This is a genomic window from Hufsiella arboris (genome assembly GCF_009834875.1).
Classification (GTDB): domain Bacteria; phylum Bacteroidota; class Bacteroidia; order Sphingobacteriales; family Sphingobacteriaceae; genus Hufsiella_A; species Hufsiella_A arboris.
Genome location: NZ_WVHT01000005.1, coordinates 1 through 230,686, shown reverse-complemented (window position 1 = coordinate 230,686; position 230,686 = coordinate 1). Strand labels below are relative to the sequence as shown.

Sequence of the window (230,686 nt, the reverse complement as noted above, 5' to 3'; positions counted from 1 at the left end):
AACTTATTAACATCATACGGATTGTAATCTGACCGCCATAAGTAAATATAGTTTTAACCCAAAAATGATTTTACGTATTATTGCATAAAATACTAATTCTATAGAGCATGCAAAGTTTCAGAACGGAGCTGGAAAACCCGGTTGTTGAAAAGGATATCATTGAGCTTGAGAAAAAGATCCGTTTATTTCACGAGGGAAAGATAAGTGACGAAAAGTTCAGAAGCCTGAGACTTGCCCGCGGTGTTTACGGACAACGACAACAGGGCGTACAAATGGTGCGGATTAAGCTCCCTTATGGCAAAGTTACTGTCAAGCAGCTTAACCGGATCTCTGATGTATCAGATGAGTACGCTACCGGAAATTTACATATTACAACTCGTCAGGATATTCAAATCCACTTCGTAAACCTCGACAGAACGCCTCAGCTCTGGTCAGAACTCGAGCAGGATGATGTTACACTTCGCGAAGCCTGTGGAAATACCGTTCGAAATGTTACGGCATCTGCCATGGCCGGAATAGATCCGGCCGAAGCCTTTGATGTGAGTCCTTACGCGCAAGGTTTTTTCGAATACTTTTTACGTAATCCTGTTTGCCAGGATATGGGACGTAAGTTTAAGATCGCGTTTACTTCATCCGAAAGCGATACTGCATATACTTTCATGCATGATCTTGGATTTATTCCTAAAGTAAAATTCGAAAATGGCGAAGAAATTCGTGGCTTTAAGGTTGTTATCGGTGGTGGGCTGGGTTCACAGCCACATATCGCTTTGCCCGTTACCGATTTTATGCACGAAGATCAGATTATTCCCTTCGCAGAGTCCGTGTTACGGATTTTTGACCGTTACGGTGAACGAACAAAGCGAAATAAGGCGCGATTAAAATATTTGATCCAGGATATTGGTGTAGAGGAATTTTTGCGTCTTGCAGACGAGGAAAGACTGGCGCTGAAAAATAAAACATATAAAATCCAACGCGAGACTGAAGAGGTTGTATTGCCGGAAGAAAAGAGTTTAGTCGCAGAAATTAAAAACCCTGGAAAATTTGAACAATGGCGAAGAACAAACGTAACCGCTCAAAAACAGGACGGCTTTTTTGCAATTGGAATTAAAATAACAAACGGAGATATAAAAACTCCGATTGCCCGCAGGCTGGCTTTGCTGGTAAACGAGGTAGCAGCCGACGATATTCGCCTGACAAATACACAAGGCATTCTACTTAAATATGTCCGTGAAGAAAATCTTGCTTATACTTTTCAGAAACTTGACGAACTCGGACTGGCCGATCCCGGATTTGAAAGTGTTGTCGATATAACTTCCTGCCCGGGCACTGATACCTGTAACCTGGGGATTTCAAACAGTACCGGAATCACTCGCGAACTTGAAAAAATAATAATAAATGAATATCCGGACCTGATCTATAACAAGGATATCACGATTAAAATTAGCGGTTGTATCAACGCCTGCGGACAACACGCCATGGCTGCTATTGGTTTCCACGGATCGAGCATGAAAATAGGTAAACTTGTTGCACCAGCACTTCAGGTACTTCTTGGCGGCGGCCCAACTGGTAACGGAACAGGCGTGGCATCAGACAAGGTTATTAAAATCCCAAGCAAACGCGGACCACAAGCGCTACGTGTGCTTTTTGAAGACTTTGCCAATCAGGCACAGGAAGACGAAACGTTTAATCAATACTATAACAGGCAGGGCAAAATTTACTTTTACGACTTGCTGAATCCGCTGGCCAAACAAGAAAATATTACCGATGATGATTTTATTGATTGGGGACAAACAGAACCCTATAAGCCAGAGATCGGAATCGGCGAGTGTGCCGGCGTAATGATTGACCTTGTTGCGACATTGTTTCTGGAAGCAGATGATAAAATTGCCGAATCGCGCGAGTCGTTTCAAAAAGGCGATTATGCAGACTCGATTTATCACGCTTATACAGGCTTCATCCAGGCAGCAAAAGCGATTTTAGTTTCCGAAGGTCAAAAAACAAATTCACAGGCAGGCATTGTAAAAGACTTTGAAGAAATATTTGTTGCCGAAGATAAAATATCTCTGCCGTTGAGTTTCACTGAATTGGTTTATCAAATCAATCAGCAGGAACCTTCCCGCGAGTTTGCCGAATATTACCTGGAACAATCCACCTTATTCAAAGAAAAGCTGGTGGAATTCCGCCAGGCACAGCTGGCTGTTTAAAATGTAAATTGCGTGATGCAAGCGAATAACATCGAGGACGGTAACACGCTTTTTCCGGTTTTTTTGAAACTGGAAAATCTTAATCTTTTACTGGTAGGCGGTGGAAATGTGGCGCTCGAAAAGCTGGAAGCGATCTTTAAAAACAGTCCTAATGCCCGTGTGAAACTGGTAGCTATTGATATCTTCAATCTGACAAGAGCTTTTTTAAGCGATCATAAAATTCCTTACGAAGAACGGCCGTTTTACGAAAATGATTTAGAGGGCGTTAATCTGGCAATAATCGCAGTTAACGACCACGACGCCAGCCGGCAGATTAAAGAAGCCTGTGCCGGAAGGAATGTACTGGCGAATGTTGCAGACACGCCAGCGCAATGTGATTTTTACCTGGGGTCGGTTGTGAAAAAAGGAAACCTGAAAGTCGCGATCTCCACAAACGGAAAATCGCCAACCGTAGCCAAGCGTTTAAAAGAAACTTTAAATGCCGCGTTACCGGATGAAATGGATTCATTGCTCTCAAACATCTCAGCTATTCGTGATAACCTTAAAGGAGATTTTGCGGAAAAAGTAAGGCAGCTTGATAAACTAACTAAAAATCTGTCGCCGGATCAAAGCGCCGGAAGGTGATATCTTTTCCCGCCATTTCTTTACATTTCTAAATAGCTAAATTTGAAGTTTATTTTCTAATTTTAACCAAATTTGCAAATCAGTTGTTAACGAAAAAAGCAAAATACGCATTCAAAGCGCTCATTGCATTAGCCAGAAATGAAGAGAAACACCCGATGTTGATTTCTGACATTGCGGAAAAAGAACAACTTCCTAAAAAATTCCTGGAAGCCATTCTGCTCGAACTTAAAAGAAGTGGCTATCTGGGCAGCAAAAAAGGTGCAGGCGGCGGTTATTATTTGTTAAAACAGGCTTCCGAAATCAAAATGTCGTCTATTATCCGTGTAATAGATGGCCCAATCGCACTCTTACCTTGTGTCAGCTTAAACTTTTATGAACGTTGTGAGGAATGTACTGAAACATACTGCGGCATTCGCGATGTAATGAAGGACGTGCGCGACGCAACCCTTAAAATCCTTGGTGAGACCTCAATCGCTGACATGGTTGCCAGGGAAAACACACTGGCTCCACGTTTACAGAACCAGGATGTGCCAACCGTGTCAACAAACAATCAGCCGCTGGAAAGTAACGGCAAGTCGGACATTGTTGATTTGTAATCATTAAGCTATGTTTTTCAACCGTAAAAATCTCGAAGATCATGATCTCCGGCATTTTTATAAAAAACTGCTTTTTCCAAGGCTTGTTGAAGAGCGTATGCTTACCTTGCTCCGACAAGGCAAAATAGGTAAATGGTTTTCAGGTATTGGCCAGGAAGCTATTGCTGTAGGCAGTACACTCGCCCTGGAAGACGACGAATATATTTTACCGATGCACCGTAATCTCGGTGTTTTTACAACCAGGGGAATTCCGTTGTCACGACTAGCTGGACAGTGGGTTGGAAAGGACTCGGGATTTACCAAAGGCCGTGACCGGTCATTCCATTTTGGCTCACAGGAACATAAGATCATTGGAATGATTTCCCATCTCGGGCCTCAGCTTGCAGTAGCTGATGGAATTGCTTTGGCTCATAAATTAAAAAAGGAAAATAAAGTTACGCTCGTGTACACCGGCGAAGGTGCAACCAGCGAAGGCGATTTTCATGAAGCACTAAACTTAGCTTCCGTTTGGGAACTCCCTGTAATTTTCCTGGTCGAAAATAACGGCTACGGCCTTTCCACACCTGTAAGCGAACAGTATCGATGTGCCAATTTAGTCGATCGTGCCGTTGGCTACGGCATGGAAGGCATTTTGATCGATGGAAATAACATTCTCGAAGTTTATAATGCCATCGATACAATTGCGCAAAGTATTCGCCAAAAGCCACGCCCCGTACTTGTTGAATGCAAAACATTCCGGATGCGGGGCCACGAGGAAGCCTCAGGCGTAAAATACGTTCCTCCTCATTTGTTTGATCAGTGGTCGGCCCTGGATCCCTTATTAAATTTTGAAAAGTTCCTGCTAAAAGCGCAGATCTTTTCAGATATCGAAATTCAACAAATCAAAACTGAGCAGAAAGCGATCGTCGAACAGGAGATTAGTTCAGCGTTCATAGAAACGGAAATCCAGGCAGATATACAACGCGAGCTGAATGACGTTTATGCCAGTTCTGTTTATACAAGTAAAAACAACGGGCCCAGTAAAGAAAATTCCAAGCGATATATTGATACAATCAGTGATGCGCTAAACCTGGCCATGGAACGCAACGACAATCTCATATTGATGGGACAAGATATTGCTGAGTATGGCGGCGCGTTTAAAATTACTGATGGCTTTGTCGCTAAATTTGGTAAGGAACGTATACGAAACACGCCTATCTGCGAATCGGCAATCGTAGGCGCAGCACTTGGATTATCGATAAACGGTTATAAATCCGTTGTTGAAATGCAGTTTGCCGACTTTGTCAGCTGCGGTTTTAATCAGATTATCAACAACCTGGCAAAAACACATTATCGCTGGGGTGAAAAAGCAGATACCGTAATCCGTATGCCCACCGGCGCCGGCACTGGTGCTGGCCCTTTCCATTCTCAAAGCAACGAAGCCTGGTTTACTAAAACGCCTGGCTTAAAAGTTGTTTATCCTGCGTTTCCGGATGATGCCAAAGGATTGCTGCTCGCTGCTATAGACGATCCAAATCCCGTTTTATATTTTGAGCATAAGTATTTGTACCGGTCGTTAACCGGGAATTGTCCGGAAGATTACTTCCATACCGAAATAGGCAAAGCCCGTTTGGTGCATGAAGGTGATCAATGCAGCATTATAACGTATGGCCTGGGCGTTCACTGGGCAATAGAATTCCAGGAGCAACATCCAGAATATTCAATTGACATTCTGGATTTGAGAAGCTTGCAGCCCTGGGACAAACAGGCGGTGGAAACTACCGTAGAAAAAACTGGTCGGATAGTAATTTTACACGAAGACACATTAACCTGTGGTTTCGGAGCGGAACTAAGCGCCTATATTGCAGAACATTGTTTTGAATATCTTGACGCTCCGGTTATGCGTTGTGCCAGCCTCGACACGCCGATACCGATGAATAAATTATTGGAAGACCAATTCCTCGCCAAAGCGCGCCTCGGTTCAACAATCACAAAACTTTTAGCCTACTAAGCATGTTATGCCCAACTATGAAGGCATTCCTTTTTGTGTCTTGCATTTTGCTGGCATCATGCAATAACTTTAAATCTAATCATCCGCAGGCTGAAGTAGGCTCATCAACACCTGTAACGGAAACCGATATTCGTCATTATGCCGACTCAATTAATGCATCTGTTTCAAACATGGATAAAAAGGTAAGCCTTGTTTACACGCTGGGCGATTACTCCTTTTATACAGTTCAATTCAGTTATAATGGAATCCCTGTTCTTTACTGTGAATACGGCACCAGTGGCGAATACGGTTCTAATCAACATAAATACTATCTGAAGGATGGCCATTTATTGCTTTATACGGAACAGAAAGCTAAAATCGGGACCATTCAATCCACTAATGAATATTTTCGGAATGACGTAAAGTTTTATACGGAAAGTAAATCGGCGGATGACTCTGCATCGCTTGCACAAACAGCCTTTACCAAAACATCAGTTACAAACAAAAACTATTCGGAAGATTTACAAAAACTGAGCGACGCGATTGGGCAAAAGGGAAAGTTTCAATTGGTTTTCGACGGGATAACTGACGATCCGAAGGCGCGCTATCTCGTTCTGTCGAAGTCGGAAATAAACTCATACAGAGCACCGCTCCTGGTAAAAACCGGCGATCCGTTTATTGATTCCTTAACCCGTTACCAGGACAGTTTGAAAGGTAAAAAGTTAAATCTGAAATGGAGGATTGAAGACAGCGAGGCTATCTATGTATCTGGTGAGACTATGCACTAACCGGATATACTTCTGCAAGAGGATTAAAAAGATACATCAGACCGGTTTTTACTTCCAGGCACTGATAACGTTTCCTTACAAGTCCCAATTTTTTAAAAACCCTGCCATTTTTCGTGCTGAACAATGTGTTTGCTGCCAGCTTTTCTACAGTTATTGCATTGGATACCTTTTGATCATATTTCTTTAAAACGCGAAATAGATTTAAATCGCTGCAACTGGACGCGGCTGGATTCTCTAGATATTGAATAATTGCACGTTCAACGTCAAACGGAAATATCTTCAGGTCAAAGAAACGCCGCATCATTAGTTTGAAATTAGCTTTCCACTCGGTTCCGTGTGGTTTCACCTGGTTCTTATGTTCATTCCATGTTTGCAGGTGTGCGAATTCGTGAACCGTTGTAATAAGAAATGCATAAGGATTCAAATCATAATTTACCGAAATGCGATGGCCTTTGCCGGCGAAAGGATGGCGATAATCGCCAAATTTGCTGTTTCTGTTACGTGAAACTTTAAACTCGCACTTGAAATAGTCGATCCACTTGGCCACCAACGGGGCAGCAGCAGCAGGCATGTATTTGGATAGGATTGAGATCTTATCCATGCTCAGAATTTTTAAGATCAGAAATCAACAGCGCGATGGATTCAAAATAGTGATGAATGAGTTTGTCCCTCATTTTCGACATCGCAATCCATTCGACCTTTGAATGTTTCAAGCGAAAATCTGAATCTATTTTTTTTGCAGTTTCGCCAATCACTTCAAGGCTTCGAATTACTGCTCTTTGCCAAATGGAATCGTTTAATAGATCGTCGAAAGATTTATCAGCTGATGATTTAAGTATAAAGCCTGTTTCAGTTTGAATATGAATTAAAAATTCAATAATTGATTTGGACATACTTTAGATCATGCTTTATCTGTTCATAAAAAGATGGTGTAGTTGATTCTCTGGTTACTAACTCAACATTTTTCCCAAATTCATTTTCGAGGGTATCAATTAAAGCTGAAAATTCATCAAAAGATTTTTTACCAGGTAAATATTCAACGAGCAAATCGATATCACTTTGAGCCGTTTGCAATCCTTTTGAGTATGATCCAAACAGTCCAATTCTATTAACATGATAACTTTTTAAAACGTCTTTATTTGCGCTTAGATAATTGATTATCTCTTCAGAAGTCATAATATAAAGATACTATGCAGAGGTTATTTAAGCAATTGATAGACGATCAAACTTGCCACGTAAGCCAGGACTCCCATATAAACAAATTGAATGATAGGCCATTTCCAGCTTTTTGTCTCGCGATATACGACCGCAAGAGTGCTCATACATTGCATCGCAAAAGCATAGAACACCATTAAGGAAAAAGCGGACGCCACGGTAAATACCAGCGCCCCCGTTTCGGGATTGCGGGCATTCTTCATCTTCTCCCGAACTGATTCAACGTGTGAATCATCAGCATCAACACTGTAAATTGTTGCCATCGTTCCAACAAAAACCTCACGGGCGGCAAAAGATGTGATCAGGGCGATCCCTATTTTCCAATCGTATCCTAATGGTTTTATTGCAGGTTCAATGGCTTTTCCCAATACGCCGGCATAAGAGTTCTCAAGCTTATCCGACGATTTCATCCGATCCAGTTCTGCGCCGCTGTACTGAGCTTTGACTTCAGGAGAGTTGTATTTTGCTTCTACCGCATCCATCTTCGCAGCGGGACCATACGACGCCAGCACCCAAAGAATAATAGATATTGCGATAATTACTTTTCCGGCCTGGAAAACAAAGGCTTTAACTTTTTCGACCACCGTTAACCCGATATTGCTCCACCTTGGCAAGCGATAAACCGGCAGTTCCATAATAAAGTAACCGCGTTCGCGTGATTTGATTATCAGCTTCATCACCCATGCCACAACTATAGCACTTACTATGCTTAAAATATACATAGCCATAAGTACCAGCCCGGCCATATTAATAACGCCAAATACCTTCTTATCCGGCACGATGAGTGAGATCAGAAGCGTGTAAATTGGCAAACGTGCAGAACAGCTAACCAACGGCGTAACCATGATGGTTATTAGCCGGTCCTTCCAGTTTTCAATATTCCGCGTACTCATGATAGATGGTACCGCGCAGGCCAGGCCGCCGATTAGAGGAACAACCGATTTGCCGCTTAAGCCGACTTTACGCATGATCTTATCCATCATAAATGTAACGCGGGACATATAACCGGTATCTTCAAGTATTGCTATAAAAGCGAAAAGAATCGCGATCTGTGGAATAAATACTAAAACGCCGCTTAAGCCGGCCAGTATTCCGTCGACAACCAGATCTGTAAAAACCCCCGGAGGCATTAATGAGTGTGCTGTACTTCCCAACCAGATGAAAAGCTCCTCAATCAAGCTCATCGGGTACTCCGACCAGGCGAATATTGATTGAAAGATCAAAAAAAGTATTCCGAAGAAAATTATGAAGCCCCATACCTTATGAGTGAGCACTTTGTCAATCCGATTGCTCAACGTTTCTTCAAAGGCCCCGTCACGATGCTTAACAGTATCGAATAGCACATCATTGATAAAGTTAAAGCGTGCAATAGTTTCGGCGGCCTGAGCTTTTTGAGAATGGAATGAAAACTCCTGTTCAAGCTCTTCTATACGGTCGCTTTGTTGCGACGTTAAAAAATGCAGGTTTTCATGCTGATGGGCCATTTGCAATGCCGTATATGGCTTGTCTACAAGCAGCTCATTTTTAATTTTACTAATCAAGCCCGGCGCAAGGCTTTCCACTTCAATGGTGTCCAGCTGCAAAGGAATTGAAGATGTGAAAGCTATTGCTTCCTTTAGCTTGTCAATGTTTTCATGCTGACGGGCAGCGATTGGAATTATCTGAATACCTAGTTTCGCAGATAAAGCGTCGATATCGATTTCAGTCCCGGCCTTGCGGGCCAGATCCATCATATTCAAAGCAATAACGACAGGAACTTTTAAATCGGCTACCTGTGTGTATAATAAGAGGTTCCGCTTTAGATTTGATGCATCAGCAAGAATTACAACGATATCGGGATGGGCTGTATTATTCCGGTCCGCAAGCACTTCAAAAACAATAGACTCATCTTTGCTTTTCGGATAAAGGCTATACGTTCCCGGTAAATCAATTATTTGAGCGGTACGTCCGTCCGGCAGCTTGCAGGCACCAACTTTTTTGTCAACAGTAACTCCCGGAAAATTTCCAACCCGCTGATTGAGGCCCGTAAGTGCATTAAATAATGTAGATTTTCCTGTGTTGGGATTTCCAACAAGAGCAACTTTCAGTTCACCTGCCACTTATATCGTTAACTATGCAAAATTATTGTTGAAGCTTCCTGCTTACGTAAGCTTAGCTGATAGCCGGAAACCGTTATAGCGATTGGATCGCCTAAGGGTGCAAAACGTTCAACAATGATTTTTTCGCCCGGCAAACAACCCATCTCCATTAACTTAACGGACATCTCTAAATCGGTAAACTCTTTGATAATTCCGGACTGGCCTGGTATAAGTTGTGAAAGCTTCATATCTCGACTTCTGATCGGCTTCAAAAGTAAGCCTTATTTAAATTAAATCCAAATAGAGCAATACCCCAAGTGTCGGTTTTACGTAACAAAACCACTATGAAAAATCGCAAGAAATATGGATCATCCTGCTTAGGGATTTACATGTGACCTGTCAGTTTACGATCACTAAAATGTGGACAGTTGCATTTCTTTTGAAAGATTCCGCAGGAACATAAGGACATAAGCGCCATCGAAAATATGAAGGCCTTAATTGAAAATCTTTTTTTCATGAAGTCTGATTCTGTGAAGCATAATATAACTAAAAATACCCATTCCAACACCAACCATGTCACAGAAAAAGTCCCACCAGTCGCCGTCCCGGTAAGTAAAGACTTTCCACTGAAGCAGCTCGATACCGCCACCAAGCGCCGCTGTTATACCTATTATTTTCAGGATAGTTATAATACGATATTCATAATTCCTCTGCTGACGGATCTTTCCGTAAAACAGCAGCACCGTTAACACAAAAAAGAACCCGGTATGAGTTAGTTTATCGAATCCGACAAAAGGAGGTGTATGCTCCCCCTGAAGCGGAATGTCGCACATTACTAAAATAAAAATAGCCCAAAAAAGGGCTAGATATTGATTTCTTACTGAGTTTGTCATTTTTAGGCTCCTACCTGAGATTTATAAGCATCTGCAGATAACAGTGTTTCTAACTGCGCCGGATCCTTAATTCCGATCTTTACCATCCATCCATCTCCATAAGGATCAGTATTTACCAGTTCCGGACTTGCATCAAGTTTTTCATTCACCTCAAGCACGGTGCCTGTAATGGGCATGAAAAGATCAGAAACTGTTTTTACCGCTTCAACGGTTCCAAATACATCACCTTCAGCTACTTCGCTGCCTACCGAATTGATATCGATGTATACAATATCACCTAACTCACCTTGTGCAAATTCTGTAATTCCAACAATGGCTTCGTTGCCTTCAATCCTGATCCACTCGTGATCTTTTGTGTATTTTAATTCCGATGGGAAATTCATGATTTAAATTTTGAGTCAAAAATAGCGGATTTTGCTTAATTGACAAGGAACTTTAAATTAAGGTACTATCAAAATATTAAGGATTGGTTGACCATATCCCGGCTTCCTTAACAAAAACTCGCCGGTTAAGTTTCAGCTGAGCTATAACGAGTTCGGCGAAATCTTCCGGCTGCATTACTTTTTCAGGGTTGCCGTCTGTTAAATTAGCTTCAATAGCCAAATCCGTTGCAACCGTACTAGGAGTTAGCGCAGTTACACGAATATTGTGTTTACGCACCTCTTGCATAAGTGATTCGCTTAAACCCAGCAAACCAAATTTCGAAGCGCTATAAGCACTTGTAACTGCAGCGCCGCGCTGGCCCGCAGTGGATGAAATGTTTACAATGTCGCCGGTTTTTCGTTCTATCATTGAAGGAAGCACCGCCCGGGTTGTATAATAAACACCTAAAAGGTTCACTCGGATGATACGTTCCCATTCAACAGGATCTAATTCCAGAAATTTCCCGAAGGTCGCAGTTCCGGCATTGTTTATAAGGATATCAATCGGACCAAGCACTTCGATTGAACTTTTTATCGCTTTGTTAACAGAGCCGATATCAGAAACGTCCGCTGTAACGATAACCGCCTTTACTCCTTCATTTTCAACTTCGTCAGCTACGGCTTGCAGATCTTTTACGCTGCGCGCAAGTAAAATCACATTCGCCCCTTCTTTTGCCAGCGCGATTGCAATTGCCCGGCCAATACCTTTTCCGGCGCCTGTTACCAAGGCATTTTTATCCTTCAATGATTCCATGTACGATGTTTTTGTAAAGGTAACGATAAGCTCCATTGCAACCCGCCGGAGACCCGATGTTTACCTTTTACTGACTTAGCGTGCTATTGCAGGACGAAACGCATACTCACTCCGAAATTGCTAAATGACGTATTAAATGTTTGTGAGGTATAAGGCCGTGTTATCGTTCCATCATAATACAACCTGATGTTGAATCGTTGGTTGATCACATAATCGATAGACGGACGGTAAGAGATATTTTTAGCTCCTGAAGATACCTCCGCATCATCAACATCAGCCCGATATATGAGCGTTTTCAAATCGTTCAATGAAAAATCCAGCTTGAAGTTCAGATCGTTCTTAAGCTTTGTACCGCCAAACAATCCAAAAGGGAATCGAAAATTGTTGGTGCGGTATCCCATTCCGAACACAATATTGGTTTCATTTTGCTGGGCAAGCTGGCTGTTTGAAAGGCTTAAGCTCATCGCCCTCGATTTACGGTATTCAAAATTGGCAGTCAGATTGTTTTTCATTCTGACATCAACCCCAAACAATGGAACAAATTGTTCAAACAAGGTAACCTGCGCAAACTGGTAATAAGGAAGAAAATTATTGTTTACATCCCTGGAACTTACGGCTCCATTAGTCTCCTCGTAACGAATCAGGGTATTAAAACTGCTAACGCTATAAGTTGAACGATAACCATGTGTAATATCGATAGAAGCAAATAAGCGGTTGAAGAAATCGTTACGCGTAAGGCCGTTATAAGTTAACCGCCAGTTCGGAATCGGAACTTTCGGGAACCTGTTCATATTAATAGTATTTGCATCTTTCCCGGTGTACGCCGCCATAAATGCTTCAGTAACTACGTCCTGTGAGTTTGCACCGTAACCATCCGCATAACCATTGTTAACTCCGTTTGAGTTTGGATTTGTTTCACCCAATCTTCGGGAAATTAACGCCCGGTTATTCTCAAACTGCTTAAACAGATTTGAGCTGCCATCTGGATTTATTTTGCTAAATGCTGTGCGCAACGAGAAATAAGAGATACTGAAATCACCGGTTGTAACCGGGCTTAAATTCTGAAATTCGTTGGTTACGTTATCAAACCTGAAATTAGTGGAATAATTAAATGTCCTGGTACGTAAAGCCGTCAGTTCAATTCGCAAATCCCGTATAGGTTCAAGCGTTCCCCGGAAATTAATATCCTCTTTGTAGGTAGTAATATAAAACTGATTTTGCAGCGTATCGGTAGTGATCCAGCCATTTGAAACGGCGCGGTTTCTCAGGTCGGCCTGGCTGCCAAACAAAAATCCCCAACCCGGAGCATTTGCATCAAAGTCATAGCCAAGAATGTTGGTTTGAGGTAAATAACCCGGTAAAAATGTGCCTTGTGTTTTGGTATAGGCGCCACTAATATTTTTTAAGCTGGTTAGCAATCCAACCATAACTCCTGCAAAACCGGGCTTTTGGTTCGGATCATTCAGCTTCCGTACAAAGTTAAATTTATTATATAACGCGTTAAGATTAAGGTTTGGGTTGAGCTGAATTGTCCGTGCGTTTTGAATGGTATTACCGTAGTCAATATTTGGATCTTTCAACGTAAGCAAAGGCTCTGAATTCCAGTTAAAGTTGGCTCCATAACGAGCTACAAGCGTCATCCAATCAAGGCCGGGAATCTTATTTAACGGAACATTATAATTAAAATTTATCGTATGGTTGTAATTTGTCGTACGGCCGAGCTTCTTAAGGTTCTGCCATATCGTATCGCGTACCAGTCCGTTTACCCGGCCAGCCGGTTCATCAATAACTGAATAGTTGGTTGCGTTGAAATCAAGCTGAAGCGATTTGGTCAGATTCCAGCTGATGCCATACAACCTGCTCATAACGAAGTTTTTATTATAAGTAGTTGTGATGGGTATGGTATTGTTGGGATCATTATTGTCCCGTAAGGTATTTTCAGAATAAAGCCTGTTGACATCGATTCTGAAATTCAGCACAGACGGTAATAAACTGAAATTAAAATCGCGGAACAACGCCAGTGTATTTGATTTAATTTTATTGGCGAACGGCGTATACACTTTAGGCGTCGTCGTAAAATTATAGGCTAAAGCTGCCATATACGTTTTCTGCAGGCCGAGCTCATTGATATAATCGTGATGCCGGTACTGGTTAAAGGCGTAAGTCGCGCTCCAGTTCTCGATGTCCCAGATATGATTTTTTGCGTTTGGATCGGTCTTTATTTTCCGCACGTTGGTGAAGTTGAAACTTCGCCTCGACGTGAAATCCTGCGTAATAAATCTCACCGAATCGGCTTGCGATCCGGACAAAGAACGCAGTGACTGTTTCAATTCAATGTCGGGCGTTCTGGGATCATACTGCGGAGTGCCGATCTGCGATGAAAGATTGATGAACACCGGAATTTTAATCCCTGCACGGTTAGGGAAAAATTTACCAAGCTCCAGCCCGGACGATACGTCGAAGAAATGATCATCGCTACGATAACGTTCGCTAACCCGTTTATCGATCGATCCAAAACCAATTGTATTTAAACTACCCGATACCGTAACATCGGCAAAATCTGCCAGGCGCGCGTTAAGTCTCGCAGTAGCCGCCCATCCGCCCCGTTCATCAAAGTCGGTAAGACGAAGCTCATTAAACCATAAAATTGCAGATTTATCAAGTCCGTCATCGCTTCCTGATCCGCCCTTCAGCGGGTTCATAACTCCAAGCATATAGACACGCGCCTTGCTCAAATCGGGCTGCCCTTTGATGATGATCGTGTTGGCACCATCAGTATATTTATAAGGCTCATTAATCGGCCAGGGGACACCGTTAAGTGTTGCGTTGTTACGTGCCGTTTTAGCAGCCTGAAATTTAGAAAGCTCGACATCCAGTTTATTCGCATCCGGCCAGATGGCATTCGGATCACTGGTTCCGGGAAGCGTAACTTTCATCGGGATATCATACTCGTAGTAATTATCCTGGTTGTCCGCTCCTATGCGAATAAAGGCGGAAACATCGTTATCTCTCAATTGACCGCCTTCCGCGTGGATGAACATCTGGATGCGTTTATATGACCTGAAGTCATTGTATGTTGTGCGGAATGTCGCCCGGCCGTAACCATCCCGTAGAGCATTAACATTTAATGATAATGATTGCTCATTCTGCCGCGTGTCACCGCGATAGTTACTATAGTCACGTTCGCGCTCTATACCAGGAGGAACAACGTATGGAATTGGTGAACGGCGGCCATTCTCTTCGATATTAACTGTACCTACGTCCAGCGTTGAATTATCAAGTCCGGGACTGTTGCCCAGCGCCGGATCCGCTATCACCTTTGCCGGCGAACGTTCTGAATTATAAGTACGCCAGTCGCCCCTAACCAGTTGCAGGCGGCCCATTCTTAAAATTGCCGTATCGGCAAAATTGGTCATGAACATCCGGATAAAACGGATTGATTTAAAATCCTGTATGTTACCCACCTTTTGATCATACTGATTGATCGGAACCCGAATTTGGTACCAGGTTACACGTTGTGTGGTTCCGTTAGCAAGTTTAACGTCCGAGATTACTTTGTCGGTAATAAAGCCATTCATATCACCCACATTCATATTCGGCTTTAACGTCATTTTATATTGAAAATACTCGTCTGTTAATGAGCTGTTGTTGTCCCGGTTGATATCCTCTCCATCAGGAAGCGCTGTAGCCGCGGTATTTTCTATTCCAGTTGCCTGTAATGACTGTTCAGTTGTTTTACTATTTCCTTCTGTACCGTTATACCGTTCATAACGCTTTAAGATACCGGCGTTGATGTCGTCCAAAGCACCGCCCCGGTAATATTGATAATCATCGGAAGATGGGTCACCGCCCAGCTCGTCCGCAGCCTGTGGGCTCAATTGTCCACGAACCTGTGAAAGGAAGGTGGCGTATATTTGCTGCTCTTCAGAATCTCCCAGGCCATCCAGACCAATATCCTGGAACTGGCGGGCCGATGGGTTATTATCGAAAGCCTGGATAACTGGCTGAAGTTTTGGCACGCGGCCCCAATTAGTCAAATCAGTGCCGTCTGTTGATCCATCCGGAGACAAACCATTTTCCAGCGACTTTCTTCCGTCCTTTAAAATATCTTCAGATGTGCTTCCAAGATTAAAATAAAGATCTCCACCTGCTGAATTCGGTTTATAAATGAAAGGATCCATCATCCACATTTCAACGAACTCGATATTCAATGATTCAAAATCCGTTGATTCGAGCTTTTTGAATATCCCGCCCCAGCGGTTTCTTGGGTTATTCAAAGTTCCGTCCTGGTTGACCCCGGTTGTTGTGAAGTTGTAAGGACCACGAACCATTGGATAAAAAGCCAGGTCGAGCGTTGGCAGCGTTAGCGGCTGGCCGGTTGCCGATTGTTTAAACGGAAATACTTCCTGCTCCAAAATTTCTCTTACGTAATGATTGGATTGTTCATTACGGTTATTTTTAATATTATCCGGATTTAAAGAACTGCTCCGGTTGTAAAACAATGGATCAATAGTATAAAATGCCAGTCGGGCACGATTGTACCCGTATGCCAGATCATTGCTTAACTGCGATTCTGGAAACATTTGCGGAGTTCCGGAAATTTGCCAGTTTATCGGGCTTTTAATATCGATGATTGACCGACTCGCTTCAAAATCATCCAGGTAGCTGATACCGCCTGTAGTCCCTGCAAAATTAAGTGCTCTTGGATGTCCAGGAATAAGATTGGCGAATTCTCCGTTAAATGTTACGCTCGATGGTTCTTTCGTGTCCAGAAACGGCAACTTGTCGATCATCCTGGTAAGCCACCTTGAAGGCGAACTGTAATTAACGTCCATGCCCCAGATTGTATTGGAGATTGGCTCCTCGCCGATATTAATTTTTTGAGTAAGCGGCTTTTCGGTAAGATTCATGATCGTACCTCCGAGATTCAATTTATTGCTCAGATGGTAATCGAGGCGTGTTCCAAATAAAGAGCGTTGTTGCAGTCCAAAAAGCTCGCTGTTTTCCAGTTTGATACGTATCTGCTGTCCGGAGTTTAAAAGTGCCTGGTTTAATATCCGGACACGGCCAATGTTGTAATCAACCGTAAAATCTGCACCTTCCTGTAAAGGCAGCGTTCCCGCGAAAACCTGCACGGAACCTGGAGGTACGTTGATCGCATTTAATTGAAATTCAGAACTCACTTCAGACTGGTAAGTTCCCTTTATAATGTATCTGTTTTTATTTTGGAAGAGTTGCTGTGCTATGATCTTAGTCGAATCGTATAAGGCCTGATAGGTGTATTTGTCAATCAGCGCTTGCTCTGCCGGATTAAATTTTGCCGCCAGGTCTGACCCGAAAGGTTCGAGCAATGGAAAGGTGATCCGCCCGTTTTGCGCATCGATGGTTATTCCGTCGAGAAAGTCAAAATATCCGTCAGGCTGCCTGTCCTGTTGCTGATTCAGGTTGTCAAGATTTGCAAGCTGAAGCCATAACTTTCCGGTAGTATTGGCGCCCTCAGTTATTGCTGGCCTTTCTACTCCTGTATTCTCATCAAGGCGCGTGATGCTTAAATTAAAATTGTTACGGCTAACCTGGTAAGCTCCCAAGGAATAGATATTCTTCATCATCAGATCCCAGGTTGGCAGATTGGTTTTCAGCGTTTCATTTTTCAGAAGCTTAACAAACATCACCTTTGGGTTAGATGGATCAACGGTAATATCAGTAGAAAATTCACCTACCTGGAATTCCTGGCCATTAACCGTGTAACGGTAAGCGACGGCCAAAACTTCATCGGCGTTTAAAGCGGCATTGAGCGAGATGTATCCCAGTTTTGGATTCAGCACAAATTCCCTTTCAGTCAGCTTTCTCGCATAAGTCAATTTTGCATAATTGTCTGTCGCGCCATATGGCTGAAAGTAAGCGTTGATAGAATTTGAGTTGGTAAAACGGGCGTCGGCTGGCAAATTTTGCAACAGGTTATTTGATTGTTGCGGAAATCCCGGACCCTGGAATCCGGCAGGATATCCGGTAAAACCCGGACCACCCTGTACGAGTGTCGTGTTATAAGGCCGGTTTTCACCCAGGTCGAGAAAAGCAAGGATATCCCTCGAATCGACGGTACTGCTGCTTCGGTTGGTAATCCAAACTTCGATTTTTGTAATGTTTATATTCGAAGTTATTACCGGAATATTCGCCAGTGCTTTATTGTAATTATTTCTAAAATATTGTGATAGAAAATAGTGCTTGTTGGTCTCATAATTGTCCGCAAGCAGGCGGAATTCATTTTGCTGGGAACCGTTTGTTATTACGATCTCCTTGCTTTGAGATTTCTGCTGAGAGAAAATACTCGTCACATTCATCCGGCCGAACTTCAACTGGGTTTTTAGTCCGAACAGTGACTGGCTGCCTGTAATCAGTGTTGAGCTCAAAGGAAGGCTTACATTTCCCGCCTCAATTTTTTGTATTATTTCATCGGGTTTACCGGTGTAATCGAGTTTAATCTGATTTTCAAAATCAAACTGTGCTTCTGTATTGTAGTTCGTACTGAGCCGCAGTTTCTCGCCGATCTGCCCGACCACGTTCATCTGAATCCGCTGGTCGAAATCGAAATTAGCCTGCGTTCGCTGCCGTTCGTTAAACAACGGATTCTCATTTTTATTAATCCGTCCGGATAAGGTCAGCTCCGCCGAGCCCTGTGGCCTGATATCAATGGTTGAACCGCCGAATATCTTTTCAAATGCCTTGTTATTGATTATTATCGGCGGAATGAAACCCGGTTCACGTGCCTCTGCCACCGGCAAATCGGATAACTGGCGCCAATAATCGCGCTTCATCAGCTCGCTTTCGTATTTCTGGTACTCGCCGATTGTCAGGTATTGAGGTGGACGATAAAGATGATCGCCAATTTTTTCCCGGATTATATATTGCTTGGTTATCGGATCGAATTCAACCGTACGTTGAATATTTGATGGATTTGGAAGAAAGAAACCAGGTTTGGGATTTAGGTCAAGCTGCTGAGTATCTTTAAACGGGTATCTGAGTTTTAGGCTATCCTCGGCAGACAAAGGAGTATTTTGCGCAAGAGCACTTTTTGCCCACAACAACATCAAAAACCCAAAAACTTTAAAAAAGCTTGAAGTTAACCCGTTTTTCAAAACCCCTTGTAAAAATATCTAGGTAATTATAAGATTTTAAGAGCAAATTTTATCAACTGCTCAACAGATAAATTTTCTTCGCTTCCCTTCATTACCTGATCCAAGCCTTTATCTGCTGCGTTCTTAGCAAAGCCCAGCATCACTAATGCAGAAAGAGCTTCTTCGCGGGCTGTATCATGCTGAGGCATCATGGTCAGTGTATCAGGACCTTCTTTTTTCAGTTTATCTTGTAATTCCAGGATAATTCGCTGAGCCGACTTCGGCCCAATCCCCTTGATCCGTTGAATAAGCGGCACATCGCCTTTAACAATGGCCATTTGTATTTCCTTGGGTGTTATAGAAGAAAGCATCATTCTTGCCGTGTTGGGCCCAATGCCCGAAACATTAATCAGGTGCAGAAACAAGCGGCGCTCACCCTCGTCGGAAAATCCGTAAAGGGTAAGCGCATCTTCTTTTACATGTTGCCACACAAATAATTTGCATAGCTCCTGATCGCCAATGGCTGAGTAAGTATTTAATGATATATTAACATGATAACCAACACCGTTTACGTCAATTACTACGTAAGTCGGACACTTAAAAATCAGCTTGCCGTTCAGGTATTCGTACATTAGTTCTTTTTAAATAATCCACGTTTCCGGATATTTTTTTCAGCTTCTTTTGACTGCACGTCTACAACGGCGATAGTTACCATATTTACAATTTCACGAACCGAACTGCCAAGTTGCAAAACATGAACCGGCTTATTCAAACCTAGTAAAATTGGTCCAACAGCTTCCGCTTCGCCCAACTCCTGTAGTAATTTATAAGCAATATTACCCGATTCCAGATTTGGGAACACAAGCGTATTAGCAGGTTGCCCAACCAAGGTACTGAACGGGAAATTATCCTTTAAAAGCGCCGGATTAATAGCAAAGTTGCCCTGCATTTCCCCGTCAACTATAATGTCCGGATATTTCTCATGTAATATCTTAACCGCCGCACGCACTTTCAACGGAACTTCACCTTCTGTTGAGCCGAAATTTGAATAACTAAGCATGGCTATCCGCGGTGTGATATTGAATTGCTTAACGGTATCATGTATTAAAGCAGTGATATCTACCAGCTCTTCAACAGTCGGGTTTTCATTGATGGTTGTATCGCCAAAAAAGATAGGGCCTTTTCTTGTCAGCATCATATACATACCGGCAACACGGTTAACGCTCGGTGCTGTTCCGATAATTTGCAACGCCGGCCTTACAGTGGCCGCATAATCCTTGGTCAAACCTGAAATAAGCGTATCGGCTTCGCCAAACTCAACCATACAGGCGCCAAAATAATTCCTGTCGCGCATTAATTTTTGCGCCTGGAATAAACTGATGCCGCGGCGCTGACGCTTTTTATAAAGGAATTCCGAATACTTTTTCTGACGCACCGTTTCCTCAAAAGGATCTATAATTTCAACGCCGTCGAGATCGAGTGCGTTTTCATGGATGATCTGTTTGATAGTTGCTTTATTACCCAATAGAATTGGAATCGCAATGCCATCATCTTTGACTATTTGTGCAGCTTTCAATATTTTATAATTGTCAGCTTCGGCAAACACTACTTTTTTAGGCGCCGATTTGGCTTTATTCGTGATAGCGCGTAATAATGCATCCTCAGTTCCAAGGCGTTTGTGCAACTCGTCTTTGTAAGCATCCCAATCTGTAATAATCTTTTTAGCAACGCCCGAATCGATTGCTGCTTTTGCAACGGCCGGTGAAACGGTTGTAATTAAACGTAAATCTATTGGCTTCGGAATGATGTAATCTTTTCCGAATTTCAGATTTGTGCTATTATAGGCAAGGTTAACAGCTTCCGGAACCGGCTTTTTAGCAAGTTCGGCGATCGCTTTAACGGCCGCGATTTTCATCTCTTCGTTAATTGTGGTGGCTCTTACGTCAAGCGCCCCGCGAAATATATACGGGAAGCCAAGTACATTATTTACCTGGTTCGGATAATCCGAACGCCCGGTTGCCATGATGATATCTTTACGGTTTTGTATTGCAAGCTCGTAAGCGATCTCAGGATCCGGATTGGCCATCGCGAAAACGATCGGATTTTTAGCCATAGTTTTCAGTGCATCAGCACTTAGTACGTTAGCCGATGAAAGTCCGATAAACACATCCGCATCCTTTATAGCTTCATCCAATGTGTTCAGATTGCGTTTTGTAGCAAACTCAGATTTCAGAGAATCCAGATTTTCACGGTCGGAACGAATTACGCCGGAACGATCGATCATTACGATATTTTCCTTTGTGGCTCCAAGGCTTACATATAGCCGTGAACAGGAAATTGCAGCAGCACCGGCTCCGCTTACCACGATCTTTACTTTGTCAAGCTTCTTTTTCTGTAATTCGCATGCATTGATTAAAGCCGCCGCCGAAATGATTGCGGTACCATGCTGATCATCATGCATGACTGGAATATTCATTTCTTCCTTCAAGCGCCGCTCAATTTCGAAACATTCCGGTGCTTTAATATCTTCCAAGTTAACGCCGCCAAAAGTCGGCTGCAACGCCTTTACAATATTTACGAACTCATCGACATTTTTTGTATCAAGTTCAAGATCAAAAACGTCAATATCTGCGAAAATCTTAAATAAGAGGCCTTTTCCTTCCATAACCGGCTTGCCCGCTTCCGGCCCGATATCGCCTAATCCTAACACTGCCGAACCATTACTGATTACGGCTACGAGGTTGCCTTTGGCTGTATATTTATAAACGTCTTCCACGTTGTCGGCGATACGAAGGCAGGGCTCTGCTACGCCTGGCGAATAAGCCAATGAAAGGTCTCTTTGTGAATTTGTTGGTTTAGTTGGTAGTACCTGAATCTTTCCCGGACGGCCCTGTGAATGATAATCCAGCGCGTCCTGCTTACGGTTTGTTTTACTCATTAAAAATATTTGTTGGTGAGTGCCGGCAAAATTACGATTCTTTTCGGCATGCCCTTATGTAAATCGCATTCAATTAGCTATGTCCGGAAAATTTAAAACAATACGCTTTAGAACAAGCAGTTATCCTTTATTTATTTTTAAGATCATACCGGGCTGCAGCGCTGTACTTTTTAAATTATTCTGACTCTTGATTTCAGAGACGGAACTTCCTTCAAACTTATCGGCTATTGTTGAAAGTGTATCGCCAGGCTTTACTTTGTAGGAAATATAAGTTTTGAGAGACTTCACCTGTATTTCAGGCGCCGATGATGAAAGACGCAACTTTTGTCCGGGAACAATTCGGGTAGTTCTCAAGTTGTTCCAAACCTTGATATCCTGAACTTCGATTTTAAATGCATTGGCTATGCTTTCGAGGCTTTCGTTTGGCTTAACCTTATAAATTTCAGGCGCCAGCCCCGGCGATGCAGCCAACAGAATCGTTGGTTCTTCAGCAGGCTCAGCTTCTGTATTCAGAAAGGTCAGTAATTCCTGCGCCGAGGTCGGGCTTAAATGAGGCACAACAACCTGCCGCGGAGTAGTTTCCGACCCGTTGACAATTCCTTTCTTATAACTGGCGTTCAAAACACTTAGTGCCTTTGCATCAACGTTCATCGATTTAGCTATACCAGCCAAAGAAATCGTTCTATTTACCGGAACAATATCTGTGTTAACGGGAAAATCAAGCGCCGCTGGTAAAATGTCATGCTTCGCGTAATAGTTCATTAAATAAACCGTTGCAATAAAAGCCGGCACATAGTTCCTGGTTTGCTGAGGCAGATAATCTTTGATAGCCCAGAAATTTGCCTGGCCGCCTGCTCTGGCTACGGCTCTTGAAACAGCCCCCATTCCGCAATTATAAGATGCTACAGCTAACAACCAGTCTCCAAGCTGGTTAAAGGCATCTTTAAAATAGGTTGCTGCGGCCCGGCTTGAGGTAAATGGATCTTTACGTTCATCAACATAATTATCGATGGTAAGTCCGTAACCTTTCGCAGTTGTAAACATAAACTGCCACAAACCCGTAGCGCCCGATCGCGAAACGGCATTAGGATCGAGGGCCGATTCAATAATAGAAATATATTTGAGTTCTTCAGGAATGTTCTGTTCTTTAAGCGCCTTTTCGTAGATAGGAAAGTAATACTTAGACAATCCAATCATCCTGGCAAAATCCCCCCTGCGTTTTGAAAGATAGATATCAATATAATTCTGAACGTATTCATTATACTCAAGCGGCACGATTTTTCTTAACGAATCCAGTCGTTGCTTGTATTCAACGTTTTGATAAACTGATGGCGGTTGATTATCTGCAGGAATGATAAATAATGAATCAGCAAAGTGTAAACGAGGTTTAACCGAAACCTTATTAGTATCGGTTAAATAATTAGTTGAAGCTTTTGATGTACTATAAAAAAGTATACAAATGGTTAGTACCAGTAATTTTCTTATCATACTGAAAGCGTAAACTACACAGTCGGCCTGTGTGTTGATTCCATTATATATTTAGAAAACGCTAGCAGATCCCCCTCTCCAAACCGTTTTCCAAGGAATTGAATACCTAACGGCAAATTATTCGAATTATTGCCTAACGGCAGCGAAACAGCTGGAATACCCGCCAACGAAGCCTGCACCGTAAAAATATCAGCAAGATACATTACTACAGGATCACTCATCTTTTCGCCGATACCAAATGCCGGAGTCGGAGTTGTTGGCATGAGTATGAAATCGTATTTGCTAAGAATTTCGTCGGTCTTTGCACGAATCAACTGACGAACCTTTTGTGCTTTCCCATAAAATGAATCATAATATCCTGCGCTTAACACAAAGGTACCAATCATGATTCTTCGCTTTACTTCAGCTCCGAATCCTTCTGTACGGGATTTTTTGTAAGTCGATTCGAGATCCGTTGCGTTTGGACTGCGATATCCGTAGTGCACACCGTCGTATCTTGCCAGATTTGAGGATGCCTCTGCCGTTGTGAGAATATAATATGTTGGCACAACGTATTCAAGGTATGGAAAAGAAACCGCTTCAACGGTATGCCCGTCGCCCTTTAACCTTGCAATGGTATTTTCTGTCAGTTGTTTAATCTCAGGATCCAAACCCTCCGCTTCAAGAACCTCGCTAAGGATAGCGATCTTCTTTTTACCGGAACTTTTAAGATTGCCCGAATAGCTTGGAACCGGCTTAAGAGAAACGGTGCTGTCGTATTCATCCGGGCCAGCAATAATTTCCAGGATCAATGCAGCATCTTCCACAGAGTTTGCCAGCGGACCAACCTGGTCGAAGGAGGATGCATAAGCTACAATGCCATGTCTAGACACTCGCCCGTAGGTCGGTTTTACACCAACAACTCCACAAAACGCGGCCGGCTGGCGGACGGAACCTCCTGTGTCCGTACCCAGGGCGGCAAGGCAAAGGCCTGCTTGTACTGCTACAGCTGATCCTCCCGAAGAACCACCGGCAACTTTTGTGTTATCAACATAGTTCTTTACCGGGCCATAAAATGAATTTTCGTTGGACCCGCCCATTGCAAACTCATCGCAATTCAATCTCCCGATGATAATGGCATCTTCAGCGAGCAGGCGCTCCACAACCGTTGACGAAAATATTGACTTATAGTTTTCTAATATCTTTGAACCGACTGATACTCCGTGCGATTTATAACAAATTATGTCTTTAATGCCGATTACCATTCCGGCAAGCCTTCCGGCAGATCCTGCTGCTATTTTTTCCGTTATCCTGGCAGCTTCCTGCCTTGCCTCTTCACCAAAGACTTCTACAAAGGCATTCAGATGTTTCTCTTCTTCAATTCGTTGCAGGTAATGTTCAACAAGACTCGTTAGCTCCAGCTCGCCAGCATCAATATCTTGCCTGATTTCCGAAAGTGTCGTATATCGTTTCACCTAATCAATTTTAACGGGTTGTAAAAGTAAGAAAATGATCGAACTATGAAACTTCTGACGACTCTTTGTACGGCTTATTACTGTTGCTGCTGTTGTTGTTGAATCAATTCCATATGCCGCATATAGCTGTTTCGGGAAAATGATGATGCTGGCTTGGCCTCTATCACTTCTTCTAATGGAGCGTTGTTGGTGGTACCATCTTCATAGCCTACGGAAACGGCAACCTTTAATACATGGTCAATCGGGCCTTTATAAACACCTTTAACCGGCGAACAATCGGAAAAACTCCGGCCTACAGCCAGTCGGACGTGGGTTTCATTTGCAATACAATTGTTTGTAGGATCCAGTCCAAGCCACCCATAATTTGGAATAAAGACTTCGGCCCAGGCATGAGTTGCACCTTCACCACGCATCCCGTTTCGATTGGGACAAACGTATCCACTTACATACCGCGCCGGAATATTCATTAAACGCAGCATAACTAATAATATATGTGCGAAATCCTGGCAAACGCCGGCTTTAAGCTGCCATACTTCATCCAAAGTGCTTTCGACGCTGGTTACGCCTTGAATGTAACTGAAATTTTCGTAAACATACTTGCAGCAATCCAGTGCGCATTGGTAGGGAGTAACATTACTATGCCGCTCGTTTTGGACTATTTCCTGCAGCTCTGTCAATCCATCAAAATACTCCTGTTTCAGATAATCAATATAAGGAACCTGGTACTGCAATCTGGCGAGTTCCTGCCATTGCATCTCGGCAAACATATCATCAACCGGTAAAGGTTTAGAGCTGGTCGTTATGCTTAACACCGAGTTAATTATAAGCTCACTATGCGGTTTGCTGTAGGTGAAATTTCCTACTTCATTACCATAATAGTCTTTATGAACATCTACCAACGGATCGCCGCTTATAGTTATTTCGTGATTAAGAACTTCCTGATATTTGTCTTTTAACGGATAAAGAATTATCTGATTCGCACTATCACGAACCAACCCCTGATAATGATAGGTTGTAATGTGTTGTATGTTGAATCTTGGCATAATTTGAGTTCTAGGTATATGCAAAATAATGCTTGTTTAAGGCGTTTCCTATTTTAAAAAGCTCCTGTCGTGTGTCCGTCAAAAATGCATGCAAACCCTCTTCGCGTATGGTTTGCACCGAACTGTACTGAATACGGCTTTGCAGTTTACCAATGGTAAAAAGCAGTTCGAGGTAACTTTCCATGTTGCTATCGCTGCGTAAACGCTCAAAATATCGTTTAAGCTGATTAATCGCATAAAGCACCGATCTGGGAAAGTCGACATTTAACACCACCTGCTCCAAAACGTTTTCTGCCTCAAAGCCCTGCCGATAGCATTTAAGATATAATTCGTATCCACCGATTGAAAGCAACAGGTTTTTCCAGTAACTGGTATCACTTAATAAATCAGGGTTGCTGCTGGCCGTGCCAAACTTAATATCGAGAATATCAACCGACTGGATGCTTCGTTCGAGATACTTGCCGATGCTCATAAAACTGCGGCCCTCTCCTCTTGCCATGCTTATCTCTGCTGTGCCATAAAAAAGCATCACTTGTTTAATTAACAAATCAAGCGCCGACACCGGATCGTCCTTTTGCAGCGATTTTTTTACAGCTGAGTCTCTAACAATCAGATAATATTCGTTAAGCGATTGCCACAAATCTTTTGTAATGTGATCCTGAACACTCCTGGCATTTTCACGTGCACGGGTAATGATGTTTAGCACAGAGTAATGATTCTCCTTGTCAGTGATCATGTATTGCAAAACTTCCCGGCTGTTCTTTATATCCGGAGCATTTTCATTACTGGGTGCAAAAATATTTATCACTGGTTCCCAGCTGAATTCTGATATTGAATCCTGCGAAGTGGCATAATTTATTTTCAGCATTCTCAAAATCCCGTCACTTCTTTCTACGTACCTGCTCAGCCAGTATAAACTATCGGCAACTCTGCTTAACATACTTTGTATTTCGTTTAATAAATAATTGATCAGGCAAGCACCCAGGTATCCTTGCTCCCACCTCCCTGCGAGCTATTTACAACAAGAGATCCTTCGCGTAGAGCAACACGGGTCAATCCGCCGGGAACAATTTCAATACCGCCAGGTCCGCATAAAGCGTATGGGCGTAAGTCGACCCTTCGCGGGCTTAATTTCCCCTGGAGGTAACAAGGTGCAGCAGAAAGATTAATGGTGGGCTGGGCTATAAACTGGCGGGTATCTTTCAGGATTTCTTTTTTATAATTATCGATTTCCTCCTCGGAGGACGCAAATCCCATCAGCATCCCATAGCCGCCGCTTTCATTAGTTTTTTTGATCACCATTGTATTAATATTCTCAAAAACATATTCCTTTTCTTCCGGATTGCGAAGTTGGTAAGTAGGAACATTTTTTAAAATCGGCTCTTCGTTCAGGTAGTATCTTATCATTTCAGGAACGTAAGCATACACTGCTTTATCATCGGCAACGCCGTTTCCGATGGCGTTAATGATTGAAACATTTCCTTTACGATAGGCGCTCATGATGCCCGCCACGCCAAGCATGCTGGATGGGTTAAAGACCAGCGGATCCAGGTATTCGTCATCTACGCGGCGATAAATCACATCAACTTGTTTTAAACCGCGGGTTGTCCTCATATAAACATGATGATTCTGCACAACCAGGTCACGTCCCTCTACCAATTCTACCCCCATAAGGCGGGCCAGCGTAGTATGCTCAAAATAAGCAGAGTTATACATTCCCGGCGAAAGAAGCACAACCGTTGGGTTTGATACAGCTCTTGGTGAAAGCGATAACAAATTTTTGTGCAAGATATTTGGATAGTCCATCACTCCACGGACCTTACATTGCGGCAAAAGATCAGGAAAGAGGCGTTTGGTAATCTCACGATTTTCGAGCATATAACTCACACCTGACGGCGTCCGGAGATTATCCTCAAGCACATAAAAGGTTCCGTCGCTGTCGCGGATTAAGTCGATACCGGCAATGTGTACGTAAATATCATGCGGAACCTGAACCATACTCATCTCCCTGATAAAATGAGGGCATGAATAGATCATATCTATGGGAACGATTCCGTCTTTAATGATAAACTGGTTGCCGTAGACGTCTTTTAGGAATAAGTTGAGCGCCTTTAAACGTTGCTTAATGCCGCCTTCAATAAAAGTCCATTCGCTGCTTGTAATAATTCGTGGGATAATATCAAACGGGAAAATCTTTTCAATTCCTTCGCCGCTGTTATAAACGGTAAAAGTTATACCCTGGCTCATGAATAATTTTTTGGCCAGTTCTTCTTTTTTATTCAAATCTTCAACCGATTCGCTAGACAAATAGTTATAAACACGTTTATACTGCTCTCGTATTTCGCTATTCTGGTCGTACATTTCATCCCAAACCTTATTATCCGCTAAGTAAGAACCGAAATAAGAAACAGTTTCCATTAATTTTCAACTTGATTAAGCAATTTAAAAAAATATATCAAAGAAAGGCGGCATTTTGTTTCAAAGATTTAACAAAATGCATATTCAAATATTCATAAAACAAAAAAACCCCGCATTTTGTGCGAGGTTTTTAAATTTCGACATTCAGCCGTTAGCTGTTTTTTCTTTCTTCTTCACTGTATCCTGAAGGGGTATCTTTTGCATCTTTAAATTCCTTTACCCCACGGCCCAAACCGCGCATAAGTTCAGGAATTTTTCTGCCTCCGAATAAAAGCAGAACAACAACAAGAATGATAATAATTTCGGGTGTTCCTAGCATGGCAATATTTTTTTAATTAGACGATATATGATCATTAATTGGAGTATCAGTTTTCTTCTGATCTGAATCTACATCCAAATCATCACTTACGGAATTTATATTCCGATGGATTTCCCGCTTTACTCCTTCAGAAGCATCTTTAAACTCACGAATTCCTTTTCCCAAACCACGGGCAAGCTCTGGAAGCTTCTGCCCACCGAACAATAGCAACACCACCAGAAGGATGATCATCAGTTCCGGAGTTCCTATGTTCAGGAATAATAAACTGGACGTATACATTGTTTTACAATTAATTACAGGTGACAAATATAGACATTTTTATATTGAGAGTTTCCTTGTTTTTTTTGCAACGAATCTATTACAACTATCTACGTGCGTTAAAGTCAGACGGTTTCCCCGGTGAAAAGTTTATTGTTACTATTCGTTTTAATTCGCCAGCCAGCTTGATGGATTCATCGGGTCAGCACCCTTCCGAACTTCGAAATGCAGCAGAGTCGTTCCATCGCTTGAATCGGTTATAACCGACCCTATCGCTTGTTTAACACTAACTTTTTGCCCGTTTGATACATTTACCGATTTCAGATTAGAGTAAACCGTAAAATATTCACCATGTCTGATTAGAACAGCATATGATCCTCCTACATCCATAACACGGGTCACATCTCCAGAGAAAACTGCTCTTACACTGGCTCCTTCAGCTGTTTTTATATCAATTCCATCATTATTGATCATCACATTTACACCCTGGCGATGCGGGCCAAAACCTTCAACGATTACACCGTTCGATACAGGCCAGGGCAATCTGCCGCGGTTACTTAAAAAATCTGAAGATAATTTTAGAGCTTCCGGCGTAGCGGCCAGAACACTTGACGTATTTGATACCGTTTTAGGTGCCGGGGCCGGAGCCGAAGGGTTTTCAGCCTTCGCTCGCGCCGCAGCCTCTCTTGCCTCTTGTTCAGCTTTTCGTTTTGCGGCTAATATCTCCCGGTTAATCGCCGCCCGGATAGCGCTGTTTAATCGCGCTGCCTGTTGCTGCTTTTTGGATATTTCTCGTTTGAGCTGTTTTTCTTCCTTGGCAAGTTTACCGAGTTCTTTGGCTTTATTATTCTTTTCGCCGCCTAATGTCGTTTTCTCTTTTTCTTCCTCGCTAAGCAGGTTGCTCTTCTGCCGCTTATTCTGGTCGAGCTCAACTATTTTTATATTCAGGTCCTTTTGTGTTCCGAGGATATACTGCGCCTGCTTTCTGCGGTAATCGCCAAATTGCTGCAAATATTTCAAACGCTTATATGCCTGGTTAAAATCCTGGGCAGCGAATATGAACATTAACTTGCTGTAGGCACTTTGATTTCGAAACGCGAAAAGTACCATTCCCGCATATTCCTTTTTCAGCTTTTCAAGCTGGCTTTGCAGCGAATGTACGGTGCTCGTATTATCAGATATCTGGTTATTCAACAGCCTTATCTCGGAATTTATAGTTCCGATCTTTTGCTCGCGCAACCTGATTTGGGCTTCCAGTACATTTATTTGTTTTAAGGACAGGCGCTTGCTGCTGCTGGTCTGCTTTAAACTACTGTTAAGCATCTCGATTTCACGGGTCAGCGCTTCTTTCTGCCGTTTCAGTTCGGAACTGCTCTGAGCGAATAACTTGCCACCTGAAAGAAAAATGAAAACGAAAATGAACAGCCTAACAAACCTCATGCGGCAAATCTAATAAAATGATACATGCTTAAAAGAAGTATCAAAGCTGTCAGATTAATTTTCCTGATATTTTTTTGATACAAAAAAAGGAAAGTCGATCTCCTGATCTACATCCACTTTAGTGTAATTGAGTTCAACATTAAACCTTTTACCTCCTGCTGCAGAGTTTATTTTCAATCGGTGAGGAATAACAATTCGATTTTCGGGTTCAATGGCGCTGTAATTTGCTGCAAGGTTCTGTCCGGCGGGATCATCCCGCAAGGATGTCTTTGTAACATTCAGGCTTGGATTAAAAATCACTTCGTAAGCAAGCTGTTTCAATACACCGTTCAGTTTAACTCCGGCACTGTCCTGGCTCAGGTCAGAATTCTCATTTAACAACTCCGGGATGCAGTTTCCAACAAGAAGCGCCTGCACCGATTTAAAAGTTATCTGCCGGTTTGCAAACTGATGAACGTAACTAAAGGGCTGATGTGTATATATACCCTGTAAGCGGTTAAGAATTTTTAAACTATCAGGAGTTATCAACGCCCGAGCAACCTCGATCCCTGCGATGGCTGTTATCGATACCCAGATCATCTGATCTTTCTTGATCCGGATATTCATACTGACATCGTAGCTTTTGTTATCGATGCCGAGATCGGCTTTTGACCGGATGTTTAGCGTGCTGAAATTGGCTTGCGAACGTTCAATGCTGCTAAGCGTTGCCGCTTTAGAGGAGTTAGTTGTTGATTTCGCAGGTGCATTGTCGACCAGTGCCTTTTTTGTTTTGCATGCAAAAAAGACAATTACGAGCATCACAAGAAATAAGTTATTCAATAAATGTTTTCGTATCAATTTTCTGTTGTAGTTTTTGAGAGCTTCCGCCATATTCTTTCGCTTTTATCCACTGTTTCAACGCCTGATCTTTTTCACCGAGCTGATAAAGTATATCGCCATAATGCTCAACCTGGGTCGAGCTTTTAGACTGATCATCACTTAGCGCCTTTTCCATCCATTTGCGGGCATCGGTAAATTTCTTTTGCTTAAATAGTATCCAGGCGTATGTATCCTCAAAGGAGGCATTATTTTGATCGATCTGGTTTGTTTTGAGCGACATTTGCGCCGCTTTATCAAGATTCTCATTCCTTAACGATAAATAATAGGCGTAATTGTTCAGCGTGTAGGTATTATCCGGATCAATCTGAAGTGCCTTCTCATAGGCAGCGTCCGATTCCTGAAACTGTTTCAATGCGTTATATGAATCGCCCAGGCTGGCCCATGTTTGGGCCTGCACTTGTTTGTCCTCCGAACCGATTGAAGAAGCATTTTTTAAATAGGTAACCGCCCTGGCATGGTTTCCTTTCTGAGCATAGCCAATCCCTGTGTATAGATATAATGGCGCCTGGTTCGGAAAATAAGTTAATGCTTCTTCGCCATCCTTTATCGCAGCAGCTCCGTCGCCCAAACCTAAATCAATTCTGAGCAATTGCTCCCAGATCATGTAGGTCTGATTGTTTAACTTTAGTGATTTCCGGTAAGCTTCGGCCGCTTCCTTCAATTTATTTTCCTGGAAAAGCACATCACCGTAAACTGAAAATCCCTTTGGATCGCCGGGATTTGATTCCGTAATCAGGTAGGACAGCTCTTCTGCCTGAGCACGCGCTGCCGGATTCTTAAAGTCAGGAAAAAAAGAAAGTACGATCCGAACCTTATTGTCGATATCTAGATTCTGATTGGAAAACGCACTTTTTAGCTCAATGAAAGCATCTTCATTTTTCTTTTCTGCCCGATAAACATCAGCAAGCGAAAGCCTGACATAGACATTAGAAGGATCGATTTTTTTTGCCTCTTCTAAAATCTGCCTGGCTTTTGACAGATTGCCATTTGTGGAATATATTTGACTCAGCTCGATGTAATTTTTGACTTCAGAAGGATTGTTTTTTATAAGATTTTCAAGCTCTACTGCAGCCTTTTCAGAATTTCCCTGCTTTTGGTAGATACGTTGCCTGGCAGAAGTTAGATCATCGCTTACCCCAAATTTTTTCTCTACAAGAGTATAAACCTGCTCTGCCTTTTCCGTCTCATTTTGCAGTAGAAGAGCGTTTGCTTTATCAAAATAATAGTCTTCCTTCTCGGGAGAAATTGCTATCAGCTCATCAAATACAGGGACCAGATCCCGCATATTCGAAGTTCTTTTATAGATGTCGGCTAACAACAGCCAATACCATTCATTTTCCGGCTCAACAGTTACCGCTTTTCTCGCAAGTTCTTCCGCTTCTTTGTCATTCTTTTTGGCATGATTGATTGATGCCAGTTCATACAAAGCAGCGTCATTAGCTGGGTCGAGCTGTATAACTCTGCTGAAATAATCGGATGAAAGCTGATAGTTCTGAATTGTTTTTTCGCGTAAACCAGAGTAGTAAAGCTCTTTAACCAGCAAACTATCCTCAGTGCTTAAAACTTTTCCCGCTACGATTACAGCTTTATGCTGTTGCGCCACAGATGCACTTGCTGCAGACAGAATAAGTAAAATTGAGGATAATTTTTTCATCGGTTTTTTAAACGCCCGTATGGCCGTATCCGCCGGCCCCACGAACAGTTTCATTGATCACTTCTACTTCATTCCAAACAACACATTCGTGTTTTGCTACAATCATCTGGGCTACCCGTTCGCCGTGCTTTACAACAAAATCAGCATCAGAAAGATTTACCAGTAAAATTTTAAGTTCACCTCGGTAGTCAGCGTCAATGGTTCCGGGTGAATTTAATATTGTAACACCATGCTTAAATGCCAATCCGCTTCTTGGGCGGATCTGTGCTTCATAGCCATCCGGAAGTTCAATAAACAATCCCGTTGGAATTAAAGCGCGTTGCAGTGGTTTCAATGTCACTGCACCTTCCGGCAAATTAGCCCGCAGATCCATGCCAGCTGAGGCTTCCGTTTCATAAGCCGGCAATTTATTCTCTGATCTGTTTATAACACGAACGTTCATATAAAAATTAAATTATTTCTTTAATAAAATGGCTTTCAATTCCTTTCGCTCGATGTATAACGCACCAGCGGAACTTAGGACAAGAAGCAGATTTCCCAAAACAAGACTGCGGTTAAATGTCACAAAACATAGGTAAACCACTACTATCGAGGCGACAATATAGGCAAGATTCTTTTGCAGGTTATACGGAATCGGATAATTTTTTTGTCCCAGAATGTACGACAGAACCATCATACTTGCATAAGCCGACAAAGACACCCAAGCGGCCGCCATATAACTAAATTTAGGTATAAAGAGCAGGTTGAAGACAATCGTAACAATGGCGCCAACTCCGGAAATATAAAGCCCATACTTGGTTTGATCCGACAATTTATACCAGATTGACAGATTCATATAAATTCCAAGGCTCACGTAACCGAAAAGCAAAACCGGCACCACCTTCAATCCTTCCCAGTAAGACGGGCCAACGAAATGTTTCAGAATATTGATATTTGCTGTTATCGCAATAAAGATCAGGCAAACGGTGATCACGAAATAATTCATGATCCTGGCATAGGTTTCTCCCGAGTTTTTGTTTTTAGCGTGACTGAAGAAAAATGGTTCTGCACCTAAGCGAAACGCCTGAATGAATATATTTAGGAAGACTGCAATCTTAGCACAAGCACCGTAAATACCCGTGTCGTGGCTACTTATCCCCGCAGGTAGTAAGTTATCCAAAAGTAACTTATCCAGGTTTTCATTTATTATGAAAGAGAGATTAGCAATAAGAACCGGCCAGCTGTAATGAAACATTTGGTAAAATAACGAACGATCGAATTTGACCTGCAATCCGGCTATTTCAGGGATCAGAAAAGCCAGTGTTATAACACTTGCGGCAAGATTGGAGATAAAAACATAACCAACCCAGCCCGGGCGGTACCAGCTTTCAAACAATGCCGCACCAGCGTAATGATTATTAATGATATACGGAACTACATAAATAAAAAACAGGTTTAAGCCAATGCAGCTTAATATATTCACAATTTTTATAAGGCCGTATTTAATTGGCCTTCCGTCCGCCCGTAATTTCGCAAACGGAATTACGCAAATTGCGTCAGCAACCAGCAAGTAAATGAACAACTTAACGTACGTGGCGTAATCTGATGCCAGGGTTTGGTTGTCTTTTTTTAACCACAATGCGATGTCGTCAACAAACAGCCAGGCAAATGCGAGGAAAATCAGAGCCAGTCCGGCCACTATCAGGAAAGCATTATTATAAACTTTCTTTTTGTCAACGTCCTGCTTATTGAGAAACCGGAAAAAAGTGGTTTCCATGCCGAATGCCAGTATCGGGTTTATTATAGATGCATAACTGTAGAGCACAGTAAAAACGCCATAAACTGCGGGCTTGTAAACATTGGTGTAAACCGGAGTAAGGAAGAAATAAAGGATACGGGAAAATATGGTAGTGATCCCGTAAATCGCCGTTTGCCCGGCAAATTTTTTTATAGCAGACAATTTCCTGATTTATTTAAGAAACAAAAAAGAACATACTTCCGTGTTTACCAAAGCATGTTCTTTTTAACCACTTCAAAATTACGATAGTTTTTTAGTTCGCCCGCTGTTACTTCAACATTTTCAACCTCTGCTTTTTGCGGACCTTCTTTACACCAGTCTAAAAACGATTCAATCGAAAAATCATCGCCTTCTGCTTCGATATAAACCGAGCCGTCTTTTTCATTTCTCACAAACCCTTTTACGCTGAGCTGGTCTGCAACAGCTTTTGTTGACGCCCTGAAAAAAACACCTTGTACCTTCCCGGTGATTCTTATATTGCAATGCTTCATGGCGCAAAATTACTTGTTTAGTAATAACGCCACGCGCTTTTTCTTAAATCAGCCTTTTAATGGTCGAATGTTCTGTAAGATTTAATCCGTTGACATGCGAAATCAAATTCAACCCTGGCTGCTTTCCTTTTTCAATACTACCAAAACGATGATCAACTTTTAAAAAACGGGCTCCATTTAACGTTACCCATTTTATTGAATCGCTGAAATTTATCGTCGGGAAATGCTGGTGAAGAACTTTCAATTCGGATAAAATGTTTAGTTCGTCATTCGATGCCAGGCTGTCGGTACCAATCTGAACCGTTTCGCCAATGCCATTCATCAGGAATAAATCAAGTTTTGGCAGACGGCCTTCAATAAACAAATTGGCTTTTGGACAAAAACACCAGTTAATATTCCTGCTCATTCGTTGTATAAAATAAATGTCCTTGAGACTGGTGTAGGTGTTATGAACGAGCATAACATTTTTGTTGTCAGGAAAATATCTTAACAATGTTTGCAGGGAGTTTCGGGCTTGTGATTTAAAAAAGTTTAATTCAAGCCCCATATCTTTGTAAAAATCAAGGAAAGCGCCTGTCTTGTATCTGTAGAACTGGTTCTCTTCATCCGTTTCCTGGTTGTGGATACAAAAAGGATTTCCGTTGCTACTGCAAAAATGAGTTATGTAGCGCAGGAGTTCCTTACTCACCGAATAAGGAGCGTGAGGCACAATGGACGAACGAAGCGGCTTCAGTTCATCGACCATTTCAACAGCATGTTGAAAAACCTCTTTGGCTTTAGCCGGATCAAAACCAATACTTTCCACGTACGTGTGGTAATGAATTTTACTTTTCTCTTTAACTGATTTTGAGATGGTACGATTAGAAACGTCACCAACGACAACAATGCCATTATTGTACATTTCTTCATCGGCTCGTTGCATGTGTTCAAGCACCAAACCGTCGTCATCCTTTCCACGGGAAGAAATTACTTCTTTCAAAAATGGAACTAAGCCTTGTTTTTCCGCAAATCGTCCCCTGAGATGCGATAGTTCCAGGTGGCAGTGAGAATTTACCAACCCCGGAACGATGATTCCATGTTCCTTTACAATTAAACCGGGTTTAACATGATCTGCCTTTTCAAGTACATCGATGACTATCCCGTCATCGTTTACTGCGACAACCCCATTTTTAATAGGGGGGCCGGAAACAGGCATAATGTAATCGGCTGAGTAATATTTAGCCATAATAAAGTGAGTGAGCGTTAATAACATTGCAAGTTAAAATATTTTCACATTAAACATAAAAATGACGCTATGATTTCAGCATACTGTGAAGGATTTCGGTAAATTTGTGGCGTGGATTTACAGGTTAAGCGGCTAGATATTAGAAATTTGAGTTTTGATGAGATTCAAAAACGCCTAATTGAGATTGGTGAGCAAGGTTTTCGGGCGAAGCAGATTTGGGAGTGGTTGTGGAAAAAATCAGCCCGAAGTTTTGATGAGATGAACAATCTTTCAAAAAATCTCCGTGAAAAACTGGCCGAACAGTTCATCATCAACGCTGTTGACATAAGTAATTCACAATTCAGCAACGACAAAACGATTAAGAATTCGTTCCGCCTTTACGATAATAACCTGATCGAAGGCGTACTGATTCCAACGCCTGAACGTATGACGGCATGCGTTAGCTCACAGGTTGGCTGCAGCCTGACATGTAAATTTTGCGCTACCGGTTACATGGACAGGAAGAGAAACCTGGACGCTGCAGAAATATATGACCAGGTGGTTTTAATTGATCAGCAAGCCCGCCAGAACTATGGAATTCCCTTAAGCAACATCGTTTACATGGGCATGGGCGAACCGTTACTTAACTATGCCAACGTGCTTAAGTCAATCGAACGAATCACTGCAGAAGACGGGTTAAATATGTCGTACAAACGGATTACCGTTTCTACCGCAGGTATTGCTAAGATGATTAAGAAACTTGGCGACGATAAGGTCAAATTCAATCTGGCTCTTTCCCTGCATGCTGCTAACGACAAAAAACGAAACGAAATTATGCCGATTAATGAGCAAAACTCATTAAAATCTTTAGCCGAAGCGCTGAAATATTACTTTGCCAAAACTAAAAATCCGGTTACGTATGAGTATATCATTTTCGACGGATTTAATGATGAACTGGCTGATGCTGCCGAGCTGGCAAAATTCTGCAAGCACCTGCCTTGTAAAGTTAATATTATCGAGTATAACCCGATTTCGTTTGCAGCATTCACCAATGCAGAAGAAGACAAGGTTGAAAAATTTGCCGACTACCTGCGCCGTCATGGAGTAACTACAAATATCAGGCGCAGCCGCGGAAAGGACATCGATGCGGCCTGCGGCCAGCTGGCCACTAATGAAAAATCTGCCGAAGCTGCTATCTCCTAAGTATTTGTAATTATAGCTGATATCGTGTAAATTCATTCAATGAATTTGCTTTATAGTTACTTGCAGGATTTTTTGTCGTTAATTTATCCTGACTTATGTGCTGCCTGTTACAAAAACTTGTTCAAGAACGAGCAAACGATCTGCACAGATTGCTTTTATCATCTTCCTTATACAAACTTTCACAAAGACGAATCAAATAGGTTAGCTCAACAGCTTTGGGGCCGGTTTCCGTTTGAAAAAGCGATGGCGCTGCTATACTTCCACAAAGGCTCGAAAGTCCAGAATTTAATGCATCAGCTTAAATACAGCAATCAACCACAAGTTGGGCTTAAACTTGGAGAGATTTATGGCACATTGTTAAAGAATGACGACAGCTACGATGTACCTGACATAATTATCCCAGTCCCTTTACATCCTGCGAAACTTAAGAAAAGGGGTTATAATCAAAGTGATTATTTTGCCGAAGGATTATCGGGAAAACTAGGTGTTTTCTGGGATGCAACAGGGTTACACCGGACCAGGTCAACGGAATCCCAAACAAAAAAGTCACGTTTTATGCGCTATGAGAACATGAAGGAAACTTTTCACGTACCGGATAAGGCAAAGTTTGAAAATAAACATGTCCTGTTAGTGGATGATGTTATTACGACCGGGGCGACTTTAGAAGGTTGTGCCGCCGCTTTTTTCGAAATAAAAGGCGTTAAAATCAGCATTGCCGGAATTGCCTACGCTAATTAAAAAAAAAATAAAAAAAAAACGTAACTATTAAAAAGCGTTTTCAGTATAAGTATCTGAGAGCGTTAATTTAGATAGAAAAAGCCGGAAGCATCCCAAGCAACCGGCTTTTTCTTTTAGGTACTTAGATGCAGGTACTTGTCTATTTTCTCAAATAAAGCATCTACGGAGAAAGGTTTTAGAAGATAGTCATCCATGCCAGATTTCTTAATATCTTCTATTTGTTCGTTCATTATTGATGCAGTAAGTGCAACTATCGGAAGCTCTGAGAAATATTGCCCCGGCAGGGTTCTGATCTGCCTGGCAGCTTCAATGCCGTTGAGTACTGGCATTTGAATATCCATTAACACAATATCATAGCTTTGCCTACCGATTTTTTCAAGGGCCTCTCTCCCATTCTCAGCGAAGTCGGTTTGCAAACCCCATTTGGAGAGCATTTTCTTCGCAAGTAAGCGGTTAATTTCGTTGTCGTCTACTACCAGTACGATACCTTGCATTTGCCGTTTATCTTCTTCTTTAGGATGCTTTAGCTCGGGTTTTAATGTCTTATTTCTTTTGAACTTAATTTCAAAAGAAAACTCAGAACCCTTTCCAACTTCGCTATTCACAAAAATCTCAGATCCATAGAGTTCAATAAGTTTTTTTGTAATCGGCAGCCCAAGCCCTGTACCACCGTATTTCGTTGCAATGTCGGTCTCCGCCTGCGCATAAGCCTCGAAAATATGTTCCAGCTTTTCAGCCTGAATACCTATGCCTGTGTCTCGGATTTTGAATAATATGCCAATGTCGTTTTCAGCAATTTCAGTCACTTTGACGGAAAGGGAAATTTCGCCTTCATTGGTGAACTTTACTGAATTCCCGATAAGGTTAATGATTATCTGGTAAATGCGGGTTTGATCAGCAATAATAAATTCGGGCAATTCCGGATCGATATCCGCTTTCAATACAACATTCTTATTTTTCAGGCTGTATTGAAAAGTATCTATGATATGACCCGTTAGCATCTTTAAATTTACTTCCGACTCATGAAACTCAATTTTTCCATTTTCGATTTTAGAAAAATCCAGGATGTCATTTAAGAGAAGTAAAAGATTTTCGGCCGAAAACTTCAGTATGTTTAAATTTTCGAGCTGTGATTCTTTTGGTTTATCGTCGAGGAGAATATTCGTCAGACCGACAACCGCACTTATAGGTGTGCGTATCTCGTGGCTCATTACAGACAGATACATTTCCTTCGATTTACTGAGCGCAATGGCTTCCTCACGTGTTTTAATGAGTTCCATTTCCACGGCTTTTCTTTCAGTAATATCTGTGATGATGCTGATATGACGTTCCAGTTTCCCTGTATCGTCAAAAATCGGATCGTTGGACAGATTCACCCAAAGAGGTTCACCAGTTTTGCGGTATATTTCCAGTTCTATTGTGTAGGATTTATGGTTCTTTAGAGCCTTTGTCGCCGACTCGAATACCTCTTTGTTAGTTTTCTCCCCGACTAACAGATCGCCTACCTGTTTGCCCTGTACATCTTCCAATGAATAACCGGTGATTAACTCCACTGCTTTATTCATCCACATTAGTTCGCCGTCGGCGCTTCTGATCACAACGCCGGTGGATGTTTTACTCGCCGCCATTGACAGGGTTTGATACCGGATTTCCGATCTCTTTCTTTCGGTTATATCGGTGATAATCTCTACTTCCTTATCAATTTCACCATCAGGGCCGAGAATAATAGAATTCATAACAGACAGCCAGATCGGGGCTCCGTCTTTCCGATATGCCAGTATATCAACCTCGAACGACTTTTTATTACGGGTATATTCGCGGGCTTTTTCGATTATTCCAATATCGGTTTCCTCACCTCTTAAAATGTCACCTAGTTTTTTTCCCCTGATTTCCTCTATGTTATACCCGGTGATTTTCTCGAATGCTGCATTGACCCATACGACTTCGTTGTATTTACTGATGATCACGCCATTATCGATCTTACTGGCCACGGCCGAAAGCATTTCCGCTTGCGCGGCTATTTCCTTGTGTTCAGTAACATCACGTCCGTTTACAAACCACTTCCTGCTCTGAACTGAAACCGTCCAGCTGATCCACTTAATCTCTCCCTGCTTGGTTCTGATACGAGTTTCGATTTCGAAATTTTTGACATTATTACGTAAACCTTCTTCAACTAAAGGAACGATTCGCTCGCAGTCATCAGATAAACAAAAATCCCAGATACTTTTACCAATCGCCTCGGATTCCGTGTATCCAAGTATATCGATAGCGGTTTGGTTAATCAGCGTGATTCTGGTTCTGTCATCCAACACACAGTGCAGCTCGCCCGACGTATTAAACATCGTGCTGAATTCCACATAGCGGTTCAATGATTCCTCTAACAGTCGATTTTTGCGTGAAACCTCCAGGCGGGTGATAACTTCATCGGCTAAGGTTTGCAGCGCGTCCTTTTGCTGGGCCGTCAGGTTACGTGGAATGGTGTCAATTACGCATAACGATCCTAATTTATAACCAGAAGGTGAAATTAGGGGCGCACCGGCGTAGAACCGGATATTGGGATCGCCGGTAACAAGCGGATTATTTGCAAAACGATCATCTTCAAAGGCATCGGCGACTTCAAAAACTTCATCTCCAAGGATCGTGTACCTGCAAAAAGCAATTTCCCTGGAGGTTTCGGTTTTTTCCGTTCCGTACTTCGATTTGAACCATTGACGGTAACTGTCAATCAGCGTAATTAAAGCAACCGGCGTACTGCAGATGTATGACGCCAGGCGCGTGATGGCGTCAAACTCCTTTTCGGTGCCGGTATCCATGACCTGGTAATCTTCCAGGACTTGTAATCGCTTTTTTTCGCTGATTTCGTTTTGCATTAGTCACACGCTCACAGCTAATTTGTAAATTTTATTTGTAAAGTGGATGACTCTCCATCATTTCATGAACCTTTTTACGGATTTTTTTAATATGAGGTTCGCTTTGTGGGTCTGTGATAACATCATCAATCAGGTCAACGATCTTTTCCATATGCTTTTCCTTAAGGCCTCTGGTAGTAATCGCCGCGGTACCGAAACGTATTCCGGAAGTTACAAAAGGTGATTTATCATCGTAAGGAACCATGTTTTTATTGGCAGTGATTCCAGCTGCCTCTAAAGCGTTTTCCGCTGCCTTACCAGTTATATTTTTGTTGCGGAGATCGATCAGCATCAGGTGATTGTCCGTTCCTCCCGAAATAATCTGGTAGCCTTTAGCCACGAAAGCCTGAGCCATCGCGTCGGCATTTTTCTTAACCTGGATGATGTACTTCATATATGATTCGCTCAAAGCCTCGCCAAAAGCAACGGCTTTCGCCGCAATGATATGCTCGAGCGGCCCGCCTTGCGTTCCAGGGAACACACCCATGTCTAACAAGGACGACATCATCTTCAACTCGCCTTTCGGTGTTTTTAAACCAAATGGGTTTTCAAAATCCTTCCCCATCATGATCATTCCACCCCTCGGGCCGCGCAATGTTTTATGAGTAGTGGTTGTTACCACATGGCAATGAGGAAGCGGATCGGTAAGAAGTCCGCGAGCTATAAGACCTGCGGGGTGTGAAATATCAGCCACAACCAAAGCGCCTACCTGATCAGCAACCCGGCGGATAAAAGCATAATCCCAATCCCTGGAATAAGCCGATGCTCCGCAAATAATCACTTTAGGCTTTTCCCGTAACGCAACTTCTTCCAGCTTTGCATAGTCAACAAGGCCGGTTTCTCTGTCAACGCCGTAAAAGAATGGCTGATACAATCTTCCTGAAAAATTAACCGGCGATCCGTGAGTAAGGTGCCCGCCATGTGAAAGATCAAAACCCAGAATTTTGTCGCCAGCCTGTAGTAAGGCTAAAAAAACTGCGGCATTTGCCTGTGCGCCTGAATGTGGCTGTACGTTAACCCATTCTGCATTGAATAGTTGCTTCGCGCGTTCGATCGCTATAGTTTCAATCTCGTCGACAACTTCGCAACCGCCATAGTAACGTTTGCCGGGCAGGCCTTCCGCGTATTTGTTCGTTAAAACAGATCCCGCGGCTTCCATTACCTGCTTACTTACAAAATTCTCAGACGCAATCAGTTCAATACCGGTTTCCTGTCTTTCTAATTCTTCTTCGATAAGATTGAAGATCAGTTTATCTTTTTTCATTTGCTGTTTATTTGTTTTCAACGAATCTGTCATTTGATCCCGGCTAATGATTTAGCTGAGTGAACGAGCGAGATCCTTTTTATTCTTGTTTAATTATGATGTTCTTAGCTGTATCCAAAAATTATTATATCCAAGGCCGGTTTGTATATGAATTAGCTGTTGCTGAAGCATTTCTAATACAGCTAAAAAATTGTACACAAAATGGACCTTGTTTTCCGACTTTTTAGATAAAAACGCGAAATCCAGTTTTTGATTGATGCTGAGCAATTCGGCGATCTGTTTCTTTTGCTGCTCAATACTGTATGGGTACTGAACAACGGTGTGTTTAACTTGCGCACTCGTACTTTTATATTTAGCAAAAACCCGCTCATAAACTACCATTAGTTTATAAAGGTCGAAAGAAGCAAGTTCTTCACCAGGATCAGCTGTTAAGGCGATTTGAGCGAGATCCTCCTGTATATTCCCGCGCCGGGACTTTTGAAATCGGCTTTCTTCAAACACGCGCAGTTCTTCAGCCACCTGCTTAAATTTTTTGTATTCAATAAGCTTTTGAATGAGATCTTTTTGCGGATCAAGCTCGTTACCTTCTGCGTCAGTTTCGGGCCTTGGCAATAATAACCTGGCTTTTATTCGCATAAGCGTAGCAGCGACATAAATAAATTCGCTTGCCAGCTCAATGTTCATGGCATTTAACTGGTGTATATATGCGAGGAAATCATCAGTAATGCGGGCAATATGAATTTCGTGAATATCCAGCTCATCGCGCTCGATGAAAAAGAGAAGAAGATCGAAGGGCCCTTCAAATTGTGGTAATTTTATTTCGAAATTATCCGGCTGATTCACAGACCGCAAAAATATGAATTTAAAGCTTTTTCAGCTGATAAAAACTAAAAATCCTGATACAGGTTCCGGAATGAACTTCTCAGGCCGAAACTAATGAAGTTTGCTTTTGAATTTTCCATCGCATTCTTTTCCGTCCGTGTAGTAAAGCTTAGCTCAAACCGCAAATTGTACTTCGGATTGATAAGAAATGATGTTCGTATATCGCCATAGTAAAAGTTCGTTGTCAAACCCTGGCCAATAAAATTACCTTTTTTGTTGACTGCAGTTCCATATGGCTTGAAAATGTCTTTTCCATAGTTAAGGCTGTCTGTATCAAGTCCGTATTTAGCATAATTAAATTGTGCTGAAACATCAAATCTTTTGTATGAATAGCTAAGTATGCCCACTGTCTCCCTGAAGTTTGCACCATAAGGATGCGCCAGAGGCTCGTTGTAATGCGCATAATTCAGCACTCTGTTCCGTTCAGAATAAGTATATGGCTTTGCCGTGTTAAATTCAGCTAAGTAATTCAGGTTTGTAACGTTGAAAAGATCCGCACCCCGCAATCCTAACTGAAGCCCCCATTTATTTTTAAAATCGCCGTCTTTTTTAAAGAAATCAGACGCTACGAACTCATCTAAAAAGAACTGGCCGTAAAGTGCAGTTTTATTCAACACCTTATATTTTGCGGTAAAACCAATTGCCGCGTTATCAGGCGATCCGCTCATATCTTCAAGCGGCCTTAAAAAAATAATCGGGTTGGCATAACTCCAGTCAAAGCCGCGTTTATTTCCCAGGCTATCCGTTTGCGCCCAAACAACGGCATCAAAAAAGCCTAGAGAAAGTCGTTTAGAAACATTCCAGTCCAGGTAATGGAATACGCCACCTTTTCGCCTGTTACCGGCGTCATAAGAAACCTGTGGTGCGCCTGGATCCTGCATTGCTGCCCACATTGCCGTATATTGTACGTTACCAAGCTTTGCCGTTAACTTTAGAAATGGATAATTTGAAGCAAAATCCGAAAGTATCATCGAGCGGTAACCGTCGCCGATAAAGTTTTTATCCTGCCCGACTGTTATGTTGAGGTATTTTATCGGCGTATACGATATAAGTGCCGTAACATACGACCAATCCAGATTTTCTTCATAAGGCTTGCGGTATCTTGATTGCCCGGGAACTACTTCAATGGACGAAGCGTAATCTCGGTAGTAATCGGGCGCACTTGCCTGGTTCTCATATCCACTGGTGTAGAATGAAAACTTTTTACCGATTGATCCGCCGGCCTGGAATCCCCTCGTGTTAAGCCATGTTGTTTTTTTACCGGTAAAATCTTTACCGATCATAAAATCAGGCAGAAAATCAGCATACACTGTATAATCCGCGTTGTTAACCTGGAGAAGGTGCTCATTAAAAAGTTTACGTGAAACCCATGTTTTCCTGGATGTATCGACACCGTTGTTAAGCAATGAGTCAACCGGCCGAGCAAGCACACTATCATCAATGAAGAAAGGACGCATCGATGTATGCAAACGTGTACCGGAGTTATATAAAGTATTATCCAGCTTTTGATAAAACTTAAACGAATTGGGATAATATTGATTGGGTGTTTGAGCGTTAACTGTAACAAAGATCAGCAGACAGAGACAAAGCAGCGTATATGTTTTAATCATTAAATAAGCGGTCGATTTAAGCGGCGTAATTATACTATAATTTATCCAAAGCGTTAATTATAAGTTCATTTTCCTAAAACTGCAATCGTTTAAATTGTACAAAAAAATTCTGTAGCTACTATAAAACTATTTGAGTTAATTTGTACTTTCAATTGATATTTTAATACACATGGAAGTTAAGGCGGGAGAACTGTTAGAAACAATCAATTATCCTTCTGATTTAAAGAAACTTAGCGAAGACGAACTTGAAAAAGTTTGTCAGGAATTACGCCAGTACATTATCGATGTTGTTTCAGTAAACGGTGGGCATTTCGGCGCAAGTTTGGGTGTTGTGGAATTAACGGTTGCCTTACATTATGTTCTGAATACTCCATACGATCAGTTAGTATGGGACGTAGGTCACCAGGCTTATGGCCATAAAATACTTACCGGTCGCCGTGATGTTTTTCATACAAACCGTATTTATAAAGGTATCAGTGGTTTTCCAAAACGCACTGAGAGCGAATACGATACTTTCGGCGTCGGCCACTCTTCCACATCTATTTCGGCAGCTCTTGGAATGGCTGTTGCCTCGCAATACAAAGGTGAAACCGACCGTCAACATGTGGCCGTGATCGGCGACGGTGCAATGACTGCAGGAATGGCCTTCGAAGCGTTAAACCATGCCGGAATTGAAAATTCTAATTTACTGGTTATCCTCAATGATAACTGCATGTCAATCGATCCGAATGTTGGCGCTTTAAAGGAATATCTTACCGATATTACAACCTCTAAGTCGTACAACCGTTTCCGGGATGACATTGCTCATGTATTAAATAAAATATCTGAATTAGGACCAAATGCCCACCAGGTAGTTAAGAAACTTGAGAAAAGCATCAAAGGAACATTGCTTAACAAGAGCAATATGTTTGAGGCTTTAAAGTTCAGATATTTCGGTCCGATTGACGGTCATGATGTTAAGCACCTCGCCAAAATTTTAAAAGATTTAAGAGATATCCCCGGGCCAAAACTTCTCCATTGCGTTACAGTAAAAGGCAAAGGGTTCGCGTTAGCTGAAAAAGAACAAACAAAATGGCACGCTCCAGGCCTGTTCGATAAAATTACAGGCGAAATAAAAAAATCTGTTTCAGACAAACCACAACCACCGAAATACCAGGACGTCTTTGGTCATACGATTGTTGAACTAGCTGAGAAAAATGATAAGATCATGGGGATTACTCCTGCGATGCCAAGCGGATGTTCCTTAAACATCATGATGAAAACCATGCCGAAACGTGCCTTTGACGTGGGCATTGCCGAGCAACATGCGGTAACGTTTTCTGCAGGACTTGCAACGCAGGGCCTCGTGCCTTTCTGCAATATTTATTCAAGTTTTATGCAGCGGGCATACGACCAGGTGATACATGATGTGGCTATACAAAAGCTGAACGTTGTTTTTTGCCTTGATCGTGCGGGTGTCGCGGGCGCGGATGGCCCAACTCACCATGGAGCTTATGATATTGCATATATGCGCTGCATCCCAAATATGATTGTGTCTTCCCCTATGAATGAAGAGGAACTTCGCAACTTAATGTTTACTGCTCAGCAGGAAAATATGGGACCATTCAGCATCCGTTATCCGCGTGGAAATGGGGTTATGCCCGATTGGAAACGCCCTATGAAGGCTATCCAGGTTGGAAAAGGTCGTAAAGTATGCGACGGTGAAGATGTTGCGATTCTGAGCTTCGGATCAATCGGAAATGAAGCAGTTAAAGCATGTGTGGATTTGAATTCTGAAGGTATACATCCTGCGCATTACGACCTCCGTTTCGCCAAGCCACTTGATGCTGAATTATTGCATGAAGTATTCACCAATTTCTCGAAAGTTGTTACCGTGGAGGATGGCTGCCTGGAAGGCGGCATAGGAAGCGCGGTTCTTGAATTTATGGCAGATAATAATTATGCTGCACAGGTAGTTCGTTTAGGTATTCCTGATAAAATTATTGAACATGGGGAGCAGCCGGAGTTGTGGGCAGAATGTGGTTATGATGCTGCCGCGATAGTTGAGTCGGTGAAAAAACTTGCGTTAACAAGAACTACTAACATAATTGCCTGCTAGTTGGCCTGTGCTTAACTACCCTTAATTAAATAATCGAATTCGTCGCTTACATGCTTACACTATTCAAGTGCTTCAGCAGCAAATGCTAGTTAATATTAAAGTACTTTCCCTATTGAATGAAGCAACTTCCAAATCTTAATCCATTACGATTATTCCTTGCCGTTGTCGTTGTTTTATTTCATGTGCCATTATTGTCGAAAAGCTTAAATATTCCTTTTTACAACGATCTTGTGATTTTCCAACGCGGCACCGAGGCTGTAAAGTTTTTCTTTACCCTTAGCGGGTTTCTAATCATCAAATTGCTGTACAACGAGAAAACCGAAACGAATACCGTCAACTTAAAGGAATTTTATAGCCGGCGCGCCTTAAGAATATTTCCGGCTTATTATTTGGTTATTTTAACCGGCATCATTGTTTACCATTTTCTCTTGCCCACTGTCGGTATAAATTTCAACATTAAATACAATCTTTTCCAGCTGGCGGCTTATTATGTTGTTTTTCTGCCTAACATCTTCAATATCATCTATGATCCGGGAGCAATATTTTTGGTGCTGTGGTCAATAGGTATCGAAGAACAATTTTACCTGATAATTCCACTATTGATCAAAACGATTAGATCAAAATATTTGATTTTGGTGCTGTGTTCGATCTTGGTTGTTTACTTAATTATATACGTCAACTCCGACTTATTGATGCGTTTTGACTTAATGTACTTTTATCTTCTATTTGGAGGAGTAGTGTCTATTTTATATAAGAAATTAAGTTTCCTGAAAATATCCTTTATAAAATATACCCTTATTTTAATTTTCCTTCTTTTATTCTTTACAAACCTGCAGGATCACCTCAACCGGTTTGCCCTGGAAGCCTGCACAATGATAATATCAGGATTGTTTATCACGATGATTGCCTATTATCCTCCTATTGTTATAAAAAATCAGTTGATAAATTATTTGGGTCAAATTTCATATGGAATTTACATGTACCATTACATTGTTCTGTATGGTGTTTTGTTTGCTTATCTTAAAATACTCAAACAATTAAATCTTACTCCATCTGTCTCTATTTTTTATACTACTGTTACTACGCTATTTTTAACAATTATTTGTGCGCATTTATCATATAAATACTTTGAATCATTCTTTTTGAAAAAGAAAAGAAGGAATTGGCAAAACATTAAATAACGAATAAAACGGCGATGCTTGCAATATTTCCAGTCATATACATATCGGCATTTCTGGTAGCGTTAAAGTTTTTAATAGAGAAAAAACGCCAGGGCTTTCTAATCTTTCTGATTTTCGGTTTATGTATTTATAATACCGTACTGTCAATCACATTCAGTTTGGGATTCACCAGCCTGATCGGATTGTTTAAATCTCTGAAAGAACTTATTGTTCTTCTTTTATTAGGAATACAAATTTATTGGAATAAAAAGACGTTCAGGTTTCAGACGGTTGACTATGTAGTTGGATTTTATTTGATATATACCGTGATTTACGCTCTGCTGCCGATAGGAGTTCAACCGCTTTCTGACCGTATTGCATCCTTGAAAAATATAGCATTCTTTCCATTACTGTATCTCTGCGGCAGGTTATTTGATTTTCGCTCTTTTCAGCTTCATAAATATTATAACTACATACTGTATGTAACTATCGCGGCAAGCGTATTAGTTCTTTACGAATTTGTTACCTACCAGCATTTCCAAACCATGACTGGATATGCTGACTATCAATATTATTTTTACGATGCCGAAGCAACCGGAAGGTATGGGCTTACATTTACTTTTGAAACAGACGAAGGCTTGAAACGATTTGCCAGCTTCTTTGCAAGCCCGCTTGAACTTGCTGGCTCAACGCTATTGTCTTTAGCGATAATAGCTTCAATAAGCACTACTGATGAAAATAAGATCAAGCTGACTAACTTTGGCATTGTAACTCTGGCAGCTACACAGATATGCATCTTCCTGGCAATATCCCGTTCGTCATTTATCAGCTATTTTTTGATGATATATGTATATGCGCTGGTAACCAAAAAAAGGGTTATTACCAATCTAATTTACTCCTTGGCCGTTTGCGGTGTGCTATATTTCTTATTCTTGTTAAGAAACAAAGAAATTCAGGACTTTATAATCAGTACCATAAATTTCTCTAACCCATCAAGCGTTGGCCATATAATTGGATGGATAGAAGGCATCAATTCTATAATCAGCCATCCTTTTGGCATCGGTATGGGAACTTCCGGAATACTTGCTGGCAATACCGGTGAAAATACCGGCGGCGAAAATGAGTTTATAATAATCGGAGTTCAGGCTGGAATTATTGCAGGCCTGGCGTATCTGGCAACATATTTTATAATTATTAAAACCGCCTGGCAAAAATTTCCTTCGTTAAAAGGAAAAGAAAGAAAACTTTGCTTGATGGTTTTACTCATCAAGATAGGGTTATTGATACCCTTGTTCACTTCCGAATTGGAAATATCTTCTTACATCTCCTACCTGACCTGGTTTTTTTCCGGGCTATTTATCAGTGTAATTGCCAGTAAGAGCTCTTCAGAAAAAAGGGTTGAAAAAATCAAATTTACACAAACTGTTTGATCACTTGAATTACCATTTCAGGTTTCACATCGGTCATGCATTTAGAAATTGATCCGGTTTTGTGCTCGCAGCTTAAATGTAATAACTGATTGCACAAACACGTATTAGTTTCGATGACAAAAGCTTTGGGCGAATATGGCCTGAACTCAACAGACCTGGTTGATCCAAAAATTGCGACTACCGGTATATCAAAACAGGATGCAATATGGGTTATTCCCGTATCAACCCCAACAATCATATTGGAAACGCTTACCAATGCCGCTGCCTCTCTAACGCTTGTTTTACCAGCCAGTGAAAATACATTTTTTTCAAATCCTGAAATAAGTTCTAAGGAATGCTGTGCATGATCGGCAGTACCGGTAATTAAAACCTGGTAATCGTTTTTGATCAGAAAACTTATAATCTTTCTGAAATAATCATCAGGCCATGATTTAATATCCTTCGATGAATAGGGAGCAACGAGTGCCATTTTATTAGCGGGCATAATCCCATTGTTTATTAATAACAGCCTGATATCAGCTTGATCATTTTCATTAATAAAAAGACTAGGGAACAACTCAGTTTTTGGCTTAACGAAAGGGCCGATGATATCCAAACATTTCTTCACCTCATGTTTTTCAACATCATAATCCGCACGAAATGTAAGGAGGTTTTTGTTGCCGGTCCTGGAATTGCTTAAGCGAACATCGATGCCGGTTAAAAGGCCAAATAAAACCACAAAACGCAGGTCGCCTCTGAAATCGATAAACAGGTCAATTTTTTCCTTTCTTATTAGTGAGATAAGTTTAAGCAGCTCCTTTATTTTCGCTGTCGACCACTTTACTTTTGCCTGCCTGTCCCATGGCCAGTTAAAAGCAAATGTCTTTTCGAAACGGTTATCACCTTGAAACAATTGTTGGTTTGCTAAACTGCAGAGGAGATACATTTTTGAATCGGGGAATCGTTGTTTCAGCAACGTGAAGGCAGGGGTCGTCATGACAATATCTCCGATATGATCCAGCCTGACCACCAAAATCTTTTCAGGATTAATAACGGTGGGATCAACCCGTTTGCTTATTATTTTAGACGGCAGCCATAATAGATCGATCAGCAGGTTAACGAGCGATAAAGCAAATGCCTTCTTTTTGTTGTGTACTGTAGTATTAGACATTAACGTACCAGCTCCTTTATTTTTTCTATCATTAAATCGCTTGTTCTTTTCCACGAGAAATCATTAAGCCGCTCCGTTCCGCGTATTACCAGCTCATCACGTAATTTTTGATTGAAGATAAGCGATTCAAGCTTTTCGGCTATGTCCTTCACATCATTTGGGTCGCAAGTGAGGGCCGCGTGGTCCGCAACCTCGGTTAATGCTTCAATATTTGAGATCAGTACCGGAACGCTACATGAAAATGCTTCGAGTATTGGCAAGCCAAAACCTTCATAAAGCGATGGAAAAGCAATCAAAATAGCATTGGAATACACCAGAGGAAGATCGTTGTCCGCTATAAAACCACAAAAAATAATATCATCTTTAAGCCCAAGGTTATCAATTAACTGCACGATATCATTGCTCCGGTCCGAATACTTGCTTTTTGAGGGATTACCACTTATCGCGAGTTTTAGATCAGCCAGCGCTTCGGAGTTCTTGTTTTTTATTAGAGCAAATGCTTCAAGTAAACGGTCAACATTTTTTCGGCTTTCAAATGTACCAATGAACATTAAATATTCTTTTTCTTTTAATCCTGCGGGCAGTTGTTGCTGTTCGTTTAAGGTATTTTGATTGAATAGTTCATCAACCGAATTATAGGCAACAACTATCTTTTCCTGGTTGATGCCCATAAGTTTTGACAATTCATTTTTCGAAAAATTTGAAACTGTAAACACGACATCAGCGAAACGTATCGGAAGTTCAATAAACGGCATGTAATAAAAATAAAACCATGCCTTGCTTACATACTGCCGTTGTGCTCTCGTATGTGCGTCATGCGCGATAACCACTCGCTTGCAGAATGTAAACAATGGCGTATTAAATTCAGGAGAAAAGAGCACGTCAGTCTTTTTTAACACACAAAGCCAGGGCAGCTGAATATGCACCCAAAAAAATCTTTTCAAATGACCCAATATCTTATCCGGGACAGTTTTACCACTTTTTAACGAGTAGCCGGGAGAAAGTACAGATAGTTGGATGTCCTCGTTTTTTTTAAACTCTTTCAGTAAACTTACGGTCACCCTTTTTGTTCCAGCGTTTTCCAATAAAAGATGATGGGTGTCAAATGCTATTTTAATTTTCTCTTTCGTCACAAGTTAAACGTGGTAATATTCTAAATTTTGCCAAGCACTTTACCATAAATTTTAAATGGTTTGCTTAAAGACTGGCCCATATTCCCTTTCAAATATTGTATAAAAATTTGAAGTGGTATGATTGCTTTAATCAGCCATAACTTAACGAACCCGTTCCATTTTGCGTGGTAATTCAATTTACTTTTCAGGAGTTGCTCAAATTTCCAGTAATTAAACGACGCCTCCGGCCTAACGCCAGAACCTTCCAGGTGAATAATTTTGGCATCTGGCAGAACAAATGAATCCATTCCCTTACATGCAAGTTTTTTAAACAAATCTGTTTCCTCGTAATACATGAAATAAGTTTCGTCAAAACCGCCAACGGACAGAAAAACATCTTTTTTTATAAAAATATCCGCACCTACAATATACGGCACCCGCATCGGAGTACTTAAAGATACAGGTTTTGCTATGACCACTTTATCTGCATAATATTTCCTGAATAAAAATTTTACACCTAAGCCAACTTGTCCAATTTCCTGCAAAAGTCCCGGAAAATTGCCGTACGAATCATTTGGTGTCAGATCAGCTTTCAGCAAACTTCCTCCACAAGCTGCAACACTGACTTCTGAATTTTCCAAAAAGTTTCGAAACAGCCATAACACATCATTTAAAACTATTGTATCCGGATTTAAAAAGAATAAATACCTGCCTTTTGCGTTTTGTGATCCTGTATTATTCGCCCTGCCAAAACCATAATTTGATTCGTTTTGTATTAAACGTATTGTTTTATCATTGTGCTTTGATAACCAAACCATTAAATTGGCTTTATCAGGAACGCCAGAACTATTGTCAACGATTATAACCTCATAGTTATTGGTCTTACATTTTTCAAAAAGTGATTCCGCAGATTGTATGAGTAAATCCGACGAATTGTAGTTTACATAGATAATTGATATGATTGGAATCAAGCTTGGCGAATTTTAACTATCAACAAAGAAAAGTAATAGTTACTTCAGGTTTTTAATTTTTTAAATATTTTTGTCGCAACGATGCATCAAGCGCCTGTCTTATTTACCAGTAATCTATCTTCATGAAAATTGCTATTATCGGTTCCCGTGGATATCCGTACGTTTACAGCGGCTACGAAACTTTCGTCAAAGAGGTAGCGGAGCGCTTTGTATCCCAGGGTATCGAAGTCCATGTTTATTGCCACAAAAACTTATTCGACAGCTTTCCGAAAATAGTAAATGGTGTACATCTCCATTACGTACCTACCATTGAAAAAAAGTCGCTCAGCCAATTAGTGCATTCGTTTCTCTCTTTTACACATGCGCTTTTTAAATCGTACGATGTATGGCTGGTTGTAAACGCTGCTAATGGTCCCCTGGGTATAATTCCAAAGCTTATGGGAATTAAAACAATGATCAACGTAGACGGCCTGGAATGGCTTCGCCCGAAATGGAAGGGTCTTGGAGCAAAATATTTTCATTTTGCCGCCAAAATGTCAACCCGCTTGTACGATCTGATAATTACTGATGCCGACGAGATGCGGAAAGTTTACTTGGATGAGTTTGGCAAAGATTCCAAAGTAATCGCTTATGGTGCACCAACCGTAAAAGACTCTGACGAAACGTTATTGTCGAAATGGGGATTGATGAACCAGGAATATTACCTGATCGTCGGGAGACTGATTCCGGATAATAATGCAGACTTAATCGTTAAAGGTTTTCTGAAACACCCTTCCTCGAAAAAACTGGTGATAGTCGGCGATGTACCTTATGCGGATGAGTATGCAGACGGACTGAAAAAGCTTAAATCCGAAAATTTGATTTTCCCGGGTTATATTACGGATAACACCGAACTGATTACCTTATTTAAACATTGTTTCGTGTATATACATGGCCATAAATATGGAGGTACCAATCCAACGATGCTTTACGCGATGGCTTGTAATTGCGCAATTATGGCTCTTAATACGCCTTTTAACCGGGAAATGCTGGATAACAAATTCGGTACGTTTTTCGATGAAAACCAACAGGCGGTAACGGATGCTATGACGCTATTAGAAAAGGATAACGATCTCGTATCACATTTGCGATCGCATGTATCCGAAGGTTTAACGGAGAAATACAATTGGGATTCAGTTGCTCAATCCTATATTAACGAAATGAACAAACTTCTCAGCAACAATAAGACCGCCGTGCTTCCGGAAGAAAAATGAACCGTCCTTTTTACATATACAGTGTTCTTCGCTATCTTATTGATGCTCCCGTTCTTGTTATAACGTTTTTTCTGGCACAATCTATTTTCCCGTTATGGGAGGAAAACGCGGGACACTCTTACATCTTTATATTCGTTTTCTTTTCGATTATTTCCTGGTTCACTTCTGCGCAATTCACAAGAATTTATTCAGATTTACGTTCAAAGAAGTTCTCAGAAGAAATAATCTATGTCGCTTCGACCGTCTTTTTGCACACCATACTTCTCACCTCATTCCTATTTTTTTTCAGGTACAAATTTTTGTTAAGCAATGTCTTTCTGGCGTTCTATATTTCTCTCCTTTTTTTCCTGGTCTCAGTTTTCAAATATCTGGTCAGAAAATTTTCTCACTTTATAATCTATCGGGGTAAACTACTCAAAAACATTCTTTTAGTCGGTTCTACTCCTGCTGCATACGATTTTTATGAAACTATAAACCGTTTCAATTATTACGGTTACCGGTGCATTGGCTTTATTGACGACAAACAAACACAGCTCAACGGGTGTTCCTATCTCGGAAAAACGGACGATTTGGAAAACATTCTACGAGAAAATACTATTGATGAGGTTGTTATTGCCTTACCTAATTCCGAGCATCAGCAGATCACCCAGGCTGTTGAAGTCTGTGATTATCATGCTAAAAGCATCCGGATTATACCCGACCTCCAGTTTTATACAACAAGCAATATCCAGGTAAATAATATCGGGCTGCTGCCGGTTATCAGCATTCGTTCTTTACCACAGGACAAGTTGGGCAATCAGCTGGTAAAGCGCTTTTTTGATATACTATTTTCCCTGATGTTTTTTGCGGTCTTCGGTTGGTGGCTATTACCCCTTATATCATTAGCGATTAAACTGACCAGTAATGGTCCGGTTTTCTTTAAACAGGAGCGCTGGGGCTTGAACAATGAAAAGATTATTTGCTACAAATTCCGCACGATGATGACAGGGAGCCCGGAGAAGGATCATAACGGCAATTATCTTCAGGCCACTAAAGATGATCCGAGAGTGACCCCGTTTGGCAGAATACTACGTCAGACAAACATGGACGAGCTTCCGCAATTCTGGAATGTATTGGCTGGAAATATGTCGGTAGTTGGTCCTCGGCCCCACCCCACGCCCTTAAACCTCGAGTCGATCCGCAATGTCGATAAGTATCTTCAACGCCACCTGGTCAAGCCTGGAATCACTGGAATGGCCCAGGTAAATGGCTGCAGAGGAGAAACTAAAACTCCCGCCGAAATGCAGAAAAGAGTAGATTACGATCTTTACTATATTCATCGCTGGACCTTTTGGCTTGACTGTCAAATCATTCTGCAAACTGTCATTAATTTCTTTCGTGGTGACCAAAATGCCTATTAAGCTTCGTACGTCTTCAATTTTTATTATAGTTATTTTTCTATTGCTTACGCTTTCGGTTAGCAGAGTTCACGCGCAGGCCGTATGGGAAAACACCGACAATGAAATCTACAATTTTTTATCACGCCAGGCGCAAAAAGGAACGATTGTTTTAGATGATCAGATACAACCGATCACCCGTAAGGAAATTAGCCGTCATCTGGATTCGCTTGAAGCAAAAAGAAACGACTTAACTCCTAAGGAACAAAAAGAACTTACCTTTTACAGAAAGGAATACAGCGAGTTTAATGTGAATCTTAAAGATTCATTGACATTTCTTAGAAAAGACGAGGCCCAAAGATGGCGCGTGTTCGGCGTAAAAAAGGATGGCTTCATTTTACGTGCCGAGCCGGTTTTAGGAATTGGTACAATCCAGGGTAGCGGGCAAAATATTTTTCGAACATCCAACGGCTTGTCTTTTTGGGGACAAGCGGGAAAACATTTTGGCTTCCAGTTTTACTTCCGTGATATCACTGAACATGGTACCGGAATCGATAGTCTGCGACAGTTCACACCTGAACCGGGTATTGTCCGGGCCGGCGATCTCGAGGATCCTAAAAGCATTAATTATTCGGACCTGAGAGGCTACGTTTCCTATAGCTGGAAAAATGGTTCCATCGCGATTGGAAAAGACCAGTTATTATGGGGTTACGGGCAAACCGGCCGTGTGGTTCTTTCCGACAAGGCCCCGGCTTATCCGTTCATCCGCCTGGATTACCGGCCTCTAAAGTGGCTTGGGTTCGAATACCACCACGCATGGCTTCAATCCGGAGTACTCGATTCAGCACAATTTTACTCAAAAGGCAACGGCGTGTACGGAAACGAGCGGGAATTCTTCGTGCCAAAATTTATGGCGAGCCATACATTGAGTTTCTATCCATGGAAAGGCCTAAGCCTGTTTATGGGTGAATCCATCGTTTACAGTGATCAGTTAGAAATCGGCTATTTAATTCCCATTATGTTTTTTAAAGCGTATGATCAATATGTCAGCCGGTACAACATCAACGCAGGATCAAACGGCCAATTCTTCTTTGGAATAAACTCCCGCAACAATATTCCTAAGACCCAGCTTTACGGCTCCCTGTTTATCGATGAAATAAGATTGTCGACAGTGACAGATCAAAACAAAAGCCGCAATCAGCTCGGATTTACGATCGGTGGTAAAATAACTGATGTGCTGCTTTCCTATCTTACATTAGGGGTGGAATATACCCGCATTAATCCTTTTGTATACGATAACATCATACCGGCGCAAACCTACACCAGCGAAACATATTCCCTGGGCGACTGGATGGGAAATAACGCCGACAGGTTTACGCTGTCAGCAAATTATACCCCTGTTGCCAAACTAAAAACATCTTTTTATTTCCAGAAGATCCGTAAGGGCGGACCCGGCACTCTTGATCAGCAGTACTTTGCCGAGCCGCAACCCGACTTCTTATTTGACCATCAGAAAGATATTAATCGCTTTAATGCTGTCGTAAGTTATGAATTGATCAATAAGCTTTATATACGGGCTGCAATAACTATTGACAAGCAAAAAGACTACGTTAACTCTGTAACCACTACTCCGAAACAAGCTCAGCTTGGAATAAGCTATGGCTGGTAATCGTCAAATTTCCCCTGTGCAATTATTACTTATTTAGCATAAATTAGCCTTTGAATGGTTTACAAACTGAATAAATTATATTTGCACGCTACAATTGTTAAAAGCAACCGCATGCACCTGAAATCTATCTGTTATAGTTTAATTTTCTTTTTCTTCATCACGACAAACTGCTATTCTCAAACGCTCAGTTCACAGAATATACAACAGGTTAAAGTAAGCCAGTTATCCGATCAGCAGGTTTTGCAAATTTGGAAACAATTCGAAGCATCCGGCATGTCAGAGGCACAGGCGACCCAGATCCTTCAGCAAAAAGGACTTCCCGCTACGGAGATCGACGCTTTCAAACAGCGGCTTTTAAAACTTCAGACATCAGCTAAAGTGCCGGCCAAATCTTCCATTTCGAAAACAGATTCAAACACTTTTAAGAGAGACACCATCAAAACTGCTTCACAACAATTTAACAGGAAGAAGTCTTTGGTGTATGGCTACGATTTTTTCAACAATCCAAACTTGAAGTTTGAACCGAACGTGCGGATAGCAACTCCCGCCGGTTATGTGCTCGGCCCTGATGACGAAGTAACTGTTATGCTTACCGGCCTGAACGAAACGACCGTTACAAAAAAGATTTCTCCAGACGGAAATTTGCAGATTCCCTATGCCGGGATCGTTTATTTGAATGGTTACACTATAGACAAGGCCACTTCGATCATCCGTTCTAAAATGGCAAAGGTCTATCCTGGATTAAACTCAGGAGCAACCAAACTTACTGTTAACCTTGGAAACATACGCAGCATACGGGTTATTATTGTTGGGGAAGCAGTACAGCCAGGCACCTATACGGTCTCATCCGTCTCAACTTTATTTAATGTTTTATATCTTTCGGGTGGCCCTAATCAGCGGGGTTCACTTCGGAATATCGAAATAATCCGAGGGAACCGGGTCATTAAAACTGTAGATCTTTACTCATTCCTCCAAAAGGGAATTCTTGAAGGCAACGTTCATTTAAGTGACCAGGATGTGATTCGTATTCCGGTTTATAAAAAGCGTGTCGCAATAGACGGCGAAATAAAAAGGCCGGGCTTATATGAACTGAAAGACACCGAAACGCTGGAAGACCTGATCAACTATGCCGGCGGTTTCAGCGACCTGGCTTACCAGGCTACTGCGAAGGTTTACCAGGTAAACGATAAAGAAAGGAGCGTACGTGATGTGCCTTCCGGTTTGTACGACCGATATGTTCCTAAAAATGCTGATTCCGTATATTTCGAGCCCGTATTAAACCGCTATTCGAACCGCGTAACACTCGAAGGCGCTGTTTATCGCCCGGGAACTTACGAATTGTCGCCGGACTTGACGGTAGGGCAGCTTATCAAGAAAGCCGACGGCGTACGGGAAGATGCATTTCTGACCAATGGCTATGTAAAGCGTACAAAACCCAATCTTGATAAAGAACTGGTACCATTCAACATTAAAGATGTTTTGGCGGGAAATAACGATGTAACGCTTATGCGAGAGGATTCCGTGGTCATCGTTTCAAATGCGGATCTACGGGATGAAATGAGCGTAACCATTGACGGCTTCGTCAGATCACCCGGAACATTTGTTTTCCGGCGGGGAATGCGCCTCGCAGATATAATTTTAATGGCGGGTGGTTTTACCAACGATGCTGCAAGTCATCACGTCGAAATCTCCAGGTTAGTTAAAAATAAAGGAGATGTCTTCTCCAACCAGCTTATAACTTCCATATCACTGGATGTTGATTCAAGTTTGCATACCACAGGTAACGAATCCTTTGGTCTTGAGCCTTTGGATTATATCTATGTGCCGCGCTCTGTGAATTATCATGCCATCGGAAACGTGGCGGTTAAAGGCGAAGTATTATTTCCTGGCGACTATACACTCCAGCGCCGTAATGAAACGCCTATAGACGTGATTAAACGCGCCGGTGGCGTAACGCCGACCGGATCACTGGAAAACGCTGTAATGTATCGCAACGGTATTTTGGTAAACCTCGATCTTACCAACAAAAACAGCCGGGCAACGGGTATGCTTTTACTGCCTGGTGACAGCGTTGTCATTCCACGTCAAACAGATTTCGTGGAAGTTAGCGGGGCAGTTAACAACCCTCAGATGCTACGTTTCAGGTATAAAACATTTAGCTATTACATCAATGCGGCGGGCGGTGTTAAAGAAAACGCACGTTTGAAACATGCGTATGTACAATACCCCAATGGCACCAGTAAACCGGTAAGCACATTCCTCTTTTTTATTCATAACTATCCGAAGGTTCTTCCCGGAAGTAAGATTATGGTACCCGAAAAGTCTCCCGACCTGCGGTTTAAACTTGGCTTCGGTGAGGTCTCAGGTATCGCAACTGCCTTAACAGCGTTGATCGGATTAATCGCAGTAATTTCTAAATAAATGGCTGAAAACGAATCGAAAACACCCCCATATATTTATTCCGAAGAAGACAACTTTTCCTGGAAAGAGACGATAAAGAGGCGGAGAGAGGATTCTCTTTATTTATGGAAAAACCGTAGCAAAATTTTAATCGCGCTAATCATCGGCGCACTATCAGGCGCTTTAACTTCCTGGCTGTGGCCGGTAACCTATACAGCCCGGCTTACCTTTGTGGTCGAAGATCCTAAGGGTATGAGCGGCGGCTCTATGGTCTCCGCTCTGGCTGGCTCATTAGGATTTGACATGGGAAGTATTGGCAATACCTCGGGTTTACTTGCAGGGGACAATGTCCTGGAACTTGTTAAAAGCGAAAAGCTGATCAAAGGATCTCTTCTGACACCTTATAAAGAAAAAAAAACCGATTATACTTTGGCTGATCGTTACTCAGAAGTATATAAGCTAAAAAAGAAATGGCAGGAAAAATATTTGGCTGGCAAGTCACTATCCTTTCCCGCTGATCAGTCTGGCTATTCTCGTCTTCAGGACAGTTTGCTTCAGGTTATGGTCAAACAGGTGAAAGAAAAAGAACTTTCCATCAGCAAGCCTGATAAAAAACTCACTTTTTTTGAGCTTAATATTACGACTCGTGACGAGCGTGTATCTCAGCTACTTTGCGAAAGGTTGTTGAAATCGTCAGCTGATTTTTATATCAGCAATAAAACAGCTAAGCTTAAAAAGAATGTGGACGGACTTCAGAAAAGGGCCGACAGCCTCGCCCGGCTTCTGAACAGGAAAACATATTCAGCCTCCGCAGCTTCCGGAGCACTGCTAGATCTTAACCCAGCGTATACAACCGCCAATGTAAGTTCCGAATTACAGGAGCGGGATAAAGTGACTCTTTCAACTATCTACTCGGAAGTAATTAAGAACCTGGAAGTAAGCAAAACAATGCTTGTGCAGGAAACTCCGGCTTTTCAAATGGTCGATGAACCGGAATTGCCGCTCAAAAAAAATCGGTTCGGCTATGGTAAAGGTATCGCGCTGGGCGTCTTCCTTTTTGCTGTCTTTTATTGTTCAATAGCCTTGTTAAAAAGATCAATGGATCAAAATTGATTATTTCCCTATCGCAATATGCAAAGCGATTTTTTGCCACATATATCCCTTGTTGTCGAGGCTTAAAAAACTCTTTAACATGTTCTTCTTTTGTTGCGGTATTTCTGCCTGGTACTGTTCATAAAAGGCCTTGACTAAGCGCATCTGATCTTTAAGTAAATTTTCACCTCTAATTGCCGCAGTCAATTCTTTCATAAGCCGAACCGCTCTTCGATCTTTCTTTTTCCCGGCCTGAAAAGTAATATTTTTATCATGCTGGCGATATCGCACCAAAGGCACATCAATCTTGTATACATTGCCAAATGTAAAAGCGCAAAGCCCAAGCCATGCGTCGTGCAATACACCTTTGGCGGGAATATCAGCGACGAACCTTCTCATTTCCGGATTCATAAGCATCGTGCAGCCTGCTATCGGATTTTTAAACAGGACGGTATCAAACGTATGCTGGTATTTATCCAAAAGCATGGTCTCCCAAAAGGATCGGTATCTGAAGTCCCCACTTTCTGTTATTACTTCCAGATCTGAGTAGCAGGTTGCCGGCACATTATCTGTTAATAATCCGGTTCTTATTCCGTGCTCCAGTTTCTCCGGTAACCAGATATCGTCCTGGTCGGCAAAGGCTATATACGTGTTTTCCTTTGTCAGAGAAACGCCTTTTTTAAAATTAGCCACTACGCCAAGGGTGCGTTCGTTCTTATATATTTTTATGAAACTATATTTTAATGCAAATTCTTCTAAAATGGCAACGGTGCCATCGGTTGAACCATCATCACAAATAATGATTTCTGCAGGCGGAAAAGTTTGACTTATAATTGATTGTAATTGCTCAGCCAAAAATCTTTCTCCGTTATAAGTGGCCATTACCACCGATATTTCTCCATGACCGTTCATGACGAAGACCTAACAAGTCCTGCCTTTGATAATAAAGACCGGTAAGTCTTAACTAAAAGCTCATCTTTAAACACAATCAATTGCAAAGAGAAATACGAAACAACGCATAATAATATTGATATAAGCAATATGATAATTTCATTGCCCGTAAAATGTTTTATAAGAATAATAATGGGAATAAAAATCAATGAGCTGCAAAACGCCTTAAACAATAAACTCGTCTTAAAACTGAAGTTAAAATGTTTTTTCAGATAGAGGTAGTAAAGTACGTTTACAACCACTTCGGAACTTATGTTAGCTATCGCGCCACCCACCTCTTTAAGTGTCGGAACGAGTATTACATTAAGCAAAAGACAGCATAATACTCCGCCTAGCGAAGCAAAAAACATTTGACGGCCCAAACCGAATGGCACCAGCATTTGAAAAGATAGCAGATGGCCCAGGCCTACGAGAAACGGCACGATTGCAAGTATTTGCATAGGTAAAATCGCATCCCGGAACGCTGCCCCGGAAAATACCTCTATAAACTCCGGGGCCAGCAGGAAAAGTCCGGTCGCGACGGGCACAGCAATTAAAGCCAGGAAATCGAATGACTCCGCAAGTTTGTCATTGACTTTAAGGCGGTCATTTTTACTGAATGCAGCTGATATCTGCGGGATTAAAATAGTTCCAAAAGAAACGATCAGCGGGATAGATATCTTGGTTAATTTAACGGCGGCAGTATATAAGCCTACAGATCGTTCATTCGCTAGAAATCCAAGTAACACAGTATCAAGAATGGTATATATGCTTGCTGCCAGGCCTGTACCCAAAATATATAGCAATGGTTTAAGATGCTGTTTTAAATTCAGGCCGGATAACGTGAACTTAACATGCCGCCCCGCCAGCAACAGGCTTATTAAATTATTGCCGACCATGGAAAAAACGAGGATATACAGGTAATTATAATAATCCGAGGATTGTCTCACAAATAAAAACAGCAAGACAAGCGATATCATTTTGATAAAAACAGACCTGATTGAAATAAGCCTGAATTCTTCTATCCCGGAATAGAACCAGTCAATAGTTGTGAAGCCAAGATATAATACGATACCTCCTGCAAGATAGATCTGCAGATCTGCTCTAAAAAAAGGAACGAAATATATGAGTAATAAGTAGGCTACTGAGAGAACAAGGCAAGCTATGAAGTATAAACTAAGCAGCTCGGAAAATACAACGGACAATCTTCCTTTGTCATCGCGGCTCGTTGCCGTTTTGGCAATTCCGTAAAGTGGTATCCCGAGAGCTGCAAGCATTCCGAAATACATAGCAAAAGATATTACAAACTGCACTTTCCCGATGCCCTCCGGCCCGAGTATATGTGAGGCATATGGAAAGGATAGTATAGGAAAAAGTATATTAGAAACAGAAAGGAGTAAATTATAGATATAATTTTTTCTCATTAAAACCTGTATGATACACCTAATTGTGCAGCAAAGTTATGAGAATCCCAACCTGATTTAAAAAAACTATACTCTTCCGGCCGGTCGTATAAAAACCATTCGTAATTGAGTGAATGAACCGCCGTTAACTTAGCGTTCAATAATAGATTCTTAAAATTCCATTCGCCATAAACGGAGTAGTTCAGATCGACCCAATGCCGGCGTGGGTCATTTGTTTTGGAGTAAGGGGAATAAGTGGAATAAGCGTAATAATAAAAATCGTTATTATGCAGGTACCGTTCAAATTGTACACCTAAATGTTTTAAGCCGCTAAACCAGCTTACGTCAACTGATTGAAGATTTCCGCCAGGCCCGATGCCCGCACCCAAAACCTGTCCCTGGTTTGTATAGCCCTGCCTGATCTGGCTATGAACATACCAGGCTCCCCCATCCCGGATAGTCCGGTTAGCCGACTGGTCCATCTGGGTAAGTTCAACGCTGGTAAGTATATACTCATCCTTGTGTTTATTTAAAGGAATAGCTTTTCTGAAACCTAAAAGATAGGCACGCGTATGATCAGGCTCAAGTATGAAGTCCCTGAAATCTTCTGCATGGTCGTTCCTGCCGTATTCAGCGTAAATCTCGGCCTTGGCATCTGTCCACAGCCATCTGAAAAATAACGAGGTCAGCTGGTCGCGCTCTTTATTATACTCGTCGGTATCGATCTTTTGAAACGCTTGGAAAAGGGGAAAATAATCACCGAAACCATGTACGTCACTATGATACATTTGGAAAGCCCTGGTCATTCCCAAAGTCAATCCCGGAACCCATTTAGGCTGGTAGGTAAAAACATATCCGGTAAAATAACGCCATTCATCACGCTTAGGCTGGTAAAGTACCGAACCGTTAAACACCCTGTTGATTTCTGGCGGGAACATTCCTGAGTTCTCCAGTTTACCTGCTACGATTTGCCCCTCAAACGAACCAATATATGACCTGATCGGCTTACTGGTGTTTAATGTTATATGTTTAAATCCGGCCGCGTTATTACTCATTAAGAGAGAATTTCGTACACCCGGACCCCACCATAGGTTTTCGTTAGATATGCCTAAAGAAACAGGATCAAATGTTAACCGAACACTGCTCTGTCCCCAGTTCGCTTTACTATAGGATGAGGTTCCGAAGCGCTCCGGGTTATCAATAACATTTAATGTTGTACTATAATATGCGGCCCAAATCTCATCATAATGCTCATTGGGAAATCCCTCAAAATATTGATTCTGCGCCCAAACAAACTCTGGCCGCAACTGAACACTTAAAGGTCCGTATTTCGCGAAAAATCCGCCGCTCACAACCGTCTGGTAACCGGCTGCAGGAATCATCGAACCATCATTCCACCCGTACGGATAATTTGAATTATATTGCTGTTGCCAGTTCAGCGGAAGCAATTTGATAACTCCACGGCCACTATCGAATGACGCAGATCCATTGAATTTTAAAAAAGTATTATCTTTCAGGATACTGTCCTGGTAAACATCGTTTAGCCCTTTGATATCAGACTGGAACAACGGCCGCACACTGAAAGATAAGGATGAATCAACTTCATTCAGAAGCTGCTGTCTTCTTAAATAATCTTCAAGCAAAGGAGTGCCTACCGGCAACGATTGAGCGAACAGCCGGCAGCTGGCAAAAAAAAACAATAAACAAATCGGGTAACGGAGATTCCTCATGAAGTTCGTTAATTTTTATATACGACAGTTTTGACTCTTAAATTGTCGACAGACCAGCTCGCATCGCATTTTTTATCCGACGCGTCCGCATGCTCTAACTGACCGTAGCAACCTAGTGTAAAGGAGTTTTGTGTATGATAGATCGACTTTTCAATTCTGTAAACAGCTGTCCCGCCACTTACGCCCTGTAATGAGCAAACTCCGTCAAGGGTTTTATCGATTGCATTTGTATAGGGAAGATTGCCTGCAAAAGGTAAATAGGTTTTAGGAAAGGACTGACGTACGCCCGCCGTATCAGTTTGATTGGTATTGGCAAATGTAGTATAAATATAATTTGCATTATCCATGTCCATGATCCATATATCAGGGCCAAAAGGCGCGGGCGCGTTTCCGTTCCATGAATCATGAATGTACAGGTCGAAACTTACGCGGATCATATCATGCTTGGGAAGATCTGAAAGCACCAGGTTAAACCCGCTTTCCTCGTAACGCCCCAATACCTTGGAGCCATTATAGGTATCTATTCGTCCATTAACTATTGCGTTAAGACTGCCCTTATCGAAATCATTTTCATATACAGTCTCTTGAGTAGCCAGGTCTTTCGTACAGGAAGGTATCGTTAATACAAAAACGAGGAAAAATATTAATCTTATAAAATAATGCATGTTTTAAATCAGGAAACTATCGCTATCGTGTTATGATCCAATTCTTCATAAACTGAATTCTTACTGATAAATTCAGGAACCAGTTCCTTCATTTTAATAACCACTTCACGGTCATTATATTCACAGCTTAGCTTGATAAGTGCTTCAATTTTCGCGTTGACACTTTCGAAATGATATTCTCTCGTCCGGGCTACCATAATCTTTTCATGATGGGTAGGCATGGTATTTTCCAGGTCGTTCAATAATTCCTCATAAAGTTTTTCACCGGGACGAAGGCCACTGAATTCAATTTTGATATCCTGGTTTGGAATTAATCCCGATAGGCGTACCATTTTTTTAGCAAGTTCAAAGATCTTGACAGATTTACCCATGTCAAATACAAATATTTCACCACCGTTGCCCATTGATCCTGCTTCCAGCACCAGGCGGCAAGCCTCTGGAATGGTCATAAAGTATCGTGTAATTTCGGGATGTGTTACTGTAATCGGTCCCCCGCTTTGAATCTGTTGCTTAAAACGGGGAATAACAGAGCCGTTTGAACCAAGAACATTCCCAAAACGTGTCGTAATAAATTTGGTTACCTGCTGGTCTTTCTGTCCGTTTAAGTGGCTTAAACCATTGGTATATCGAACATTCGCATACTTGAAAGAATTGTAAAGTGACTGCACATAAATCTCCGCGATACGCTTGGAAGCACCCATAACATTAGTCGGATTGACCGCTTTATCTGTCGAGATCATTACAAATTTCCTGACGCCGTATTTAACCGCCAGGTCTGCCATAATTTGCGTACCCATCACGTTCGTGCGAATCGCTTCTGCCGGATTATTCTCCATCATCGGGACATGCTTGTATGCAGCAGCATGATATACATAGTGAGGTGCGAAGGTCTTAAACAGTAATTCCATCCGGAACTTATCACGCACATCACCGATAAACGTATGGAAAACGTTTGTAAGATTATTATCCTGTAACTCAAGCTGAAGTTCGTGAAGCGGCGACTCAGACTGGTCGTTCAAAATGATCATCTGCGGTGCGAAACGCGTAAGCTGCCGAACGATTTCGCTTCCGATAGACCCGGCCGCGCCGGTAACAAGCACCCGCTTACCTTTAATCTGTTCGCCGATTACATCGTTGTGAATTTCTATCGGTTCACGTTCGAGAAGATCCTCGATCTTAATATCCTGGATCTGGTTTGTATGAATGTGTCCGTTAACCCAGGCTGGTACAGGCGGCAAGGTGGAAATCTTAATATCATTTTCCAGACAAAAATCTACGATCCGGTTCTTTTTTTCCGGTCCTATGTTGGCGGCTATCAGCAAGTCATGAACGGCATTTTGACCAACAAGGTTTCGCAAATTGGATGAATGAAAAATTTTCACCCCATCGATTACCTTTCCACTCTTCCGCTCATCATCATCGATAAAAGCCAGAACGTTCATATTTACACGGTCTTCATGATCCAAAGTACGCTTCAATGCAATACCTGTTTCTCCGGCGCCATATATAATCACTTTCCGTTTATCCAGGCGGAGGTTTTTAATGTACATGAAGAAATATTTAACCAACACCCGGTAAGTGATGAGGAACAGAAAACTGCATAACCCGGTAATAATCACGACGACGTTGGAAATAATGATCTGCCGGTTAAAAGCTAAAAGGAAAAGATTGCAGATAATAAAGAACGAATTACTGATCGCAATGCTATATAAAATTCGAAATGAGTCCTGGGCACTAGTATACCTAACGATCCCGGCATAGGTTTTTAAACCAAAAAAAACGGCACTGTTAATTAAAGTAAATATCAGGAGGTTCTGGCTTAACTCATTCAGATTGATCTGCGAGGCCTCGAGGTTATAGCGGATAAAATAAGCAAAAATCAGGGAAAAGGCACAAATGCTAAGGTCTATGCAGAAGATGATCCAACGAGGGACAATGTTGATTCGGGTAAACATTTTCCTATAAGTTCATAATAGATATAGAGCAAATATAAAAGTTTTCTATCTTTTTTAAGAGAATCTTACGATAATGCCCAAACTCACCGTTAATCTATTTTACCTTGATAACTTCTTTCTGTAAGATTTGTTTTCCCTCAAGAGTGATTCTGATGAGAATGAATGCGATACCGCTTAGGACAGTAACTGAAACTGTAAGCCAAATATTATTTGAATTCGAGAGAGACAGGCTTATTACCATGCAGTTAACGAGTAGTTGCATTACGCTGTAAAGTGCCGCAACGAGCAGATGAGGCCAGCGTTTACTGTTCGCAAGAAATTGATAAAAATGTGAACGATGAGCTTCTGTAATTTTTTCATTACGAGACAATCTGAATAAAACGGTTGTAACCGCGTCGAGCCCATATACTAAAAGTAAAAGAATATACAGGAAATTGCCCGTTTTAGTAATAAGCTGCAGCGTAAAAAAAATGATTATAAATGCAACGCTTACGCTTCCCACGTCTCCGGCAAAACATTTGGCTTTTCTTCTGAAATTGAAAAAGTTAAATACCAATACTGACAGAATAACTAATACTATTAACTGATAATCTGTAAATTCTGCAACGTAATGATTAATATACAATAAGCTTAATAACGCAATTAAACTGTAACCGCCGGTGATGCCATTAATGCCGTCCATAAAATTATAGGCGTTGATAGTCGCTATCACCAGGACAAGAATGGGCAGATACCAGTACCAGGCAAGCGACAACGGCAGCTGCATAAGCATCAACGAAACAGATGCAAATTGAATGAAAGTACGTATCCCTGGTTTTAATTCCTTAAAATCATCAATAAAACTTACCAGGCTAACCAGAAACAACCCTAACGCAAAATACGGGTAACTAAACCCCGAAATTCCGAACCACAAAATTATTGCTAAAGGAAATATGATCCCTCCTCCCCGGATTGTCAGTTTAGTATGTGAACTTCTGTGATTGGGTTTATCAATGATATTATAACGGTCCGCTATTCGAAAATAAGCTAACTCAAGTATAAAAAACAAAATAAGGTAGATGCCGTAGATCATGCGGCAAAGATAATATCTTAGCGGAAAGAGCGGATTGTTTTTAAAATGCCTTTACGGGCAGTTACCGGCAGCTCCATTCCTAAGACTGATTTAATTTTTGAATTGTCTACCACATAATTCTCAGTGAGCTTTTGCAGTTTTTCAGAGTTTAAGGGCATGCCCATTAGATCTCCAAGCTTTGCCAGCCCTAGGATGATCCGCTTATTAATGTTCAACAATCTTGGTTTTAATTCCGCACCTTCTGCAATTATTGAGATTAATTCGTTTGTTGACAGGGATTCGTCATCTGCCACATTATATATTCCCGATGGAATGTCATCGCGCTCCAAGATCTCTTTTATAATAAAACAGAGGTTATCAATACTCAAAAATGATCGCTTATTGTCAAATGCTGTTAAGGGATAGGGAATACCTTTTGAAATAAATTTAAAAAGCAGGTTCAAATTGCCTTTGTTTCCCGGCCCATGAATCATACAGGGACGCAGAATATAATAAGATTTGCCCTCTGGTAAAGGCTGCGATTGAATATATTCCTCAGCTATAAATTTTGATTTGCCGTAATGGGTTTCAGGACTTGGAATAAAATCTTCTGTAAGAATACCATCGACTTTATCAGCGGCTGCTTTTACAGAACTTATAAAAATGAATTTAGTCGCTTCTGATTGGAGAAAGGTGTCATATAGTTTTTTGGTTAAATCGTAGTTTACCTTATAATATTCATCAGGCTCAGATGTATTTTTCAGGTCATGGGCTTTGCCGGCGAGATGAATGATAGCTGCTGAACGTGAAAAAAACTCAGCTGGTAGTCCGTATAATTCCTTTCTGGAAGGAAGAACGGTTTCAATGAAAGCATCTCTAAGATAGGCAATTAAATTTTGACCGACAAACCCCGAAGAGCCAGATATAATTACCTTATTTTTCAACAACATCTTGAATCACCTTTTTCCACTTTTTGCCCAAGTTATCTATATTGTAATTTTCTCTAATCATATAAAAGGCATTCTTCCTTCTTTGCTTCAGAAGATCATTGTCATTTAAAAGATTTTTTACACAGTTGTAAAAATCACTTGATATTTCTTTATAAGGTCTTTCTTCTATAATGCTCTGCAGATAGTTAAGGTTTAACTCTTCTTTGCTATTGAATGGAGAATTATTAACTACCCAGCCAGCCTCTAAACCTTTAACTAATGCCGCCAGATCGGACCATTCAGGGCAAATAGCCAATATAGCCATGCCGCCGGCCATCATACCATAAGTCTTGCTTGGAAGACATACACTAGCACCACCCGGACTTAAGGAAACTAAGCCTATATGAAAATTACGAATATCTTCTCTCCATTGACTGCTCGGTACAGCAGATATGACTTTTATCGGATACTCCCTTAAGCTATCTGCCAGCATATCTGCCTGAGCGCCACTTACATAAAAGTTAAATTCGACAAAATCAGAAATGTCAGATTGGTATATATATTTAACAGACTCTATAATAGATACTGCATCATGAAGATACCCTAGTTGTCCACCATAATGAATAATCAGTTTCTTAGTATCGAGTTCGGGTACAAAGTCAGATGTATACAAGGTTAGGTCTGTTGAAATATCGATTATTTTTGAAGTTTTTGCAGTTAACCATCGCTTTTCAGCATGCTCTTTTAAAAACTTCCCAAGGTATATAGTTGCATCACATTGAGCTTGGTTAAGCTTAGTAATTTTACCAATAACTTTAGAAGCAATAGAATCTACTTTTATTGCACCTGCTATTTCAATTGCATCAGGATAAAGATCATATAACATGTGAATGACTTTATCCCCTTTCAGGCCTACAATCTTTTTTACCAAATAAGGTGCATAAAATGTATTGCTGGAAACTACAAAAACACTATTACGTTTTCCTATTAATCCTTTATAAATAAGGTAAAACGGATACAAAAAGTACATTTGGATCCTTAACCAAATTTTTTTGAAACTTGACGATTTAGCGAGCTTTCGATAAGTCACCTCAGATATAAGATATAGAGGCTCCACCTCATATCCCCCCCTTTCAATTGTTTTGCATAAGAAGAAGAAGTAATCTATACCTACGCTGCTCGCGACATAAACTTTTACTTTCTTTTCACCCATGACTGATGGATTTCTTCGAACGTATCGTTAAGCGATTTTGTAATATTCCAGTTTGGATAATGTGATTTCATTTTTCTTAAATCACTGTAATAGCAAATATGATCTCCAATTCGATTTCCCTCATTGTATTTATATTTCATAGGCTTACCACTAATAGCAGAAATAATATCAAATGCTTCTAAAATTGAGCAGGTATTTTCTTTGCCTCCTCCTAAATTATAAACTTCCGCAATTCTGGGAGCGCTAATAAACTCCTCAATAAATCTTGCTACATCAAAGGAGTGGATGTTATCCCGAACTTGCTTGCCTTTATAGCCGAATACTGTGTACTCTTTTTCTTCAAGATTACATTTGACGAGATAGCTTAAAAAGCCGTGTAATTCTACACCCGAATGATTCGGACCTGTTAAACAGCCGCCACGTAAACAAACAGTTGGCATATTGAAATATCTACCATACTCCTGCACAGATATGTCTGCAGACACTTTTGATGCTCCAAAAAGCGAATGTTTGGTTTGATCTATACGAAACGTTTCCGGGATACCATTTTCATAACTTACATCAGCATAATCATACCGGGTTTCTAGCTCCACCATTTCAATTTCATTAGGAGCGTCGCCATACACTTTATTTGTTGACATATGTACAAATGGAACATCAGTCCGGTATTGACGAGTAGCTTCCAGTAAATTAAAAGTTCCGACCGCATTTGTATCAAAATCATCGAATGGAATTGATGCAGCACGGTCATGACTTGGTTGCGCGGCTGTGTGAACAATAGCATCTGGCTGTACTGTTTTTATAAGCTCTATAACATGTTTGCGATCACGAATATCTATTTCGTGATGGATGAAATTTTTGAGTTCTGATTGCAGCCTACCCTGATTCCATCTGGTATCGCCGCTTTCACCAAAAAATATAGCTCTTTGATTATTATCTATTCCATGAACTTCCCACCCTAGTTTAGCAAAGTGGATACATACCTCTGATCCTATAAGTCCGGATGATCCGGTTATTAATAATTTATTCATTAATCTTTATGTAACTTTCTATAAATAAGATTTGGGATATATCTTATGATATTAACCCGATATTTAATTTTAGTTCTCAAATTATTTGAACTAACGACTTCGGTTGCGTTTGAAGCATTATTACTATGCTTTCTGTATTTGGTATAAGGATGGTCAATGAATTTAACTTTAAAGAATAAATCGGCGACAAAACCCAACCAGATGTCGTGCATTGGAATATACTGAGGAAATGGCAGTGCGTAATTTAACACACGAGCTCTAAAAGCCATACAACATCCGAAATAAGTGTTTTTTACGAGATTTTTAACTACCCCGGGCCCAGAAGAAACTTTTAAAAAATATGATTCTAATATATCTTCGCCCTCTTCATTTATTATGCTATGGTCTGTTACGACCATATCGTACTGACACAACAGTTTGGTCATGTGTTCTACTTTCCCCTCCACCCAAATGTCATCCTGATCAGCCAAAAAAATAAATTCACCATTGGCTTTTTTAAGAGCATTTTCAAAATTGAAAATAGGATTTTTGAAATTTTGGTTAGAAATTATCTTAATTCTATTATCATTTAGCGAATGAATTACTTTTAAGGTGTCGTCTGTAGATGAGTCGTCAGAAATAATTACTTCATCATCTGTACTTAACTGTTTTAAAATACTTTCAAGTTGTTGTTTAATAAATTTCCCACCATTATAAGAAGCCATACAAACAGATATCATACGCCTTATAATTTGTGATTTGTTAATGAAAAGAAAAATGTTTTTAGATAATAAAAATTTTTGGATTTGTAAGTAAGCTTAATAGCTCGCAAAAAGGTAGTTGCTATATATGCGAATCGTTTTCGTGGTTCGCTTCGAGAAGCCTGCCATGCTCCTTTTAAATAAAAATTGAATCTGATTCTAAATTGAACCTCATTAGTGCTGTCATTACTCGAAAGATTGTGTTCCAATTCAAAGGGCATAAGGTAAAATTGCTTAATGTGTTTTCGTATTCGGTTAATAAAAACAAAATCACTAAAATACAAGGGAACGCTTTCGTCATATCCTCCGGCGTTTCTGACTAAACTAGTTTTGATTAATAGTCCGCTATTTAAAAAAGTTTTTCTATGGAGGTTATTCAGCCCGTTAGGTACATCCTTTAGCAAAAAGCCTTTAGAAAATTTGTAACCGCTTGGTGAAATCATCATTTTATTATGCAACAAGCGTGGAACGCAAAGAGAAACATCATCAGGGACATCGATATTAAACAATTTGCTAAAAAAATTCACTGGTATTTTCGTATCCTGATCTAACAGCAACATCCAGTCGCGTTTACAATACTCAGCATATTTTAAGGCCTCATTGTAAGCCTTACTTACGCCAGGATTAGTAGAATTGTGAATATAATGGATATAACTCGGAATGTCTTCATCCGGCATAAGTGAATTATCATATACGAAAAACTTTAAATCTAAACGCATAGCTTCATCCCTAATGCTCTCGTAGGTTATCGAATTTTTCAGTGTTTGTTCATAAAGAACAATAACTATTAATATTGTCTCACGCTGGATCATAAGAATGAGATTTAGAAGAAATTCGATTTGCTTGGTAGTTCGTCTCGCTTTTTAAAAAATTAAACATCAAAATAACAGTTATCATGCCTGTCGAGCTCATCAACAAGGGGTTTGTTCCAACAATAAACAAGTACGCATAATAGGCGATCAAAATGTAACCTTTATTGTAGTAGAGATCTTTATTCTTGTAATAAATTATAATAGGATAACATAAAATAAAAAGAAATACGCTTGCAACCGGAATGCCGAACCAACGAACAAGTTCTAAATACGATAACTCCGATTGAACTATATAGTCTTTACTGCCTGACGAGTAAAATTTGCTACCTAATCCCTGACCAAACAACAAATATCGGGGATTTTCTTTAAAAAGATCTAGATAGGAATTATAATGACCGGATTTGACATCCGAAGACTCATCGCTATTTTCAAAAGACAATGTCTTTAAAAATTGGAATGTTGCTATTGATAGGAGAATATAGAATATAATTATCCAAAGTTTGTTTTTTCTTAAATTTAGGTAAACGGAAAAATAATAAATTACAATTAATACACCCATTAACATATTAGCCCTCGTTCCGGACACAATCAGAGTGAAAAAAAATAATATCGCCATAAAAAGAGACCTCACTCGTTTATAACCTAAAGTGAAACCATTTGAATAATAGGCTAGTGGAAATACCAGCAATGGCGATGTTCTGTAATACAACATAATGACATCATATCCGTAGAAATTCCTGTTAGAAAACTTTGCGGCATCCTTTAATAAAAGGAAGTCAATCAGCGAAAATGCGGCAACCGGGTTTATTGTAATCAAAAAATAAATCGGTATAATTATTAGGGGTATAATTATACTCAACTTAACTAGGTACGGGCTGATCCGAATATTCGAATCATATAAAATAAAAATTAGAATACAGATACTTACTGATTTCAACATTCCTATTGCAAAAGAGATATCATTGAGGTTCGATTGAATAATAGCACTGGAAATCCCAATAATGGGAATAACTATGAGCGTAAAGACCAAAAAAGCAATATCTTTATTAAATTTAAAGTTCTTCGTTGTTTTAAGGATTAACCAGTTAATTATTATCAAAAGAAATATCGGCATCTTCAGATGAAAGATGAGATCTCCCGGATCTACCAATAATATGAATATCAGTACACCAAAAAGAAACTTCAAACTTGAGTTCAGCATTTAATGTTTTTTTGCTCCGATATTTAATTAAAAATTATCGAAAAGCTAATTTCATTTTCGAGATAAACACAAACATTTTTTTTTGTAAAGTATTCTGCGGCGTTAATTTCAAAAATGATTTCAGATCCAAATTGTCTTTATAACTAATCTCACTTTCGTAAAACTCACTGAAAAGTTTTGCTTGTTCTAAATTAGCCTGCAAATATCGTTTATCTACAAAGAAATGAGTAAAATTAATTTTGATTCTTTGTAAAAAGGATTTACTAGATTTAGACGTTACACTTTTTTCATGCTCCCGATAAAAAATTGTTTGTTCTCTAATTATCTTATGCGTGCCAAAGCTATAGCCAATCAAGGCCAACCAATGATCATGCATAATAACTTTATCAGGCATAACTTTTAACTCATCAGACATTCTTCCATTAATCATAGTGGCGCAGCCCGTGACAACATTTATGATTAGAACGTCCTTAAAAGAACTTTTTTCCGGCTTCAGCCTTAGTCGCTTCCAAAAGGACTGTTCAGTTATATTACCAAAATCATTAATTACTTTTAGGTCTGAGAACACGAGAGAAGGTCTGGTTGATGGTAATTTAATAAGTTCCTCATAACATCGTAATAATTTATTCGGCATCCATATATCATCCTGATCGCAAAATGCGATGAATTCACCTCTGCAATTATTTAACAATTTTTTAAAGGTCTTAACCGGACCTAAATTCACATCATTTTGAATCACCTTAACTGATATATCATCCAAAGCAATTTGCTGGATAATTTCCAGAGATTTATCAGTTGATGCATCATCGATTATTATCAGTTCGCAAGGCTTCAAAATTTGGCGATTTAAAGAGTCTAACAGTTCCACCAGAAATGGCTCACCATTATAAACGGCTAAGGCAACCGAAATATTAGGTTTTATATTTTCCATATCTTGATAGAGTGAAATCCCTAAATCCTTTAAAAATGTATTTTAAGTAATCCCCTTTATGTTCATAGAATCTGATAATCTGATAATACAGGATTACTAAGTTTCTAAGTCTTGAAACAGCCACTTTCGTATCTTTAATAAAATATGTAAAAATTATATATAACCCATTGCGAGTCATGTAATAAAGTCTAATGGGAGGGTGCCGAATTAATGTTTTGTTTTTTGATTTAATGGTGTCATATACTAAAAAGTCATTTCCAAGTTTGTGATTCAAAAAATTATCTCTGGTTTGACGGACTTCAAAGCCTCGCATTCGAAGCAAAACGCAAAATTCATTATCAACTTCGTCAATAAAAAGCTTTTCATTATATCCTCCTACTTTCTTCCAGGCAAGAAGATTAACTACATTGCCAGAGGTAATTATACATGGAGATGAATATGTAGTTTCCTTGGTGATATCAGAACGAAAATAGGATGCGCTGACTATTCCTATTTTAGCATTAGCTAAAATTGAGTCCTCTGCAATTTTAAAAAAATCTTCACTTGATATACGAGAATCCTGATCCATGGTTAGTAACCACTTATAGCCTTTTTGGCTCGCAATGGTACATCCGACATTAAGAGCTTTTGCAATCCCTCTGTTTTCTTTGAAGGGAATGTATGAGACTTTGTTACCGTTGGATATTAATAACTCTTTAATCGCCTTATTATCCGTCAGCGAATTATCAATAATGTAAAGATGATCAAGGCAGTTTAAATATGAAACAATATTATTTATAACATCCTTTTCAGGATTATATAAAACAATCACACCAGCAAAACTTAAATTGGTTGGCATTAGAACAGGCAGTTATATTTTGTTATTTCACCAAACATACTTTTAAATTGCACTCTTATGTATATTATATTTGCCTAATTATTTTCGCAGGATTTCCTCCTATAATCAAATCGGCTTTAAAGCTCTTGGTAACTACCGAATTTGCACCTATGATACAATTGTCTCCAATAAAAACACCTGGAAGAATAATACATCCTTCACCAATCCAAACATTATTTCCAATTAAAATCTTGCCTTTAGATTTCAATGTCCGAGACATTGGCCTTCGATCTAAATCGGAAAAATCCAAATTACCGTGGAAGTGATCTATTATCAAGACTTTGCTGGCAATCAATGTCCCGTCGCCGATTTTGATTTCATTTATGCAACCAATATGGCAGTCTGCATTTATGGTTACGTCGTTTCCAATTTGTATGACAGGTGTGAAATCGTTATCAAGGAATTGCTCGATAGCGTCTATTCTTAAACGCGGACCCGAAACAAAATTGTCTCCGATTGAAACATGTTTCAGCCCGGACGAAGTTATCGGATAACATATTCGAATATTTCTTCCATGTGAACCAATCTGCGTTGAATACCAACCTGAATAGATTCTTATCAATATCTCTTGGCGATACCAATTAATTTCGAATGTAAAGATCCTCGAGCAAACAATCCCTAAAACATATGAGACTCTAAAAATTGTATTCCGAATAATTTCTTTAATAAAGCTAATAGTCATCGAATCAGAAATAAGTTAGAAACTTTCTGGAAAATCTTTAAATAAACTTTAGAAAAAAAATATGGAAGCTTTATTAACGGAAGTATTAAAATCCAGTAATAAATATAATTCACATAAATTTTACGTAAATCCTGAATTGGCATTGTAGACGAAAATTTAGATTGATTCCGTTTCATTGAAATAATATGATGAGGAAAAAAATCAGCTAATAGCTTGTCGTTTATTATCTTTTTTACCACTCGATGATCACCGGCTTTATGGTATGATAGTCGATCTAAAATGTTGTTAAAATTTTCACCGAATACTTTAAACAAATCGTAACCGCCGGTATTGTCTGGCTGCGATCCTACCAACACAGTTTCAACATACATATTAGTTTTTGAATTTAATATTGCCTTGAAAATTAATGATGTTTGAATGAGGCATGTATTTAGATATGTATGCAGCTCATTGAGATCTACAAACTTTTTGTTTACGATGTTTGAAGAAATGAAGGACGAATAAATATTAATTTTCTCCACAAACCCTATCGAATTATCAAAAACCATTTTGTTAACTCTATCTATTACAACACCCTCTTTAAATGCACTGCTTTGTATAAATACGACACCATATTCGTTTTCGGATCCTAAAATTTCTAAGATCCTGCTAATGGCCCCTTCATATAATACATCATCATCGCCTAATGTCAATACATATTTCCCGTTAGCTTCTGCATAACATTGTGCTATATTATAATCAGGCCCTTTATTTTCATTATTTCTCAAATATCTGATCGTCAGTCCACGTTTAACGTACTTTTCTATTATTTCATAAGTATTATCTGTAGAACAGTTATCTGAAATAATTAATTCGATAGGATATTCTTTAAAACCTATTTCTCTTTCTATGTATTCCAAAGACCGATTTAAAAATAAGGAGCGATTATACGTCGGAATACTGATGGTTAACAGAGGATCTTTTAAGACTGATGCCATTCTTGCTTTTTCTTATTAAAAATATATACGCACCAAGTTAAACTTACAAATATCATAATAGAAGTATAACCAATCGTTAAACCATTTACACCAAATACTTTCCCAAAAACCAGAGTAGAGATAGTAGTTAAAATACCTGTAACTACAGATTGAATAACTAATGGTTCTTGCTTATGGCATCTTAAATAAACTGCAAGGCCAAAGATTAACTGACTTACAAAAGTTGATATTGACATAAGGGCCAAGGGTAATAACGGAAGAAAACGATTTGCAACCGGGAAATTATATCCTTTGGTAATGAGTACAAAAAGAATGAATATTGCCAAACAAATAGCACACATTACACAAGCTTGTTTAAGAATAAGATTAAATTTTTCATCAAGCTGAGTATAATCTTTTTTTGCTACTAAGCTCGAAAATAGTGGAATCTTCGTAGTTATCCAAGATATAGATACCGACAAAACACCATTTAACGCGGCCAAAGTCATGCCCATTTGCCCCGCAGCAATTGCACCAGCGGTTGCAAATAAAACAGGATTAAATAGCTGAAAAATAAAATAACCGCTAATCCAGCTTATCGCAATTTTCCATTGATAGGGAAAAATTTCTTTTATGTAATCAACTTTCCATTGATCACCAGATTTCCATATTAATTTCAAAATCTTTATACGTTTTGACAAAAGGATCTGAAGTAAATTAACAAGTATTGAAAACAGTGAAGCAAGCGCTGCAGAATATAATTTAAAATCTAAAATATAAAATATAAAAACTAACGACAGAAACGCACATTTTTGAACAAGACGAAGCTTTGCAATGTCTTTTACAAAACCTAACCCTTCAAAAAATGCAAGAATGGGGTCAATAAACAGATTTAACGAAGTTGTAAGGCAGAGTGAAATCCATGGAAGTTGCCAGTTGATACTAGCGCTTTCCTTGCCATAAAATGAAAAAAATTTTAGGCCAGTTACTATTAAAACAAAAAAAAGAATTATGGAAATAATGCCGAACCATTTTACACAAAAATGCAGCAACGACGACAACCTGGAAAGGTTATACTTATCTCCAGATATAACATAATCATCGTCCCAATTTAAATAGGCACATTCGTGTGCGACATACTGTGTTATAATTCCGCATAAGCCTAATTCAAAGAAAATTTGAACAGCGATAATACTTGCAAATGTGTAATAATATCCTTGTTCAACCCCAGTTAAGAATTTCGTTATAAAGATAATTGATATCACCCCGCCTAACGCCTGAATCACTCTCGTGGCTATTGTAAAAGCTATTGCTCCATCGATGCCTATTCGTGCCGACAGCCGTTTTATTCTAAAATACATGCTTTGTTATTGTGCCTGTAAACCAAGGGTTCTCAGCGGCAGAAATTTATTTGTCACGGTTTAAATTAATTTTTAATTCAAATAGTTTGAAATAACATCACTAATATAGTCGTAATGACTTTCATTGAGGCCCGGCCATACTCCTAGCCAAAATGATTGATTCATTATAACGTCAGTATTTATTAAGTTTCCGATAACTTTATGCTGGATATTCGCATATGCAGGCTGCCGGAGTAAATTTCCTCCAAACAATAATCTCGTTCCAATTTTGTTCTCTTCTAGATGTTGAACCAGCATATGCCGGTCTGCCGCATCTCCTTCCCTTAGCGTAAGCAAAAATCCAAACCATGATGGATGACTATTAGGTGTAGGTTCCGGAAGTATAAAAATATTCTCGAATTGTTTCATGCGTTCATATAAAGCAGCATAGTTTTGTCTTCTCCTATGAACAAAATGATCAATCTTTTTTATTTGTGATACACCAAATGCAGCCTGCATATCAGTCACTTTTAGGTTAAAACCAATGTGCGAATAGGTGTACTTATGATCGTAGCCAAATGGTAATGTGCCCAGTTGTTGAGAAAACCGGCAACCACAAGTGTTATCTTTACCAGGCTCGCAGTAACAATCGCGTCCCCAATCTCTGAAACTTTCCGCTATCTTAGCCAATTCGGGGTTATTAACTAATACTGCGCCGCCCTCTCCCATAGTTATATGATGGGCTGGGTAAAACGAAAATGTGGCTATGTCTCCAAATGTGCCTGTCTTTTTGCCCCGGTAAGTTGCTCCAAGTGAGTCGCAATCATCTTCAACAACCCATAGATTATATTTTTTTGCAACGCGCATCACTTCGTCCAAATCAAACGGGTTTCCCAGCGAATGCGCGATCATAATCGCCTTCGTCTTCGGACTTACAGCTTCTTCGATCATGTCAGACTTAACATTATGCGTTGCTATGTCTACGTCTACAAAAACCGGTACAGCTCCAAATTGTATGATTGGATTAACAGTAGTAGGGAATCCGGCAGCCACGGTAATCACTTCATCGCCGGGCTTAATAGCCCGTTCTCCCAGCTTTGGAGATGTTAAAGCATAAAAAGCAACCAGGTTTGCGGACGAACCTGAATTAACTAACAATGCCCTATTTGTACCAAAATACTGTGTAAAGTCATGCTCAAACTGATTCGCAAATCTTCCTGCAGTAAGCCAGCCATCTAATGCGGCATCAACGCCATACAATATATCTTCTTCATCAAGTACTTTCCCGGTTACAGGAATGTAATTTTTACCAGGTACAATGACCTGCGAGGTTTTAATTTTTGCAATATTTCTTAATTGTTCCTTAAGAGCGCTGTCGTTAATATTGTTAAGCATAATGATTAAATAATTAGGTACCTTCCATTTCTAATGGTTTCGACATCGGCTCCATTTCAGTGATCGGACGGCCAAAAGCGATCTTCGGATAGGTGTTTGTATAAGGGTCTATCATGACCTGAAGTAGAGCGGCTTGATTAGGATCATTCCAAAGCCAGGTAAGAGAGCTTTCAATTTCGTCTTCTGAGGATATCGATTTAGCGGTTATGCCGTACGCTTCTGAAACTTTCTCGAAGTCTGGCGCCGTGTAGCCCCAATAAGTCGACTGGTACCTGGATTCAAAATAACTATCCTGGAATTGCCTTATCATTCCAAGATTTTGATTGTTCATTACAATAATCTTCAATGGAAGTTTATTTCTCGATATTGTTTGAAGCTCCTGAATATTAATCTGCATGCAACCGTCGCCGGCAATCACGACCACAGATTCTATCCCAAGCGCAAAGCATGCACCTATGCCGGCAGGAAGTGCGTATCCCATAGCTCCCATTCCTCCTGACGTTAAAAATAACTGATGCTTCTGTATTTCTATCGACTGGGCTGCCCACATTTGATGCGAACCAACATCAGCTACGAAGCATGAAGCCTCTTTTGATCGCTGTGACAACTGATGAATAAATTTATTAGGATTTATCCCTTTCGGCTTTAATTCAGATGTATCAGGCCATTGATTTCTTAACCTGTTAATGTATGATAACCAATCCTTGCATTTTTGAAAAGTAATATTAAGGCCGCTAGTGAAGCTGTTAAACCCATTTAAAAATTGCTTTGCATCACAAACAACGGGAAAGCACCCCTTTATTCTATTATTAATTTCAGCGGGTTCACAGTCTATATGGAAAATTGGCCGATTTTCAAAAAACCTAGTATCTGCACCTGTTTGCCGAATATCTAATCTGCTGCCGATGACAATTAATAAATCACATTCACCTAGCGCGATATTTGCCCAACGATTTCCATAGCTTCCGATAAACCCAACCCTTAAAGGATCATTGTATGCGACCACGTCCAATCCCAACAGCGTGGTAACCACAGGGATTTGCGTCACCGATAAGAAATCCTCAAACTGATTAACGGCAAACGACGACCGGATACCCCGGCCGGCGAGTATTAGCGGCCTCTTAGAATTTCGAATTGCACTGCATATGTTTTGGAAGTTTTCGCTATCAATTCCAACATTTTCGACATTGGCATGGTTAATGAATTTTGAACCAATAGATGCCCGTTGAATATCCATTGGGATATCAATTAAAACGGGACCAGGCCGACCTTCTGTAGCGATGTAAAATGCCTTACCTAATATCTCCGGTATATCTTCTTCGTTTTCTACTTTAAAACAGGCCTTCGTAATAGGTTTCGCCATTGAAATAATATCGGTTTCCTGAAAACCAAGCTGGCGGATTGGTCTTTCACCTTTTTGTTCATGTCTGTTAACCTGTCCGGTAAAAAATATGGCGGGAGTAGAATCGAAATAACAACTGCCGATTCCTGTCAACAAATTTGTCGCTCCCGGGCCGCTTGTCGCGAGAGCAATTCCAGGAATGCCGGTTACACGTCCGTATGCGTCCGCGGCAAAAGCAGCGGCTTGCTCGTGATGCATTGTAATAACCTTAATTTCAGTTTTCTGACTTAACGAATCGAGTAAATGAGTAATCATGCCGCCGGAAAGTTCGAATACATATTGTATACCCTTTTCCTTTAAAAACATTGCTATGTAATCGGATACCTTCATTTGATTTCTTATATTACTTAATTGTCAGATATAACTTTGGTAAGTTCGTTTAAAACCCTCGAAAACACCAATTTGTGGTATCCAGCCTAACGCTATCATTTTTGAAATGTCGGGTGTATTTCTCGCAAGGGAACTTTGTATATAGCCTTTGATATTTACTGCCTTTCTAATAACGCTTAGAGGATTTTTTCTAATCTGCGCTAAGATGTCAGCTAATTCACTTATACTGTGTTCGGCAAACGGATTACCAACATTATAAGCCTCGCCAACGTTGCCAGACAATAAAACTGTTAGAAATCCTATAGTCGCATCAGAGAGGTAACAAAAAGCGCGTTTTGCAGAGCCATCACTTGTTACTTCAATGTTCTCGTTATTTATTACATTTCTTAGGAAATCAGCATATACTCGTCCATCGTCAAGCTGCATACCTGGCCCATAAGTATGAAATGGTCTTGCAACTTTTACCGGCACACCAAATTGATGGTAATAACTCACGCAGATGTTCTCCCCCATCCGTTTACTTTCACCATAGCATGCTCTCAATTGCATTGGATCCAGCAAGCCATAATAACTTTCTTTTACAGGATTACAGTTTTCTGCAACCTGCCCATATACTTCTGCCGAGCTAAAATACAAAAAGGACACTACTTTCTTTTCTTTGGCCAGTTGAAGCATGTTAATGGTTCCAAGTACGTTTGGACTTAATGTGCCAACTGGATCTATGCCATAATATTTTGGACTTGCCTGACTAGCTGCATGTACTATGTAATCTATCTTTGCGCTTATAGTTACTGGTGTGCAAACATCTTGTACTAAAATTTCTAAATGACGATTTGATAAATGTTCTTTAAATTTTTGTTCTGCTTTCTCTTTGTTTCTTACTAAAGCTATAACTTTAATATTAATTCCTGGACTGACCTTATTCACATATAATAGGGTTTCTACCATATATGCGGGCAAAAAACCGCTTGCACCAGTAATTAAAACAGTTTTATTAGTAAACAGTTTCCAATCAATATTAGCGTTGTATATAGATGATAAATCTTCCTCTATAATTCTATTGTTCATGAGGGAATGGTTAGAAATTCACTTATTTGTTGCTCCGTAAATCTGCTTATTGTTTCTTTAGCGCTGTTATATTGCTTATACCAATCTATCGTCAATTCGACAGCCTTTAATGCATTCGATTTTGGCTTCCATAGTAAATCAGTTATTGCTTTACTAATATCAAGTTTCAATAAACCAGCTTCATGCAATTGATCCTCCTGTCGTTCAATTTTATAATCGCCGCTGCCCCATCGTTCTATAGCTAAACTCACCATATCCACTACAGGCAATGCATCTGTAGTTTCTGGCCCGAAATTATAGGCTTGCCCATACTTTAAATAACTGGTCCTAAGGTGTTTGCCTAAAATCAAATATCCAACAATAGGCTCTAATACATGTTGCCAGGGGCGCACAGCATCTGGGTTCCTTATAATTATTTCAACATCATTTGCAAGCGCCCTGGCTATATCTGGCATTAAACGATCTTTAGACCAATCTCCACCGCCTATTACGTTACCAGCTCGGGCAACCGCAATACCTTTTTTATGAGAATTGTATCGAGTTTTATTAAAGAAAGAGTTACGATATGAATCAATTATTAACTCAGCGCACGCTTTACTTGCACTATAGGGATCATAACCACCAAGCCGATCGTTTTCACGATACGGATACTCCCATTCATAATTATGATACACTTTATCAGTAGTAATTAATACAGCGGAACAAGGCTTGTTTAAAAGCCGCACTGCATCCAACAACTTGGCCGTACCAATAGCGTTCACTTCAAAAGTTTCGGAAGGTACTTCGTAAGAAAGCCGGACAAGCGGCTGCGCTGCCAAGTGAAAAATAAAATCCGGTTGAAAACTTAATACTTCTTTTTTTAGCCTATCGCCGTCACGGATATCTCCTGTAATCGATTCACAAAGCCGATCGCCACCCAATAAATAGAAAAGGTCATAATCATTCTCAGGGGCTAACGCATAGCCTTTCACCTCGGCGCCAAGCATTGACAATATTTTCAAAAGCCACGAGCCTTTAAAGCCGGTGTGCCCGGTTAGTAAAATCTTTTTCCCTTGGTAAACCTTTCTTAACTCCTCGAACATAGTTACCAAATTTTCCATTTCGCTGATCCAGAACTCCAGAGTTGTTCCAATTCAATTCTATCCCTTAAAGCGTCCATAGGTTTCCAAAAGCCATTATGGCGAAAGGCCGCCAACTGACCATCGTTTGCCATTTCAATCAATGGTCTTTTCTCCCATTGAACTTCATCCATATCATCTTTCAGATATTTGAAAATTCCTGGCTCCAAAACAAAAAAGCCTCCATTAATCCACATTCCGTCACCTTGTGGTTTTTCAACAAAATGGTCTACGTTTCCTGCCTCATCCATTTCTATGTTACCAAACCGGCCTGGCGTTTGTATAGAAGTCAAGGTAGCCAATTTACCATGGGAATTGTGAAATTCCACGAGTTCTTGAATATTGACATCGGATACGCCATCCCCGTAGGTTAACATGAACGTTTCCTCATTTAAATATTTTTGAATCCTTTTTATCCTGCCGGCTGTATTAGTAGTTAAGCCAGTGTCAACAAGTGTCACCTTAAAAGATTCGCTATTTGAAAAGTGGACGTCTACTTTATTCTTCTCAAGCTCTATAGTGACGTCTGAATTATAAAGGTAATAGTTTAAAAAATACTCTTTTATTGTCTGAGCTTTATAACCAAGGCACAAAACGAAATCGTTATATCCGTAGGCTTCATATATCTTCATAATATGCCACAAAATCGGCTTTCCACCAATTTCAACCATTGGTTTTGGCCTTGCCTCCGTTTCTTCCATTAATCGGGTACCCAAACCTCCCGCGAGTATTACCACTTTCATAATTTAAATTAAAACTTTTACATTGTTCGATTGCGGAAAACTGCAACATAGCAGACATTCATCATTAGTTAAATCTACAGGCCTTTTTTGCAGGCCAATCATACTAACTTCTCCAGCTAAAACTTTCGCCTTGCAAATCGAACAATTACCAATTTGGCAAGAATAGGGTAGTTCAATCATCGAATCGAGTGCAGACTCTAAAATACTTTTTCCTTTCACCACTTCAACAGAACGCTCAGCGCCATTAAAGTTAACCAGTACATTTTGGGTCGAAATATTTTTGAAATCTTCCGGGTTACGAATTAACTCAAAATCCTCAGAAAAAATCCGTGATTCATCAATACGGAAACCTTGTAAACTCGCTTTAACCGATTCCTTTAAACCAGATGGGCCGCAAATAAAATGAACTGAATTTTCCATATTACCCTCGCTTCTAAGCACATCCATAATTTTTTCGGGATCAATTCTACCCTGTATTAAAAAAGGATTGCTACTGGCCACCGAAAGTCGGGTATGAAAATGCCATATTGAAAAGCGGCTTTCATACTGGGACTGTAACTCTTCTAAGGACTTTTTAAAAATGATAGTGTCATTCGATCGATTGCCATACACCAAGGTGACATGTTTGAACAGATTTCCCTTCAAAGCCGCTTTAATCAATGAATACAATGGAGTAATTCCGCTGCCTGCACCCCACAGTATAAACCGCTTATCATTGGGATCTCTGATTTTTTCGAATGTAAAATCACCTAACGGAGACATAACTTCTATGAGCTGTCCTTCTTCAAAAGTGTCAATAATATGGTTTGAGACAATTCCTTGAGGACACCTTTTAATAGTTATGTCTAGCGTGTTATCAACACCGGGAGCGGACGAAAAAGAATAGGGCCTTAGATATCTCCGACCGTTGATTCTAACTATTACTGTTAAGTATTGACCAGCAACGTATTGTATCTTTTTTAACGCAGGTTGTTTAAAACAGATAGTAACCGCATCTGGTGTTTCTACTTTTTTCGCCTGAATTTTTAAAGTAAAGCTCTTCATGATTAGTCCATAATTCCGGCTAGAATTTTCCGGAAAAGCAGATAAAAGGTGACAAGCAGACTTAATAAGAAACCTCCGATAACCAGTCCTTTTAGTTTTCCGATTTTTTCTTCCTTTAACGGCAGTATTGGTTCATCAACAACTTGAATCAATGGCGCGTCCTTTCGCAATGAAACCTTTGAAATTTCCAAATTTTGAACCAGTTGTGTAAGAATTGCTTTGTTAGCCTCGGCATCAACCTGCCTTCGTTGAGAAGGCACCTGCAAAATACGCAATGCCAGATTAGCATTTGGATTGGCATCCATGGAAGAAGCCACGCCGCTAATCGCGCCGTTCAAAGCTCTGCGTACAGAATCCGTCTGATGCTGAAGTATCGCTAAGTTTTCTAGTGACTTCTTCGTCTTTGTCTGCACATAAAAATCATTTACATCTTTTACAATCGCATCGTTAAAATTTTTTGCGAAAAGCTCATCCTTAGCCTTTACTTCGACCTTTATGATACTTAATTTCTTATCCGGCTTACTAACATCCAGGTAGTTTTTGTTGATGTCTGCGACAATGTTTCCAAGGATGGAATCTTGCAGGCGACTAAAATTTTCCGGCGGTGTATTATCAAAACGAAGGCTTTTCAGTTCAGGTTTCTCAACCCAGCCCTCACGAATTTTATTGATCTGAATATACCTGTCCACGAGCAGCTGGCTCTTACCATTAAAATCAGCAGCTGTCAGCAATGCTTTTTGAACCATCGATCGCGATTTATACAGTTCAAGAATATTATCACCCTGGAAAATTCCGCTATTACCTGCACCGCCCATATCGATTCCGACCATCGAAGCCAGGCCTGCATATTGTCCGAGTCCACCGCCAGCATTCCCTTCTTCCAGGACGAAAGTACAATCCGCAGTATAAACAGGTTTTTTAAAATAAGCGTATGTAAAGCCCAGAATTCCCCCGATAATTCCCGCAATTAGTATGGCCTTCCATTTAGACAGCAGGTACCGATACCACTCCCTGATTTTAAGGATCAGTTCCTTTAATGATATTTCGTCGTCAGCCGACACATTTTGATTGGTGCTCAACTCGGTCATCGTTATTTTAATAAACTTACAATGATTGCTGCTAAGGATGCTAAGCCAGTTGTAATCCCCACTAATTCTGCGGCACTTACACGCTTGGCCGGATCCTTTTTGGGCACAAAAATTTCGGCGCCGGGGCTTACGCTTGGGTAATTATTAAAAAAGAAAAACTTTTTAGCTGTCTTAACAGAACCGTTGGCATAAATCACGTATGATCGTTTCTTTAATGCCCGTTGAGAAAATCCGCCGCCGTTATTGATGTACGTTTTAAAGCCTTTGCTTTTATCGTATATTACTGTTACCGGAGATAAAACTTCTCCGCTAATCTTTACGGTTTGGAGCTGCTTAGGTACATAAAGTACATCCCCCTCTTCCAAAAAGATATCGTCTTTCTTGCCCGGGTCTTTTAGTATTCTTGTAAGGTCGATTCCAACGTATTCATTTTTGGTTGACTCCTCATCGATTAACAACCCGGATGAATTATTTATCGTTGTTTGTGATTGAAGTTGCTGCATCCGTTTTAAGCGTATAACCTGTTGCTGTAAAACTTCAATACTGTCCTTAAACTTGGTGATATCGTTGGTTAGCAAAGTGTCTTTCGGCGGGCCTGGCCTCCTTAGTGAAGCACCTTCGGGATACGCCAATGCGGTAAATCCTCCGGCACGTTTTAATATATCGGAAACCCGTTCGTCTTTACGGGTGATTGTATACATTCCCGGGTAAAGCACTTCGCCTTCAACTTTAACTTGCTTTTGGATTTCAAAACCGGTAGAACTCCTGATCGATACGATATCAAAAGGTTGTAAGACAAAACCAGGCTGACTTAAAGAAAGATTAGGATTGATATTAACCTGGAATACTTCTGAAGAAACCGCGGAAGTCGAGGTGACATCACTGCTTTTTGTGCGACGCGAAATTTCAACCCGGTTTGGCGAGGCGCCTTCTTTAAATCCGCCAGCTTTCAAAACCAATTCTTCAACGGTCATATTATCCGAATAATTGAAGGTTCCGGGACTGCGGACTTCCCCATCAATTGATACGCGGTATTCATCACGAAGATCAAAGATCGAATTAATACTGATTACATCCTCCCGCATCAATGAAATGTCAGCAGTACTGCCTGAAATTATTTTTCTGACATCGAAAGAAATCAATTGAGTGCTGTTATCGGGATTCAACCGCGTAATATAACCTCGCTCTAAAAAAGCGTCTTCCTTCACTCCATCAGCTTTTTTGATTAATTGGCTTAAGGTTAAACCACTCGTCAGCTCAAATTGCCCGGGACGGAAAACAGCACCGTTAATCGTTACACGGTTTTCAAAACGCTCCAATATCTGTTCTACAAAATATTTGTCGCCATTTTGAGGTTTGTAAGTTGAGAATTGATCGGCAAAAACATCGGTAATCTTTCTCTCTTTCGAAGTATTCTGAAGGACTTTCACCCTTGCCGAGTATGCTCTTTCCGTAAAACCGCCGGCGAAATTAAGCGCGTCTGCTAGCGTCTCATTCGGCAATGTTTCGAAAATATAGGGACGCTTAACTTCTCCGGAGAATTCAACGCGTGTCTGATAAGTCGGAACCCTGATGACGTCATTGTCCTGCAGCCGTATATTATTGGTTTGGAAACCCTTTAAAAGAAAATCGTAAATATCCAATTTTCCGACTACACGATTGCCGCGAACCACTTCTATGGAACGAAACGTTCCGTTGTCAGTCGGCCCCCCGGAAGCATAAAGTGCATTGAAAACAGTAGCTAAGGAAGGAAGTGTATAAGAACCCGGTTTAGCGACTTCACCAACCAATGTTACTTTAATGCTGCGTATGTCTCCTACCGCCACGTTTAGTCGTGTAGAACCATTCCGTAATCCCGAGTAAATAGTAGCGAGCTTTGATTTTATTCTTGCCGTTGCTTGTTCGATGGTCATACCACCAACCTGTACAACGCCTGCATATTCGATATTAATTGTCCCCTCAGGCGAAACTTTTAACTGGTAACTGGCTTCAGAGTTCCCGGTTATGTCGATCAACAACTGGTCATCCGGACCGACCACATAATTTTGCGGTGTCGCCAGTCGTAAGTTTGGCTCAAAGCTGAGGTTGGTATTTCTGAAAAGGTCGGCTCCGAATATTTTTGGTTTGAATTCTGCCAAAAGCTTTTCGGCCATCCTTAATGAATCCTGGTTGGTATACCTGAGGGAATCCTGCGCGGATTGCTGTGTATAGTTTCTGCCGCCTTGTTGCTGTTTTGCGCCAATAGTCTTGTTTCCCTGCTGGTTGGTCTGTTGTCTTTTTGCGTCGGCTGTTTTAATGCGGTTAACACGGTCACGAAGCTTTGCAACCTCATCGGTGCTCATACCACGGGCAATTGCGACTTGCTCCAGCTGGGTGTCGCTTAAGCCGGTTGCTTCAACTTGCTTCATAAACTGCCTGATCTGGTCGTCGGACAACTCATCTACCCGGATGGAACTAAAATTCTGCTGATTGATATTCTGCGCTTTGACTGCAGAAACACCAATGAGCGAAAACGTTAATACTATTAAACAAAAACCCTTAAGTAATATTGACTTCATTCAGTTAAATCCAATGCCGTGTTACAAACGCCATCTAACAAAGGTAAAAAATACCGGAATATCTGAAAGCCCGTGGCCGCCCGCTTCGTGTAAAAATATTCACAAAGCATATGCAGATTCCCCATTTGTAAATGCGGCAGCAAAGATATAAATGTAATTGAAAGGTTAAAGCAGATTTCTGCATGAATTACTTTTTAGGATAATTAACGACTACTATAGCGCTCGTTTGCAACGAGTGCTATCTGGTCAATCGTTTGCAACGATATTATCCCACAAAATAGTGCCTGTTTGAAACGAGTGCTTACTGGAAATCGTTTACAACGACAGTTTATACTATTAGCGATGCAATCGCAAAACCATTACACACTCGTTGCAAACGAGCGCGAGGGGACAAGACTGTTATTATTTGTTTGGTGGTTCTTCGGCTCTTTCAGGGTTCTGCTTCGGCTCTGATGCGCAAAAAGAGCCTTTCCGCCCAACAACCGCCAAAGAAGGTACGAAGCAGAACCCTTGCAGACCTGTAAAAAGTTTATGCGCGACTATAGCGCTCGTTTGCAACGAGTGCTTGCCGGTGAATCGTTTGCAACGATAACTATTTGTAAGCGATACGATCGCAAAACCAATACAAACCCGTTAAGCCGAGCGCGAGGGGCAACGCAATTAATAGTACTTCTGGAATTCGTTTACAACGACAGTTTATGCTCTTAGCGATACAATCGCAAAACCATTACACACTCGTTGCAAACGAGCGCGAGGACTGGTTTTCTATCTCTCCTGCTCATCGGGATTTGCAATCACGATGCAATAATTTTGGATTTGAAATCCAAACTTACGCAAGTCGCTTCCTAATAAAAAAACCGGGCTTAACCCGGTTTCACAAATCAAATGAATGATATCTTCTATTCGAAGTAGTTCAAGATCTTGTACCCTCCCGCCTGAAGGTGTTCATCCTTCTTCATCAGGTCAAGATCGGAAAGAACCATATCTTTTACCAGGGCTGGCAGATCGTATTTCGGCTTCCATCCTAGCTGTGTTTTTGACTTAGTAGGATCACCTAACAATAAATCCACTTCCGTCGGACGGAAATATTTAGGGTCTACTTTTACTACCGTTGTTCCCGGAAGGATCTTACTTTTTTCAATGCCGAGGTCCATTAATCTGTTCTCGTCGAAGCCAATGATTACACCTTTCTCGTTCTCATCTTTACCGCTGAATTCGATATCGATACCCAGTTCGTTAAAACTCATTTTAACGAAATCACGAACAGTAGTGGTAATACCACTGGCGATAACAAAATCCTCCGGTTTATCCTGTTGGAGGATCAGCCACATAGCTTCCACATAATCTTTCGCATGACCCCAGTCGCGTTGTGCGGAAAGGTTGCCAAGATACAGGCAGCTTTGTAAGCCTAAAGCGATTTTCGCTGCTGCACGTGTGATCTTACGAGTCACGAAAGTTTCCCCGCGGATCGGGCTTTCGTGGTTGAACAAAATTCCGTTACAAGCAAACATACCGTAGGCCTCACGATAGTTTACTGTGATCCAATAGCCGTAAATTTTTGCAACCGCGTATGGCGAACGTGGATAAAATGGTGTTGTTTCACTTTGCGGAACTGCCTGGACCAAACCATAGAGTTCGGATGTTGATGCCTGGTAAACGCGGGTCTTTTTTGTTAAACCCAGTAAACGCACTGCTTCAAGGATACGAAGAGTACCGATTCCATCGGCATTTGCCGTATATTCCGGCGTGTCAAAACTAACCTTCACATGGCTCATGGCCGCAAGATTATAAATTTCATCAGGCTGCACTTCCTGGATGATACGGATCAGGTTCGTCGAGTCTGTGAGGTCGCCGTAATGAAGTTCCAGTTTCAGGTTCTTTTCGTGGGGATCCTGGTACAAGTGATCAATTCGATCCGTATTGAACAAAGAACTTCTTCTTTTGATACCATGGACCTTGTATCCTTTTTTTATAAGTAATTCAGCCAGGTACGCTCCGTCCTGTCCGGTTATTCCGGTTATTAGTGCGACTTTCATTTAGAGAATCTTAAATAGTTGACAAGTATATTGAATTTTTCATAGCTAAAAAACGGATAGATTGAGAATTATACTCCCAGAAAGGTAAACGGGTTTCAAAAAATAAAATTATTTGGCTTAGAAATTAAAGTCGCCCATCGACCCATCGCCGGTCGATGACAGCTTTAGTGTCAAAAATAACAGTCGACGGTTTTTTTAACCGCTCGAAGTCGATTTCTTCAAACTCTTTATGCGAAACAGCGAGAATGACCGCCTCATAATTACGGGCGTAAATATCTTCAGCCAGTGAAAAGCCATACTGACTCCTGATTTCCTCACAATTCGCCTGCGGATCATGAACGTCTACCTGCATGCCAAATTGAACAAGCTCTTTGTGTATATCAATAACCTTTGAATTTCGGATGTCGGGGCAATTCTCTTTAAAAGTGACGCCCAAAATTAGGGCCCTTGAATCCTTCACAGATGAGCCTTTTGCAATCATCAATTTAACAACTTTACTTGCAACAAAAGATGCCATATAATCATTCACCCTTCTGCCTGAAAGTATGACTTCCGGATGGTAACCCAGGCTTTCAGCTTTATATGCCAGGTAATAAGGATCAACGCCGATACAATGACCGCCAACCAATCCCGGGGTAAATTTCAAAAAGTTCCATTTCGTCGCGGCGGCCTCCAGCACATCATTGGTGTCTATCCCTATTTTATCGAAAATGAGCGACAGCTCGTTAACAAACGAGATATTAACGTCACGCTGGGCATTTTCGATAGCTTTTGCCGCTTCAGCCACTTTAATGCTTGATGCTTTAAAGGTACCCGCTGTTATAATGCTGGCATACAATTGATCGATCAAAGCAGCAATCTCGGGTGTCGAACCGGAAGTAACTTTTACAATCTTCTTTAACGTACGGCTGCTATCCCCGGGACTGATCCTTTCCGGAGAATAACCGCAATAAAAATCACTGTTAAATACCAGGCCGCTTTCTTTTTCGAGTACAGGAACGCAATCTTCTTCTGTACAGCCCGGGTAAACCGTCGATTCATAGATGACGATCGAATTTCTTTTGAGGTATTGCGCGACGAGGCCGGTAGCGCTTAACAACGGCTCGAGGTCCGGTTTCTTATATTCATCAACAGGCGTTGGAACTGTTACAATAAAAATTTCAGTTCCTTCAAGGAAATGTTCATCCTCAATTAGCTTCAGTGCCGTTTCCTTTAATTCGTTAGTGTCCGCCTGGTTAGTTTCGTCAAACCCTGATCTTAAAGCATTTAACCGCTTCTTATTGATATCAAATCCTTGGACCTGGTATTTTTCAGCCAATGCAAGGGCAAGCGGAAGACCGACATAGCCTAAGCCAATCACTGAAATTTTTAGATCAGGACTTAATTTCATTTATTTTATTAATCTAAGTAAGTACTGCCCGTAACCGCTTTTGGTTAGTGGTGCCGCGATAAGCTTCAGTTGGTCGGCGTTGATAAAACCCATACGATAAGCGACTTCTTCAATACAGCCAATTTTGAGCCCCTGCCTTTCCTCGATAACCTGGACAAACTGCCCGGCTTGCATTAACGATTGGAATGTACCGGTGTCAAGCCAGGCCGTACCACGACTCAATACGCCTACTTTTAATTTACCTTGTTCCAGGTATACTTTATTGACGTCTGTTATTTCATATTCTCCGCGCGGAGAAGGCTTTATATTCTTCGCGATCTCAACAACTGAATTATCGTAAAAATATAAGCCAGGAACAGCGTAGTTTGATTTCGGCTGTGCAGGTTTCTCTTCAATTGATATTGCCTTATTGTCGCCATCGAACTCAACAACTCCATAACGTTCAGGATCTGAAACAGGATACGCGAATACAACACCACCTTCTGGTTCTTTAAGGTCCTGCAATAAATGCGAAAGCCCGTCGCCGTAGAAAATATTGTCGCCAAGGATCAGCGCTACGCTGTCATCACCGATAAAGTCTGAACCGATAACAAAAGCTTGTGCCAGGCCGTTCGGATCCTTTTGAACAGCATACGAAAATTTACAGCCGAGATTCTTTCCATCTCCCAGTAACTTCTCAAAATTGGGAAGGTCGTGTGGTGTAGAGATGATCAGGATTTCCTGTATACCGGCAAGCATTAAAATAGACAAGGGATAATAGATCATCGGCTTGTCGTATACAGGCATCATCTGTTTACTGGTAGCAAGTGTCAATGGATGCAGCCTGGTTCCCGAGCCGCCGGCAAGAATAATTCCTTTCATTGGATAATATTTAGTTTGATAGATGGATTTGCAAAGTTAACAGCGTGAACTTAAGTACCTAAAGTTTCGCGATGCATTTTTCGAGGCTTTCGCGCCAGTATGGAATGCTTGCCTGGAAAGCGTTTTTTATAGCCGATTTGTCCATAACTGAAAAAGCGGGCCTCTTTGCTTTGGTGACATATTCAGATGTCGGCACAGGATATACCTTAATATTCACTTTCGCTATATCAAATATCGCTTTCGCGAAATCGTACCAGGAAGTGACACCTTCATTGCTGTAATGATAAACACCGTACTTATTAGAGCCCGATTCGATAATATCAAATATCACAGCGGCAAGGTCCATGGCATACGTGGGCGTACCTATCTGGTCAGCAATTACTTTCAGTTCATCTTTTTCGGCTCCCAAACGCAACATGGTTTTAACAAAATTATTTCCATATTCGGAGTACAGCCAGCTCGTACGAAGGATAAAATACCTGGTTGTGTTAAGAAGAATGTCTTTCTCTCCGGCCAGCTTCGTTTCCCCGTAAACGTTAATGGGAAACGTTACATCAGTTTCTGTCAGCAGTTTGGGAGTATTCCCCTCGAATACAAAGTCGGTCGAAACATGTATCAGCGTACTTTGATATTCATTGCAAAGCTTCGCAAGATTTTCGGCGCCTGTTTTATTAACCTTTTCGGCTAAATCTTTCTCATCTTCTGCCTTATCGACCGCGGTATAAGCAGCACAGTTAATACAATATTCCGGTTTCTGCTGGTCGAAAACTTGTTTTAAAGCTTCAACATTCAATATGTCAGCCTCTGTTTCGGTGGGGAAGTAAATATCCTGGATGTTTCGCTGGTTTGCTAACTCTCTGAGGCACTGGCCTAATTGTCCGCCGGCACCGAATACAATAATTTTACTCATAGACGGCGGTAAACTTAAGAAAGATTTTTTATTGATAGGATAGTAAACGGCAAAAAGCTGATGCTCATCCGGTCAGACGCAAATAGCGCTCGTTTGCAACGAGTGCTGATTGGTCAGTCGTTTGTAACGACAACAAAATCCAATTATTAAACAGAATTTCCAACTCCAGAATAACCAACGTTCAGAATTTCGACATCCAGTATTCCATTATTGACGATATAATTTGATGCTGAGCTATAAATATAGTCTTCCGGATTAAGTACAATCCCGGCTTTTACCGGATTGTTATGAATATAATCAAGCTTCTGGGCGATCAGGGCTAATGAACTACATTCAATAGCATGATACCCGTCCTGCCATACTTTAAAATCCTTAATTCTGTTACTAAACTTAGCATGATAACTAAAACGATGAAGCATCCATTCCCGCCGGCTTTCTTGCTCATGCTGTATCGCAGCAATTATTTGCTTATTGGTAAACTTTTTAAGATCACGAATTATCTGGGCTAATTTTTCGGGATGTCTGGCAGATACTAGCAAATGCAAATGATTGGTCATTAAACAATATGCATGTAAATTTAACCCTTTATTGTACCTGCAATATTTGAGAGATTCAGCTATAATGTTTTTATAAACAGGCCGGATAAAAACATCAACCCAATCAACAATTGCAAATGTGATGAAATGAATCTCTTCCTGATCTTTGACTTTATATTTATGAGACATATTATAAATATAAAAAAGATCGAAATATGATATAATCCGAATTGCCAGATTGGCTCAGCGATAGGCGATACAATCGCAAAACCAGTTAAGCACTCGTTTAGAAACCAGCGCAAAAAAGTTCATTGAATATAGCGCTCGTTTGCAACGAGTGCTGATTGGTCAGTCGTTTGTAACGATGCCTCTGTATTATACTATGAAGGGCTAGTTAAATAAAGTTATGATGATCTAAGACCGATCCTTATGTACCATTCAAGTACAGTTCAAGTAGGGATAAAGTACTTTGAGAGTAGTAATCTATGCAAGCATAGCAAATGAGTACTGACTTGCATGGCTTATAATGATAAGCGATACAATCGCCAAACCAGTTAAGCACTCGTTTGGAAACGAGCGCAAAAAAATCGTTGAACATAGCGCTCGTTTATAACAAGTGCTGATTGGTCAATCGTTTTTAACAATATAAAAATGTCTCTGAAGCTTACTTTCCAGCTCCTGGTACCAATCATCGCCGTACTTGCGAATCAACGGCTCTTTGAGAAATTTATAAACCGGAACTTTTAATTCCCGTCCGAATGAGCAAGCTGGGCTGCAAATATTCCAGCGGTCGTAATGCAGCACATCGAATTCGGGATAGTTTGTTATTCTAATAGGATATAAATGACAGGAAATTGGCTTCTTCCAGTTTACTTTACCTTCCTCATATGCTTTCTCAATCGCGCATTTGGTGATACCACCTTCCCAGATCACATAAGCGCATTCTTTATTTCCGTCAACACAAGGTGTTGTGTAGTCGCCTTCAAAATCTGTCACCCAGGTACCTTGTTCTTCGACGGTCTCAATTCCTTTTGCAGTCATGTACGGCTTAACCGCAGGATAGATATCCTCCAGGATCGTCAGCTCACTTTTTTCAAGCGGAGCGCCTGAGTCGCCTTCAATACAGCAGGCTCCCTTGCATTTGTCGAGGTTGCATACAAAATTCTCCGAAACTACATCCTCATGCACCAATGTATGCTGAACTTCAATCATGATATTAAATTATTTAGAATAGGGGGCGGGGTATTTTAAGCCCGACGCTTCTGCAAGCTCCAAAGTTACGGAACCTACCAATATTTCTACCTGGGCTTTTACCGGTATACGGTTTTTGTCGTCAGTGATCCAGAGATAAAGCTTGCTATCCTTTTTAAATATACGGCCAGGTTGTATCTGCGGACTAAACTTCAGGCAATTAATCACTCCAAGCTGGGTTTTAATCTGCTCCTTTCCTATATAAGCGATCGTAAAATCAGTTACTTCGTCTTTTAAAAAATAACTCATTGTAAAGGCTTTACCAACTCTTGCTCCGGCGAGATCAATATTGCGTGCAAAGTAAAACGCGGAGGCAAGATCAAATGTCTTGGCTGCGCCGCGAAACGTGCCTCGGTTCCCCACTATTTTGCGTTCTGATTGGTAGAACCGCACTTTATCCGTCCGTTTATAACTTGCTTCACGAATATTTTCAGTATATAGATATGGTAGTAATGTAGATTGGTCTATGTAAGAATCGTACCTGTCGCGAACTTTATAAAAGATATCGAATGAGCCTGATGTCTTCCCTTGTGCAACCAGGTGATATACCGGCTTACCGTCGAATTTAGTATCACTTTTCAGAACATCAAGAGTCGCTTCTGCTGCGGTGAGAAAACCGTATTTAAGTTTATAACGCAGTTTCTCACCAGGCTCAAAAGAGGTATTACTTATATTATCAAGCTCCTGGGGCCGTGCATAAAAAGAAATCAATAAAAAAAGAAGCAAAAAAAAACGTTGTTTCATCAGATATCAGTTATTGCATGCAGGCTCAGGCTACAATATTTCAATGCATTTAGCTGTAACACACAAGTCACCTTATTGCTTTTTCTTTTTAATCTTTACGTTTAAACACCGGTACTGTGGAACATGGTTCACCGTACATAATACTTTTGGCAACCTTGCTTAGCTGCGCCGTTAAGGCCACGAAAGCCGAAACAGGAACGGGTACTTCACCACAGCCCTTAACTACCAGTTTCTGATCGCGGTAATCCTCAAAATTAAGCTCATTAACAGCACGATCAAATAATAGCGATTCAAGCTCTGCGAGTGTTCCAAACATGATACTTTTTGCATACGGAGCCATTTTATTGGCAAGCAGCATATAAGCCCAGGTTGGCACAATGGCATCTGCGGTACATGTTATGGCAACATGCCTGCCTGCATACTGCTGCCAGTCGTGTTCCTTTACAAATTCCCTGAAATCCTTCTCACGCAGTATCAGGCCTTGAAACAAATTATCCTTTATATCATATAGGAAGCGTTCACCCTGAGGGTAAATATCAGCAAGGTCAAAGCTTACCAGGCCACTTTGAGCCACTTTATTGACGATATTTTCCTGAATTTCCATGTACCTTATTTCTTCTTTGACACAAAAGTATGCGATATGTTAAAATCAATCGGACAGCCAAAGGTAAAATTTGACATAATTATAAAAAAAATGCCGGCATTAGAGCCGGCATTCATATCTGAAATCAAGTTCTAGAAAAACTTAACACGATTGTCTTTAATATTCGCTTTGTCACGAAGCACCGAAAATGCTTCACCTTGTAAACGCTGAGCGGCACCCTGGGCGATCTGCTCTTTCTGTTTTACCGGGTTGGTTAATGGAGCTGGATTAGTAAACCCGCTTACGGATACAACGTAAACACCTTGCTCGCCGGCAACAGGTTTAGAAAGTTTGCCCGGCTGTAAACCGAACAGTGTTCCTACAACTTTATTTTCCTGTGATAAACCAGGGATTATTGGATTGGCAAAAACAACGTTTTCAACCGGCACGGCTTGCTTTCCTACTTTCTGAGCAACCTGTGCGATTGATGAAGAGCCCGCAAGCGCCTTGTCAAATTTCTCTGTCAGCATTTTTGCTTTAACACGGTTAATTACCATTTGCTCGATCTGCTTTTTCACTTTGTCGAGCGGCAATTCACCGGCTTCGCGTATGTCAGTTAATTTTGCAACGACATATTTGTTATCCATTTCAAAAACCTGGTCGGATACGTCGCCTTCGTCAGCTTTAAACGCCCAGCGAACCATGTCCCTCGGATTCTCAAGTCCCTGTATAAATCCTTGTGAACCGGTTACATTTTCTGCGGATTCTTTTTTCAGGCCTTGCTTGGAAACAGCCGCGTCAAAATCTTTGCCGGAAATACCACTCAAAAATGCAGAAGCTTTCGCGTAAGCCGCTTGCTGCGTTTTGTTGCTGCTGTTTAATGCTTTGTCAACTACCGCAACTTTCGCCACTTTTGAAGATCCTACCTGCCTGTCAATATGAATAACGTGTACTCCGAACTGGGTAGTAATAACTTTCAGGTCGCCGGTAGCGCCGTTAAATACAGCGTCCTCGAACGCCGGAATCATCTGGCCGCGTCCAAAAGTGCCAAGATCACCGCCTTTGTCCTTAGAACCATCGGTTCCGAACTTCTTCGCCAGGTCAGCAAAACTTGTGCCTTTACGAATTAAGTTAGCAATTGAATCGGCTTTAGCTTTCGCCTTATCAAGGCCGCCTTCTGTAGCCGGATTTAAAAGTATGTGACTTGCTTTAACCGAATCTGGACCTACACGCTCGTCGATTATTTTAGCCATACGGTATGCACCGTTACTGAAAACCGGACCAACAACTGTTCCTTTAGCTGCTTTAAACACTAATGAATCCAGTGCAGGATCAAGTTGTCCCTTATGAACATAGGCGATTGGCGACTTTGTGTCGGCATTAATGCTGACAAATAATGAGTCGTTATTGGTAGTTCTGAAATCCTGAGCTATCTTCTCTACGCCAGCTTTAACCTCGGCCGAATCTGCTTTGGAAGCCTGCGCATTGAAAACAACATACTCGATTGAACGAGTTTCCTCACGATTTTTAAAACGAGCCTTGTTTTCGTTATAATATTCTTTGTAGTCTTCGTCACCAGGCTTTACATCCTTATCGGGAATTGAAGCATAGTCGAGATTGACGTAGCTAAAGTTTGCCAGTTTATTCCTGTTCAGGTAATCATCCTTAGCTTCAAGGTTGGTTACGTAAACACTGTTTTTAACAAGATTTGAATATTTCTGTGCCAGGCGGCTTTGTTTCAAACCCACTAAAAAGGCACCCCACTGCGCGCGTACTTCCGGAGCCTGGCTACTAACGTTTGCCAGGAAGCCGTTTAATTGCTGGCGGTTTATCTGTCCTGTCTTTGGATCGCCGAAATTTTGAACAACCATTGGATCAGGGTTTTTACCGGTGATCATGTCGTTGATCTCGTTTTTACCCACTATTAAACCCAGGCGCTCTACTTCTTTACGCATCACTACTTCGCTGATAAGCTGGTTCCAGGTATTTTCCTGAACATACGCTGTCATCTGAGGGTTCAGGCTGGCCTGGCCCATTTGCTGCTTAAAGTTGTTGGTGTTTTGCTCAACCCTGGCGTTGTAATCCTGAATATCCACCGTTTCGCCAGCAATTTCACCTACCTGGTTTCTGCTTGCAGCCATAAACGGACTTCCCATCCTTACCGCGTCACTAAGTAAAAACGCAAAAATTGCCAAACCGATCACTACCACGATGATAATGCCTGCGCGGTTCCGCAAAAAACTCATTAATCCCATATACTTATTACAATATTAAATTCTGTTTTGGGGGGCTTATCAATTAAACCATCCCCGAAAAGAGGGCGCAAGATACAATTTTTGAGAAAAAAATAAACAACAAAAATCAGGTGTTAATTTTTTGATTGCCTATGGTTTAGTTCCCCAGCGGCAAGCCTTGCTGATCCTTCTGTTTTACATCGAAATTACCGGTTGACTGGCGGATTTCGTAATAGGTGAAATCCTCATTTGCCCAGAAACTGGTGCCATAAATCGTTTCACTTTTGGTGGTAATGCTAACAAGCTTGTTCGAATAAAACCGTTTTTTATTCTCATCCCAGAACAACTCATCGGATTTAAAAGTCTTTCCTTCCGGGTTTGTAGCTACTACGTTCTTACGCAGCTCAACAACTTTTTCGTTTTCACGGCTGATGGCGTAATCAGATGTTACACGACTTGTCTCTTTTTGAGCCGGATCATAGAAAATTACCGTAACGCCTTTCGGCATCTCGTAATAAGGGCTTTTTGTTTCGTAATGAAATAGAACAGGCGTATTCATTTTCGCTTTTACGACAGCGGAATCGCTGTAAATTACCTGGACGCCATAGGATTTATCAACCGGTACGGAGACCTTTTTGGAAGATATCCGTTCGACATCTTTCAAATTGTTTTCGCATGATGATACTAATAAGCTTATTAACAGCAGAATAAGCAATGAACTTATAATAGAACTGGATGCGACGTAATTTCCAGGCACGTCCAACTCTCTTTTAAGCCTTACTGCTCTCATTTGTCTTTAATCAAACTTATACTTAATGAACCACTGGTCATTCAGCGTAAAGCCAATGTAAATATTAGCATAGCGTTCGCGAACCAACCCGTTATCCAAAGTTCCGCGTTGGCCAAGTTCTGCCCCGATATTGATCTTATAAAATGTTGACCGGTTTGATGGCAGCGGAAGTCCTAAACCCAGCGTAATAGCTTTCGAAGTTATATCAGTATTATTGATGTTTATGTAAGACTTGTCGTAGCGAAAACCAAGACGATAATCGATCAGGTTAAAGTAATTACTTACTGCAGTCGGATCAGGGGTGATTTGTCCGCCCACGTTAACCGTATAGCTATCATTAAGACCCTGGTTAACATTGCCTACGCTAAAATCAGACCACTTGCCCATTTTAAAATCTGCACCGAACAACCACCTGTTAGTATTAGAGATTGAAAAACCGACAGCGTTATTTAAAGGAAGTTTAATTTTTTGCTTATTTCCCTCCTGGTTGTAGGATGTATCGATTGCCGTTGATTCGTCGCCGCTGTTGTTTATTGTATAGCGGGTAGCTAATGTTGTATACTTGCCATCAATTGACGAGTTAGCGCTGCCCGAATACCCGATTGTAAGATTTATCTTTTTAGACAGTTTGGTATAAAACTGCGCTCCATAGTCGAAAGAAAATCCTGAGATACTGGCGCTTCTATCGATCCGCGAATTAGTAAAGGTCACAATATCGTCCGGAAACTCTGTCGAGCGTTTACTGCTAAGCTTACCAAACAGGTAGGAAGCATTGAAACCAAAACTTATATGCTTGCCCAGACCAAAGCCATATCCAACATACGCCTTTGACAGGCCTCCATCGCCGCTGTAAACATAATCTACATTATTTGTATCAATAGTTGCTTTTTGGCGGTAATTGTAACCCACATTAGAGTAAGGCAACAAACCAAAGCTAAGCGCCGATTTCTTTGTTACTGGTATTCCAAATGCTATATGTCCTAATGATGCTGTATAACTTGACTCGGTCTGATTACTTTTACTTAACTCGCTGATGCTGTTGGTCATTCCTATTTCGAAAGTAGTTAGGCGGATAGCCGAATAGGAAGCCGGGTTTTCCGGGTTAACATTAGAATAGAGTCCAATTTGCCTAACCCCTGTGGCAATGCCGCCCAGTCCGCGGTTTTGCGGAAGAATAGGACCGACAAGATTCCCCAGGCCAAATTGCGAATACGGAGAATTGGTTGTTGTTTGAGCATTGGAGCTGAATGCCAGGAAAATACCGCCCAATATGAGTAGAGTCTTTTTTATATTCTTAATCATTTATCTGATGTATAACTTCGTTCAAACCAGAGAGAACCAAATGAGGTTCGGTTTTAACAATGGGGGCAAAGATGCTATTTTTCAATTGCCTATCAAAAAAAGGTGCATCACCGCCACAAAGTAGTATTTTAATATCCGGGTGTTGTTGTTTGTAATAGTTAATAAAACCTGCAGCTTCATGTATCAAACCAGTTTGAGCTCCTGCCAGCATGCAACTCAGCGTGTCATTTCCGCTTTGCTGATCAAATTCCGGATCGGGTGAAAACAATGGTAACCGGCCGGTATAATAATTCATCGCCGTTAAGCGCATCTTTAAACCAGGTGAGATAACACCTCCCGGGTAATTTCCTTCCCTATCGACAAAATCGTAAGTAACACAAGTTCCTGAATCTATAACAAGAATATCTTGCGAACAGTATAGGTTATGGGCGCCGATAACAGCCGCATAACGGTCAAGGCCAAGCGTTTCAGGCGTTTTATACCGGATGCTGACATTAGTTTTTATACTCGTGCTGAAGCGCTGATAGTTTGAAAAAGACTTCAGATGACTTTCGAGATCGAATGCAGGATCCTCGACGGCTGACACAATGGAATTATCGACATTGTGGCCATTGATAAAATTGCTGATTGTTGATTCTGTAAAATCCTGGTAAGCAGCCGATTTAACCAGCTCTCGATTATTGAATATGGCAATCTTGGTAAAAGTGTTACCAATATCAATAACCAGATTGATCATCAGGCATGAACCGTTTTAAGTATCGATTCGAAAATACCGAGTCCGTCCTGGTTCGCAACTAATGAATCAGAAGCACGTTCCGGATGAGGCATCAACGCAAAAACGTTACGTCGTTCGTTGCATACTCCTGCTATATTCTCCAGCGATCCGTTTGGATTAGATTCAGCAGTGATATTTCCGCCTGCGTCGCAATAACGGAATAACACCTGGTCATTATCATTCAGCTTTTTGATGGTGTCGGCGTTTGCAAAATAATTTCCTTCACCGTGTGCGATTGGGATCTTCAATGCCTTATTTACATCCAGTGAAGAGGTAATTAAAGAATTACTCGTTTCTGCCTTGAGGTAAATATTTTTGCAAATAAATTTACGGTTTGTATTATGCAGCAAAGCTCCTGGTACCAGCCCGGCTTCGCACAAAATCTGGAACCCGTTACAGATACCCATCACATATCCGCCTTTGTTGGCAAACTGGATAACTTCCTGCATAATCGGCGAGAATCTCGCAATTGCTCCCGACCGAAGGTAATCTCCATAAGAAAAACCTCCTGGCAGAACAATAAAGTCGGCATTCTGCAAATCATGATCTTTATGCCATAACTTTACAACTTCCTGTTGCATGATATCCCTGAGAACATAGATGATATCCTCATCACAGTTTGAACCGGGAAAAACTACTACTCCAAACTTCATAGCCACAAAACTATCTATTTTTTGCGGTATCGGAACGCTTAAAGTGTTAAAAAAGGTTAATCTGGGAGGAAAGACGGAAAGTGAAAAAAGCCCGAAAGACAAAAAATTAACAGCTGAGGTCGACTACTCAAACCTGCGGGTTGACCCCTGATACCTTCCTAAAACACCTGGAAGTAAATAATAAACCCAACAAGAATCAGGTAAAGGCTTTCGTAGATCCAGCGCTTGCGGGCCTGGAGAAAGTAATAAGCTATTAATATTGCTACTGATGATACGCACAACAGGAAATGGATTACATCAAAACGGGTTTTCAGAATCACGGAAACCAGCGCCAGCAGAAACATGAAGAAAAAAACCTGGTAAGCCTTACGGACCTGCACAAAGCTTTTGAAAAAAACCTGCCTGAGCGCAAAAGAAGAAATCAGGCATATCACGGCCAGCGGTATCAGCGGAAGGTAATCATTAAGCTTAAACGGGATGTTTGTCAATACCGGCTGTGTTAAGGGCTTCCAGATGTAATAAAAGCTGCCAAGCATATCGTGCCAGTAATAATAAACGGCTACAAAGAAATAAACGGTTATAAACCCCAGCAACGCGGCAATCCACTCACGCCAGTTAAACGGCCGGAAGATTACCAGGCTTACCCAAAGCAACAGCAGCATGGCAATAAAGGGAAAATAGATCATCGTTCCGGCGGCCACGATCATTCCTTCATCAAACATTACCGACAAGGCATCCTCATTACGATATAACTTCAGGAACTTTGAAATGATCCACAAGCTCATAAAGTTGCATAGAAGAGGTGCGCTAATTATTAAAAATGGCGGCAAAATGCTGGATACAGTAACGAACATCAATGCCGGCAAAAAAGACGGCTTCCCCAAAAGGTTATGTTCATTTACTATTTTGTTGAAAAGTATCGCCTGGGCAATTGTCAAAATCATTGCTGAAAGCACATTACTTAAGGGCGTAAAAAATAACTGCAGTGCTTCATTAGAGATTAACTTGGAAATTGGCTCTTCCATGGAAATCTCAATCTTTTCAGGTAAAGAATAGAAAAATCCTATCCGGAGAACGAAAGCAACCAGCACTAACAATAGTAAGTTTACGGGATTTAGCTTTCGGAACTGGTTGATCATACCGGATATTTAGTGCAATTATAATGCAAAGCTCCGATATGTTAAAGCCGTGCCACCTTATTCGGCGTAGCGATTAACCAGGTTGTCGATTATCGACTCTGTCTCGTCAGGGAAACTGACTTTTGGAACTACATCCGAATGAAGCCAGCTTTTAAGCTTCAATACAAAAGAGTCATCAAGATGGTAAACCACCGGAACTCCCAGTCTTTTGGCAGCTTCGGCATTGCATTGCTGTTCGTATTGGAACTTCATGGGCAGCATGATCACTTTTTTGCCGAGAAAGAGCGCTTCGGCCGGACCTTCAAAGCCGCCGCCGGTTAGTAATCCATGGCAGTTTGCCAGACTTATATTGAATTGACTGTTATTAACAGGCCTTACAGCGACATTGGTATCAGTAAATGGTATTTTACTATGTTTACTGAAGACTTCAAACTTAACCTCGGGCACGAGTTTCAAATATTTTAACAAGGTTTGATCGGAATAGGCCGGAAGATATACTGTTACGTGCCCTAAGTCCTTCGATTCCGTTTGCCGTATTTGACTGCGGATTACCGGCGTATGGATAAAATCCTCGTAACGTTCGAAATGAAACCCGATTTTATGCGTTGACGGGGCATAATACTTGAAAAGCCACTCCGTATAATTCGATTGCTTAACTGGGCGGGGCGTACGATCGGACAAGAAAGAGCTTTGATGACTAAGCGCAATGCAATTCCTATGCTGCAAGCGGCAGGCCCAGGCCGTTACGGGCTCGTAGTCGTTTATAATAAGGTTATATTGTTTCAGCGGAAATGACTTAATGTCTTTCCACAATCGCGGCAGATTCATTGATCTATATGTTTTCCAATGATCCACTCCCCCCTTTTCGCCGAAAATAAAACTGAAACCGTGATAGTGATGTGTGATCGGTTGATCAGGTAATATATCGGCCTGAGTTCCGCTCACCAGGACATCAACTTCGCCATGCCGTTGTAACAGGGGTATAATCTCTCTGGCCCGGCTTGTATGTCCATTTCCAGTGCCTTGTATGGCGTAAAGTATCTTCATAAATCTGTAAACAAAATACGACAGGCAATTCTTTAAGCAAATATGCCTATTAAGCGGCAATTGTAAAACTTCTAAGAAACTTCTGCTTTGAAGCGCTCAAATAAGATCTTAACATCAAGGCGCTCCTTAAAATTGTCTTCGTCTTCACCGTCCGTTCCATCGTTATATTTATCGAACGCGACAGGATGATACTGGAATACTTCCCACCTGCCATCATTAAATTCGAGAGCTGTGAGATTTTCAATCCAGTCCCCGGAGTTCAAATAAGTGATTATTTTGTTCTCACAGGGTATCGAACGGATTTCAGGTTGATGAATATGGCCGCATATTACGTAATCATAACCTTTTTCGGCGGCAAGTTCCGCGGCTGTTTGTTCAAAGTTATTAATGAACTTTACGGCATTTTTAAAGCTTGATTTAATACGTTTCGAGAAGCTCATTTTTTCTCTTCCCAACAGACTTAAGCCCCAGTTTACAAACCTGTTAAGCAAAATCAATGTGTCGTAGCCGACCGCGCCAAGCCTGGCCAGCCATTTTGAATGTTGCATGGTAACATCGAAAACGTCTCCGTGAAAGATCCAGGCTTTCTTATCTCCAACGTTCAGGAGAAGTTTATCCATCAGTTTAAAGCTGCCCATACTCAGGTCGGTAAACTTGCGAAGCATTTCATCGTGATTACCGGTAAGATAATAGACCGGCACACCATCAGTTATAAATTTCATGATCTTGCGGATCACTTTCATATGTGCCTCGGGCCAGTAAGATTTACTGAACTGCCAGATATCGATGATATCTCCGTTTAAAATAAGCGTTCCGGGTTTAATGCTTTTGAGATATTGAAGCAATTCAGCAGCATGACAGCCGTAGGTTCCCAAATGCACATCTGAAATAACAACCAGTTCTACTTCCCTTTTTCCAGTTTGTTCGCTAGTCTTCTTCATCTTCTACCATTAAATCATATGGGCCTATTAAAAATGCAAGACCCAAAGTCAGTAGAATGAAAACCAGCAGGTAATACAAAAGATCAGCGCCCATATTTGATGAGGTTTTCCAAAGCAAGGCAACTGTTGTTAGCTGTATATTAAGGAGTTATTAAATTTTAATCCGGCTGACCGGCAAGCATTTTTTGAATGCGCAGGAGTTGTTTGTAATGATGCTTTGTATGGATTTCTATAAACCGAAGCCATTGAACAGCCGTTAAAGGACCAAGCCGTGGGTGCTGAACACGTTGATTGGCTGGAGCCTTTTTTATAAGTGGAACAACTGCTTCTAGCTTATGCTTAAAGTCGATGACGAGGTTACTGGCCTCTTCTTTTGACATTTTTTTTATTTCTGCGCCTAAATTTTCGGGCGCTTTCAGTTTTACTGGAGGAAAGCGACCAAACAGGAAAACCAGCCGGGCGGCCAGTTTAGTAGTACCAGTAACCGTTTTATGTGATCTTATACACCGTTCTATCGGCATGAGCGACATCAGGTTGAGATCAAAGATGTGTGAATAAACTTCAGAATATGACCATACACCGTCGGCAGGTGTTTTCTGGAAATCTTCGTCGCTTATTTTTTTAAGAAAATTTAAAAAATCATCGCTTGTTTCAACGATGCCTGCGGCTATTTTTCCTATGTTCATAAAAGGGCGGTTAGTTCTTTCAGTGCTGAGATTTGTGTTGTAACATCAGCGGGCTTATCCTTGTTTAACGGGTTGAAATAAATTGCATCCATCCCATAATTTAACGCGCCGTATATATCGGCTTCAAGACTGTCGCCAACCATCAAACTTTCGTGTTTCTCTGCCGCAGCACCGTTCAGGGCAAAGTCAAATATCGCCTTATCAGGCTTGTTTACACCAACTATTTCCGATATAATAACTGTCTTGAAATGCCTTTTCAATCCGGTAAGTTCGATCTTTATCTCAGTGGATTCCCTGAATCCGTTTGAAATAAGATGTAAATTATATTTGTTGCCGAGATAGCCAAGCGTGTCATGGGCATCGGGAAACAAGTTGGTTTTTGTTGGGCAAATACGTACATAATCATTTTCAAAATCGACCGGAATTGATTCATGAGACAAACCCAGTTCAATGAAAGTACGCTTAAAGCGATGTTCCCGCAAATAATCTTTACTGATTTTTCCAACATGATATTCGGCCCACAACGTATGATTATTGCGTGTGTAGGTTTCGATAAATAGATCAGCCGAATGAAGCCCGAGTGATTTTAATGAATGTGCGTGATACAGTTCGTGGAGAGTTTCTTCTGCGTTTTTATCGAAATCCCAGATAGTGTGATCCAGGTCGAAAAAAATGTGTTTATACATGCTTTTTAAAGTTCAAGGTTTGGGATAGATAAGGTGCTGATAGCTCATCGTTAATAGATCATGGTTGATAGCTCATGGCTCAAAGCTGATAGCTATTCAACTCTTCACGCCATATGCCAGATCGCCGGCATCACCCAAACCCGGAACGATGTAAGCTTTCGTGGTCATTTCTTCATCTACCGCCCCAACCCAGACATTAGCTTTCGGCAAGTTAGCTTTTACATGGGCCAGACCTTCGGTACTTGCAATTACTGATACGATATGAAGTTCCCTGATTTTATATTGCGATAAAAGTTCTTTACAGCACAGCACCATACTTAAACCGGTAGCAAGCATCGGATCAGCTATTATTACGATTTTATCATCCAGCGGTGGTGTTGAAATATAATCCATTTTAATTTCAAAGCCGCCGGCTTTGTTAGTTTTTCTGTAAGCGGAAATGAATGCAGAGTCCGCTTTATCAAAATAATTGAGCAAGCCTTTATGCAAAGGCAATCCTGCCCGTAGTATCGTAGCTATCACGGGCTGCTGTTCAAAAATTTCAACTGTAGCTGTGCCAAGCGGCGTTTCAAAATCAGTTTCGAGATATTGGAAGGTCTTTGAAATTTCGTAAGCAAAAATCTCCCCCAATCTTTCGAGGTTTTTACGAAAACGCATGCTATCTGTCTGAATTGTTACATCACGCAATTCGGCAATAAAATGATTGCCAATGGAAGGCGTTTCGCTTAAAATAAATGTCATACGATAAAATTAAGACTATTTTCAGTATGTAACAGCCAATTTGCACGCTAAAATACTCATGTTATATAAACATCAAAAGCGTTGTTACCGGCAAGATTTTTAAATTTTCAATAAACCAAATCCCTTTATAAAACGTATATTTCATATTAACGAGCATTATTTGGTGATAATGTTTTGTTAAATAAGGTTTGATTTGGGGGCCACCAGGTGGTCCCCTTTTTTATCTGCCTCTCTACCGATCAATGTTTATCTTTGTTTAACACATGGATTTCAATTTAACTTCGCAATACCAGCCAACAGGCGATCAGCCAAACGCTATAAAACAACTTGTTGAAGGTGTAAACTCCGGTGAGCACTATCAAACTCTGCTGGGAGTAACTGGCTCTGGTAAAACTTTTACTGTTGCCAATGTCGTGCAGCAAACCCAGAAACCAACGTTGGTTTTAAGTCATAACAAAACACTTGCAGCCCAGCTATATGGGGAATTCAAACAGTTTTTTCCCGAGAATGCGGTTAACTATTTCGTTTCCTACTACGATTACTATCAGCCGGAAGCCTATATAGCTTCTTCAAACACCTATATCGAAAAAGACCTCCAGATAAACGATGAAATTGAAAAGTTAAGGCTTCGGACAACATCTGCACTTATGTCGGGCCGCAGAGACATTATTGTCGTTTCTTCTGTTTCCTGCATATATGGTATGGGAAACCCCGAAGATTTTTCAAATTCCGTTTTCCGTTTCGCCGTAGGAACTCGTGTAAGCCGCAACGCGTTTCTGCATCGCCTTGTGGAAATTCTATACTCACGAACAACTGCCGATTTTCGCCGGGGAACTTTTCGCGTTAAAGGAGACACGGTAGATATTTACCCGGCATACATGGATTATGCATACCGCGTATCATTTTTTGGCGACGATATCGAAGAGTTGAGTGCAATTGATCCGGCTTCGGGGAAAACACTTGAAAAGATGACGCATCTTGCGATATTTCCGGCAAATCTTTTCGTTACGCCAAAGGATAGGTTCAATAAATCTGTATGGGCAATACAGGAAGAACTGGAAGCAAGAAAAGAACAATTCATAAAAGAGCAGCGCTTCCTGGAAGCGAAGCGTTTGGAAGAGCGGGTAAATTACGATCTCGAAATGATGCGGGAACTGGGTTATTGCAGCGGTATCGAAAATTATTCTCGCTTTTTTGACGGCCGGTCGCCCGGGATGCGGCCTTTTTGTCTTCTAGATTATTTCCCCGACGATTATCTAATGGTAATTGACGAGAGCCATGTAACTGTGCCACAAATACGGGCCATGTACGGCGGAGACCGCTCAAGAAAGATGGCTCTCGTTGACTATGGTTTCCGTTTGCCGGCGGCTTTAGATAATCGCCCCCTTAACTTTAACGAGTTCGAGCGACTGGCGCCGCAAACTATCTATGTAAGTGCAACACCTGGCGATTATGAACTGGAAAAGACTGAAGGCGTTTTTGTGGAGCAGGTGATCAGGCCAACAGGCTTGCTCGATCCAACCATAGAAATCAGGCCTGTTATAAACCAGGTGGATGATCTGCTTGAAGAAGTGGACCAAACGGTAAAATTAGGCGACAGAATTTTAGTTACCACGTTAACCAAGCGCATGGCGGAAGAGCTGACCAAATACATGGACCGGCTTGGGATAAAGGTTCGCTACATCCATTCGGAAGTAAAAACTTTGGAACGGGTGGAAATTTTACGTGGTTTACGTTTAGGCGAGTTTGATGTGCTGGTTGGAATTAATCTTTTGCGGGAAGGATTGGATTTACCGGAGGTTTCGCTCGTAGCGATCTTAGATGCTGATAAAGAAGGATTTTTGCGCTCCGAGCGATCGTTAATTCAAACCATTGGCCGTGCCGCCAGAAACGACCGCGGTCGGGTAATCATGTATGCCGATCAGATGACCGAAAGCATGCGTATCACAATCGAAGAAACTAATCGTCGGCGCGATAAACAAATTGCTTACAATCTTGAACATGGCATTGTTCCAAGAACAGTCGGCAAGTCGAAAGAAGCCATCATTGAACAAACTTCAGTGGTAGATTTTAAAGGCGGCGTTCAGAAAGCTTACATAGAAAAAGAAACGGCCGATAGTATCGCTGCCGATCCGATAGTTCAATATATGAGCAAGCCGGAACTTCAAAAATCTATTGAAAACACGAAAAAACAAATGCTCGCGGCAGCGAAGGACATGGATTTCCTCTCGGCAGCGAAGTTGCGTGATGAAATGTTTGCATTAGAGAAAATGATGGACGAGCGGTTTGGAAAGTAAGCTACTATGAATTTGAGTATTTTACCTTCAGACATTTTTAACGAATACAACAAAATTGCAACTGAAGACCATTTAAAAAACTATGAACTTCTTGAGGACAGCGAATTGTCAATTGATACATTTAGTTTTTATACATCAGTAGCTGCTGTTTTTTCCTCTAAAATTGAAGGCGAACCTATTGAATTAGATTCTTACGTAAAGCATAAACGCTTTGGAATTGAGTTTTTGCCAGATTACACCCGAAAAATAGACGACCTGTATAATGCCTATCAATTTGCCAACAACAATAGTTTAACAGAGAGCAATATTCTCAATGCTCATCAATTACTTACTAAACATATTTTACCTAAAAGCCATCAGGGAAAAATCAGAACCGGCAATATGTTCGCAACAACAGCTGATGGAAAAATTGAATATGTGGCCGCACAAGCTGGATCGGTTAATAATGAACTAAAAAAGTTCTATCAGGATTTAAATACATTGTCAACTAAGCAATTGACCATACAGGAAATCTTTTTTTTCGCATCATTGCTTCACCTGGTCTTCGTAAAAATTCATCCTTTTGATGATGGGAATGGAAGAATATCCCGCCTTATTGAAAAATGGTTCCTGTCCGAAAAACTTGGAGATAAAGCCTGGCTTATTGAATCTGAAAAGAATTATTACGATAATCATAAAACGTATTACAAAAACATTCGCTTGTTAGGGTTAGAATATGAATCACTGGATTATTCCCAGGCATTACCTTTTCTGTTAATGCTGCCTGACAGCGTAAAACATCATTAATAACATGAACGGACAAAACAGGGACGATGTATACCCCGGTCTTGAAGTAGATATAATTCTTAAAAAGGACCAGCGAAGCGGCAAACGTACACGCGGGATAGTGAAAGATTTGCTAACCAGCTCAAGATTTCATTCCAGGGGTATAAAAGTAAGACTGGAAGATGGTCAGATCGGACGGGTAATTGAAATAATTGAAGATTAATGGAATACTCTGCAAGCTATTTCATTGAAAAGTTTCAATTGGCTGAACATCCTGAGGGCGGCTATTTCCGCGAAGTGTATCGCTCGGAAGAAAAAGTCTTACGGCAGGGCTTACCACAACGATTTACAGGCGACCGGAATTTGTCTACATCCATTTATTTCTTACTGGAATGTCATCAATTTTCAGCTTTTCATCGAATCAAAAGCGATGAACTCTGGCATTTTTATTACGGATCGCCGTTAACAGTTTATGTTATTCATCCATCAGGGGATCTTGAGAAGATCAAGCTTGGTAACGATCCCGAAAATGGCTGTACTTTTCAGGCTGTCGTTAAAGCCGGATGCTGGTTTGCTTCTCAGCCGGAGACCCAGTTTTCGTTAGTGGGTTGTACGGTTGCCCCGGGCTTTGATTTTGAAGACTTTGAAATGGCGGAAAAGCGAAAGCTGCGCGAGCAGTTTCCGCAGCATTTTGAATTGATTAACAGGCTGTCCCAATAATTCATAGTATTGTAACGTTTAAATTGCGCTGAAACAATTCACTAAAATATTCATCTATATTTGTATCGAATTATTTAGAAATGGGTTTATTAAGATTTTTAATTATTTCAATCTGCCTTCTCTGGGCAGTAAGATTTATTGTCAGACTAGTTCTTCCACTGGTTTTTCAAAGCCTCGTTGGCAAAGCTCAGCAACAAGCTAGCCGTAGTTATCAGAATCAAAACTCTTACCAGCAGCACAAGCCTGAAGGGAAAATTCATATTGACTATGTGCCTCCTAAAGATAAAGAAGCCAAAGCTGCAGACAAGGCCGGTGACTTTGTTGAGTTTGAGGAGATAAAGTAGATTTAAAAGCAGGCATCCTGTTTTAATCAAATCCTTGCATTTTCGTTAGGGTTTTGAACGATTTACTTTAAGGAGTATAGTTCAAAGCTTGCTCTATCATCTACTGCTAAATTATCCAGTCATTTGTTATTTATAAGCACGGCTTTAGTAAAAGTCTACTTATAAGATAGAGGCTCGAGGACGGATTTGAACCGTCGTAAAAGGTTTTGCATACCTCCGCCTGACCACTCCGCCATCGGTGCCGGCATCCTTTTAATCTATGATGCCGGCGATCCTAACCGTTAATTCACATCAAACCAAAGTTTGGTAGTTAACAGGTCGGCACCCTGGTTAGTCACGGCGGCTTTGTAACTGTCGGCATTAAGTGACTGCTCCGTTCCCGGATAAATAAAGCGCTGTGGAATTTTACCGTTAAGCGTTCCGGCAACGGCAGGCTGCAATTGCGGATAATCTAAGCGGCGCCACTCGGCGAAAGCTTCGAGACCCTGGCCAAAAAGGGCAATCCATTTTTGTTCCCCGATCGATTTTCTAAAATTGGAAGCACCATATTGAATAGCAGGCGAAGCAAGGTAAGTGTTTATCTCACTGTCGGCCGTTCCGTACTGTGTTAAAGACGCTCGTATAGCCTGCAGGTATAGATCAGCGGCATTTTCGACCGTAAATCCGCGGGCCGCCGCCTCAGCACGGTCAAACAACACTTCTGCATAACTGATGATTACTGCAGGGGCATGCGGCGCTAAAAAGTACGTGCCGGGTTTCGATGTTCTGGTGAATCCAAGATTACTTGCATCGCCGACCAGCAAGCCATTCGGTATACCTACATAGGTTTTATCTGTAGGATCCTTTGTTTTGCTTGCATATACAGGCAGACGCGGATCGTTTAACGCGAATAATTTATCAACAATGGTTTTACTGATGCGGTAATCGTCACGTGTATCAAATAAATTGCTGATTGGATTCTGATTTGGCGAATCAAGATAAACAAGCTGCGCAGTTTCACTGTTTGAGCTGATAAGCAGGCCCCCTTCAGCTTGTATCTCTGCAAAAACCTGTTTCGCTCTTTCCGGCTCACGATCAGCAATTCGCAAGGCAATCCGGATACGCAAAGAATTGGCAAATTTCTTCCATAAAGCGATATTATTTCCATAAAGAACATCACCTGAAATAGCTTTTCCCGCCGGGTCTAGAGCAGCCTGGGCCGCTTTCAGATCGTCCAGCAATGAAAAATAAACGTCCTTCTGAGTATCGTAAGCCGGAGTTAGATATTCATCGATACTGGCTGCCTGTTTATACGGAATGTTGCCATAAGCATCGGTCAATAACTGAAACACCCATGAACGCAGCACTAAGGCAACACCCTTGTAATTAGGATTCGATTGTTCATCGCCAATTTTAATGATCTGGTTGAGATTAACAATACTTTTTGAATATCCCGTTGTCCATAATTCCTGGAAGGCGCTGTTTGAAAAGATATATCTGTCGGGATCTGTGTACTGTATCTTTGCCCAATGCTGAACAAAAAGCAAGCTTGCATCCATATTATTGGCGGTACCCCAGTAGGTGTCAGCCGTAGATTTTGTCGCCGCTGTCAATAAGTAATCCGGCTGCGCATTTTGCGAAGCATTTGGATTTTGGTTGGTATCCTGAAGGTCTTTCTTGCATGATGTCACGGAAAACAAAAGTATCCCAGATATCATCAAAGCTATATAATTGAGTTTCATAAGTTTAGAAATTAAGGTTAATGTTAAAACCAACGTTGCGAACTGTCGGAAGGGTCAGATCTTCCAGACCCTGCCCGTTTCCCGTATTAAAAGCAGTTTCAGGATCGATATTTGGAACATTTTTATGAATTATCCAAAGATTACGGCCAACTAACGACACCGTGGCAGATTGCAGACCCAGCCCTTTTACCAGTTTGGACGGGAAAACGTAACCTATCTTCACTTCGCGTAACTTGACATAGGATGCATCGTAAACAAAAGACTCATCAAAGTTTGTGAATCCTTTGTAATAAGATTGAGCCGGGAGAATAGTAGTATTGGGTGTCCCGTCCGATTTTACTCCTTTGAAAATCATACCGTCATCGTATACAACTTCACCTTTGGGCGCTTGTCCTCCGTTGCTGATCTGCACTGCGGCAGTAGCGGTATTATTCTCCGGATAATAATAACTCAAACCACCGTTAGCTGCACCCCGGCCGGGCAATGTTGACGCCAGCACACCGGTGTAAGTCCCTGTACGATTAGTATTCGAATAAATCGATCCTCCTACCCGGGCATCAACTAAAAAACTAAGGTTTATCCCTTTATAGCTGAAGCTGTTATTAATGCTTCCAAGCCAATCCGGCGTAAATTTTCCTAAATATTGCTTGGTGGGATTAGTGACCGGCGTACCGTTAGCCCCGATAATAATCTGACCTGAGGCATCGCGAAGATAAGCATTGCCGAAGAGCGTGCCATAAGGTTTACCTACGGCTGCCAAAACCTGCACGGTCCGGTTGGTGCCAAGAATATAACTTTGCAGGCGACCTTCTTCATCAAGTGATTCAACCTTGCTTCGGTTCAGAGAATAATTGATCGTGACATCCCATAAAAAATCGCTTTTCTTAATCGGGGTGCCACCCAGTTGTATTTCAAGCCCCCTGTTGTTTATGCGGCCGCCGTTAATCAGTTGCTGGCTATAGCCTGTCGAAGGACTAACATCTACACTTAATATCTGGTTAACACTATTGGTATTGTAAGCACTCACATCAAGCCGTACGCGATCCTTTAAAAAGCCTAGTTCAAAGCCCGCCTCTCCCGAAGTTGTCGTTTCCGGTTTCAGGTTTGCGTTCAGGTTGACGCTGGCTGCGCTTTGCTGTGGATTGGAGCCGAAAAGCGTACCGAATGTGTAAGTATTAATTAACTGGTAAGGCGTTGTCGCTTTCCCGACCTTCGACCAGCCGCCTCTCAATTTAAAATAGCTTAATACATCGCCCTTCAGATTAAATGCCTCCGAAAGTATCAAACTTCCATTTACAGATGGGTAAAAGTAAGATAAGTTGGCTACCGGTAATGTAGAAGACCAGTCATTACGGCCGGTAAAATTTATATATGCATAATTCCTGAACCCAACCTGTGCCGAGCCGAAAATACTGTACGTTTTTAGCCTCCCATAGTAATTCGATGACACCAGCGGATCGCGGGAATTGCTGAGCGTATATAACCCTGCCACCGCCAGTTTAGGCGCTACCTGGTCATTCTGTTCGTTTATAATGGAACTCAGATTGCCTCCGGCGAAAACATCAATTGAAAAGTCATCGTTCAACTTTCTAGTGTATTGCAACCGCGCTTCTGTATTGGTTTCATTCACATAATATGCGTCTTCTTCATATGAGCCAAACGGCGTTCCATTGGTGCCATAAGCAATCCTTATTTTCCGGCGATCGTTATAAAAGTCTGTACCGGTACGGAAATTAGCAGATAAACCTTCGGCTATTTTGTAGTTAAGTTCAACACTTCCGATCAAGCGGTTTTTGTGTTGTCCGACAGTATTTTCATAAGCGATAAAGTATGGATTGCTGTAATAGCTGTTGTTCCAGTTAAACGTATTGCCGTTGGCATCACGATAAGGATAAAGCTGGTTTACATCGACCTGGCGCCCGAACCAGGTGAACTGTAACATGGTGCTTGTCGCCCTTCTGCCATAAGCGCCCGGCAAATTGTCAGCATCATCTTTGATGTAATTGGCAATAGCGGTCAATGTTAGATTTTTGTTTAGCTTGTAACTGCCGTTTAGTAAAAAGGAGTTTCTGCCTTGCGACGAGTTCGGCACAACTCCCGTTTGGTGTAGATTGTTGTACGATAACCTGAAATCATATTTTTCGCCGCTGCCCGAAAGTGCGACTCCATTGTTCAAGGTTACGCCTGTTCTGAAAAAACTGCGTACGTTATCCGGATGTGCTACGAACGGCACAGCCTGTCCGTTCGAATAAAACTGAGGAATCAGTGAGCCATCCAGCGCCGGCCCCCAACTCTCATCTACACCATCGTTTACACCACCGCCTTTACCGTCTACATAGCTGAATTTTCCGTTAGAACCCTGGCCATATGCATTCTGATAATCCGGAAACACATTCAGATTAGAGAAAGTAGTATTCGAGTTAACGGTTATACCAAGTCCCTTTGTTCCTTTACCGGTTTTTGTTTTAATCAGAATTACGCCGGCAGCAGCACGATAACCATATAATGCCGCCGCGTTTGGTCCCTTAAGCACACTGATGGACTCGATGTCTTCGGAGTTCAGATCAGAAATGGCATTAGCAAAATCCCTTGATCCATTGGTACCCTGGAACTGCGAATTATCAACAATCACACCGTCGACAACAAAAAGTGGTTGGTTATTACCCGATACCGAAGTTTCACCACGGATAACTATTCGGGAAGAACCCATGTCACCCTGACTATTGGTAACCTGTACACCAGCAATCTTGCCAGAAAGTGCATTGACCAGGTTAGTTTCCTTTGCCTGCGAAATATCTTTAGCCTTCAGCCCCTGAACAGCATATCCTAACGATTTTTTATCCTTGGAAATATTTAATGCCGTCACAACAACTTCGCTTAGAGAATTGGCGGTTTCCTGAAGCACTATCTGCAGGTTGGAATTATTTTGAGTAACTGTAATTTCCTGAGCAGTAAAACCGATGTAAGTTATTCTGAGCACATCGTTAACATTTGCCCTTACAGTAAATTTACCCTCAGTATTGGTTTGGGTGACAGCCGAAGATCCTTTCACTGTTATACTTACCCCTGGCAGGGGAAGCTTATCTGATTGCGCAGTGATAGTACCGCTTATTATGACAGATTGTGCTGCCACCTTCTGTAGAAAAATGAATGATAGTAAAATAGCAGGGAGCCATTTGTAAATTCTTTTCATGATAGTTTTAAATAGATTTTAATGTACATACATTGTAACATCCCGGGATTTTACCAGTTGCATGTGAAGATTAAAGACTAGGAATTAGTGTTCGGACGACGGTCCACGATTAAAATATCAACAGCAGCAACAACAACATGAGTGATTTGTGGCACATAGTGCCATAAATACCTTAACAGGCGAAGTGATAAGAACAGAAGATTTACGAAGGATGGTAGATGATGTTTTCATGGAATTATCGTTTAAACTAAATGCGGTTATTGCTGGCGGCTACCTTGAAGCGGCGCCCGTTGTAGCTACCAGCGACTCAATTTTTTTAAGCATTGACATAAATTCCTGCCGGTCATACAAGCGGGTGAGATAAGCTATCTTGCCGTCCCTATCGATTACAACATTCCGTGTGACACCACTTTTTTTATCGGCGAAGCGTCCAAATATCTCTGCGCCGGGATCAAGTGCTAAGGGATAACTGATGTTCATACTCTTTTGAAAGTTGATTACTTTTTCAAGCGGTTCGTCCCTGTCGACGCCAATCAAAACAAGTCCTTTATTTTTATAGGCTTGCCAAACTTCTTTTTCAAGATGCGGCATTTCTTCGCGGCAAACGCTGCACCAGCTGGCTGTAAATTGCAACACCACCACCTTTCCGCGTAGTTTACTTAAAGATGTCTCAGTGCCATCTGCCAACCGAAGAGTGAAATCAGCCGGAGCGACATCACCCGTCTTAACTAAGTAGCCACGATCATCAGTCGCTGAATTAGATGTATTTAAGCCTTGCGCCTTCGTTAGAAAGGACATTAATAATAATGACGCAATACCCAGCAGACGAAAGCTGCCCCTGATTTTATTTATCATTTGCATTAGACTTTAATTAAACCGTAAATCAATTAGTGAAAGAAAGAGGTATCATATCCCGGAGCTCCGTTCAATGCAAATCTTCTGCATTATCTTCTCTGTCATTTAACAGATAGGAATTAGCACCGTTACGCTGGAGGCGCAGGTTGCTAAGACGTCATCGGGCCTTTCCCTCAGTCTTTCTTGATAATTGAATAAGAACGATTATGCGGCAAAGATAAATTAAATCTACTAATTCTATAGATTATTATTTTTTATCTTACGATTATTCCTTTTTCATGATCTAATCCTGGAGATTTAAAAGCTGCCAGAAACTTAACTTCCTGCATTTCGCATTCTATATCCTTTTCCTATTTTTGGCTTTCGTAATTTTTAGAATTAAATGAATAACTGGTTCAAACGCAATGGCATTCACCTGGCCATTATTGGAATTTTTATAGTGCTGTGTGGAATTTACTTTACTCCGGCATTGCAGGGAAAATCGCTCATGCAGAGCGATGTATTGCAGGCTCAGGCCGGACAAAAGGAAATAATGGATTTCAAGGCCAAGGATGGCAAGGCACCACTTTGGACTAATTCCATGTTTGGCGGTATGCCGGCATACCAGGTTTGGGCGCAATATCCGAAAAACGTTATCACGCATGTTATTGCATTTTTAACAACTGTTTTACCTAATCCCATTTATTTAATATTCCTCTTTTTGTTAGGCGGATATTTATTGTTTTGTGTCCTTCGCATGAACCCCTGGCTGGCTGCAGCTGGCGCAATTGCTTACACTTTTTCTTCCTATAATTTTATTCTGATAGAAGCGGGACATGCTAACCAGGCGCTGGCTATGGCCTTTTTCGCTCCTATATTGGCCGGAATCTTACTAACGTTCCGCGGCAAATATCTTTTAGGCGCTGCGATTACTGCCCTGTTTCTGGCCCTTGAAGTACGGGCGAATCATATCCAGATGACTTATTATTTGTTTATTGCACTGATAATTCTGGTTGGTATTGAGCTGTACCATGCCATACGAGCAAAATCAACTTCCGGATTTTTAAAATCGGTAGGTTTTTTGGCCGCCGCAGTTATCGTAGCAGTAGGTGTTAACGCTGGTTCTCTGTGGACCACTTATGAGTATGGACAAGAATCAATCCGGGGTAAATCAAATCTGACATCAGATAAGGCCGAACCTCAAACTGGCTTAGATAAAGAATATGCTTACCAATGGAGCCAGGGTGTCGGTGAAAATATCACTTTCCTTGTTCCAAATGCTTATGGAGGATCATCAGGTTCGCAGGCGCTCGACGAAAACTCAGCCGTTGCAAAAATTGTACAGGAAAAGGGTGTTCCCGCAGATCAGGCTGCAAGCTTTGCGAAGCAAATGCCAACTTACTGGGGCGACAAGCCTTTCACTTCAGGACCTTATTACTTTGGCGCCAGTATCTGTTTTCTTTTTATCCTGGGACTTTTCATTGTTAAAGACCGCTTAAAGTGGTGGATCTTAGGAGCAACGATTTTAAGCTTGTTTCTTTCTTTCGGAAAAAATCTGCCGGTTATATCTGATTTGTTCTTTAACTACTTCCCTTTATACAATAAGTTCCGGGCGGTTGAATCCAATTTATCAATCGCAGGTTTTCTATTCCCGATTTTGGCCGTACTGGCGGTTAAGGAAATAGCCTTTCACAAACTCGATCCAAAGCAACTGCAAAAAAAGCTTTTATACTCGCTGTACATTACTGGCGGTATCCTGTTATTACTTATTGCAATTCCGGGACTATTTATGTCGTTCCGTTCAGCCAACGATGATTCATTTGTTCAAAACCAGCTCGTACAGGTAGTTGGCGACAAAGGCTTCGCTGATTCTATCATGAACGCACTGGTTAAAGACCGCGAAAGCCTGGCACGCACCGACGCTTTCAGATCACTTATTTTTGTTTTGGTAGCCGCCGGATTATTATGGGCAATGTTGAAGCAGAAGCTAAAACCAGAGTTAACGTTCATATTGCTTGCAGTAGCGGTTCTAGTTGATATGTGGGGTGTTGATCGCCGTTATCTGAATAATGCAAATTTCACCGAGAAGCAATCACTGGAGCAACTAATTCCGCAACGCGAAGTTGATCAGTTAATTCTGCGCGACCCGGCTTTGGATTACCGTGTATTAGATCTTACCAGCGGCAGCCCGTTCCAGGACGCCAAAACGTCTTACTATCACAAAAGCCTTGGAGGTTATCATGCAGCGAAATTAAAGCGTTACCAGGAAGTGCTTGACAAACAGTTCTCCAATTCCATCAACGAAGATGTTTTGGACATGCTTAACACTAAATACCTGATCACTGCAGACAATAAGGGCCAACGGATTCAGAACAGAAGTACCGCATGCGGAAATGCCTGGTTTGTCAAAAATGTGAAATTTGTAAAAAATGCGGACGAGGAAATGACGGCCATCAGCAGCTTCGATCCGCATAATGAAGCTGTAGTTGATGAAAAATTCAAATCGCTAATTGACGACAAAAAAACGGCCTTTGCAGCGACAGATCAAATTAAACTTGTTAGCTATCAACCTGACGATTTAAAATATGAATACTCGGCGGGGCATGATGTGTTAGCTGTTTTCGCGGAGATATGGTATGACAAAGGCTGGAACGCTTACGTTGATGGAGAAAAGCTCCCGCATTTCCGTGCTAACTACATCCTGCGTGCAGCTGAGTTACCTGGCGGAAATCACAAACTTGAATTTAAGTTTGAGCCGGCTTCTTATTATACAGGCGAAACGATTTCATTAATTTCTTCGATTATTTTAATCGCCGGACTCGCTTCCGCGATTTGGTTCTCAGTTAAAAAGAAAGACGAATACACACTGAAAACGGCTTAGTCAAAGTAAATAATTTTTTTAATGGCCTGGTATCGGGCCATTTTTGTTTAGGCAAAAAAACTGAAACCTCCGTTGATATCCCATGTTTTCAACGGACAACAGCTATCAGAATGAAAATTTTTCAAAACGCCTTCAGCCTCTCGAAAAGACGCGGATTTCATTTAATAACAAATGATGTATTAAGAGCATTTCCAGAAATATCATCATTAAAAAAAGGCATGCTCCAAGTTTTCATCATGCATACGTCTGCCTCACTTTGCATAAATGAAAATGCCGATTCAACTGTTCGAAAGGATTTTGAAACGTTTTTTAACAAAGCCGTACCCGAGAATGACCCGGATTATGAACATGACTATGAAGGTTCGGATGATATGCCTGCACATTTAAAAGCGGCAATTTTAGGGGCGTCGGTTATGATTCCAATTTCGAACGGAAGACTGGCATTAGGAACCTGGCAAGGAATTTACTTATGCGAACACAGGAATAACGGTGGCATACGACACCTGATACTTACGGCTTGGGGCGAATAATCTGTTCAAACAAAAGAAAAATATTTCCGTTTTAAAAGGAAAATAATTACTTTTATATATGGAATCGATCATGGCCTCTGATATTCTTGAACCGTATGTAAAACTTTATAAATCACCCGCAGCTAAGCTATCGGCCATAAAAACAGGCTTGAAATCGCGGGCAATCAGTGATTTAATTCTACTAACGGGCGCCACCCAAACAGATCTTGCAACTATCTTAGATCTTACCGAACCTACTTTACGCAAGCATATTAAAGCAGGTAAAGAGTTAAATACGGGTTTAAGTGAACATATCTTACAGTTATTCGAACTTTTTGATAAAGGCATGGACACCTTCGGATCGCTTGACGAATTCAAGAACTGGCTTCCTCAGCACAATATCGGCATCGATGCCAGGCCTATTGATCTGCTCGACACAATTACAGGTATTAGTATTGTAATGAATGAATTACTTCGTATCGATTTTGGTGTTGTTGCCTAGCCATAGATGCTTGTTTACAGAATCAGCCAAACTAAATACGCGAATAGTTTAATTGCACCCGGCATTGCAGCCCGATGGAATTCCGCCGGCCAGCGTATAATCTATACTGGCGGATCATTGGCCCTTTCATGTTTGGAAATAGTGGCTCATAAAAGCGGCGCTTCGTTACAGTCGGGAGATTTTTCCGTGGCAATTATTGAATTAGATCAAAACATAAAAATTGAGGAAATTATAGTTGAAAGCCTTATTGGACTGGACGAAAAATGGTTCCAGGTCATCAATTATCCGGTTACCCAGGCTCTTGGAGACGAATGGTTAAAATCAGGAAGTTCAGCGATTTTGAAAGTTCCGTCCGCCATTATCGACCTGGAGTTCAATTACCTCCTAAATCCGAATCACCAGGATTTTTCAAAAGTGAAAATTGTACAGGTTAACAAATTCACTTTTGATCCCCGTCTGAAAGCGAATCCATGAACAATTTATACTGCATCCTGCAACGTTGATTGAATCGGATTAATTTGTACGTTTCCCGTTCTTTTTAATACCCCCCAACCGTTTATTTCCCCTTTAATGGCTTTACGAACCGATTTAAATAATACGTAATACATCAGTTGACGCCAAATAAGCCGCTGAGGAATCATGTAGATCAGCTTTTTATAACGCTCGCCTTCAAGTTTAAACGCATACATCGCAAACGCCATATCAACCAACACGAACAGGAAGTAGTAAATGATTACCTGGCCGAAACTTGTTGTTGGCGAAAACACAGTCGCAATTGCTGTCCAGCTCATGCTTCCGGCATGAATAAGGGTTGCAAAACCACTTAAAAGTGCGATTAGCATAAACAGATCTGCCAATGGAGCAAACAGCGGTAAAATGATCTGGAAAATCAGGATGTTAGGCATCCCAACCATCCCGAAATAGCGATATTTTTTATTGAACAGAGCGTGTCTATTTTTCCAGAAGCTCTGCATTACGCCAAAACTCCACCTGAAACGTTGCTTCAGGAACATATTTAACGTTTCCGGCGCTTCAGTATAAGCCACTGCTTTCGAACAATTTTTAACGATATGACCGGCTTTAAGGATTCGCATAGTCAGGTCACAATCTTCAGCCAGTGTATCACTTGTAAAACCTCCAACCTGCTGAATAACGTCTTTCCTGAACGCTCCGATTGCGCCCGGCACAACGGTGATACTATTAATCAAATCAAACGCGCGCCGGTCCATATTTTGGCTGGTGATATATTCGATCGATTGCCATTTGGTCAGATAGTTTGTCTCATTGCCCACTTTTACCGTGCCGGCAACGGCAGCAACATCCTTATTAGCAAAGCAGTTCATCATGTGCATAACTGAATCTGGGTGCAGTTGTGTATCCGCGTCAATACACACTACAAATGGATAGTTAGCAAGCTCGATACCGTAATTCAGCGCAGACGCCTTACCTCCGTTCGGTTTGGTAAATACCCTGACTTTTGAATTATTGGCAAAAGTTCGCGACACTATATTGAAGGTTTCGTCTTTTGAGCCATCATCAACAAAAATCAGTTCGTATGATGAGTAATTCAGCTTTAGTAAGCTATCTATCGTATTCACTGCAGTAATCTCTTCGTTATACGCAGGTATAATGATGCTTACCTGTGGTAAGGGCTGATAAACCAGTAGTTCGTTTGCTTTCTCCTGTTTATATGCTTTCCTTGCCAGGAAAATGATTACGGAAATTCTACCCAACGCCAGCAGAATAGCAGTGGTAAAAATGTAATACAAAAACTTATTTCCGTAAAAAAGAGCTTCTACAAACAGCCGATTTGCATTACCCATAAACCCGGAATCAGCATCATCTGTGATCGGCGGCATTACAGCATCTTTTGATTTGCCAAGGATATTTACAACAGTTGTAAACTGGTATCCCTGCGATTTGAAATAGTGTATAATTCTTGGTAACGCCGCTATAGTGGCTGTCCTGTCTCCGCCTGCGTCGTGAAGCAAAATCATGCTTCCGTTGTTGTGCTGGGCAATAACGCGAGCTACGATCGAATCAGCGGAAATACCGGGATACCAATCCTGCGGGTCAATAGATTCACCGACATTGATATAGTTTTCCTTTTTACTTTGAAGGACAGGCAAAATTTCAGCTTCTGTCTGCGGCTCGGCATCAGCATTATACGGCGGCCGGAATAAAATAGTGCTTCGTCCCGTGATACATTCAATAAGCTTCCTGGTCGCGTTCAATTCAAACTGAACGCGCGTATTACTAACCTTTGAAAGATCGGGATGAAAAAAGGTGTGATTTCCAATTTCATAGCCGCGATTGTATATTTCTTTTACCAGCGGAATATTTTGCTCAGCCATCATGCCAACCATAAAAAAAGTGGCGGGCACCTTTTCTTTTTTCAGGATATCTAATATTTGTGGTGTATAGGTTGGATCCGGACCATCATCGAAAGTCAGAATCACCTTTTTATCTGCTTCACCAAATTTGTTAATAGTATATTTCGTAGGCAGCGTAACGTACTGCTGATCAGTAACCATCATAGTTTTCGGATCCAGCGTTAGCGCTAGCCTGCCATTTTTAGGCGCCGAAACCAAATCAAGAATTTCACCGTCGCCGGAATAGTCTACGCGGTTATTAAGGGTAAATCTTGTAAGCAGATCTTTATTAAATCCATTTTTCTTTAGCGATTCAAGAGATAAGTCTTTATCAAAAAATGTCCACAGGCGTGAGTCTTCCGAACCAAGTCGCCATAAGGCAACGCCCCCGGCGCCCCAATCGTCCGCCAGGCGGATCGTATTAAAATTCGTCGCAGCATCAGTAAAATAAACCGTATGCTTAGTGCCACGATTATCGGAGTAGCCGAAATGCAGATTTCCGGAATTCGAATCAAAAACAACTTTCGAGTTATGCTGCTGAGCTAAGCTGATGGCTTTCTGATAAGTTACGGAAGTACCGACGCTGTTCTCCGGCCAGTCGAAACCATAACCAGCAATAGCAAGGATCACTTTTTCACTCGGGATTTTTTTACAAATGTCATCAAGTTGCTCTTCAACCCATTTTTGATGTGAAATGTCGCCGGCATCACTTAATTCCGTATGCTGATCATAAGCCATCAAAAAAATGTAATCGTTGTAATTATTAAGCGCATCGATATTGTAATCGTCATTATCAGGCATTACATCTTGCGTTACGAGGTATCCATGAGCATGAAGCGATTCATACAACTTCTTTTGAAAAGCTATGATTGGCTCATCGCTATTCTCAATCATCTCTTCAAAATCGACATTTACGCCATCGATTTTATACTTCCGTAACTGAATAAGAAGATTATTAATGAATTCATCGGTTCGTTGCGGAGAGCTGATAATGTAATGAACTTCCTGCCCGTTCCAGTTTCCATCATCGGTTATGTTCTTCAACGAAGCGATGAGTTTCTTGTGATGGCTTTTGACCAGGTTTACTACTTCCGGATCAATTTTAACTTTAAGCGAATCTGTGCCAGGCTTCAAAAAGAAAACCTCGGGAATCACCATATCCATTTGGTTGATGTGATCGTGCAGTGATGTATATGACTGCGGATCCCAGTCGACAAAAAATCCTGCATTAATCCTGTTCCGAAGGTCAGGATGACGGCGCTGGTGTTTTAGTTTGTCCTTTTCAAGCGAAATTAGTTTTGCCTTTTCAAATTTAAACTCTTTGTATTTCGCCGATCTTTTAATCTGATCAAGCTGTTTTTTGCTGTATGAGGGAACGTGTGAAAGATCCGGAAGTTTAGGATATTGGTTGGAAAAGATGGTTAACCCCGCGCAGGTAAGCGCAACAAAAACGGCCAGGACAATTACTCTGCTGAGCCATTTAAATTTCTTCCACCGCGATGGAGATTTTGTCTGAAATATCTGATTGCCTTGCATTTTACCTAATCTTTAAGACAAAGATATCCTGGTAAAATGAAGATAAAATGAAGCTATTTACGCGGCTTTACAGGCTCGATAGCCGAAAAATCCACGCCACATTTGCAGTTTTGTCCACAGCCTTTTTTTGACTGGAGGGTTCCGTAGATCATCCTTCCGATGTAAAATACCGCTGCAAGAAAAATTAGACCAACAAGAACCAATTGAGAATTCATAATACAAATTTCCTTATTTTAACAGTCTTAAACAACACGCTTAAGTTATTGATTTGTAATTATTCAGGCATCTAAAGCTCTTAAAAGCTGATTTAAGCGAACAAGCTGTCTGTCAATAGTAAATCTCACAAATTTACCCTACCTTTGCGCCAAAATTAAAGAGGCGCATTTTCATGCAAAACATTCGTAACATTGCTATCATTGCACACGTTGACCACGGTAAAACAACCTTGGTTGACAAGATATTACACAGCTGTGCTATTTTCCGTGACAACCAGGAAACAGGTGACCTGATTCTTGACAATAACGATTTAGAGCGCGAGCGTGGTATCACCATCGTTTCTAAAAACGTATCTGTACGCTATAAAGACGTTAAAATCAACATTATTGACACACCTGGCCACGCCGACTTTGGCGGTGAGGTTGAGCGTGTATTGAAAATGGCCGATGGCGTGTTGCTGCTTTGCGATGCTTTTGAAGGCGCTATGCCCCAAACACGTTTCGTAACACAGAAAGCACTTGCTTTGGGTTTGAAACCAATTGTGGTTGTAAATAAAGTTGATAAAGAAAACTGTCGCCCTGAAGAGGTCTATGAGCAAATATTTGAATTGTTCTTTAACCTTGATGCAACAGAAGAGCAGCTTGACTTTCCTGTAATTTACGGTTCATCTAAACAAGGATGGATGAGTACTGATTACAAAGTTAAGACCGACGATATATTCCCGTTGATGGATGCAATTTTGGAAAACATTCCACCTGCGCCTATCAGTGAGGGTACCTTGCAAATGCAAATCACATCATTGGATTATTCTTCTTTCGTCGGCCGTATCGCTATCGGGCGTGTTGCACGCGGAGTAATCAAGGAAAACCAGCCGGTATCGTTAGTAAAGCGCGATGGTAAAATCCAAAAATCACGTATCAAGGAATTGTATACATTCGAAGGTTTAGGTAAAGTTAAAGTTCAGGAAGTTAAATCCGGTGATATCTGCGCTGTAGTTGGTATCGAAGGATTTGAAATCGGTGATACCATCGCAGATTTCGAAAACCCGGAACAACTGGAAGTAATCCACATTGATGAGCCGACGATGAACATGTTGTTTACTATTAACAACTCACCGTTCTTCGGAAAAGAAGGAAAGTTCGTTACCTCGCAGCGTTTGAGAGAGCGTTTGTACAAGGAAATGGAAAAAAACCTGGCGCTGAAGGTTGTAGAAACAGATTCTCCGGATTCTTACTTGGTTTATGGCCGCGGTATTCTTCACTTGTCTGTATTGATCGAAACGATGCGTCGTGAAGGTTATGAATTACAGGTAGGCCAGCCGCAAGTTATCGTTAAGGAAATCGACGGCCGCAAAAATGAGCCGATTGAGACACTTATTGTTGACGTACCGGGTGAAGTTGCCGGAAAGGTAATTGAGTTGGTAACTCAACGCAAAGGTGAGTTATTGATCATGGAACCAAAAGGCGATTTACAGCATTTGGAATTTGAAATTCCTTCCCGCGGTATCATCGGCTTACGTAACAACGTTTTAACTGCAACTGCTGGTGAAGCAATTATGGCTCACCGTTTCAAATCATACGAACCATGGAAAGGCACTATTCCAGGCCGTTCAAATGGAGTATTAGTTTCAATGGAAAAGGGCAGCACAACAGCTTATTCTATTGATAAGTTACAAGACAGAGGCCGTTTCTTCGTTGATCCGGGCGTTGATGTTTACGAAGGACAGATCATGGGTGAGCACATTCGTGATAACGATTTAGTCGTAAACCTTGTTAAAGGAAAAGCATTGACAAACATGCGCGCATCAGGAACAGATGACAATACACGTATCGCCCCAGCAATTAAATTCTCATTGGAAGAAGCGATGGAATACATCCAGGCTGACGAGTATATCGAGGTAACTCCGGCAAGCATGCGTTTACGTAAAATTTATCTGACTGAAAACGAGCGTAAGATAAATGCGAAGAAGTTCCAGTCGTAATGATTAAAATCTTTAAATAAAAAGGGTTTAGCGTTAATACGCTGAACCCTTTTTATTTTTCATCCAGGCATGACAACATTATCCAATGTAAACCTTGCTTCGCCTATTTAATCTATAATTTTTACAGGAGACCTAATAGCCTATAACCTGATCCTGCATTATTTTAACGTTTGACTTTCAGAACTGGCAGATACTTATTAATAAGCACATTAACGTCTTCAGAAAGGTTTAGATAATAAGTGCCTAATCCAAAAGCGAATGTTATAAATAAGCTTCTTACAATTCCGTCCGCAATAAAATTGCTTATTACCGGGATGATCCACTCTGAGATGAAATAAATAATCACTCCTAAAACCAATATTAATAAGCTTTTATAATTGAATGGCTGCATTTTGAAAGCTATCCAGATGAATATAAATCTGAAAAGATTAAAGATTAAAAACGTTAAGGTTGACGCCAGCGCCCCACCATTTAAACCATAAATCGGGATAAGCCACAAATTTGCGCCGATAGTTATACCAACAAGCAGAAAGTTAAAAAGAGAATCGTATTTAAAATACTTCGATGTGGCCAGAATAACCCCGTTAACACCGGTCGCCGAATCAATTAAAAATCCGAGGCTAACAAAGAAAATTACGTACTCACCATCTTTATATTCCGGCGGCAGTAACTTGAATATGTTGCCGACATTTGCCCAAATTATAATAAAAATAAACAAGGCGCTTAAAAGCTGATTAATGCAACTTTTCCTGTAAACGGTAATTATATTTTGCATGTCGTTTGATTTCCACGATTCCGCGATAACCGTGTACGCAATGCTATATAGCGACCTTGATGGAAGCGATATTACTGTAGCAAAGAAAAATGCAATTGAGTAAATGCCAGCAGCGCTCAACCCTATTTTTTTGTAGATATAATAGGTGTCGATATTTTGAATGATCAACGGAGCTGCACCGGTCAAAATGGTGAAAAAACAAATTGTTAACAGCTTTGATGATATCGTGCGGTCAAGAAATTGAAAATCGGGCTTAAAGTGAAATTGATTATCTTTTATAAGTCGCGACACCATAAAAATAATCGGGAATATATTGGCAATCAGCCACATCACCATAAATGAACCGAAGCCTATTAAATTGAAATATATTAGCAAAAAGGCAATCAGAATAAATATTCTTTTGACAAATTCTTTAAGTATCAGCCCCGTTGTTATGTTATATAATAACCGGGCGTAAAGATCAAATACATTAAAAAAGAGCGTAAAAAATGTAAGCGGAATTATATACCAATAGTATTTTACAAGAAGCTTAGATTTTTCAGCACCGTAACCAATCAATTGGTCTTTAAAAACAAAAGCCAGAATTGTAAACAGAATCATTCCGATAAGTGAAATAACGCAGGCAAGAAATAAATAGCCGTGATGCTTTTTTTCTTCGTTTCTGAAATAAGGGAAATATCTGGCAGTTCCGTTAAATCCTAATATCGAGAACTGCGCAAACAGTAAAGTGCCAGATGTAAGCAATCCTAAAAGACCAACTTCCGACGGGTCTAATGCGTGCGGTTGTATAATACTTGTCGTTATAAAGCCAATTAAAATACCGAGATAGGAATAAATTGTACCTTTTATAGTTTGTTTAATTATTATTCCCATTCAATTAGCTGCGGCTTGTTTTACCGGCAAAATTATACTTTTGAAAAACATGTTAAATATAAAACATAATGTTAGTGTGTTAACCGTTACTTACGGAAATCGATGGTTGTTTTTAGAGCAGGTGATCAATCGGCTATTAAGCTTTCCGCAAGTGAGCAAAATTGTAATAGTTAATAACGCGTCGGAATATGATGTTGAAATGAAGGTCAATGAATTAGCTCATGACAGGGCTGTAGTATTGAATAATGCCGAAAACTTAGGATCTGCAGGCGGTTATCGGCAAGCAATTGAATATGCTCATCGATCTACCGGAAACGAATTTCTCTGGCTCCTGGACGATGACAATCGGCCCGAAGAAAACGTGCTTGAAAAATTACTTTTACAATGGAGAAACATCCAAACTGCCGATAATAAAAAAGCTCTGTTCTGCCTGCGCGACGACCGTGCAGCTCATCTGAAAATTGCCGCCGGGGAAACCCCGTATCGATATTACCTTGTCCCTAACAACTTTTTAGGTTTCAGCGTTTCGTCTATCGCCAAAAATCAATTATACAAGCTCAGAGATAAATTTGACTCACAATTACCGTTTAAAGAAAGAGTTTCCATTCCCTATGTGCCGTACGGCGGATTATTCTTTCACAAATCAATGGTCGATTTAATCGGCTTGCCAGATGAACGATTCTTTTTATATGTCGACGATTCGGAATACAGCTACCGTATTACGCAAAGCGATGGTACCATCTGGCTTATTCCATCCTGCAAAGTTGATGATATTGACAAGTCGCAGGGGATTGGCTACAAGAAACAACTATTCCATTCGCAATTGCTGGACCAATGGAGCTTCAGAACATATTATGCTATTCGCAACCGCCTTTATTTCTATCAAAGCGTTGCTGTAAAAAACAAGACTATATTTAATATTAATAAAGGCTTGTATTTATTTTACTTAAAGATCATAAGTTTGCTGAGCGGAAAGTCAGCCGAATACAAGAAATTGCTTACGGCTGTTGACGATGGCATAAACGGAAACTTAGGGAAAGCAACTCCAAATAAATTTTAATGAGTGAATTGAAAAGATATGACATGATACAAGCCTGTATCGATGTAGTTAAGAAAAAAAAGACAACGGTTAATTACTTTGAAATCGGCGTTCAAACCGGATTTTGCCTTTTCAAAATAAAAGCAGATAAAAAAATCGCGATCGACCCTCGTTTCATTATTAAGCCCACAAAAAAGATAAAAGCTTACTTCCGTAACTTTTCCAATTTCAATAACGAGTATTTTGAGCTTACCAGCGATGACTTTTTCGCTCAAAAAAAAGACTATATAAAATCAATCGGCGGCATCGATGTTATTTTTATTGATGGATTACATTTATACGAACAGGTTTTAACAGACATAACCAATGCCTTACAATACCTGAATGATGGTGGCGTTATTTTGGTTCATGATTGCAATCCCCTATCTGAAGCGGCGGCAGTACGAGCTTATACGTCAGAAGAAGCCAGGGCGTTAAATATTCCTGGTTGGGCAAATATCTGGAATGGCGATGTTTGGAAGGCGATTGTGCAATTGCGATCAGAAAGGGAAGACCTGGACATCAGCGTAATAAATTCAGATCACGGTGTCGGTATTATTCAAAAGACACCTGCTGAAAATAAATTGTCAAAACAATTGGACATGCAGACTCTTACCTATAAGGATTTGGATGAAAATCGAATGGAGTTCCTTAATCTGAAAGATCCATTATATTTCAATCAATTTATCAGCGAACTGAAAGCAAAAAACTAGCCTGGTTTTAATAAAACAAACTCCCCATGCAGTCGGATATTGACAGTAATATTAAAACCGCCTACGACGGATTTTACGAAAACCATGATGATGCCTGGCGTATGCTTGGCGCACGTTACAAAGCACAAAATATTGCCGATGTATGTAAAGGCCGCGAGTTCAAAAAAATACTCGAGGTAGGTGCCGGCGATGGAAGCATTCTATTTTTTCTTGGCAAATGGAATTTTGCGCCAGAAATGCACGCCCTTGAACTTTCCAAAAGCGGCGTAGAGCAAATTAAATCACGAAACATAGCGAAATTACACTCTGTTCAAGAATTTGATGGTTATCATATTCCTTTCGGCGACGATGAATTTGACCTGGTAATCTTATCGCATGTTTTAGAACACGTTGAGTTTGAACGAATATTGTTGCGCGAATTGAAACGGGTTTCAAAATACCAGGTTATTGAAGTACCCCGCGATTATAAATTCGGAATGGATAAAAAAACAAAACATTTTCTGAATTATGGTCACATAAATATGTACACACCATCATCCTTGCGCTTTCTTTTAAAAACAGAAGGTTTGGAAATTTTAAGTGACAAAATATCGATGATTGCGCCCGAAGTAACAAAGTTCAACACCTTTGTTAATCAGAAAAAAAAGAAATCAGCGTTTAAGTCGTTTAAAATAGATCTGGAATTTGGAGTAAAAAAGCTTCTTTCGAATATCGCAGGGCAAAAAAAGAAAGAAGAATTTGCCAATGCATACACCGTTCTGACTCATAAAACATCCACTTTAAAAATATTCTAAAAATGCAGCATTTCGCTCCTGTTGCACTCTTTGTATATAATCGTCCGGATCATACCCGCCGTACTATTAAATTCTTACAGCAAAATCTGCTGGCGGATGAAACGCGCCTCTTTATTTTTTCTGATGGGCCAAAATCTCAAAACGATGAACGCAGCGTTGCTGAAGTTCGCGAGATTATTGACAGCGTTTCAGGTTTTAAGTCCGTAGAAATTTTCAAGCGAAAAGAAAACGCAGGGCTTGCCGAATCGATCATTGAGGGTGTTTCGCAACTTGTGCAAGAGTATGGACAAGTGATTGTTTTTGAAGACGATCTTATCTCATCGCCGTATACGCTGCAGTATTTTAATGATTCCTTAAAGCGATACAAAGACGATGAACAAGTGATGCACATAGGTGCCTACATGTATCCGCTCAAAGCGCCGAATCTTCCCCAAACTTTTTTCTATCGTGCCGCTACCAGCTGGGGCTGGGCTACGTGGAAAAGGGCATGGAACAACTTTGAGCCAGATGTCGACAAGCTGATGTCCAAATTTGACAAGGAAAAAATCAACCGGTTTTCGATAGACGGTAAAATGAATTTCTGGAAGCAGATGAAGGAATTTAAAAATGGCAAAAATAATTCGTGGGCAATTCGCTGGTATGCTTCTATTTTCCTGAAAAATGGGCTTACTCTTAATCCTTCGAAATCATTAATACAAAATATCGGCCATGACGGCACCGGCGTGCATTCCAATAATGAGGATATCTACAACGTAATCCTGAACCGTTACCCTATTACTGAGTTTCCGTCACAGGTCTCAGAAAATTTTGCAGCGTATTACGCAATAAGAGATTTTCTGGCAAAACGAAAAGGCAATATCCTGCAACGACTGGTACGATTTGTTGCAAAAAAGATCAGATAGGTTTTTTAGCTGTCATAACGATATAAGGCGATAATTCTAACGACTCAAATCTGAACATTTTCGTCGGAATTTTCCCTGCAAGCCATAAAGCTTTGATAAAGGCTTTCGTTAACAGGCTTTTTTCTCTCCAGTTTTCCAGCCATATACTGAAACCCCCATGATAGTAAATATCAATATCATGCAATCTCAGACTAACCGCTGCCTGCACAAGATTTGAGATATCCATCGCTTCGACATTGTGTCTTTGATAATTTTCCTTATCGAACGTCCGCTGCACCCAACCGTTCACTCCTAAAAAATTAGGGAGCGTTATAAACAGTGTTCCGCCAGGCTTTAAATATTTCAAGTGCCTGGAAATGATATCGGTTGTATCTTCAAAATGTTCGATCAGACCGCATGAAAGAACCAGATCAAATTGACGTTCCGGTACCGCGGAAAACAAATCAGCTTCAATAACATCGATGTCATTGCGTCGCAAACCGTTCACCTCAAGCACTTCTTTAACAATTTCCGGATGGATATAATAATCTAGCAGCGAAGTGTCGACAGACAAGTATTTCTTTAGATAAATAGCATAATAACCCGGAAAACCGCCAATTTCAATAGCTGATTTAATGTTATCGTCTTTTACGATTTGCTTGAGTTGCTTATGAAAAGTGTAATTTTCAGGAACCTTAAAAGCCAATCCTTTTTTAGATTCCCAATATTCTTTCCAGAACGTTAGATCAGTTAATTCGTTATTCATGCCTTACAAAGAAAATAAAAAGAAAGCAAATGAATTGTATTTTTGAAGCCTGTGAAAATTATTCATATCAATTCATATGACGGAAACGGTGGTGCGGGACGGGCATGTATTCGTTTGGATAAAGCGTTAAAACAAGAGGGCATTCAATCTGAAATCTGGGTTAACTATAAATTTGGAAACGACCATACAATAAAAAGCTTTAACAAAGGCGGTTTCCGCAAAATGATAACTGCTTTTGGAATTTTAGCTGAGCGCTTTATTTCCTCATTCATATCTAAGCCCATAAAAATTCCATTTTCATACCCTTTCTGGGGAACCGATATTACCAAAAACAAGGAGTTACAAGAGGCCGATATCATTCATTTACATTGGATCAATCATGGATTTTTGCGACCAAAAGATCTACAAAAGATCGCTAAGCTAAATAAACCCATTGTCTGGACATTTCACGATAGTAATGCTTTCACCGGTGGTTGCCATGTCCGATATTCCTGTGACCACTATGAACATGAATGCGGTAATTGCCCGGTTCTGAAAACATCTAATCCGAGCGACGCTTCACATGATATCTGGCTTCAAAAAAATAGGGCATATAAACAGCTGAGTTTTAACATTATTTCTCCCAGTAACTGGATGGGCGGGGCCGCCAGCAAAAGTGGCTTGTTGAAGGGTTTTCCGGTCCATGTAATTCCAAACACATTAGAAACAACTGTATTTAATCCGCATGACAAAGATATCTCTCGAGAGTTCCTTGGCTTGTCTAAGGACAAATTTTTGATTTTAAGTGGCTTTATGCCATCAAGAAATGATCTTCACAAAGGAACGCCCTATCTCATTGAAGCATTGGAATTATTGACAAAAAGGGTTCCAGCTCAAAAGATCGAATTGGTAGTTTTTGGAAACAGAGATAATAAAAATGTTCCCAACTTCCCGGTAAAAACAACTTTTCTGGGAACAATCAGCAACGACGAAAAGCTGGCCTACTGCTACTCGGCAGTCGATGTTTTTCTGACTCCTTCACTCGATGACAACCTCCCGAACACGGTAATGGAAAGTCTCGCCTGCGGAACACCAGTTGTATCTTTTACCACTGGCGGTATTCCTGACATGGTAAGGCATCTTACCAACGGGTACCTCGCTGAATATAAAAATTCCGATGACTTGGCTAACGGCCTGGCGTGGGTGCTTGAAACTCCGGAAAAAGAGATTTTACGTCGTAACGCGAGCAAGATTGTACGGGAAAACTTCAGTGAAACTATCGTTGCCCGTAAGCACATCATATTATATGAGCAGCTTTTAGCAAAAGAGCCCTTTGAGCCCGTCTTATCAGTGATAACCGTTGTTTACAATAATGTTAAAGACATTGAGCGTACGGTCCTTTCCGTGATCAATCAAACTTATTCAAAAATCCAGTACATCATTATAGACGGAAATTCAAACGACGGTACAATTGATATTATTAAGGAATACGATCAAAAAATAGCAAAGTGGGTATCAGAAAAAGATCATGGCATTTACGATGCGATGAATAAAGGCCTGGCACTGGCAACCGGCGACTACGTGATATTCATGAATTCCGGTGACGAGTTTTATTCACCGGATACGGTTAGTGATGTCTTTTCTTCCTCTTCAAACGCAGATATTTATTACGGAGAGACGGAGATGTATAATGAAAATTGGGAAAATCTGGGAAAGAGGCGGCATGTAGCTCCCGAAACATTCACTTATAAAAGCTTCCGCTTTGGGATGAGTGTGAGCCATCAGGCGATTTATATAAAAAGAAGTCTGGCTAAACCTTACAATCTCAATTATCAACTCAGCTCGGATATTGACTGGATACTTGAAGCGGTAAAGAATTCTTCGAAAATCGTTAATACGCGAAAATATGTAGCAAAGTATATGGTTGGAGGTATGTCAAAAAAACGCCACAGACAAAGTTTAAAAGAACGGTTTAATATCTTCACTAAGCATTACGGATTAATTCCGAATCTCCTTAATCATTTCGTTATTGCTGCCAACCTTGCGTTTTATTACTTTAAGCACCGTCGCACAAACGATTGATTAATATTTTTCGATAAGGCAAACAGCATAAGCGACTATACCCTCCTGTCTCCCGATAAAACCCATACTCTCATTTGTTGTAGCTTTGATCGAAATATCTTCCGCATCAATACCTGCAGCTTCAGCAATATTTGCTTTCATAGCGCCCGTATGTGGATTAATTTTGGGGGCCTCAAGACAAATCATCGCATCGATATTGCCAATTTTCCAATTCTTTTCGCCGATTAACCTGACACATTCTTTTAACAATAAAAGGCTGCTGATTCCCTTCCATCTGTCGTCGGTATTTGAAAAATGATAGCCGATATCTCGCATGTTTGCCGCCCCTAATAAAGCGTCGCAAATTGCATGAACTAAAACATCAGCGTCAGAATGTCCAAAAGCACCCGAGTGATGTTCAAGTTTTACTCCGCCTAATATAAATGGATGGTTTTCTTTTAACTGGTGGACGTCAAATCCGAATCCAACTTTAATCTTCATGCGCTATTTTTTGGGCACAAAGTTAAAAACAAGTGAGAAACGAAGGGTATTAGCCAGCGGACTTTTATCCTGGCTTCCGATAAGGTAAGCGAAATCGAGATCAAAAATATTGTATTTCAATCCGGCGCCTAACGTAAAATACTGTCTGTCACCTTTGTTTGGATTTTCGTAAAAGTAACCTGCCCTTAATGCAAACTGCTTGTTATACCAGTATTCTAAGCCTGTCGAGTAGCTGATTTCCTGCATTTCTTCCGAGAAGCCGCCGGGAGCGTCTGAGAATGAGCCGAAAATCGCTGCTGGTACTGATAATTCGGATGGGTCTCTTCCTGATTCAATATATATCTGACCGTTTGCGTCGACAGCATAAACCGGGGGCGATGGAACTAACAGCTTGTTTAGATCGAGTGTAACGGTAAATTCGTTGAAATCGTCAATAAAAAAAGTCGTGGCCCCGCCAAGTTTAAGATTTGTTGGCAGATAAACCTTTGCGCCATTGTCAACGTAGCTAATCTTGTTACCGATGTTGGAAATATTAAGTCCCGCTGAAATTCGGGAATCCTTGCCAAAAAGCTGGGTTTCATTTTTATAGTAAGCTGCCGCATCAACGGCAAGAGCCGTTCCGGCATGTATATCCTGTCCTTGCTGAAACTGCCCGTTTGAAAGCTTCGAGTAAATGAACCTCAAAGAAGTACCCAAAGAAAACTTGTCTCCAAATTTCCGTGCATACGTGCCGTCGATTGCAAACTCGTTAGGATCATATGTTCCGGTATTCTGGCCATAAATATCCGTCAGCTGAATTTGCCCCAGTGAAAAATAACGAATAGAGCCACCTATCACATTCCGGTCATCCAGGCGGTGAAAAGCAGATAAATAAGCTAAGTTTATGTCAGGAACAAGCTTTTGCAACCAGGGTGTATACGACAATGCAACGCTGGTATTATTTTCAACGAAGGCTAGCTTTGAAGGATTCCAATGTGTTGCGTTAGCATCTACCGAAATTGCAACTCCGGCATCTCCCATTGCACCAGACCTGGCATCGGGTGCGATCAGCAGAAAAGGTACACCTGTTTGTATAATCTGGCTTCCGGCACGCCCATCAGTTGTCGGATCATCGGGACCACCAACTTGCGCCAAAGCAATGCTGTCAGAAATCACACCCAGTAATAAAGTAGTAGCGAAAGCGAACGTTTTAGATATCATAGACAATGACCCGAGTGCAATATAAGTTAAAGATAATTAGCTTTATGACATTGTCAAAATCATTATCTAGTGTGAAACTAAAGTGTGATAATAAACGTAACATTCAGCGTAGCTATTACGTAATTAAGCGTTTTAAACAGCTTCGATATTATTTTTCTTGCTTGATTGCTGTGAATTATATTATTATTTTTATCAAATTAATGCTCATTGGTTAGAATGAAAAAGACTTTTACTCATCAATTGTTATATCTGCTTGCTTGCAGCACTCTGGTGATTGCCTGTAAGTCAAAAGGCAATAACGCTTCGTCTAAAACCGGATGGAAATATAACGATAAATATAACGGTGGTTTCCAGGTAAATAAAAAAGTAAAACCCGGACCTGGGCCGGGCCTTATCGCTATTGAGGGTGGTACATTTGTTATGGGCGGAACCTTGAACCAGGATTTGGCCTACGAGTATGATAACACCAGGCGCCGCGTAACAGTTCCATCTTTTTATATGGATGAAACAGAAGTTTCGAACGTTGATTGGCTGGAATACATGTATTGGATAAGACGAAATTTTCCAGACGACAAAGAAGCTTATTACAACTCACTTCCTGACACACTGGTATGGAGAAAACCTCTCTCGTATAACGAGCCATATGTGGACAATTATTTGCGACACCCTGCTTTTCAGGACTACCCGGTTGTAGGCGTAAGCTGGGAGCAGGCCAATGCGTATTGCGAATGGCGTACAGATCGTGTAAACGAACAAATATTACGCGACCGTGGTGCATTACTAGATTATAAATCACTTGCTGGTGGCGGAAAAGGAAAATCTGGAGGGGCTACAACGGTTGCCTCAACCGGAACCCAAGAGCCTTTTAATACCGACATTTATCTTAATGGTCAATATCGCGGCGAGGGAATCGACGGTAAAAAAATGCCAAAGGATTTGAACCCTGCAGCTACCGCAGCTAATTCAGGAGCTAAGGGTGGAAGTAAAGGGCCTACGCGTACGGTGCGCCTGGAAGATGGGGTTTTGAAACAACCTTATCGTTTGCCAACAGAGGCTGAGTGGGAATATGCTGCGTTAGGATTGATTGGAAATACCGAGTATGAGAATATTGCGGATTCAAAAATCTACCCTTGGTCTGGTTTGGGCGTACGGTCTAATAAGAAAAAAACACGTGGAATGATCCTTGCCAACTTTAAACGTGGTGAGGGTGACAATATGGGAACTGGTGGCTATCTGAACGATAAAGCTGATATTACGGCACCGGTGAAAGCTTACATGCCAAATGACTTCGGTTTGTACAATATGGCTGGCAACGTTAATGAATGGGTAGAAGATACTTATAGAAAATTATCTTTTGAAGATTTTGAAGACTTCAGTCCTTTCCGCGGTAACCAATATGTAAACAAAAGGTTAGAAGACAAAGACAAGGGAACTTACGCCAAAGATAAGTATGGAAGACCGATAAAAGATCCGGCAAAGTCTCCAAGAAAACAAAAATGGGCTGAGCTGAATAACGGTGCCCCTGATTCAAGTGCTGCAAACACAGCTGCTCCTGCTTCAGCGATTGCGGGTAAGCCATATAATCCCGATTTCAGAGGCGAAAAAGATACTGTTAACGCTAATCTTTATGGCTATACAACGTTAGTTAATGACCGTTCAAAAGTATACAAAGGTGGATCATGGAACGATCGTGCTTATTGGCTTAACCCGGCAACCCGCCGCTTTATGCAGCAGGATGAAACCAGCGCAGAACTCGGTTTCAGATGTGCGATGACGCTGGTTGGTGCTCCTGAGATTTCTTCAAAAGGAAAACCTCAATTTAAACAGCCCGCTTCAAAAGCGCCAAAGAAAGTAAGATAAAAATTAAAAGGCCGGTGTTCTTAACCGGCCTTTTAATTTTCATGGGACGCTTTAAAAATACCCTGATCCACCCACCAATACAACCATTTTCCTTCCGATTTTTTATCCTTCATTGATTTAGCTGCTAACTTAATTTCTCCTGCTCCTGAATCTTTTCCTTTTATCTGATAAACAGCTAATGCCTTTTCTCCGTTGATCCATGTAAGGCGTTGATTTTTTTCGCAGACTTCAATATTGCCATTATTTGGTTTTATTATAAATGCATAACTCGATCCAAATACAGTTGCGTAACCATTATTGTCTATGCATAACGCAGTCTTTTCATCGACGGCGATTCCTGTCAATTTTCCATTCCAATCTTTTTTAATCCGACTTATAAAAGCAATATGCCTCCCTTCTCTGTTTCTCGTTAGATAATGTTGATCTGTAATAACATTTTCTAAAAAGGGTGGATGAAGAAAGTCTTGTTTATACAAGGTAACCGCCGCGTTATAAGGATCGGCAAGCGCCTCTGTTGAAGTTATGCTCCCTTTTTCTCCACTGAAGTAATAGCCACATAAAATGGCGCATCCGGCGCTTGTACCACCAACGGGAACCTTTTTTTCATTCATGAGATAGTTTATTGCATCTGCCGTTTTAGTTCCTTTCCAATACTTCATGTAGTTAGATTGATCTCCGCCAGCAATAAAAAGAAGCTCTGCATTTTTAATAATAGAAATTACTGTATCGTTGTCAGCCAATTCCCTTGAATCGATCTTTAATGTTTCAACCGAATTAACCTTTCCAAGTGCGTTTATATAAGGATTATATGCATCTGTGCCAGCAGCCCTGATAACCACAACGTCGCCTCCGCCACTCTTTCTGATCATCCACTGAAATGCCTGGTTAACATCGTTGCCACCACCCATTAGAACCGTGCCGCCTGTTGTCGGTGTAGCAATATCGGACGTATCACCAATTATACCGATTGAAGCTGGACGAGACTTTTGTTTTGATTGAGTTGTGGATACGTCAATATAACCTCTTCCCTTACAATCCGCATAAGCCCAGCAATAAGAAAATATCAAAAGAATGAAACCAATCTTCATTTCATATAAAATTGAAATACAATAAAAAACCCTGGTACTATTAAAAAGAGCCAGGGTTTAATCAATAAGTTGTTATATATCTTTAACCACCATAACCTGGATTCTGAATCAAATTACTGTTAGCGTCCATTTCACGTTGAGGAATTGGAAAAACTAATTTATTTGAATCGTAAGGCAGGCCATCAACAGATTTTTTCATCCGTTTAGCGTCGTGAATAGTTTGGCCTTCCAATGCAAGCTCAAGTTTTCTTTCCTTTACAATATTATCCAGCGTAGCAGGAATTGATGTTAGCCCAACTCTATCGCGAATTTTATCAAGATCATTCTGTGGCGTATCGCCAATTGAAGACGTCAAACGCGCGTTACACTCCGCTCTTGTCAGATACATTTCTGCTAAGCGTATAATTGGCAGATTTTTATATTGGAGCTTCCATTTACCACTTCTTATCGCACCGCTTCCTTCATAAAATAATGCCAGTCTCGCGTCATCGTCTTCGTACAGAGCGAGATGTTTATCTGTTACCTCAACATCTCCATCTCGACCGCCATAATCTGGAATTGAAAAGAACAATTGCATATCATTTGCGCCATCCTGTTCGTTGACTTGTATAGCAAATATATCTTCTGATGAATTTTCAGAGTTATTAAATGCTTCTTCGTATGTGTCCGTCAGAACGATTTTTGAGTTATAACCAATTGCACGGTTAGACGCTTGTAACGCTTCATTATATTTACCTATTTGTAGATAAACCCTGGACAAAATTGCAGCGCAAGCGGTTTTTGTTGCATACACATCATTTGTTACCGGCAATAACGACTCGGCTGCCGTTAGATCAGATATTGCCTGGTTGTATGTCTCTTCGATTGTATTCCTTTTAACCTTACTTTCTTCGCTAATTTCGGTTGTGCCTGTTAATAAGATAGGTACTCCTAAATCAGTGCCTGCGCCTCCCGCGGAATATGGCTTCGCAAAATATTCGACCAGCTCAAAATAAACAAGACCGCGAATAAATGAGGCTTCGCCTTTTACTCTATTCTGATCAGCAGTAGCAACCTTATCGATTGCTCCAAGAACATTGTTGCAAATATTAATAGTATTATAAGCATTCAACCATGTATCTCTTACATAAGAGTTCGTAGTCAGAATGTTCTTTCCGTATATTTCTCTCGGTTGACTAAAGGTTCCCACCCACCGTATTTCCCCGTCTGCGGCTAGCAACTCAGAATACAGCTGGGCATCCCCGCCCAATAAATAGCTTGAGCTTAATGCATTATAAGCGCCATGAAGAACCTTCTTAACGTTAGCATCTGACGCAAGCGCTTGAGATTCATCCAAATATTGTTCAGGCAGGATATCTAAATCCTTGTCGCAAGAAGTTGCAGATACAGCAACCAGGCCTGCTAATAATATATGTTTTATGTTGATACGCATAGTCTTAAAAACCAAGATTAATACCGAATGTGAATGATTTAATTTGTGGTGCTGAATAAAAATCAGAACCCTGATTACGGTTTGCATTGGTGCCGGTAACCCGATAATCAGTATTTACTTCAGGATCCCATCCATCATAATTTGTAATTGTAAACAAATTTTGGCCTACAAAATAAAGCCTCACCCTGTCAACGTGTAATTTTGAAGCAACCGATTTCGGCAATGAGTATCCGAGATTTACCGTTTTAAATCTTAAATAAGATCCGTCGGAAATATATCTGTTGGATGCACCCAAACCGTTTGGAATAGAGCCGGACCAATTCCACCTGGCTTCAGGAACCTCTGTTACGTCACCAGGCTTTTTCCAGCTATTAAGCTGATCGACTGTTTGATTATCAAACCAATCCGCATTTGCAGACATAAATCCGCCGGCACCATTCATTATTTTATTCCCAGAAACACCTTGCAATAGAACACTAAGTTCAAATCCCTTGTATGAAAATGTGTTTGTCATGCCGCCGATCCATTTAGGATTTGGATTCCCTACAACAAAGTCACCCGCTTCATTATAATCGTTCGTTAAAGAGCCGTCATTTTTGTAATATAGTGCGTCACCATTCTGAGGATCTGCGCCCGCATACTTAGGACCATAAAACACACCAATCGGTTCGCCCACTATCAGTGAATTTAGATATCGTCCGTCATTTCCTGGAATTATCGTATTGATTCCATCCAGTTTCGTTATTTCGTTTCTATTATAAGAAGCGTTGAAGGACGTTGACCACCTGAATTTTCCAACTAAATTCTGAGTATTTAAGGTGAATTCAACCCCATAATTTTTCATGGAACCGATGTTTGTATATATCGACGAGAATCCAGAAGTGCCGGGAACAGGAACACTGTATAACAAATCAGTAGTTTTCTTGTTATAATAATCAACTTCACCGTATATCCTGTTGTTTATAAAGCCGTATTCAAGGCCAACATCTACTTGAGCGGATTTCTCCCATTTCAAATCGGGGTTAGCTAACTGGTAAGGAGCCAAATCTGAAACTTTTGCATATTTAGCACCCGTATACAATCCTAACTGCGGGAAATTTCCAATTCCATCAGCATTACCAGTTAAGCCATAACTACCTTTAAGCTTTAAAAAACTTAAGGTCGTGTTATTTTTAAGGAAGTTTTCGTTTGACATAATCCATCCTGCAGCCACAGCAGGAAAAAATCCATAACGGTTGTTATTTCCAAATCGCGATGAACCGTCTACCCGACCGCTTACAGAAAGCAGATACTTGTCATTAAATTTATAATTACCCCTTAAAAAGTACGACAAGAAAGCATATTCGCTCGTGCTCGAGCTTCCTCCTGTAATCGTACCGGCGCTTGCGAGCTTCTTTAAATCATCTACCGGGAAATCTTGCCCGATTACATAATTTTGGTCTGTCCTGGAATGCTGATATGACATCCCCAACGTTCCTTCAATATCATGTTTGCTTCCAAGCAGAGCATGGTAATTAAAGTAGTTGTTGGTATTATAATTAAATGACTTTAAATAGTTATTCTCCCCATAGCCGTTTATTGATTTTCCAGTCTGAGTTAGCCGACCATAATATTGATCGTCATTAAGATTTAAAAGATCTACACCAAATTCTGACCGGAAAAACAAGTTTTTCGCAAAATCAATTTTCGCATAAGCATTTCCCAGATTTCGAAAAGCGCGTGAATAATAAGACCCGTCTTCGTAATCGATCAGCGGATTGTAATAGGTCGTAGTTGGAGTATCATAAAGATCTCCATTTTGGTTACGCACTGGTGTTATAGGAGATAAAGCGACAATTTGCATCGGTGTCGAAAACTCATTATCCTCTTGAACACGGCGTGTTTTGCTACCAGACAATCCTAAATTAAAACCAAATGATACTATCTTAGAAGCTTGGTTATCAAAGTTGATCCGACCCGTATACCTTTCTAAATTGTTTCCAATTAAAATTCCGTCTTGCTTAACGTATGAACCACTTGTGTAAAACTTTGACTTCTCATTTCCACCGGAAGCACTTAAGTTTATAGTTGCATTGTGCGCTTTGTCATTATACGCCAAACTTTCCCAATCTGTATTAGTTTGTAAAGTTGTATAGTCTGAATAACCAGAATAACGTCTCAATCGCCCTTTCATAGCAGACACCCAATCATCTACAACCTCTTGTTCGGAAGTATACTCATCGTTAAGAGCTAAGTCATTTTGACGGTTCCAATAATATTTTGCACCATTTTCAGCGGCCGCTAAAAAATAATTGACGTATTGTTCCGCATTAAAAAATTCTCTGTGATTTGTCGGCTTATTATCGCCATACTGCATATCCAGGGAGAAGTTCGTCTTCCCAGATTTTCCCTTCTTTGTGGTAATGATCACAACGCCGTTAGCGCCGCGAGATCCATAAATCGCAGCAGCGGATGCATCTTTAAGGATATCAAAAGATTCAACGTCGTCAAAGTTCAAGTCAGATAATGCGTTCCCGGTTACGCCGCCGCTCGTATTGACATCGGTATTAATTGGAATACCATCAACAACATAAAGCGGTTCATTTGACGCAGAAATAGATCCGGCGCCACGAATACGAAGTTTAATACCGCCGCCCACTTTACCGCTTTGGCCTTCAACCATCACGCCGCTTGCGCGACCTTGAATAGCTTGGGTGAAGTTTGCGACCGGAACGTCAGCAATATCTGCACCTTTAACCTGCGCCACATTACCTGTAAGATCAGCCCGCTTTTGTGTTCCGAAACCTATTACAACGACTTCCGAAAGTTGTTTTGATTCCGACTTTAACGATACATTCAAAATGGGACCTTTAACATCAATTTCCTTGGTTTCGAACCCAATAGAACGAAAAATCAATGTCGAATTTTCGGGCACTTCAATAGTAAAATCTCCTTCCGGCCCAGTTTGTGTACCTTTGTTCGTTCCTTTAAGTGTAACACTTACTCCCGGCAGTGCGACACCATCGTCTGCCGCGGAAACCTTACCTCTTACTGCTTTTTGAGCAAAAGACTGTAAAGAAAACACAAAAGACAACAGAATAAATCCTAGTAATTTTCGATTCATACGCTAATTTTAATAATTGTTGGAACAATTTACAATAAAACTAGCACAATTACATTAATTTTTTAAATAATAGCAGTATAGTAAATAATATTTTGAATTATCGGCAATTAAAATATAAAAATTAATTGCCCTTTCTCTATTTTTTGGCTTTTTACTACCACTATTTCTCGAATAATGGCATCAATCGGAGACTTAATTAAATTTTCCATCTTCATAGCCTCTAAAACAAGCAAATTGTCGCCTTTTGACACTATATCTCCAGGCTGTACAAGTATTTCCAACACCATTCCAGGCATTGGTGCTCTAAGATCTGAGATCGAATTTGAAGTTGAGTCATTTAAACCCATTTGATCTAATAATAAATCATATTGGTCTTTCAACTGAACGTGATAGGCATTACCATTTACCGCGACTAAGAACTGCTTACTATTTGCCTCTGTTTCGATAATCTCTACGTTGAAAGAACGCATGTCGGTAATGACATGAAACTTGCCTTTGTCCCCTTTAATATCAAGCAAAACAGGCTTTCCATCGGGCGATATAACATTTGTCTTATTGTCTATCTCAAAACTGATTGTTTTATTGACTGTCGCTTTCTTCATCCTATTGAGTCAAAGCATATTGGACCAGGTTGGCACCCATTTTTAAAGCGGCCTCATGTATTTGAGGAGAATCTCCGGCATAAGTTCCCTGATCTTCCCAGCCATTTCCAAGATCGCATTCGTAAGTATAAAAACAAACCACCCGGCCTTTGTAGATTAGGGCAAAACCCTGAGGCCTCTTTCCATCGTGCTCATGTACTTTTGGTAATCCATTGAGTTTGAATTTTTGAGAATAGATGGGATGATTTATCGGTAATTCAATAAAATTTAATTCAGGAAATACCTTTTTCATTTGCGGCCGGATAAATTTATCTAAACCGTAGTTATCGTCTATGTGAATGAAGCCGCCGCCAGTCAGGTATTCGCGCAAATTTTTTGCTTCCTGATCAGAAAACTGAATATTACCGTGCCCTGTTAAAAAAACAAATGGGTAATTAAAAAGATCCGGGCTCCCCACTTCCACAATAGCATCGTCTTTTTCAAAGTTTGTATGGAGATTTCTATTGCAGAACTCAATAAGGTTAGGTAAAGCTGTTCTGTCTCCATACCAGTCGCCGCCACCGTTATACTTTAACTTGGCCATTTTATAAGAAGGCGGCGCAAACGAACAGATTAACACCCCAATTAAGGATGTCAAAAAAAAGTATTTGAATTTCATCTATGCAGGAAATTGACTTCAAAACAAGCCTCCAGAGCTGCTGTTTCAGTCCGAAGGCGCGTGTTACCTAAAGTTACCGGAATAAATCCGGATTTCAAGCTTTGACTGATCTCATTTGTGCTGAAATCTCCCTCAGGACCGATCAATATCAGATATTGATTCTTCAAATGAATAGTATTTCTCAATTCCTGTTTAGCATCCTCTTCACAATGGGCAATGAATTTCTGACCGGAAAAGTCCTGTGACAGCAAATCTTTCATTCGTTTTGGCTCGTTTAAAACAGGGTGATAAGCCGTAACCGATTGTTTAACAGCGGACGTTATGACTTTATTGAGGCGGTCAATTTTGACTTCTTTGCGCTCGGAACGATCACATATCAGTGGTGTAATTTCATCTATCCCTATTTCTGTGGCTTTTTCAAGAAACCACTCGAAACGATCGATGTTTTTAGTTGGCGCGACTGCCATATGAAGGTAATGGTTTCTTTTACCGTAACCCTCCGTTTTGTCGACAATTTCAACTTTAACTCTTTTGGGATTTGCCTCGTCTATACGGCCCGTAAAGAATCCTCCTTTGCCATCGATAAGATAGATTTGATCGCCTGCTTCAAGCCTTAATACTCTGCAGCAATGCTTGCTTTCTTCTTCGCTTAGCGTGTACTGCTGAGCTGACAACGTGATATCGGGAGTATAAAAAAGATGCATGGCAATCAATGCATGTCAACCATTTCTGATTTATTGATTACAAGCTCAAGTTTTACCGATTCAATATTCTGATCGGTCTTTTTTAGTATGGTAAACGTGTAACCGTAGAAATCTCTACGCTCGCCGACCTCGGGGATTTTACCAAACAAATCACTTAACATACCTGCAACGGTATCATAATCGCCGTCTTCAGGTAAATCGTGAGGTAAATATTCATTTACGTCGTAAATACTCGCCGAAGCATTCACCATGTATTCGCGGTCAGATAACTTTTCAACGATTGGCTTTTCTTCGTCGTACTCGTCCTGTATTTCACCAACTATTTCCTCAACTATATCTTCCAGTGTCACCATACCTGCGGTTCCACCAAATTCGTCTAAAACGATAGCAATTTGTATGCGTTTAGATTGGAGCTCGGTTAACAGATCATTAATTTTTTTGGTTTCAGGAATAAAATAAGGTTTACGTATAATGTCTTTTAAAACCAATTCTTTATCAGCGGCCAGCAGTGGCAAAATGTCCTTTGCATGAACCACTCCAACAATTTTGTCGATAGTTTCATCATAGACAGGAACTCTTGAATAACCTTCTTTGATAATAACGTCAAGTAATTCATGATGCGTTGAACTCAATTCCACTCCTGAAATTTTTGTTCTGGGAACCATTATATTTTTAACGACCCGTTCATTAAAATCAAACACGTTTTTGATAAGCTCATGCTCGGTGATGTCTAAAGCACCACTTTCTTTACCTTGTTCAAGCAGATACTGCAATTCCTCTGAACTATGGTGAGCCTCATGGCCGTCTATCGAACTAATACCAAACGCTTTGAGTATCAGATTGGCAAAACTGTTTAATAACCAGATAACTGGCCTGAATATTACATAGAAAAACTGCAATGGCAATGAAGTTGTCATTGTCACGCCGACGGGCCGCTGAATTGCCAAACTCTTTGGAGCAAGTTCGCCAAATACAATGTGCAGGAAGGTTATTAATGAAAATGCGAGGATATGACTTACGTTAACAGCAATTCCTTGGGTCATATCCACGTTAAACAGATTGAAAAACTTTACGACTATCTCGGTCATTACGCTTTCGCCGACCCAACCCAGACCAAGGGACGCAAGTGTTATACCAAGTTGTGTTGCAGCAAGATAGCCATCAAGATGATGGGTAATATTTTTTGCAATTTTTGCAACACGGCTTCCAGATTTTGCTTTAATTTCAATTTGCGAGCCGCGCACTTTTACAATAGCAAACTCTGCGGCCACAAAAAATCCGTTTAAAAAAACCAGGAAAAAAGTCAGAAAAATCTGGAAACCCATTAGTTATTTTGAATTGTTAACAAAAGTCGTTTTGTAAAGTTCTAAGCTTTCCTGAATAACTTTATACGCGTATCTCTTGCCTAAAAGGTGCTCAATGGTAACATTTTTAAGTTCCAAAGCCTTATAATCCTGAAAGAAACGGACGATCTCTTTCATTGTATGTGGCGGAAGTTCATCTAAATCTTCAATGTAATTAACGGACATATCGTTTTTCGCAACCGCAATAATTTTATCATCCTGTTCGCCGTTGTCAACCATGTGCATTACACCGACAACTTTAGCCTCAATAATACTTAAAGGATAAACATCAACTGAACAAAGTACCAAAATATCCAGCGGGTCTTTGTCATCGCAATAAGTCTGTGGAATAAACCCATAATTTGCCGGGTACATTACAGATGAAAATAAAACCCTATCGAGCTTCAATAGGCCGGTCTCCTTTTCTATTTCATATTTGGCTTTCGAGCCCTTCGGAATTTCTATTACTGCGTTTACTGATGATGGAATATTATCGCCGGGCGATAAATCATGCCAAGGATGGTTTTTACTCATTCTATATATTTAATTCTAATCTTTTGTCACAAACCGATTCTTAAAATACGTCCAAATAAGAGGGACGGCTGTAATTATAACAAATCCAATGATAATGTAAAATAGATAACTGTCAATTTCTTTCTGAAAGCGCATACCGAGAAAGTAACCAAGTAGGGTAAGCGATGTCACCCACAAAACAGCTCCTACAACATTATAAAGCGCAAACTTTTTAAATTCCAAGCCTATTACACCGGCAAATATCGGTGCAAAAGTTCGAACAATAGGTATAAACCTTCCCATTATAAGCGCGAACGCACCCTGCTTTTTATAGTATTTTTCACCTGCAGATAAATAGCGCTGCTTGAAGAAAAATGAATCTTTGCGTTGGTACAAAAGCGGGCCTGTTCTCTTACCAAACCAGTAACCAGCGAAGTTTCCAGCAATCGCCGCCAAAATTAATCCAATAGTCAGGGTGAAAATATTAACATCAAGCCTGTTGGTAGCGGTAAACATTCCTGCAAGAAATAATAGGTAATCGCCGGGAAGAAAAAATCCAAAAAAAAGGCCTGTTTCAGCAAATACAACGAAGAGAACGACATAAAAGCCACCGTCTTTGAGTAATTTTTCAGGATTAATGATTTGCTGCAGGGAATCCCAAATATCTTGCATAAGTCAATATCCGTAAAAGTACGAATATAAATTGATTATCAGTCCGATGTATCAGATCAGATTGGTAACGAGCGCAGGATACACACCAACAGCTATTGTTACTGCTAGTGAAACCAGTAGAACTATTTTGAAATATGCTGGAACCGGCACTTCGCTGCGATCAATTGGTTTGAAATACATTGCCACGACGACACGCAGGTAATAAAATATTCCTATTACAGCATTAACTACAGCAAGCACAACAAGCCAGATATGATACTGAGAAAGAGCGTTTGAAAACATAACGAACTTTCCAATAAACCCGGCCGTTAATGGAATGCCCGCCAATGACAACATTGAAATAGTCAGCACAAAAGCCAGGAAAGGATTGCGTTTTGCAAGTCCGTTAAAGCTGTCGAATGAATCAGAGCCAGTTTGATTTTGAAGTAACATAAGCGTAGCGAAGGCAATAATAGTCGCAGCGCTATAAGCCAGAGCGTAAATAAATATCCCGTAGCCAGAGTTGCCACCGAGGGCCACAATAGCAAACAACATATAGCCGGCGTGTGATATACTGGAATAAGCCAGCATGCGTTTAAAACTTTGCTGATACAGAGCCGTAATGTTGCCCACAAATAAAGTAACAATAGTTATTATAAGAATAACCGGCATCCAGAACGGTTGTAATGGAGCAAAGCAAAACCAGAACAAACGTAAAAAAGCTGCGAAGCCGGCTGTTTTAACAACGGTGCTCATGTAAGCGGTTATAATGGTTGGCGATCCGTCATACACATCTGGTGTCCAGAAATGAAACGGGGCCGCACCAACTTTAAACAGCAGTCCAACCAGCATAAGCAAGATACCCGAATAAAATAATGGCGAAATTTTAGTGGGATTTAAGCTTACATAGCTTTTGATCACTTCCAGGTCAAATGAAAATACAGAGCCATAAATTAAGGCAATACCGAAAAGCAAAAACCCTGTAGAGAAAGCGCCCATCAGGAAATACTTCAAAGCCGCTTCATTAGAACGGAAATCGTTCTTCTTGATTCCCGCCAAGATATAAAGGCTTACCGACATAATCTCAATACCGATAAACAGCATCGAAAGGTTGTGGTATGAAACCATTACAACTATACCTGCAAGTGAAAAAAGTATAATGGTGTAATATTCAGCTACGTGTTCACTGATCTTTTCAAAATAATTTTTCGATAAAAGCAGGATCAATATTGTCGAACTGATTGCCAAAGCGGAAAACGCGACAGCATAGTTATCATACTGCATCATCCCTTTGAAAACTGGCTGGTTATTCTGATTCCACTGTAAAAGTGCATTCGTCAAAGCAACCAATAAGCCGCCAATTGTAACGGGCAACAATAAAGTTTTAGCCTTAAAAAGTCCAAGGTATAATACAACGAGGGCTAAAACGGTTATAGTAATTAATGTGTTCATTATATCTTATCAGAATTTTACTGATTGAATTTTTGCGTTAACGGTCTGAACCAGGTTTGTAACTGCAGCATCGGAAAGATGAAGAAGCGGCTGAGGATAAATACCGATAATAATGATCAGTGCGCCGACAACCATAAAAATTGACCGTTCTGTTCCGTCGAGATCAGTAAATTTTAATGTCAATTCATTGGATGGCCCGAACATTGCTTTTTGGTACATCCTCAGCATGTAAACAGCGCCTAATATAATTGTAAGTCCGGCTACCGCGGCGGCCCATATGTTATACTGATAAACTCCTAACAATAACAAAAACTCTCCTATAAAGCCGTTTGTAATCGGCAAGGCAACTGTACCTAACAATACAATTAAAAAACCAATAGCAAATTTTGGCGCGTTTTTAGCTATTCCGCCTAACTCGTCGAGATTACGTGTTTTGAGCCTGCGGATAATTATATCAGCGACAAAGAACAGTCCGAAAACATTAATACCATGGTTGAGCATTTGAATCAGGGCTCCTTGGAGGCTTTCTACATTCCAGCTAAAAATCCCGGCCGCGATTAGTCCAACGTGCGCAATGGATGAATAAGCTATTAATCGTTTAATATCCTTCTGTCTGAACGCGATAATAGACGCGTAGACGATGCCAATTATAGCAAGAACCAGCGCCCATTTGCCCCATTGTACAAATCCCAGCGGTGCCACAGGAATTAGCCACCTGATAGCTCCATAAGTCCCCATTTTGAGCATAATACCTGAAAGAAGCATTGTTCCGGCAGTGGGTGCTTCAGTATAAGTATCGGGTTGCCATGTATGAAATGGAAATATTGGCATTTTAATAGCAAATGCCAGGAAGAAAGCCAGGAAGATCCAGCTTTGTTCGGTTCCGCTCAAAGTAAGATTATAAAAAGCAGCTATGTCGAACGTATGGGTTGGTGTTTGAAGATACAGGTAAACGATTGCTATCAGCATTATCAAACTACCGAAAATGGTATAGACAAAAAACTTCAGGTTTACGCGAATACGATTTTCGCCACCCCATAAAGCACAGATGAAATAAACCGGTATTAAGGCTGCTTCCCAGCCTACGTAAAATAAAAATCCATCGAGTGCTGTAAATACAATAAGCAACCCTGTCTGCATAAACAGAACAAGTGCATAAAAAGCTGATGGATTGCCGTACTTATGGCGATAACTCGCTAAAATGATTAATGGAATTAATGCGTTGGTTAGAAGTATCAGCAATATATTTATACCATCAACCCCAGCCTTAAAATTTATTCCGAATGCATACATCCATGGATAGTTCACTAAGAACTGAGTCGATGAGTCCGGATGGAACTTAGCTATCAGAGCTGCTGTGTAGAAAAATGTGATTGCAGAACCAATCAGCGCCGACTCTTTGCTGTAATTTTTATTTATCAGCGCAACAAGTGCGACAACTAATGGAAAAAATAAAATGAAAAGTAAATCCATTACTTATAAATCTCTGTCAGATTAAATTTTGTAAAAACCATAAACCAGCAATGCAACAATGCCGATTACCATCATGAATATATAAAAGCCAATATTCCCAGTTTGGAATAATCTAAAGGTTCTGCCTGCTTCCATAGCTCCGCTTCCCAAACTGTTCACAAACGCATCAATTCCTGATTTTTCAATGAATTTATAGAATGCCCCAGACAGCCAGTCAAGTGGTTTTCTGATGATGGCGTCATATATCTCGTCAACGTAAAACTTGTTATAAGAAAGCCGGGCAAATGCATTTCGTGGACCGAAATCTTCAACAGGAACATGCGCTTTCTTTACATACTTGCTATAAGCTATGATTGCAGCTACTAAAGCTCCTGCGACCGACACTGCCATTAACAAATATTCTGTTGAATGGCTCAACGGTATATTTTCTGTTAAAGCGTTCGATTTTTCTAATACAGGATTTAGAAATCGGGATAACCAGTGATGTCCCCCGAAAATTTCAGGCAAACCAATTACACCGCCAACTGCCGACAATATTGCCAGGACAACTAGCGGGATAGTCATCGCTTTTGGTGATTCATGTATATGATGTTCCTGTTCGTGAGTTCCTCTAAAAGATCCATAAAAAGTGAGAAACATCATACGGAACATATAAAACGCAGTAAACATTGCTCCTATAACTCCTACCACCCATAGTGCCTTGTTGTGCTCGTAAGCATGGGCAAGTATCTCGTCTTTCGAAAAGAATCCTGAGAACGGCGGCAACCCGGAAATAGCAATTGTGCCGATCATCATGGTTATAAAAGTTGTCGGCATTTTCTTTTTCAAACCACCCATCAAACGCATATCCTGCTCATTGCTCACTCCGTGAATTACAGAACCCGCACCCAAAAACAATAGAGCTTTAAAGAAAGCATGAGTCATTACGTGGAAGAAAGCGCCTGTATAAGCGCCAACGCCTAAACCTAAGAACATATAACCGAGCTGAGATACGGTAGAATAAGCCAGTACTTTTTTAATATCGGTTTGCGTCAACGCTATCAATGCTGCTAAAATCGCTGTGGCCAGTCCGATCACAGCCACCACATCCATTGTAACAGGAGATAGCGTAAACAGGATATTTGATCTTGCGATCATATAAATACCGGCAGTTACCATCGTAGCCGCGTGGATTAACGCAGAAACCGGCGTAGGGCCAGCCATCGCATCCGGCAACCAGGTAAATAATGGTATCTGGGCTGATTTTCCGGTTGCTCCGACGAATAATAAAAGTGTGATTAAAAGAAGCGTCCCATTACCGGAAACCATATTTGCTGCCGCCGGAAAAACTTTCGCGAACTCTACGCTTCCGAATGTTTGAAATATTACAAATACTGCGATCAGAAAACCAAGATCACCGATACGGTTCATCACAAAAGCTTTCTTAGCGGCAGAAGCATAGTTGATATTTGTAAACCAAAAGCCTATCAATAAGTAAGAGCATAAACCAACGCCTTCCCATCCGATAAACATGACGATGTAGTTCGACCCTAAAACGAGTAAGAGCATGAAAAATACAAACAGGTTGAGGTAGGCAAAGAACTTTGCGAATCCTGCGTCATCATGCATATAAGCGGTCGAATACACATGGATCAGAAATCCAATCCCGGTAATTATCAACAGCATTAACGAACTTAACGGATCGACCAAGAACGATAGAGGTATTGTAAGCGAGCCCGCCTGGATCCAATCGAAAAGATGAATTTCGAAAGCTTTTACCGGCGATGAACTAAGCTCCGAAAAAATCGCTATGCTAACAGCAAAGGAAAGGAACACTGTTGCGCTTCCGATAAAGCCGACAACAGATTTCGGAATGACGTTTCTTCCAAGGCCGTTGATAATAAATCCCACCAATGGAAAAAGTGGCACTAACCAAACTAAATTAATCCAAACTTGATCTGACATTTTATATGATTGAACTGTTTAGGTTCCTGAACTTTAATAAAAAATACAGCTTACCACTTAAGCCGGTTAAGTACATTAATATCTATGGAATTTGTGTTCCTGTAGATCATTACAATAATAGCCAAGCCTATTGCCACTTCTGCAGCGGCTAAAGCCATTATAAAGAATACAAAAACTTGTCCGGCTGCATCGCCGCTATAAGCTGAAAAGGCAGTCAAAAGTAAATTAACCGCATTCAGCATTAATTCCACGGACATAAAAATAACAATGGCATTGCGACGGATTAATACGCCGATCACGCCGATTGAAAAAATAATTGCGCTTAACAGTATATAGTGATTAAGCGGAATTCCTTGTATAGCTTTAGTAATGTGTTCCATTATGCGTCGTTTGGTTCGCGTTTTGCCAGTAATACCGCCCCAACCATTGCCGAAAGCAACAAAATCGATGAAACTTCAAATGGCAGTAAAAAATCGCTGAAAAGCACCTTGCCGAGATTTTTAACAAGACCCAATGTAGGCGATTGCAGAACTATAGGATTAGAAGTGTGTAATGTTTTTACTGAGCCAGCAACAGTAACTAAAAGGCACATGCCCGCTACTACCCCTGCAATTTTAAGTAATGGCGACTTTGCCGGTTCACTTTCCTTGTTCAAATTCAATAACATCAACACAAAAAGAAAAAGCACCATGATAGCGCCCATGTAGACTATAAAATTGACGATGGCCAGAAACTGTGCATTTAGCAAAATATAGTGAACCGTGAACGTAAAAAAAGTGACAATCAGGTACAATACACTATGAACCGGATTCTTTGAAAAAATCACCAGAAGTGAAAAGAAGATAGATAGGAAGGCTACAAAATAGAATAAAGATATATTCATTAATTTGTTATTTATACATCCCTGAGGATGGTTACTATATCTGCCAATAATGCGGCAAATGTATGATTTATTCCCGAGGCCTCCAGCCTCTGTTAATGGTTAAAACTTACGTTATTTCTTAAAAGGTTCTTCAACCAGTTTTTCTTTTCCGTAAATAAAGTCCTTGCGCAGATAATCAGAAGGTACTATCGGGCCATCAAGGTAAATTGCTTCCTTCGGACAAGCCTCTTCACACAAGCCACAAAAGATGCAGCGAAGCATATTGATCTCATAAACCGCTGCGTATTTCTCTTCCCTGTAAAGATTTTCTTCACCTTTCTGACGCTCCCCGGCGATCATGGTAATTGCTTCTGCGGGACATGACAAAGCACATAAACCACAGGCTGTGCAACGTTCCCTGCCTTCTTCATCTCTTTTCAGCGAATGCATGCCACGCCAGTTTTCGGAAAACTCACGTTGCTGTTCCGGATAAAACACTGTAGGCTTTTTCTTGAACATATGCATAAAAGTAATAGCCATACCCTTCACAATGGCAGGCAGATACAAGCGCTCCATCAATGTTAAGGGCTTTTGTTCGATTACTTTTTTTCTGTTACTTAATGACTCCACCGATCTTACTTTCTATTTGAAATAAATATCCTTAACTGTTATCCAGATTCCGGTTAACACAATGTTAGCAATTGACAACGGAATCAAAACTTTCCATCCCAGATTCATCAGCTGATCATAGCGGAAACGCGGAATTGTCCAGCGAACCCACATAAAAAAGAAGATGAAAAAGAAGATCTTGAGCATCATAAACACGACTCCAAGTATGCTGATCATATTGGCGGAAAGCCCGAGATGGTGCATAAAAGGAAAATTATATGCTCCGAAATAAAGCGTCGCCATAACAGCGGACGAAACAAACATGTTGATATATTCAGCAAACAGGTAAAAACCTAATTTCATTGAAGAGTATTCCGTGTGATAACCACCAACCAGCTCTGTTTCACACTCCGGCAAATCGAACGGCGAACGGTTAGTTTCTGCAAATGCGCAAATTAAAAATATCAGAAATCCTAATGGCTGTTGAAATGCGTTCCAGGTAAACCAGCCATGTGCCCAGAAACCGGATTGCTGTTCGGCAATTACTTTTAGTGACAATGAACCTGTAGACATCAGCAAAGCAATAATGGAAAGGCCCATAGCAATTTCATAACTGATATTCTGAGAAGCGGCACGGATAGCACCCATCAACGAATACTTGTTATTTGACGCCCATCCGCCAATCATAATACCGTAAACACCTAAGGAAACTACACCAAAAATATATAGAACTCCTACATTAACATCAGCAACCTGTAAAGGAATCGTTCTTCCGGCAATTTCAATATTTGAACCCCATGGAATTACAGCAGTGCCAATACACGCTGTTAAAATCGCCAGTGACGGGCCAGCGATAAACAGGAATTTATTAGCATGAGTAGGAATAATTTCCTCTTTGGTGAACATCTTGATACCATCGGCAAGCGGCTGTAAAATACCAAACGGGCCGGCGCGATTGGGACCGACACGATCTTGCAAAAAACTGGCCACCTTGCGCTCAGCATAAGTTGAGTACATGGCAACAAGAAGACTCACAGTAAATATTACAGTGATCAGAATAAATTTTTCGATTACAAAAGCTGCTTCCATCTATAATTTAGTAGCGCGTTCAAATTGATCCTTATTTGACTGCTGAAGTTGAAGGTTGGTTTTTATTACCGGCAATGGCTTCAGTGTATCGTAATGATTAGAAGATATAACCGATTGATTAGAAATCGCTCTTGGTCCTTCAATCACCCAATCTGACGTTTTCTTTTGATCAAAGCGACAAGTATTGCAAATGAATTCCTCAACTTCTCCGAACTGGTCTTTCCGGGCAGTCACTCGAATTACGTCTTCACCTTTATACCAAAGTGTCACTTTACCACTGCATGTCGGACAATCGCGATGAGCATCAACTGGTTTTGTAAACCAAACACGGTTCTTAAAACGAAACGTTTTGTCGGTTAAAGCGCCAACAGGACAAACATCTATAACATTTCCCGAGAAATCATTATCAATAGCTTTTTCGATATAAGTTGATATTTCAGCAGCGTCACCACGCCCCAGAACACCGTGTACACGCTGATTTGTTATCTGGTCAGCAGTAAACACACAACGATAGCATAAAATACAACGAGTCATATGTAACTGTATCTTATCTCCGATATCTATTCTGTCGAATGTCCTGCGTTCAAACTCATATCGGGTTGACGAAAGACCATGTTCATACCCCAAATCCTGAAGATGGCATTCTCCGGCCTGGTCACAAACCGGGCAATCAAGCGGATGGTTGATCAACAACATCTCAACCACGCCTTTCCTGGCTTCGACAACTTCCGGCGACGTAATATTTTGCACCTCCATACCGTCCATAACTCCGGTACGGCAGGAAGCAACAAGCTTCGGCATAGGCCGCGGGTCCTTTTCTGAACCTTTGCTAACTTTTACAAGACAGGTGCGACACTTTCCACCGCTTCCTTCGAGCTTAGAATAATAGCACATAGCTGGCGGAACAATTTCCCCACCGATCTGCCGTGCAGCATTCAGGATGCTTGTGCCAGGTGCTACGTCAACGGTTATTCCGTCTATTGTTACTTTAATTAAATCACTCATTTATCAAGTGTATTTATTCTGTTATGCTGGCTCACCTACCGGCGGCAGCGGATCAGCATAATGAGCCAATCCATAATTTCTTTGAACAGCTTCCTGAGGATTTGTCACATGCCACTCAAATTCGTCACGGAAATGACGAATGGCGCTTGCAACAGGCCATGCAGCCGCGTCTCCAAGCGGGCATATTGTATTTCCTTCAATTTTCTTCGACACGTCAACTAAAAGATCCATGTCACTAAGCTTGCCATGGCCGTACTCCAGTCGGTGTAATACTTTCTCCATCCAGCCGGTACCTTCACGGCACGGAGAACATTGTCCGCAGCTTTCGTGATGATAAAAACGCGTAAAGTTCCAGGTATTGCGAACAATGCACTGATCTTCATCGAACGCGATAAATCCACCGGACCCCATCATGGTTCCTGTAGCGAAACCACCGTCGGCTAATGATTCATACGACATGAGGCGGCTCTCACCATTCAGAGTTTTCAATATCAGGTTTGCCGGCAGAATCGGAACTGAAGAACCGCCGGCAACGACAGCTTTCAGGCGTTTGCCGTTTGCGATACCGCCACAATATTCATCCGAATAGATGAATTCTTCGACCGGCAATCCGAGTTCAATTTCGTAAACACCTGGTTTATTCAAATTTCCGCCAGCAGAAATTAGTTTTGTTCCGGTGCTGCGGCCAATTCCGACTTTCGCATATTCGTCACCACCGTCGTTTATAATTGGAACTATAGCTGCAATCGATTCAACGTTATTCACTACTGTCGGGCAATTGTACAGTCCGGCAATTGCAGGAAAGGGAGGTTTAATACGTGGATTACCGCGTTTACCTTCCAGCGATTCAATAAGAGCAGTTTCTTCACCGCAGATATATGCCCCACCGCCTGGCTGGACATACAATTCAAGATCGTATCCCGTTCCTAAAATATTTTTACCAAGAAATCCGGCATTCTTCGCTTCCGCGATGGCCTTTTCCAGGATGCGGATCTGCGGCATCATCTCACCCCGAACATAGATATATGACGTTTTAGCACCCAGCGCGAAGCTCGCAACGATCATTCCCTCGATCAAAGCATGAGGTATGTAAGTCATCAGGTAACGGTCTTTAAACGTACCAGGTTCCGACTCATCGGCATTACAAACCAGGTAGCGTTCAACACCTTCCGGTTTAGCCAAAAAGCTCCACTTCATCCCGGTAGGAAATCCTGCACCACCTCGGCCACGTAATCCCGATTTTTTAACTTCTTCTACAACTTCGTCGGGGGTAAGTGTTTTCAGAGCCTTTTCAACAGCACGGTAACCACCTTGCTGCCGATAAACCTCCAATGTGTTTATTCCCGGTACGTTGATATGTTCTAATAATAACTTGCGGGCCATGTTAGCTGATTTGATCAACCGGCTTTGCTGCCGTTGTAAGTTTTAAATTATCAATTAGTTCGTCAACCTTGCTTTCGGTAAGGTTTTCATAAAAAGTATACTCAGGGCCAATTTGTAAAACCGGTCCGAAACCGCAGGCAGCAAGGCATTCAACACCACGCCAGCTAAACAAATTATCGTTAGTAACCTGCCCTTCTTTCACACCAAGTTTCTGCTCGATATGTTTCATAATTTTTTCAGCGCCAACAAGGCAGCAAGGCCCGGTCCGGCAAACTTCCAGTACATATTTACCTTGCGGTTTCAGGAAAAACATTGTGTAAAAAGTCGCAACTTCGTACACTTCTATTGGCCTGATGTCCAAATATTGGGCAACTTTATCCATTGCAGGAGCGCTCACCCAGCCGAATTCTGCCTGAACTAAATGCAAAACAGGTAGTAAAGCCGACTTTTGCTTTCCTTCCGGATAACGGCTTACGATTTCTTTGAACTTTGTGACAAGTTCAGGTGAGAATATAACTTCTTCTGTATTTGTTACACTAAGCATCTAATTCTCCTGCTATAATGTTTAAACTACTCATATTGATAATTGCGTCCGAAAGCAGCATCCCGCGGCTCATCGGCGCATACATCTGATAATTGATAAAACTTGGGCGACGGAAATGCAAGCGATATGGCGTTCGACCTCCGTCGTTGATCAGGTAAAACCCGAGTTCGCCGTTTCCACCTTCCACACAGTGATAAACTTCTGTTTTAGGTGTGTCAATTTCTCCCATCACGATCTTAAAGTGATAGATCAAAGCTTCCATGTTGTTATAAACCTGCTCTTTCGGCGGCAGATAAAATTCGGGAACGTCAGCATGGAAAACACCTTTTGGCTCATTCTCTAGTTTGGAAAGGGCTTGCTCAATAATGCGCATGCTTTGCCACATTTCACCGTTACGCACATTAAAACGATCGTAAATATCTCCTTTGGTTCCTACCGGGATTTCGAAGTCGAAATCTTCATAAGACGAATAAGGTTCATTTACACGGACATCGTAATCAACACCGGTGGCACGCAGCAAAACGCCACTCCAACTATAACTCAACGCATCTTCCGGAGTAACACAGGCTACGTTTGCGGTACGGTCGATGAAAATCCTGTTACGTGTCAACAACTTTTCAAATTCAGCCAATGCAACAGGAAATTCCTTTAAGAACTTACGGATCTTAGCGAAGGCGATATCATTAAAATCACGTTCAAAACCGCCAATGCGACCAATATTTGTAGTTAAACGAGCTCCGCAAATCTCTTCATATATTTCGTAAATGTGCTCACGATATTGGAACAGGTACAAAAACGGCGTAGTAGCTCCGGTGTCCTGGCCAATAATTGTGTTGCAAATAATATGATCGGAAATCCTTGACAACTCCATTACAATTATACGCAGATAGTCAACCCGCTTTGGCATTTTGATACCAAGCAGTTTTTCGACCGTCATGTGCCAACCCATATTATTAATCGGTGAGGAACAATAGTTCATCCGGTCAGTTAATGGGGTAATTTGGTAAAAAGGGCGATGCTCGGCAATTTTTTCAAAAGCCCGGTGTATATATCCGATCGTTGAAACTCCGCTAACAATACGCTCCCCATCCATTTCTAATATATTCTGGAACACGCCGTGAGTTGCCGGGTGTGTTGGCCCAAGGTTAAGCGTTGTTGTAGCTTTTTGAGGATCGTTATCTATATATATTGGATGATTACTCATTTTATCTTCCGAAGAAATAATCTTTTTTATCAACTCTGTTTGGATCTTCCAGCGGATACTCTTTACGCATAGGAAAAACCGTCATATCGTCGACATTTAGTATGCGACGCAAATCAGGATGTCCAGTAAAAGTAATTCCGAAAAAATCGTAGGTTTCGCGCTCCATCCAGTTGGCACCCTTCCACAACGTTGTGGCAGTCGGTATCTGCGGATTTTGAGCTTCAAGAAACACTTTAATTCTAACTCTTAAGTTGTTTGTCAAACTGTGGACATGGTAAACAACACCGATAGAAAGGTCTTTTTCCGGAAAATGAACTCCGGTTATGTCTGTTAGATAATTGAACTTCAATTCAGAATCATCACGAAGAAAAGTCAATACATCGTGAATTATCTCTTTATTCGTCTCGAAGGTTAAAAGGCCAAATGGCTCTGAAGGAATTGTTATCTGATCACCGAATCGATCGCTAAGTTTCTGCAATAAAACCTGATTACTGATTCTACTCATTATTGGATTCCGTATTTAGCTAACAACTGTTTGTATTCAGGACTATTTCTGCGTCTTCCGGATTCATTCTTTACCAACTCCTGGATTTTCAAAACGCCGTCTAAAATTGCTTCAGGTCGTGGAGGACAACCAGGCACATAAACGTCTACAGGAATAATTTCGTCAATTCCCTGAAGTACTGAGTATGTATCAAAAATACCGCCGCTACAAGCACAGGCTCCTACAGAAAGCACCCACCGAGGTTCAGCCATCTGGAGATATATCTGCTTTAATACAGGCTCCATTTTTTTTGCTATGGTTCCCATAACCATTAACAAATCCGCTTGGCGAGGAGAAAAACTCAAACGCTCCGCACCAAATCTCGCAAAATCATAATGGGATCCCATGGTTGCCATAAACTCAATTCCGCAGCAAGATGTCGCGAAAGGTAACGGCCAAAGAGAGTTGGCACGAGCCATTCCTATTACTTTATCTAACGAAGTAGCAAAGAAGCCCGATCCTTCTATTCCGGGAGGAGCTTCAACAATATTAACTTCACTCATTAATGCCTTTCCTAAAACAAGAAACTCACTTCAAACACATTGAAATGAGCACAAATCTACTAATTAAGTCGATTAAGCATTTGTTGGTTACGATATTTAGAATCAATCTAAACTCAATCCCACTCTAATGCTTTCTTCTTTATAATGTATATAAATCCTAAAAGTAATGTCGCCATGAATATAAACATCTCGACCATTCCGCGTAGTCCCAAATCTCTGAAATTAACGGCCCAGGGATACATGAAAATAACTTCGATATCGAATAAGACAAACAAAATTGCGACAAGGAAATACTTAATTGAAAATGGCTGACGTGCATTACCGACAACTTCGATACCCGCTTCAAAAGTAGACAACTTATCTTTTGTTTTTCGCTTAGGGCCTATCAGGTGGGTTGCAAGCATTGTAGCAACTACAAATCCTATTGCTACCAGCATCTGGAAAAAAATCGGCAAATAATCAACTGATATACTTTGTGCTTCCATCTTTTAATTTTCAAATGCAAATATATAAGAAGAGCCGGTAAAATTACCGGCTCTTCTTATAGAATATAGAAAATTACCTTTCGTTATTTTCCGCTTATTGCCTTCATCGCTTGCTGGGCTGGAGCATTTGCCGGATCAAGCGCTAAAGCTTTGTTAAAATATTCTTTAGCTTTCGTAACGTTATTGTCTTTACGTGCGGCAACAGAACCTAAATAAAGGTATGACTCAACTAATCCGGTTTTGTTTTTTTCTGCCTTTTCAGGACGGGTAACAGTTACCAATTGTATAAACTGTTCAAAATACGGAACGGCTAATCCCTGGCTATCTTGCTCATCATCCATCAAACGATGAATACGACCTCTGTATAACAACGCTTGCTCAGTTGTTGGTGAACGCTGCAATAATTTGCTAAACGCCGAATCTGCTTGAACGAGTATTTGTTTATCAGGATTTTGGTTTGCTGTTTTCTTCGCCCCGTAATCAAAATAGTGTGATACTCCTAAATAATAAAAGTCAAGCAAAGGAGTTTTTGGATCTTTAATTGCAATCTCGTATGCATCTGCTGCTTCAGCATAGTTTCTCGAATCATAAAGTGTTTTACCAACTTCAGACATTGCAGCTGCGTTAGTTGAATCTTTAGCTATTGCCTTTTTAAGACTGGCAATACCAGCCGCTTTATCACCCGCTTTTATTTGCGATTGTCCAAGATTAAGATAATCACTCGCTATGATACGTGAAGTATCTGCTTTGCTGATAAAAGTATTTAACGCCTGAACAGCACCTGCATAATCACCGCTTTGGAAATCTGCATAACCTAAATAGCGATAAACACGAGCATTAGCATTTTGCTGACTTGACATCGCTTTTGCTTCTTCAATTAATGCTTTGTAATCCTTAGAAAGATATAAGAAGTCGGCATAACGCATTCTTGAATCAATTGAACGATCTGTTAAATCAAGATATTTTTTGTAGTAATCAACCGCTTGTTTGATGCGTGCATCATATTCTTTCGGCTCGTTGTTAGCCCATAAGTAATAAGTTTCGGCAAGCTCACGATATGCCGGACCATAATTCGCATTAAGAGCAATAACGCCATTGAATTCGTCGGTTGATTCTTTGAAAGCCTTTGATTGTTTGTTAATAATTCCCAAACCAATCTTTGAGCGTAAAAGGTTTTTATCAAGATCGTAAGCTGTACGATAATCACTGTAAGCAGCACTATTATCTTTCAAACCACGATGTGCATCACCCAAAGCCAAAAATACTTCGCCATCTTTTTCATTTACGGCCTTCGCCTTATTTAAAAAAGTAAGGGCCGTGTTATAATCAGGCTTTGGCGCACTGACATAAGCTTTTCCAATATATAGGAACGTTTTGTTATCTTTTTTTCCTGCAAGCGAAGCAGCTTTGTCAAAATTTGTCTTGGCACCTGCCGCGTTGTTATTTTCTAATTCAACAGCGCCAAGTCCTATATAATTTAAAGGACTTGATGCAGCTGCAGCAACGCCCTTATTAAATGTCATTTTGGCAGAATCTGGATAATCATTTTTTAAATAAACGTCACCCAGGAAAAAATAATTTTCAGCAGCCGTTGGCTGTGAAGCTACTAGCTTCTTTAAAATTCCTTCCGCTTTTTGATATTGTTCAGCATCAATAGCTTTCTTTGCCTCATTAACATCTTGTGCAAAAACTGACGTACCAGCCATTACAAATGCTATAGACGCATAAATTGCTTTCTTCTTAAATTCCATAGTTCAATTATTAATCTATTTTTCCAATGTTTTTCTAATAATAAGCTCGCGCGGTGGAATGCTGTCAGGTAATAATCCTGATTTTAGCACAATCCGCTGGCCGGTTTCGCCTGCGATAAACGATGCAAAACCTGTGCCTAAACCGGTTCCACCCTGGCAATCAATAATATATACATTCCTGGTAAGAGGATACAGACCTAAAGCAAGATTATTTTGATCTGGCTCATAGAATTTGTCAGCCCCTTTTTTGCCCTGGAGATTTTTAACACCAAGAATTTTTATTTTATCAACTGCAGGTTTCAGATCATTTTTAGGATCAATTAACCAATTCACTCCAACAACTCCAAGTGCCCCTGTGTTTTCGGAAACAAATTTTATAACCTCTGGGTTTGACTGGAGAGCGTATATTCCTGTTGTTGGCAATTTCTTAACGTTACTTAATTCCTTTAAGTATCTGACAGTGCTCGAATTTGCGTTGTCAAATACTAATTTTTTAATGTTTGACGGTTTTGACTGCATTAGGTTTATTATCTCCTGAACAGTTACGCCAGTATCAAGTGACGCCGTGTTAGCGATGAGTGCAATTCCGTCAATTACGAACCTGTTTGTACGGATCACGATCTTTTTATCCAAAAAAACTTTACGCTCTTTTTGGGTCAATTCTCTGGCAAGGATAGCTACACGAGTCGTATCATTATTCAAAAATTCATTAAGCACCGTGCGCTCCGGTTCATAACGCACTTTAATTTGTGCATTTGGGTAGGTGTTATGAAAAATATACAATTCATCATCGATAATAGGCTTAAATGTTTCATCAGCAACAAAAGTAGCCGAACCCTCCCTTGTTGTCTGGGTTGGTTTCGAGCTTTGCTTACATGACGTAAAAACAGAAATGCCGAGTATTAAAAAAGTATACTTATATATTTTTATCATTTTTTAACGAAAGGTAAACCCTGACAAAACGGAACACAGCATAGGCAAGTAAAAACGAGCCAAATAAAATTTCATTTGTCCTCGAAAGGCTCACATTTAGATACTTAAGCCCGTTAAAGAATACAATTGTCACTCCCAAAACAACGTAAATCAGCGGAGTGAAAAGGCCCAAAATGAACAGAAATCGCTTTGCGGGCGATTTCTGTTCTGAATTATCTCTGTAAATCATGGATTACTGTGCTTCCAGATTCAACATGATTGGAATAGTATAAGCCACACGTACCGGGCGACCATTTTGAATACCAGGCTTCCATTTTGGAGAAGACTTCAATAAACGAACAGCTTCTTCACCAGTACCCATACCCAAGTCACGTAAAACTTTGATATCAGTTAAGCTACCATCTTTTTCAACGATGAAACTAACGGTAACACGTCCTGATACGCCTTGTTCCTGAGCCTGTGCCGGATAACGATATTTCTTTCCAACATAGTCATAGAACTTGTTCATACCACCTGGAAATTCCGGCAATACTTCAACGCTGGCAAAATCGTGAACACCGTTATCTTCAGTAACAGCAGCTTCCTTAGGAGCTTCACCGGCAGGTGCGTCAATACGTACTTCTGCATTTGGATCACCTTGGATAGTTTTCTGACCAGGATCAGCTGTTTTTAATTCCTCTACGGTTGGTGGCTCTTCGTCACGAACCTGTTCCTTTGGTACTACTACCGGAGGTGGAAATTTAACCTGGTTAACCTTCGGTTTCGGAGGCTCTGCAGGTGGAGGGGGAGGTGGCTGATTTTTATCCACCGGTGGCGGCGGAGCCAGTACCACTTCCGTTTCAATAGTTTTTTCCTTTGAATCAGGAACAAAACCTGAAATGTATTTGATAATGATTGGAGCTGAAACCGCCAGTATAAACAATATACTGCCGATTACCAACGCCTTATTAGTTGTTTTTGCATTTTCCTTTCTCAGTTCATAAGCTCCATAAGCTTTATTCCTGTCAGCAAAAACGACGTCGATCCAATCGAGTTTGAAAATATCTAATTTAGCCATCTTAGTTCGTTTTAATGGTTTACTTATTTATACAAACCATCGCGTTTAAGCAGGTCTATTTCCGGATCCGCTATATCGACAATCGCATACTGCTGTAAATTGGTAATCTTGATTTCATCAAGGATATCAACCAAATTACGGTACACCGATTGTTTACTTGGTTTTATCAATACGATGACACCTTTCTTAGGATCTCCGGTTTGCGCTATTACCTTTTTATTTTGCTCGATAAGCACTTCCCGGATGCCGTTTTTACCATAATTGGTAACTGTTGGTGGGGCCAACGGATTGTCCGCCTGACCAATATACCATTCAATACGGTTGTTGGCTCCTAACAAAATATTCAATGAACGGAAGTCGGCTATTTTAAGATCGTCTTCCGGCTTTTCACTCTTGTCAGGCATTGCCATGTCCATTGCCTTAGGCTTGGCCAACGTAGTGGTTAACATAAAGAAGGTGATAAGAAGGAACATCAAATCCACCATGGGAGTCATATCCACACGTGCATTCTGCTTTTTGCTTCTTATTTTCCCGCCTTTATGGCCACCGCCGCCACCGCCGCTATTTAATTCTGCCATGTTTTAGAATTTTAATATTTATTTATCCGCTACCCGTAACGAAGTTATTAAACTGAACTTGTTAAGCCGTTGAGCCTGTAAGATGTCGATAACCTTTTTAATCGCTGGATACTCCTCTTTAGAATCGCCTTTGATACTTACCCGCATGTCGTTATTACTCAACTCTTTAGTGGCATAACGTGCTTGTAATATCCAGTTGTGCAGCTCTGATGGTTGCGTGCCTACAGAATCGGCCGGAATACCTGGTTGCAATCCTTCCTTATTTCTATCGGTACTATTCATCGCGATTACCTGCTTTAACTGATTAATTGGAACCCCAAAAGATTCCATAGTGGCAAAACGCTGTTTTTCCTGAGGTGTAAACTGAACATTGTAAATGGCACTCATTTTTTCGAGCATCTTAACACGCACCGGTTGTTCTTTTACTCCAAAAAACACTTTTCCATGTCCTACAGTCAATGTACCTATCTGGGTATCAGGCTGAGGGATGTTTACAACAGAAGCAGGGGTATCAACCGGAAGTGGCTCAGGCTGGCGGGCTGTTGCTGTTAATATAAAGAAAGTTAGCAACAGAGAAGCCACGTCGCACATCGCCGTCATGTCAATTACTGTGCTCTTTCTTGGAACTTTTACTTTAGGCATCTTTAATTTTATTGATCCTTTTTAACTCTGTTTATTTAGTGATGCTAAAACACCGGATTTTCCACAAACCCGGTATTGAAAAATTCACTAAAATTAATCTTCGTGTGTACTCGCGTAAGTTTGTACAATTGAGAATCCAGCCTCATCGATCGAATAAGTTAATTTATCGATTTTTGAAGTGAACACATTGTACATAATAATAGCAAGCGTTGACGTCAAGATACCAGTTGCAGTGTTAATCAAGGCCTCAGAAATACCGTTTGCAAGAGCTGCCTGATCCGGAGCACCTGAAGTTGCAAGAGCGGCGAATGATTTAATCATACCAGTTACAGTACCTAACAGACCCATCAATGTACCAACTGAAACTAATGTTGCAATAACTGTTAAATTTTGCTCTAACATTGGCATTTCAAGCGCTGTAGCTTCTTCGATATCTTTCTGGATAGCAAGACATTTTTGCTCTGTGTCCATTTTTGGCTCTACTTCCATCTCTTTGTATTTTTTCAAACCTGATTTGATCACGTTTGCTACAGAACCTTTTTGCTTGTCACACTCAGAGATAGCTGCATCAATGCTGCCTGCACTTAACAACCCTTGGATTTTCTTAACAAAGGCATCAACATTTCCTGTTCCTGCTGCTTTATTGATAACAAAATAACGTTCGAAAGAGAATACAATTACCATTAATAACATCCCGATCAGGATAGGTACAATAACTCCGCCTTTGTAAACCATTCCAAAGTAATTCCCTGGAAGTGGGTGAGCTTCAGGGTCGCCACCTTCGAAGTTTGAAGGATTACCCATTACGAATTTCCATAAAAGTACCCCTACGATGATACAGATAACAATTGTTAAGCTTGCAAAAATGCTTGAACCAGAGCTTTCTTTCTTCGCTGTTGTTGGTTTTGGTGCGTTTGCCATTTTTTTAAATTTTAGTTTTTAGTTTTTTGATTTGATAAAGTGTTTAATTGTTTTTTAGCTTTTATTACAGAGTACTTACCCGTGAAACAAATTTGAAGATTCCGAATTAATAAAAAATTATTTGCACGTTAACATAACATTTACGTTACTAATCTCCAGCAGTCTCCACTAAATAAGTTTACTATAACGCATTTTAAAAAAAAATTGCCCCGTCAGAGACAATCGTTTTGCAATGAAAAGTATTTTTTCCTTGAAATGCAAATATCAACTTGATTTTATTTTTCATTTGATTAAAAATGCTTTTAGATTAACCGCCTGCCTTTTTTGCTTTATAACCCAATGACACAAGTGTAGTTAAAATCTTGTCCCGGAAATCACCCTGAATTAATATCTCTCCATTCTTTACCGAACCTCCAACACCGCATTTTTGTTTCAGTGTTTTTCCAAGCATCTGCAAATCTTCGTCAGCGCCAACAAATCCGGTTACAAGAGTTACGGCTTTTCCGGCGCGTTGTTTTTTGTCGAGCATAACTTTCAAATTCTGCTGGAGAGGCTTTAGGGTTTCCTGTACTTCCGTTTCAGCGTACCGGTATTCATGTTCCGGATCTGTTGAAAATACAATCCCATCGAAACTGTTAAATTTCTTTGATCGCTTATCGTTATTCATTTTCTTTTTACAAATACAACTTTTACACGGCGATTTAAACTGCGGCCTTCAGTCGTACTATTTGTTGCCGCTGGTTCTAAAAACGCCTTGTCTAACATAGCAATTTGGGGAGCGGGATCAACAATTTTTGTTAAATATCCGATTACAGACTCATTTCTTCTTTTTGAAAGATCCATATTATAATCCATATTACCGATGCTGTCCGTATGGCCTATAACTCTCAAGTCATATTTATCTCTTACCTCCTTATACATTTGAGCTAAGCCCTGCAATTTACTCTCCTCCGAGGGCTTAATGTCAGCGTGATCAAAATCGAAATAAATCAGGCCGTTGTTAATTAATAATGTGTCGGGTAAAAGATCTTCCATCTTTTTTCCCTGCAGTATTTGTTTTGCATCGATGATGCCGCTTAAATCTGCATAATTAATATATCCGGGTTGCAGTGAATCGCGCACGGATGTCAAACTTTTATCCTCAATAAACACTCCCGAATCAAAAATATTGTCTGAAGCATCAGCAATAATAATTTTAAGGTGGTATTTTTTTAACGGCTCAACGTATGTCTGTGCTGTAAGTTTTTTTGTAATACCGTCATATTGAAGATTACGGTATAAATCAGGGCCAACCTTTTTTTGTAATTCTGGGTCTGTTTTCACATATGCGACTTCATAATCTTCTTCATCAGAGGATGCAAAAATGCTCTTGATTCCATACCAGATAGACGCGAAAAATGAGCGCTGAACCTTAACTTTTTTTGGCTGCTCTCTTTTTTCCTCCTGGCTGAAAATATTGTTGTCGATAAAATATTTGGCTTCCGATTTTGCGTTGATGTTATTGATGCTTACCGGGATATTCTTTTCGGGAACAAGTGCGATGTTTTTAGTGGTTACCCCATCGGAAATGAAAAACGCAAAAATATCATTAAACGGTGTTCCCACGTATTCAGGATATTCGTCTGATCCGAACTGGTAGTTAAATTTCAAACTGTTATTGTAAGGGACAAAATCAAATTCTACAGAACTGATGTCATATAATTTTTCCTTCAATAACGGAGACAGATCCGCATCCGTTTCAGGTTCGTCCATACCGTTAAACGTAGTAGATATATTAGGAACCGTGTTTGCCCCGGACGCACTAAACGCATTTCCGGAAGACAAGATCAACCCCTTTGGCAACTCTAAAACCTTACCAAAACCTGTAAATGACGCCATGGAAATGCGATTGCCGTGATGCTTTATGTTTCCGATTACAATCCCCTGACCGCTAAAATTTTTCTTTAGCCATTCGTCCGGATCTACTGAACTTATACGTATCTGGGAAATGCCTGCCGACAAAAAAAGACAGCACACGAGTGTGAGTAAAACACGCTTCATAAGATATTTTCAGATTAACAATTGGTTAGCAACGGTGCTTACACTAAAATACTTAAACACAAGGGTTTTACCAAAATATTAATTTGCAATCCTTCATAAAGCGGCTCACCGTCCAAATGCACAGGCGCCATTTGTTCGCGCTTAATTAAAATATCCTTACCCTGGATAATTTCAACATAACGGGAGCGGTTGGCTGTTTTAGAAAAAAGATGCCAGATCATCACAGGAAACCACCATACTGAAAATGGTTTTATGATACATACATCCAGCAAACCATCGTTTACAGACGCTTCCGGCGCAACGTGCGCATTATTTCCATACTGAGATGAGTTGGCAATACTCAGCATGAAAGCTTTTTTACAATATTCCCTATCGTTGATTCGAAGAAAATACTCTTTGGATTTGTAACTGCTTATCTCGTTAATTATTGACTTAGCATACCCAAAAAACCCTCTCTTTCCGCCCCTGTCAAATAACGCACTAATATGTGCGTCAAATCCCAATCCGGCCATATTGAAAAAACTGCGTCCATTTAATTCGCCACAGTCTATTTTAAGAGACCTGCCCGTATTGATTCTTTCAATCGCTTTCTTATGATCAAGGGGGATATTTAATGTACGGGCCAAACCATTGCCCGAGCCGGATGGAATAATTCCCAATAAAACGTCAGTATCCTTTAACGCGGACGCCACCTCATTCACTGTTCCATCGCCGCCTACCGCAACAATGATGTCGGACGAAGCAACATGATCTTTAGCGACTTTATATGCGTGATTTTTATATTCTGTAAAAACGCAGTGCGCGTCAAATTTATTTAAATCGAGGTGACGATTGAGTTTTTTGAGAAAACCGCTTTTATTATTTCCACCGGAAATAGGATTTATAATGAAAAGGACTCTCTTTTTCAATGGATTTATGCTGGCTCAAAGTTATTTTTAATTTCAATGAATTTAAAATTAGTTGTACTTTCGCAGCGCAGTGGATCGATTTGCGTTGATTGCAACCACGTTAAAAAATGCTAAAAAACAATCAGCTTTTTTACCGCCCGGTTTTTTCTCGTGTAGCCCCCTGTTTGTATCATTAAATTATCAGTTTATTTATGTCATACTTATTCACGTCTGAATCAGTATCTGAAGGGCATCCAGATAAAGTTGCCGACCAGATTTCTGATGCTTTAATTGACAACTTTTTAGCCTGGGATGCTGATTCAAAAGTTGCCTGCGAAACTTTAGTTACCACTGGCCAGGTAGTTTTGGCTGGTGAAGTAAAATCATCAACCTATCTTGATGTTCAAAAAATTGCACGGGAAGTAATCCGTAAAATCGGGTATACCAAGTCGGAATATATGTTCGAAGCAAATTCCTGCGGAATTTTATCAGCAATTCACGAACAATCTGCTGATATTAACCAGGGTGTTGACCGTAAAGAAAAACAGGAGCAAGGTGCTGGCGACCAGGGAATGATGTTTGGATACGCTACTGTTGAGACCTCAAATTATATGCCTCTGGCTTTAGATCTTGCACACAAAATCCTTATTGAACTTGCAGCGCTTCGTCGTGAGAATAAAGATATTACCTACTTACGCCCGGATGCAAAATCACAGGTAACAATCGAATACAGCGATGACCATCTTCCAGTTCGGATTGATGCTATCGTGGTTTCAACTCAACATGATGACTTCGGAGCTGAAGACGTCATGCAGAAAAAAATCCAGGATGATATTATCAATATTCTTATTCCACGGGTAAAAAGCCAGTTGAAACCCGAATTACAGGGATTGTTTACCGGCGATATCAAATATCATATTAACCCTACCGGCAAATTTGTTATCGGCGGCCCTCATGGCGACACCGGTTTGACAGGCCGTAAAATCATCGTTGATACATACGGTGGTAAGGGAGCGCATGGTGGAGGAGCTTTCTCGGGAAAAGACCCATCTAAAGTTGACCGGTCCGCTGCATATGCAACACGTCATATTGCCAAAAATCTTGTTGCTGCCGGCGTTTGCGACGAAATTTTAGTTCAGGTATCTTATGCGATCGGCGTAAAATATCCGATGGGAATTTACGTCAACACGTACGGATCATCTAAAACAGGTTTATCTGATGGCGAAATTGCTCAGAAAGTATCTGAAATATTTGACATGACGCCTTACGGAATCGAGACGCGCTTAAAGCTGCGTAACCCTATTTATGCTGAAACCGCAGCGTATGGACACATGGGACGCGAACCGCAAACGGTAACAAAAAGTTTTGAAGGAGCCGGCGGCGAGAAAAAAACCGTTGAAGTTGAACTTTTCACCTGGGAAAAACTCGATTATACTGATAAAGTGAAAGCTGCTTTTAATATTGCTTAACAGTAATTCGAAGCAATCTTATTTATAATCTCACAGCCTTTCGGAATACCGAAAGGCTTCTTTATTTTGCGGCATGGCAGACGAAGAAACAAATCCCTGGCAAACGCTATCATCAAAAGAGATTTATGACAACCCCTGGATTAATTTGACCGAATACCAGGTAATTAATCCCAACGGGGGCAATGGCATATACGGAAAAGTTCATTTTAAGAACATTGCTATCGGGATTGTCGTTCTCGACGATAAGTTAAATACCTATCTCGTTGGTCAATATCGTTATGCAATAGATCAGTATAGCTGGGAAATCCCGGAAGGCGGCGGACTGCTGGGGGTGGATCCACTTGAATCTGCCAAACGCGAGTTACTGGAGGAGACAGGTCTCGTGGCCAGCAGCTGGAGGGTAATTCAAACGATGCACCTTTCAAATTCTGTAAGTAACGAATATTCCATTCTGTATCTCGCTCAAAACCTTACTCAGCACGATGCAGAACCTGAAGAAACGGAACAACTGGAAATAAAGAAAATGCCGTTCGAGGAAGTTTATCAATGGGTGAAATCGGGGAAAATCACGGATTCAATGAGCGTGGCAGCGATACTAAAAGTTAAGCTTATGCTTTTAGATGGCTCTCTATAACAGGCAATTCCTTAAGAATTTTAACTTTGTCCGTGTTTATGAAAAAAATCGCTGCTTATATATTAACCCCGATCCATTACCTGTACTTCGGATTACTTTTAATTATTTTTCATCCCATCCAATGGCTGGCTTTAAAAATCGGAGGTTACAGCGCACACAAAAAATCAGTAGATATTTTAAATTTTTTTCTTGTTACCACCTATTACGTTTTGGGAGACAGGATTGACTTTATCAACAACCAGCCATTGCCGATTGATCGACCGATTATTTTTATTGCCAACCACCAGGCGATGTACGATATTCCACCACTGATCTGGTTTTTAAGAAAATACCACGCGAAATTTATATCAAAGATCGAACTCACCAAAGGAATCCCCAGCATCTCATTTAACCTGAAATATGGCGGCGGCGCAAATATCGACCGGAAGGACAGTAAACAATCGATTGCTGAGATTTTAAAACTTGCCAAAAGGATGAAGGACAATTGCTGGTCGACCGTTATTTTTCCTGAAGGTACCCGATCACGCACCGGCGAACTTAAAACATTTGCCGTAGGAGGGATTGCGACGATCTTAAAAAAGGTTCCCGAAGCACTTATTGTTCCTATTGCTATTAACGGTTCATGGAAATTTCATCGTTATTCGAGCTCCTTCCCATTGGGTGTTTTTGAAAAAATGACCTGGACGGTTTTAAATCCGATCGAGCCGTCGGGAAAGGCAATCGAAGAAGTAATCGCCGAAGCAGAGGAAGCTGTCAGAGCCGCATTGCCTGCTGGTCAAAAAACTAGTATTTGATCAAATGTTTTTGTTCTCGATCAGTTTAAAGAAGTAGTCGCGGTAAGTATCGCCGATAGGAATAACCTTTTCTCCAATAATAATACGACTGCGTTCAATGCTTTCGATCTTGTCTAATGCAATAATATAAGATTTGTGCACACGAATAAATCTGCCGGAAGGCAATACCTCTTCCATTTTCTTCATGTTTTGTAAAGTAATTATCCGTTCGTCGGCAGTAAAAATGGAGATGTAATCCTTTAATCCTTCGATGTAAAGAATATCGTTCAAATATATCTTCTGAATTTTATGTTCTGTTTTAACAAAAATAAAATCGTTCGAATTCTGGATTATGAGCGGTTCGGCTGCACCCTGAGGAGCGGCTGCCGCAGCTTGCTGTACTTTCTGAACCGCTTTATAAAACCGGTCAAAAGCAATTGGCTTTAATAAGTAATCAACAACGTCGAGATCGTAACCATCCAAGGCATATTGCGGATAAGCGGTAGTCAGTATCACGTCGCATTTGCCGTTAATTATTTTTAAAAACTGAATACCTGTCAGCTCCGGCATTTGAACATCAAGGAAGACTAAATCGGCCTTATCGTTCTGTACAAGTTCAAGTGCTTCGAAAGCGCTTGTAGTTGCCAATACCAGTTCTAGCTGCGGTACTTTTGCAATATAATCAGTTAAAATATCCAGGGCTAAGGGTTCGTCATCAACAACCAGGCAACGTATCATAATTATAAATCTAAATATAATTTGCAATAATAAACTTCGTCATCATCGCGAATATCTAACATGTATTTTCCTTTGTAAAGCAGATCAAGTCGCCGTTGTATATTATGCAGTCCTATTCCACCGGTGATGTCTTTGTTCTGTTTGTTCTTCCTGTTTTTTACCTGGAAAATCAATTTTCCGTCTTTAATTTCCAGGCGAATATTGATCGGATGAGCTTCATCGTTCGCTATTCCATGTTTGAAAGCATTCTCCACAAAAGGAATAAGCATCATAGGAACAATCATCTGATGGGAATCCCCGCAAATAACTTCAAAATTCACGAAAGCCTTGTCTTTTAACCTTATCCGCTGGAGCTCGATAAAATTTTCCAAATATCGTACCTCTTTGGCCAGATCGACCTTTTCATCATTGCTTTCATATAACATGTAACGCAAGATTTCCGAAAGTTTTAAAACTGCCTCCGGAGTTTTGGCAGACTGCTGATAAGCTAACGAGTAAATGTTATTTAACGAGTTAAGTAAAAAATGCGGATTGATCTGTGATTTTAAGAAAGCCAGTTCAGCTGTTAATTTCTCTTTTTCAAGACTTTTTTTAACTTTTTCGTTTACAAACCAGTCCGATCCGAACTTCAAACCCGAACTAAGCACAATGACAAACGTGCTGGTAAATATCGCGGCTAAAAAATATTTATAAAAACTCAGGTGTTCATTTTCTCTGATCAGAACATATTCTTTAAAATATTCGGCCAAACCATATTTAATGAACGCCGAGGCTATTATGAGGAATAAGACGCTGACTACGAACGCCCAGTACTTTTGATTTGTAAGATATCGCGGAAGAAGAAATAAGTAGTTAACATAAAATATTCCAATATTGATCAGCCCGAAGTAAACGTATATTACGACTGTTTTCATCGTAACATTGCCATGATCACTTCCAACAAAAACAAAAAAGAGTAAGATTGCCGCCCAAACGGCTGTATGCAGAATAATCTGGCGGATTTTATTCATTCCTTAAATTTACCTGTAGCTGAACAGTTAACCTCCCCGATTAGACGAACGGGCAAAATTTATCTGCCAACTCTGTACTTTTCACAGGGTCTTAAAAATTGCCGTTCATCTATTAATACTGGCGCTTAGTCTAATTAATTTTAGCAGCTGAAAGATATGGTGTTGATTTGGATTATCAAATCATTGACAATCATGAAAAAAGCAATATCAACACTTTCGCCATTCATCATGCTTTTGATACCGGTATTTGTGTGCGTTGGGCTTGTGTTATTGAATGATCATACCAGTATTCCGGCTGAGGGATACAATGCGAAACTGACGTTTCATTTACCCGCGATAAATGAACTGATTAAAACCATGTTCTGAATGAGCGCTCACTCGGTCAATTTAAGGTCGGGTGAGTGATTTATTTCAAATGCCTCATGCCTTGATGGTATTTCAACTTTTCCGAATCCCTTTTCTTTAAGCTTGCTTTTAAAATGTTCCTGCACCGGATACTCACCGTGTACCAAGAATACTATTTTAACCTCGGCAGGATCCTGACATGATACAAACCGAAGAAGATCCTCATAGTCGCCATGCGCGCTCATAGATTTGATCGCCTGTACTTCTGCACGCACATCATAATCCTCACCAAAAATATCAACCACCCGGGCACCTGACATAAGTCGGCCTCCAAGCGATGACGGCTCACAATAACCAACAAGAAGAATCGTGTTTTTTTCACTACCGATGCTGTTCTTTATATGGTGTTTCACTCTGCCGGACTCTGCCATTCCAGAAGCAGAGATGATAACACATGGCCGCGGATCGGTGTTCAAAGCGATCGATTCCTGAACATTTTCAATGAATTTGAGTCCTTTAAAAGCAAACGGATCAGCATCTACCTTCAGTACCTCATTTACGTCATTATTATATACTTCCGGGTGTGATTTAATCACCTGTGTGGCCTTTTCAGATAAAGGACTATCTACATAATAACTTACATCAGGCAATATGCCTTTCAGTTCCATCGAATTTAATGCATATAAAACTTCCTGTGTACGGCCAACGCTAAAAGCCGGGATAATAACTTTTCCTCCCTTTATATTACAGGTTTGATTGATAACGTTATACAGCGCATCAGTAATCGGTTCCAAATCTTTGTGCAACGAATCGCCATAAGTTGATTCCATAATTATATAATCTGCCTGAGCGAACGGTTGAGGGCTTTTAAGAAGCATATCGCCGTACCTGCCAACATCCCCGCTAAAAGTTATCTGATATGATTTTGCATCCTCGATGATCGATAAATGAACAGCGGCACTTCCAACTATATGACCGGCATCGGTAAATTTTAGTGTAACACGCGGATCAATCTGATGTTCCTCATTATACTCTACTATTTTAAACAAGCGCAGTGAAGCGATAACATCTTCCTCTTTGTACATCGGTTCGATAAGTTTCATTCCCTTAGGTTGCCGATGCCTGTTGCTATATTCAGCATCCTGTTCCTGAATTTTTGCCGAATCCATCAATAAGATCCTCGCCAGATCCATCGTCGCGGAAGTGCAATAGATATTACCTTCAAAACCTTCGGCCACAAGGCGTGGGATAAGGCCGCAATGATCTATATGAGCGTGAGATAAAACAAGATGATCAACTTTTTTAGGATTAAAGCCAAAGTAACCGTTTAATTCATCGGTTTCTTCACCCATTCCCTGAAACATCCCGCAATCAAGCAGTATCTGCGTGCCATTATTTAGTGTTATCAAATGCTTGCTGCCGGTAACATTTTGAGCAGCGCCGTGGAAGGTAATTTTCATGAATATTTATTAAATGTTTGATGCGGTGTAAGCCGCCATCGCCAAAGCAAAAAGTCAACATGAATACCGGAATAAAGTTTTTTTTTACATTAAACTAAACAAATAGTTGTATAACTAATTTTTTAGTTATACATTAGTGTATGCGAATTATAATTGTTGTAGTCTTTCTGTTTTTATTCGCGTCATGCAAATTAAATCAAACGGTAAACGGCTATAAGGAAGGAAAATGGATTTATGGCCCCAGCGAAATGCAGGCAACGGCAAAAAAACTGAAAAAAGCCGGTTATTCAATCCCTGAGGATGCCATTGCCGACAATTATCATTATAAAGGAAGATACAAACACGGACAAGAAAAAGGCACATGGCGGTATTATCTCGGAAAGAGCCTGGTTCGGAAAGAACGCTATAAAGGCTATACCGCGGACGTTGAATTTTACCATTTCAACGGAAAAGTTGATTGTAAGGGCAAAACGTTCTTCGACACTTCAGGCAAAATTCCCGAATGGTACTATATCGGAAGCTGGAGTTGGTACGATGAAGATGGCCGGCTGGCGGTGACTAGAAAATATGACAAGGGTATAATCGTAAACGAGACCTATTACCAAACCAATTAACACTATGGAACTAAAAGATCTTACAAAGGCGGAAGAACAGGTAATGCAAGTCCTATGGGATTTAGAAAAAGGGTTTGTGAAAGATGTAATTGACCAATTACCAGAGCCTAAACCAGCTTATAATACCGTTTCAACGATTATAAGAATTCTCGAAACCAAGGGCTTTATCGACCATGAAGCCTTCGGTAAAAGTCACCGGTATTTTCCGCTGATCAGCAAAGAAACTTATAAAAGCTTCGCCACCGAAAAGCTGCTTAGTAACTATTTCGGCAGCTCGGTTGAAAGTATGTTTTCATTTTTTGTAAACGAAAAGAAAATTGACCTGAAAGAGGCGGACGAAATTTTAAAACTGATTGAAAAACTTAAGAAGAAGTAATCATGAATACGATCAACTTTTTTTTGCAGGCAAATATTTACCTCATTCTATTTTACTGCTTTTACATCATTCTATTGAGGACAGAAACATTTTTCAGCCTCAACAGGATGTACCTGTTGTCGGCGGCTTTATTGTCATGTGCTATTCCAATCTTACATTCTACCTGGGTAAACTCGTTGTTTAACACCACCAAGATCGCCCAATCCAAAGAATCCTTTAATTTGATTATCAGTGAGGTTGGCGGATTTTACGAAGCTCAAAGCAATCCACTTTCGCCTTCAAACATCCTGTTTTTGGTTTATGCCACAGGGTTTATCGCCGTATCGGCACGTTTTACCATACGTCTTTTAAAGTTGTTCTTCGGAAAATATAATGATAAAATTCCTGCGTTTTCGTTCTTCAATAAAATTGTGGTTTCGAAAGAATTAAACGCTTATGACACTATCTATGCTCATGAACAGGTTCATTCAAAACAGCTGCATTCTGCTGATGTGATTTTCTTCGAACTACTAACGATCATATTCTGGTTCAATCCGGTTATTTACCTATACCGGAAAGACATTAAAAATATTCACGAATTTATCGCTGATGAGCTGGCCAGCCACGCGGATAAAGCCGGATATGCGATGCTTTTACTTTGTAATACGCTGAACATAAAGCCGGACCAATTAACCAACAGTTTTTATAATCAATCCATGTTAAAAAAAAGAATTACAATGTTACAAAAAACAAAATCCAGAAAGGCGGCCCTGTTAAAATATGGCTTATCGGCGCCGTTGTTTGCAGCGATGCTCATATTTTCCTCTGCTACAATCAGCAAAAAAGCAGAACGTGCTATCGAAAAAACAAATTTAAATGTTCCATCCGATGATCTGTCAGAGATTACTTCGGCAATGTTTGATAAAACCATTACACATATAAAAAGAAACGACCAAGTATACTTGACGGATACATTGCCGGATAAATCAATCCACAACTTCGGCACTGTAGATGTATTACCGGAATATCCGGGAGGAATGCAAAAGTTTTATGAATTTATCGGCAAAACTTACAAATATCCGCAAGAAGCGATTAAAAACCACGTTAAGGGTCGTGTCACTATTTCCTTTGTCGTCGAGGAGGACGGAGAGCTTACAGATTTGAAGGTGCTTCATGATATGGGCTACGGCACTGGTGACGCTGCAATTGAAATGCTAAAAAAATCACCTAAATGGAAACCGGGCATACAAAATGGACAAGCCGTTCGGGTTGCTTACGCTATCCCGATTATGTTAAATGTTGAGGCGAAAGCAGGAGGTAACATTCAAAAGGATTCAGAGCCTCTTTACATAGTCGACGGCATTGAGAGAACATCTGACGAAATAAAATCCATAAATCCGCAAACTATTAAATCATTGAATGTTTTGAAAAACGCCGATGAAGTTGCCAGGTATGGAGAAAAAGGCAAAAATGGCGTAGTACAAATCTACATAAACCAGGAACCGCCAAAAGATGCTAATGCTGTTAGGGTAAAAAACATAAAAGTTGAAAATGCCCTGTCAACTGACAGCACAAAAACTGTCTACAGCGAAAACGGAGCAATTTTGAAGTTAGGTAAAGCCGAGCAATTTAACGGTCTTGTTATTGTTGACGGTGAACGAAAGGACCCTTCATTCAATTTTAAAAATCTTGATCCTGAAAAGATTGAATCAATGTTGATTTTAAACGTAGAGAATGCAACGGCAAAATACGGCGACAAAGGAAAAAATGGGGTGATTGAAATAAAAATGAAGAAATAAACTCCTAAACGCACAAAAGCCTGGAATAAATCCAGGCTTTTTGTGTTATTCTCCTCCTTGCCTCGTGAGGCAAAGTTAATGCATTTCTTCTTCTTTAAAAAATTTTGCTGTAAAATATTCCCGGTTCATCCTGGCAATATTTGTAAGCGAAATCTCTTTAGGACATTCCACTTCACAAGCACCGGTATTGGTACAACTTCCAAATCCTTCGGTATCCATTTGATTGACCATTGCCTGCGCACGCTGATAGCGTTCCTGTTGTCCCTGAGGCAACAAGGCCATTTGTGAGATCTTAGCAGAAACGAACAGCATAGCAGATCCATTTTTACAAGCCGCTACACACGCTCCGCAACCAATACACGTCGCCGAATTGAAAGCTTCGTCAGCGATTGGCTTTGGTACCGGTATTTCGTTAGCATCCGGAATACCACCAGTGTTCACTGATACATAACCACCAGCCTGCTGAATACGATCGAAAGCAGTACGATCAACTGCTAAGTCCTTAATCACAGGAAACGCGCCTGATCTCCATGGCTCGATGGTAATTGTTTCACCATCGTTGAAGCTACGCATATGCAACTGGCAAGTAGTAATAGCTGTTTTTGGCCCGTGCGGTCGACCGTTAATGTATAACGAACACATACCGCATATACCTTCGCGGCAGTCATGATCGAAATGGATCGGGTCCTCGCCTTTCTTGGTCAAACCTTCGTTAACTACATCTAACATCTCCAAAAAGGACATGTCATCTGCGATATTATCTGCTTTGTATGTTTTAAAACCACCTTTGTCCTGAACATTTTTTTGTCTCCAGACTTTAATGGTTAGATTCATGTGTTTGCTCATATCAGTAAGTATTGTGTATTGTGATTTGCGTAAATGAGAGTAACTTCATTCAGTACGCAGTACTCAATACTATTTATAGCTTCTTTGTGTCAATTTAACGTTTTCAAATACCAGCTCTTCCTTGTGAAGTTCTTCTTGTTCACCATAGCCTTTGTATTCCCAGGCAGCGGCAAATGCGAAGTTCTCGTCATCGCGCTTTGCTTCGCCTTCTTCGGTCTGGCTCTCTTCACGGAAGTGGCCTCCACAGGATTCGCGGCGTTGTAAAGCGTCATCAACCATCAGTTCGCCGAGTTCAAGGAAGTCCGCAACTCTTATTGCCTTTTCAAGCGATTGGTTGAATTCTTCATTTTTTCCGAGAACGATAACATTTTTCCAGAAATCCTCACGCAGTTCGCGTATCAATCCTTTCGCCTTAGTTAAGCCGGCTTCATTCCGGGCCATGCCGCAATATTCCCACATTATGATACCGAGTTCCCGGTGATAGTCATCAACCGTTTTGGTACCTTTTAGCGACAATAATTTGGCAATCTTTTCTTCTACGGATTTCTTTGCTTCAGCAAATGCCGGATGTTTATCATCGATTGGTTTTGGACCAATGGTAGCTAGATAATCGCCAACTGTATAAGGAATCACAAAGTAACCGTCGGCTAATCCCTGCATAAGAGCTGAAGCTCCCAGGCGGTTTGCACCATGATCCGAGAAATTCGCTTCCCCTAGACAGTATAAGCCCTGAACAGTGGTCTGTAAATTATAATCAACCCAAAGCCCACCCATAGTATAGTGAACTGCCGGATAAATACGCATCGGCTGCTTATATGGATTCTCATCAGTGATCTGGTAATACATGTCAAACAGGTTACCATATTTTTCACGTACCGTGTCTTCTCCTAAACGCTTAATTGCATCGGCGAAATCAAGGAAAACCGCTTTTCCTGAAGATCCAACACCTTTTCCTTCATCAACCGCCTCCTTAGCATTACGCGATGCAACGTCACGGGGAACCAGGTTACCAAATGATGGATATTTTCTTTCAAGGAAGTAATCTCTGTCCTCCTCTTTGATATCAGCGACTTTAATCTCACCCTTTCTTAACCTCTCGGCCATTTCAGGCGTTTTAGGCGCCCAAACACGTCCATCATTCCGTAACGATTCAGACATCAGCGTAAGCTTTGACTGATGATCTCCCGTTACCGGAATACAAGTCGGGTGAATCTGTGTAAAACATGGATTTGCGAAATATGCACCACGTTTATGCGCTTTCCAGGCAGCCGTAACATTACAGCCCATTGCATTGGTAGAAAGATAGAACACGTTTCCGTAACCGCCGGTACAAAGCAGAACTGCATGAGCTGCATGAGTTTCGATCGTACCATCGATAAGGTCGCGGGTAACAATTCCCTGCGCTTTTCCATCAGCTACAACAACATCCAGCATTTCATGGCGGTTGTACATCTTTACTTTGCCTTCGTGAATCTGGCGGTTTAACGCCGAGTAAGCACCAAGTAACAATTGCTGTCCGGTTTGACCGCGGGCATAAAAAGTACGCGATACCTGTGCGCCACCAAATGAACGATTGTCAAGTAAACCACCGTATTCTCGGGCGAAGGGCACGCCTTGTGCCACACACTGATCAATAATATCTACCGAAACTTCTGCCAAGCGGTAAACGTTAGCTTCGCGGGCACGGTAGTCGCCGCCTTTAATGGTGTCATAAAATAGGCGATAAACGCTGTCGCCGTCATTACGGTAATTTTTTGCAGCATTTATACCTCCTTGTGCCGCAATAGAGTGTGCACGACGCGGGCTATCCTGAAAACAAAACGCTTTAACATTATAACCTAATTCGGCTAAAGAAGCTGCTGCTGACGAACCCGCAAGTCCGGTTCCGACAACTATTACTGTATATTTCCTTTTATTGGCAGGGTTAACAAGCTTAAGATTAAACTTGTGCTTAGACCATTTTTCGGCTAAAGGGCCTTCAGGAATTTTAGCATCTAATATCATCAGTTGTTATATTTTTTTTCCTTGAGGGAATGAATATCTATTTAGTAAAGTAAACGTAAAGAGGCATCGCTGCAAAGCCGAGTGGAATCAGCACCGCGAAAACCCAAACACCTAAAAAGCTTACGATAGGCATGTATTTTTTGTGGTCCCAACCGAAGGTTTGAAACGCGCTCCAAAAACCGTGGTACAAGTGGAAACCCATAGCGGCCATAGCCACAACATATAAAATAACAAGCCAGACATTTTGAAAAGCATAACTTACCTGCTGATACAGATCCTTAGCTCTTACGATCTCAACCCCGTTATCGACATATTTTACAAAATCACGGAATTCAGAAGCAGGAATTTCTTTCACCGTTGTTTCACCAGTCTGCAGACTTGTTCTGTACTCAACAAACGGCACCATATCATTATGATATTTGAACCAAAAATTAGCCATGTGAGTAACGATAAAAATCAATAATACCGTTCCAAGTATTCCCATATTTCGTGAACTCCAGCTGGCATTTTTACCTCCTTCATAAACAGCATACTTCACCGGCCTTGCTTTTTGATTATGCAATGTCAGAATCAAAGCGTAAACAGCATGTATAATGATCGATGCATAAAGCAGGTATGAAATGATCTTGATCGGTGGAAAATGAGTCATAAAATAGGAGTACTCGTTAAATGCTTTTCCGCCATCGTGAGAGAAGATCTGGAGGTTACCAACCAGGTGGACGATGAGAAATGTACATAAAAACAAGCCAGTCAAGGCCATGATCAGTTTTTTTCCCAGAGTTGATGAAAATGTAGATTTAAAATTGCCCATTACTTTGGTTTAAATTTTATTTTGGCGAACAAAATTATTTAATAAATGCGTAAAAACAGCAAATCAATCAACTCATGCAAGACTTTTTAACTATTTAGAATTAATCTAAAATATTAACTGTTTTATGACAATTTGATCACCTTATTTTTCAGTACCCCGAATACTGAATCTTCATCGCAATATTTCAACGAAACGTTTCCTGTAAATTTTCCAAAAGCCGGCAGTATCGCCTGATCTTTACAGAAGCTGAACGATGGCAGCGTTACAAACTGGCGCCCTTTGCCTCTTAATAAAACGCCGGGGTGAATATGGCCGGAAACGGGATATAAGTCATGTACTTCTTTAACCGGTTCATGAGTAAAGAGAAAAGGCTCTAACTCAAGTTCGGCAACTACTTTAAAACGAGCAGCATGATAATACTTATCGTGCAAAATATCGTGATTTCCACGTACCAGTATCATCTCCAAATCAGGGAACAGATCGCGCCAAAGCATAAGCCATTCCCAGTCATTGTTCATATCGCTGTGAAACAGGTCGCCTAAAAACAACAAAGTTTTTGGTTTGAGATCATGGATTAAATCGGACAAGACAGCAAGATCTTCCTGCTCCATCAATTTAGGAATTGCAATACCTGCTTTACGGAAATGGCCGACCTTTCCCATGTGGACATCGGCAACGATCAGCATGTTTTTATCTTTCCAGTAAAGCGCTTTTTGGGGAAGTAAACACAATTGCTGCCCCAAAAATTGCCAGTCCAACCCATTATGCACATTCATTGGCGCTAAAATAAGAAAGCCTTTCGCTTATTAAACGAAAGGCTTTTGATATATAAAACTTATTAATTATCCTCCGATAGGAAACGAGTACCTGAACTGGGCACCATCAGGGGTGATGCCGCTTAATTGCAGCATATCACCTTTACCAGCCGAAAGCGCTGCATCGATATCATCCACACTGTTAACAGCTTTACCATTCACAGAAGTGATAACTGTTCCTTTCGGAACTTCCTGCTGGTCAAATATTCCACCTGAACGCACTTCCGAAACAACAAGGCCTGAGTTGATATGGTAGCGTTGTTTTACCGTTGATGACAATGGAGCAAAGCTTGCACCTAATTTATTGTAGATCTCTTCGTTTGACCTGCCGCTATTTCCAGCAAGTTTCACTTCGTCGTCTCCCTTCAACGTGATAGTTGCCTGGCGTTCTTTGCTATCACGGATATAAGAAATGTTAATCTTATCGCCCGGACGGAGACGGCCAACACGTTCCTGCAAATCAGCTGATGAATTGATCGTGTTACCTTCTACTTTCGTGATAACATCTCCTTTCTTTAAACCTACAGCTTCAGCTCCGCTATTTGGAACTACCGCGCTAACATATAGTCCGTTGATTTGCGTAGTACCAACTTCTTTCGCTTTATCCGCATCCAGATCAAGGAAGTTAACGCCAATATATCCACGTTTTACCGTTCCGTACTTCATAAAGTCATCCAGAACTTTTTTCGCAAGATTAATCGGGATCGCGAATCCATAACCTTCATAATTTCCGCTTTGCGACGCGATAGCGGCGTTGATACCTATCAATTCACCGTTTGTATTGACTAAAGCTCCGCCACTGTTTCCACGATTAATGGCAGCATCTGTTTGGATAAACGACTCGATTGCAGAACTCGCGGCAGGTGCAGCATTTCTGCGTTGATATGGGTTATCATCATCACCCTGGCTTAAAATTCCAATGCTTCTGCCTTTTGCACTTACAATACCTGCGGTTACAGTGGTATTCAAAGTAAAGGGATAACCTACTGCCAAAACCCATTCGCCAACACGAACATTGTCTGAATTGCCCATTTTTACGAGCGGTAATTTGGTTGCAGAAACTTTGATCAATGCTAAATCTGTATTAGGATCGCGACCAATGACTTTGGCTTTTAACGAACGCTTGTCGGTTAAAATTACGCTGATGTCAGTAGCGTTTTCTACCACGTGATTATTTGTAACGATATAACCGTCATCCGAAATAATTACGCCCGAACCCGAAGCCATCACCGGAGCTGACTGACGCTGACGTCCACCGAAAAAATCGTTGAACATATCATCAAATGGATCAGCGCCACCGCCGCCACGAGTTTGTCCTTTATAGGTTGTTTTTATATGCACAACAGCCGGTGAAACTGCTGCTGCAGCCTGAGTAAAATCCAGATCACCTGTTGATGAATTTACGTTTAGCGGATTATTTGTGAAATAAAGTTTTTGTTTGTCCTCCAAGCTTCTGCTGTCTGCGTACTTATTTTCAATTAATTTATAAGTGCCCAACGCCAACGCCCCACCAACAAAAGCGGTTAGAAGTGTAATTGCTATTTTTTTCATGTTGTTAAATTTCTAAGATCTCTACCTTCAACTTCAAAGTTAATACCACTTATGAGGTTCTTGCAACTTTCGTCGTTTGATATTTTGTTAAAAAATGTTAAACACATAAAGGCGTCATTATGTGTGCCTTTAAATGAATGCATTGAGTAAATTTTGTAATCTTGCATGAAGATTTTATGAAAATACATTTCTACAAATATCAGGGTGCGGGCAACGATTTTATTTTAGTGGACAATCGTGAAAAATTATTACGAAATCCATCAATTGAGACTGTTGCAGGACTTTGTGATCGCCGTTTCGGTATCGGAGCCGATGGATTGATGCTGCTTCAACACAAGGAAGGATTTGATTTTGAAATGGTTTACTATAATGCCGACGGCAAAGAGGGCAGCATGTGTGGTAATGGCGGACGTTGCATTGTGGCGTTTGCGAAGCATTTAGCAATCATCGACTCAGAAACAAATTTCTTGGCAGTCGACGGGCCGCATTATGCCAAAATTTCCGAAAATGGAGATTGGGTGAGTTTGCAGATGATTGACGTTGACAGGGTTAAGACCGATCAGGACGCTTTCGTTTTAAATACCGGATCGCCGCATTACGTGCAGCAGGTTGAAAATCTGCAGGCAAAAAATGTTTACCACGACGGAAAAGCCATCAGAAATAATGAAACTTATGTACTCAATGGCATTAACGTAAATTTTGTAGAGGATTTTGAAGATCATTACTTTATCCGCACGTTCGAACGGGGAGTTGAAGATGAAACCTATGCTTGCGGAACGGGTGTTACTGCTGTGGCATTGGCAATGGCTAAAAAGAAAAATCTAACAGGAAATATCAGCAGTCCGGTCCGGGTACTTGGCGGCAAGTTGAATATTCGCTTTAACTACGATGGTTCGAAGTTTACCGATATATTTTTAGAAGGACCGGCGGAGTTGGTGTTTGAAGGCGAGATAGAGGCAAATTAGCGATTTCGAGTTCTAATTGTCGTCGAAGATTAAGACACTCAATGGCATATTTAATCAAATTCTGTTTTGAAGCAGTTTATGCTGAGGGTTGAATTGTTTAAAGGAACCTGATACTAAGGGATAAATCTTATATATTCATTTTAGAAAGCAGTTTCCGTGTTTCAATTAACATTAGTCGGGCTGTCCGCTGTATCTTTTTTTTCCAAGCTTATATCCTCCGCTCAAAAAAGGATGCCGCTTCCATCCCGTTTATTGCACTTCGGCAATACTTACTATGATCGTTTGCGGTCACCGCACATGATCTTTTACAGTAGCAATATCCTTGCATTTTAAACCCGGGCAAAGCGGATACCGGCCAGGTGGCTAAGGCCCGTGCAGTATGAGCGAAGCACGGGAATATCTGATCCGATGAAAATCTTCCTTTGCTTTCCAAACCTTAAACCAATTAAATATAATTTTCACATAACACATCTATCTCATCTTCTCTGATCAACTTAAAATATCTAGCCCCACATTCTTCAAATCATTTCACCTGATCAAAACTTAACAAATTGAATGACATCATTTTCCTTCAAATTGAGTTTATACCATTTTCCGAATACGTCATCCAATCCTACAAATCACTTTCTTCCACTTCCAAATAACTATCTGAAAATATTGATTGAAAACAATTACTAGCTAACGACGGCTATTTTACAAATTCATCACTTTATAAATTACCCCGCAAACAGCCCTATTAATTTCCCTACGCATAAATCCTTAAAAACCTTACTTTTGCCCCTCATAATTATTACACCATGCACAGAACACATACTTGCGGTGAGCTAAGCTTATCAGATCTGGGGAAAGAAGTAACCCTTGCAGGTTGGGTACAAAAATCACGCGACCTGGGCGGAATGACATTTATCGATGTACGTGATCGGTACGGAATTACGCAGCTTACCTTTAATGCCGACGATGATGCGACGCTTCGCGCTAACGCCCGCGAACTGGGGCGCGAGTACGTGATCAAAGTGAATGGAAAGGTAATTGAGCGTTCGAGCAAAAACCTAAAAATCCCTACCGGAGAAGTTGAAATCAAAGTTTCGTCACTTGAAGTTTTAAACTCAGCAAAGCTGCCTCCGTTTTTAATTGAGGATGAAACTGATGGCGGAGACGATCTTCGCATGAAATACCGTTACCTGGATTTGCGCCGTAACCCGGTTCGCAATAACCTGGTACTTCGTCATAAAATGGCGCAGGAAGTGCGTAAATATTTAGACGGTTTAAACTTTATCGAGGTTGAAACACCTGTTCTGATTAAATCAACGCCGGAAGGAGCGCGTGATTTCGTGGTGCCAAGCCGCATGAATCCTGGTGAATTTTACGCTTTACCGCAGTCGCCGCAAACGTTTAAGCAATTGTTGATGGTTTCGGGGGTGGACCGTTATTTTCAAATCGTAAAGTGTTTCCGTGATGAAGATTTGCGCGCTGATCGCCAGCCGGAGTTTACGCAGATCGACTGTGAAATGTCATACATCGAGCAGGAAGATATATTAAATGTGTTCGAAGGATTGATCCGCCACCTTTTCAAAGCTGTAAAAGGAATTGACCTGGCTGAAGTTCCGCGTATGAGCTATGCAGATGCGATGCGTTTATACGGTTCCGACAAACCGGATATCCGGTTTGGAATGCAGTTCGTTGAGTTGAACGATGTAGTGAAAGGCGTTGGTTTCCCTGTATTTGACAATGCGGAGCTAGTTGTCGGTATCAATGCGAAAGGCTCGGCGGAATATACACGCAAGCAATTAGATGAACTTACCGACTTCGTAAAGCGTCCGCAAATCGGCGCCACAGGAATGATCTATTGCCGCCATAATGCGGACGGATTAAAATCGTCGGTTGATAAATTTTTTAACGAAGACGAACTGAAAAAATGGTCGGCTGCGTTTAACTCTGAAGTCGGTGATTTGATGCTGATCCTGGCCGGTCCGGCCGACAAAGTTCGTAAACAGTTGAACGAGCTTCGCCTGGAAATGGGGACAAGACTAGGTTTACGCGATAAAAACACTTTCGCGCCGCTTTGGGTATTGGATTTCCCTTTACTGGAATGGGATGAAGAAACAGAACGCTACCATGCGATGCACCATCCGTTCACATCGCCGAAGCCGGAAGACATCGCTTTACTTGATTCAAAACCGGGAGAAGTGCGTGCCAACGCTTACGACATGGTACTTAATGGAACTGAAATTGGCGGCGGATCAATTCGTATCCATGATCGAGCCTTACAATCTTTAATGTTTAAGCACTTAGGATTTAGTCCGGACGAAGCACAAAAACAATTTGGCTTCCTGCTGGACGCCTTCGAATATGGCGCTCCGCCGCATGGTGGAATTGCTTTCGGATTTGACCGTCTGTGTTCACTGTTTGCGGGGTTAGATACAATCCGCGATGTGATCGCTTTCCCAAAAAACAATTCAGGCCGTGACGTGATGATCGATTCACCATCGACGATTGACGACAAACAATTGAATGAGCTGAAGATCAAATCAACGATATAATTTATCGAGCCGGAGTTTTCTCCGGCTTTTTTGTTTTTCAGAAAATTTAGTTATTTCACGGATGATTAAATTTCTACTCCTTCCACTCTTCGCCCTTTTATCAATTCCTTGCCTTGCTCAGCATTCTATCGAAGATCGTTATGACGACTTCAATATCGCCAGAACCAGTAATAAAGTGTCAACAGCGATCGAAATAGGCGAGCAGCTGTTACAAGATTCCAGCGAACTTTCTCCTGGTATGCGAACCGCGATTTATGACCGCATGGCAAAACTTTACGAAGACAATAACCAGATCGAAAAAGCCAAGCCGCTGTATTTGAAAGTCTCTTCGCTTGAGCCTGATTATTATGTCGCCCACCGGGCACTTGGCTTTATTTATCTGAACGAATTAAAGCCTATTTCAATAAAAGTGAATTCCTCAAAAGGTGATCCCGCCGCGCATAAAACTTTCCAGGCGCAATACAAAAATGTCGCATTGAAGGCTGTTGCGCATCTGGAAAGAGCTGTGGCCTGCGATCCCGATGATACCCAGACAGTCTCTTACATTAAAACCATTTATCAAAACCTTAAGTTAGCGGAAAAACTAAGCACACTAGATGCACGCCTTAAACAGTTGGGAGTAAACTGCAAAACTATCATCACCGAATAAGAATCAGTTTAGAAGGCCCCCTCAATTATATCAATTAAACAATATTGTGTTATCGCTGTTAAAAGCAGATGAAAAAATCAAGCTTGCTTTACTTGTTGCCGCTAACACTTTTCGCATGTAACTCGGCGACAAAAAAGAGCGAAACAACAGACAGTTCTGTTACTACTACAAAAACAATTACCGATAGCGTTACTGTCACTACTTCAAAAACCTGTTATCAGCTCGTAAGCGGTAATACCAAACGGGATACTGCAAACATCAGCCTAACGGTTACTGGCAATGAAGTTGGAGGCACTTATAATAATATGATCTGGGAGAAAGATTCCCGGAAAGGAACGTTGGTCGGCACAAAACAAAACGACGAAATTATCGGAAGCTGGAAGTTTATGCAGGAAGGCATGACTGACTCGCTACCGGTAGCGTTTAAGATACAGGGCGATAAACTGCTGGCAAAGGATTACAGTTTTGACTCTAAAACAGGAAGACAATTCATAAGTGATACGGCCGCTTACAGTCGTACATTTTCCACCGTCGACTGTAAGGAATAGCGAGCTGTTGCATGTTTAGGCTATAAATAACTATCTTCGGAATTACACTTTTTCTATGTACAGCCGAAGAAAATTTATTGCATCAACAACTGTGGCCGCTGCCGCATTGTCTACTGGTTTCAAGCGACTCATCGCTGCAGAAAAACTTCCCGCCGGTATTAAGCCTATCGTTATATCAACCTGGGATGAAGGCCTGAACGCCAACCAGGGCGCCTGGGAAATCTTAAACAAAGGTGGCCGGGCACTCGATGCCGTTGAAGCCGGTGTAATGGTAACTGAAAATTCCCAAAACTGCTGTGTAGGCTTAGGTGCAAACCCAGACCGCGACGGATTCGTCACCCTGGATGCGAGTATTATGGACGAAAATTTTAACTGCGGAAGCGTCGCTGCCATTGAGCGTATAAAGCACCCTATCAGCGTAGCACGTAAGGTGATGGAAAAAACTCCGCATGTTATGCTCGTTGGGCAGGGAGCGCAGCAATTTGCCGTATCTCAGGGCTTCAAGCTCGAGCCGCTGAAACTGAGTGACGACGCTGAAAAAACTTACAAAAACTGGTTAAAGACTAGTGAATATAAACCGATCGTCAATATTGAAAACCAGAAGGCAGCACCGGCAAAATTAGGCGACAAATACAATCACGACACCATCGGCATGGTGGCGCTTGATGCGAATGGCAATCTAAGCGGTAGCTGTACCACAAGTGGAATGGCCTTTAAAATGCGCGGCCGCTTGGGAGATTCGCCAATTATCGGGGCTGGTTTATATGTCGATAATGAAGTCGGGGCGGTAACCGCCACCGGGCAGGGCGAAGACGTTATTCGTGTCGCCGGCTCACACAGCGTAGTCGAATTTATGCGTCAAGGCCTGTCTCCCAGGGAAGCCTGTAAAAAAGTCGTGGAGCGTGTTGCAAAAATTAAAGGTGCTAAAGCAAAAGACATCCAGGTGGCCTTCATAGCGCTGAATAAAAATGGCGAGCATGGCGCGTATGCCCTCCAAAAAGGATTTACATACTCTGTCTGCGATAAAAACAATCAGAAACAACTCTTAAAAACTTCCAGCTATTTCGACAATGAGTTATAGCCTGGAGATATGTGCGAATTCTATTCAATCGGCATTAAACGCACAAACCGGTGGCGCTTCACGAATAGAGTTTTGCGATAATATTCTGGAGGGCGGAACGACGCCATCTTACGGTGCAATAAAACAGGTAGTGGAGCATCTCACTATTCCTGTCTTTGTATTGATCAGACCGAGAGGTGGCGACTTCGTGTACAGTGATGAAGAATTCGCTGCAATGAAAGACGACATTCAATTTTGCAAAGAAATCGGCTGTCGAGGTATTGTTACAGGTATACTAAAAGCAGACGGAACCGTCGATGTTCAACGTACCACAAAACTTGTAGAACTTGCCAAACCACTACAACTGACATTCCATCGGGCTTTCGATGATTGTGTAAATATGGATCAATCGCTGGAAGATATCATTCAACTTGGATTTGATCGAATTCTTACTTCCGGAGGCAAACCAACTGCATTTGAAGCTATTTCGACTTTGTCAGAGTTAGTAAAAAAAGCGGATAACCGAATTAAAATTGTACCGGGTTCAGGTATTACCGAAACAAACATCATTGATATCGCAACTGCAACAGGTGCCGAAGAATTTCATACGACAGCAAAAACACTCAGGCAAGGCGTTCATTATTCAATGTTCAATGATGAAACGATCGTCCAAACAGACACAGAAAAAGTAAGGGCAATCAGCAAGATTTTGAATTCATTGGACAGTTTAGTTTAAACCATATCTTTTGAATTGAAGGAGTTAGGAGCAATACGCTATATTTAAGGATCAAAACCAGCGTATGAAAAAAATACTAATCTCTCTGATTACACTTAGTACCATTACGGCTCACACATTTGCGCAAAACAGTCCGCTTAAAATCAAAATCAATCAGGAAACCGACAAAATTGAAAAACAGGTAATTGCCTGGCGGCGTGATTTTCATGAACATCCCGAACTCGGAAATCACGAAGTACGTACCTCTAAAATTATTGCAGATTATCTCAGATCACTTGGTCTTGAAGTCAAAACTGGTGTGGCAAAAACCGGCGTGGTCGGCATTTTAAAAGGCACAAAGCCCGGGCCGGTTATAGCATTGCGTGCCGATATGGATGGCTTGCCGGTTGTGGAAAGAACACCTGTTCCGTTTGCTTCAAAAGTTAAAACAACGTTCAATGGCCAGGAAGTTGGCGCCATGCATGCTTGCGGCCATGACTCGCACATGGCTATTTTAATGGGAACAGCCAAAGTCTTATCTGATATAAAAAATGATTTGAAGGGGACCGTGAAGTTTATTTTTCAACCGGCAGAAGAGGGACCGCCATTTGGAGAAGAGGGAGGTGCAGAGTTAATGGTAAAAGAAGGCGTGCTGGAAAACCCGAAAGTTGAGGTAATTTTTGGCCTCCACATTAATTCACAAACCGAAGTTGGAAAAATAACTTACCGTCCGGGCGGAACCATGGCAGCGGTTAACGATATGCAAATAATCGTAAAAGGAAAGTCCGCGCATGGTGCCTATCCCTGGTCTTCTGTTGATCCGATTGTTGCTTCTGCACAAATTATCAATAACCTTCAGCCGATTATTAGCCGAAATTTAAATGTCACAGAGAATCCCGCTGTTGTTACTATCGGATCGATTCATGCCGGCAACAGATCCAACATCATTCCTGAACAGGCCGAGATGATGGGTACGATCCGGGCGATGAGCAAATCTGACGAGAAAATGGTCATCGAACGGATTAAGCAGGTTGCCACTAAAACCGCGGAGAGCGCAGGAGCAACAGCCGAGGTTAAAATCCCCTTTAGCGTTCACTATCCGGTTACTTATAACAATCCGGCTTTAACGGAAAAAATGTTGCCGACTTTAATTGAAAGCGCAGGTGCAAACAATGTTTCGTTAAAACCACCGGTAACAGGGGCAGAAGATTTTTCGTTTTACCAGGAAAAAGTTCCGGGATTATTTTTCTTTTTAGGCGGAATGCCGAAAGGCCAGGATCCATTAAAAGCCGCATCACATCATACACCAGACTTTTTCATTGATGAAAGCGGATTTAAGCTTGGCGTCAAAACGTTTTGCAACCTGGTTGTCAACTACATGGCGATGAAAAAGTAACAAAGCAGATAGCTAATTTCACGATTTAAGTAAAAACCGTATTTTCATCGCATTTTAATTATCTTATTTCATGATAAAAGTTATTTTAAAGAAGCTTAGTGTTCTAAGCTTTTTATTTCTTTCGCTATTGTCATTACCGGCATTAGCTCAGTTTGGCCAGGACACCTATTGGTCTGCAGACGGAAGCAAAGTAATGCAAATTACCTCTGAAGGTATGGTGGAAACAGATCCGGTGAACCCATCAAACACCCATGTACTAATTCCGCGTGAAAAATTGACGCCGGCCGGATCAACAACTCCATTGAATGTAAGTTTATTTTCATTTTCGGACGACCGCAAAAAAGTTATCATTTTCACAAATACTAAAAAGGTTTGGCGTTATAATACCCGCGGCGATTTTTGGGTATACGACCTGCAAAATCAAACATTAAGACAACTGGGTAACGGTAAACCATCGTCATCGCTGATGTTCGCTAAATTTTCCCCCGACGGAAAAAAGGCTGCGTATGTTAGCGGACACAATATTTATGTGGAGGATCTTGTTTCGGGTGCAATAAAGGCTTTAACAACTGATGGCTCCCTGAAATTCATTAACGGAACATTTGACTGGGTTTACGAAGAAGAACTTGATTGCCGCGATGGCTTTCGCTGGTCGCCAGATAGCAAGTCTATAGCTTACTGGCAGCTTGATGCAACGAAAACCAAAAATTATTTAATGCTCAATACTACGGATTCACTTTATCCATATACGGTTCCGGTTGAATATCCGGTTGTTGGTGAAGATCCAAGCCTTTGTCGTGTAGGCGTTGTTTCAGCGAATGGCGGGCCTACTAAGTGGATGAATGTTCCCGGCGATGCCGTTCAACACTATATTCCAAGGATGGAATGGGCAGCAAACTCTACTGAACTAATTATTCAACAGTTGAATCGCCGGCAAAATGAAAGCAAAATAATTTTATGTAATGCTTTAACCGGTACAACTAAAGCAATTTATACTGAAACCGACAAAGCCTGGGTTGATGCGAAAGCGGAAGCCATCGGTTGGACCTGGACAACCAGCGGTAAAAGTTTTATTTGGCTGAGTGAGAAGGACGGCTGGAAACATATTTATTCAATCAGCCGCGACGGAAAGGAAAAGCTGATTACAAAGGGTGACTTTGACGTAATCAGCCTGAACCTTGTTGATGAAAAAAATGGCCTGATTTATTTTATGGCTTCACCGGCGAATGCAACACAATCTTATTTGTACAAAGTTAAGCTCAACGGAAGCGGCGCGGCTACGCGGGTCACTCCAGCTGAGCAATCGGGAACCCATAGTTATGATATCTCGCCGAATGGAAAACTCGCTTTTCATGATTACTCAAACGCTGTAAGTTTCCCTGTATCTGAGGTTGTGAGCCTCCCGGATCACAAAGTGATAGGAAAGGGTGAACAGAGGCTTAACGGGACAAGAGCGTTACCTAAAGTCGAATTTTTTAAAGTTACCACAGAAGACGGCATTCAAATGGACGGCTGGATGGTAAAACCAAACAACTTTGATCCTTCAAAAAAGTATCCGATCGTTTATACAGTTTACGGAGAGCCAGCATCACAAACTGTTACTGACCGTTATGGAGTTGGTTACAATCGCCTTTACAATGGAAGTATGGCTGATGACGGATATATTTATGCGTCGCTTGATGGACGCGGATCACCTGCACCAAAAGGCCGCGAATGGCGTAAATCTATTTACCGCAATATTGGAATAATAAACATCCGCGACCAGGCAATGGGTGCAAAGGCGATGTTTAAACAATTTAATTTTATTGACACAAGCAGGGTTGCTGTTTGGGGATGGAGTGGCGGTGGTTCATCCACGCTAAACCTGCTATTTCAGTATCCTGAGATATATAAAACAGGAATTTCTGTGGCCGCCGTTGACAATCAACTGAATTACGATAATATTTACCAGGAGCGTTATATGGGTCTTCTTCCTGAGGACCGTGAATATTTCGTAAAAGGTTCGCCGCTATCACATGTACAGGGCCTTAAAGGAAACTTGCTGCTGATTCATGGAACCGGCGATGACAACGTTCACTACAACAACGCCGAGCAGATGATCAATCAGCTTATTAAATACAATAAGCCATTTCAAATGATAGCCTACCCTAACCGCACGCACAGCATTTCGGAAGGTGAAGGAACCAGTAAGCATCTGGCAACAGTATTTACTAAATTCTTAAAAGATAATTGTCCGCCGGGGGCGAAGTAATAACAAAAAAGAAAGGCCCTCCGGTATGAGGAGGGCCTTTCTTTTTAAATACATTTTTTAAAAAGGCAAATCATCTCCTGCATCTTCCTCCGCGAAGTTCACGGGTTCTTCTGTTTTATGTGTATTTACCGGTATCCCATGACCATTGCCATTTTCAAAATCGCTTTTACGACCAAGCATGGTAAAATTTTCGGCAACAACTTCAGTAGTATATTTTTTATGTCCTTCTTTATCCTCGAAGGATCTTGTTCGTAATTTCCCTTCGATGTAAACGAGCTTTCCTTTCTGCAAATATTTGGAAGCAACATCTGCAAGGCCGCGCCACATTACAATGTTATGCCATTCGGTTTGCTCAACCTTCTTTCCGTCTTTATTGAATGTTTCTGATGTTGCCAACGGAAAGCTGGCCACGGTAACGCCTCCCTCTAGGTGCCGCACTTCAGGGTCCTTGCCCAAATGCCCCACCAAGATAACTTTGTTAATTCCCGACATGAAGTTTATAACTGATTAATTTAATTCAATTTAGAAATTTATTTAGAAAAGAAAAAATTAATTTGGGCTGTGCGAGGTTTCTAACTTCTTCATAATCTACATATTGCCAGTTCATTTTCGAAGCGAAACGTTCTTCAAAATCCTGGATTTCAATAAATGTGGCATGCAAGTTTTGATGGCTTAAAACATGCTTGATGGGACCAGTTATTTTTTTCGCTAAAACATCCCCGAAATTAGATCTTACCTCTGGCGAAGCAAGCAATTCTTCAATTGATACGGCTTGCGAAGTTTCAAACAATGGTAGTTCATACAGATTTTGCCAGATGTCATTTGCTCCGCGTTTATTAACTAAAAGCCTGTTATTTTTCGACACAACGAAATAATAAAAATACCGGTCCTTACTTGCCACCTGTTTAAGCTTAACCGGTAGTTCTTTAACCTTTCTATTTCGAAAAGCATAACATCCGGGTCGTAACGGACATGTCGGGCAATCCGGATTAAACGGTTTGCACTGCAAAGCGCCGAATTCCATTACAGCCTGATTGTAAATTCCTGGTTGTTCACGGTCCATAATCTCATCGGCTAGCTCGCCAAATGTCTTTTTTCCTTTGGTTGAGTTAATGGGAATATCCACACCGAAATATCGCGACAGCAAACGGAAAACATTTCCGTCAACCACCGCCTTCGCTTCTCCTACCGAAAAAGATGCAATTGCAGCTGCTGTATACTCGCCAACACCTTTCAGTTTAATAAGCTTATCGTAGGAAGTAGGAAAGTAACCTCCATGCTCATCCATAACCAGATTTGCCGTATAGTGCATATTCCGTCCACGCGAATAGTAACCCAGCCCCTGCCAAAGTTTCAAAATTTCGTCTTCCGTTGCAGAAGCAAAATGGGATACGGTCGGATAGTTTTCAAGGAATCTGTTGAAATAAGGCATACCCTGCTCTACACGCGTTTGCTGCATAATTATCTCCGACAGCCATATAATATAAGCGTCATTTGTATCTCGCCACGGCAGATCGCGTTTATTTTTTAAGTACCAGTTAATTACTTCTTCGGAAAAAATCATTTAATAATTAGCGTCGTTTATATGATTTGCAAAAATATCTTACTATTTGTTTTATAGCGAGTTGGTAACAAAAAAAAGAGGATTTTATTTCAGCAATTCAATTTAAAGCTATACTTTTGCAACCCCAAAACAGGGATAGAACAACAAATTTTATTACACATATAAACATGACTAAAGCAGAAATTATTACGGAGATTTCCAACAAAACAGGTATCGAAAAAGTAGATGTTCAGGAGGCTGTTGAGGCATTCTTTAAAGTGGTAAAAACTTCTATGGTTGCCGGCGAGAATGTATATGTAAGAGGTTTCGGAAGTTTCGTAGTTAAAAAACGCGCTAAAAAAACGGCCCGTAATATTTCAAAGAATACCGCAATCATTATCCCGGAACATTTCGTACCAAGCTTTAAGCCTGCTAAGGTTTTTGTAGAAAAAGTAAAAACAGGAAACAAGAAAAAAGCGGAGGCTTAATTTCCACTCATAGGCATGTTAAATACCAAACAAATAGTAGTTATATCAACAGTTGCTGCATTGATGGCGGTACTATTTTTTATGGACATTAAAGGCCTTGTAAAACCTAAAGAAACCCGTGGCGCCGGTATGACTACCGAAACAGCGTCGCAGCCGGTTTCCATAAGCCTTGAAAGCATCTCGACAACTGCAAAAAACAGTTTAAGTGCAAATCTGGCACAACAAATTACAGATCTTGAGGCTTCGCTAAAGCAAGCTTCAGGATCTGATAAATTAAAATTACAGCAGCAGTTAGCCCAAAAGTGGGACGACGTTAATCAGCCGGCGCCGGCCTCATTTTATCATGAAATGGTTGCCCAGCAAGTTAACGATTATCCAACCTGGCTAAAAGCCGGTGATGAGTTTACAGATGCGTATCAAAATACGCAGGACACACTCGTACAACCCGGACTGGTTCAAAAAGCTATTAATGCTTATAAAAACGCGCAGCAGCTACAACCTAAAAGCCTGGATGCAAAAACGGGGTTAGGAGTAGCTTACGTAAGTGGCACACCAAATCCGATGCAGGGAATACAGCTTTTACTTGAGGTGGTTAAAGAAGAACCCAGGAACGTAAAAGCTAATATGAACCTCGGGTTATTTTCCATGCGTTCAGGACAGTTTGATAAAGCCGTTAACCGCTTCAAAACTGTTAATGATATTAAACCAAGTCCGGAATCGTGGTTTTACCTTGCATCAAGCTATGAAAACATGGGCTTGAAAGACGAAGCTATTGCAGCCTATTTAAAAAGCAAAGAGCTGGCCGCCGATCCGGGATTAACGCAATTTGTAGAAAAGAAAATTGCAGAATTAAAGAAATAAACAGAATTATAAAACATTTAAAAAATTAATTATGCCAAGCGGAAAAAAAAGAAAAAGACATAAAATGGCTACCCACAAACGCAAAAAACGTTTAAGAAAAAATCGTCACAAAAAGAAATAATACGTTCTGAGTATCTCCGAGTCAGACTGGTTAAGCTTTGTCAAACGCGCTCGGATCCATCACTCAAACACAGCAATAACCTCCCGCAAAGAAAGCGATGGAGGTTGTTGTGTTATTATTTAACTCATCTTAGTGTTGAACAACGATGGCATCACATGCCGTCACTAAAGGAGTAGCTATTGGTAAAGGAATTAATTATCAATTCATCCCAAAACGGGGTGACTATCGCTTTACTGCAAGACAAGCAACTCGTAGAACTTCACACAGAGCACATTAACAACAATTACGCTGTTGGTGACATTTATCTTGGCAAGATAAAAAAAATCATGCCCGGCTTAAATGCAGCCTTTGTGGATGTTGGTTATGAAAAAGACGCTTTTTTGCACTATCTTGATTTAGGGCCGCAAGTACAGTCGCTCATAAAATTAACCAAGATTGTAAAGAACGGCAGTTATAAAGAAAAACTGCTGAATAGTTTTAAACAAGAGCAAGACATTAATAAATCCGGAAAAATCTCTGAGATTCTAAGCCGGAATATGTTGTTGCCTGTTCAGATAGCCAAAGAGCCCATTTCAACGAAAGGGCCAAGGCTCAGTTCGGATCTTTCTATTGCAGGAAGATTTGTCGTATTAGTTCCGTTTTCGGATGCGATATCTATTTCAAAAAAGATACGCAGCAATAACGAGCGGAACCGTTTAAAAAAGATTGTAGAGAGTATCAAGCCAAAGCATTTTGGGGTGATAATCCGCACGGTATCAGAAGGAAAAGGCGTTGCAGAGCTACAAAAAGACCTGCTCGACCTGGTAGCAAAATGGGAAACTTTTTCTAAAAAGCTGCCTCTTACTGAACCTTCTAAAAAGATTTTAGGCGAGATGGGCCGTACATCGACCATTTTGCGTGATATTTTAAATCCCGATTTCGCAAATATTCATGTAAACGATCCGGGAATTTATGAAGAGATCAGATCCTATGTTCACGAAATATCTCCTGAACTGGAAAAGATCGTTAAACTATATAAGCATAAGGAGCCAATTTTCGAACACTTTGGCATCGAAAAGCAGATTAAAGTTGCCTTTGGCAAAACAGTAAATCTGGCTGGCGGAGCTTACCTGGTAATTGAACATACTGAAGCGCTGCATGTAATTGACGTAAACAGTGGAAACCGCACGGCTAATCCTGAAAACCAGGATGAAAATGCTTTGCAGGTAAACAAGGAAGCTGCGCGGGAAATAGCGCGTCAGTTACGTTTACGTGATATGGGTGGAATTGTTGTGATCGATTTTATTGATATGCACAAGCCACAAAATCGTAAAGATCTGTTCGATTACCTGAAGCAGCAAATGGCATTGGATCGCGCAAAACATACAATTTTGCCGCCAAGTAAATTCGGTTTGGTTCAGATTACCCGCCAGCGGGTTCGTCCGGAAATGAATATCATTACCAACGAAAAATGCCCGGCTTGTAATGGTACCGGCGAAATTAAAGCAAGTATTGTTCTGATGGATGACATTGAAAATAATCTCAATTACATCCTGAATGAACAAAATGAAAAAGATATTACGCTCTGTGTGCATCCGTACATCGAAGCGTATATCAAAAAAGGATTTATTAGCTGCCAGTGGAAATGGTTTTTTAAATATGGTAAATGGATAAAGGTTAAAAGTATATCCTCTTACTATCTGACCGAATTTCATTTCCTTGATGCGAAGGAAGAGCAGATAAAACTTTAAGAAGAAGCCTCTCAGATTTGAGAGGCTTTTTTTTTAAAAGTTCAGTTTCTTATAGGACTTTTTACCCAACCGAGCGTCATGTACATGAGTTTAGAAAAATTTCATGTTATCACGCTTTCAACCAACCTTTTCTCAAAGGAACAGTTTTTTGCGCTCCATATATAGCGCGCTGTTCTCACTTTGTTCCTGGCGGTATCTTTTTATACCAATCTGGACGCTGCTAGCCGTGGTTGTTACACACTACCAGCTTAAAGTTAACCTGATTAACAACTTCCTTATCTTCAGAGGAACTTATGTGCACGCGTTGAATGGCGTAAACCTATACGATTTCGATCCTTCCTGTTGCCAGGATACTAATCATTACGGACCTATATTTAGCCTGATCATGGCGCCGCTTTCATTCGTTGGTGTTCAGACTGCTTCCTATATTTTCCAAATCGCGAACGCGCTGCTTGTTTGGTACGCCATTGATAAATTACCACTTAATCAGTTAAAAAAGAACGCTATTTGCCTGATCTGTACACAGGAGCTGAACATGACGCTTCAAACATATCAAACCAACGGCGCTATTGCCGCCTTCATTATTCTCGGCTGGGTATGCATCGTAAACCGAAAAGATTTTTGGGGCGTTTTTTGGATGATGACTGGCTTTTTTATCAAGCTTTACAGTATTGTCGGATTAGTATTTTTCTTCATTTCAAGTAAAAAGAAGATGTTTATTTACGCTCTGGTGCCCGCCAGCGTAATACTCTTCATTTTGCCAATGGTGATTTTCAAACCGGCATTTATAACCCAGTCATATATCGACTGGGTTCATTCCTTACAACATAAAAATGAAATAAATCTGTTGGCATCAACAACTTACCAGGATGTCTCGGTTATGGGAATGGTTAAGAGGATTTTCAAAACAGAGAACCTGCCGCTTTTACCATTTCTGCTACCAGCGGCAGTCATATTCATGCTTCCCATTCTCCGAAAAAATAGTTTGAGCAGTATGGAAGCCAAATTTTCATTGCTGGCCTCGGCATTAATCTTTCCGGTATTGTTTAGTACAGGATCAGAAACGGTTACTTATATCATTGCCTATGCAGGAATAGGTATTTGGTTTGTTACCCGACAAATGCCGTATACAGCCTGGCAAATTATCCTGATGGTTATTGCTATTTATCTTGGTTCATTATTTGAAACAGATTTATGTCCGCACTATATAAAAAAACACTACATGATTCCATACGCCCTTAAAGCGCTTCCAACTTTAATGGTTTGGTTAACGATTATATATGAGCTGGTTTTTCCTGTCAAGCGAACTGAGCAAACTACGTCAAACGATACAAATAAAATACACCCCTTAACCCAACCGGCTTTAGTATGAGAATTAGCAACGGAAAAAAGATTTCAGTAGTTATTCCAGCATTTAACGAAGCCGCCAATCTTCCAAGATTACTCGAGAAGCTTACTGCGTCGTTAGCTGAAGCCGGTTATAATTTCGAAATCATTGTTGTAAATGATGGCAGCAGCGACCTGACGGTTACCGTAATGGATGAATTTCATGATCTCGACGACAGAATTCATTACATCAATTTATCACGAAATTTTGGACACCAAAATGCTCTGAAAGCAGGTTTGGACCATGCCGATGGTGACTGCGTAATTATGATGGACAGCGACATGCAGCATCCTCCGGAACTTTTGCCACATTTCATTTCGAAATGGGAGGAAGGCTACGAAATAGTTTATACACGAAGAAAATTCTCCGCAGATAGCGGTTTATTTAAAAACTCAACATCCAATCTTTTTTATTCGATTGTAAACAGTTTATCTGATACTAAACTAGAGCCGGGCACTGCAGATTTCCGCTTAATCGACCGAAAGGTAGCTGATGCACTAAAACAATTCAGAGAGATAGATCCATTTCTGCGAGGCATCGTCAAATGGCTTGGTTTCAAACAATATGCTATTGATTATATGCCGGAAAACCGGTACGCCGGCAAGAGCAAGTACTCGATCAAGAAGATGATAAAACTTGCCGTTCAGGGAGCTACCTCATTCAGCATTCGTCCGCTTTATACGGCCATTTATCTGGGCTTTACGTTATCCGGGATATCGGTTTTATACTTTCCATACGTTATGTACAGCTATTTTAACGGACACGCTATTGCTGGTTGGTCTTCGTTGATAATGACGATTGTTTTTCTTGGCGGAATTCAGCTGATAATATTGGGAATTATTGGCATTTATGTCGGTAAGGTTTTCCTGCAAACAAAGCTTCGCCCCAATTATATCGTACAACATACAAGTTTAAAATCCAAGGTCCATGATACTGTTGAGTTTTGATATAGAAGAATTTGATATGCCTATGGAGTATGACCGGGCGATCGCTTTTGAAGAGCAGATACGTATTTCGGTTGATGGCACCCGTAAAATCTTGCGCATGTTGGCAGATCACCACGTAAAAGCAACTTTTTTTTGTACTGCCAAATTTGCCTTAAGTGCCCCGGAAATTATTTACCAGATTGTTGACGAAGGACATGAGCTCGCCTCTCACGGCTATTTTCATTCGAGATTTTCCAACGATCATCTGTTAAGTTCAAAGATTACGCTTGAAAAGATTTCAGGTCAGCAAATTTTCGGTTTCCGGATGCCGCGCATGATGGCTGTAAACAATGATGAATTACAAAAAGCAGGTTATGAATATAACAGCTCAACAAACCCAACATGGTTGCCGGGAAGATATAACAACCTGGGATTAAAGAGAACGATACACCAAACCGGCAAATTATTTCAACTGCCGGCTTCTGTTACGCCTCTCTTTCGTATTCCATTGTTTTGGCTGTCGTTCCATAATTTCCCTTTATGGCTTTATAAGATACTTTGTGAGCTTACTTATTTTAAAGATAGATACCTGAACATCTATTTTCATCCTTGGGAATTTACGGATTTGAACGATAAGGAAAAATTCGGTTTCCCGGGATATGTAAGCAGAAACAGCGGCTCAGGCATGCTGGAGCGCATGGATAACCTGATCACCGATTTTAAAAGTAAAGGTTACGAATTTGGAACCATTAGCGAAATGCTTAAAATAAAGGAAAAAGTGAGCGAAAAAATATTTGCCATATAGGAATTTTAATTCCTGACTGTCATATCTTTAGCGGCTAAATTAATTCGCTTGAAGTTATCAGTTATTTTTAGGACAAGTTGCATTTGCCTCATCGCGTTTTTTTGGATAGCGTGCGAAAAAGGCGATGAAGAGTCGGTAAAAAGCAAGGCACCGCTGCATGATTACTGGATATCTGCAAGACTTAACAATAAAGATGCAGGAACCACATCAACAGCGACAGGGATTTTAAAAGGCAGCTACTCGGAGTCATCGAAAGAGTTTTCGTATGCTATAACTTTTGACAGTGTAACAGCGCAAACAGTTGAATTGTGTAAAGGTGCGCGTGGGGTTAATGGCAGCCGGGTTATCAAATTTTCACCAAACGACGGCGAACTATATAAATCCCCGTTGAAAGGAAAATTTACGGCTACAGCTTTGCAACAACGCGATTTAGTTAAAGGACTATGGTATATTTTACTGACGTCGAAAGAATATAAAGCGGGCGAAATCAGGGGTCAGATAACTTTAAAACAGAAACAGTAAGATATGGAATCACTGTTTCTAAAAATCCCGGACAATGACCGGGAAATTATTGAGGAGATCCGCAGAGGAAATAAAAAAGTTTTTGAAGCGGTTTATAAAATGAACTATAAAAAATTGTTCCGTATTGCCTGTTCTTACACAGGAAGTGCTCAAAGCGCCGAGGAAATCGTGCATGACGTTTTTCTCAACGTTTGGAACAAATCAGAAAAATTGGAAATAACTCAATCATTAAACAATTATTTGAGTCGCGCGGTTGTCAACCGGTCGATAAGTGAAATCAGGCGCGAAAAGCGGAAGGCTGAAAGCCTGGCGCCCTACGAGAGCCAAGAAGTTGAGAATTTGGCGTCGGAGAATGAAGCAGACCATCAAGAGTTGATTTTACAAAAGCTGGAACAAGTGTTGGAAACCCTTCCGCCGCAATGCAAAAAAGTGATGATGATGAGTCGTTTTCAAAAATTACAGCAAAAAGATATTGCCGCCCAGCTTAATATATCGGTTAAAACGGTAAAAAACCATCTAACATACGGTTTCAAAAAATTGCGCGAGCAACTGGCGGAGCAATACATTGAAAACGAACATCTAACAAACTATGGAAGATTTTAAAAACGAAGAAGCATTGGAATGGATCATCGATGAACTCGATGATGCGATTGCTCCTGACAATAAGCGGAAGCTTGACGATTGGCGTAACCTTAACGCGGAGAACGAAAAGACATATCGCGAATTTCAGCTGGTGCAAAACAATCTGGATATATTGTTATTGAGCGACCGTGCCGATGAAGAAAATTCGTGGAAAATACTTTCGTCGAAATTAGAAGACAGAGAAAAGCCGAAAACTTCTGCGTCTGTCGTGAAATGGGCTGCATGGCTAAGCATTGCTGCCTCACTGATATTTGTAGTCTCTTTCTTATTTTATCCGGGCTCAACACTAACCTACACTACGGCTAGCAAGGAAATTCGCCATATTATATTGCCCGATGGATCAACCGTGGACCTTAACCAAAACGCCAGCATCAGCTTTAATAAAAATACATATACAAGCAGCCGTGGACTAACACTGAACTACGGAGAAGCTTTCTTCGATGTGATACACGATCCATCAAACCACTTCGTGATCGATGCCGGCAATATTAAAATAAACGATCTTGGAACGAGCTTTAATCTTCTCAGAAATAAACAACAGGTTCAGGTAGCTGTTGCAAGCGGCCTGGTTAGCATTGAAAATAGCACAGCTAAGACGTCGGAAATGGTAACTCCCGGAAATAAAGCGGTTGTTAGCTACCAAACCGGGCAAATTTCAACAGCTTCTAACACAGACAAAAACTTCAAATCCTGGATAGACAAAAAGCTGATTTTTGACAAAACACCTTTAAAAGAAGTGGCTCAAAAACTCTCAGAAACGTATCATGAGACTGTTACGCTTAGATCAGCCAGCTTGACAAATCGCAAGCTTACTGCCACTCTTCAATATAAAGACCTTGACAGTGCACTCAATGTAATCACAACAACTCTTCAGATAAAAGTGAAAAAAAACACAACAGGATACTTACTGATTGAATAGCCGAATCTTGTGATTTTCAATTTAATATGATATAATTGCGCCCCCAAAGCTCTCAAAACACACAGGGGTTATATGTTAAAGAAGTCGGTTGGCTTAATAGTTATTTTTTGCCTTAATTTATTGTTCGTATTCGCTCAGGCCAATAAAACCGACAACATTAAAATTTCCATCAATTTTGAAAACGAGGAGCTGTCGCGGGCGATCCTGCAGATACAAAGCAAAACACACCTTAATTTCTCCTTCGATCCCGATATTATTCCTTCAAGAATAATTAAAGTCAATTTTGTTGAAACGCCATTTAAACAAGTCCTCGATAATATTTTAGATGGCACAGGGATTGACTTCCAGGTTTCCGGCAACCAGGTTATTTTAACCCGCCACAAGAAGCAAACTGTCACAATAAATGGCCATTTAACCGATGCAAGTTCCGGCGAGGATATTATCGGCGCAAACATCCTGATCCGTGAGTTAAAAACAACGATAAGCACCAATCAATACGGATATTATTCTTTTACAGTTCCTGAGGGAATTTATCATCTTCAAATTACCCATATTTCTTACTTAGTACGTGAAATGGAGTTTTCGGCGAACGCAAGCCGGTCGGAATCAATTCAGCTAAGTCCATCAGAAAACAGGCTGCTTGAAACGGTGGTTGGCATCCGGTCAAAAGATTCTCTCGGCACGCTAAATTCCTTAAAAAACCTTGCACCAGCTGAACTAAAAGGTTTGCCTTATTTTGCTGGTGAGCTTGACGTGGTTAAGGCCCTGCAAATGCAGCCGGGAATAAAAGCGATGACCGAAAGCAGTTCCGGTTTATTTGTACGTGGAGGAAATATCGATCAAAATCTGATCATGCTCGACGAGGCTATGATCTACAACCCATCGCATTTATTCGGACTGGTTTCAGTTTTTAATCCCGACGCGATTAAAAATGTACAATATTATACCGATTACATGCCTGCAAACTATGGCGGACGATTATCTTCTGTAGTTGACGGGCGCATGGCCGAAGGAAACAACCATGAGTTTCAATTAAAGGGCGGCGTGAGTCCTTTATCTGTCCGTATTGCAGCCGAGGGCCCAATTAAAAAAGAAACCGGATCGTACCTGATAACTTTCAGACGAAGTATCATTGATCTTTTAAATCAAAACTTCGGGCTTGTTAATCCTAACTCTTCCTATTATGACATTAACGCCAAAGCCAATTACCGAATAAACGACAACAATCGTCTTCTCTACTCCTTTTATTTGGGAGACGATCATATTTACTCAAAAAATTCTTACGTAAATAACTGGGGAAACCTGACATCTACATTGCGATGGAATCATATTTTCAGTAACAGGTTATTTTTAAATTTATCGGCCATATATAGCAATTATAGAAATAAGCTTGATATTAATGCTGATACGCTGTCTGAAAAAGGCCTGTGGCAAACAGGAATCAGAGATGCCGGGCTTAAAGCAGACTTCACGTTTTACGGAAATCTGAATACCGAAGTCAAGTTCGGCGTGCAAGGTACATACCACCAGTTCAAGCCAGGCCAAAGCTCCGGTACATTTTTCTCGGATTATGATATTCCCGATGATCATTCACAGGAGTACGCGTTGTATTTCTCTCACCAATTCAAACCGACTGAGCGACTTCAGTTATCGTATGGCTTTAGAGCAACTGCTTTTAAAAACGGGGAGCAGGCGAAAAATCTTTTTAACGAGGAAGGAAATGAAATAATAAAAAGAAACTATAAAACTTACTGGGGTATTGAACCGCGTTTTCATATCGGTTATCAAGTGGCGCGCCATCACAATATTTTTGCGTCGTACAACCATACACGGCAGTATCTGCAGCTTATCCAAAATTCCGAGCTGGCATTTTCTTCACTGGAAACCTGGATGCCAGCTTCAGGCAGCACCAAGCCGCAAATTTCAGATTTCATCTCCAGCGGGTACCGTTACTCTGACAACCGCATAAACTTTAGCGCAAGCGCTTATTACAAAAATATGCGGAACCAATTAGAAATGAGTGAACATACGCAGGTAATATTAAATCCGGATATTCGGAGTCATCTAAAAACAGGGGAGTCGCAAGCATGGGGAGCAGAATTTTCTGCCTCGCAAACAGCGGAAAATTTCAGAGGAACACTAAGCTACGTCTATAGCCGGGTTTTCAGGCAGTTTGATGGCGTAAATGGGAACATCCGTTTTCCGGCGAATTATGACTTCCCAAATACAGTAAAGCTTACACTCAGCTACTTTTTGACTGACAAAATTTCGTTGAACAGCTTTTTTATCTATTCAGATGGCAGGCCCGCAACCCTTCCGATAGGGTATTATATGCAGGACGGAATTCAGGTGCCAATTTTTGAAGGGCGAAACGCTTCGAGGTTCCCGGATTATAACCGGCTTGACCTATCCGCCCAATGGCTCCTCTCCGGGAAAAGTCGGTTTAAAAGTACCTTGTCCGTTGGCGTGAACAATGTTTATAACCGGAAGAACCCTTTGTTTTACAGTGTCAGGCAAGCTTCTCCCGCCAGCAACTTTGGACTTGTTCAAACCTCAACCGGTATTATTCCCTGGATAACATACGGCTTTCAGATATAGCTCATGGTAGGAACACGAATCACCATATTAATTTTAAGCTTGTTCCTACTGGCTGGCTGCGACAAAAACAGTCAGTCAGAACTGGACTTTCAGACACCAGAAAACAGTTATAATATTGTTATAGAAGGAGGAATAAACACACTGGTAAAACAGCAATATATACAGATAAGCTTGCCATCGCTTAAAGCTGAAGAGGCTCCCTTGCCCGTAACCGAGGCCCAGGTTTCAGTGAACGACGGATACAAAGAAATTTCCTTTAAAATGACATCGACGCCAGGTTTATATTCTGCGTATATGTCCGGCAATGCTAACTACAACAAAGCTTACAAGCTTACGGTGAAATACAAAAATGTCACTTACAGCGCAACCGACACTTTGAAACAGGTTGTTGATATAACGGATGATTATTTACCATTCACTGCCAAAAAACAAGTGGATGGAGCCGTTAAAATAACCATTCCTAAACACTCGTTCGGATATATGAACTCCGGCAAATGGCTCATTGCGTACACAGGTGTTCCTGAATGGAACCCCGGTAAGATCGGTGGACCGCAATATTACAACTACACTCACACTCTCGGAACACCAAATGCCCTTTATCCGCTGATTAAAGACGACCGGGAAGTCATATTAGGTCCGGATGACCTGATTTCGATTTATAAGTTTTCCCTTTCAGAAACGTATTCACGATATTTATACTCTATCTTTCTCGAAACGGATTGGAAAGGGATTTTCTCTAGCGTACCAGGTAAAATTACCGGGAATATTTCTGGGAATGCGCAAGGATTTTTCTACGTAACGGATATAGACTTTCGCAAATACCGCGTTAAAGAATTCATTACTCAATAAACTCAAATTGGCTAAAACTAAAACAGCATATTTTTGCCAGAGCTGCGGCTATGAATCGCCGAAGTGGCTCGGCAAATGTCCTTCATGTAATCAATGGAACACTTTTGTGGAAGAGGTTCTGGAAAAGTCTGTCGCTTCAGTGCCCGACTGGAAACCCGCCTCAACCTCTCTTCAGCGTGCCACAAAGCCATCACATGTAAAGGATATAATATTTACGGAGGATCATCGGTTAATTACCTCAGATAATGAGCTGAACAGGGTTTTAGGAGGTGGGATAGTTGGCGGATCGCTGGTATTGATCGGAGGCGAACCAGGCATCGGAAAATCAACACTGATGTTGCAGCTGGCACTCACATTGCCAGGCTTAAAAGTGCTTTATGTATCCGGTGAAGAAAGCGACCGGCAAATAAAAATGCGCGCCGAGAGATTAAGTTCGGTATCCGAAAATGCGGCGAATGACTGCTACATCTTAACTGAAACATCCACGCAGAACATTTTTAAGCAGATTGAAGCGCTCGAGCCAGATCTGGTAATTATCGATTCCATTCAAACGTTGTATTCAGCGCACATTGAATCAACTCCCGGAAGCGTGTCGCAGGTTCGCGAGTGTACAGCAGAACTTTTACGTTTCGCAAAGGAAAGTTCAACACCCGTTTTTCTAATTGGCCACATCACTAAAGATGGAATGATCGCCGGACCAAAAATCCTTGAACACATGGTTGACACTGTGTTACAGTTTGAAGGCGACCGCCATCACGTATATCGTATTCTCCGGGCAATAAAAAACCGTTTTGGTTCAGCCTCGGAACTTGGGATTTACGAGATGCAGGGAGATGGCTTACGTGAGGTTTCAAACCCGTCGGAAATTTTGCTCTCTCAACGGGATGAGTCTCTCAGCGGTATAACTGTGTCAGCAATGCTGGAAGGAATGCGCCCGATGCTGATCGAAACCCAGGCACTGGTCAGCTCTTCAGCATATGGAACGCCTCAGCGTTCAGCTACCGGCTTCGATACCAAAAGGATGAACATGCTACTTGCTGTATTGGAGAAACGTTGCGGATTTCGCCTCAGCACACATGATGTGTTTTTAAATATTGCCGGCGGTTTGCGTGTGGAAGATCCGGCTATCGACCTAAGCGTCATTGTTTCTATCATTTCATCGCATGAAGACATTGCGGTTTCTTCTAAGACATGCTTTGCCGCCGAGGTTGGCCTTTCGGGCGAGATTCGTGCCGTAAACCGTATCGAGCAGCGAATCGCGGAAGCTGACAAGCTCGGTTTCGAGCAAATTTACATATCCAAGTATAATAGTAAAGGCTTGGATACTAGTCGTTACCGCATCTCGATAATTACCGTAGCCAAGGTTGAAGAAGTTTTTTCCCTGCTGTTTGGCTGATATTACAATAGCCTGAAAATAATTTTATCGTATTGCCGCATCTTTGCATCTCGTTATCGCAATAAACTAAAACTGGTTTATTGCGTAGAACGACAAAATGCTCAGTATGAAAAAATTAATACTTTTAATATTACCAGTCTTTTTTTACGCTTGTACATCTGAAAAAACCAGGCTATCAGCCGTTGGAAACATTCACAGCGAACAGGCTTTTGGCGATTCAGTTAAAAACAGCGGCATTATCGACGCTGATGCCCTCGCTACCGCAATGAACAAAAAAGACAAGCTCGACACCAGGATAAAGGGTGAAGTGCTTGAGGTTGATCCGGCCAAAAGTGAACTTCGATTAAAACTTAACGATGGTGCGTATCTGCCTGTCGTTCTACGAGACACTACGCTAAGTATTCCGAAAGAGCTTAAAGGGAAACAGATTGTTCTGGATGGCTATGCTTTTATTGATTCGATTAAAGACGCCGATAACATTAAAGGAAATACTAAAACTCGCCTGGCATATAATGCAAGCGGCCTGGCAGTCCTGGAATAAAGGGATCTTTATCAGCTTGCTGATTTACCGAAACAAAAAGACCGGCTGAAAGTTCAGCCGGTCTTTTTTGTTATTTACTTAGATACATTGATTTCTCTTTGTATAAATGTCTGAAGTAAGGATCCTCCAGGTCTTTTATAAAACGGATCGCTTCACCTGTTGATTTCATTTCCGGTCCGAGTTGTTTTTCTACTTCGGGGAATTTATCGAACGAAAATACCGGCTCTTTTATCGCGTAACCTATCAACTTTCTTTCGATTTTGAAATCCTTCAGCTTATTAACACCCAGCATGATTTTAGCGGCAATATTAATATAAGGCACATCATAGGCTTTAGCGATGAATGGTACCGTACGTGAAGCACGCGGATTTGCCTCGATCACATAAACCTTTTCATCCTTAATTGCGAACTGGATATTCAATAAGCCCCGCACATCCAGCGATTTTGCCAGCTTTATGCTGTACTCTTCCATTTGCCTGATAACATTTTCAGATAAATTAAACGGCGGAAGAACGGCACTCGAATCTCCCGAGTGAATACCCGCAGGCTCGATATGTTCCATTAAGCCAATGATATGAACATCTTCTCCATCACAGATCGAATCAGATTCAGCTTCTTCGGCTCTGTCAAGAAAGTGATCAATAAGCACGCGGTTTCCCGGAAGATTTTTTAACAAGTTTACAACGGCTTTTTCGAGATCTTCATCGTTGATGACGATGCTCATTCCCTGGCCGCCTAATACGTAACTAGGGCGAACCAGTACAGGATAGCCAACTTCATGCGCTACTTCAATCGCTTCCTCAGCACTTTCTGCAACACCATATTTTGGATAAGGGATACCCAGTTCTTTCAACAGGTCGGAGAAACGGCCACGGTCTTCAGCAATATCCATATTCTCGAAAGAGGTTCCGATAATTTTAGTTCCGTGCTGGCTAAGCTTTTCGGCCATTTTAAGCGCTGTTTGACCGCCGAGTTGAACGATAACGCCTTCTGGTTTTTCAAGCTCTATGATTTCACGAACGTGCTCCCAGAAAACCGGTTCGAAATAAAGCTTATCCGCCATATTAAAGTCGGTGGATACGGTTTCAGGATTACAGTTAATCATGATAGCTTCAAAACCCGATTCCTTAGCTGCAAGTAAGCCATGAACGCACGAGTAATCGAACTCGATACCTTGCCCGATACGGTTAGGACCTGAACCAAGCACAATAATTTTCCTTTTATCGCTTACGATCGACTCATTTTCCTCTTCAAATGTCGAGTAGTAGTAAGGAGTTTTTGCCGGAAACTCTGCCGCGCAGGTATCAACCATTTTGTAAACGCGGTTGATTCCAAGTTCTTTCCGGCGGGCATAGACTTCATCTTCGGTAACATTGCTAAGCAGCCAGGCGATCTGCGCGTCGGAGAAACCTTTTTGTTTCAACGTCATGAAGAAGTCTTTCGGAATATTATTTAGCGAGTAACGCTTAAGTTCTATCTCAAGATTAACGAGCTCCTGGATTTGAATGAGGAACCATTTATCAATTTTAGTGATTTTGCGGATTGATTCGATTGGTACTCCAAGCACCATCGCATCCTTGATGTGGAACAATCTGTCCCAGCTCGGATGTTCCAGGCTATGCATAATTTCATCGAGGTTGCGGCTGCCTTTACCATCCCCGCCTAAGCCAAGCCGGTTGGTTTCTAAACTTTGACAGGCTTTTTGTAGCGCCTCAATGAAAGTACGGCCGATGGCCATTACTTCGCCAACGGATTTCATTTGCAAGCCGAGCTCTTTATTGGCACCCTTGAACTTATCAAAGTTCCAGCGAGGAATCTTCACGATCACATAATCCAGCGTTGGCTCAAAATATGCAGACGTCGTTTTAGTGATTTGGTTTTCTATCTCATCTAAGTTATAGCCGATTGCAAGCTTTGCAGCTATTTTTGCGATCGGATAACCCGTGGCTTTGGATGCCAGTGCCGACGACCGTGAAACACGCGGATTAATTTCGATGGCGATGATGCTTTCGTCTGCCGGATTAACCGAAAACTGAACGTTACAACCGCCCGCAAAATTTCCAATCGCTCGCATCATCTTAATTGCCTGATTTCGCATATCCTGGTAACAGCGGTCGCTTAAAGTCATCGCTGGCGCAACTGTGATAGAGTCACCTGTGTGAATTCCCATCGGATCAAAATTCTCTATCGAGCAAATAATGATCACGTTGTCCTTGTTATCGCGCAGCAACTCAAGCTCGTATTCTTTCCAGCCCAACACCGCTTTTTCAACCAATACTTCATGGGTTGGCGAAGCTTGCAAACCACGGCTCAGCGCAGCATCAAATTCTTCTTTTTTGTGAACAAAGCCCCCGCCGGTTCCACCAAGAGTGTATGAGGGGCGGATTACCAGAGGAAATCCGATTTCCTGCGCTGCTTCCTTTCCTTCCAGAAACGAATTGGCAATTTTTGACGGCGCAACACCTACTCCGATGTCAACCATCAGTTGACGAAACTCTTCACGATTTTCTGTCTTTTCAATCGCTGCAACGTCAACGCCGATAACTTTAACGCTATATTTCTCCCAAATTCCGCGCTCCTCAGCTTCCTTACAAAGGTTTAAAGCTGTTTGTCCACCCATTGTAGGCAGTACCGCATCGATCTTCTGCTCCTGCAAAATTTGCTCAATGCTTTCGCAATTTAAAGGCAACAGGTAGACATGATCGGCAATAACCTTATCCGTCATAATTGTGGCCGGATTCGAGTTAATAATTGAAACGGCGATTCCTTCCTCTTTCAAAGACAATGCTGCCTGCGAGCCTGAATAGTCAAATTCACAAGCTTGTCCGATAATAATTGGACCAGAACCGATAATAAGAACTGAATTGATGGATGTGTTTTTTGGCATGTTTGTTACAAGTCAAAAGGTGTAATTATTTGATGCTGACTTACAATGCCGAGAAGAATCCCGACTCTGTTATCGGGATGCAAAGATAGTGTTTTAAGTAATGTGCTCGAAGCTTATTTTTAATTGTACTACCGCGAGTTGTTTCAATTTCATAAGTTTGATTTTTACAGCCTTAACAACATGAGATCAACTTTAACAAAACTGGTTCTGACATGTCTTGCCGGAACGTTTATTTTTCATTCCTGCACCCGGAATAAAGAGGAGAAATACAAAGTTTACGCCGAACATGATCCATTGATTAAAAATATTGATTCGACCATTAGCCCTGGAGAAGATTTCTTCAGATACGCAAACGGCACCTGGATCAAGAAAAACCCGATACCGGGTGCTTATTCAAGCTGGAGCATAGGCAATGTGGTTGTAGAAGAAATCAGGAATAACCTGAGAAAGATCAGCGAAGAGGCACAAAAGGATCCTTCTAAAAGCAGGAGTTCACAGAAGATCGGTGATTTTTACGCCAGCGGCATGGATACTGTCGGCATAGAAAAAGCCGGGCTTAAGGAATTGCAGAACGATTTTAACAGGATCAAAAATCTAAAAACACCGGCTGATGTAATAAATACTGCCGCGTATCTAACTACAATTGGGATCGACAACATTTTCGGGCCTTATGTAGCACAGGACGATAAGAACAGCTCGAAGATGATGCTTCAGTTCTATCAGTCGGGATTGGGCTTACCGAACCGCGATTACTACTTTAACACAGACGCACGCACATCAAAAATTCGCGAAGATTATAAAAATAAACATCTTCCGAAGATGCTCGAACTTTCGGGATATACCGCTGGTGATGCTGGAGAAGCTGCAAAAAAAGTTTATGCTATCGAAAAGTTCCTTGCCGACAGTTCCCGTAAACTGGAAGATCTGCGCGACCCTTACGCCAACTATCATAAGTACACAATTGCTCAGTTTAACAAAGTCACTCCTGGTATTAGTTGGGGGCCGCTGTTAGACGGTATGGGCATAAAGGGTATCGATACGGTTATTGTTGGCCAGCCTGAATATTATACAGCGGTTTCTGCTGCCCTCGTGAAATTTCCAATTGATGACTGGAAGGCATATCTGCAATGGAAACTGGTGTCTGACTTGTCATCGTTCCTGAAAAAAGATATTGACAACGAGCATTTCCGTTTTTACGGAACAGTTATTTCCGGACGAACTGAGCAACTGCCGCGCTGGAAACGGGTTATCGATGCTGAAAATTCATTGATGAGCGAAATTCTTGGTCAGCTATTCGTCAAAGAATATTTCCCGGAAGAAGCCAAAGAACGATATACGAAACTGGTAAAAGCGATTAAGGACGAACTCCAGGATCACATTCAAAAACTTGACTGGATGAGCCAAGCCACCAAAGAAAAAGCTATCTATAAACTCAGCAAGGTAAATGCTAAAGTTGGCTATCCTGATAAGTGGAAAGATTATTCGTCTCTTAAGATCAGCAAGGACTCTTACGTTAGAAACGTTATTAATTGCAACCGCTGGAATTACACGAACTCTATTGCAAAACTTGGCAAACCGGTTGATCGCACGGAATGGTCGATGTCGCCTCAAACGTATAACGCTTATTACAATCCGTCTAATAATGAAATCGTTCTTCCGGCGGCCATTTTTACCATTCCCGGAGTTAAGGACGACCAGGTAGATGATGCGGTTGTGTACGGTTATGCCGCGGCTTCAACTATCGGCCATGAGATAACACACGGCTTTGACGATCAAGGACGCCAGTACGATGAACAGGGAAATCTGAAAGCATGGTGGACCAACACCGATTCGGCGAAATTTGCAGGCCGTGCCGATATGCTTGTAAAACAATTCAATGGCTACAAGCTGCTCGACAGTTTGCACATAAATGGGAAAGCAACACTGGGTGAGAATATCGCAGATTTAGGTGGAATTGTGCTTGGTTTAGACGCGTTCAAAAAAACAGAGCAATACAAAGAAGGCAGGAAGATCAATGGTCTTACTCCGGTTCAGCGTTACTTTATGGGTTACGCTTTGGGTTGGCTCGGACATGAGCGTGATGAGTCACTCGCTAATCAATTGCTTACAGACGTTCATTCACCGGGCTTTATGAGAGTAAACGGACCTTTTCAGGACGTTCCGGAATTTTATGAAGCTTTTGGAATTAAGAAAGGCGATAAAATGTATCTGGCACCTGAAAAGCGGGTAAAGATCTGGTAATGCTTTTTATACAGGAAATCAGTAATTGGTTTCATTCGCAAAGTCTGCTCGAAGTTATCGGTGTAATTACGGGTTTACTTTGCGTATTACTGGCCGCGCTCAATATAATATGGAACTGGCCCCTGGCAATTATCAGCGTTTGCATTTACATCATTATTTTCTTTGAAGCAAAGCTATACGCAGACATGGGACTCCAGGTCTATTTTCTTGCCATGAATATTTATGGCTGGTATTACTGGAGTAGAGACAGAGGTATAGGTGATAAAAAACCGGTGGTTCGTATTTCTTCAACTGAAATAATACTATCTGCCATTGGAGTAGTAATATTCACCGGAATACTTGGCTTTATTTTGCATAAAGAAACCGACGCATCGTTTCCGTTTATTGATAGCTTTTGCACAGCCTGCAGCCTGATTGCTCAATTATTTCTAGCCAGAAAAGTTTTAGAGAATTGGCTGATCTGGGTTTTCGTCGACGTGATTTATACAGTGGTGTATTTGTTAAAAGGGTTGCATTTAACTGCAGGAATGTACGCCGTATACATTGTCATCGCACTGCTAGGCTACATAGATTGGAAGAAGACGCTCATCGTCAAATGAAGAGTGCCGGCCACTAAGTTTAGTAACCGCCACTAAGTAAAAAACCAAACTTAATAAGTCTGGTTTTTTACTCTTATTTAAAAGACATTAAACCGTAGGAAGCTTGTATCCATTGTGATACTCTGCAGCAAGTAACTTATTTGCGTCAGAATCTGTAAATGAACGGGCCGAATCATCCCAGAAAATTTTCTTGCCTGTACGGTATGCTATATTTCCCATTTGACAAACTGTTGCAACATGCGCGCCGGCTTGTATCGGGCAATGCAAATCAGATACTTTCCGACTTTTTACAACATCTATAAAATTTACAGCGTGAAGGTCAAGGCCATTATCAACAGCTTTTTGCCTGCTCACAGCTTCCATTTTTAGTTGGCCGTTTATTTTTTCGGGAATAACTTCCCAGCCGCCGCGATCGACAACCAGCGTCCCGTTGTTGCCAATAAATGCCACGCCATGATCGCGGCTGTAAGGGCCATCGTTAATACCTGTTGCGTGCTCCCAAAGCATATTGAATCCGTTGAATTCGTAAACGGTGGTTAACGTGTCCGGCGTTTCTTCAGCATCGTCCGGGTAGGCAAATTTTCCTCCGCTGGCCATAATACTTTTCGGAACTGGCGAATCCATACCTAGCAAGGCATAATCGATCATGTGAACGCCCCAATCAGTCATTAATCCGCCGGCATAATCCCAGTACCAGCGAAAATTGAAATGAAAACGATTTTCGTTAAACGGACGTGTTTCGGCTGGCCCCAACCACATTTTGTAATCAACGCCTTCCGGCGCGGCGGTGTCTGGCTTTTTGGGTACCGATTTCATCCATCCCTGGTACGCCCAGGCTTTTACCAATCTCACCTGGCCAAGTTTTCCTGTTTTTACAAAGTCTATTGCATCCCTGTAGTGCTTATTACTTCGCTGCCATTGACCCACCTGAACCACCCTGTTATATTTTTGCTGCGCATCTACCATCGACCTGCATTCGATAATTGAGTTACCGGCGGGCTTTTCACAATAAACATCTTTCCCGGCGGCACAGGCGTCGGTCATTATGAGGCAATGCCAGTGATCTGGTGTACCGATGATCACGACATCCACATCCTTGTTATCCAAAACCTTCCGGTAATCTGTATAAACATTTTTTACCTGGACATTCCTTTTAGCCAGCTCTGCCACTCGTTTATTCAAAACATTCTTGTCCACATCGCAAAGAGCAACCAACTGCGTTTCGGGAACTTTCAACAAGGCCGTGAGATCGGCCCAGCCCATGCCATTGATTCCAATCGCACCGATATTAATTTTATCATTCGCGCCGATTCGTTTCTTCAGGGCTAAAAGATCAAGTGGCAGCATCGAAGCAATGCCTGCTCCAATGGCAATTTTGGTTGACGATTGTAAAAAATCTCTTCTTTTCATTTAGATATTCAGATTTTAGATTTCCTTTGCGCAGGAAAATTGGTTAACGTTTAACCGAATTTAGAAAGAATACCGAAGGTTACATAGAATAACCTGTAACTATTTTATAACGTACTCTTTATGCCGGAAACACAGAACGGGATTATCAAGATCGCGGTAGTTGGGCCAGAATCGACAGGAAAATCAACTATGTCCAAATTTCTTGCCACTCATTACAACACGATATATGTGCCCGAATATGCCCGTGAATATTGTGAAACACTTAACAGGGATTACACCTGGCAAGATGAGCTGAATATGTTTTTTGGACAGATCAGGCTTGAAGATGAGCTGATTACGAAAGCAAATCGATTGCTGATCTGCGACACAACGTTTATTACCGTAAAAATCTGGAGTGACCAACTATTTGGCAAATCTCCGGTTGAAGTGCTGGACGAGCTGCCTAAACGAGTTTACAATTTTTACCTGCTGCTGGACATCGACTTACCTTGGGAAGATGATCCGTTACGTGATTTCCCTCATCTGCGCGAACATTTCATGCAGGTATGGCATAAGGAACTGAAGGCTCTAGATGCAAAATACAGGGTAATTTCCGGCGTCGGTGAAGAACGTTATCAAAACGCAGCAAAAGCTGTTGACGATTTTCTGGCCGGTAAAACCGAATAGTGAAATATCAGCGAATTTTCTAAACTTCAATCAATTAATATTTTTATTTACTTTGTTCTAAAACTAACTGATATGTATAAATTCTTGCTAGAACTTCATTCCGGATTTCGTTATATCGTTTTTATCCTTGTGATTGTAGCCCTTGTTCAGGCGTTTTCCGGCTGGTTGGGAGATCGCAATTACACGAAAAACAACAAGCGGATAAATCTCTTTGCCATGATATCGGCTCACACCCAATTTCTATTCGGGTTGATTTTATACTTTGTAAGTCCATTTGTTCAACTAAACAATATGGGCAGCGCGATGAAGGACGACACTACCCGTTACTGGACAGTTGAGCACATCGTCATGATGCTTTTTGCAATTGTATTGATAACTATCGGTCATTCACGTTCAAAAAAGGCGGAAAGCAACCAGGAAAAACATCGTTCAATAGCGATTTTTTACAGCCTTGCATTTATCGTGATCGTTGTAGCTATCGTGCTAAGCAAACGGCCGTTGATCGGAATGCCTTCCGCTTAAAATTTGATAAAAAAATTTGATCAACAGATTTTCTTTTTAGATTTGTCTTAATGATGAACGCATTACATACAAACAACTGGTGGTGGCATAAAAATAATGCTGCCGGCTTTGCTTGTTAATTTGTTGTTCAATCTAAAGACATTAAATCACAACCCGGCGCAAAACGCCGGGTTTTTTTGTGTTTAAAAAGCATCAGAGCAACCAGGCAGCGCATAATTAAAATGCTTTAAAAACTAAGGATATGTATAGATTAAATACAACATTCACTAAAATTTTAGCAGACACAACCACACCGGTTAGCATTTATCTGCGCCTGCGGGATGTTTTTCCAAACAGCCTGCTGCTGGAAAGCTCCGATTACCACAGCCGCGAAAACAGCCGGAGTTATGTCTGCTGCGACCCGATTGCCGGCCTTGTGCTTACAGAACATGAATTTTCATCCTATTTCCCTGATGGCACAAAGCAAAGTGCTCCGAGCAACGAAATTGATCTTGAACAGGAAGTGGCGAAGTTCAGAGCGAAGTTTGAAACTGATGCAGATCCAGAGCAAAAACTAATATCAAGCGGCCTGTTCGGATATTTTACTTTCGAAACCATCGAGCATTTCGAAGATATCAAACTGGAAAAGAAACCCGATACAGGAAAACAAATTCCATTGATGCAGTACCATGTTTACCGGTATGTCATCGCAATTGATCACTTCAGAAACGAACTTTTTATTTTTGAAAATCTAACTGAAGGAGAGACTTCTGAGCTTGAGAAGGTTAGAAATCTCATTCAAAATAAAAACTTCCCGGAATATGGTTTTGAATGCCACGATAAAGAGTCATCAAATCTAACAGATGATGAATTTATCGCGCTGGTGAATAAAATGAAGCAGCATATCTTCAGGGGAGACGTGTTCCAGATCGTTCCATCAAGGGCCTTTTCCAGAACATTTAGCGGCGATGAATTCAACGTTTACCGTGCTTTGCGTTCCATTAACCCTTCACCATATCTATTCTATTTTGACTACGGCGATTTCCGGATTTTCGGTTCATCCCCCGAAGCTCAACTGACGATAAAGGGCAAGGAGGCTACCATTTACCCGATAGCTGGAACGTTCAAGCGGACCGGAAATGATTTGCTTGATGCTAAGATAGCCGAACAACTGGAAAACGATCCGAAGGAAAGCGCCGAGCATGTGATGCTGGTAGATCTGGCACGAAATGACCTTAGCAGGAATTGCAGCAACGTGAAAGTGCAAGCTTTCAAGGAGGTTCAATATTATTCTCACATCATCCACCTTGTCTCTAAGGTTACCGGGCAGTTAAAAGAAAACACAGAACCGTTTTTTGTGGTTAGCGACACATTTCCCGCAGGTACACTAAGCGGCGCTCCGAAATACAAGGCACTGCAACTCATTAACCGTTATGAGACTGTTTCTCGGAGCTTTTACAGCGGCGCTATCGGGTATATGAGTTTTAACGGAGATTTTAATCACGCTATCATGATCCGTTCATTTTTAAGTAAAAACAATATTCTCCATTACCAGGCTGGTGCAGGGATTGTTGCAGATTCTGATCCGGAAAGCGAGTTAAATGAAGTAAATAACAAGATTGCCGCGCTTCGTAAAGCAATGGAACTCGCCGGCGAACTCGGAATTAAATCATTCACTAATTAATCCGCAAGCCATGAAAATTTTAGTTATCGATAATTATGATTCATTCACTTTTAACCTGGTTCATTTGTTAAATGAATGCGGATATGAGGCAACCGTGTGGAGGAATGATAAATTCGAAATAGAAGACGTTGCCGGGTTTGACAAAATCTTACTTTCGCCGGGCCCCGGTATCCCGTCTGAAGCGGGCTTACTGCTTGACGTGATTAAAACTTACGCACCACAAAAAAGCATCCTTGGAATTTGCCTCGGTATGCAGGCCATCGGCGAAGTGTTTGGCGGCAGTCTTTATAATTTGTCCCGCCCTGTTCACGGGCGCGCAACAACTATGCAGGTCACCGACAAATCAGAGAACTTATTCAGGGATCTGCCAGAGAGTTTTAAAATAGGCCGTTACCATTCGTGGGCGGTGAACGATCACGATCTACCGGAACAATTAACGGTAACAAGCCGTGATGCCGATGGAGTTATGATGTCGCTGAAACATCGCAGTTTCGATGTAAGAGGCGTACAGTTTCATCCCGAATCGGTATTGACCGAACATGGAAAAGAAATGATAAAAAACTGGCTGGAAAATTAAGCTGATAAGATGACGATACTTGATAAGATAGTTGAACAGAAATTACGTGAAATTAAATTTGCAAAGTCACATACTTCGACAGAAGAACTGCAGCAAAGCACCTTTTTTAACCGCGAATGCTATAATCTAAACGAATTTATTTTGAATGATGGCCGAAATGGCGTCATTGCGGAATTCAAGCGCGCTTCACCGTCTAAGGGAATTATCAATGATACAGCGGAGGTTCAGGATGTGGCAAAAGCTTACGCCGCATCTAACGTTTCGGCAATTTCTGTGTTAACTGACAATGTTTTTTTTAAAGGCTTCCGGGAAGATTTGATGCAGGCAAGAACAGCTGTCGACATTCCACTGCTTCGAAAAGACTTTATGCTGGATGAATACCAGGTACTCGAAGCAAAGGCCTGGGGTGCAGATATTATCTTATTAATCGCAGCGATTCTTAGCCCGGAAAGGATAAAAACGCTGGCAGCATTCGCCAAAAATCTTGGCTTAAATATTTTACTGGAAGTACACAATCAGGAGGAACTTGACCGCAGTATTTGTGATGATCTCACGGCCATCGGTGTTAACAATCGTAACCTTGCCGACTTTACCGTTTCACTGGAACATTCCTATGAATTGGTTTCGCTTATTCCGGATGAGTTTTTGAAAGTATCTGAAAGCGGCATCAGCAATACGGACACAATAAATGAACTCAAAAGTGCTGGGTTCAACGGTTTCCTGATAGGCGAAAACTTTATGAAAGAGTCTGATCCGGCACAGGCTGTAAAAGAATTCACCGGCAGGCTGTAACGTTATTTGGCGATTGTATCTAAACCTTGTTTTGGCGGCATTGAAAGAACATATTTGATTATTTCTTCCGCGTCGGTTTTGCTCATATTTACATGCGGTGTCATTTCAGCTTTACCCCAAACGCCTTCCCCGGTTTTGACTCCGGTAATGACCCGTTCTGCGAGATGCGTAATATTTGCATCTGAGTAAACGTATCTCGCTGCGATGCGCTCGAAAGACGGACCGACAATTTCATTACCAGTATCGTGGCAGGCTTTGCAATCACTTTTACTCAAGAGTTCATATCCTTTTGCAAATTTTGCTTTTGCTGATTCGATTGTTGCATTTTCCTGGCCCGAATCAGCAACAGCAGTACCCTCGCTTGAACTTTGCGATCCGGTTGACGGGCTATTGCTGCATGCTGAAAAGATGCAGGTAACGACTAACGTGCAATATAAAAAAGATGCCTTCATTAGTTCAGATGTTTTCATTTACAAGTAAACTTAATACCGAAATGTTTTCAAAAATGCTAAACTGCTTATCGCTTCAATCTTGCTTCCTCAAGGTCCAGCTGCCTTTCGAGTTTGTTTAACAATGCGCTTGAGAAAGCATTTTGTTTTCTGAAATGCTCAAGCTCCTCACGTTTTACCTGCAATACATCAGCAACAAATTTCCGGTGGATCGTTACACGTGTAGAAACAGTATCATTCTCGTCTTTCTCGAGGCGTTTCTGCTCAATGTCAACAATATTTTGATAGTGATTTCTTGTGTGCCGTATTGAATCATTCGCCGATAAATGGTCAGCGTAATTTTCATCGACAAATGAAACAACTGCAGCAGCGATGGCCATCTGCAGCTTCAGCTCTTCATCCTTATTTTCTTCCGGTTCAATTTTTAAAAACCTGACAATAAAAGGAAGACTGATTCCCTGCACTACCAGTGTAATAAGAATTACGGTAAAGGTTATAAACAGTATCAGGTTACGGTGAGGGAAACGCTCACCGCTGCCTAGCGCAAAAGGTATTGCTAATGCTGCCGCAAGAGAAACTACGCCGCGCATTCCACTCCATGATACTATAAACAGCTGTCGCCAAGAAGGCTTTAGCCCTGTGAAAGTAAAATATCTGCCCAGCAGCCTTAAAACATAGGCGGAGGTAAAAACCCAGGCAATCCGTACAATAATAGCCGTTAAGCTGATTATAAGTCCATAAAAAATGGCCTCTTTCAGATTATACTGACCCAATCCCTCAACAATTTGATGCAGCTGTAAGCCTATTAAAATAAACACGAGGCCGTTAAATAAATACACTATTGTGGCCCAAACACTTCTCGCCTGGAGCCTGGAATTATAGGAAAAAACCTCGTGTGATTTTGCGCTTAAAAAAAGGCCGCCGGAAACAACCGATAATACACCCGAAACATGTAATTCTTCGGCAATTAAGTACATCAGATAAGGTGCAACCAGCGTAATTGCGGTATCAATGCTTGACGTCGTAGGTAAGAACCGGAATAAGCCATAGATAATAAGTGCGATTGCTAATCCAATTACCACGCCCCCAAGAGTTACTACTATAAAATCTGCACCAGCCTTCCAGAAAACAAAATTGCCCGTTATAACGGCCGCCATTGCGACCCGAAGTATGATTAAACTTGATGCATCGTTTACCAGGCTCTCGCCTTCCAGGATGACGACAATGTGTTTAGGCAGTTTAATATGCTCCATTACCGATGTAGCGGCAACTGCGTCGGGCGGCGACACAATGCCCCCCAAAACAAAGCCGAGAGCAAGTGTAAATCCGGGAATCATACTACTGGAAACAAAAGCTACGGCGGTTGCCGTTGTAATCACTAACCCAAAAGCAAGCATATTTATTGGCCGTCTGAAACGCACAAAATCTGTCCACGAAGTGTTCCATGCTGCCGAACATAACAGCACCGGAAGGAAAACTAAAAATACCATATCGGGATCAAGCTTTACCTGCGGGACATTCGGGATAAAACTGATTCCTAAACCCGCGATAACCAAAAATATAGGGTACGAGATTCTTAGTTTTTCTCCAATTACAGATAAAAGCGAAACCGCGAAAAGCAAGGCGATGATTAATAGCAGGTTTTCATGTATCATAATATCAGCCAATTTAACAATTCTGTCTTATCCTTATTAAAGCTGCAAAATCGATTTTGTAATTATTTGAATGTCAGCCTCTGAAAACATTTTTAACGATTTGCTATTTATCTATCAAATCTCTGTGCTATGCAAACCTCAACCTCTGCGCCCGCAAAAAAATCGTCTGTGTTCAAGAAAATAGGCGGCATACTCGCTTTGATAGTTATTTTGATTCTGGCAATAGTCGTTTTCTTTCGTTATTACTATGTTTTTGGCGAAGGCGTAAAATCCGGGCAGCTGAATTACCTGGTAAAAAAGGGTAACATTTTTAAAACCTATGAAGGTAAACTCATTCAGAGTGGTTTACGCGGCGGCGGCACGGGGTCTGTACAATCATATGAATTTGAATTTTCGGTAACAAATGAACGTGTTGCCGATGAATTGATGAAAAATTCAGGAAAGGATTTCGACCTCCACTACAAAGAATACCACGGAACGCTGCCATGGCGGGGCTTCACAAAATATGTGGTTGATTCAATCTACACTATGCGATGATGACTAGTCAATCTAACCAATGATACGAAAATTAAAATCCGGCGAATACAGATTGTATTCAAAGAACAAGGATGAAAAAACGAACAAGCGCCGCAACCTGGGAACATTCGACACACTGGCTGCCGCCAAAAAACACGAACAGGAAATCCAGTATTTTAAAAAGCACTAGCTAGCTGGCGTACTTGCATGTCTGAACTGACAGTCATATTCCCAAATCAGCTCTTCAAAGATCATCCAGCCGTACAACACGATAGAACAATTATCCTCATCGAGGAATTTTTATATTTCAGGCTGTATAAATTCCATAAACAAAAAATTGCGTTTCACCGGGCCTCCATGAAACATTATGAACGGTTGTTAATGGACAGGGGCCTCCCGGTAAAATATGTTGAAAGTACCGAAGCTGAATCTGATGTCCGTATATTAATTGCTTCGCTAACAGGAAAAGTTAAAAAGATTCACGCCGTCTATCCAAATGATAACTGGCTGCAAAAAAAATTTGAACAAGCCTGCACAAAAGCTAAGATCGACTGGGAATATCATCCCAACCCAATGTTTTTAAACAACCCTGAAAGCGATGAACTGAAACAGACCGCGAATCATTATAATCAAACGTCCTTTTACATTAATCAACGGAAAACGCTTCATATTTTAACCGGAACCAACGATAAGCCGGCAGGCGGAAAATGGACTTATGATGAGGAAAATCGCGCGGCTTTGCCAAAAGGATCTATAACACCGCCAATTGATTGGCCAATTCCAGACAAGTATCTCGAAGAAGCTGTTGATTACACCAGGAAACATTTTCCGAATAATTATGGTGAACTTCCGGATATAAAATCTTTTTACCCGGTTACCCATCAAAGCGCAGAAAAATGGTTAGTTGATTTTATAAACGAGCGCTTTGAAAACTTCGGCAAGTACCAGGATTCGATAACGGTACGTTCAAGAATTTTATACCACGGAGTCCTGTCGCCGCTTCTAAATTCTGGTTTGCTTACGCCGGTCCAAGTGCTTGAAAAATCGGGCGAAGCTTATTTGAAAAATAAAATCCCGCTAAATTCTTACGAAGGTTTTATAAGACAAATTATAGGCTGGCGCGAGTACGTAATGCTTGTGTACGAAAGGTCTGGTACACGGCAACGGACAACTAACTTCTGGAGGTTTCGAAATAAAATGCCTGACGCTTTTTGGGAAGGTACAACCGGAATAATGCCCGTAGACCATGTGATCAGCAAAGTGAAAGAACATGCCTACAACCATCACATAGAACGATTAATGATACTCGGGAACTTTATGCTCTTATGTGAAATTAATCCCGATGATGTTTATGAATGGTTTATGACCTGGTATATCGATGCTTATGATTGGGTGATGGTTCCAAATGTTTATGGAATGTCGCAATATGCCGATGGCGGCTTGATGAGTACTAAACCCTATGTAAGCAGCAGCAACTACATCAGGAAAATGAGCGATTACAAAAATGGCAGCTGGCAGCACATCTGGGACAGCCTCTTCTGGCGCTTCCTCGATAAGCATCGCAAAGTATTCGAAACAAATCAGCGCATGAGTATGCTCATTCGAAACTTCGATAAAATGACAGCCGATAAGAAAATCGATTATCTTAAAACCGCTGGACAATACCTGGAAAATTTGCATTCGAGAACATGAGACATTCAACTCGGTAATGCACGATTTAAGCACAACATTTATAAACTGTTTGTAGAAGCTACAAGGAAATTAACTTTGGGTATATTTCAATTAAACCATGAAAAACCTATTACAAATCACTGCGACGGCTATACTTTTAGGCTTATGCCTTGCAGGCTGCAAAAAAGAACTAATCACACCTAATGAAAAGTTAGACAACCAGCTTGCTTCTACCAATTTAGCTAAATCGGAAGTTCCCGGTTTTTACGTTAACACACTTGTCCGGGGCTTTGAAAAGGTATTCCATCCTTATAAAATCTGGACAGGCCCGAATAATATGTTAATAGTGTTGTCGAACTCCGACAAGGTGGGACAGCGTATTCTTAAAATTTTTCCAGGCAAAGAACCGGTAATAATGGCTTCCTTCAACCAGGGAGATGAAGTAGGCGGATTAAAAGTCGCCGATAACGGCGATATCTACGGAATCATGCGTTCCGGCCAATTATTTGTAATCAACGCAAACAAGCAAAAAACAGTTCTTCCGATTGCTATTTCTTTAGACAGACCAACTGATTTAGCACTTGCGCCGGATGGCACAATCTACATCTCTGATTGGGGAAATCACCGGATCATTAAACGCAGCATAAGCGGAGCCACCACGGTGCTGGCAGGAAAAACAGGTGTAAAAGGTTATGCAGACGGAAAGGGGGACAATGCTTTGTTTAATTTTCCTAACCGCCTGAGGCTGGCGGCGGACGGTTTTTTAGTAGCGACAGATGATGGCGGCAAATACCTCAGGAGAATAAATCTTGATGGTACTGTTAGCACGATCTTTAACCGAACTGGCACCATAATCCTGGATTTCGCCATTGCTAAGAGAGACGCTCAAATGGACGTATCACCTTACGAAAACTATTTCATGCTGTTAAATAATACAAGCGGCGGTCCATTGTATTCAGTGAGTCACCTGAGTAACACGAATGTTTTGACCACCATAACCGGTCAGAATGCCTGCTGTTCGTATGTCGACGGACCGGCTGATCAGGCCAGATTCTACGAAGCATATGGCATCGCGTCGACGGGAGGTGTCGTTTATATTGCTGATTACGGCGGCGAAGCGGTCAGGACAGTCGCCAGGTCGTTCAAGCTAAATGATGGATTGATAGCTTACTACCCCTTTAATGGAACTGCTGCCGATTCGTCCGGGCATTTAAACAATGGCACTGCAATAAAGGCATCACTTACCACCAATCGCTTTGGAAAGTCAAACAGCGCCTATTACTTTGATGGCAGCACCGCTTATATCTCGATAGCCGACAAAAAAGAACTCCGGTTGAACAATAGTGATTTCACCATTAACTACTGGGTTAACCTGGATGATTACATCAGCAGCTCCGGCAGCGTTGTGTTGTCGAAAAACAACGGGCCGTATCAAAATGGATGGAATACATCGATTACCGGTTATGGATCAACCAATACACCTACCGGGAAAGCATTTTATAACGTTTCAGGTGGCGGCGATCCCTTCGCGTTTGGAACGAAAACAGTTGAAAAAAATAAATGGCAGATGGTAACAGTTAGCTATGACCTGGCTGCCAAAAAGATCAGTTTTTATGTTAATGGTACATACGACTCGGCAACTTTCAATATACCAAGCCCGAATCCGGCAACTACAGCGAATTTGCAGATAGGCAAGAATACGTACAACGATCCGTCAGGCCAAACCCCGGCATATTTTATCAAAGGTAAGCTGGATGATATCCGGATATACAACAGGAAATTAAGCGATATGGAAATTGATAACTTATATAAACTAAACTATTAGAGCATATTTTAAGGCTAAGGCGTCTCCCCGATTGCAAATTGATCAATTGGTATTCACTTAAAACCTGATTTCTTTTTTCTAAGGAGTTATAACAACAATCTAAAAAACAATCGTAACTTGTTGATATAAACCTTATTAAAATGACGATCTCTCACAGAAAGCAGTATCTGGTGATCCTGCTTTTACTCTCAATGCATACCTATGCACAAAAGCCGTCCAGTTCGATCACAGCCGATAATTGGGTATTCGGCATTGGCGGCGGCACCTCCTTTAATTCCTCCGGAAGTGAAAATTCCTTATTTCGAGGAAGCGGCTTCAGTTCAAAAATGTTTGGCACGTATTACTTTGGT

At 41.0% G+C, this 230,686-nt stretch carries 202 protein-coding genes and 1 riboswitch; of the genes, 71 read left to right on the top strand and 131 right to left on the bottom strand.

The features are described from left to right. The first annotated feature begins 107 nt into the window (after positions 1-107). From GS399_RS12335 to GS399_RS12315, 5 genes are all read left to right on the top strand, one after another. Positions 108-2,204, top strand: a complete 2,097-nt coding sequence (locus tag GS399_RS12335) for a nitrite/sulfite reductase (protein WP_160844944.1) — start codon at positions 108-110, stop codon at positions 2,202-2,204. 15 nt (positions 2,205-2,219) lie between these two features. Then, complete coding sequence (locus GS399_RS12330) at positions 2,220-2,828, top strand: precorrin-2 dehydrogenase/sirohydrochlorin ferrochelatase family protein (protein ID WP_160844943.1); 609 nt, start codon at positions 2,220-2,222, stop codon at positions 2,826-2,828. Positions 2,829-2,911: 83 nt separating this feature from the next. Then, complete coding sequence (locus GS399_RS12325; RefSeq protein WP_160844942.1) at positions 2,912-3,424, top strand: RrF2 family transcriptional regulator; 513 nt, start codon at positions 2,912-2,914, stop codon at positions 3,422-3,424. 10 nt (positions 3,425-3,434) lie between these two features. After that, complete coding sequence (locus GS399_RS12320) at positions 3,435-5,414, top strand: alpha-ketoacid dehydrogenase subunit alpha/beta (protein WP_160844941.1); 1,980 nt, start codon at positions 3,435-3,437, stop codon at positions 5,412-5,414. Positions 5,415-5,431: 17 nt separating this feature from the next. Then, positions 5,432-6,181, top strand: a complete 750-nt coding sequence (locus GS399_RS12315; protein WP_160844940.1) for a hypothetical protein — start codon at positions 5,432-5,434, stop codon at positions 6,179-6,181. On the opposite strand, the gene GS399_RS12310 is transcribed toward GS399_RS12315, so the two are convergent. The 25 genes from GS399_RS12310 to GS399_RS12190 all read right to left on the bottom strand — a co-directional run bounded on the left by GS399_RS12310 (position 6,171) and on the right by GS399_RS12190 (position 36,042). Continuing rightward, the gene (locus GS399_RS12310) at positions 6,171-6,782 is read right to left on the bottom strand and encodes a SprT family zinc-dependent metalloprotease (RefSeq protein WP_160844939.1); all 612 of its coding nucleotides are present in this window, start codon (positions 6,780-6,782) and stop codon (positions 6,171-6,173) included. The genes GS399_RS12315 and GS399_RS12310 overlap by 11 nt on opposite strands. Next, positions 6,775-7,074, bottom strand: a complete 300-nt coding sequence (locus GS399_RS12305) for a HepT-like ribonuclease domain-containing protein (protein WP_160844938.1) — start codon at positions 7,072-7,074, stop codon at positions 6,775-6,777. Before GS399_RS12305 ends, GS399_RS12310 begins: the two co-directional genes overlap by 8 nt. Then, positions 7,055-7,357 (bottom strand): nucleotidyltransferase family protein, encoded by a 303-nt coding sequence (locus GS399_RS12300; RefSeq protein WP_160844937.1) that lies wholly within the window; start codon positions 7,355-7,357, stop codon positions 7,055-7,057. Before GS399_RS12300 ends, GS399_RS12305 begins: the two co-directional genes overlap by 20 nt. Before the next feature lie 23 nt (positions 7,358-7,380). Then, positions 7,381-9,495: a ferrous iron transport protein B gene (gene feoB / locus GS399_RS12295; protein ID WP_369410124.1), complete on the bottom strand. Its 2,115-nt coding sequence runs from the start codon at positions 9,493-9,495 to the stop codon at positions 7,381-7,383. 8 nt (positions 9,496-9,503) lie between these two features. Next, positions 9,504-9,722 (bottom strand): FeoA family protein, encoded by a 219-nt coding sequence (locus tag GS399_RS12290; protein ID WP_160844936.1) that lies wholly within the window; start codon positions 9,720-9,722, stop codon positions 9,504-9,506. A gap of 246 nt (positions 9,723-9,968) precedes the next feature. After that, positions 9,969-10,367 carry a VanZ family protein gene (locus tag GS399_RS12285; protein WP_202409444.1) on the bottom strand — a complete coding sequence of 133 codons (399 nt, stop codon included), beginning with the start codon at positions 10,365-10,367 and terminating at the stop codon, positions 9,969-9,971. Between the two features lie 2 nt (positions 10,368-10,369). Continuing rightward, positions 10,370-10,750: a glycine cleavage system protein GcvH gene (gene gcvH / locus GS399_RS12280; protein WP_160844935.1), complete on the bottom strand. Its 381-nt coding sequence runs from the start codon at positions 10,748-10,750 to the stop codon at positions 10,370-10,372. A gap of 76 nt (positions 10,751-10,826) precedes the next feature. Continuing rightward, the gene (locus GS399_RS12275; RefSeq protein ID WP_160844934.1) at positions 10,827-11,543 is read right to left on the bottom strand and encodes a 3-ketoacyl-ACP reductase; all 717 of its coding nucleotides are present in this window, start codon (positions 11,541-11,543) and stop codon (positions 10,827-10,829) included. An 83-nt stretch (positions 11,544-11,626) separates the two neighbouring features. Next, entirely contained in the window at positions 11,627-18,631 is a 7,005-nt protein-coding gene (gene sov, locus GS399_RS12270; protein WP_160845091.1) for a T9SS outer membrane translocon Sov/SprA, read from the bottom strand. A gap of 74 nt (positions 18,632-18,705) precedes the next feature. Beyond that, positions 18,706-19,290, bottom strand: coding sequence for a Holliday junction branch migration protein RuvA (gene ruvA, locus GS399_RS12265; protein WP_160844933.1), 585 nt, complete (start codon positions 19,288-19,290; stop codon positions 18,706-18,708). Beyond that, entirely contained in the window at positions 19,290-21,596 is a 2,307-nt protein-coding gene (locus tag GS399_RS12260; RefSeq protein WP_160844932.1) for an NADP-dependent malic enzyme, read from the bottom strand. Before GS399_RS12260 ends, ruvA begins: the two co-directional genes overlap by 1 nt. A 120-nt stretch (positions 21,597-21,716) precedes the next feature. Continuing rightward, positions 21,717-23,084, bottom strand: coding sequence for a lytic transglycosylase domain-containing protein (locus GS399_RS12255; RefSeq protein ID WP_160844931.1), 1,368 nt, complete (start codon positions 23,082-23,084; stop codon positions 21,717-21,719). 14 nt (positions 23,085-23,098) lie between these two features. Next, positions 23,099-24,538 (bottom strand): Asp-tRNA(Asn)/Glu-tRNA(Gln) amidotransferase subunit GatA, encoded by a 1,440-nt coding sequence (gene gatA, locus GS399_RS12250; protein WP_160844930.1) that lies wholly within the window; start codon positions 24,536-24,538, stop codon positions 23,099-23,101. Between the two features lie 77 nt (positions 24,539-24,615). Then, a complete protein-coding gene (locus GS399_RS12245; RefSeq protein WP_160844929.1) occupies positions 24,616-25,581 on the bottom strand; it encodes a transglutaminase family protein in 966 nt (321 codons plus the stop codon). Positions 25,582-25,591: 10 nt separating this feature from the next. Next, positions 25,592-26,521, bottom strand: a complete 930-nt coding sequence (locus GS399_RS12240; RefSeq protein ID WP_160844928.1) for an alpha-E domain-containing protein — start codon at positions 26,519-26,521, stop codon at positions 25,592-25,594. Between the two features lie 29 nt (positions 26,522-26,550). Next, positions 26,551-27,999: a circularly permuted type 2 ATP-grasp protein gene (locus GS399_RS12235; RefSeq protein ID WP_160844927.1), complete on the bottom strand. Its 1,449-nt coding sequence runs from the start codon at positions 27,997-27,999 to the stop codon at positions 26,551-26,553. A 151-nt stretch (positions 28,000-28,150) separates the two neighbouring features. After that, positions 28,151-28,318, bottom strand: a complete 168-nt coding sequence (tatA, locus tag GS399_RS12230; RefSeq protein WP_160844926.1) for a twin-arginine translocase TatA/TatE family subunit — start codon at positions 28,316-28,318, stop codon at positions 28,151-28,153. A 12-nt stretch (positions 28,319-28,330) separates the two neighbouring features. Beyond that, positions 28,331-28,597, bottom strand: coding sequence for a Sec-independent protein translocase subunit TatA/TatB (locus tag GS399_RS12225; protein ID WP_160844925.1), 267 nt, complete (start codon positions 28,595-28,597; stop codon positions 28,331-28,333). A gap of 147 nt (positions 28,598-28,744) precedes the next feature. Beyond that, the gene (locus GS399_RS12220) at positions 28,745-30,016 is read right to left on the bottom strand and encodes a murein hydrolase activator EnvC family protein (protein WP_160844924.1); all 1,272 of its coding nucleotides are present in this window, start codon (positions 30,014-30,016) and stop codon (positions 28,745-28,747) included. 54 nt (positions 30,017-30,070) lie between these two features. Then, positions 30,071-30,814 (bottom strand): lipoprotein insertase outer membrane protein LolB1, encoded by a 744-nt coding sequence (gene lolB1 / locus GS399_RS12215; protein ID WP_160844923.1) that lies wholly within the window; start codon positions 30,812-30,814, stop codon positions 30,071-30,073. A 13-nt stretch (positions 30,815-30,827) separates the two neighbouring features. After that, on the bottom strand, positions 30,828-32,549 hold the full coding sequence (locus tag GS399_RS12210; RefSeq protein ID WP_160844922.1) for a tetratricopeptide repeat protein: 1,722 nt from the start codon (positions 32,547-32,549) through the stop codon (positions 30,828-30,830). A gap of 7 nt (positions 32,550-32,556) precedes the next feature. Beyond that, positions 32,557-32,991: a dUTP diphosphatase gene (dut, locus tag GS399_RS12205; RefSeq protein WP_160844921.1), complete on the bottom strand. Its 435-nt coding sequence runs from the start codon at positions 32,989-32,991 to the stop codon at positions 32,557-32,559. A 12-nt stretch (positions 32,992-33,003) separates the two neighbouring features. Beyond that, on the bottom strand, positions 33,004-34,488 hold the full coding sequence (locus GS399_RS12200) for an oligosaccharide flippase family protein (protein ID WP_160844920.1): 1,485 nt from the start codon (positions 34,486-34,488) through the stop codon (positions 33,004-33,006). A gap of 44 nt (positions 34,489-34,532) precedes the next feature. Further along, on the bottom strand, positions 34,533-34,817 hold the full coding sequence (locus GS399_RS12195) for an acylphosphatase (RefSeq protein ID WP_160844919.1): 285 nt from the start codon (positions 34,815-34,817) through the stop codon (positions 34,533-34,535). 43 nt (positions 34,818-34,860) lie between these two features. Further along, positions 34,861-36,042 carry an amidohydrolase family protein gene (locus tag GS399_RS12190; protein ID WP_160844918.1) on the bottom strand — a complete coding sequence of 394 codons (1,182 nt, stop codon included), beginning with the start codon at positions 36,040-36,042 and terminating at the stop codon, positions 34,861-34,863. Between the two features lie 111 nt (positions 36,043-36,153). Here GS399_RS12190 and rlmN point away from each other — a divergent pair, with 111 nt between their 5' ends. Both rlmN and GS399_RS12180 read left to right on the top strand, forming a co-directional pair. Next, a complete protein-coding gene (gene rlmN / locus GS399_RS12185; protein ID WP_160844917.1) occupies positions 36,154-37,224 on the top strand; it encodes a dual-specificity RNA methyltransferase RlmN in 1,071 nt (356 codons plus the stop codon). A 39-nt stretch (positions 37,225-37,263) separates the two neighbouring features. Then, on the top strand, positions 37,264-37,962 hold the full coding sequence (locus GS399_RS12180; RefSeq protein ID WP_160844916.1) for a ComF family protein: 699 nt from the start codon (positions 37,264-37,266) through the stop codon (positions 37,960-37,962). Between the two features lie 113 nt (positions 37,963-38,075). Here the strand turns inward: GS399_RS12180 and GS399_RS12175 are convergent, their stop codons facing one another. From GS399_RS12175 to GS399_RS12160, 4 genes are all read right to left on the bottom strand, one after another. Further along, positions 38,076-40,832, bottom strand: coding sequence for a PAS domain S-box protein (locus GS399_RS12175; RefSeq protein ID WP_160844915.1), 2,757 nt, complete (start codon positions 40,830-40,832; stop codon positions 38,076-38,078). 31 nt (positions 40,833-40,863) lie between these two features. After that, positions 40,864-42,135, bottom strand: coding sequence for a serine hydroxymethyltransferase (gene glyA, locus GS399_RS12170; protein ID WP_160844914.1), 1,272 nt, complete (start codon positions 42,133-42,135; stop codon positions 40,864-40,866). A 93-nt stretch (positions 42,136-42,228) separates the two neighbouring features. Beyond that, a complete protein-coding gene (locus GS399_RS12165) occupies positions 42,229-42,978 on the bottom strand; it encodes a segregation and condensation protein A (RefSeq protein WP_160845090.1) in 750 nt (249 codons plus the stop codon). Between the two features lie 44 nt (positions 42,979-43,022). Then, positions 43,023-44,627 (bottom strand): capsule assembly Wzi family protein, encoded by a 1,605-nt coding sequence (locus GS399_RS12160; RefSeq protein ID WP_160844913.1) that lies wholly within the window; start codon positions 44,625-44,627, stop codon positions 43,023-43,025. Positions 44,628-44,796: 169 nt separating this feature from the next. Between GS399_RS12160 and dxs the strand changes: the two genes are divergently transcribed. From dxs to GS399_RS12145, 3 genes are all read left to right on the top strand, one after another. After that, complete coding sequence (dxs, locus tag GS399_RS12155) at positions 44,797-46,725, top strand: 1-deoxy-D-xylulose-5-phosphate synthase (RefSeq protein ID WP_160844912.1); 1,929 nt, start codon at positions 44,797-44,799, stop codon at positions 46,723-46,725. 116 nt (positions 46,726-46,841) lie between these two features. Beyond that, on the top strand, positions 46,842-47,906 hold the full coding sequence (locus GS399_RS12150; RefSeq protein ID WP_160844911.1) for an acyltransferase family protein: 1,065 nt from the start codon (positions 46,842-46,844) through the stop codon (positions 47,904-47,906). Between the two features lie 14 nt (positions 47,907-47,920). After that, positions 47,921-49,315: an O-antigen ligase family protein gene (locus tag GS399_RS12145; protein WP_160844910.1), complete on the top strand. Its 1,395-nt coding sequence runs from the start codon at positions 47,921-47,923 to the stop codon at positions 49,313-49,315. Here the strand turns inward: GS399_RS12145 and GS399_RS12140 are convergent. Genes GS399_RS12140 through GS399_RS12130 form a run of 3 tightly spaced genes read right to left on the bottom strand, consistent with a single transcriptional unit; the run spans position 49,299 to position 52,548 of the window. Next, the gene (locus GS399_RS12140) at positions 49,299-50,465 is read right to left on the bottom strand and encodes a glycosyltransferase family 9 protein (RefSeq protein ID WP_160844909.1); all 1,167 of its coding nucleotides are present in this window, start codon (positions 50,463-50,465) and stop codon (positions 49,299-49,301) included. The two genes, GS399_RS12145 and GS399_RS12140, sit on opposite strands and share 17 nt — an antisense overlap. Beyond that, positions 50,465-51,598, bottom strand: a complete 1,134-nt coding sequence (locus tag GS399_RS12135; protein WP_160844908.1) for a glycosyltransferase family 4 protein — start codon at positions 51,596-51,598, stop codon at positions 50,465-50,467. Before GS399_RS12135 ends, GS399_RS12140 begins: the two co-directional genes overlap by 1 nt. Before the next feature lie 20 nt (positions 51,599-51,618). Beyond that, positions 51,619-52,548 carry a glycosyltransferase family 2 protein gene (locus tag GS399_RS12130; RefSeq protein ID WP_160844907.1) on the bottom strand — a complete coding sequence of 310 codons (930 nt, stop codon included), beginning with the start codon at positions 52,546-52,548 and terminating at the stop codon, positions 51,619-51,621. A 122-nt stretch (positions 52,549-52,670) separates the two neighbouring features. Between GS399_RS12130 and GS399_RS12125 the strand changes: the two genes are divergently transcribed. The 5 genes from GS399_RS12125 to GS399_RS12105 are packed head-to-tail and all read left to right on the top strand — an operon-like array spanning position 52,671 to position 60,359. Further along, positions 52,671-53,801: a DUF1972 domain-containing protein gene (locus GS399_RS12125; protein WP_160844906.1), complete on the top strand. Its 1,131-nt coding sequence runs from the start codon at positions 52,671-52,673 to the stop codon at positions 53,799-53,801. After that, complete coding sequence (locus GS399_RS12120) at positions 53,798-55,201, top strand: undecaprenyl-phosphate glucose phosphotransferase (protein ID WP_160844905.1); 1,404 nt, start codon at positions 53,798-53,800, stop codon at positions 55,199-55,201. Before GS399_RS12125 ends, GS399_RS12120 begins: the two co-directional genes overlap by 4 nt. After that, a complete protein-coding gene (locus GS399_RS12115; RefSeq protein WP_237487935.1) occupies positions 55,182-56,846 on the top strand; it encodes a capsule assembly Wzi family protein in 1,665 nt (554 codons plus the stop codon). The genes GS399_RS12120 and GS399_RS12115 overlap by 20 nt, the downstream gene beginning before the upstream one ends. A 54-nt stretch (positions 56,847-56,900) precedes the next feature. Continuing rightward, positions 56,901-59,267 carry an SLBB domain-containing protein gene (locus GS399_RS12110; protein WP_160844903.1) on the top strand — a complete coding sequence of 789 codons (2,367 nt, stop codon included), beginning with the start codon at positions 56,901-56,903 and terminating at the stop codon, positions 59,265-59,267. Beyond that, the gene (locus tag GS399_RS12105) at positions 59,268-60,359 is read left to right on the top strand and encodes a hypothetical protein (protein WP_160844902.1); all 1,092 of its coding nucleotides are present in this window, start codon (positions 59,268-59,270) and stop codon (positions 60,357-60,359) included. It abuts the gene before it with no gap. Here the strand turns inward: GS399_RS12105 and GS399_RS12100 are convergent, their stop codons facing one another. From GS399_RS12100 to upp, 43 genes are all read right to left on the bottom strand, one after another. After that, complete coding sequence (locus GS399_RS12100; RefSeq protein WP_160844901.1) at positions 60,360-61,250, bottom strand: glycosyltransferase family 2 protein; 891 nt, start codon at positions 61,248-61,250, stop codon at positions 60,360-60,362. It lies immediately after the preceding gene. After that, positions 61,247-62,692 carry a flippase gene (locus GS399_RS12095; RefSeq protein WP_160844900.1) on the bottom strand — a complete coding sequence of 482 codons (1,446 nt, stop codon included), beginning with the start codon at positions 62,690-62,692 and terminating at the stop codon, positions 61,247-61,249. Before GS399_RS12095 ends, GS399_RS12100 begins: the two co-directional genes overlap by 4 nt. Continuing rightward, positions 62,692-64,401, bottom strand: coding sequence for a capsule assembly Wzi family protein (locus GS399_RS12090; RefSeq protein ID WP_160844899.1), 1,710 nt, complete (start codon positions 64,399-64,401; stop codon positions 62,692-62,694). The genes GS399_RS12095 and GS399_RS12090 overlap by 1 nt, the downstream gene beginning before the upstream one ends. 8 nt (positions 64,402-64,409) lie before the next feature. Continuing rightward, positions 64,410-65,066 (bottom strand): hypothetical protein, encoded by a 657-nt coding sequence (locus GS399_RS12085; protein WP_160844898.1) that lies wholly within the window; start codon positions 65,064-65,066, stop codon positions 64,410-64,412. Between the two features lie 8 nt (positions 65,067-65,074). Next, positions 65,075-67,021 (bottom strand): polysaccharide biosynthesis protein, encoded by a 1,947-nt coding sequence (locus GS399_RS12080; protein ID WP_160844897.1) that lies wholly within the window; start codon positions 67,019-67,021, stop codon positions 65,075-65,077. Positions 67,022-67,115: 94 nt separating this feature from the next. Further along, positions 67,116-68,093, bottom strand: a complete 978-nt coding sequence (locus tag GS399_RS12075; protein ID WP_160844896.1) for an MraY family glycosyltransferase — start codon at positions 68,091-68,093, stop codon at positions 67,116-67,118. 17 nt (positions 68,094-68,110) lie between these two features. After that, on the bottom strand, positions 68,111-69,022 hold the full coding sequence (locus GS399_RS12070) for an NAD-dependent epimerase/dehydratase family protein (protein ID WP_160844895.1): 912 nt from the start codon (positions 69,020-69,022) through the stop codon (positions 68,111-68,113). Further along, positions 69,006-70,214: a glycosyltransferase family protein gene (locus tag GS399_RS12065; protein WP_160844894.1), complete on the bottom strand. Its 1,209-nt coding sequence runs from the start codon at positions 70,212-70,214 to the stop codon at positions 69,006-69,008. The genes GS399_RS12070 and GS399_RS12065 overlap by 17 nt, the downstream gene beginning before the upstream one ends. Then, complete coding sequence (locus GS399_RS12060; RefSeq protein WP_160844893.1) at positions 70,196-71,245, bottom strand: NAD-dependent epimerase/dehydratase family protein; 1,050 nt, start codon at positions 71,243-71,245, stop codon at positions 70,196-70,198. The genes GS399_RS12065 and GS399_RS12060 overlap by 19 nt, the downstream gene beginning before the upstream one ends. Next, on the bottom strand, positions 71,245-71,964 hold the full coding sequence (locus GS399_RS12055; RefSeq protein WP_160844892.1) for a glycosyltransferase family 2 protein: 720 nt from the start codon (positions 71,962-71,964) through the stop codon (positions 71,245-71,247). The genes GS399_RS12060 and GS399_RS12055 overlap by 1 nt, the downstream gene beginning before the upstream one ends. Positions 71,965-71,969: 5 nt before the next feature. Further along, entirely contained in the window at positions 71,970-72,797 is an 828-nt protein-coding gene (locus GS399_RS12050; RefSeq protein WP_160844891.1) for a glycosyltransferase family 2 protein, read from the bottom strand. A gap of 1,235 nt (positions 72,798-74,032) precedes the next feature. After that, a complete protein-coding gene (locus GS399_RS12045) occupies positions 74,033-74,929 on the bottom strand; it encodes a glycosyltransferase (RefSeq protein ID WP_160844890.1) in 897 nt (298 codons plus the stop codon). Then, entirely contained in the window at positions 74,910-75,767 is an 858-nt protein-coding gene (locus tag GS399_RS12040; RefSeq protein WP_160844889.1) for a glycosyltransferase, read from the bottom strand. The genes GS399_RS12045 and GS399_RS12040 overlap by 20 nt, the downstream gene beginning before the upstream one ends. 64 nt (positions 75,768-75,831) lie before the next feature. Next, on the bottom strand, positions 75,832-76,488 hold the full coding sequence (locus tag GS399_RS12035; RefSeq protein WP_160844888.1) for a DapH/DapD/GlmU-related protein: 657 nt from the start codon (positions 76,486-76,488) through the stop codon (positions 75,832-75,834). Further along, a complete protein-coding gene (locus GS399_RS12030) occupies positions 76,485-77,465 on the bottom strand; it encodes a glycosyltransferase family 2 protein (RefSeq protein WP_160844887.1) in 981 nt (326 codons plus the stop codon). The genes GS399_RS12035 and GS399_RS12030 overlap by 4 nt, the downstream gene beginning before the upstream one ends. Next, complete coding sequence (locus GS399_RS12025; protein WP_160844886.1) at positions 77,450-78,805, bottom strand: MATE family efflux transporter; 1,356 nt, start codon at positions 78,803-78,805, stop codon at positions 77,450-77,452. The genes GS399_RS12030 and GS399_RS12025 overlap by 16 nt, the downstream gene beginning before the upstream one ends. 72 nt (positions 78,806-78,877) lie before the next feature. Then, positions 78,878-80,179: a lipopolysaccharide biosynthesis protein RfbH gene (gene rfbH / locus GS399_RS12020; RefSeq protein WP_160844885.1), complete on the bottom strand. Its 1,302-nt coding sequence runs from the start codon at positions 80,177-80,179 to the stop codon at positions 78,878-78,880. Positions 80,180-80,192: 13 nt separating this feature from the next. Continuing rightward, positions 80,193-81,911, bottom strand: a complete 1,719-nt coding sequence (locus GS399_RS12015) for a thiamine pyrophosphate-binding protein (protein WP_160844884.1) — start codon at positions 81,909-81,911, stop codon at positions 80,193-80,195. A gap of 24 nt (positions 81,912-81,935) precedes the next feature. Then, positions 81,936-82,979, bottom strand: coding sequence for an NAD-dependent epimerase/dehydratase family protein (locus tag GS399_RS12010; RefSeq protein ID WP_160844883.1), 1,044 nt, complete (start codon positions 82,977-82,979; stop codon positions 81,936-81,938). Then, complete coding sequence (rfbG, locus tag GS399_RS12005) at positions 82,976-84,079, bottom strand: CDP-glucose 4,6-dehydratase (RefSeq protein ID WP_202409441.1); 1,104 nt, start codon at positions 84,077-84,079, stop codon at positions 82,976-82,978. The genes GS399_RS12010 and rfbG overlap by 4 nt, the downstream gene beginning before the upstream one ends. After that, positions 84,064-84,840 (bottom strand): glucose-1-phosphate cytidylyltransferase, encoded by a 777-nt coding sequence (gene rfbF, locus GS399_RS12000; protein ID WP_160844882.1) that lies wholly within the window; start codon positions 84,838-84,840, stop codon positions 84,064-84,066. Before rfbF ends, rfbG begins: the two co-directional genes overlap by 16 nt. A 3-nt stretch (positions 84,841-84,843) precedes the next feature. Further along, entirely contained in the window at positions 84,844-85,884 is a 1,041-nt protein-coding gene (locus tag GS399_RS11995; protein WP_160844881.1) for a ferredoxin--NADP reductase, read from the bottom strand. A gap of 2 nt (positions 85,885-85,886) precedes the next feature. After that, a complete protein-coding gene (locus tag GS399_RS11990; RefSeq protein WP_160844880.1) occupies positions 85,887-86,972 on the bottom strand; it encodes a Wzz/FepE/Etk N-terminal domain-containing protein in 1,086 nt (361 codons plus the stop codon). 2 nt (positions 86,973-86,974) lie between these two features. After that, positions 86,975-89,530: an SLBB domain-containing protein gene (locus GS399_RS11985; RefSeq protein WP_160844879.1), complete on the bottom strand. Its 2,556-nt coding sequence runs from the start codon at positions 89,528-89,530 to the stop codon at positions 86,975-86,977. 899 nt (positions 89,531-90,429) lie between these two features. Beyond that, positions 90,430-91,566, bottom strand: a complete 1,137-nt coding sequence (gmd, locus tag GS399_RS11980; protein ID WP_160844878.1) for a GDP-mannose 4,6-dehydratase — start codon at positions 91,564-91,566, stop codon at positions 90,430-90,432. Positions 91,567-91,690: 124 nt separating this feature from the next. Continuing rightward, entirely contained in the window at positions 91,691-92,956 is a 1,266-nt protein-coding gene (locus GS399_RS11975; protein WP_160844877.1) for a nucleotide sugar dehydrogenase, read from the bottom strand. Beyond that, complete coding sequence (rfbA, locus tag GS399_RS11970) at positions 92,957-93,817, bottom strand: glucose-1-phosphate thymidylyltransferase RfbA (RefSeq protein WP_160844876.1); 861 nt, start codon at positions 93,815-93,817, stop codon at positions 92,957-92,959. A gap of 58 nt (positions 93,818-93,875) precedes the next feature. Next, positions 93,876-94,727 carry a dTDP-4-dehydrorhamnose reductase gene (gene rfbD / locus GS399_RS11965; protein ID WP_160844875.1) on the bottom strand — a complete coding sequence of 284 codons (852 nt, stop codon included), beginning with the start codon at positions 94,725-94,727 and terminating at the stop codon, positions 93,876-93,878. A 146-nt stretch (positions 94,728-94,873) separates the two neighbouring features. Beyond that, positions 94,874-95,452: an REP-associated tyrosine transposase gene (locus GS399_RS11960; protein WP_160844874.1), complete on the bottom strand. Its 579-nt coding sequence runs from the start codon at positions 95,450-95,452 to the stop codon at positions 94,874-94,876. A gap of 438 nt (positions 95,453-95,890) precedes the next feature. After that, a complete protein-coding gene (locus GS399_RS11955; RefSeq protein ID WP_160844873.1) occupies positions 95,891-96,475 on the bottom strand; it encodes a DUF3109 family protein in 585 nt (194 codons plus the stop codon). 9 nt (positions 96,476-96,484) lie between these two features. Then, the gene (locus GS399_RS11950) at positions 96,485-97,258 is read right to left on the bottom strand and encodes a DUF3108 domain-containing protein (protein WP_160844872.1); all 774 of its coding nucleotides are present in this window, start codon (positions 97,256-97,258) and stop codon (positions 96,485-96,487) included. Positions 97,259-97,346: 88 nt separating this feature from the next. Continuing rightward, positions 97,347-97,862: a DUF2480 family protein gene (locus GS399_RS11945; RefSeq protein ID WP_160844871.1), complete on the bottom strand. Its 516-nt coding sequence runs from the start codon at positions 97,860-97,862 to the stop codon at positions 97,347-97,349. A gap of 131 nt (positions 97,863-97,993) precedes the next feature. After that, entirely contained in the window at positions 97,994-100,087 is a 2,094-nt protein-coding gene (locus GS399_RS11940) for a SurA N-terminal domain-containing protein (RefSeq protein ID WP_369410122.1), read from the bottom strand. Between the two features lie 145 nt (positions 100,088-100,232). After that, positions 100,233-100,865 (bottom strand): LPS export ABC transporter periplasmic protein LptC, encoded by a 633-nt coding sequence (gene lptC, locus GS399_RS11935; protein ID WP_160844869.1) that lies wholly within the window; start codon positions 100,863-100,865, stop codon positions 100,233-100,235. Between the two features lie 6 nt (positions 100,866-100,871). Next, the gene (gene bamG, locus GS399_RS11930; protein WP_160844868.1) at positions 100,872-102,167 is read right to left on the bottom strand and encodes a BamG family beta-barrel-assembly machinery protein; all 1,296 of its coding nucleotides are present in this window, start codon (positions 102,165-102,167) and stop codon (positions 100,872-100,874) included. Further along, a complete protein-coding gene (locus tag GS399_RS11925; RefSeq protein ID WP_160844867.1) occupies positions 102,160-102,903 on the bottom strand; it encodes a type III pantothenate kinase in 744 nt (247 codons plus the stop codon). The genes bamG and GS399_RS11925 overlap by 8 nt, the downstream gene beginning before the upstream one ends. Further along, entirely contained in the window at positions 102,903-103,595 is a 693-nt protein-coding gene (gene purQ, locus GS399_RS11920) for a phosphoribosylformylglycinamidine synthase subunit PurQ (RefSeq protein ID WP_160844866.1), read from the bottom strand. The genes GS399_RS11925 and purQ overlap by 1 nt, the downstream gene beginning before the upstream one ends. Before the next feature lie 158 nt (positions 103,596-103,753). Beyond that, entirely contained in the window at positions 103,754-104,734 is a 981-nt protein-coding gene (locus GS399_RS11915) for a beta-carotene 15,15'-monooxygenase (RefSeq protein WP_160844865.1), read from the bottom strand. Positions 104,735-104,791: 57 nt separating this feature from the next. Beyond that, positions 104,792-105,781, bottom strand: coding sequence for a glycosyltransferase family protein (locus tag GS399_RS11910; protein ID WP_160844864.1), 990 nt, complete (start codon positions 105,779-105,781; stop codon positions 104,792-104,794). A 71-nt stretch (positions 105,782-105,852) separates the two neighbouring features. Further along, entirely contained in the window at positions 105,853-106,722 is an 870-nt protein-coding gene (locus tag GS399_RS11905) for a UDP-2,3-diacylglucosamine diphosphatase (protein ID WP_160844863.1), read from the bottom strand. Between the two features lie 158 nt (positions 106,723-106,880). Next, on the bottom strand, positions 106,881-107,408 hold the full coding sequence (locus tag GS399_RS11900) for a DinB family protein (RefSeq protein ID WP_160844862.1): 528 nt from the start codon (positions 107,406-107,408) through the stop codon (positions 106,881-106,883). Then, positions 107,405-108,094 (bottom strand): YjjG family noncanonical pyrimidine nucleotidase, encoded by a 690-nt coding sequence (locus GS399_RS11895; RefSeq protein WP_160844861.1) that lies wholly within the window; start codon positions 108,092-108,094, stop codon positions 107,405-107,407. The genes GS399_RS11900 and GS399_RS11895 overlap by 4 nt, the downstream gene beginning before the upstream one ends. A gap of 96 nt (positions 108,095-108,190) precedes the next feature. Then, a complete protein-coding gene (upp, locus tag GS399_RS11890) occupies positions 108,191-108,835 on the bottom strand; it encodes a uracil phosphoribosyltransferase (protein WP_160844860.1) in 645 nt (214 codons plus the stop codon). 263 nt (positions 108,836-109,098) lie between these two features. On the opposite strand from upp, the gene uvrB reads away from it, so the two are divergent. The 5 genes from uvrB to GS399_RS11865 all read left to right on the top strand — a co-directional run bounded on the left by uvrB (position 109,099) and on the right by GS399_RS11865 (position 112,961). Continuing rightward, positions 109,099-111,132 carry an excinuclease ABC subunit UvrB gene (uvrB, locus tag GS399_RS11885; protein WP_160844859.1) on the top strand — a complete coding sequence of 678 codons (2,034 nt, stop codon included), beginning with the start codon at positions 109,099-109,101 and terminating at the stop codon, positions 111,130-111,132. Between the two features lie 6 nt (positions 111,133-111,138). Then, positions 111,139-111,918 carry a Fic family protein gene (locus tag GS399_RS11880; protein WP_160844858.1) on the top strand — a complete coding sequence of 260 codons (780 nt, stop codon included), beginning with the start codon at positions 111,139-111,141 and terminating at the stop codon, positions 111,916-111,918. Between the two features lie 4 nt (positions 111,919-111,922). After that, positions 111,923-112,120 carry a YwbE family protein gene (locus tag GS399_RS11875; protein WP_160844857.1) on the top strand — a complete coding sequence of 66 codons (198 nt, stop codon included), beginning with the start codon at positions 111,923-111,925 and terminating at the stop codon, positions 112,118-112,120. Further along, positions 112,120-112,617 carry a cupin domain-containing protein gene (locus GS399_RS11870; protein WP_160844856.1) on the top strand — a complete coding sequence of 166 codons (498 nt, stop codon included), beginning with the start codon at positions 112,120-112,122 and terminating at the stop codon, positions 112,615-112,617. Before GS399_RS11875 ends, GS399_RS11870 begins: the two co-directional genes overlap by 1 nt. A gap of 80 nt (positions 112,618-112,697) precedes the next feature. Continuing rightward, positions 112,698-112,961 carry a DUF4834 family protein gene (locus tag GS399_RS11865; RefSeq protein WP_160844855.1) on the top strand — a complete coding sequence of 88 codons (264 nt, stop codon included), beginning with the start codon at positions 112,698-112,700 and terminating at the stop codon, positions 112,959-112,961. A gap of 281 nt (positions 112,962-113,242) precedes the next feature. Here GS399_RS11865 and GS399_RS11860 read toward each other — a convergent pair whose 3' ends face one another. The 3 genes from GS399_RS11860 to GS399_RS11850 form a co-directional block, all read right to left on the bottom strand. After that, entirely contained in the window at positions 113,243-114,682 is a 1,440-nt protein-coding gene (locus tag GS399_RS11860; protein ID WP_160844854.1) for a SusD/RagB family nutrient-binding outer membrane lipoprotein, read from the bottom strand. A 4-nt stretch (positions 114,683-114,686) separates the two neighbouring features. Beyond that, a complete protein-coding gene (locus tag GS399_RS11855; RefSeq protein WP_160844853.1) occupies positions 114,687-117,875 on the bottom strand; it encodes a SusC/RagA family TonB-linked outer membrane protein in 3,189 nt (1,062 codons plus the stop codon). A gap of 270 nt (positions 117,876-118,145) precedes the next feature. Further along, a complete protein-coding gene (locus tag GS399_RS11850; protein ID WP_237487933.1) occupies positions 118,146-118,730 on the bottom strand; it encodes a TlpA disulfide reductase family protein in 585 nt (194 codons plus the stop codon). 86 nt (positions 118,731-118,816) lie between these two features. After that, positions 118,817-118,923: riboswitch (SAM riboswitch) on the bottom strand. 189 nt (positions 118,924-119,112) lie between these two features. Here GS399_RS11850 and GS399_RS11845 point away from each other — a divergent pair. The 4 genes from GS399_RS11845 (at position 119,113) to GS399_RS11830 (ending at position 123,075) form a co-directional block, all read left to right on the top strand. Then, positions 119,113-121,590, top strand: a complete 2,478-nt coding sequence (locus tag GS399_RS11845) for a YfhO family protein (protein WP_160844852.1) — start codon at positions 119,113-119,115, stop codon at positions 121,588-121,590. Positions 121,591-121,700: 110 nt separating this feature from the next. Next, the gene (locus GS399_RS11840) at positions 121,701-122,120 is read left to right on the top strand and encodes a secondary thiamine-phosphate synthase enzyme YjbQ (RefSeq protein WP_160844851.1); all 420 of its coding nucleotides are present in this window, start codon (positions 121,701-121,703) and stop codon (positions 122,118-122,120) included. Positions 122,121-122,178: 58 nt separating this feature from the next. Further along, on the top strand, positions 122,179-122,601 hold the full coding sequence (locus GS399_RS11835; RefSeq protein ID WP_160844850.1) for an Xre family toxin-antitoxin system antitoxin: 423 nt from the start codon (positions 122,179-122,181) through the stop codon (positions 122,599-122,601). Positions 122,602-122,607: 6 nt separating this feature from the next. Next, the gene (locus GS399_RS11830) at positions 122,608-123,075 is read left to right on the top strand and encodes an RES family NAD+ phosphorylase (protein ID WP_160844849.1); all 468 of its coding nucleotides are present in this window, start codon (positions 122,608-122,610) and stop codon (positions 123,073-123,075) included. 5 nt (positions 123,076-123,080) lie between these two features. On the opposite strand, the gene GS399_RS11825 is transcribed toward GS399_RS11830, so the two are convergent. Beyond that, positions 123,081-126,509, bottom strand: coding sequence for a trifunctional glycoside hydrolase family 18/polysaccharide deacetylase/glycosyltransferase family 2 protein (locus tag GS399_RS11825; protein ID WP_160844848.1), 3,429 nt, complete (start codon positions 126,507-126,509; stop codon positions 123,081-123,083). A 53-nt stretch (positions 126,510-126,562) separates the two neighbouring features. After that, complete coding sequence (locus tag GS399_RS11820; protein ID WP_160844847.1) at positions 126,563-126,724, bottom strand: FeoB-associated Cys-rich membrane protein; 162 nt, start codon at positions 126,722-126,724, stop codon at positions 126,563-126,565. A 173-nt stretch (positions 126,725-126,897) separates the two neighbouring features. Here GS399_RS11820 and typA point away from each other — a divergent pair, with 173 nt between their 5' ends. Beyond that, positions 126,898-128,706 carry a translational GTPase TypA gene (gene typA, locus GS399_RS11815; RefSeq protein ID WP_160844846.1) on the top strand — a complete coding sequence of 603 codons (1,809 nt, stop codon included), beginning with the start codon at positions 126,898-126,900 and terminating at the stop codon, positions 128,704-128,706. Between the two features lie 163 nt (positions 128,707-128,869). On the opposite strand, the gene GS399_RS11810 is transcribed toward typA, so the two are convergent. Beyond that, entirely contained in the window at positions 128,870-130,354 is a 1,485-nt protein-coding gene (locus tag GS399_RS11810; protein WP_160844845.1) for a lipopolysaccharide biosynthesis protein, read from the bottom strand. A 49-nt stretch (positions 130,355-130,403) separates the two neighbouring features. On the opposite strand from GS399_RS11810, the gene GS399_RS11805 reads away from it, so the two are divergent. The 4 genes from GS399_RS11805 to GS399_RS11790 are packed head-to-tail and all read left to right on the top strand — an operon-like array spanning position 130,404 to position 133,841. Continuing rightward, positions 130,404-131,414: a glycosyltransferase gene (locus GS399_RS11805; protein WP_160844844.1), complete on the top strand. Its 1,011-nt coding sequence runs from the start codon at positions 130,404-130,406 to the stop codon at positions 131,412-131,414. Further along, complete coding sequence (locus tag GS399_RS11800; protein WP_160844843.1) at positions 131,414-132,145, top strand: class I SAM-dependent methyltransferase; 732 nt, start codon at positions 131,414-131,416, stop codon at positions 132,143-132,145. The genes GS399_RS11805 and GS399_RS11800 overlap by 1 nt, the downstream gene beginning before the upstream one ends. Positions 132,146-132,171: 26 nt before the next feature. Then, complete coding sequence (locus GS399_RS11795; protein WP_160844842.1) at positions 132,172-132,939, top strand: class I SAM-dependent methyltransferase; 768 nt, start codon at positions 132,172-132,174, stop codon at positions 132,937-132,939. 2 nt (positions 132,940-132,941) lie between these two features. Then, positions 132,942-133,841 (top strand): glycosyltransferase family protein, encoded by a 900-nt coding sequence (locus tag GS399_RS11790; RefSeq protein ID WP_160844841.1) that lies wholly within the window; start codon positions 132,942-132,944, stop codon positions 133,839-133,841. Here GS399_RS11790 and GS399_RS11785 read toward each other — a convergent pair. Continuing rightward, the gene (locus GS399_RS11785) at positions 133,834-134,586 is read right to left on the bottom strand and encodes a class I SAM-dependent methyltransferase (protein WP_160844840.1); all 753 of its coding nucleotides are present in this window, start codon (positions 134,584-134,586) and stop codon (positions 133,834-133,836) included. The genes GS399_RS11790 and GS399_RS11785 overlap by 8 nt on opposite strands. A gap of 51 nt (positions 134,587-134,637) precedes the next feature. On the opposite strand from GS399_RS11785, the gene GS399_RS21105 reads away from it, so the two are divergent. After that, the gene (locus tag GS399_RS21105; RefSeq protein ID WP_160844839.1) at positions 134,638-136,647 is read left to right on the top strand and encodes a glycosyltransferase; all 2,010 of its coding nucleotides are present in this window, start codon (positions 134,638-134,640) and stop codon (positions 136,645-136,647) included. Here GS399_RS21105 and ispF read toward each other — a convergent pair whose 3' ends face one another. Both ispF and porV read right to left on the bottom strand, forming a co-directional pair. After that, positions 136,648-137,127: a 2-C-methyl-D-erythritol 2,4-cyclodiphosphate synthase gene (ispF, locus tag GS399_RS11775; protein WP_160844838.1), complete on the bottom strand. Its 480-nt coding sequence runs from the start codon at positions 137,125-137,127 to the stop codon at positions 136,648-136,650. 3 nt (positions 137,128-137,130) lie between these two features. After that, positions 137,131-138,327 (bottom strand): type IX secretion system outer membrane channel protein PorV, encoded by a 1,197-nt coding sequence (gene porV, locus GS399_RS11770; RefSeq protein ID WP_160844837.1) that lies wholly within the window; start codon positions 138,325-138,327, stop codon positions 137,131-137,133. Positions 138,328-138,543: 216 nt separating this feature from the next. Here porV and GS399_RS11765 point away from each other — a divergent pair, with 216 nt between their 5' ends. After that, complete coding sequence (locus GS399_RS11765; protein ID WP_160844836.1) at positions 138,544-140,187, top strand: SUMF1/EgtB/PvdO family nonheme iron enzyme; 1,644 nt, start codon at positions 138,544-138,546, stop codon at positions 140,185-140,187. Between the two features lie 32 nt (positions 140,188-140,219). Here GS399_RS11765 and GS399_RS11760 read toward each other — a convergent pair whose 3' ends face one another. The 33 genes from GS399_RS11760 to GS399_RS11600 form a co-directional block, all read right to left on the bottom strand. Continuing rightward, complete coding sequence (locus GS399_RS11760; protein ID WP_160844835.1) at positions 140,220-141,275, bottom strand: cyanophycinase; 1,056 nt, start codon at positions 141,273-141,275, stop codon at positions 140,220-140,222. A gap of 82 nt (positions 141,276-141,357) precedes the next feature. After that, on the bottom strand, positions 141,358-142,707 hold the full coding sequence (locus GS399_RS11755; protein WP_160844834.1) for a RagB/SusD family nutrient uptake outer membrane protein: 1,350 nt from the start codon (positions 142,705-142,707) through the stop codon (positions 141,358-141,360). A 4-nt stretch (positions 142,708-142,711) separates the two neighbouring features. After that, positions 142,712-145,810, bottom strand: coding sequence for a SusC/RagA family TonB-linked outer membrane protein (locus GS399_RS11750; RefSeq protein WP_160844833.1), 3,099 nt, complete (start codon positions 145,808-145,810; stop codon positions 142,712-142,714). 107 nt (positions 145,811-145,917) lie between these two features. Further along, positions 145,918-146,412 (bottom strand): acyl-CoA carboxylase biotin carboxyl carrier protein subunit, encoded by a 495-nt coding sequence (locus GS399_RS11745; protein ID WP_160844832.1) that lies wholly within the window; start codon positions 146,410-146,412, stop codon positions 145,918-145,920. A 1-nt stretch (position 146,413) separates the two neighbouring features. Beyond that, a complete protein-coding gene (locus GS399_RS11740; protein ID WP_160844831.1) occupies positions 146,414-147,070 on the bottom strand; it encodes a DUF4159 domain-containing protein in 657 nt (218 codons plus the stop codon). Further along, complete coding sequence (locus GS399_RS11735; RefSeq protein WP_160844830.1) at positions 147,067-147,774, bottom strand: 16S rRNA (uracil(1498)-N(3))-methyltransferase; 708 nt, start codon at positions 147,772-147,774, stop codon at positions 147,067-147,069. The genes GS399_RS11740 and GS399_RS11735 overlap by 4 nt, the downstream gene beginning before the upstream one ends. A 5-nt stretch (positions 147,775-147,779) precedes the next feature. Next, positions 147,780-149,099: a hemolysin family protein gene (locus GS399_RS11730; RefSeq protein WP_160844829.1), complete on the bottom strand. Its 1,320-nt coding sequence runs from the start codon at positions 149,097-149,099 to the stop codon at positions 147,780-147,782. 3 nt (positions 149,100-149,102) lie between these two features. Next, on the bottom strand, positions 149,103-149,651 hold the full coding sequence (locus GS399_RS11725) for an inorganic diphosphatase (RefSeq protein ID WP_160844828.1): 549 nt from the start codon (positions 149,649-149,651) through the stop codon (positions 149,103-149,105). Positions 149,652-149,666: 15 nt separating this feature from the next. Beyond that, positions 149,667-150,302 (bottom strand): DedA family protein, encoded by a 636-nt coding sequence (locus tag GS399_RS11720; RefSeq protein WP_160844827.1) that lies wholly within the window; start codon positions 150,300-150,302, stop codon positions 149,667-149,669. A gap of 51 nt (positions 150,303-150,353) precedes the next feature. Then, positions 150,354-151,733 carry an NADH-quinone oxidoreductase subunit N gene (locus GS399_RS11715; RefSeq protein ID WP_160844826.1) on the bottom strand — a complete coding sequence of 460 codons (1,380 nt, stop codon included), beginning with the start codon at positions 151,731-151,733 and terminating at the stop codon, positions 150,354-150,356. Between the two features lie 9 nt (positions 151,734-151,742). Continuing rightward, complete coding sequence (locus GS399_RS11710) at positions 151,743-153,206, bottom strand: complex I subunit 4 family protein (protein ID WP_160844825.1); 1,464 nt, start codon at positions 153,204-153,206, stop codon at positions 151,743-151,745. A 21-nt stretch (positions 153,207-153,227) separates the two neighbouring features. After that, positions 153,228-155,150: an NADH-quinone oxidoreductase subunit L gene (gene nuoL, locus GS399_RS11705; protein ID WP_160844824.1), complete on the bottom strand. Its 1,923-nt coding sequence runs from the start codon at positions 155,148-155,150 to the stop codon at positions 153,228-153,230. A 50-nt stretch (positions 155,151-155,200) separates the two neighbouring features. Further along, on the bottom strand, positions 155,201-155,530 hold the full coding sequence (gene nuoK, locus GS399_RS11700) for an NADH-quinone oxidoreductase subunit NuoK (RefSeq protein ID WP_160844823.1): 330 nt from the start codon (positions 155,528-155,530) through the stop codon (positions 155,201-155,203). Next, complete coding sequence (locus GS399_RS11695; protein WP_160844822.1) at positions 155,530-156,033, bottom strand: NADH-quinone oxidoreductase subunit J family protein; 504 nt, start codon at positions 156,031-156,033, stop codon at positions 155,530-155,532. Before GS399_RS11695 ends, nuoK begins: the two co-directional genes overlap by 1 nt. Before the next feature lie 111 nt (positions 156,034-156,144). Continuing rightward, entirely contained in the window at positions 156,145-156,642 is a 498-nt protein-coding gene (locus GS399_RS11690) for a NuoI/complex I 23 kDa subunit family protein (RefSeq protein ID WP_160844821.1), read from the bottom strand. Positions 156,643-156,654: 12 nt separating this feature from the next. Next, entirely contained in the window at positions 156,655-157,710 is a 1,056-nt protein-coding gene (gene nuoH / locus GS399_RS11685) for an NADH-quinone oxidoreductase subunit NuoH (protein ID WP_160844820.1), read from the bottom strand. After that, complete coding sequence (locus tag GS399_RS11680) at positions 157,711-158,715, bottom strand: NADH-quinone oxidoreductase subunit G (protein WP_160844819.1); 1,005 nt, start codon at positions 158,713-158,715, stop codon at positions 157,711-157,713. 21 nt (positions 158,716-158,736) lie between these two features. Beyond that, positions 158,737-160,098 (bottom strand): NADH-quinone oxidoreductase subunit NuoF, encoded by a 1,362-nt coding sequence (nuoF, locus tag GS399_RS11675; protein ID WP_160844818.1) that lies wholly within the window; start codon positions 160,096-160,098, stop codon positions 158,737-158,739. 1 nt (position 160,099) lies between these two features. Then, a complete protein-coding gene (locus tag GS399_RS11670; RefSeq protein WP_160844817.1) occupies positions 160,100-160,642 on the bottom strand; it encodes an NADH-quinone oxidoreductase subunit NuoE family protein in 543 nt (180 codons plus the stop codon). Then, positions 160,635-161,846 (bottom strand): NADH-quinone oxidoreductase subunit D, encoded by a 1,212-nt coding sequence (locus tag GS399_RS11665; RefSeq protein WP_160844816.1) that lies wholly within the window; start codon positions 161,844-161,846, stop codon positions 160,635-160,637. The genes GS399_RS11670 and GS399_RS11665 overlap by 8 nt, the downstream gene beginning before the upstream one ends. A 1-nt stretch (position 161,847) precedes the next feature. Then, positions 161,848-162,351 (bottom strand): NADH-quinone oxidoreductase subunit C, encoded by a 504-nt coding sequence (locus GS399_RS11660; RefSeq protein WP_160844815.1) that lies wholly within the window; start codon positions 162,349-162,351, stop codon positions 161,848-161,850. After that, on the bottom strand, positions 162,351-162,893 hold the full coding sequence (locus GS399_RS11655; protein WP_160844814.1) for an NADH-quinone oxidoreductase subunit B: 543 nt from the start codon (positions 162,891-162,893) through the stop codon (positions 162,351-162,353). Before GS399_RS11655 ends, GS399_RS11660 begins: the two co-directional genes overlap by 1 nt. Positions 162,894-163,006: 113 nt before the next feature. After that, entirely contained in the window at positions 163,007-163,378 is a 372-nt protein-coding gene (locus GS399_RS11650; RefSeq protein ID WP_160844813.1) for an NADH-quinone oxidoreductase subunit A, read from the bottom strand. Between the two features lie 83 nt (positions 163,379-163,461). Further along, on the bottom strand, positions 163,462-165,129 hold the full coding sequence (locus tag GS399_RS11645; RefSeq protein ID WP_160844812.1) for a tetratricopeptide repeat protein: 1,668 nt from the start codon (positions 165,127-165,129) through the stop codon (positions 163,462-163,464). A 15-nt stretch (positions 165,130-165,144) separates the two neighbouring features. Beyond that, positions 165,145-166,062, bottom strand: a complete 918-nt coding sequence (locus GS399_RS11640; protein ID WP_160844811.1) for a PstS family phosphate ABC transporter substrate-binding protein — start codon at positions 166,060-166,062, stop codon at positions 165,145-165,147. After that, positions 166,046-166,291 carry a hypothetical protein gene (locus GS399_RS11635; protein WP_160844810.1) on the bottom strand — a complete coding sequence of 82 codons (246 nt, stop codon included), beginning with the start codon at positions 166,289-166,291 and terminating at the stop codon, positions 166,046-166,048. Before GS399_RS11635 ends, GS399_RS11640 begins: the two co-directional genes overlap by 17 nt. A gap of 3 nt (positions 166,292-166,294) precedes the next feature. Continuing rightward, positions 166,295-167,119, bottom strand: a complete 825-nt coding sequence (locus GS399_RS11630; protein ID WP_160844809.1) for an energy transducer TonB — start codon at positions 167,117-167,119, stop codon at positions 166,295-166,297. Positions 167,120-167,142: 23 nt separating this feature from the next. Continuing rightward, positions 167,143-167,697 (bottom strand): ExbD/TolR family protein, encoded by a 555-nt coding sequence (locus tag GS399_RS11625; RefSeq protein ID WP_160844808.1) that lies wholly within the window; start codon positions 167,695-167,697, stop codon positions 167,143-167,145. Positions 167,698-167,715: 18 nt separating this feature from the next. Then, the gene (locus GS399_RS11620; protein WP_160844807.1) at positions 167,716-168,339 is read right to left on the bottom strand and encodes a biopolymer transporter ExbD; all 624 of its coding nucleotides are present in this window, start codon (positions 168,337-168,339) and stop codon (positions 167,716-167,718) included. A gap of 93 nt (positions 168,340-168,432) precedes the next feature. Next, on the bottom strand, positions 168,433-169,260 hold the full coding sequence (locus GS399_RS11615) for a MotA/TolQ/ExbB proton channel family protein (protein ID WP_160844806.1): 828 nt from the start codon (positions 169,258-169,260) through the stop codon (positions 168,433-168,435). A 307-nt stretch (positions 169,261-169,567) separates the two neighbouring features. Further along, positions 169,568-169,927 carry a translation initiation factor gene (locus GS399_RS11610; protein WP_160844805.1) on the bottom strand — a complete coding sequence of 120 codons (360 nt, stop codon included), beginning with the start codon at positions 169,925-169,927 and terminating at the stop codon, positions 169,568-169,570. After that, a complete protein-coding gene (locus GS399_RS11605) occupies positions 169,924-171,300 on the bottom strand; it encodes an OmpA family protein (RefSeq protein WP_160844804.1) in 1,377 nt (458 codons plus the stop codon). The genes GS399_RS11610 and GS399_RS11605 overlap by 4 nt, the downstream gene beginning before the upstream one ends. 38 nt (positions 171,301-171,338) lie before the next feature. Further along, positions 171,339-172,208: a diacylglycerol/lipid kinase family protein gene (locus GS399_RS11600; RefSeq protein WP_202409440.1), complete on the bottom strand. Its 870-nt coding sequence runs from the start codon at positions 172,206-172,208 to the stop codon at positions 171,339-171,341. Between the two features lie 191 nt (positions 172,209-172,399). Here GS399_RS11600 and metK point away from each other — a divergent pair, with 191 nt between their 5' ends. The 3 genes from metK (at position 172,400) to GS399_RS11585 (ending at position 175,084) form a co-directional block, all read left to right on the top strand. After that, on the top strand, positions 172,400-173,656 hold the full coding sequence (gene metK / locus GS399_RS11595; RefSeq protein WP_160844803.1) for a methionine adenosyltransferase: 1,257 nt from the start codon (positions 172,400-172,402) through the stop codon (positions 173,654-173,656). Positions 173,657-173,729: 73 nt separating this feature from the next. After that, complete coding sequence (locus GS399_RS11590) at positions 173,730-174,290, top strand: NUDIX domain-containing protein (protein ID WP_160844802.1); 561 nt, start codon at positions 173,730-173,732, stop codon at positions 174,288-174,290. Between the two features lie 38 nt (positions 174,291-174,328). Continuing rightward, complete coding sequence (locus GS399_RS11585) at positions 174,329-175,084, top strand: lysophospholipid acyltransferase family protein (RefSeq protein WP_160844801.1); 756 nt, start codon at positions 174,329-174,331, stop codon at positions 175,082-175,084. Here the strand turns inward: GS399_RS11585 and GS399_RS11580 are convergent, their stop codons facing one another. Further along, complete coding sequence (locus GS399_RS11580; protein WP_160844800.1) at positions 175,085-175,801, bottom strand: LytR/AlgR family response regulator transcription factor; 717 nt, start codon at positions 175,799-175,801, stop codon at positions 175,085-175,087. 2 nt (positions 175,802-175,803) lie between these two features. Continuing rightward, entirely contained in the window at positions 175,804-176,811 is a 1,008-nt protein-coding gene (locus GS399_RS11575; protein WP_160844799.1) for a sensor histidine kinase, read from the bottom strand. A 192-nt stretch (positions 176,812-177,003) separates the two neighbouring features. Between GS399_RS11575 and GS399_RS11570 the strand changes: the two genes are divergently transcribed. Next, a complete protein-coding gene (locus tag GS399_RS11570; protein ID WP_160844798.1) occupies positions 177,004-177,177 on the top strand; it encodes a hypothetical protein in 174 nt (57 codons plus the stop codon). Between the two features lie 8 nt (positions 177,178-177,185). On the opposite strand, the gene GS399_RS11565 is transcribed toward GS399_RS11570, so the two are convergent. Continuing rightward, positions 177,186-178,616, bottom strand: a complete 1,431-nt coding sequence (locus GS399_RS11565) for an MBL fold metallo-hydrolase RNA specificity domain-containing protein (protein ID WP_160844797.1) — start codon at positions 178,614-178,616, stop codon at positions 177,186-177,188. Between the two features lie 140 nt (positions 178,617-178,756). On the opposite strand from GS399_RS11565, the gene GS399_RS11560 reads away from it, so the two are divergent. From GS399_RS11560 to GS399_RS11550, 3 genes are read left to right on the top strand one after another with little or no spacing between them, the layout of a single operon-like run. Further along, positions 178,757-179,230, top strand: coding sequence for a hypothetical protein (locus GS399_RS11560; RefSeq protein WP_160844796.1), 474 nt, complete (start codon positions 178,757-178,759; stop codon positions 179,228-179,230). Between the two features lie 4 nt (positions 179,231-179,234). Continuing rightward, positions 179,235-179,606, top strand: coding sequence for a BlaI/MecI/CopY family transcriptional regulator (locus GS399_RS11555; protein ID WP_160844795.1), 372 nt, complete (start codon positions 179,235-179,237; stop codon positions 179,604-179,606). A gap of 2 nt (positions 179,607-179,608) precedes the next feature. After that, positions 179,609-181,384 (top strand): M56 family metallopeptidase, encoded by a 1,776-nt coding sequence (locus GS399_RS11550; protein WP_160844794.1) that lies wholly within the window; start codon positions 179,609-179,611, stop codon positions 181,382-181,384. 75 nt (positions 181,385-181,459) lie between these two features. Here the strand turns inward: GS399_RS11550 and GS399_RS11545 are convergent, their stop codons facing one another. The 5 genes from GS399_RS11545 to GS399_RS11525 all read right to left on the bottom strand — a co-directional run bounded on the left by GS399_RS11545 (position 181,460) and on the right by GS399_RS11525 (position 187,411). Then, the gene (locus GS399_RS11545) at positions 181,460-182,230 is read right to left on the bottom strand and encodes a succinate dehydrogenase/fumarate reductase iron-sulfur subunit (protein ID WP_202409439.1); all 771 of its coding nucleotides are present in this window, start codon (positions 182,228-182,230) and stop codon (positions 181,460-181,462) included. Between the two features lie 69 nt (positions 182,231-182,299). Next, positions 182,300-184,234, bottom strand: coding sequence for a fumarate reductase/succinate dehydrogenase flavoprotein subunit (locus tag GS399_RS11540; RefSeq protein ID WP_160844793.1), 1,935 nt, complete (start codon positions 184,232-184,234; stop codon positions 182,300-182,302). A gap of 37 nt (positions 184,235-184,271) precedes the next feature. Then, complete coding sequence (locus GS399_RS11535) at positions 184,272-185,045, bottom strand: succinate dehydrogenase cytochrome b subunit (RefSeq protein WP_160844792.1); 774 nt, start codon at positions 185,043-185,045, stop codon at positions 184,272-184,274. Positions 185,046-185,167: 122 nt separating this feature from the next. After that, positions 185,168-185,821 carry a ligase-associated DNA damage response endonuclease PdeM gene (pdeM, locus tag GS399_RS11530; protein ID WP_160844791.1) on the bottom strand — a complete coding sequence of 218 codons (654 nt, stop codon included), beginning with the start codon at positions 185,819-185,821 and terminating at the stop codon, positions 185,168-185,170. A 66-nt stretch (positions 185,822-185,887) separates the two neighbouring features. Beyond that, positions 185,888-187,411 carry a Do family serine endopeptidase gene (locus GS399_RS11525; protein WP_160844790.1) on the bottom strand — a complete coding sequence of 508 codons (1,524 nt, stop codon included), beginning with the start codon at positions 187,409-187,411 and terminating at the stop codon, positions 185,888-185,890. 176 nt (positions 187,412-187,587) lie between these two features. On the opposite strand from GS399_RS11525, the gene dapF reads away from it, so the two are divergent. From dapF to GS399_RS11485, 8 genes are all read left to right on the top strand, one after another. Further along, positions 187,588-188,376, top strand: coding sequence for a diaminopimelate epimerase (gene dapF, locus GS399_RS11520; RefSeq protein WP_160844789.1), 789 nt, complete (start codon positions 187,588-187,590; stop codon positions 188,374-188,376). A 797-nt stretch (positions 188,377-189,173) separates the two neighbouring features. Beyond that, a complete protein-coding gene (gene aspS, locus GS399_RS11515; RefSeq protein ID WP_160844788.1) occupies positions 189,174-190,916 on the top strand; it encodes an aspartate--tRNA ligase in 1,743 nt (580 codons plus the stop codon). Between the two features lie 61 nt (positions 190,917-190,977). Further along, positions 190,978-191,565: a tetratricopeptide repeat protein gene (locus tag GS399_RS11510; protein ID WP_160844787.1), complete on the top strand. Its 588-nt coding sequence runs from the start codon at positions 190,978-190,980 to the stop codon at positions 191,563-191,565. A gap of 68 nt (positions 191,566-191,633) precedes the next feature. Continuing rightward, positions 191,634-192,113, top strand: a complete 480-nt coding sequence (locus GS399_RS11505; RefSeq protein ID WP_160844786.1) for a hypothetical protein — start codon at positions 191,634-191,636, stop codon at positions 192,111-192,113. Between the two features lie 55 nt (positions 192,114-192,168). Next, entirely contained in the window at positions 192,169-193,194 is a 1,026-nt protein-coding gene (locus GS399_RS11500; protein WP_160844785.1) for a glycosylasparaginase, read from the top strand. Continuing rightward, positions 193,184-193,909 (top strand): copper homeostasis protein CutC, encoded by a 726-nt coding sequence (locus tag GS399_RS11495; protein ID WP_160844784.1) that lies wholly within the window; start codon positions 193,184-193,186, stop codon positions 193,907-193,909. Before GS399_RS11500 ends, GS399_RS11495 begins: the two co-directional genes overlap by 11 nt. A 64-nt stretch (positions 193,910-193,973) precedes the next feature. After that, entirely contained in the window at positions 193,974-195,284 is a 1,311-nt protein-coding gene (locus GS399_RS11490; protein ID WP_160844783.1) for an amidohydrolase, read from the top strand. 70 nt (positions 195,285-195,354) lie between these two features. Further along, entirely contained in the window at positions 195,355-197,535 is a 2,181-nt protein-coding gene (locus GS399_RS11485; RefSeq protein WP_160844782.1) for a S9 family peptidase, read from the top strand. Positions 197,536-197,592: 57 nt separating this feature from the next. On the opposite strand, the gene GS399_RS11480 is transcribed toward GS399_RS11485, so the two are convergent. Both GS399_RS11480 and mutY read right to left on the bottom strand, forming a co-directional pair. Further along, positions 197,593-198,027: a single-stranded DNA-binding protein gene (locus GS399_RS11480; protein WP_160844781.1), complete on the bottom strand. Its 435-nt coding sequence runs from the start codon at positions 198,025-198,027 to the stop codon at positions 197,593-197,595. A gap of 25 nt (positions 198,028-198,052) precedes the next feature. Then, positions 198,053-199,099, bottom strand: a complete 1,047-nt coding sequence (mutY, locus tag GS399_RS11475; protein ID WP_160844780.1) for an A/G-specific adenine glycosylase — start codon at positions 199,097-199,099, stop codon at positions 198,053-198,055. A 161-nt stretch (positions 199,100-199,260) separates the two neighbouring features. Between mutY and GS399_RS11470 the strand changes: the two genes are divergently transcribed. From GS399_RS11470 to GS399_RS11410, 13 genes are all read left to right on the top strand, one after another. Further along, positions 199,261-199,566, top strand: coding sequence for an HU family DNA-binding protein (locus tag GS399_RS11470; protein ID WP_369410125.1), 306 nt, complete (start codon positions 199,261-199,263; stop codon positions 199,564-199,566). Positions 199,567-199,581: 15 nt separating this feature from the next. After that, complete coding sequence (locus GS399_RS11465) at positions 199,582-200,427, top strand: tetratricopeptide repeat protein (RefSeq protein ID WP_160844778.1); 846 nt, start codon at positions 199,582-199,584, stop codon at positions 200,425-200,427. 300 nt (positions 200,428-200,727) lie between these two features. Next, the gene (locus GS399_RS11460) at positions 200,728-202,278 is read left to right on the top strand and encodes an Rne/Rng family ribonuclease (RefSeq protein WP_160844777.1); all 1,551 of its coding nucleotides are present in this window, start codon (positions 200,728-200,730) and stop codon (positions 202,276-202,278) included. A 103-nt stretch (positions 202,279-202,381) separates the two neighbouring features. Then, positions 202,382-203,650 (top strand): glycosyltransferase family 87 protein, encoded by a 1,269-nt coding sequence (locus tag GS399_RS11455; protein ID WP_160844776.1) that lies wholly within the window; start codon positions 202,382-202,384, stop codon positions 203,648-203,650. Beyond that, entirely contained in the window at positions 203,647-204,612 is a 966-nt protein-coding gene (locus GS399_RS11450; protein ID WP_160844775.1) for a glycosyltransferase family 2 protein, read from the top strand. Before GS399_RS11455 ends, GS399_RS11450 begins: the two co-directional genes overlap by 4 nt. Continuing rightward, positions 204,593-205,396: a polysaccharide deacetylase family protein gene (locus GS399_RS11445; RefSeq protein ID WP_160844774.1), complete on the top strand. Its 804-nt coding sequence runs from the start codon at positions 204,593-204,595 to the stop codon at positions 205,394-205,396. The genes GS399_RS11450 and GS399_RS11445 overlap by 20 nt, the downstream gene beginning before the upstream one ends. Before the next feature lie 48 nt (positions 205,397-205,444). After that, entirely contained in the window at positions 205,445-205,918 is a 474-nt protein-coding gene (locus tag GS399_RS11440; RefSeq protein WP_160844773.1) for a CHRD domain-containing protein, read from the top strand. Between the two features lie 3 nt (positions 205,919-205,921). Then, positions 205,922-206,521: an RNA polymerase sigma factor gene (locus GS399_RS11435; RefSeq protein ID WP_160844772.1), complete on the top strand. Its 600-nt coding sequence runs from the start codon at positions 205,922-205,924 to the stop codon at positions 206,519-206,521. Continuing rightward, on the top strand, positions 206,508-207,479 hold the full coding sequence (locus tag GS399_RS11430) for a FecR family protein (RefSeq protein ID WP_160844771.1): 972 nt from the start codon (positions 206,508-206,510) through the stop codon (positions 207,477-207,479). Before GS399_RS11435 ends, GS399_RS11430 begins: the two co-directional genes overlap by 14 nt. Positions 207,480-207,551: 72 nt before the next feature. Then, the gene (locus tag GS399_RS11425; RefSeq protein WP_160844770.1) at positions 207,552-210,077 is read left to right on the top strand and encodes a TonB-dependent receptor domain-containing protein; all 2,526 of its coding nucleotides are present in this window, start codon (positions 207,552-207,554) and stop codon (positions 210,075-210,077) included. Positions 210,078-210,080: 3 nt separating this feature from the next. Then, a complete protein-coding gene (locus GS399_RS11420) occupies positions 210,081-210,926 on the top strand; it encodes a DUF4249 family protein (RefSeq protein WP_160844769.1) in 846 nt (281 codons plus the stop codon). A 7-nt stretch (positions 210,927-210,933) separates the two neighbouring features. Then, the gene (gene radA, locus GS399_RS11415; protein ID WP_160844768.1) at positions 210,934-212,322 is read left to right on the top strand and encodes a DNA repair protein RadA; all 1,389 of its coding nucleotides are present in this window, start codon (positions 210,934-210,936) and stop codon (positions 212,320-212,322) included. 106 nt (positions 212,323-212,428) lie between these two features. Next, positions 212,429-212,863 (top strand): DUF4920 domain-containing protein, encoded by a 435-nt coding sequence (locus GS399_RS11410; RefSeq protein ID WP_160844767.1) that lies wholly within the window; start codon positions 212,429-212,431, stop codon positions 212,861-212,863. A gap of 70 nt (positions 212,864-212,933) precedes the next feature. Here the strand turns inward: GS399_RS11410 and carB are convergent, their stop codons facing one another. Then, a complete protein-coding gene (gene carB / locus GS399_RS11405; RefSeq protein ID WP_160844766.1) occupies positions 212,934-215,750 on the bottom strand; it encodes a carbamoyl-phosphate synthase large subunit in 2,817 nt (938 codons plus the stop codon). 180 nt (positions 215,751-215,930) lie between these two features. Here carB and GS399_RS11400 point away from each other — a divergent pair, with 180 nt between their 5' ends. Both GS399_RS11400 and pnuC read left to right on the top strand, forming a co-directional pair. After that, a complete protein-coding gene (locus GS399_RS11400) occupies positions 215,931-217,991 on the top strand; it encodes a M13 family metallopeptidase (RefSeq protein ID WP_160844765.1) in 2,061 nt (686 codons plus the stop codon). Further along, positions 217,991-218,590 carry a nicotinamide riboside transporter PnuC gene (pnuC, locus tag GS399_RS11395; RefSeq protein ID WP_160844764.1) on the top strand — a complete coding sequence of 200 codons (600 nt, stop codon included), beginning with the start codon at positions 217,991-217,993 and terminating at the stop codon, positions 218,588-218,590. Before GS399_RS11400 ends, pnuC begins: the two co-directional genes overlap by 1 nt. Before the next feature lie 87 nt (positions 218,591-218,677). On the opposite strand, the gene GS399_RS11390 is transcribed toward pnuC, so the two are convergent. Further along, the gene (locus GS399_RS11390; RefSeq protein WP_160844763.1) at positions 218,678-220,000 is read right to left on the bottom strand and encodes a Gfo/Idh/MocA family protein; all 1,323 of its coding nucleotides are present in this window, start codon (positions 219,998-220,000) and stop codon (positions 218,678-218,680) included. 120 nt (positions 220,001-220,120) lie between these two features. Here GS399_RS11390 and GS399_RS11385 point away from each other — a divergent pair, with 120 nt between their 5' ends. The 5 genes from GS399_RS11385 to trpC all read left to right on the top strand — a co-directional run bounded on the left by GS399_RS11385 (position 220,121) and on the right by trpC (position 224,220). Beyond that, positions 220,121-220,666, top strand: a complete 546-nt coding sequence (locus tag GS399_RS11385; RefSeq protein WP_160844762.1) for an AAA family ATPase — start codon at positions 220,121-220,123, stop codon at positions 220,664-220,666. A gap of 72 nt (positions 220,667-220,738) precedes the next feature. Beyond that, a complete protein-coding gene (locus tag GS399_RS11380; protein ID WP_160844761.1) occupies positions 220,739-221,188 on the top strand; it encodes a cytochrome B in 450 nt (149 codons plus the stop codon). 241 nt (positions 221,189-221,429) lie between these two features. Further along, positions 221,430-222,851 carry an anthranilate synthase component I family protein gene (locus GS399_RS11375; RefSeq protein ID WP_160844760.1) on the top strand — a complete coding sequence of 474 codons (1,422 nt, stop codon included), beginning with the start codon at positions 221,430-221,432 and terminating at the stop codon, positions 222,849-222,851. Between the two features lie 10 nt (positions 222,852-222,861). Further along, positions 222,862-223,428: an anthranilate synthase component II gene (locus tag GS399_RS11370; protein WP_160844759.1), complete on the top strand. Its 567-nt coding sequence runs from the start codon at positions 222,862-222,864 to the stop codon at positions 223,426-223,428. 9 nt (positions 223,429-223,437) lie between these two features. Continuing rightward, positions 223,438-224,220, top strand: a complete 783-nt coding sequence (gene trpC / locus GS399_RS11365) for an indole-3-glycerol phosphate synthase TrpC (RefSeq protein WP_160844758.1) — start codon at positions 223,438-223,440, stop codon at positions 224,218-224,220. Between the two features lie 2 nt (positions 224,221-224,222). Here the strand turns inward: trpC and GS399_RS11360 are convergent, their stop codons facing one another. After that, on the bottom strand, positions 224,223-224,690 hold the full coding sequence (locus GS399_RS11360) for a c-type cytochrome (RefSeq protein WP_160844757.1): 468 nt from the start codon (positions 224,688-224,690) through the stop codon (positions 224,223-224,225). 47 nt (positions 224,691-224,737) lie between these two features. Further along, entirely contained in the window at positions 224,738-226,324 is a 1,587-nt protein-coding gene (locus GS399_RS11355; RefSeq protein ID WP_160844756.1) for a Na+/H+ antiporter, read from the bottom strand. A 129-nt stretch (positions 226,325-226,453) separates the two neighbouring features. Between GS399_RS11355 and GS399_RS11350 the strand changes: the two genes are divergently transcribed. The 5 genes from GS399_RS11350 to GS399_RS20830 all read left to right on the top strand — a co-directional run. Beyond that, a complete protein-coding gene (locus tag GS399_RS11350) occupies positions 226,454-226,861 on the top strand; it encodes a hypothetical protein (RefSeq protein WP_202409438.1) in 408 nt (135 codons plus the stop codon). A gap of 19 nt (positions 226,862-226,880) precedes the next feature. Further along, positions 226,881-227,030 carry a hypothetical protein gene (locus tag GS399_RS20675; protein WP_202409437.1) on the top strand — a complete coding sequence of 50 codons (150 nt, stop codon included), beginning with the start codon at positions 226,881-226,883 and terminating at the stop codon, positions 227,028-227,030. Positions 227,031-227,047: 17 nt separating this feature from the next. Beyond that, complete coding sequence (locus GS399_RS11345) at positions 227,048-228,532, top strand: cryptochrome/photolyase family protein (protein WP_160844755.1); 1,485 nt, start codon at positions 227,048-227,050, stop codon at positions 228,530-228,532. Positions 228,533-228,629: 97 nt separating this feature from the next. Next, entirely contained in the window at positions 228,630-230,336 is a 1,707-nt protein-coding gene (locus tag GS399_RS11340) for a LamG-like jellyroll fold domain-containing protein (RefSeq protein ID WP_160844754.1), read from the top strand. A 140-nt stretch (positions 230,337-230,476) separates the two neighbouring features. Next, a partial coding sequence (locus GS399_RS20830) for a hypothetical protein (RefSeq protein WP_237487932.1) occupies positions 230,477-230,686 on the top strand: 210 nt, incomplete at its 3' end.

What these genes read in the sequence shown, in the direction of transcription:
- GS399_RS12335 (WP_160844944.1), top strand. Translation starts at nt 108, where the DNA reads ATGCAAAGTTTCAGAACGGAGCTGGAAAACCCGGTTGTTGAAAAGGAT.
- GS399_RS12330 (WP_160844943.1), top strand. Translation starts at nt 2,220, where the DNA reads ATGCAAGCGAATAACATCGAGGACGGTAACACGCTTTTTCCGGTTTTT.
- GS399_RS12320 (WP_160844941.1), top strand. Translation starts at nt 3,435, where the DNA reads ATGTTTTTCAACCGTAAAAATCTCGAAGATCATGATCTCCGGCATTTT.
- GS399_RS12315 (WP_160844940.1), top strand. Translation starts at nt 5,432, where the DNA reads ATGAAGGCATTCCTTTTTGTGTCTTGCATTTTGCTGGCATCATGCAAT.
- GS399_RS12310 (WP_160844939.1), bottom strand. Translation starts at nt 6,782, where the DNA reads ATGGATAAGATCTCAATCCTATCCAAATACATGCCTGCTGCTGCTGCC.
- GS399_RS12305 (WP_160844938.1), bottom strand. Translation starts at nt 7,074, where the DNA reads ATGTCCAAATCAATTATTGAATTTTTAATTCATATTCAAACTGAAACA.
- GS399_RS12300 (WP_160844937.1), bottom strand. Translation starts at nt 7,357, where the DNA reads ATGACTTCTGAAGAGATAATCAATTATCTAAGCGCAAATAAAGACGTT.
- GS399_RS12290 (WP_160844936.1), bottom strand. Translation starts at nt 9,722, where the DNA reads ATGAAGCTTTCACAACTTATACCAGGCCAGTCCGGAATTATCAAAGAG.
- GS399_RS12285 (WP_202409444.1), bottom strand. Translation starts at nt 10,367, where the DNA reads ATGACAAACTCAGTAAGAAATCAATATCTAGCCCTTTTTTGGGCTATT.
- gcvH (WP_160844935.1), bottom strand. Translation starts at nt 10,750, where the DNA reads ATGAATTTCCCATCGGAATTAAAATACACAAAAGATCACGAGTGGATC.
- GS399_RS12275 (WP_160844934.1), bottom strand. Translation starts at nt 11,543, where the DNA reads ATGGAATCATTGAAGGATAAAAATGCCTTGGTAACAGGCGCCGGAAAA.
- sov (WP_160845091.1), bottom strand. Translation starts at nt 18,631, where the DNA reads ATGTTGTTGTGGGCAAAAAGTGCTCTTGCGCAAAATACTCCTTTGTCT.
- ruvA (WP_160844933.1), bottom strand. Translation starts at nt 19,290, where the DNA reads ATGTACGAATACCTGAACGGCAAGCTGATTTTTAAGTGTCCGACTTAC.
- GS399_RS12260 (WP_160844932.1), bottom strand. Translation starts at nt 21,596, where the DNA reads ATGAGTAAAACAAACCGTAAGCAGGACGCGCTGGATTATCATTCACAG.
- GS399_RS12255 (WP_160844931.1), bottom strand. Translation starts at nt 23,084, where the DNA reads ATGATAAGAAAATTACTGGTACTAACCATTTGTATACTTTTTTATAGT.
- GS399_RS12245 (WP_160844929.1), bottom strand. Translation starts at nt 25,581, where the DNA reads ATGCCAAGATTCAACATACAACACATTACAACCTATCATTATCAGGGG.
- GS399_RS12240 (WP_160844928.1), bottom strand. Translation starts at nt 26,521, where the DNA reads ATGTTAAGCAGAGTTGCCGATAGTTTATACTGGCTGAGCAGGTACGTA.
- GS399_RS12235 (WP_160844927.1), bottom strand. Translation starts at nt 27,999, where the DNA reads ATGGAAACTGTTTCTTATTTCGGTTCTTACTTAGCGGATAATAAGGTT.
- tatA (WP_160844926.1), bottom strand. Translation starts at nt 28,318, where the DNA reads ATGCTAGGAACACCCGAAATTATTATCATTCTTGTTGTTGTTCTGCTT.
- GS399_RS12225 (WP_160844925.1), bottom strand. Translation starts at nt 28,597, where the DNA reads ATGTATACGTCCAGTTTATTATTCCTGAACATAGGAACTCCGGAACTG.
- GS399_RS12220 (WP_160844924.1), bottom strand. Translation starts at nt 30,016, where the DNA reads ATGAGGTTTGTTAGGCTGTTCATTTTCGTTTTCATTTTTCTTTCAGGT.
- lolB1 (WP_160844923.1), bottom strand. Translation starts at nt 30,814, where the DNA reads ATGCTCGTAATTGTCTTTTTTGCATGCAAAACAAAAAAGGCACTGGTC.
- GS399_RS12210 (WP_160844922.1), bottom strand. Translation starts at nt 32,549, where the DNA reads ATGAAAAAATTATCCTCAATTTTACTTATTCTGTCTGCAGCAAGTGCA.
- dut (WP_160844921.1), bottom strand. Translation starts at nt 32,991, where the DNA reads ATGAACGTTCGTGTTATAAACAGATCAGAGAATAAATTGCCGGCTTAT.
- GS399_RS12195 (WP_160844919.1), bottom strand. Translation starts at nt 34,817, where the DNA reads ATGAAGCATTGCAATATAAGAATCACCGGGAAGGTACAAGGTGTTTTT.
- GS399_RS12190 (WP_160844918.1), bottom strand. Translation starts at nt 36,042, where the DNA reads ATGGCTAAATATTACTCAGCCGATTACATTATGCCTGTTTCCGGCCCC.
- GS399_RS12180 (WP_160844916.1), top strand. Translation starts at nt 37,264, where the DNA reads ATGAATTTGCTTTATAGTTACTTGCAGGATTTTTTGTCGTTAATTTAT.
- GS399_RS12175 (WP_160844915.1), bottom strand. Translation starts at nt 40,832, where the DNA reads ATGCAAAACGAAATCAGCGAAAAAAAGCGATTACAAGTCCTGGAAGAT.
- glyA (WP_160844914.1), bottom strand. Translation starts at nt 42,135, where the DNA reads ATGAAAAAAGATAAACTGATCTTCAATCTTATCGAAGAAGAATTAGAA.
- GS399_RS12160 (WP_160844913.1), bottom strand. Translation starts at nt 44,627, where the DNA reads ATGATTAAAACATATACGCTGCTTTGTCTCTGTCTGCTGATCTTTGTT.
- dxs (WP_160844912.1), top strand. Translation starts at nt 44,797, where the DNA reads ATGGAAGTTAAGGCGGGAGAACTGTTAGAAACAATCAATTATCCTTCT.
- GS399_RS12150 (WP_160844911.1), top strand. Translation starts at nt 46,842, where the DNA reads ATGAAGCAACTTCCAAATCTTAATCCATTACGATTATTCCTTGCCGTT.
- GS399_RS12145 (WP_160844910.1), top strand. Translation starts at nt 47,921, where the DNA reads ATGCTTGCAATATTTCCAGTCATATACATATCGGCATTTCTGGTAGCG.
- GS399_RS12140 (WP_160844909.1), bottom strand. Translation starts at nt 50,465, where the DNA reads ATGTCTAATACTACAGTACACAACAAAAAGAAGGCATTTGCTTTATCG.
- GS399_RS12125 (WP_160844906.1), top strand. Translation starts at nt 52,671, where the DNA reads ATGAAAATTGCTATTATCGGTTCCCGTGGATATCCGTACGTTTACAGC.
- GS399_RS12120 (WP_160844905.1), top strand. Translation starts at nt 53,798, where the DNA reads ATGAACCGTCCTTTTTACATATACAGTGTTCTTCGCTATCTTATTGAT.
- GS399_RS12110 (WP_160844903.1), top strand. Translation starts at nt 56,901, where the DNA reads ATGGTTTACAAACTGAATAAATTATATTTGCACGCTACAATTGTTAAA.
- GS399_RS12105 (WP_160844902.1), top strand. Translation starts at nt 59,268, where the DNA reads ATGGCTGAAAACGAATCGAAAACACCCCCATATATTTATTCCGAAGAA.
- GS399_RS12100 (WP_160844901.1), bottom strand. Translation starts at nt 61,250, where the DNA reads ATGAACGGTCATGGAGAAATATCGGTGGTAATGGCCACTTATAACGGA.
- GS399_RS12095 (WP_160844900.1), bottom strand. Translation starts at nt 62,692, where the DNA reads ATGAGAAAAAATTATATCTATAATTTACTCCTTTCTGTTTCTAATATA.
- GS399_RS12090 (WP_160844899.1), bottom strand. Translation starts at nt 64,401, where the DNA reads ATGAGGAATCTCCGTTACCCGATTTGTTTATTGTTTTTTTTTGCCAGC.
- GS399_RS12085 (WP_160844898.1), bottom strand. Translation starts at nt 65,066, where the DNA reads ATGCATTATTTTATAAGATTAATATTTTTCCTCGTTTTTGTATTAACG.
- GS399_RS12080 (WP_160844897.1), bottom strand. Translation starts at nt 67,021, where the DNA reads ATGTTTACCCGAATCAACATTGTCCCTCGTTGGATCATCTTCTGCATA.
- GS399_RS12075 (WP_160844896.1), bottom strand. Translation starts at nt 68,093, where the DNA reads ATGATCTACGGCATCTACCTTATTTTGTTTTTTATACTTGAGTTAGCT.
- GS399_RS12070 (WP_160844895.1), bottom strand. Translation starts at nt 69,022, where the DNA reads ATGTTGTTGAAAAATAAGGTAATTATATCTGGCTCTTCGGGGTTTGTC.
- GS399_RS12065 (WP_160844894.1), bottom strand. Translation starts at nt 70,214, where the DNA reads ATGGGTGAAAAGAAAGTAAAAGTTTATGTCGCGAGCAGCGTAGGTATA.
- GS399_RS12060 (WP_160844893.1), bottom strand. Translation starts at nt 71,245, where the DNA reads ATGAATAAATTATTAATAACCGGATCATCCGGACTTATAGGATCAGAG.
- GS399_RS12055 (WP_160844892.1), bottom strand. Translation starts at nt 71,964, where the DNA reads ATGATATCTGTTTGTATGGCTTCTTATAATGGTGGGAAATTTATTAAA.
- GS399_RS12050 (WP_160844891.1), bottom strand. Translation starts at nt 72,797, where the DNA reads ATGATCCAGCGTGAGACAATATTAATAGTTATTGTTCTTTATGAACAA.
- GS399_RS12045 (WP_160844890.1), bottom strand. Translation starts at nt 74,929, where the DNA reads ATGGAAAATATAAAACCTAATATTTCGGTTGCCTTAGCCGTTTATAAT.
- GS399_RS12040 (WP_160844889.1), bottom strand. Translation starts at nt 75,767, where the DNA reads ATGCCAACCAATTTAAGTTTTGCTGGTGTGATTGTTTTATATAATCCT.
- GS399_RS12035 (WP_160844888.1), bottom strand. Translation starts at nt 76,488, where the DNA reads ATGACTATTAGCTTTATTAAAGAAATTATTCGGAATACAATTTTTAGA.
- GS399_RS12030 (WP_160844887.1), bottom strand. Translation starts at nt 77,465, where the DNA reads ATGGCATCAGTCTTAAAAGATCCTCTGTTAACCATCAGTATTCCGACG.
- GS399_RS12025 (WP_160844886.1), bottom strand. Translation starts at nt 78,805, where the DNA reads ATGTATTTTAGAATAAAACGGCTGTCGGCACGAATAGGCATCGATGGA.
- rfbH (WP_160844885.1), bottom strand. Translation starts at nt 80,179, where the DNA reads ATGCTTAACAATATTAACGACAGCGCTCTTAAGGAACAATTAAGAAAT.
- GS399_RS12015 (WP_160844884.1), bottom strand. Translation starts at nt 81,911, where the DNA reads ATGAAGGTATCCGATTACATAGCAATGTTTTTAAAGGAAAAGGGTATA.
- GS399_RS12010 (WP_160844883.1), bottom strand. Translation starts at nt 82,979, where the DNA reads ATGAACAATAGAATTATAGAGGAAGATTTATCATCTATATACAACGCT.
- rfbG (WP_202409441.1), bottom strand. Translation starts at nt 84,079, where the DNA reads ATGGAAAATTTGGTAACTATGTTCGAGGAGTTAAGAAAGGTTTACCAA.
- rfbF (WP_160844882.1), bottom strand. Translation starts at nt 84,840, where the DNA reads ATGAAAGTGGTAATACTCGCGGGAGGTTTGGGTACCCGATTAATGGAA.
- GS399_RS11995 (WP_160844881.1), bottom strand. Translation starts at nt 85,884, where the DNA reads ATGAAGAGCTTTACTTTAAAAATTCAGGCGAAAAAAGTAGAAACACCA.
- GS399_RS11990 (WP_160844880.1), bottom strand. Translation starts at nt 86,972, where the DNA reads ATGACCGAGTTGAGCACCAATCAAAATGTGTCGGCTGACGACGAAATA.
- GS399_RS11985 (WP_160844879.1), bottom strand. Translation starts at nt 89,530, where the DNA reads ATGAAGTCAATATTACTTAAGGGTTTTTGTTTAATAGTATTAACGTTT.
- gmd (WP_160844878.1), bottom strand. Translation starts at nt 91,566, where the DNA reads ATGAAAGTCGCACTAATAACCGGAATAACCGGACAGGACGGAGCGTAC.
- GS399_RS11975 (WP_160844877.1), bottom strand. Translation starts at nt 92,956, where the DNA reads ATGAAATTAAGTCCTGATCTAAAAATTTCAGTGATTGGCTTAGGCTAT.
- rfbA (WP_160844876.1), bottom strand. Translation starts at nt 93,817, where the DNA reads ATGAAAGGAATTATTCTTGCCGGCGGCTCGGGAACCAGGCTGCATCCA.
- rfbD (WP_160844875.1), bottom strand. Translation starts at nt 94,727, where the DNA reads ATGAGTAAAATTATTGTATTCGGTGCCGGCGGACAATTAGGCCAGTGC.
- GS399_RS11960 (WP_160844874.1), bottom strand. Translation starts at nt 95,452, where the DNA reads ATGTCTCATAAATATAAAGTCAAAGATCAGGAAGAGATTCATTTCATC.
- GS399_RS11955 (WP_160844873.1), bottom strand. Translation starts at nt 96,475, where the DNA reads ATGATTGAAGTTCAGCATACATTGGTGCATGAGGATGTAGTTTCGGAG.
- GS399_RS11950 (WP_160844872.1), bottom strand. Translation starts at nt 97,258, where the DNA reads ATGAAACAACGTTTTTTTTTGCTTCTTTTTTTATTGATTTCTTTTTAT.
- GS399_RS11945 (WP_160844871.1), bottom strand. Translation starts at nt 97,862, where the DNA reads ATGGAAATTCAGGAAAATATCGTCAATAAAGTGGCTCAAAGTGGCCTG.
- GS399_RS11940 (WP_369410122.1), bottom strand. Translation starts at nt 100,087, where the DNA reads ATGAGTTTTTTGCGGAACCGCGCAGGCATTATCATCGTGGTAGTGATC.
- lptC (WP_160844869.1), bottom strand. Translation starts at nt 100,865, where the DNA reads ATGAGAGCAGTAAGGCTTAAAAGAGAGTTGGACGTGCCTGGAAATTAC.
- bamG (WP_160844868.1), bottom strand. Translation starts at nt 102,167, where the DNA reads ATGATTAAGAATATAAAAAAGACTCTACTCATATTGGGCGGTATTTTC.
- GS399_RS11925 (WP_160844867.1), bottom strand. Translation starts at nt 102,903, where the DNA reads ATGATCAATCTGGTTATTGATATTGGTAACACTTTTACCAAGATTGCC.
- purQ (WP_160844866.1), bottom strand. Translation starts at nt 103,595, where the DNA reads ATGAAGTTTGGAGTAGTAGTTTTTCCCGGTTCAAACTGTGATGAGGAT.
- GS399_RS11915 (WP_160844865.1), bottom strand. Translation starts at nt 104,734, where the DNA reads ATGATCAACCAGTTCCGAAAGCTAAATCCCGTAAACTTACTATTGTTA.
- GS399_RS11910 (WP_160844864.1), bottom strand. Translation starts at nt 105,781, where the DNA reads ATGAAGATACTTTACGCCATACAAGGCACTGGAAATGGACATACAAGC.
- GS399_RS11905 (WP_160844863.1), bottom strand. Translation starts at nt 106,722, where the DNA reads ATGAAGAAGACTAGCGAACAAACTGGAAAAAGGGAAGTAGAACTGGTT.
- GS399_RS11900 (WP_160844862.1), bottom strand. Translation starts at nt 107,408, where the DNA reads ATGAACATAGGAAAAATAGCCGCAGGCATCGTTGAAACAAGCGATGAT.
- GS399_RS11895 (WP_160844861.1), bottom strand. Translation starts at nt 108,094, where the DNA reads ATGTATAAACACATTTTTTTCGACCTGGATCACACTATCTGGGATTTC.
- upp (WP_160844860.1), bottom strand. Translation starts at nt 108,835, where the DNA reads ATGACATTTATTTTAAGCGAAACGCCTTCCATTGGCAATCATTTTATT.
- uvrB (WP_160844859.1), top strand. Translation starts at nt 109,099, where the DNA reads ATGGATTTCAATTTAACTTCGCAATACCAGCCAACAGGCGATCAGCCA.
- GS399_RS11880 (WP_160844858.1), top strand. Translation starts at nt 111,139, where the DNA reads ATGAATTTGAGTATTTTACCTTCAGACATTTTTAACGAATACAACAAA.
- GS399_RS11875 (WP_160844857.1), top strand. Translation starts at nt 111,923, where the DNA reads ATGAACGGACAAAACAGGGACGATGTATACCCCGGTCTTGAAGTAGAT.
- GS399_RS11870 (WP_160844856.1), top strand. Translation starts at nt 112,120, where the DNA reads ATGGAATACTCTGCAAGCTATTTCATTGAAAAGTTTCAATTGGCTGAA.
- GS399_RS11865 (WP_160844855.1), top strand. Translation starts at nt 112,698, where the DNA reads ATGGGTTTATTAAGATTTTTAATTATTTCAATCTGCCTTCTCTGGGCA.
- GS399_RS11860 (WP_160844854.1), bottom strand. Translation starts at nt 114,682, where the DNA reads ATGAAACTCAATTATATAGCTTTGATGATATCTGGGATACTTTTGTTT.
- GS399_RS11855 (WP_160844853.1), bottom strand. Translation starts at nt 117,875, where the DNA reads ATGAAAAGAATTTACAAATGGCTCCCTGCTATTTTACTATCATTCATT.
- GS399_RS11850 (WP_237487933.1), bottom strand. Translation starts at nt 118,730, where the DNA reads ATGATAAATAAAATCAGGGGCAGCTTTCGTCTGCTGGGTATTGCGTCA.
- GS399_RS11845 (WP_160844852.1), top strand. Translation starts at nt 119,113, where the DNA reads ATGAATAACTGGTTCAAACGCAATGGCATTCACCTGGCCATTATTGGA.
- GS399_RS11840 (WP_160844851.1), top strand. Translation starts at nt 121,701, where the DNA reads ATGAAAATTTTTCAAAACGCCTTCAGCCTCTCGAAAAGACGCGGATTT.
- GS399_RS11835 (WP_160844850.1), top strand. Translation starts at nt 122,179, where the DNA reads ATGGAATCGATCATGGCCTCTGATATTCTTGAACCGTATGTAAAACTT.
- GS399_RS11830 (WP_160844849.1), top strand. Translation starts at nt 122,608, where the DNA reads ATGCTTGTTTACAGAATCAGCCAAACTAAATACGCGAATAGTTTAATT.
- GS399_RS11825 (WP_160844848.1), bottom strand. Translation starts at nt 126,509, where the DNA reads ATGCAAGGCAATCAGATATTTCAGACAAAATCTCCATCGCGGTGGAAG.
- GS399_RS11820 (WP_160844847.1), bottom strand. Translation starts at nt 126,724, where the DNA reads ATGAATTCTCAATTGGTTCTTGTTGGTCTAATTTTTCTTGCAGCGGTA.
- typA (WP_160844846.1), top strand. Translation starts at nt 126,898, where the DNA reads ATGCAAAACATTCGTAACATTGCTATCATTGCACACGTTGACCACGGT.
- GS399_RS11810 (WP_160844845.1), bottom strand. Translation starts at nt 130,354, where the DNA reads ATGGGAATAATAATTAAACAAACTATAAAAGGTACAATTTATTCCTAT.
- GS399_RS11805 (WP_160844844.1), top strand. Translation starts at nt 130,404, where the DNA reads ATGTTAAATATAAAACATAATGTTAGTGTGTTAACCGTTACTTACGGA.
- GS399_RS11800 (WP_160844843.1), top strand. Translation starts at nt 131,414, where the DNA reads ATGAGTGAATTGAAAAGATATGACATGATACAAGCCTGTATCGATGTA.
- GS399_RS11795 (WP_160844842.1), top strand. Translation starts at nt 132,172, where the DNA reads ATGCAGTCGGATATTGACAGTAATATTAAAACCGCCTACGACGGATTT.
- GS399_RS11790 (WP_160844841.1), top strand. Translation starts at nt 132,942, where the DNA reads ATGCAGCATTTCGCTCCTGTTGCACTCTTTGTATATAATCGTCCGGAT.
- GS399_RS11785 (WP_160844840.1), bottom strand. Translation starts at nt 134,586, where the DNA reads ATGAATAACGAATTAACTGATCTAACGTTCTGGAAAGAATATTGGGAA.
- ispF (WP_160844838.1), bottom strand. Translation starts at nt 137,127, where the DNA reads ATGAAGATTAAAGTTGGATTCGGATTTGACGTCCACCAGTTAAAAGAA.
- porV (WP_160844837.1), bottom strand. Translation starts at nt 138,327, where the DNA reads ATGATATCTAAAACGTTCGCTTTCGCTACTACTTTATTACTGGGTGTG.
- GS399_RS11765 (WP_160844836.1), top strand. Translation starts at nt 138,544, where the DNA reads ATGAAAAAGACTTTTACTCATCAATTGTTATATCTGCTTGCTTGCAGC.
- GS399_RS11760 (WP_160844835.1), bottom strand. Translation starts at nt 141,275, where the DNA reads ATGAAGATTGGTTTCATTCTTTTGATATTTTCTTATTGCTGGGCTTAT.
- GS399_RS11755 (WP_160844834.1), bottom strand. Translation starts at nt 142,707, where the DNA reads ATGCGTATCAACATAAAACATATATTATTAGCAGGCCTGGTTGCTGTA.
- GS399_RS11750 (WP_160844833.1), bottom strand. Translation starts at nt 145,810, where the DNA reads ATGAATCGAAAATTACTAGGATTTATTCTGTTGTCTTTTGTGTTTTCT.
- GS399_RS11745 (WP_160844832.1), bottom strand. Translation starts at nt 146,412, where the DNA reads ATGAAGAAAGCGACAGTCAATAAAACAATCAGTTTTGAGATAGACAAT.
- GS399_RS11740 (WP_160844831.1), bottom strand. Translation starts at nt 147,070, where the DNA reads ATGAAATTCAAATACTTTTTTTTGACATCCTTAATTGGGGTGTTAATC.
- GS399_RS11735 (WP_160844830.1), bottom strand. Translation starts at nt 147,774, where the DNA reads ATGCATCTTTTTTATACTCCCGATATCACGTTGTCAGCTCAGCAGTAC.
- GS399_RS11730 (WP_160844829.1), bottom strand. Translation starts at nt 149,099, where the DNA reads ATGGGTTTCCAGATTTTTCTGACTTTTTTCCTGGTTTTTTTAAACGGA.
- GS399_RS11725 (WP_160844828.1), bottom strand. Translation starts at nt 149,651, where the DNA reads ATGAGTAAAAACCATCCTTGGCATGATTTATCGCCCGGCGATAATATT.
- GS399_RS11720 (WP_160844827.1), bottom strand. Translation starts at nt 150,302, where the DNA reads ATGCAAGATATTTGGGATTCCCTGCAGCAAATCATTAATCCTGAAAAA.
- GS399_RS11715 (WP_160844826.1), bottom strand. Translation starts at nt 151,733, where the DNA reads ATGAACACATTAATTACTATAACCGTTTTAGCCCTCGTTGTATTATAC.
- GS399_RS11710 (WP_160844825.1), bottom strand. Translation starts at nt 153,206, where the DNA reads ATGGATTTACTTTTCATTTTATTTTTTCCATTAGTTGTCGCACTTGTT.
- nuoL (WP_160844824.1), bottom strand. Translation starts at nt 155,150, where the DNA reads ATGTCAGATCAAGTTTGGATTAATTTAGTTTGGTTAGTGCCACTTTTT.
- nuoK (WP_160844823.1), bottom strand. Translation starts at nt 155,530, where the DNA reads ATGGAACACATTACTAAAGCTATACAAGGAATTCCGCTTAATCACTAT.
- GS399_RS11695 (WP_160844822.1), bottom strand. Translation starts at nt 156,033, where the DNA reads ATGAATATATCTTTATTCTATTTTGTAGCCTTCCTATCTATCTTCTTT.
- nuoH (WP_160844820.1), bottom strand. Translation starts at nt 157,710, where the DNA reads ATGGAAGCAGCTTTTGTAATCGAAAAATTTATTCTGATCACTGTAATA.
- GS399_RS11680 (WP_160844819.1), bottom strand. Translation starts at nt 158,715, where the DNA reads ATGAGTGATTTAATTAAAGTAACAATAGACGGAATAACCGTTGACGTA.
- nuoF (WP_160844818.1), bottom strand. Translation starts at nt 160,098, where the DNA reads ATGGCCCGCAAGTTATTATTAGAACATATCAACGTACCGGGAATAAAC.
- GS399_RS11670 (WP_160844817.1), bottom strand. Translation starts at nt 160,642, where the DNA reads ATGCTTAGTGTAACAAATACAGAAGAAGTTATATTCTCACCTGAACTT.
- GS399_RS11665 (WP_160844816.1), bottom strand. Translation starts at nt 161,846, where the DNA reads ATGAGTAATCATCCAATATATATAGATAACGATCCTCAAAAAGCTACA.
- GS399_RS11660 (WP_160844815.1), bottom strand. Translation starts at nt 162,351, where the DNA reads ATGAGTAGAATCAGTAATCAGGTTTTATTGCAGAAACTTAGCGATCGA.
- GS399_RS11655 (WP_160844814.1), bottom strand. Translation starts at nt 162,893, where the DNA reads ATGAGTGAAGTTAATATTGTTGAAGCTCCTCCCGGAATAGAAGGATCG.
- GS399_RS11650 (WP_160844813.1), bottom strand. Translation starts at nt 163,378, where the DNA reads ATGGAAGCACAAAGTATATCAGTTGATTATTTGCCGATTTTTTTCCAG.
- GS399_RS11645 (WP_160844812.1), bottom strand. Translation starts at nt 165,129, where the DNA reads ATGGAATTTAAGAAGAAAGCAATTTATGCGTCTATAGCATTTGTAATG.
- GS399_RS11640 (WP_160844811.1), bottom strand. Translation starts at nt 166,062, where the DNA reads ATGATAAAAATATATAAGTATACTTTTTTAATACTCGGCATTTCTGTT.
- GS399_RS11635 (WP_160844810.1), bottom strand. Translation starts at nt 166,291, where the DNA reads ATGATTTACAGAGATAATTCAGAACAGAAATCGCCCGCAAAGCGATTT.
- GS399_RS11630 (WP_160844809.1), bottom strand. Translation starts at nt 167,119, where the DNA reads ATGGCTAAATTAGATATTTTCAAACTCGATTGGATCGACGTCGTTTTT.
- GS399_RS11625 (WP_160844808.1), bottom strand. Translation starts at nt 167,697, where the DNA reads ATGGCAGAATTAAATAGCGGCGGTGGCGGCGGTGGCCATAAAGGCGGG.
- GS399_RS11620 (WP_160844807.1), bottom strand. Translation starts at nt 168,339, where the DNA reads ATGCCTAAAGTAAAAGTTCCAAGAAAGAGCACAGTAATTGACATGACG.
- GS399_RS11615 (WP_160844806.1), bottom strand. Translation starts at nt 169,260, where the DNA reads ATGGCAAACGCACCAAAACCAACAACAGCGAAGAAAGAAAGCTCTGGT.
- GS399_RS11610 (WP_160844805.1), bottom strand. Translation starts at nt 169,927, where the DNA reads ATGAATAACGATAAGCGATCAAAGAAATTTAACAGTTTCGATGGGATT.
- GS399_RS11605 (WP_160844804.1), bottom strand. Translation starts at nt 171,300, where the DNA reads ATGAAGCGTGTTTTACTCACACTCGTGTGCTGTCTTTTTTTGTCGGCA.
- metK (WP_160844803.1), top strand. Translation starts at nt 172,400, where the DNA reads ATGTCATACTTATTCACGTCTGAATCAGTATCTGAAGGGCATCCAGAT.
- GS399_RS11590 (WP_160844802.1), top strand. Translation starts at nt 173,730, where the DNA reads ATGGCAGACGAAGAAACAAATCCCTGGCAAACGCTATCATCAAAAGAG.
- GS399_RS11585 (WP_160844801.1), top strand. Translation starts at nt 174,329, where the DNA reads ATGAAAAAAATCGCTGCTTATATATTAACCCCGATCCATTACCTGTAC.
- GS399_RS11580 (WP_160844800.1), bottom strand. Translation starts at nt 175,801, where the DNA reads ATGATACGTTGCCTGGTTGTTGATGACGAACCCTTAGCCCTGGATATT.
- GS399_RS11575 (WP_160844799.1), bottom strand. Translation starts at nt 176,811, where the DNA reads ATGAATAAAATCCGCCAGATTATTCTGCATACAGCCGTTTGGGCGGCA.
- GS399_RS11570 (WP_160844798.1), top strand. Translation starts at nt 177,004, where the DNA reads ATGAAAAAAGCAATATCAACACTTTCGCCATTCATCATGCTTTTGATA.
- GS399_RS11565 (WP_160844797.1), bottom strand. Translation starts at nt 178,616, where the DNA reads ATGAAAATTACCTTCCACGGCGCTGCTCAAAATGTTACCGGCAGCAAG.
- GS399_RS11560 (WP_160844796.1), top strand. Translation starts at nt 178,757, where the DNA reads ATGCGAATTATAATTGTTGTAGTCTTTCTGTTTTTATTCGCGTCATGC.
- GS399_RS11555 (WP_160844795.1), top strand. Translation starts at nt 179,235, where the DNA reads ATGGAACTAAAAGATCTTACAAAGGCGGAAGAACAGGTAATGCAAGTC.
- GS399_RS11550 (WP_160844794.1), top strand. Translation starts at nt 179,609, where the DNA reads ATGAATACGATCAACTTTTTTTTGCAGGCAAATATTTACCTCATTCTA.
- GS399_RS11545 (WP_202409439.1), bottom strand. Translation starts at nt 182,230, where the DNA reads ATGAGCAAACACATGAATCTAACCATTAAAGTCTGGAGACAAAAAAAT.
- GS399_RS11540 (WP_160844793.1), bottom strand. Translation starts at nt 184,234, where the DNA reads ATGATATTAGATGCTAAAATTCCTGAAGGCCCTTTAGCCGAAAAATGG.
- GS399_RS11535 (WP_160844792.1), bottom strand. Translation starts at nt 185,045, where the DNA reads ATGGGCAATTTTAAATCTACATTTTCATCAACTCTGGGAAAAAAACTG.
- pdeM (WP_160844791.1), bottom strand. Translation starts at nt 185,821, where the DNA reads ATGAATGTGCATAATGGGTTGGACTGGCAATTTTTGGGGCAGCAATTG.
- GS399_RS11525 (WP_160844790.1), bottom strand. Translation starts at nt 187,411, where the DNA reads ATGAAAAAAATAGCAATTACACTTCTAACCGCTTTTGTTGGTGGGGCG.
- dapF (WP_160844789.1), top strand. Translation starts at nt 187,588, where the DNA reads ATGAAAATACATTTCTACAAATATCAGGGTGCGGGCAACGATTTTATT.
- aspS (WP_160844788.1), top strand. Translation starts at nt 189,174, where the DNA reads ATGCACAGAACACATACTTGCGGTGAGCTAAGCTTATCAGATCTGGGG.
- GS399_RS11510 (WP_160844787.1), top strand. Translation starts at nt 190,978, where the DNA reads ATGATTAAATTTCTACTCCTTCCACTCTTCGCCCTTTTATCAATTCCT.
- GS399_RS11505 (WP_160844786.1), top strand. Translation starts at nt 191,634, where the DNA reads ATGAAAAAATCAAGCTTGCTTTACTTGTTGCCGCTAACACTTTTCGCA.
- GS399_RS11500 (WP_160844785.1), top strand. Translation starts at nt 192,169, where the DNA reads ATGTACAGCCGAAGAAAATTTATTGCATCAACAACTGTGGCCGCTGCC.
- GS399_RS11495 (WP_160844784.1), top strand. Translation starts at nt 193,184, where the DNA reads ATGAGTTATAGCCTGGAGATATGTGCGAATTCTATTCAATCGGCATTA.
- GS399_RS11490 (WP_160844783.1), top strand. Translation starts at nt 193,974, where the DNA reads ATGAAAAAAATACTAATCTCTCTGATTACACTTAGTACCATTACGGCT.
- GS399_RS11485 (WP_160844782.1), top strand. Translation starts at nt 195,355, where the DNA reads ATGATAAAAGTTATTTTAAAGAAGCTTAGTGTTCTAAGCTTTTTATTT.
- GS399_RS11480 (WP_160844781.1), bottom strand. Translation starts at nt 198,027, where the DNA reads ATGTCGGGAATTAACAAAGTTATCTTGGTGGGGCATTTGGGCAAGGAC.
- mutY (WP_160844780.1), bottom strand. Translation starts at nt 199,099, where the DNA reads ATGATTTTTTCCGAAGAAGTAATTAACTGGTACTTAAAAAATAAACGC.
- GS399_RS11465 (WP_160844778.1), top strand. Translation starts at nt 199,582, where the DNA reads ATGTTAAATACCAAACAAATAGTAGTTATATCAACAGTTGCTGCATTG.
- GS399_RS11455 (WP_160844776.1), top strand. Translation starts at nt 202,382, where the DNA reads ATGTTATCACGCTTTCAACCAACCTTTTCTCAAAGGAACAGTTTTTTG.
- GS399_RS11450 (WP_160844775.1), top strand. Translation starts at nt 203,647, where the DNA reads ATGAGAATTAGCAACGGAAAAAAGATTTCAGTAGTTATTCCAGCATTT.
- GS399_RS11445 (WP_160844774.1), top strand. Translation starts at nt 204,593, where the DNA reads ATGATACTGTTGAGTTTTGATATAGAAGAATTTGATATGCCTATGGAG.
- GS399_RS11435 (WP_160844772.1), top strand. Translation starts at nt 205,922, where the DNA reads ATGGAATCACTGTTTCTAAAAATCCCGGACAATGACCGGGAAATTATT.
- GS399_RS11430 (WP_160844771.1), top strand. Translation starts at nt 206,508, where the DNA reads ATGGAAGATTTTAAAAACGAAGAAGCATTGGAATGGATCATCGATGAA.
- GS399_RS11425 (WP_160844770.1), top strand. Translation starts at nt 207,552, where the DNA reads ATGTTAAAGAAGTCGGTTGGCTTAATAGTTATTTTTTGCCTTAATTTA.
- GS399_RS11420 (WP_160844769.1), top strand. Translation starts at nt 210,081, where the DNA reads ATGGTAGGAACACGAATCACCATATTAATTTTAAGCTTGTTCCTACTG.
- GS399_RS11410 (WP_160844767.1), top strand. Translation starts at nt 212,429, where the DNA reads ATGAAAAAATTAATACTTTTAATATTACCAGTCTTTTTTTACGCTTGT.
- carB (WP_160844766.1), bottom strand. Translation starts at nt 215,750, where the DNA reads ATGCCAAAAAACACATCCATCAATTCAGTTCTTATTATCGGTTCTGGT.
- GS399_RS11400 (WP_160844765.1), top strand. Translation starts at nt 215,931, where the DNA reads ATGAGATCAACTTTAACAAAACTGGTTCTGACATGTCTTGCCGGAACG.
- pnuC (WP_160844764.1), top strand. Translation starts at nt 217,991, where the DNA reads ATGCTTTTTATACAGGAAATCAGTAATTGGTTTCATTCGCAAAGTCTG.
- GS399_RS11390 (WP_160844763.1), bottom strand. Translation starts at nt 220,000, where the DNA reads ATGAAAAGAAGAGATTTTTTACAATCGTCAACCAAAATTGCCATTGGA.
- GS399_RS11385 (WP_160844762.1), top strand. Translation starts at nt 220,121, where the DNA reads ATGCCGGAAACACAGAACGGGATTATCAAGATCGCGGTAGTTGGGCCA.
- GS399_RS11380 (WP_160844761.1), top strand. Translation starts at nt 220,739, where the DNA reads ATGTATAAATTCTTGCTAGAACTTCATTCCGGATTTCGTTATATCGTT.
- GS399_RS11375 (WP_160844760.1), top strand. Translation starts at nt 221,430, where the DNA reads ATGTATAGATTAAATACAACATTCACTAAAATTTTAGCAGACACAACC.
- GS399_RS11370 (WP_160844759.1), top strand. Translation starts at nt 222,862, where the DNA reads ATGAAAATTTTAGTTATCGATAATTATGATTCATTCACTTTTAACCTG.
- trpC (WP_160844758.1), top strand. Translation starts at nt 223,438, where the DNA reads ATGACGATACTTGATAAGATAGTTGAACAGAAATTACGTGAAATTAAA.
- GS399_RS11360 (WP_160844757.1), bottom strand. Translation starts at nt 224,690, where the DNA reads ATGAAAACATCTGAACTAATGAAGGCATCTTTTTTATATTGCACGTTA.
- GS399_RS11355 (WP_160844756.1), bottom strand. Translation starts at nt 226,324, where the DNA reads ATGATACATGAAAACCTGCTATTAATCATCGCCTTGCTTTTCGCGGTT.
- GS399_RS11350 (WP_202409438.1), top strand. Translation starts at nt 226,454, where the DNA reads ATGCAAACCTCAACCTCTGCGCCCGCAAAAAAATCGTCTGTGTTCAAG.
- GS399_RS20675 (WP_202409437.1), top strand. Translation starts at nt 226,881, where the DNA reads ATGATACGAAAATTAAAATCCGGCGAATACAGATTGTATTCAAAGAAC.
- GS399_RS11345 (WP_160844755.1), top strand. Translation starts at nt 227,048, where the DNA reads ATGTCTGAACTGACAGTCATATTCCCAAATCAGCTCTTCAAAGATCAT.
- GS399_RS11340 (WP_160844754.1), top strand. Translation starts at nt 228,630, where the DNA reads ATGAAAAACCTATTACAAATCACTGCGACGGCTATACTTTTAGGCTTA.